This window comes from Hamadaea tsunoensis DSM 44101 (assembly GCF_000428945.1).
Taxonomy (GTDB): domain Bacteria; phylum Actinomycetota; class Actinomycetes; order Mycobacteriales; family Micromonosporaceae; genus Hamadaea; species Hamadaea tsunoensis.
In genome coordinates this window covers 285,727-516,412 of the sequence record NZ_AUAX01000003.1, presented here as the reverse complement: position 1 = coordinate 516,412, position 230,686 = coordinate 285,727, and the positions used below count along the sequence as shown (strand labels likewise).

At 71.0% G+C, this 230,686-nt stretch carries 200 protein-coding genes, 2 tRNA genes and 6 pseudogenes (1 of these 208 cut by a window edge); 131 read left to right on the top strand and 77 right to left on the bottom strand.

Translation table 11 applies throughout. The features are described 5' to 3' along the window. From G401_RS0107350 to G401_RS44105, 8 genes are all read left to right on the top strand, one after another. A protein-coding gene (locus G401_RS0107350; protein WP_027341991.1) for a DNA polymerase III subunit gamma and tau crosses the window boundary here: on the top strand, window positions 1–1,763 show its 3' portion. It extends 829 nt beyond the left edge of the window; 1,763 of the gene's 2,592 nt are visible here — the last part of the coding sequence; its start codon lies beyond the left edge, outside the window; it ends in the stop codon at window positions 1,761–1,763. Between the two features lie 167 nt (window positions 1,764–1,930). Next, window positions 1,931–2,251, top strand: a complete 321-nt coding sequence (locus G401_RS0107345; RefSeq protein ID WP_027341990.1) for a YbaB/EbfC family nucleoid-associated protein — start codon at window positions 1,931–1,933, stop codon at window positions 2,249–2,251. 118 nt (window positions 2,252–2,369) lie between these two features. Continuing rightward, a complete protein-coding gene (gene recR / locus G401_RS0107340; RefSeq protein ID WP_027341989.1) occupies window positions 2,370–2,963 on the top strand; it encodes a recombination mediator RecR in 594 nt (197 codons plus the stop codon). Window positions 2,964–3,108: 145 nt separating this feature from the next. Further along, window positions 3,109–4,785 (top strand): ABC transporter substrate-binding protein, encoded by a 1,677-nt coding sequence (locus tag G401_RS0107335; protein WP_027341988.1) that lies wholly within the window; start codon window positions 3,109–3,111, stop codon window positions 4,783–4,785. Window positions 4,786–4,857: 72 nt separating this feature from the next. After that, window positions 4,858–5,862, top strand: coding sequence for an ABC transporter permease (locus G401_RS0107330; RefSeq protein WP_027341987.1), 1,005 nt, complete (start codon window positions 4,858–4,860; stop codon window positions 5,860–5,862). Continuing rightward, a complete protein-coding gene (locus G401_RS0107325; protein ID WP_407636831.1) occupies window positions 5,859–6,905 on the top strand; it encodes an ABC transporter permease in 1,047 nt (348 codons plus the stop codon). Before G401_RS0107330 ends, G401_RS0107325 begins: the two co-directional genes overlap by 4 nt. A 2-nt stretch (window positions 6,906–6,907) precedes the next feature. Beyond that, a complete protein-coding gene (locus G401_RS44110) occupies window positions 6,908–7,897 on the top strand; it encodes an ABC transporter ATP-binding protein (protein WP_034590903.1) in 990 nt (329 codons plus the stop codon). After that, window positions 7,894–8,886: an ABC transporter ATP-binding protein gene (locus tag G401_RS44105; protein ID WP_034590902.1), complete on the top strand. Its 993-nt coding sequence runs from the start codon at window positions 7,894–7,896 to the stop codon at window positions 8,884–8,886. Before G401_RS44110 ends, G401_RS44105 begins: the two co-directional genes overlap by 4 nt. 3 nt (window positions 8,887–8,889) lie before the next feature. On the opposite strand, the gene G401_RS44100 is transcribed toward G401_RS44105, so the two are convergent. From G401_RS44100 to G401_RS0107300, 3 genes and pseudogenes are all read right to left on the bottom strand, one after another. Next, a complete protein-coding gene (locus tag G401_RS44100) occupies window positions 8,890–9,858 on the bottom strand; it encodes a hypothetical protein (protein ID WP_157545404.1) in 969 nt (322 codons plus the stop codon). 107 nt (window positions 9,859–9,965) lie between these two features. Further along, window positions 9,966–10,196, bottom strand: a pseudogene (locus tag G401_RS0107305) (hypothetical protein); the annotation flags it as partial. Between the two features lie 34 nt (window positions 10,197–10,230). Continuing rightward, a complete protein-coding gene (locus tag G401_RS0107300) occupies window positions 10,231–10,893 on the bottom strand; it encodes an HNH endonuclease family protein (protein ID WP_027341984.1) in 663 nt (220 codons plus the stop codon). Between the two features lie 118 nt (window positions 10,894–11,011). On the opposite strand from G401_RS0107300, the gene G401_RS0107295 reads away from it, so the two are divergent. Continuing rightward, window positions 11,012–12,451 carry an MFS transporter gene (locus G401_RS0107295; RefSeq protein ID WP_027341983.1) on the top strand — a complete coding sequence of 480 codons (1,440 nt, stop codon included), beginning with the start codon at window positions 11,012–11,014 and terminating at the stop codon, window positions 12,449–12,451. Between the two features lie 125 nt (window positions 12,452–12,576). Here G401_RS0107295 and leuA read toward each other — a convergent pair whose 3' ends face one another. After that, window positions 12,577–14,220, bottom strand: coding sequence for a 2-isopropylmalate synthase (leuA, locus tag G401_RS0107290; protein ID WP_051366329.1), 1,644 nt, complete (start codon window positions 14,218–14,220; stop codon window positions 12,577–12,579). 455 nt (window positions 14,221–14,675) lie between these two features. Here leuA and G401_RS0107285 point away from each other — a divergent pair, with 455 nt between their 5' ends. Continuing rightward, the gene (locus tag G401_RS0107285) at window positions 14,676–15,941 is read left to right on the top strand and encodes an MFS transporter (RefSeq protein WP_027341981.1); all 1,266 of its coding nucleotides are present in this window, start codon (window positions 14,676–14,678) and stop codon (window positions 15,939–15,941) included. Between the two features lie 51 nt (window positions 15,942–15,992). Here G401_RS0107285 and G401_RS0107280 read toward each other — a convergent pair whose 3' ends face one another. Then, the gene (locus tag G401_RS0107280) at window positions 15,993–17,054 is read right to left on the bottom strand and encodes an aspartate-semialdehyde dehydrogenase (RefSeq protein ID WP_027341980.1); all 1,062 of its coding nucleotides are present in this window, start codon (window positions 17,052–17,054) and stop codon (window positions 15,993–15,995) included. A gap of 3 nt (window positions 17,055–17,057) precedes the next feature. After that, window positions 17,058–18,323, bottom strand: coding sequence for an aspartate kinase (locus G401_RS0107275; RefSeq protein ID WP_027341979.1), 1,266 nt, complete (start codon window positions 18,321–18,323; stop codon window positions 17,058–17,060). A gap of 256 nt (window positions 18,324–18,579) precedes the next feature. On the opposite strand from G401_RS0107275, the gene G401_RS44095 reads away from it, so the two are divergent. After that, complete coding sequence (locus tag G401_RS44095; RefSeq protein ID WP_051366306.1) at window positions 18,580–19,347, top strand: hypothetical protein; 768 nt, start codon at window positions 18,580–18,582, stop codon at window positions 19,345–19,347. A 125-nt stretch (window positions 19,348–19,472) separates the two neighbouring features. Next, complete coding sequence (locus G401_RS0107265; protein ID WP_245601640.1) at window positions 19,473–20,891, top strand: sensor domain-containing diguanylate cyclase; 1,419 nt, start codon at window positions 19,473–19,475, stop codon at window positions 20,889–20,891. On the opposite strand, the gene G401_RS0107260 is transcribed toward G401_RS0107265, so the two are convergent. Next, entirely contained in the window at window positions 20,892–22,064 is a 1,173-nt protein-coding gene (locus G401_RS0107260) for a DUF6923 family protein (protein ID WP_027341977.1), read from the bottom strand. A gap of 76 nt (window positions 22,065–22,140) precedes the next feature. Here G401_RS0107260 and G401_RS0107255 point away from each other — a divergent pair, with 76 nt between their 5' ends. Further along, entirely contained in the window at window positions 22,141–22,926 is a 786-nt protein-coding gene (locus G401_RS0107255; RefSeq protein ID WP_027341976.1) for a bestrophin-like domain, read from the top strand. A 375-nt stretch (window positions 22,927–23,301) separates the two neighbouring features. On the opposite strand, the gene G401_RS0107250 is transcribed toward G401_RS0107255, so the two are convergent. The 8 genes from G401_RS0107250 to G401_RS0107215 form a co-directional block, all read right to left on the bottom strand. After that, window positions 23,302–23,970, bottom strand: coding sequence for a DUF3159 domain-containing protein (locus G401_RS0107250; RefSeq protein WP_245601639.1), 669 nt, complete (start codon window positions 23,968–23,970; stop codon window positions 23,302–23,304). Window positions 23,971–24,061: 91 nt separating this feature from the next. Next, on the bottom strand, window positions 24,062–24,535 hold the full coding sequence (locus G401_RS0107245; RefSeq protein ID WP_027341974.1) for a PH domain-containing protein: 474 nt from the start codon (window positions 24,533–24,535) through the stop codon (window positions 24,062–24,064). A gap of 12 nt (window positions 24,536–24,547) precedes the next feature. Continuing rightward, window positions 24,548–25,360: a WXG100-like domain-containing protein gene (locus tag G401_RS0107240; protein ID WP_157545402.1), complete on the bottom strand. Its 813-nt coding sequence runs from the start codon at window positions 25,358–25,360 to the stop codon at window positions 24,548–24,550. Continuing rightward, window positions 25,357–25,689, bottom strand: a complete 333-nt coding sequence (locus G401_RS44090; protein WP_034590901.1) for a type VII secretion target — start codon at window positions 25,687–25,689, stop codon at window positions 25,357–25,359. Before G401_RS44090 ends, G401_RS0107240 begins: the two co-directional genes overlap by 4 nt. After that, window positions 25,686–26,081, bottom strand: coding sequence for a YbaB/EbfC family nucleoid-associated protein (locus G401_RS0107230; protein ID WP_027341972.1), 396 nt, complete (start codon window positions 26,079–26,081; stop codon window positions 25,686–25,688). The genes G401_RS44090 and G401_RS0107230 overlap by 4 nt, the downstream gene beginning before the upstream one ends. Window positions 26,082–26,232: 151 nt before the next feature. Further along, the gene (locus tag G401_RS0107225) at window positions 26,233–26,604 is read right to left on the bottom strand and encodes a hypothetical protein (RefSeq protein ID WP_027341971.1); all 372 of its coding nucleotides are present in this window, start codon (window positions 26,602–26,604) and stop codon (window positions 26,233–26,235) included. A 155-nt stretch (window positions 26,605–26,759) separates the two neighbouring features. Beyond that, window positions 26,760–26,836: transfer RNA gene (locus G401_RS0107220), tRNA-Pro, on the bottom strand. Between the two features lie 81 nt (window positions 26,837–26,917). Continuing rightward, window positions 26,918–27,805: a metallophosphoesterase gene (locus G401_RS0107215; RefSeq protein WP_027341970.1), complete on the bottom strand. Its 888-nt coding sequence runs from the start codon at window positions 27,803–27,805 to the stop codon at window positions 26,918–26,920. Between the two features lie 25 nt (window positions 27,806–27,830). Between G401_RS0107215 and G401_RS0107210 the strand changes: the two genes are divergently transcribed. After that, window positions 27,831–28,295 carry a GatB/YqeY domain-containing protein gene (locus G401_RS0107210; RefSeq protein WP_027341969.1) on the top strand — a complete coding sequence of 155 codons (465 nt, stop codon included), beginning with the start codon at window positions 27,831–27,833 and terminating at the stop codon, window positions 28,293–28,295. 149 nt (window positions 28,296–28,444) lie between these two features. Here the strand turns inward: G401_RS0107210 and G401_RS0107205 are convergent, their stop codons facing one another. Further along, complete coding sequence (locus tag G401_RS0107205; protein WP_027341968.1) at window positions 28,445–28,741, bottom strand: WhiB family transcriptional regulator; 297 nt, start codon at window positions 28,739–28,741, stop codon at window positions 28,445–28,447. Window positions 28,742–29,163: 422 nt separating this feature from the next. Between G401_RS0107205 and G401_RS44085 the strand changes: the two genes are divergently transcribed. Continuing rightward, window positions 29,164–31,671 (top strand): transglycosylase domain-containing protein, encoded by a 2,508-nt coding sequence (locus G401_RS44085; protein WP_245601648.1) that lies wholly within the window; start codon window positions 29,164–29,166, stop codon window positions 31,669–31,671. A gap of 41 nt (window positions 31,672–31,712) precedes the next feature. Here G401_RS44085 and G401_RS0107195 read toward each other — a convergent pair whose 3' ends face one another. From G401_RS0107195 to G401_RS55630, 3 genes are all read right to left on the bottom strand, one after another. Next, entirely contained in the window at window positions 31,713–32,816 is a 1,104-nt protein-coding gene (locus G401_RS0107195; protein WP_027341967.1) for an ArsA family ATPase, read from the bottom strand. After that, a complete protein-coding gene (locus tag G401_RS0107190) occupies window positions 32,813–33,790 on the bottom strand; it encodes an ArsA family ATPase (protein WP_027341966.1) in 978 nt (325 codons plus the stop codon). The genes G401_RS0107195 and G401_RS0107190 overlap by 4 nt, the downstream gene beginning before the upstream one ends. 198 nt (window positions 33,791–33,988) lie before the next feature. Next, window positions 33,989–35,176 carry an Rv0361 family membrane protein gene (locus G401_RS55630; protein WP_051366305.1) on the bottom strand — a complete coding sequence of 396 codons (1,188 nt, stop codon included), beginning with the start codon at window positions 35,174–35,176 and terminating at the stop codon, window positions 33,989–33,991. Between the two features lie 144 nt (window positions 35,177–35,320). Between G401_RS55630 and G401_RS55625 the strand changes: the two genes are divergently transcribed. The 7 genes and pseudogenes from G401_RS55625 (at window position 35,321) to G401_RS0107150 (ending at window position 44,825) form a co-directional block, all read left to right on the top strand. Further along, complete coding sequence (locus tag G401_RS55625) at window positions 35,321–35,479, top strand: DUF4177 domain-containing protein (protein WP_157545400.1); 159 nt, start codon at window positions 35,321–35,323, stop codon at window positions 35,477–35,479. Further along, on the top strand, window positions 35,479–35,940 hold the full coding sequence (locus G401_RS0107175) for a RidA family protein (protein WP_027341965.1): 462 nt from the start codon (window positions 35,479–35,481) through the stop codon (window positions 35,938–35,940). Before G401_RS55625 ends, G401_RS0107175 begins: the two co-directional genes overlap by 1 nt. Before the next feature lie 52 nt (window positions 35,941–35,992). Then, entirely contained in the window at window positions 35,993–36,673 is a 681-nt protein-coding gene (locus G401_RS0107170; protein WP_027341964.1) for an MBL fold metallo-hydrolase, read from the top strand. Next, a pseudogene (locus G401_RS44075) lies at window positions 36,670–40,248 on the top strand (adenylate/guanylate cyclase domain-containing protein); the annotation flags it as partial. The gene G401_RS0107170 and the pseudogene G401_RS44075, both read left to right, overlap by 4 nt. Window positions 40,249–40,269: 21 nt before the next feature. Further along, window positions 40,270–41,172 (top strand): serine/threonine-protein kinase, encoded by a 903-nt coding sequence (locus G401_RS44070; protein WP_051366304.1) that lies wholly within the window; start codon window positions 40,270–40,272, stop codon window positions 41,170–41,172. Window positions 41,173–41,301: 129 nt separating this feature from the next. Then, window positions 41,302–42,810: an acyl-CoA carboxylase subunit beta gene (locus G401_RS44065; RefSeq protein WP_034590996.1), complete on the top strand. Its 1,509-nt coding sequence runs from the start codon at window positions 41,302–41,304 to the stop codon at window positions 42,808–42,810. Continuing rightward, window positions 42,807–44,825: an ATP-binding protein gene (locus G401_RS0107150; protein ID WP_027341963.1), complete on the top strand. Its 2,019-nt coding sequence runs from the start codon at window positions 42,807–42,809 to the stop codon at window positions 44,823–44,825. Before G401_RS44065 ends, G401_RS0107150 begins: the two co-directional genes overlap by 4 nt. A 322-nt stretch (window positions 44,826–45,147) precedes the next feature. On the opposite strand, the gene G401_RS0107145 is transcribed toward G401_RS0107150, so the two are convergent. Then, entirely contained in the window at window positions 45,148–46,125 is a 978-nt protein-coding gene (locus G401_RS0107145; RefSeq protein ID WP_027341962.1) for a chaplin family protein, read from the bottom strand. A 193-nt stretch (window positions 46,126–46,318) separates the two neighbouring features. Beyond that, the gene (locus G401_RS0107140) at window positions 46,319–46,996 is read right to left on the bottom strand and encodes a Crp/Fnr family transcriptional regulator (RefSeq protein ID WP_027341961.1); all 678 of its coding nucleotides are present in this window, start codon (window positions 46,994–46,996) and stop codon (window positions 46,319–46,321) included. A 184-nt stretch (window positions 46,997–47,180) separates the two neighbouring features. Here G401_RS0107140 and G401_RS0107135 point away from each other — a divergent pair, with 184 nt between their 5' ends. From G401_RS0107135 to G401_RS0107110, 6 genes are all read left to right on the top strand, one after another. Beyond that, a complete protein-coding gene (locus tag G401_RS0107135; protein WP_051366302.1) occupies window positions 47,181–47,786 on the top strand; it encodes an adenosylcobinamide amidohydrolase in 606 nt (201 codons plus the stop codon). A 67-nt stretch (window positions 47,787–47,853) separates the two neighbouring features. Continuing rightward, window positions 47,854–49,029: a CapA family protein gene (locus G401_RS0107130; protein WP_027341959.1), complete on the top strand. Its 1,176-nt coding sequence runs from the start codon at window positions 47,854–47,856 to the stop codon at window positions 49,027–49,029. Between the two features lie 49 nt (window positions 49,030–49,078). Then, the gene (gene nth / locus G401_RS0107125; protein WP_281174144.1) at window positions 49,079–49,867 is read left to right on the top strand and encodes an endonuclease III; all 789 of its coding nucleotides are present in this window, start codon (window positions 49,079–49,081) and stop codon (window positions 49,865–49,867) included. After that, on the top strand, window positions 49,864–50,427 hold the full coding sequence (locus G401_RS0107120; RefSeq protein ID WP_027341957.1) for a TlpA family protein disulfide reductase: 564 nt from the start codon (window positions 49,864–49,866) through the stop codon (window positions 50,425–50,427). The genes nth and G401_RS0107120 overlap by 4 nt, the downstream gene beginning before the upstream one ends. Next, on the top strand, window positions 50,424–51,062 hold the full coding sequence (locus G401_RS44060; protein WP_034590995.1) for an NUDIX hydrolase: 639 nt from the start codon (window positions 50,424–50,426) through the stop codon (window positions 51,060–51,062). The genes G401_RS0107120 and G401_RS44060 overlap by 4 nt, the downstream gene beginning before the upstream one ends. Before the next feature lie 4 nt (window positions 51,063–51,066). Continuing rightward, entirely contained in the window at window positions 51,067–52,248 is a 1,182-nt protein-coding gene (locus tag G401_RS0107110) for a MarP family serine protease (RefSeq protein ID WP_027341956.1), read from the top strand. A 40-nt stretch (window positions 52,249–52,288) separates the two neighbouring features. On the opposite strand, the gene mycP is transcribed toward G401_RS0107110, so the two are convergent. Then, on the bottom strand, window positions 52,289–53,497 hold the full coding sequence (gene mycP, locus G401_RS44055) for a type VII secretion-associated serine protease mycosin (protein ID WP_051366300.1): 1,209 nt from the start codon (window positions 53,495–53,497) through the stop codon (window positions 52,289–52,291). 136 nt (window positions 53,498–53,633) lie between these two features. Next, the gene (gene eccD, locus G401_RS0107100) at window positions 53,634–55,076 is read right to left on the bottom strand and encodes a type VII secretion integral membrane protein EccD (RefSeq protein ID WP_027341955.1); all 1,443 of its coding nucleotides are present in this window, start codon (window positions 55,074–55,076) and stop codon (window positions 53,634–53,636) included. A gap of 172 nt (window positions 55,077–55,248) precedes the next feature. Between eccD and G401_RS0107095 the strand changes: the two genes are divergently transcribed. Continuing rightward, on the top strand, window positions 55,249–59,259 hold the full coding sequence (locus G401_RS0107095; RefSeq protein ID WP_027341954.1) for a type VII secretion protein EccC: 4,011 nt from the start codon (window positions 55,249–55,251) through the stop codon (window positions 59,257–59,259). On the opposite strand, the gene tilS is transcribed toward G401_RS0107095, so the two are convergent. From tilS to G401_RS0107080, 3 genes are all read right to left on the bottom strand, one after another. Further along, window positions 59,228–60,226, bottom strand: coding sequence for a tRNA lysidine(34) synthetase TilS (tilS, locus tag G401_RS0107090; protein WP_027341953.1), 999 nt, complete (start codon window positions 60,224–60,226; stop codon window positions 59,228–59,230). The two genes, G401_RS0107095 and tilS, sit on opposite strands and share 32 nt — an antisense overlap. After that, a complete protein-coding gene (locus G401_RS0107085; RefSeq protein ID WP_027341952.1) occupies window positions 60,226–61,281 on the bottom strand; it encodes a zinc-dependent metalloprotease in 1,056 nt (351 codons plus the stop codon). The genes tilS and G401_RS0107085 overlap by 1 nt, the downstream gene beginning before the upstream one ends. A gap of 101 nt (window positions 61,282–61,382) precedes the next feature. Continuing rightward, window positions 61,383–61,877, bottom strand: coding sequence for an inorganic diphosphatase (locus G401_RS0107080; RefSeq protein WP_027341951.1), 495 nt, complete (start codon window positions 61,875–61,877; stop codon window positions 61,383–61,385). A 417-nt stretch (window positions 61,878–62,294) separates the two neighbouring features. Here G401_RS0107080 and dacB point away from each other — a divergent pair, with 417 nt between their 5' ends. The 5 genes from dacB to folE all read left to right on the top strand — a co-directional run bounded on the left by dacB (window position 62,295) and on the right by folE (window position 70,717). Further along, a complete protein-coding gene (gene dacB, locus G401_RS44050) occupies window positions 62,295–63,878 on the top strand; it encodes a D-alanyl-D-alanine carboxypeptidase/D-alanyl-D-alanine endopeptidase (RefSeq protein ID WP_051366299.1) in 1,584 nt (527 codons plus the stop codon). A gap of 146 nt (window positions 63,879–64,024) precedes the next feature. Then, window positions 64,025–67,246 carry a S8 family serine peptidase gene (locus G401_RS44045; RefSeq protein ID WP_051366298.1) on the top strand — a complete coding sequence of 1,074 codons (3,222 nt, stop codon included), beginning with the start codon at window positions 64,025–64,027 and terminating at the stop codon, window positions 67,244–67,246. Window positions 67,247–67,306: 60 nt separating this feature from the next. Further along, window positions 67,307–67,879 (top strand): hypoxanthine phosphoribosyltransferase, encoded by a 573-nt coding sequence (gene hpt, locus G401_RS0107065; protein ID WP_027341950.1) that lies wholly within the window; start codon window positions 67,307–67,309, stop codon window positions 67,877–67,879. A gap of 151 nt (window positions 67,880–68,030) precedes the next feature. After that, window positions 68,031–70,046, top strand: coding sequence for an ATP-dependent zinc metalloprotease FtsH (gene ftsH, locus G401_RS0107060; RefSeq protein WP_027341949.1), 2,016 nt, complete (start codon window positions 68,031–68,033; stop codon window positions 70,044–70,046). An 11-nt stretch (window positions 70,047–70,057) separates the two neighbouring features. Next, entirely contained in the window at window positions 70,058–70,717 is a 660-nt protein-coding gene (gene folE, locus G401_RS0107055) for a GTP cyclohydrolase I FolE (RefSeq protein ID WP_027341948.1), read from the top strand. On the opposite strand, the gene G401_RS44040 is transcribed toward folE, so the two are convergent. From G401_RS44040 to G401_RS0107015, 7 genes are all read right to left on the bottom strand, one after another. Continuing rightward, entirely contained in the window at window positions 70,704–71,603 is a 900-nt protein-coding gene (locus G401_RS44040; RefSeq protein ID WP_051366297.1) for a hypothetical protein, read from the bottom strand. The genes folE and G401_RS44040 overlap by 14 nt on opposite strands. A 108-nt stretch (window positions 71,604–71,711) precedes the next feature. Next, window positions 71,712–71,972: a hypothetical protein gene (locus G401_RS0107045; protein WP_027341947.1), complete on the bottom strand. Its 261-nt coding sequence runs from the start codon at window positions 71,970–71,972 to the stop codon at window positions 71,712–71,714. A 16-nt stretch (window positions 71,973–71,988) separates the two neighbouring features. After that, window positions 71,989–72,603, bottom strand: a complete 615-nt coding sequence (locus tag G401_RS44035) for a hypothetical protein (RefSeq protein WP_034590899.1) — start codon at window positions 72,601–72,603, stop codon at window positions 71,989–71,991. Further along, entirely contained in the window at window positions 72,600–75,164 is a 2,565-nt protein-coding gene (locus G401_RS0107035) for an FtsK/SpoIIIE domain-containing protein (protein ID WP_027341946.1), read from the bottom strand. Before G401_RS0107035 ends, G401_RS44035 begins: the two co-directional genes overlap by 4 nt. A 279-nt stretch (window positions 75,165–75,443) precedes the next feature. After that, complete coding sequence (locus tag G401_RS0107025; RefSeq protein ID WP_027341945.1) at window positions 75,444–76,985, bottom strand: cation:proton antiporter; 1,542 nt, start codon at window positions 76,983–76,985, stop codon at window positions 75,444–75,446. Window positions 76,986–77,020: 35 nt separating this feature from the next. Next, on the bottom strand, window positions 77,021–77,857 hold the full coding sequence (locus G401_RS56650) for a hypothetical protein (RefSeq protein WP_027341944.1): 837 nt from the start codon (window positions 77,855–77,857) through the stop codon (window positions 77,021–77,023). Beyond that, window positions 77,854–78,213 carry a hypothetical protein gene (locus G401_RS0107015; RefSeq protein ID WP_027341943.1) on the bottom strand — a complete coding sequence of 120 codons (360 nt, stop codon included), beginning with the start codon at window positions 78,211–78,213 and terminating at the stop codon, window positions 77,854–77,856. Before G401_RS0107015 ends, G401_RS56650 begins: the two co-directional genes overlap by 4 nt. Window positions 78,214–78,292: 79 nt before the next feature. Between G401_RS0107015 and G401_RS0107010 the strand changes: the two genes are divergently transcribed. Continuing rightward, window positions 78,293–78,838 carry an alpha/beta hydrolase gene (locus tag G401_RS0107010; protein ID WP_034590898.1) on the top strand — a complete coding sequence of 182 codons (546 nt, stop codon included), beginning with the start codon at window positions 78,293–78,295 and terminating at the stop codon, window positions 78,836–78,838. On the opposite strand, the gene G401_RS0107005 is transcribed toward G401_RS0107010, so the two are convergent. Further along, the gene (locus G401_RS0107005; protein ID WP_157545396.1) at window positions 78,835–79,413 is read right to left on the bottom strand and encodes a hypothetical protein; all 579 of its coding nucleotides are present in this window, start codon (window positions 79,411–79,413) and stop codon (window positions 78,835–78,837) included. The two genes, G401_RS0107010 and G401_RS0107005, sit on opposite strands and share 4 nt — an antisense overlap. A 10-nt stretch (window positions 79,414–79,423) precedes the next feature. Further along, on the bottom strand, window positions 79,424–80,305 hold the full coding sequence (locus G401_RS0107000) for a hypothetical protein (protein ID WP_027341940.1): 882 nt from the start codon (window positions 80,303–80,305) through the stop codon (window positions 79,424–79,426). Between the two features lie 353 nt (window positions 80,306–80,658). Here G401_RS0107000 and G401_RS55620 point away from each other — a divergent pair, with 353 nt between their 5' ends. Next, on the top strand, window positions 80,659–81,210 hold the full coding sequence (locus G401_RS55620) for a hypothetical protein (protein ID WP_157545394.1): 552 nt from the start codon (window positions 80,659–80,661) through the stop codon (window positions 81,208–81,210). Here G401_RS55620 and G401_RS0106995 read toward each other — a convergent pair. The 7 genes from G401_RS0106995 to G401_RS0106965 are packed head-to-tail and all read right to left on the bottom strand — an operon-like array spanning window position 81,188 to window position 89,190. After that, entirely contained in the window at window positions 81,188–81,790 is a 603-nt protein-coding gene (locus G401_RS0106995; RefSeq protein ID WP_027341939.1) for a hypothetical protein, read from the bottom strand. The genes G401_RS55620 and G401_RS0106995 overlap by 23 nt on opposite strands. Beyond that, window positions 81,787–82,926, bottom strand: a complete 1,140-nt coding sequence (locus G401_RS0106990) for a M23 family metallopeptidase (protein ID WP_034590897.1) — start codon at window positions 82,924–82,926, stop codon at window positions 81,787–81,789. The genes G401_RS0106995 and G401_RS0106990 overlap by 4 nt, the downstream gene beginning before the upstream one ends. Continuing rightward, window positions 82,923–83,462, bottom strand: a complete 540-nt coding sequence (locus G401_RS0106985) for a hypothetical protein (RefSeq protein ID WP_027341937.1) — start codon at window positions 83,460–83,462, stop codon at window positions 82,923–82,925. Before G401_RS0106985 ends, G401_RS0106990 begins: the two co-directional genes overlap by 4 nt. Continuing rightward, window positions 83,463–85,304, bottom strand: a complete 1,842-nt coding sequence (locus tag G401_RS0106980; RefSeq protein ID WP_027341936.1) for an MFS transporter — start codon at window positions 85,302–85,304, stop codon at window positions 83,463–83,465. Between the two features lie 5 nt (window positions 85,305–85,309). Further along, window positions 85,310–88,516 (bottom strand): ATP-binding protein, encoded by a 3,207-nt coding sequence (locus G401_RS0106975; protein WP_245601638.1) that lies wholly within the window; start codon window positions 88,514–88,516, stop codon window positions 85,310–85,312. Beyond that, window positions 88,513–88,875: a hypothetical protein gene (locus G401_RS0106970; protein ID WP_027341934.1), complete on the bottom strand. Its 363-nt coding sequence runs from the start codon at window positions 88,873–88,875 to the stop codon at window positions 88,513–88,515. The genes G401_RS0106975 and G401_RS0106970 overlap by 4 nt, the downstream gene beginning before the upstream one ends. 9 nt (window positions 88,876–88,884) lie before the next feature. Further along, on the bottom strand, window positions 88,885–89,190 hold the full coding sequence (locus G401_RS0106965) for a hypothetical protein (protein WP_027341933.1): 306 nt from the start codon (window positions 89,188–89,190) through the stop codon (window positions 88,885–88,887). 280 nt (window positions 89,191–89,470) lie between these two features. Between G401_RS0106965 and folP the strand changes: the two genes are divergently transcribed. From folP to G401_RS0106935, 6 genes are all read left to right on the top strand, one after another. Continuing rightward, window positions 89,471–90,286 (top strand): dihydropteroate synthase, encoded by an 816-nt coding sequence (gene folP / locus G401_RS0106960; protein WP_051366326.1) that lies wholly within the window; start codon window positions 89,471–89,473, stop codon window positions 90,284–90,286. Between the two features lie 47 nt (window positions 90,287–90,333). Beyond that, complete coding sequence (gene folB / locus G401_RS0106955; protein WP_027341931.1) at window positions 90,334–90,684, top strand: dihydroneopterin aldolase; 351 nt, start codon at window positions 90,334–90,336, stop codon at window positions 90,682–90,684. A gap of 34 nt (window positions 90,685–90,718) precedes the next feature. Beyond that, a complete protein-coding gene (folK, locus tag G401_RS0106950) occupies window positions 90,719–91,240 on the top strand; it encodes a 2-amino-4-hydroxy-6-hydroxymethyldihydropteridine diphosphokinase (RefSeq protein WP_027341930.1) in 522 nt (173 codons plus the stop codon). Window positions 91,241–91,280: 40 nt separating this feature from the next. Next, complete coding sequence (locus G401_RS44030) at window positions 91,281–91,853, top strand: DUF3180 domain-containing protein (protein ID WP_064741700.1); 573 nt, start codon at window positions 91,281–91,283, stop codon at window positions 91,851–91,853. Window positions 91,854–91,985: 132 nt separating this feature from the next. Continuing rightward, window positions 91,986–93,215 carry a hypothetical protein gene (locus G401_RS44025; RefSeq protein WP_051366296.1) on the top strand — a complete coding sequence of 410 codons (1,230 nt, stop codon included), beginning with the start codon at window positions 91,986–91,988 and terminating at the stop codon, window positions 93,213–93,215. Between the two features lie 9 nt (window positions 93,216–93,224). After that, window positions 93,225–94,370, top strand: a complete 1,146-nt coding sequence (locus G401_RS0106935; RefSeq protein ID WP_034590896.1) for an NADH-quinone oxidoreductase subunit D — start codon at window positions 93,225–93,227, stop codon at window positions 94,368–94,370. A gap of 99 nt (window positions 94,371–94,469) precedes the next feature. On the opposite strand, the gene G401_RS0106930 is transcribed toward G401_RS0106935, so the two are convergent. From G401_RS0106930 to G401_RS0106915, 4 genes are all read right to left on the bottom strand, one after another. Next, window positions 94,470–95,564: a hypothetical protein gene (locus tag G401_RS0106930; RefSeq protein ID WP_027341928.1), complete on the bottom strand. Its 1,095-nt coding sequence runs from the start codon at window positions 95,562–95,564 to the stop codon at window positions 94,470–94,472. 68 nt (window positions 95,565–95,632) lie between these two features. Further along, window positions 95,633–95,917 carry a hypothetical protein gene (locus G401_RS0106925; RefSeq protein WP_027341927.1) on the bottom strand — a complete coding sequence of 95 codons (285 nt, stop codon included), beginning with the start codon at window positions 95,915–95,917 and terminating at the stop codon, window positions 95,633–95,635. Beyond that, window positions 95,835–96,851: an SAM-dependent methyltransferase gene (locus G401_RS44020; RefSeq protein WP_064741699.1), complete on the bottom strand. Its 1,017-nt coding sequence runs from the start codon at window positions 96,849–96,851 to the stop codon at window positions 95,835–95,837. Before G401_RS44020 ends, G401_RS0106925 begins: the two co-directional genes overlap by 83 nt. A 5-nt stretch (window positions 96,852–96,856) precedes the next feature. Continuing rightward, on the bottom strand, window positions 96,857–97,810 hold the full coding sequence (locus tag G401_RS0106915) for an aldo/keto reductase (RefSeq protein WP_245601637.1): 954 nt from the start codon (window positions 97,808–97,810) through the stop codon (window positions 96,857–96,859). A gap of 115 nt (window positions 97,811–97,925) precedes the next feature. On the opposite strand from G401_RS0106915, the gene G401_RS52435 reads away from it, so the two are divergent. The 23 genes and pseudogenes from G401_RS52435 (at window position 97,926) to G401_RS0106800 (ending at window position 126,265) form a co-directional block, all read left to right on the top strand. Continuing rightward, window positions 97,926–100,388 carry a choice-of-anchor D domain-containing protein gene (locus tag G401_RS52435; RefSeq protein ID WP_051366295.1) on the top strand — a complete coding sequence of 821 codons (2,463 nt, stop codon included), beginning with the start codon at window positions 97,926–97,928 and terminating at the stop codon, window positions 100,386–100,388. Window positions 100,389–100,594: 206 nt separating this feature from the next. Then, window positions 100,595–103,021: a hypothetical protein gene (locus tag G401_RS0106905; protein ID WP_027341925.1), complete on the top strand. Its 2,427-nt coding sequence runs from the start codon at window positions 100,595–100,597 to the stop codon at window positions 103,019–103,021. Between the two features lie 94 nt (window positions 103,022–103,115). Continuing rightward, window positions 103,116–104,297 carry a cyclic dehypoxanthinyl futalosine synthase gene (gene mqnC, locus G401_RS0106900; protein WP_034590894.1) on the top strand — a complete coding sequence of 394 codons (1,182 nt, stop codon included), beginning with the start codon at window positions 103,116–103,118 and terminating at the stop codon, window positions 104,295–104,297. A 47-nt stretch (window positions 104,298–104,344) separates the two neighbouring features. Continuing rightward, on the top strand, window positions 104,345–105,154 hold the full coding sequence (locus G401_RS0106895; RefSeq protein ID WP_157545392.1) for a hypothetical protein: 810 nt from the start codon (window positions 104,345–104,347) through the stop codon (window positions 105,152–105,154). 32 nt (window positions 105,155–105,186) lie between these two features. Next, a complete protein-coding gene (locus G401_RS0106890) occupies window positions 105,187–105,972 on the top strand; it encodes a hypothetical protein (protein WP_027341922.1) in 786 nt (261 codons plus the stop codon). A gap of 76 nt (window positions 105,973–106,048) precedes the next feature. Further along, window positions 106,049–106,858, top strand: coding sequence for a hypothetical protein (locus G401_RS0106885; protein WP_027341921.1), 810 nt, complete (start codon window positions 106,049–106,051; stop codon window positions 106,856–106,858). Between the two features lie 52 nt (window positions 106,859–106,910). Next, on the top strand, window positions 106,911–107,603 hold the full coding sequence (locus tag G401_RS0106880) for a demethylmenaquinone methyltransferase (RefSeq protein ID WP_027341920.1): 693 nt from the start codon (window positions 106,911–106,913) through the stop codon (window positions 107,601–107,603). 385 nt (window positions 107,604–107,988) lie between these two features. Next, window positions 107,989–109,260 (top strand): geranylgeranyl reductase family protein, encoded by a 1,272-nt coding sequence (locus G401_RS0106875; protein WP_027341919.1) that lies wholly within the window; start codon window positions 107,989–107,991, stop codon window positions 109,258–109,260. Window positions 109,261–109,280: 20 nt separating this feature from the next. Next, window positions 109,281–109,646 carry an NADH-quinone oxidoreductase subunit A gene (locus G401_RS0106870; protein WP_027341918.1) on the top strand — a complete coding sequence of 122 codons (366 nt, stop codon included), beginning with the start codon at window positions 109,281–109,283 and terminating at the stop codon, window positions 109,644–109,646. Window positions 109,647–109,661: 15 nt separating this feature from the next. Then, on the top strand, window positions 109,662–110,321 hold the full coding sequence (locus G401_RS0106865; RefSeq protein ID WP_027341917.1) for a NuoB/complex I 20 kDa subunit family protein: 660 nt from the start codon (window positions 109,662–109,664) through the stop codon (window positions 110,319–110,321). Next, a complete protein-coding gene (locus G401_RS0106860; RefSeq protein WP_027341916.1) occupies window positions 110,318–111,004 on the top strand; it encodes an NADH-quinone oxidoreductase subunit C in 687 nt (228 codons plus the stop codon). The genes G401_RS0106865 and G401_RS0106860 overlap by 4 nt, the downstream gene beginning before the upstream one ends. Next, on the top strand, window positions 111,001–112,326 hold the full coding sequence (locus G401_RS0106855) for an NADH-quinone oxidoreductase subunit D (RefSeq protein WP_027341915.1): 1,326 nt from the start codon (window positions 111,001–111,003) through the stop codon (window positions 112,324–112,326). Before G401_RS0106860 ends, G401_RS0106855 begins: the two co-directional genes overlap by 4 nt. 68 nt (window positions 112,327–112,394) lie before the next feature. Beyond that, window positions 112,395–113,090, top strand: a pseudogene (nuoE, locus tag G401_RS0106850) (NADH-quinone oxidoreductase subunit NuoE); the annotation flags it as partial. Beyond that, window positions 113,090–114,391: an NADH-quinone oxidoreductase subunit NuoF gene (nuoF, locus tag G401_RS0106845; protein WP_027341913.1), complete on the top strand. Its 1,302-nt coding sequence runs from the start codon at window positions 113,090–113,092 to the stop codon at window positions 114,389–114,391. The pseudogene nuoE and the gene nuoF, both read left to right, overlap by 1 nt. Before the next feature lies 1 nt (window position 114,392). After that, window positions 114,393–116,846 carry an NADH-quinone oxidoreductase subunit G gene (locus G401_RS0106840; protein ID WP_034590893.1) on the top strand — a complete coding sequence of 818 codons (2,454 nt, stop codon included), beginning with the start codon at window positions 114,393–114,395 and terminating at the stop codon, window positions 116,844–116,846. Further along, complete coding sequence (gene nuoH, locus G401_RS44010) at window positions 116,846–118,201, top strand: NADH-quinone oxidoreductase subunit NuoH (protein WP_034590892.1); 1,356 nt, start codon at window positions 116,846–116,848, stop codon at window positions 118,199–118,201. Before G401_RS0106840 ends, nuoH begins: the two co-directional genes overlap by 1 nt. A gap of 1 nt (window position 118,202) precedes the next feature. Next, a pseudogene (gene nuoI, locus G401_RS0106830) lies at window positions 118,203–118,727 on the top strand (NADH-quinone oxidoreductase subunit NuoI); the annotation flags it as partial. Between the two features lie 5 nt (window positions 118,728–118,732). Then, window positions 118,733–119,527 carry an NADH-quinone oxidoreductase subunit J gene (locus G401_RS0106825; protein WP_027341910.1) on the top strand — a complete coding sequence of 265 codons (795 nt, stop codon included), beginning with the start codon at window positions 118,733–118,735 and terminating at the stop codon, window positions 119,525–119,527. Between the two features lie 7 nt (window positions 119,528–119,534). After that, complete coding sequence (gene nuoK / locus G401_RS0106820; RefSeq protein ID WP_027341909.1) at window positions 119,535–119,834, top strand: NADH-quinone oxidoreductase subunit NuoK; 300 nt, start codon at window positions 119,535–119,537, stop codon at window positions 119,832–119,834. A 10-nt stretch (window positions 119,835–119,844) separates the two neighbouring features. Further along, window positions 119,845–121,728, top strand: a complete 1,884-nt coding sequence (gene nuoL / locus G401_RS0106815) for an NADH-quinone oxidoreductase subunit L (RefSeq protein WP_027341908.1) — start codon at window positions 119,845–119,847, stop codon at window positions 121,726–121,728. Continuing rightward, entirely contained in the window at window positions 121,728–123,263 is a 1,536-nt protein-coding gene (locus tag G401_RS0106810) for an NADH-quinone oxidoreductase subunit M (RefSeq protein ID WP_034590891.1), read from the top strand. The genes nuoL and G401_RS0106810 overlap by 1 nt, the downstream gene beginning before the upstream one ends. Further along, complete coding sequence (gene nuoN, locus G401_RS0106805; protein WP_027341906.1) at window positions 123,260–124,804, top strand: NADH-quinone oxidoreductase subunit NuoN; 1,545 nt, start codon at window positions 123,260–123,262, stop codon at window positions 124,802–124,804. The genes G401_RS0106810 and nuoN overlap by 4 nt, the downstream gene beginning before the upstream one ends. A 423-nt stretch (window positions 124,805–125,227) precedes the next feature. Beyond that, window positions 125,228–126,265 (top strand): polyprenyl synthetase family protein, encoded by a 1,038-nt coding sequence (locus tag G401_RS0106800; protein ID WP_051366294.1) that lies wholly within the window; start codon window positions 125,228–125,230, stop codon window positions 126,263–126,265. Between the two features lie 28 nt (window positions 126,266–126,293). Here the strand turns inward: G401_RS0106800 and G401_RS0106795 are convergent, their stop codons facing one another. The 4 genes from G401_RS0106795 to eccE form a co-directional block, all read right to left on the bottom strand. Beyond that, window positions 126,294–127,082, bottom strand: coding sequence for an IclR family transcriptional regulator (locus tag G401_RS0106795; RefSeq protein WP_027341904.1), 789 nt, complete (start codon window positions 127,080–127,082; stop codon window positions 126,294–126,296). Window positions 127,083–127,216: 134 nt separating this feature from the next. After that, window positions 127,217–128,152, bottom strand: coding sequence for an EamA family transporter RarD (gene rarD / locus G401_RS44005; protein WP_051366293.1), 936 nt, complete (start codon window positions 128,150–128,152; stop codon window positions 127,217–127,219). 39 nt (window positions 128,153–128,191) lie between these two features. Continuing rightward, on the bottom strand, window positions 128,192–128,569 hold the full coding sequence (locus G401_RS0106785) for a phage holin family protein (protein ID WP_027341903.1): 378 nt from the start codon (window positions 128,567–128,569) through the stop codon (window positions 128,192–128,194). Window positions 128,570–128,688: 119 nt separating this feature from the next. Then, the gene (eccE, locus tag G401_RS44000) at window positions 128,689–130,530 is read right to left on the bottom strand and encodes a type VII secretion protein EccE (RefSeq protein ID WP_034590889.1); all 1,842 of its coding nucleotides are present in this window, start codon (window positions 130,528–130,530) and stop codon (window positions 128,689–128,691) included. 182 nt (window positions 130,531–130,712) lie between these two features. Between eccE and eccB the strand changes: the two genes are divergently transcribed. From eccB to G401_RS0106765, 3 genes are all read left to right on the top strand, one after another. After that, window positions 130,713–132,116, top strand: a complete 1,404-nt coding sequence (eccB, locus tag G401_RS0106775; protein ID WP_027341902.1) for a type VII secretion protein EccB — start codon at window positions 130,713–130,715, stop codon at window positions 132,114–132,116. A gap of 140 nt (window positions 132,117–132,256) precedes the next feature. Beyond that, entirely contained in the window at window positions 132,257–132,577 is a 321-nt protein-coding gene (locus G401_RS0106770; RefSeq protein ID WP_027341901.1) for a WXG100 family type VII secretion target, read from the top strand. Between the two features lie 17 nt (window positions 132,578–132,594). Then, window positions 132,595–132,891, top strand: a complete 297-nt coding sequence (locus G401_RS0106765; protein WP_027341900.1) for a WXG100 family type VII secretion target — start codon at window positions 132,595–132,597, stop codon at window positions 132,889–132,891. Between the two features lie 178 nt (window positions 132,892–133,069). On the opposite strand, the gene G401_RS0106760 is transcribed toward G401_RS0106765, so the two are convergent. Then, entirely contained in the window at window positions 133,070–134,287 is a 1,218-nt protein-coding gene (locus G401_RS0106760) for a S8 family serine peptidase (protein ID WP_027341899.1), read from the bottom strand. A 273-nt stretch (window positions 134,288–134,560) separates the two neighbouring features. Between G401_RS0106760 and G401_RS43995 the strand changes: the two genes are divergently transcribed. Together G401_RS43995 and G401_RS0106750 are read left to right on the top strand one after the other, a co-directional pair. After that, window positions 134,561–136,318 (top strand): SseB family protein, encoded by a 1,758-nt coding sequence (locus G401_RS43995; RefSeq protein ID WP_051366291.1) that lies wholly within the window; start codon window positions 134,561–134,563, stop codon window positions 136,316–136,318. Window position 136,319: 1 nt separating this feature from the next. After that, complete coding sequence (locus G401_RS0106750; protein WP_027341898.1) at window positions 136,320–136,682, top strand: hypothetical protein; 363 nt, start codon at window positions 136,320–136,322, stop codon at window positions 136,680–136,682. 6 nt (window positions 136,683–136,688) lie between these two features. Here the strand turns inward: G401_RS0106750 and G401_RS0106745 are convergent, their stop codons facing one another. Beyond that, window positions 136,689–137,642 carry an alpha/beta fold hydrolase gene (locus tag G401_RS0106745; RefSeq protein ID WP_051366290.1) on the bottom strand — a complete coding sequence of 318 codons (954 nt, stop codon included), beginning with the start codon at window positions 137,640–137,642 and terminating at the stop codon, window positions 136,689–136,691. Between the two features lie 66 nt (window positions 137,643–137,708). Next, the gene (nhaA, locus tag G401_RS0106740) at window positions 137,709–138,926 is read right to left on the bottom strand and encodes a Na+/H+ antiporter NhaA (protein WP_027341896.1); all 1,218 of its coding nucleotides are present in this window, start codon (window positions 138,924–138,926) and stop codon (window positions 137,709–137,711) included. Between the two features lie 92 nt (window positions 138,927–139,018). Between nhaA and G401_RS43990 the strand changes: the two genes are divergently transcribed. Beyond that, window positions 139,019–140,134, top strand: a complete 1,116-nt coding sequence (locus G401_RS43990) for a C45 family autoproteolytic acyltransferase/hydolase (protein ID WP_051366288.1) — start codon at window positions 139,019–139,021, stop codon at window positions 140,132–140,134. 166 nt (window positions 140,135–140,300) lie between these two features. Then, window positions 140,301–142,583, top strand: coding sequence for an immune inhibitor A domain-containing protein (locus tag G401_RS0106730; protein WP_027341895.1), 2,283 nt, complete (start codon window positions 140,301–140,303; stop codon window positions 142,581–142,583). 70 nt (window positions 142,584–142,653) lie between these two features. On the opposite strand, the gene acs is transcribed toward G401_RS0106730, so the two are convergent. Continuing rightward, the gene (gene acs, locus G401_RS0106725) at window positions 142,654–144,603 is read right to left on the bottom strand and encodes an acetate--CoA ligase (protein ID WP_027341894.1); all 1,950 of its coding nucleotides are present in this window, start codon (window positions 144,601–144,603) and stop codon (window positions 142,654–142,656) included. Between the two features lie 142 nt (window positions 144,604–144,745). Here acs and G401_RS0106720 point away from each other — a divergent pair, with 142 nt between their 5' ends. Next, window positions 144,746–145,477, top strand: coding sequence for a Fic family protein (locus G401_RS0106720; protein WP_027341893.1), 732 nt, complete (start codon window positions 144,746–144,748; stop codon window positions 145,475–145,477). Between the two features lie 332 nt (window positions 145,478–145,809). Here G401_RS0106720 and G401_RS0106715 read toward each other — a convergent pair whose 3' ends face one another. Then, window positions 145,810–146,631: an HAD family hydrolase gene (locus tag G401_RS0106715; RefSeq protein WP_027341892.1), complete on the bottom strand. Its 822-nt coding sequence runs from the start codon at window positions 146,629–146,631 to the stop codon at window positions 145,810–145,812. A 522-nt stretch (window positions 146,632–147,153) separates the two neighbouring features. Here G401_RS0106715 and ssd point away from each other — a divergent pair. The 7 genes and pseudogenes from ssd (at window position 147,154) to G401_RS0106680 (ending at window position 151,858) form a co-directional block, all read left to right on the top strand. Continuing rightward, entirely contained in the window at window positions 147,154–148,188 is a 1,035-nt protein-coding gene (gene ssd, locus G401_RS0106710) for a septum site-determining protein Ssd (RefSeq protein WP_211240697.1), read from the top strand. Continuing rightward, window positions 148,185–149,334: pseudogene (locus tag G401_RS43985) on the top strand (TadA family conjugal transfer-associated ATPase). Before ssd ends, G401_RS43985 begins: the two are co-directional and overlap by 4 nt. After that, window positions 149,331–150,413: a type II secretion system F family protein gene (locus G401_RS58560; RefSeq protein WP_027341890.1), complete on the top strand. Its 1,083-nt coding sequence runs from the start codon at window positions 149,331–149,333 to the stop codon at window positions 150,411–150,413. The pseudogene G401_RS43985 and the gene G401_RS58560 overlap by 4 nt, the downstream one beginning before the upstream one ends. Before the next feature lie 10 nt (window positions 150,414–150,423). Beyond that, on the top strand, window positions 150,424–150,609 hold the full coding sequence (locus G401_RS43980) for a DUF4244 domain-containing protein (RefSeq protein ID WP_034590888.1): 186 nt from the start codon (window positions 150,424–150,426) through the stop codon (window positions 150,607–150,609). Further along, on the top strand, window positions 150,606–150,950 hold the full coding sequence (locus G401_RS43975) for a TadE family type IV pilus minor pilin (RefSeq protein WP_051366286.1): 345 nt from the start codon (window positions 150,606–150,608) through the stop codon (window positions 150,948–150,950). The genes G401_RS43980 and G401_RS43975 overlap by 4 nt, the downstream gene beginning before the upstream one ends. Continuing rightward, window positions 150,947–151,297 (top strand): Rv3654c family TadE-like protein, encoded by a 351-nt coding sequence (locus tag G401_RS0106685; protein WP_027341889.1) that lies wholly within the window; start codon window positions 150,947–150,949, stop codon window positions 151,295–151,297. The genes G401_RS43975 and G401_RS0106685 overlap by 4 nt, the downstream gene beginning before the upstream one ends. 51 nt (window positions 151,298–151,348) lie before the next feature. Further along, a complete protein-coding gene (locus G401_RS0106680; protein WP_027341888.1) occupies window positions 151,349–151,858 on the top strand; it encodes a YcxB family protein in 510 nt (169 codons plus the stop codon). A gap of 4 nt (window positions 151,859–151,862) precedes the next feature. Here the strand turns inward: G401_RS0106680 and G401_RS43970 are convergent, their stop codons facing one another. After that, window positions 151,863–154,121 carry a DEAD/DEAH box helicase gene (locus tag G401_RS43970; RefSeq protein ID WP_051366284.1) on the bottom strand — a complete coding sequence of 753 codons (2,259 nt, stop codon included), beginning with the start codon at window positions 154,119–154,121 and terminating at the stop codon, window positions 151,863–151,865. A 138-nt stretch (window positions 154,122–154,259) separates the two neighbouring features. Here G401_RS43970 and G401_RS0106670 point away from each other — a divergent pair, with 138 nt between their 5' ends. The 12 genes from G401_RS0106670 to G401_RS43940 all read left to right on the top strand — a co-directional run bounded on the left by G401_RS0106670 (window position 154,260) and on the right by G401_RS43940 (window position 168,113). Continuing rightward, the gene (locus G401_RS0106670; protein ID WP_027341887.1) at window positions 154,260–154,613 is read left to right on the top strand and encodes an STAS domain-containing protein; all 354 of its coding nucleotides are present in this window, start codon (window positions 154,260–154,262) and stop codon (window positions 154,611–154,613) included. After that, on the top strand, window positions 154,614–155,036 hold the full coding sequence (locus tag G401_RS43965) for an ATP-binding protein (RefSeq protein ID WP_051366282.1): 423 nt from the start codon (window positions 154,614–154,616) through the stop codon (window positions 155,034–155,036). It abuts the gene before it with no gap. A gap of 275 nt (window positions 155,037–155,311) precedes the next feature. Continuing rightward, a complete protein-coding gene (locus tag G401_RS0106660) occupies window positions 155,312–157,669 on the top strand; it encodes a sodium-translocating pyrophosphatase (RefSeq protein ID WP_027341886.1) in 2,358 nt (785 codons plus the stop codon). Window positions 157,670–157,850: 181 nt separating this feature from the next. Next, window positions 157,851–158,381: a hypothetical protein gene (locus G401_RS0106655; RefSeq protein ID WP_027341885.1), complete on the top strand. Its 531-nt coding sequence runs from the start codon at window positions 157,851–157,853 to the stop codon at window positions 158,379–158,381. Next, window positions 158,372–159,253 (top strand): hypothetical protein, encoded by an 882-nt coding sequence (locus G401_RS52430; RefSeq protein ID WP_157545390.1) that lies wholly within the window; start codon window positions 158,372–158,374, stop codon window positions 159,251–159,253. The genes G401_RS0106655 and G401_RS52430 overlap by 10 nt, the downstream gene beginning before the upstream one ends. A 294-nt stretch (window positions 159,254–159,547) precedes the next feature. Beyond that, window positions 159,548–162,340, top strand: coding sequence for a type I DNA topoisomerase (gene topA, locus G401_RS0106645; RefSeq protein WP_027341883.1), 2,793 nt, complete (start codon window positions 159,548–159,550; stop codon window positions 162,338–162,340). Window positions 162,341–162,437: 97 nt separating this feature from the next. Further along, window positions 162,438–163,070, top strand: coding sequence for a TetR/AcrR family transcriptional regulator (locus G401_RS43955; protein WP_211240691.1), 633 nt, complete (start codon window positions 162,438–162,440; stop codon window positions 163,068–163,070). Between the two features lie 265 nt (window positions 163,071–163,335). Continuing rightward, a complete protein-coding gene (tmk, locus tag G401_RS43950; protein WP_281174143.1) occupies window positions 163,336–165,471 on the top strand; it encodes a dTMP kinase in 2,136 nt (711 codons plus the stop codon). Continuing rightward, window positions 165,468–166,664: a DNA polymerase III subunit delta' gene (locus tag G401_RS0106630; RefSeq protein WP_027341882.1), complete on the top strand. Its 1,197-nt coding sequence runs from the start codon at window positions 165,468–165,470 to the stop codon at window positions 166,662–166,664. The genes tmk and G401_RS0106630 overlap by 4 nt, the downstream gene beginning before the upstream one ends. Before the next feature lie 161 nt (window positions 166,665–166,825). After that, a complete protein-coding gene (locus G401_RS0106625) occupies window positions 166,826–167,152 on the top strand; it encodes a YbaB/EbfC family nucleoid-associated protein (RefSeq protein WP_034590886.1) in 327 nt (108 codons plus the stop codon). Next, complete coding sequence (locus G401_RS43945) at window positions 167,149–167,457, top strand: type VII secretion target (protein ID WP_034590885.1); 309 nt, start codon at window positions 167,149–167,151, stop codon at window positions 167,455–167,457. Before G401_RS0106625 ends, G401_RS43945 begins: the two co-directional genes overlap by 4 nt. A 2-nt stretch (window positions 167,458–167,459) precedes the next feature. Further along, a complete protein-coding gene (locus G401_RS43940; protein ID WP_051366278.1) occupies window positions 167,460–168,113 on the top strand; it encodes a hypothetical protein in 654 nt (217 codons plus the stop codon). A gap of 113 nt (window positions 168,114–168,226) precedes the next feature. Here G401_RS43940 and G401_RS0106610 read toward each other — a convergent pair whose 3' ends face one another. Then, window positions 168,227–169,438, bottom strand: coding sequence for a hypothetical protein (locus tag G401_RS0106610; RefSeq protein WP_027341880.1), 1,212 nt, complete (start codon window positions 169,436–169,438; stop codon window positions 168,227–168,229). A gap of 149 nt (window positions 169,439–169,587) precedes the next feature. On the opposite strand from G401_RS0106610, the gene G401_RS0106605 reads away from it, so the two are divergent. From G401_RS0106605 to G401_RS0106580, 6 genes and pseudogenes are all read left to right on the top strand, one after another. Beyond that, on the top strand, window positions 169,588–170,427 hold the full coding sequence (locus tag G401_RS0106605; RefSeq protein WP_027341879.1) for a PSP1 domain-containing protein: 840 nt from the start codon (window positions 169,588–169,590) through the stop codon (window positions 170,425–170,427). Window positions 170,428–170,602: 175 nt separating this feature from the next. After that, a complete protein-coding gene (locus G401_RS43935) occupies window positions 170,603–172,459 on the top strand; it encodes a dehydroquinate synthase/iron-containing alcohol dehydrogenase family protein (RefSeq protein WP_245601636.1) in 1,857 nt (618 codons plus the stop codon). A gap of 11 nt (window positions 172,460–172,470) precedes the next feature. Then, complete coding sequence (locus G401_RS0106595) at window positions 172,471–173,400, top strand: hypothetical protein (RefSeq protein ID WP_034590884.1); 930 nt, start codon at window positions 172,471–172,473, stop codon at window positions 173,398–173,400. 34 nt (window positions 173,401–173,434) lie between these two features. Continuing rightward, a pseudogene (locus G401_RS43930) lies at window positions 173,435–174,034 on the top strand (futalosine hydrolase); the annotation flags it as partial. Window positions 174,035–174,201: 167 nt separating this feature from the next. Beyond that, window positions 174,202–175,035, top strand: a complete 834-nt coding sequence (locus tag G401_RS43925) for a 1,4-dihydroxy-6-naphthoate synthase (protein ID WP_051366276.1) — start codon at window positions 174,202–174,204, stop codon at window positions 175,033–175,035. 77 nt (window positions 175,036–175,112) lie between these two features. Then, window positions 175,113–175,511, top strand: coding sequence for a cold-shock protein (locus G401_RS0106580; protein WP_027341877.1), 399 nt, complete (start codon window positions 175,113–175,115; stop codon window positions 175,509–175,511). A gap of 40 nt (window positions 175,512–175,551) precedes the next feature. Here the strand turns inward: G401_RS0106580 and G401_RS0106575 are convergent, their stop codons facing one another. Further along, window positions 175,552–177,891, bottom strand: coding sequence for a helicase-associated domain-containing protein (locus G401_RS0106575; protein WP_027341876.1), 2,340 nt, complete (start codon window positions 177,889–177,891; stop codon window positions 175,552–175,554). A gap of 40 nt (window positions 177,892–177,931) precedes the next feature. Further along, the gene (locus tag G401_RS0106570) at window positions 177,932–178,753 is read right to left on the bottom strand and encodes a L,D-transpeptidase family protein (RefSeq protein ID WP_084556869.1); all 822 of its coding nucleotides are present in this window, start codon (window positions 178,751–178,753) and stop codon (window positions 177,932–177,934) included. A gap of 185 nt (window positions 178,754–178,938) precedes the next feature. On the opposite strand from G401_RS0106570, the gene G401_RS43920 reads away from it, so the two are divergent. The 3 genes from G401_RS43920 (at window position 178,939) to G401_RS0106555 (ending at window position 181,376) form a co-directional block, all read left to right on the top strand. Continuing rightward, on the top strand, window positions 178,939–179,172 hold the full coding sequence (locus G401_RS43920) for a hypothetical protein (RefSeq protein ID WP_034590883.1): 234 nt from the start codon (window positions 178,939–178,941) through the stop codon (window positions 179,170–179,172). 28 nt (window positions 179,173–179,200) lie between these two features. Next, window positions 179,201–179,446, top strand: a complete 246-nt coding sequence (locus G401_RS43915; RefSeq protein WP_034590882.1) for a hypothetical protein — start codon at window positions 179,201–179,203, stop codon at window positions 179,444–179,446. 289 nt (window positions 179,447–179,735) lie between these two features. Continuing rightward, on the top strand, window positions 179,736–181,376 hold the full coding sequence (locus G401_RS0106555; protein WP_027341874.1) for a DNA repair helicase XPB: 1,641 nt from the start codon (window positions 179,736–179,738) through the stop codon (window positions 181,374–181,376). On the opposite strand, the gene ligD is transcribed toward G401_RS0106555, so the two are convergent. Further along, on the bottom strand, window positions 181,373–182,221 hold the full coding sequence (gene ligD / locus G401_RS0106550) for a non-homologous end-joining DNA ligase (RefSeq protein WP_027341873.1): 849 nt from the start codon (window positions 182,219–182,221) through the stop codon (window positions 181,373–181,375). The genes G401_RS0106555 and ligD overlap by 4 nt on opposite strands. Window positions 182,222–182,269: 48 nt before the next feature. Here ligD and ku point away from each other — a divergent pair, with 48 nt between their 5' ends. Further along, entirely contained in the window at window positions 182,270–183,067 is a 798-nt protein-coding gene (gene ku / locus G401_RS43910; protein ID WP_051366274.1) for a non-homologous end joining protein Ku, read from the top strand. On the opposite strand, the gene G401_RS0106540 is transcribed toward ku, so the two are convergent. Next, on the bottom strand, window positions 183,068–183,562 hold the full coding sequence (locus tag G401_RS0106540; protein ID WP_027341872.1) for an NUDIX domain-containing protein: 495 nt from the start codon (window positions 183,560–183,562) through the stop codon (window positions 183,068–183,070). 64 nt (window positions 183,563–183,626) lie between these two features. Continuing rightward, a complete protein-coding gene (locus tag G401_RS0106535; protein WP_027341871.1) occupies window positions 183,627–185,342 on the bottom strand; it encodes an MDR family MFS transporter in 1,716 nt (571 codons plus the stop codon). An 89-nt stretch (window positions 185,343–185,431) separates the two neighbouring features. Between G401_RS0106535 and G401_RS0106530 the strand changes: the two genes are divergently transcribed. Continuing rightward, window positions 185,432–186,736: an MFS transporter gene (locus G401_RS0106530; protein WP_245601635.1), complete on the top strand. Its 1,305-nt coding sequence runs from the start codon at window positions 185,432–185,434 to the stop codon at window positions 186,734–186,736. Between the two features lie 29 nt (window positions 186,737–186,765). Here G401_RS0106530 and G401_RS0106525 read toward each other — a convergent pair whose 3' ends face one another. Both G401_RS0106525 and G401_RS0106520 read right to left on the bottom strand, forming a co-directional pair. Beyond that, window positions 186,766–187,245: an LppU/SCO3897 family protein gene (locus tag G401_RS0106525; RefSeq protein WP_027341869.1), complete on the bottom strand. Its 480-nt coding sequence runs from the start codon at window positions 187,243–187,245 to the stop codon at window positions 186,766–186,768. A 186-nt stretch (window positions 187,246–187,431) separates the two neighbouring features. After that, window positions 187,432–187,504, bottom strand: a tRNA-Thr gene (locus G401_RS0106520). 59 nt (window positions 187,505–187,563) lie between these two features. On the opposite strand from G401_RS0106520, the gene G401_RS0106515 reads away from it, so the two are divergent. Continuing rightward, window positions 187,564–187,818, top strand: a complete 255-nt coding sequence (locus G401_RS0106515; protein WP_407636828.1) for a DUF2530 domain-containing protein — start codon at window positions 187,564–187,566, stop codon at window positions 187,816–187,818. A 5-nt stretch (window positions 187,819–187,823) separates the two neighbouring features. Here the strand turns inward: G401_RS0106515 and G401_RS43905 are convergent, their stop codons facing one another. Continuing rightward, on the bottom strand, window positions 187,824–188,594 hold the full coding sequence (locus G401_RS43905) for a DUF3027 domain-containing protein (protein ID WP_034590966.1): 771 nt from the start codon (window positions 188,592–188,594) through the stop codon (window positions 187,824–187,826). Between the two features lie 119 nt (window positions 188,595–188,713). Between G401_RS43905 and G401_RS0106505 the strand changes: the two genes are divergently transcribed. The 5 genes from G401_RS0106505 (at window position 188,714) to thpR (ending at window position 193,429) form a co-directional block, all read left to right on the top strand. Further along, a complete protein-coding gene (locus tag G401_RS0106505; protein ID WP_051366273.1) occupies window positions 188,714–190,162 on the top strand; it encodes an NCS2 family permease in 1,449 nt (482 codons plus the stop codon). A gap of 93 nt (window positions 190,163–190,255) precedes the next feature. After that, window positions 190,256–190,684, top strand: coding sequence for a MarR family winged helix-turn-helix transcriptional regulator (locus G401_RS0106500; RefSeq protein WP_034590880.1), 429 nt, complete (start codon window positions 190,256–190,258; stop codon window positions 190,682–190,684). A gap of 91 nt (window positions 190,685–190,775) precedes the next feature. Continuing rightward, on the top strand, window positions 190,776–192,038 hold the full coding sequence (locus tag G401_RS0106495) for an MFS transporter (RefSeq protein ID WP_034590879.1): 1,263 nt from the start codon (window positions 190,776–190,778) through the stop codon (window positions 192,036–192,038). 174 nt (window positions 192,039–192,212) lie between these two features. After that, window positions 192,213–192,851: a hypothetical protein gene (locus tag G401_RS52425; protein WP_027341864.1), complete on the top strand. Its 639-nt coding sequence runs from the start codon at window positions 192,213–192,215 to the stop codon at window positions 192,849–192,851. After that, window positions 192,848–193,429, top strand: coding sequence for an RNA 2',3'-cyclic phosphodiesterase (gene thpR / locus G401_RS0106485; RefSeq protein WP_027341863.1), 582 nt, complete (start codon window positions 192,848–192,850; stop codon window positions 193,427–193,429). Before G401_RS52425 ends, thpR begins: the two co-directional genes overlap by 4 nt. Window positions 193,430–193,478: 49 nt before the next feature. Here thpR and G401_RS0106480 read toward each other — a convergent pair whose 3' ends face one another. The 4 genes from G401_RS0106480 to G401_RS43890 all read right to left on the bottom strand — a co-directional run bounded on the left by G401_RS0106480 (window position 193,479) and on the right by G401_RS43890 (window position 197,252). Next, complete coding sequence (locus G401_RS0106480) at window positions 193,479–194,465, bottom strand: aldo/keto reductase (RefSeq protein ID WP_027341862.1); 987 nt, start codon at window positions 194,463–194,465, stop codon at window positions 193,479–193,481. Window positions 194,466–194,507: 42 nt separating this feature from the next. Continuing rightward, complete coding sequence (gene sepH, locus G401_RS0106475) at window positions 194,508–195,521, bottom strand: septation protein SepH (protein WP_027341861.1); 1,014 nt, start codon at window positions 195,519–195,521, stop codon at window positions 194,508–194,510. A gap of 171 nt (window positions 195,522–195,692) precedes the next feature. Continuing rightward, window positions 195,693–196,880 (bottom strand): LCP family protein, encoded by a 1,188-nt coding sequence (locus G401_RS43895; protein ID WP_157545388.1) that lies wholly within the window; start codon window positions 196,878–196,880, stop codon window positions 195,693–195,695. A 27-nt stretch (window positions 196,881–196,907) separates the two neighbouring features. Then, window positions 196,908–197,252, bottom strand: coding sequence for a hypothetical protein (locus G401_RS43890; protein ID WP_051366270.1), 345 nt, complete (start codon window positions 197,250–197,252; stop codon window positions 196,908–196,910). Window positions 197,253–197,297: 45 nt separating this feature from the next. Here G401_RS43890 and G401_RS0106460 point away from each other — a divergent pair, with 45 nt between their 5' ends. The 7 genes from G401_RS0106460 to G401_RS0106430 all read left to right on the top strand — a co-directional run bounded on the left by G401_RS0106460 (window position 197,298) and on the right by G401_RS0106430 (window position 203,951). Next, on the top strand, window positions 197,298–198,092 hold the full coding sequence (locus G401_RS0106460; RefSeq protein ID WP_027341860.1) for an inositol monophosphatase family protein: 795 nt from the start codon (window positions 197,298–197,300) through the stop codon (window positions 198,090–198,092). Between the two features lie 136 nt (window positions 198,093–198,228). Beyond that, a complete protein-coding gene (locus G401_RS0106455) occupies window positions 198,229–199,263 on the top strand; it encodes a coiled-coil domain-containing protein (RefSeq protein WP_027341859.1) in 1,035 nt (344 codons plus the stop codon). Window positions 199,264–199,420: 157 nt separating this feature from the next. Then, a complete protein-coding gene (locus tag G401_RS0106450) occupies window positions 199,421–200,605 on the top strand; it encodes a substrate-binding domain-containing protein (RefSeq protein WP_027341858.1) in 1,185 nt (394 codons plus the stop codon). A gap of 1 nt (window position 200,606) precedes the next feature. Continuing rightward, a complete protein-coding gene (locus G401_RS0106445; RefSeq protein ID WP_027341857.1) occupies window positions 200,607–201,377 on the top strand; it encodes an ABC transporter ATP-binding protein in 771 nt (256 codons plus the stop codon). Next, window positions 201,374–202,069 (top strand): ABC transporter ATP-binding protein, encoded by a 696-nt coding sequence (locus tag G401_RS0106440; protein WP_027341856.1) that lies wholly within the window; start codon window positions 201,374–201,376, stop codon window positions 202,067–202,069. Before G401_RS0106445 ends, G401_RS0106440 begins: the two co-directional genes overlap by 4 nt. Then, the gene (locus tag G401_RS0106435) at window positions 202,066–202,929 is read left to right on the top strand and encodes a branched-chain amino acid ABC transporter permease (protein ID WP_027341855.1); all 864 of its coding nucleotides are present in this window, start codon (window positions 202,066–202,068) and stop codon (window positions 202,927–202,929) included. The genes G401_RS0106440 and G401_RS0106435 overlap by 4 nt, the downstream gene beginning before the upstream one ends. After that, window positions 202,926–203,951: a branched-chain amino acid ABC transporter permease gene (locus G401_RS0106430; RefSeq protein WP_027341854.1), complete on the top strand. Its 1,026-nt coding sequence runs from the start codon at window positions 202,926–202,928 to the stop codon at window positions 203,949–203,951. The genes G401_RS0106435 and G401_RS0106430 overlap by 4 nt, the downstream gene beginning before the upstream one ends. Here the strand turns inward: G401_RS0106430 and G401_RS0106425 are convergent. Next, a complete protein-coding gene (locus tag G401_RS0106425; protein ID WP_051366262.1) occupies window positions 203,916–204,917 on the bottom strand; it encodes a C40 family peptidase in 1,002 nt (333 codons plus the stop codon). The two genes, G401_RS0106430 and G401_RS0106425, sit on opposite strands and share 36 nt — an antisense overlap. 136 nt (window positions 204,918–205,053) lie before the next feature. On the opposite strand from G401_RS0106425, the gene G401_RS0106420 reads away from it, so the two are divergent. Genes G401_RS0106420 through G401_RS0106395 form a run of 6 tightly spaced genes read left to right on the top strand, consistent with a single transcriptional unit; the run spans window position 205,054 to window position 210,912 of the window. Then, on the top strand, window positions 205,054–206,031 hold the full coding sequence (locus tag G401_RS0106420) for a pirin family protein (RefSeq protein WP_027341852.1): 978 nt from the start codon (window positions 205,054–205,056) through the stop codon (window positions 206,029–206,031). 26 nt (window positions 206,032–206,057) lie between these two features. Next, window positions 206,058–207,167: a class I SAM-dependent methyltransferase gene (locus G401_RS0106415; protein ID WP_027341851.1), complete on the top strand. Its 1,110-nt coding sequence runs from the start codon at window positions 206,058–206,060 to the stop codon at window positions 207,165–207,167. A gap of 26 nt (window positions 207,168–207,193) precedes the next feature. Then, the gene (locus G401_RS0106410) at window positions 207,194–207,508 is read left to right on the top strand and encodes a metal-sensitive transcriptional regulator (protein WP_051366261.1); all 315 of its coding nucleotides are present in this window, start codon (window positions 207,194–207,196) and stop codon (window positions 207,506–207,508) included. A gap of 28 nt (window positions 207,509–207,536) precedes the next feature. Next, complete coding sequence (locus tag G401_RS0106405; protein WP_027341849.1) at window positions 207,537–207,755, top strand: heavy-metal-associated domain-containing protein; 219 nt, start codon at window positions 207,537–207,539, stop codon at window positions 207,753–207,755. After that, a complete protein-coding gene (locus G401_RS43885) occupies window positions 207,748–208,713 on the top strand; it encodes a hypothetical protein (RefSeq protein ID WP_245601634.1) in 966 nt (321 codons plus the stop codon). The genes G401_RS0106405 and G401_RS43885 overlap by 8 nt, the downstream gene beginning before the upstream one ends. A 60-nt stretch (window positions 208,714–208,773) precedes the next feature. Beyond that, window positions 208,774–210,912, top strand: coding sequence for a heavy metal translocating P-type ATPase (locus G401_RS0106395; RefSeq protein ID WP_027341848.1), 2,139 nt, complete (start codon window positions 208,774–208,776; stop codon window positions 210,910–210,912). A 237-nt stretch (window positions 210,913–211,149) separates the two neighbouring features. Here the strand turns inward: G401_RS0106395 and G401_RS0106390 are convergent, their stop codons facing one another. After that, window positions 211,150–212,178: a hypothetical protein gene (locus G401_RS0106390; RefSeq protein ID WP_027341847.1), complete on the bottom strand. Its 1,029-nt coding sequence runs from the start codon at window positions 212,176–212,178 to the stop codon at window positions 211,150–211,152. 106 nt (window positions 212,179–212,284) lie between these two features. After that, complete coding sequence (locus G401_RS43880; protein ID WP_051366259.1) at window positions 212,285–213,877, bottom strand: DEAD/DEAH box helicase; 1,593 nt, start codon at window positions 213,875–213,877, stop codon at window positions 212,285–212,287. A gap of 354 nt (window positions 213,878–214,231) precedes the next feature. Between G401_RS43880 and G401_RS0106380 the strand changes: the two genes are divergently transcribed. Next, window positions 214,232–214,867 (top strand): ferritin-like fold-containing protein, encoded by a 636-nt coding sequence (locus tag G401_RS0106380; RefSeq protein ID WP_051366319.1) that lies wholly within the window; start codon window positions 214,232–214,234, stop codon window positions 214,865–214,867. Between the two features lie 22 nt (window positions 214,868–214,889). Here G401_RS0106380 and G401_RS0106375 read toward each other — a convergent pair whose 3' ends face one another. Further along, a complete protein-coding gene (locus tag G401_RS0106375; protein WP_027341845.1) occupies window positions 214,890–215,117 on the bottom strand; it encodes a DUF3107 domain-containing protein in 228 nt (75 codons plus the stop codon). Between the two features lie 116 nt (window positions 215,118–215,233). Next, complete coding sequence (locus G401_RS0106370; RefSeq protein WP_027341844.1) at window positions 215,234–215,899, bottom strand: TetR/AcrR family transcriptional regulator; 666 nt, start codon at window positions 215,897–215,899, stop codon at window positions 215,234–215,236. A gap of 133 nt (window positions 215,900–216,032) precedes the next feature. Between G401_RS0106370 and G401_RS54520 the strand changes: the two genes are divergently transcribed. The 4 genes from G401_RS54520 to moeZ all read left to right on the top strand — a co-directional run bounded on the left by G401_RS54520 (window position 216,033) and on the right by moeZ (window position 223,507). Beyond that, window positions 216,033–219,479, top strand: coding sequence for a hypothetical protein (locus G401_RS54520; RefSeq protein ID WP_157545386.1), 3,447 nt, complete (start codon window positions 216,033–216,035; stop codon window positions 219,477–219,479). Window positions 219,480–219,564: 85 nt separating this feature from the next. Further along, entirely contained in the window at window positions 219,565–220,518 is a 954-nt protein-coding gene (locus tag G401_RS0106355) for an alpha/beta fold hydrolase (protein WP_027341843.1), read from the top strand. A gap of 88 nt (window positions 220,519–220,606) precedes the next feature. Then, a complete protein-coding gene (locus tag G401_RS0106350; RefSeq protein WP_245601633.1) occupies window positions 220,607–222,208 on the top strand; it encodes a DUF3152 domain-containing protein in 1,602 nt (533 codons plus the stop codon). A gap of 81 nt (window positions 222,209–222,289) precedes the next feature. Then, window positions 222,290–223,507 (top strand): adenylyltransferase/sulfurtransferase MoeZ, encoded by a 1,218-nt coding sequence (gene moeZ, locus G401_RS0106345; RefSeq protein ID WP_027341841.1) that lies wholly within the window; start codon window positions 222,290–222,292, stop codon window positions 223,505–223,507. Between the two features lie 52 nt (window positions 223,508–223,559). Here the strand turns inward: moeZ and G401_RS0106340 are convergent, their stop codons facing one another. Next, window positions 223,560–224,381: a prenyltransferase/squalene oxidase repeat-containing protein gene (locus G401_RS0106340; protein WP_027341840.1), complete on the bottom strand. Its 822-nt coding sequence runs from the start codon at window positions 224,379–224,381 to the stop codon at window positions 223,560–223,562. Window positions 224,382–224,414: 33 nt separating this feature from the next. After that, complete coding sequence (locus tag G401_RS0106335) at window positions 224,415–224,738, bottom strand: MGMT family protein (protein WP_027341839.1); 324 nt, start codon at window positions 224,736–224,738, stop codon at window positions 224,415–224,417. A 12-nt stretch (window positions 224,739–224,750) separates the two neighbouring features. Here G401_RS0106335 and proB point away from each other — a divergent pair, with 12 nt between their 5' ends. Both proB and G401_RS0106325 read left to right on the top strand, forming a co-directional pair. Continuing rightward, window positions 224,751–225,905 carry a glutamate 5-kinase gene (proB, locus tag G401_RS0106330; RefSeq protein WP_051366251.1) on the top strand — a complete coding sequence of 385 codons (1,155 nt, stop codon included), beginning with the start codon at window positions 224,751–224,753 and terminating at the stop codon, window positions 225,903–225,905. 7 nt (window positions 225,906–225,912) lie between these two features. Next, window positions 225,913–227,157: a glutamate-5-semialdehyde dehydrogenase gene (locus tag G401_RS0106325; protein ID WP_027341837.1), complete on the top strand. Its 1,245-nt coding sequence runs from the start codon at window positions 225,913–225,915 to the stop codon at window positions 227,155–227,157. 124 nt (window positions 227,158–227,281) lie between these two features. On the opposite strand, the gene G401_RS0106320 is transcribed toward G401_RS0106325, so the two are convergent. Next, window positions 227,282–228,760: a gamma-glutamyltransferase gene (locus G401_RS0106320; protein ID WP_027341836.1), complete on the bottom strand. Its 1,479-nt coding sequence runs from the start codon at window positions 228,758–228,760 to the stop codon at window positions 227,282–227,284. Window positions 228,761–228,779: 19 nt separating this feature from the next. On the opposite strand from G401_RS0106320, the gene G401_RS43865 reads away from it, so the two are divergent. Both G401_RS43865 and G401_RS0106310 read left to right on the top strand, forming a co-directional pair. Then, window positions 228,780–230,150 (top strand): MFS transporter, encoded by a 1,371-nt coding sequence (locus G401_RS43865; RefSeq protein ID WP_084556918.1) that lies wholly within the window; start codon window positions 228,780–228,782, stop codon window positions 230,148–230,150. 12 nt (window positions 230,151–230,162) lie between these two features. Then, window positions 230,163–230,684 (top strand): NADH-quinone oxidoreductase subunit B, encoded by a 522-nt coding sequence (locus tag G401_RS0106310; protein ID WP_027341835.1) that lies wholly within the window; start codon window positions 230,163–230,165, stop codon window positions 230,682–230,684. The last annotated feature ends 2 nt before the right edge of the window (window positions 230,685–230,686 follow it).

Below are 230,686 nucleotides of genomic sequence, written 5' to 3'. Positions count from 1 at the left end.
GCCACGATCCCCGCCGATTCACCGCCGACCTGCTGGAACGGCTGCGCGATCTGATCCTGCTGCGCCAGGTTCCGGACGCGATCGCGAAGGGTCTCATCGACACGCCGGCCGACGAGGCCGACCGGATGCAGGCACAGGCGCAGCGTACGGGGCCGGCGACGCTCACCCGCTGGGCCGAGATCGTCCACGGCGGACTCGTCGAGATGCGGGGAACCACGTCGACGCGGCTGCTGCTGGAGCTGGTCACCGCCCGGATGCTGCTGCCCGCCGCGGACGAGTCCGAGCTGGGTGTCCTGTCCCGGCTGGAACGTCTGGAGCAGGGAGTCGTCGTCCGCCCGGCCGGTTCCGTAGGCGGAGCGGCCCCGGTGGCCACCGCCGGTGCGCCGGAGCACGACGACGATCCCGGCTCCGCCGCTACCGGTGGTTCCGGCGGCGGCCGGGCGGCAGCCCGTGCGGCCGCGGCGGCAGCCGCCGCCCCGCGCGGAAGCGCCCCGAAATCCACTCCGGCCGGCAACTCGGCGGCCACGCCGGGCACTCCGGCGACCGCCGCCGACTCGGCCGACGACGGCGCCGCGGCCGGGGACGACCCCGGTCCGCCCTGGCATGACGACGCCCCGGAAGGCGGTGCCGCGGCGACCCGGTTCGACGGCGGATCGGCCGCCCCGGTGAGTGCGACCTCCGCCCCGGCGGAGACCCGGGCGAACGCACCCGTGAGCGCTGCTCCGGCCCGCCCGGCGGAGACCCGGGCGAACGCGCCGGTGAGCGCTGCTCCGGCTCGCCCGAACACGCCCGTGAGCGCGGCCCCCGCGACTTCTCCGGCAGCGACGGCGAACGTGGGCGGTGCGGCGAACGCGGCCGGTGGTCCCGTCGACGGGCCGACCGTCCGGCGGGCCTGGGACGACATCGTGGTCCTGACCGGCCGCGCCAACAAGCGGATCGCGGCGATGGCCCGCGACGGCGTCGTCCGCGACGTCGAGGGCAACACGATCATCCTGGTCTTCAAGGCCTCCTTCCACGCCAACTCCGTGAGCGCCGACCCGGACGCCCTGCTGGAGGCGATCCACGAGGTCCTCGGCGGGAGCTGGCAACTGCGCTGCGAGGTCGGCGGCGATCAGCGCGGCGGCGGGGGCGGTGCCGCGCCGCGCGGTGGGCGTACCGCAGCCCCGGCCGGTGGGCGTACGCCGTCCGCGGCCCCGCGTTCGGCTCCGCCCGCGACCCCGGCTCCGGCAGCGGTCGAGGAGTGGCCCGCCACGGCACCCATCGGCGGCCAGGCACCGCAGCGTCCGGCGGGCGGTGACGCGGCCCCCGAGGCCCCCCGCTCCCAGGCGGCGGTACGCCCCTCGGCCGTGGCGACGGTCGACGACGACTTCGGCCCGCTCGACGAGCCGCCCTACGATCCCGAGTTCGACGGCCCGACCGGACGTCCCGCCCCGGTACGCGTACCGGCGGCCGCGCCGGCGTACGCGGGTGCGGCGACGAGTGCGGCCGTCCGGGGTGCCGCGGTCGCGCCGCAACGCGCGATGGCGGCCAAGGAGAGCCCGGGGCGCAGTGCCGCCGCCAACGCGGCCCGCAACGCCGCCGCGGCCCGGCAGCGCGCCGCGCAGGCCCCGGTCGCCGGACCGGCCGAGCCCGGCTTCGATCCGGGGGACGAGCCGACCGACGAGATCATCGACGTCGCGGTGGCCGGCCAGTCGATCGAGGAGCAGGCCATGGACTCCCTGCGGCAGTCCTTCGGCCACGTCGAGAAGATCGCCGACATCTGACGCCGGGCCGCGACGGTGGTCCGGCGGTGACCGCGTAGTGGCGACGGGTGTCCCGTCCGCCGCCGACTACGCTGTGCAAGGGACGGCCCGCCGGTGCTGTGCGCAAGGCGGTCCGCCGCGAGTGGACCAGACGCGAGTGGATCAGAACTGTCGAGAAGGAGAACGAGATGCGCCCGGGTGGCATGCCGAACATGCAGCAGCTCATGAAGCAGGCGCAGCAGATGCAGCGCAAGCTCGAGGCGGCTCAGGCGGAGCTGGCCGAGCTGGAGCTGACCGCTTCGTCGGGCAACGGCCTGGTCACCGTCACGGTCACCGGTGACGGCGCGCCGCGCTCGGTGAAGATCGATCCGAAGGTGGTCGACGCCGACGACGTCGAGACGCTGGAAGACCTCGTGCTCGACGCCTTCACCAGCGCCCTCGACGAGGCCGCCAAGGTCCGCGACGCGAAGATGGGCCCGCTGACCGGCGGCATGGGCCTGCCGTTCTGACCGGGCCGCGGCGAACCGGCCCCGACCGGGCCGCGGCGAACACGTTCTGATCCAGGCCCCGGCGGACACGGTCCGAGCCGGGCCGCGACAAGCAGGGGAAGGCGGAGGGGAGGCGTCCATGTACGAGGGTGCGATCCAGGACCTGATCGACGAGCTGGGCCGGCTGCCCGGCATCGGCCCGAAGAGCGCTCAGCGCCTGGCCTTCCATGTGCTGTCGGCCGACCCGATCGACGTGCGGCGGCTGGCCGCCTCCCTGGTGAAGGTGAAGGAGGTCGTGAAGTTCTGCACGATCTGCTTCAACGTCGCCGAGGACGACAAGTGCCGGATCTGCCGCGACCCGCGCCGCTCGGACGAGATCCTCTGCGTCGTCGAGGAGCCGAAGGACGTCGTGGCGATCGAGCGTACGAACGAGTTCCGGGGGCGCTATCACGTGCTCGGCGGGGCGATCAATCCGCTGGAGGGCGTCGGCCCCGACAACCTGCGCGTACGCGAGTTGATGCAGCGGCTGGCCGACGGTGAGGTGAAGGAGCTGATCCTCGCGACCGACCCGAACACCGAGGGCGAGGCGACCGCCACCTACATCGCGCTGCTCGTGAAGCCGATGGGGATCACGGTCTCGCGTCTGGCCAGCGGTCTTCCGGTCGGCGGCGATCTCGAGTACGCCGACGAGATCACGCTCGGCCGGGCTTTCGAGGGCCGCCGCACGATCTAGTGAAAGACGCGCCACGGTCGAGGTAGGACTCGCCACGATCCAGCTAAAGACGCGCAACGATCTGATATCGGTCTCTCTCTGTCATGAACCGAACCCGATAGGTTCGATGCATCGGTGCACGTCACTTAGGACAGAGGTGAACCCTATGAGCGCGTCCAGGCCCCGATCGGCATCCGCGGTCATCGCCGCGTCGATCGTCGTCGCCCTTGCCGTTGCCGGTTGCGCGAGCAAGCGGGACGACACGTCCACATCGAGTTCCAGCAAGAAGGACAAGCTGGTGTTCGGGGTCGCGGGGGATGCGAAGGTCCTCGATCCGGCGCTGGCCAGCGACGGCGAGTCGTTCCGCATCGCCCGCCAGGTCTTCGAAGGGCTGGTACGCGCCGAGGAGGGGGGTACGAAGATCATCCCCTCGCTGGCCGAGAGCTGGACGCCGGACGCCTCCGGTCTGGTGTGGACGTTCAAGCTGCGCCAGGGCGTCAAGTTCCAGGACGGTACGGACTTCAACGCCGACGCCGTCTGCACGAACTTCAACCGCTGGTACAACTTCTCGGGCCTGATGCAGAGCGAGGACGTCTCCTCGTACTGGCAGGACGTCTTCGGCGGCTTCGCCAAGAGCGAGAACTCCGCCCTGCCGGCGAGCCTGTTCAAGAGCTGCGTCGCCAAGGACCCGGGCACGGTCGACATCACGATCACCCGCGTCACGAGCAAGTTCCCCTCCGCCCTGGCGCTGCCGGCGTTCTCCATGTCGAGCCCCAAGGCGCTGCAGGACTACAAGGCCGACGGGATCGCCGGCACCGCCGACAACGTGACCTACCCGGAGTACGCGCTGGGGCATCCGGTCGGCACGGGCGCGTACAAGTTCGTGAAGTGGGACCACACGGCGAAGACCGTCGAGCTGACCCGCTTCGACGACTACTGGGGCGACAAGGCGAAGATCAAGACGCTGATCTTCCAGACGATCACCGATCTGACCGCCCGCAAGCAGGCGCTGCGCAACGGGCAGATCCAGGGCTACGACCTGGTGGCCCCGGCGGACGTCAAGGCGCTCAAGACCGACGGATTCCACGTCCTGACCCGGCCGGCCTTCAACATCCTGTATCTGGCGATCAACCAGAGCGGCAACCCGGCGCTCAAGGACGTGCGGGTCCGGCAGGCCATCGCGTACGCGATCAACCGGCAGGCCATCGTCGACTCGAAGTATCCGGAGGGTTCCACGGTCGCGCTGGAGTTCCAGCCGCCCGGTCTGGCCGGCTACAACGAGAACGTCACCAAGTACGCGTACGACGTGAACAAGGCCAAGGAACTGCTCCAGCAGGCCGGCGTGACCAACCTGAACCTGAAGTTCTACTACCCGACCGAGGTCACGCGGCCGTACATGCCGGCGCCGAAGGACATCTACGAGCTGATCGCCGCGGACCTGAAGGCGGCCGGCATCCAGGTGACCCCGGTGGCCCTCAAGTGGAGCCCGGACTACATCAACGCCGTGCAGACGACCAACAAGCACGACCTGCACCTGCTCGGCTGGACCGGTGACTACTCCGAGGCGTACAACTTCATCGGCACCATGTTCGACCGGCCGAAGATGGAGTGGGGTTTCACCAACCCCGGGCTCTTCGCCGACTTCAAGGCGGCGGACGCGGAGCCGGACGCGACCAAGCGGGCCAACGACTACGCCGCGCTCAACGCGAAGATCATGGACTTCGTGCCGGGCGTGCCGATCGCGCACGGACCGCCCTCGCTCGTCCTGGGCAAGGACGTGGACGGCGTGAAGGCCAGCCCGCTGACCGACGAGCACTACGCGAGGGCGTACTACACCGAGTAGCCGTACCAATCGGGAAGCGCCAGCCGTCCGTGATCTCGCGGGCGGCTGGCCACCGTCGTATGGGGGATCGATTTGCTCCGATACATCGTACGCAGGCTGCTGCAGTTGATCCCGACGCTGCTCGGCCTGTCCGTCATCCTCTTCATCTGGCTGCACCGGCTGCCGGGCGGTCCGGAGACGGCCATCCTCGGCGAGCGGGGGACCGATGAGACCCGCGCCAAGCTGCGCCACGACCTCGGTCTCGACGAGCCGCTCTGGATCCAGTACTTCCGGTTCATGCGCCGGATGATCACCGGGAACCTGGGCACCTCGATCAGTACGCACCGCCCGGTCGTCACCGAGTTCGCCGAACGGTTTCCCGGGACGGTGGAGCTGACCGTCTCCGCCCTGATCATCGCGATCGGTCTGGGCATACCGCTCGGCTATCTCGCCGCCCGCAGACGGGGGTCCATCGTGGACCACGGTTCGGTCGCCGGCTCGCTGCTCGGCATCTGCGTACCGATCTTCGTGCTGGCGTACCTGGTGAAGGAGGTCTTCGCCGTGAAGCTGGGCTGGTTCCCGGCGGCCGGCCGGCAGGACGTGACGATCGACGCCACCCGGGTCACCAACTTCTACGTGCTCGACGGGATGCTCACCGGCGAGTGGGACGCGGCCGCCGACGCGCTGAAGCACCTGGTGCTGCCGGCGTTCACGCTGGCCACGATCCCGCTGGCGATCATCATCCGGATGACCAGGGCCAGCGTCCTGGAGGTGCTCGGCGAGGACTACGTCCGCACGGCCGAGGCCAAGGGCCTGACCGAACGCGTGGTACGCCGCCGGCACGTGCTGCGCAACGCGCTCCTGCCGATCGTGACCACGATCGGCCTGCTCACCGGCGGTCTGCTGTCGGGTGCGGTGCTCACCGAGACGGTCTACTCGTTCACCGGGATCGGCCAGTTCATCGCCGAGTCGATCGACCGGCGGGACTATCCGGTGCTGATGGGCTTCATCATGTTCGTCGCGGTGATCTACGTGACGGTCAACCTGCTCGTCGACATCTCGTACGGGTTGATCGATCCACGGGTGCGTGTGCGATGACCGATCTCACCCCGATGCTCCCGGCGCCCGAACCTCGACCGGCCGAGCCCGACAGCCAGACGCCGACGGCGAGCCTGGCCGGGCTGACCCCGAAGGCGCGCAGGCAGCGCCTCGACCGGCTGGCCGAACTCGCCGCCGTGCACGCCGAGGAGAAGGGCCGCAGCCTCTGGGCCGAGGCGTTCCGCCGGCTGCGGCGCAACCCGGCCGCCGTCGCCGGCACGGTCGTCCTGCTGCTCTTCGTGCTGGTGGCGCTGATCGGCCCGCTCTTCGTGCCGTACGACCCGACCTCGACGGCCTGGGCCGACCAGGTCAAGGAGGGGCAGAACATCATTCCCGGACCGAGTGCCCAGCACTGGTTCGGCCTCGATCACAACGGCCGCGACGAGTTCAGCCGGGTCATCGTCGGCGCCCGGCAGACGCTGCTGGTCGGCGTGGTCGCGACGGCTCTGGGTCTGATCGTCGGCTGCCTGCTCGGCGGGCTGGCCGGTTCGGCGTACGGGCTGGGGGGCCGGGCGGGGCGGCGGATCGACAACGTCGTCATGCGCGTGATCGACATGCTCCTGGCCATGCCCAGCCTGCTGCTCGCGGTCAGCATCGCCGCGCTGCTCGGGCCCAGCCTGACGACGGTCATGATCGCGATCGGCGTCATCTCGGTCCCGGTCTTCGCCCGGCTGCTGCGCGGTTCGATGCTGGCCCAGGCCAACTCCGAGTACGTGACCGCCGCGACGGCGCTCGGCGTACGGCGGTGGCGCATCGCTCTGGTCCACGTCCTGCCGAACTCGCTCGGCCCGGTCCTGGTGCAGGCCACGCTGACGCTCGCCACGGCCATCATCGAGGCCGCCGCGCTGTCGTTCCTCGGGCTCGGCAACCCCGATCCCGCGGTGCCGGAGTGGGGCGTCATGCTCACCGACGCGCTCACCCGCCTGGAGGTAGCGCCGCGCCTGACGATCTACCCGGCCGTCGGCATCATCATCACCGCCTTCGGCTTCACCCTCCTCGGCGAGGCGTTGCGCGAGGCACTCGACCCCAAGCTGAGAAGGTGACCATGGCGCTGCTCGAAGTCGAGGACCTGGGGGTCACGTTCCGCGGCGACCGCGAGGTCCGCGCGGTGGACGGCGTCTCGTTCACCGTCGACGCCGGCGAGGTCACCGGTCTCGTCGGCGAATCCGGCTGCGGCAAGTCCGTGACCTCGCTCGCCCTCATCGGACTGCTCCCCAAGCAGAACACCCGGCGGGTACGCGTGGACGGCCGCGCCCTGTTCGACGGACTCGACCTGCTGCGGGCGGACACGCGTACGCTGCGCGACATCCGTGGCCGCGAGATCGCGATGATCTTCCAGGATCCGCTGTCGTCGCTGAATCCGGTCGTGCCGATCGGCGTACAGGTGGCCGAGGTTCTGGTGCGTCATCGGGGCGTGAGCAAGGCGGAGGCCCAGCGACGCGCGGCGCAACTGCTCGACCGCGTGGGCATCCCGGACCCGAACCGGCGGCTCAAGGAGTACCCGCACCAGCTCTCGGGCGGGATGCGCCAGCGCGCGCTGATCGCGATGGCGGTGGCCTGCCGGCCGCGGCTGCTGATCGCGGACGAGCCGACGACGGCGCTGGACGTGACCATCCAGGCGCAGATCCTCGAACTGCTCAAGGAACTGGTACGCGAGGACGGCACCGCGATGATCATGATCACCCACGACCTGGGCGTGGTCGCGGGCCTCTGCGACCGCGTGAACGTGCTCTACGCCGGGCGCGTCGTGGAGAGCGCGGCGCGGCGGCCGCTGTTCGCGGAGCCGGTGCATCCCTACACGATCGGCCTGCTGAATTCGATCCCGCGCCTCGATGCCGGGCAGGGAGCCCGGCTGACCCCGATCCGCGGCTCGGTACGCGACGTCCTGCCCTGGTCGCAGGGTTGCGCATTCGCGCCGCGGTGCGACCGGGCGGTGGAGGAGTGCCTGGCCGGGCCGCCCGAGATCACCGGCGACCCGCACAGCTTCCGCTGCGTGAACCCGGGCGTCGGCGTCGACCTGGAGGAGGTCCGGTGACCGCGGAGACGCTGGTCGAGCTCAAGGATCTCCAGGTGCACTTCCCGATCCTGCGCGGCGTGTTGGTCGACCGGGTGGTCGGCCACGTGAAGGCGGTCGACGGCGTCAGCCTGAGCATCCCGCGCGGCAGCACGTACGGGCTGGTGGGCGAGTCGGGCTGCGGGAAGACGACGCTCGGGCGGGCACTGCTGCGCCTGGTCGAGCCGACCGGCGGCACGGCGGTCTTCGACGGTGTGGACCTGACCGCGCTGGGCTCGAACGCGATGCGGACGATGCGCCGCCGGCTTCAGATGATCTTCCAGGACCCGCTGTCCTCCCTGGACCCGCGGCAGAACATCGAGTCGATCCTGACGGAGGGCCTGGCCACGCACGGTATCGGTGCGGACCGGGCGGCCCGGCGGGCCCTGGTCGGCGAGACGCTCGACGCGGTCGGCCTGCCCCGGTGGGCGCTGTCCCGCTATCCGCACGAGTTCTCCGGCGGGCAGCGGCAGCGCATCGGCATCGCCCGCGCGCTGGTGCTGAGCCCGGACCTGATCGTCGCCGACGAGCCGGTCTCGGCCCTGGACGTCTCGATCCAGGCCCAGGTGCTCAACCTGCTCGCGACGCTGCAGGCCGACCGGGGCCTGACCTATCTCGTGATCGCGCACGACCTCGCCGTCGTCCGCCACATCTGCGACACCGTCGGGGTCATGTACCTCGGGGCGCTCGTCGAGCAGGCGCCGTCGGCCGAGCTGTACACGCGGCCGCTGCACCCGTACACGCGGGCGCTGCTGTCGGCGGTGCCGGTGCCGGATCCCGATGTCGAGGACCGCCGCGAACGCATCCTGCTCACCGGTGACCTGCCCTCGCCGGCGAATCCTCCGTCGGGTTGCCGCTTCCGGACCCGCTGCCCGTGGGCCCGGGAACGCTGCGCGCAGGAGCGGCCGGAACTGCGTACGCTCGCCGCCGGGCACACCGTCGCGTGCCATTTCGCGGAGGAACTCGAATGACCCTCAAGCCGTCCGGACGCCGTGGCGTACGCCCGCCCGGGCCCGTTCCAGGTAGGCGCGCACGATCGTGCCGAGCACCGCGCCGGGGTCGATCCGGATCTCGTTGGCCGTGAACGTCAGCACGAGTACGCCGTACTCCTGGAACCGGTGATGGCGGCGCAGCCGGCCGGCCCAGTCGTCCGGGGTGTCACCGGCCTCGACGAGGTCCAGGGCGATCGCGGTGTCGGCGATCCAGCCGTCCGGGGTCGGCAGCGGTTCGCCGTCCGGGCCGGTGAGGGCCGGCTGCCAGGCCACCTCGGGCAGCGCCGGGGCCGTCCGGCACAGGTCGCGCAGCAGCGTCCGCGGGGCCGCCCGGACGCCCTGGTGCAGATCGGCCAGGGCGGTACGCAGCAGGTGGCTGCCCCGCTTCGGCCCCTCCGACAGCTCCCGTTCCAGCTGGTCGAGGGTGGCCAGGCCGCGCTGGACCGACTCGGTGAGCACCGGGCGCGCGTCCGGCCCGACCAGGCGCAGCGTGTCGGCGACCGCCCGGGCCGGCGACACGACCGCCATGCCCTTGACCCGGCTGGCCCGCTCGTCGAGCCGGTGCGTACGCGACACCGCCGCGAACTGGGCCGTCGACAGCCGCCGGTGGTCGGGGATGAGCACGTGCACCCGGTCGTCGGCGGGCGCGTGCCGCAGTCCGTGCAGCCGTAGCGCGGCCGGACCGGTCAGCTGGGCCGCCGCCCCCGCATAGAGGTACGCCGCGAAGGCGCGCTGATCGCCGCTGAGCGGACCGCTCTGGGCGGCGTAGACCGACGGCAGGACGGTCTGCCAGAGGCCCTTCTCCAGCCGCCAGCGCAGGGCTCCTTCGGTGAGGCCGGGGGCGGCCGGGGGAGTGTCGGCGGGCACACCGAGGGCCTGATCGCGTCGGATCAACCCGAACTGGGTCGCCAGCAACGCGCTCAGGTCAGGTTCGGCCCGACGCCTCGGCATGGCGGCCAGCCTGCCGAACCGCACCCGTCAGCAGGTAGTACTTGTGGATAACGATTGGTTATCAAAGGCGTACTGGCGTTGTTGTAACAGCACCAATACGCCTTTGATCACCCTTCTGGGCGGTTCAGCAGGCCGACGGCGAGCTGATGGACGGCGGCCAGATCGGCCGGATCCTTCAGCTCGACGGCCGCACCGGTGACCGCGTACCACTCGTCGGCCTGGCGGTACTGGACGCTCGTGCGCGCCGTCGTCCCCTCCATCGCCGACCGCAGCGTCAGCTCGCCCGTCACGACGCCGACCTCGTCGGTCATCACGCCGCCCGGTCCGGGCACGATGTCGGTCACCAGTTCGTCGCTCATGCCGCCGTTCTCCTTATGCACACGTGCCGAGCATGTCGGTCAGGGCGTCCTTCTCGGCCGCCGTGACAGACAGCTTCCAGTACGTCTTCACGGTGATCCAGTCCTGCGCGTACTGGCACCAGGCGCTCTTCGCCGGCGGCTTCCAGGTCGACGGGTCCTGGTCGCCCTTCGACCGGTTGGCCGAGGCCGAAACCGCGAACAGCTGCGGGCGGGTCTGGTCGTTGGCGAAGTCGCCGCGCTTCTGGTCGTCCCACTTGTCGGCGCCGGCCCGCCAGGCGTTGGCCAGCGGGACCATGTGATCGATGTCCACCTGGGACAGTGCCGTGTACGTCTTCTCGTCGTACCAGCTCTTCCAGCTGCCGCCGGTGACGTTGCAGCCGGACAGCTTCACGTCGGTGCCGTCGCGCTTGAGGATGACGTCGCGGACGTCGCAGCCCTTGCCGGCCGACCGCCAGTGCGGGAACCGGTCCCGGCTGTAGCCGGTCATCGGGTGCTGGTCGGCGATGGTCAGCGCGGCGAGCGCGGCGGTCGCGTCGCCGGCCGCCGCCGGTGGCTTGAGCTTGCCCGGTGAGGACGAAGCGTCTGCGGTCGAGGGGGTGAGGGTGCCGTCGTTGCAGCCGGCCGCGAACACGAGGAGCGCGGCGAGGGTGCCGATCAGGCGAACGGGGGTACGCACGGTGAGAGTCTCTCCTGTCCGGGCCGCTGAGCCCAACGTCCACAAAGACACGGCGCGTCGGATGTTTTGCCAGCGGGGGACAACCATAAACGTGCGGGCGCCCGCGAAGATGTGAGGCGTGACCGAGCTACGCCTGAGCACCACGGCCGGCCGTGCGACCCTCGGCGTCACGGTGCTCGCCTCCGGCATGGCCTTCCTCGACTCCACGATCGTCAACGTCGCCCTGCCCCGGCTCGGCGAGGACCTGCACGCGGAGCTGTCCGGTCTCCAGTGGACCGTGAACGCGTACACCCTCGTGCTGGCGGCGTTCGTGCTGCTCGGCGGGGCTGTCGGGGACAAACGCGGCCGGCGGCGTACCTTCCTGTCGGGCGTCGCCGTCTTCACCGTCGCCTCGATCTGCTGCGCGCTCGCCCCCACGATCGGCCTGCTGATCGCCGCCCGCGTCGCCCAGGGCGCCGGCGCGGCCCTGCTGCTGCCCGGATCTCTCGCGCTGCTGCAGGTCTCCTTCGTGCCGAACGAGCGCTCCCGCGTGATCGCCATCTGGTCGGGCCTGTCCGGCGTGGCCACCGCCGCGGGTCCGTTCCTCGGCGGCTGGCTCATCGACGCCTGGTCCTGGCGCGCGATCTTCCTGCTGAACGTCCCGCTGGCGGCCGTCGTGGTGCTGATCGGCAGCCGGTTCCTGCCCGAGAGCCTCAATCCGGAGGCCCGGCACACCCGCTTCGACATCGCCGGGGCGGTGCTCTGCGCGATCGGGCTGGGCGGGCTCGCGTACGGGCTGACGGCCGCGCCCGAGCTGGGGTTCGCGTCCTTCGCCGTCTGGGCCGGGCTGGTCGCCGGGGTCGTCGGCCTCATCGCGTTCGTGTCGGTCGAGCGCCGCCGCGGCCTGCCGGGCGTCGGGATCGCCGACCGTGAGGGCCGGCCCCGCATCGTCGCGATGCTGCCGCCCGTGCTCTTCCGCGACCAGACGTTCGCGCTGCTCACCGCCTACACCATCGCCGTGTACGCGGCCCTGGGCGGGCTGCTGTTCTTCGTCGCGATCCAGCTCCAGACGGTCGCCGGGTTCTCCGCGCTGGCGGCGGGCGTGGCCACGCTTCCGATGACCCTGATCATGCTGGTCGGTTCGCCCCGCAGCGCCGCGATGGCCGCCCGCCGGGGTCCCCGACTGCAACTCGTCGCCGGCCCCGTCCTGTGTGCCGCCGGTACGCTGGCCCTGCTCGCGGTCGGCCCCGAGACGAACTACTGGCTGGACGTCCTGCCCGGGGCGATCCTGTTCGGGCTGGGCATGGTCGCCTTCGTCGCGCCGCTGACCGCGACCGTGCTGGCCGTCGTGCCGGACGCGTACGCCGGAGTGGCCAGCGGCACCAACAACGCGGCGGCCCGGGCGGCGTCACTGCTCGCGATCGCCGCCCTGCCGCTGCTGGTGGGCCTGGCCGGGGCCGCGTACGCGAACCCGACCGCGTTCAACCGCGGGTATCACGCGGCGCTGCTGTGGTGTGCGGGGGCGCTGCTCGCCGGCGCGGTGATCGGCGCCTTCGTCCGCCCCCGCCGCCCTTCCTGACCGGCCGCCGGGGTCCCACCCCCAAGATCCCGCTTGGATCACGGTTACCACCCGAATCTTGGGCCATGATTCGGGTGATTTCCCTGATCCAAGCGGGATCTTGGGCGGGTGAATGGGAGGCCGGGTCAGCGGTTGACGGCGCTCGCGACCGCCTTCAGCGACGCGGTGAGGATGTTGCCGTCGATGCCGACGCCCCAGCGGACCTCGCCGTCGACCTCGCACTCCACGTAGGCGGCCGCCTGCGCGTCGTCGCCCGCCGTCAGGGCGTGCTCGGCGTAGTCGAGGACCCGCACGTCGAACCCGCTGTCGCGCAGGGCGTACGTGAACGCGTCGATCGGGCCGTTGCCGACGCCCTCCAGGCGTACCTCGGTGCCGTCGACGGTCGCCTCGGCGATGATCTCGACCTTGCCGTCCACGGTGGAGACGGCGTACGAGCGGACGGCCACCCGGCGCTCGGCCAGGTACTCCTGCTCGAACAGCTCCCACATCCGGCCCGGGCCGACCTCGCCGCCCGCGTCGTCGGTCTTGCGCTGCACCACGCCGGAGAACTCGATCTGCATCCGGCGCGGCAGGTCGAGCTGGTGCTCGGCCTTCATGATGTACGCGACGCCGCCCTTGCCGCTCTGCGAGTTCACCCGGATCACGGCCTCGTAGCTGCGGCCCAGGTCCTTCGGGTCGATCGGCAGGTACGGGACCTCCCAGAAGCCGCCCGCCTTCTCCTGCGCCTCCAGGCCCTTCTTGATCGCGTCCTGGTGCGAACCGGAGAACGCCGTGTAGACCAGGTCCCCGGCGTACGGGTGGCGCTCGTGGACGGGCAGCTGGTTGCAGTACTCCACGGTCCGCTTGATCTCGTCGATGCCGCGGAAGTCGATCTGCGGGTCGATGCCCTGGCTGAACAGGTTCAGGCCCAGCGTCACCAGATCCACGTTGCCCGTACGCTCGCCGTTGCCGAACAGGCAGCCCTCGACGCGATCGGCCCCGGCCAGCACGGCCAGCTCGGCGGCGGCCACCCCGGTACCCCGGTCGTTGTGCGGGTGCACGCTCAGCACGACACTGTCGCGGCGGGGCAGCCTCCGGTTCATCCACTCGATCGAGTCGGCGTACACGTTGGGGGTGATCATCTCAACGGTGGCCGGCAGGTTGATGATCAGCGGCCGGTCCGGCGACGGGTCGACGGCCTCGATCACGGCGGAGCAGATCTCCAGCGCGTAGTCCATCTCGGTACCCGTGTACGACTCCGGTGAGTACTCGTAGAAGATCTCGGTGTCGGGCGTGTGGATCTCCGCGTACTTCTGGCACATCCGGGCGCCGTCCACCGCGATCGCCGTGATGCCGGCCCGGTCCAGGCCGAACACGACGCGCCGCTGCACGACCGAGGTCGAGTTGTAGAAGTGCACGATCGCCCGCTTCGCGCCGCGCAGGGACTCGAAGGTGCGGTCGATCAGGTGCTCCCGGCACTGGGTCAGCACCTGGATCGTGACGTCCTCGGGGATCAGGTCCTGCTCGATCAGCTGGCGGACGAAGTCGAAGTCCGTCTGGCTGGCGGCCGGGAAGCCGACCTCGATCTCCTTGTAGCCCATGCGTACCAGCAGCTCGAACATGCGGCGCTTGCGCTCGGGGGACATCGGGTCGATCAGGGCCTGGTTGCCGTCGCGCAGGTCGACCGCGCACCAGCGGGGAGCCTGCTCGATGCGGCGGGTCGGCCACTGCCGGTCCGGCAGGTCGATCGCGATCTGCTGATGGAACGGCTGATAGCGCTGGAACGGCATCGCGCTGGCGCGCTGTCGTGCGATCGCGTCGCCCTGCTCGGCGGCGGCGTCGTTGCCGGCCTGGACAGAAGCGCTGGACTGAGTGCGGATTGCGTCCGACATGTTCCGATTCTCCCGGAAGATCAGGTGCGGCGGCGACAGCGCCGAGGCCGCGTGTGGGCTTCTTCACAGATCGCGATCCAGCGCGCAGTAGATCGACTGCGGAAATCAGGGCTGGGTCACCGTGGAAAGTCCTGAGCCTGACCGGCCGGACGCAATGGGCACGCCGCGATCACCGCGACGAGTTGCCGGTCTCAGGCCTCGTCGCGGCAGCGAAGGAGAAGGAATGCGTGCCACATGACCCTGGCCACGTTACCGGGCGATCACGGGACCGGCGGCGGCCTCCCACATCCCGGGATCGTCAGGCGTGTTACCTGGTTGTGAACGGCCCGTGAAGTCCGGTTGGATCTTCCCTCATGGGGAGCACCACGGGGTTGTTCGACAAGATCCTTCCGCCGCCGGGCATCTCGCGCCGGCTGGCCTTCCAGTCGGCCGTGATCGCGACGGGCGGCGGCACCTTCCAGACCGGCAGCGTCGTCTTCTTCACCCACGTGGTCGGGCTCTCCCCGGTGCAGATCGGCGTCGGCTTCTCCGTCGTCGGCTTCGCGGGCCTCGTCGCATCGTTGCCGCTCGGGCACGTCGCGGACAGGATCGGCGGCAAACGCGCCTGGGTCCTCGGCGCGCTGGCCGAGGCTGCCTGCTTCGCTCTCTACCCCTTCGCCCGCGGGTTCTGGACCTTCCTCGCCCTGGTGGTCGTCGGCTCCCTCGCCGACGTGCTGGCCAACGGCGGCCGGACCGTCTACACGGCGGCCGCGCTGCCGACCGAGATCCGCGTACGCTCGATGGCCTTCATGCGGGCGTACCTCAACGTCGGCTTCACGATCGGCGCCGGGCTCGGAGCCGCCGCGCTGGCCCTGAACTCCACGGCCGGACTGATCGCGCTGGTCGCCGTCAACGCCGTCGGGCTGGTCGTCAACGCCCTCGTCGTGTCACGGATGCCGGAGGTGCACGCCGGACCGCGTACGCAGCGGCGGACCAGCCCGTGGGGAGTGCTGCGGGACCACCCGTTCTCCGCGCTCGCGCTGGTGTTCATGCTGATCTGGCTGCACAGCACGATCTTCATGGAGATCCTGCCGCTCTGGGCGATCACCAAGACCGACGTGCCCAAACCCGTGCTCGGCGCGCTCTTCGCGCTCAACACCGTCCTGGCGGTACTGCTCCAGGTCCCCGCGACCCGGGGCGCCGACTCCCTGCCCGGCTCGGTACGCCTCCTGCGCTGGGGCGGGATCGCGGCGGCCGTCGCCTGTCCGGTCCTCGCGCTCAGCGGGCGTACGCACGGCTGGGCGACCGTGGCCGTCCTCGCGCTCGGCGTGGTGCTGACGACCGCCACCGAGCTGTGGTCCTCGGCGGCGCAGTGGTACATGCAGACGGAACTGCCGCCCGCTGACCAGCGGGGTGCCTACGTCGGAGCGTCCCGGTCGATCGGTGGCATCGGGCGGATGGTCGGCCCGGCCGCGCTCACGTTCCTGGCCATCCAGACCGGCGGCTGGGGCTGGTGGGTGATCGCGGTGATCTTCGTCGTCGCGACCCTCGCCGTACGCCCGGTCGTCGACTGGGTCGGCCGGACGCCCCGGAACGGGGCGCCCGTGCCGGTGCTGGCCGAGGCCGCCGCGAGCGCCTGATCTTCCAGGCTCGTCGGCGGCCCGGCCGTCAGCGTCCGGGCCGTCCGGCCGTCAGCGGCGGGTCAGCTCGCTTGCGAGCAGCTCGGCGATCTGCGCCGTGTTGAGGGCGGCACCCTTGCGCAGGTTGTCGCCGGTGACGAAGAAGTCGAGCGACCGCGGGTCGTCCATCGAGCGCCGGATGCGGCCGACCCAGGACGGGTCGGTGCCGACGGCGTCGATCGGCATCGGGAACTCGCCGTTGGCCGGGTCGTCGACGACGATCACGCCGGGGGCGCCGTTGAGCACCTCACGGGCCCCGTCGGCGTCCACCTCGGATCCGAAGACCGCGTGCACGGCGACCGAGTGACCGGTGGCGACCGGTACGCGTACGCAGGTGGCGCTGACCTTCAGGTCCGGCAGGCCGAGGATCTTGCGGGACTCGTTGCGCATCTTGAGTTCCTCGGAGGACCAGCCGGCCTCCTTGAGTGAACCCGCCCACGGGACGACGTTGAGCGCCAGCGGCGCCGGGAACGGGCCCAGGTCGTCGCCGACCGCGTGCCGGACGTTTCCCGTACGCGAGCCGAGCGTCCGGTCGCCGGCCACCTTGGCGAGCTGGTCGTGCAGGGTGTCCACGCCGATCTGGCCGGCGCCGGAGACCGCCTGGTAGGAGGCGAGCACCAGCTCCCGCAGCCCGTACTCGCGGTGCAGCGGCGCGATCGCCACGATCATCGCGAGGGTGGTGCAGTTGGCGTTGGCGATGATCCCCTTCGGCCGGTTGCGAGTCTGCTCCGGATTGATCTCCGGTACGACGAGCGGGACGTCGGGATCCATCCGGAACGCGCCGGAGTTGTCGACCGCGACCACGCCGCAGGACGCCGCGATCGGCGCCCACTTGGCCGAGACCTCGTCCGGCACGTCGAACATGGCCACGTCGACGCCGTCGAAGGCGTCCTCGCTCAGCGCGACGACCTCGACCTGCTCACCGCGTACGGTCAACTTGCGGCCGGCCGAGCGGGGCGAGGCGATGAGGCGGATCTCGCCCCAGACGTTCTTGCGGCTGGACAGGATGTCCAGCATGACCGTGCCGACGGCGCCGGTGGCACCGACGACGGCCAGGGTGGGCAGCTCGGCCATGCGCTATCGCCCCGTTCCCGCGTAGACGACGGCCTCGGTGTCGCCGCCGAGGTCGAAGGCGTCGTGCACGGCCTTGACGGCCTTGTTGAGATCGCTGTCGCGGCAGACGACCGAGACGCGGATCTCCGAGGTGGAGATCATCTCGATGTTGACGCCGGCCTCGCCCAGGGCGGCGAAGAACCGCGCCGCGACGCCGGGGTGCGAGCGCATGCCCGCGCCGACCAGCGAGACCTTGCCGACGTGGTCGTCGAAGAGCAGGCCCTTGAAGCCGACCGACTCCTGGATCTTGGAGAGCGCGGCCATCGCCGCCGCGCCGTCGTCCTTCGGCAGCGTGAAGGAGATGTCCGTGCGCCCGGTGCCCTCGGTGGAGACGTTCTGCACGATCATGTCGATGTTCGTCTCGGCCCCCGCGACCGTCTCGAAGATCCGCGCGGCCTCGCCGGGCGTGTCGGGTACGCCGACGATCGTGATCTTCGCTTCGGAGCGGTCGTGCGCGACACCGGTGATCAGTGCCTGTTCCATGGAAAGAGCCTCCATCGATCCGGTGACGAGGGTTCCGGTCTTGTCCGAGTACGAGGAGCGCACGTGGATCGGCAGCGCCGACCGGCGCGCGTACTCCACCGAACGCAGGTGCAGCACCTTGGCGCCGCACGCGCACAGTTCCAGCATCTCCTCGTAGGTGATCTGCTCGATGTGCCGGGCGTTGGGCACGATCCGGGGATCGGCCGTGAACACGCCGTCGACATCGGTGTAGATCTCGCAGACGTCGGCGTCGAGCGCCGCGGCCAACGCTACGGCCGTCGTGTCGGAACCGCCCCGGCCCAGCGTGGTGATGTCCTTGGTGTCCTGCGAGATGCCCTGGAAACCGGCCACGATCGCGATCGCGCCCTCGTCGAGCGCGCCGCGCAGCCGGCCCGGCGTGACGTCGATGATCCGCGCCTTGCCGTGCGCCGACGTCGTGATGACACCGGCCTGCGAGCCGGTGAAGGACCGGGCCTCGTAGCCGAGGTTGTGGATCGCCATCGCCAGCAGCGCCATCGAGATGCGCTCACCGGCCGTGAGCAGCATGTCGAACTCGCGCCCCGGCGGCAGCGGGCTCACCTGGTGGGCCAGGTCGATGAGTTCGTCCGTCGTGTCGCCCATCGCCGACACGACCACGACGACCTCGTCGCCGCCCTTGCGCGCCGCCACGATCCGCTCGGCGACCCGCTTGATCCGCTCGGCGTTGGCCACCGACGAACCGCCGTACTTCTGCACCACCAAGGCCACGGGTGCGGGTCTCCTCTCGATCGCGCGCGTGCCGCGCACTGCCCGCGCCACGCCCGTCGCCGGGCGGCGGAGCGCCCGGAGCACCTGTGAGGATACCGGCAGCAGGGGTGGGCCAACACAGTCCGTTCCCATCATCTGACCATCGGTAGAAGATCTCCTGAACGCTCGCTGAGGCACCGGGCACGCCTTCGGTCACGCCCGCGACGCGCCGCAAGGCTTCCATCCGTTTGGGTGTACGCCGGGCGAGAATGCCGCCATGCGCCGGGCACCCTGGACCCTCCTGGCCGCCGCGGCGGTCTGTTTCGCCCTCACCGCCTGCAGTGACCAGCTGCCGGCCCCGATTCCCGAGGACACGGCCTCGCCGGCACCGGGAGATCCGCGTACGCAGCTGGCCGCCATGGCCGCCGGGGCGAAGGATCTGCACGTCGTGGCCGCGTACACGCTGAAGGTCGCGGGGAAGCCCGACCGGAACGTGACCGCGATGTCCACGGCCAACGGGGACTGGCGGCTCGACCTGACCCGGCAGGCGCTCGGCGGGACCGTCGACGTCGCCCTGTTACGCGTCGGCGGCGTGCTCTACCAGTGCGCCCTGCCCGCCGCCGGCTGCGTACGCCTGACCCGGATCGCCTCGGCGTACGACCCGCACCTGCAGCACCTGTTCACCGACTGGCTGGACGTGTTCATGGACCGGCAGGCGGCGCTGTCCGTCTCGATCGCGCAGGCGCTGCCCGGCGTGGCCGGAACGTGCTTCGCGGTCGACAGCTCGGCGGTCTCGGTGTCGTCCCCGGTCGACGCGGGGATCTACTGCTACGGGCCGGGCGGGATGCTGACCGGCGCGCGTACGAAGGCGGGCAGCCTGATCCTCGTGGGCAACCCGACTCCGGCACCGCCGTCGATCACGTTGCCGGGCGCGGTGAGCCCGGGCCAGCCGCTGCCGAACGCCTCCCCGTCGCCGTCGCCGTCCCCGTCCGCCTCGGGTACGCCGAGCGGGAAGCCGAGCGTGACGCCCGCCACACATGCGTGAACGATCACTGTTGATCATGGTCGTACGCTCAGACTTGCTGGGTATCGTGGGCGGCCTTGGATCCGACCTGCGATCCCGACCGAAGACCAAGGACTGTGCTGACCCCTCCGCACATCGTTGATGATGTGACCGACCGTCTGCGTTCCGCGCGGAGCGCCGTGGACGCCTGCCGGTCGGTGGTCGACGCGCTCGCCCAGCACAGCGACGCCCTGATCGCCGTGCTCCTGCACGTCCACGACCACCTGCGCTGCGTCGCCGCGACGGGATCGTGGCAGGTCTTCGCGTCCGTGCCGCTCGGCCGGGGCGTCGTCGGGCGGGTCTACGAGACGGGGCGCACGGCGGTGCTGACCGACGTCGCGGCGGAACCGGCGTTCATCCGGCTCGGGCCCGACGTCGTCGCGGAGATCTGCGTACCGGTGCTCGACCGGACCGGCCACCCGCTCGGCGCGCTCAACCTCGAATGGACCTCCGTGCTCGGCCTCGACGGCTGGCAGGAGCAGCTCGAGGAGATCGGCGTACGCCTCGGCGCGCGCATCGAGGAGCTGGGCGGTCCCCCGGAGGAGACCGAGGCGGAGAAGTTGCTGCGGCACACCGTCGCGCTGTCGGCCGCCGCGAGCGACGCCGAGGTCTACGCCCGCTGCGCCGACGCCGGCCGCGACATCTCCAGCCTGTCCTCCTGCGTCGTGCTGACCTCGGTCGCCGACGCCTTCGACCCGGCCTCGCCGGCCGTGCCGCACGGCGTGATGCTGCAGAGCAGCTCGCCCAGCCCGCGCGACCGCCAGCTCGTCCAGCGGCTGGCCGACATCGGCCCGACCGCGCTGGGCGTACTGCTCGACCGGGCCCGCCGCCACGGCGCGTCGTTCACCCTCGGCGACCCCGACGAACTCGATTCGCGCGGCTTCGAGACGCTCACCAAGGCCGGCGTACGCACGATGATCGCGGCCCCGATCGGCCCGGGCGCCCGCGGCGGGGTGCTGGTGGCGTTCGACGACGTGACCGCGCACCCCGACTCCCATCGGGCATCCCTGCTGGCCCTCCTCGGTACGCAGGCCTGGACCTGCCTCGACCGGCTGCGCTCGCTGGACCGGATGCGCAAGCGGGCGAGCTCGGATCCGCTGACGGGCCTGCGCCACCACGGGCCGTTCGGCGAGCGCCTGCTGTCGGCGACCCCGGGTCGCACGACGCTGCTCGCGATCGACGTCGACCGGTTCAAGTCCATCAACGACACCTACGGGCACGCGGCCGGTGACCGGGCGCTGGTCGACCTGGCGCGGGCGCTGGAACGAACCCTGCGCCAGGGCGACGAGCTGTACCGCGTGGGCGGCGACGAGTTCGTGGCGGTCGTCGAGGTGCCGAGCGCGGGCGAGGCGGTCGCGGTCGCCGAGCGGCTCGCCGAGGCGGCCCGGCAGACCGGCCGCACGATCTCGGTCGGCGTCGCCGTCCAGGCCGAGGGCGAGACTCCCGAGGAGGCACTCCTGCGGGCCGACCAGGCGCTCTACGACGTCAAGCGGCGCGGCCGCGACGGCGTCCAGCTCGCACCCTGATCAGCGGACCCGCGTACGCCCGACCCGGGCCAGGACTCCGGCCATCGTCAACGCGGCCGCCGCGATGGCGACCCGCTTCCGGGACCGCTCCCGTTGCTCGGCGCGCTGCTCGTGATGGACGGCGACCGGATTCCAGGGCGCGACCTGGTTGCGCGGCGGGGCCGGCGCGATCGCGGGCGGCAGGGTGATCACGGGCGGCGCGACGATCGGTGCCGGTACCGGCGGATTCGCGTGCGGCGCCGGCCGGACGATCCGCGCGGGAACCGGGCTCCGCGACGCCGCCGGGCGGCCGGCGGCGGGGCTCACCGGCGGACTCGGAGACACCGGATGCCCGGTCGACGGCGAAGGTCCGGACGATTTCGAAGGGCCCGGCGATCTCGAAGGGCTGGGCGTCACCACACGGCTGGGCGACGCCGACGGGCTGGGGCTGGACGAAAGGCTCGGCGACGGGCTGACCGACGGGCTCGCAGACGAGCTGGGGGACGGGCTGGTCTGCGGTGCGGCCGGGCAGCCCGCGACGTCCACCGAGGCCATGGCCGGGCCGGTCGCCACCCGTCGCGCCGTCGTGGGCGCCGCCAGGTCCACCGCGTACGTGGAGCCTCCACTGTGGATGGCGTACAGGACGTCGCCGTCGATCCAGACCCCGCCGTAGATCCCGCCCGGCGGAAGGCCCCGGACCCGGGCGAGCGTACGCACCCGGCCGTCGGACGGGGTGACGGCGACCAGGCTCGCGGACGGTCCACCGGTCGAGAGGGCGACGAGAGCGGCGTACCGGTCGGACCATTCCCAGTCGCCGATCGTGATCGACGAGCGCAGCCGGACGATCGGCCGGGCCGTCACGGCGGGCAGCCCGTAGGCCAGGATCCGCCGGCCGGACAGCAGGTACCAGACCCCGTCGTGCACGGTCCCCGTGTACGCGTCGCCCGGCGCCGTCCCGACCGTGGTCATCGAGCCGTCGGCGGTGATGCGTACGGCCGCTCCGGTGGGGGTCACGCCATAGAAGGCGTCGCCGAACCGGCCCACCCCGTTGACCTCGGTCGACAGCCTCCGAGCGGCTGATTCGGCGTACATCATGGGGGGTTGGGAACGGAAGGTGACCACGACGCAGGGCGAACCGGCCGGCGCGGCCCAGGCGGCGAGCGCGACCGCGGGGGACAGGACGAGCGTGACCACGAGCGCAGCCCGAAACACCCGCATACCGGGACAACGTCCGCCGTAACAGACTGTTACGGCGGGCGTTGCGTTCTACGTGGGACTGATCCTCGGCGGCATCCTCCTGGCCCTCGTGACCTCGGCGATCGCCGTGGTGATCGTGCTGGTCGTGCAGAAGTACACGGATCCGTTACGGGAACGGCACGACGGTTACGTCGACGCGATCGGCATGGTCTTCGCGGTCGTCGGCGTCCTGTACGCGATCGTGCTCGCCTTCGTCGTCATCTCGGTCTGGGACCAGATGTCCTCCGCCCGGGACGACTCCTTCACCGAAGCGACCGCGCTGGTGAGCACGTACGCGTACGCGCAGACGCAACCGGAGCCGGAGCGTTCCCAGATCCAGGCGCTCGCCCACGACTACACGGTCGAGGTGATCAACGACGAGTGGCCGCGGATGGCCCGGCACGAAACCGTGCCGCTGACCGGCTGGAGCACGCTGGACAGGCTGCGCCAGGCGGTCACGCGGACGGCGCCCGGAGCGGACGCGAGCGATGCGGCCGTGGACGCGTACCAGGCGGCACTGGCGAATGTGGACGCCGTCGCGGCCGCCCGCGAATCCCGGGCCGGGGTCGCCGTGCGCGGGCTGCCCGTCGTCATGTGGTTCCTGCTGGTCGGCGGCGGAATGCTGACGATCGCGTTCGCGTACCTGTTCGACATCGCGGGGCTGGTCCCGCAGATCATCTTCACGGTCGGCCTGACGGTGATGGTCGTCCTGCTCCTGTACGCGGTCTACCAGCTCGAATATCCGTTCGCGCGAGGGGAGCGGCTGGAGCCGGACGCGTTCCGCTTCGCCCTGGCCCGCTTCGCCCAACTCACCGGATAATTCGCGATCTCCATAAGATCCCGTTTGGATCAGGGAATTCACCCGAATCTTGGGCTCTCCGGTCACCTGGCCTTGATCGTGTAGCGCGTATATGTTGCGACGACCGCATTTCGACATATACGCGCGACATGATCAAGGGTGGCGAACGGCTGGAGGCTGGGAAGGATCTTCCGCCATCTGAACCACGGCCGCTGTTTCTTGATCGAAACGGTGAGGAGGCGACGGTGAACGATGCTTCGCCCCACTGTGCTGGCAGTGGAGTCCCCGGAGCGCAGCGATAGGGGCGGAACGGTCTCCCGCGCGAGGAGCGGAAGTGAGATCGACGAACCCGGGACAAAAGGATCTTGACCTAAGGATCCATCTTGAATTTGATCTTCAAGCACGGGGGTGTCGGAGACCTGGGTGGTTCTCGGGGAGGGTTTTGCGGATGATCCACCAGCTCACTGCGAGCGCTGCCGCGACCAGCGGCCAGCTCATCCCCGCCTGCGCGATCCCGAGCAGCGCCGTCCAGTTCGCGGCCCACAACGGCGTCCACACGGCGACCCGCGCCACGTAGATCCCCGCCCACACCCAACTCGCCCGCTGGTACGCGCGCATCAGGTCCGGATCGCGCCGCCATTTCGTCTTCTGGCCGAGCGCGGCCCCGACGACGACGCCGAGCAGGGGCCACCGGGCGACGATGCTGACCGCCCAGGCCAGGGCGCTGGCCACGTTGACGGCGATGCGGGCGAGGAAGAAGTCGGACCCGCGGCCGGTGTAGAGGGCGATCGCGGCCGCCACTCCGACGCCGAGGGCGCCGAGCAGGACGGCGGTGAGCCGGCCGCCCTTGCGCCAGCGGTAGACGCCCATCGCGACGGTGGCCACGAGCGCGGTCGCCGAGCCGAGCAGGATGGACTGCCCGCCGGCCAGGTAGCCCGCCACGTACGCCAGCGGCCCGACCGTCGCGTCGACCGCCGTACGCCGGCCGCCGAGCAGGTCGTGCAGGTTCTCCGGCCGTTCTGCGGGCTCGGTCACGGCGTTCTCGCTCAGCGGAGTCTCGCTCACAGAAGTGAGGTTAGCCTAGGCTTCGGCACGGGACAGCGTAGTGCCCGCCCACCCCGGGTCGGGGCGGACGGGCACGGGAAGCAGTCGCTCGTCAGTGCGCCGGCACTTGTGCGTGCACGCGGATCTGATCGAGTTCGGCGGCGATCCGGGCGGCCGCCGTCGTGTCGCGCGTCGCCTCCCGCAACGTGTACGAGGTGACCGCGGAGAGCTTCAGCTTCTGCCCGCCGACCAGGTACGCGAACGGGACCCACTGATTCGTGAAGATCATCAGCGGGTTCATCGAGTTGACCGATTCCCGGCCCAGTTCGATGCGCTGGATCTCGTTCCACGGGATGGTGCGGTTGCCCAGCGCCCCGTGCACCCGCAGTCCCGCCGGCGTGGCGACGATCCGCAGGAACAGCGTACGCAGGGCGAGCAGAACGACGAGCACGGCCAGGACGGCGAGCGCGATCCGCCCGCCACCCGTCGCGAAGGCCGCACCGCCGCCGAGAATGACGGCCAGGAGGAGGAAACCGAGGCAGAGGAAGACGCGCCGGCCGGGGTTGTGATACGAACGCTCGTCCATGGCCATCAGACTCTAGTCGGCGTAGGGCTTGTAGTTGTAGAGGCCGCTGCCCACACCCAGGGCGGGCTTGGCGATCTTGATGGTCTTGACCAGCCACTTGTAGGCCTCGATGGCCTCCTTGAGCTTCTTCATGCTGGCCATCAGGTCCTTGATCAGCTTGGTCGCCTTGGAGACGACCTTGGCCACCCCGGAGATCGCCTGAGCGACCACGAGCGGCGTGGCGAGGCCCAGGCTGGCGGCCTCCTCGGCGAGCCAGCTGACGATCTTGCCGAGGATGAACGAGATCAGCCACTTGATGCCGGCGCGCACGATGCCCACCACGGTCGCGAGTGCGTCGGTGATCTTCGCGAGCACCTCGGCACTCGCGGCCATCTCATGCATGGCCTCGTAGCGGGACGCCGCCAGGCTGCGGTACATGTCGCCGGTCGGGTCCGCCCAGGACTTGAGGTCCCCGTCGACGTAACCCTTGTAGACCTCGTTGTTCCCGTCGGTGTTCGTGGCCACGTTCCGCCACGTCTGCGCGTACGCGGCGACCTGGTCGGGATCGCCGGAAACCCAGTCGAGCATGTCGGACAGCGGCTTGATGTGCTCGATCAGCCAGCCCGCGCCCCAGCTGACCAGCGTACCGATGGGGTCGATGACCGCACCGGCGACGTCGGCGGCCATGCCGAAGGCGCCGACCCCGGCCTCGACCCAGTTGCGGTTGGCGACACCCTCGCCGATGTCGTGCATCTCCTGCAGGAGCGTCGAGCTGGTGTACCAGCGGGTGCTGTCGACGCGCGGCGCGACGATGGGCGCCGGTCCCATGACGGGTGGTTGGCTCATAGCGGCAGCTCGATTCCTGGGTGCTGGTTGGCGACGCTCTGCGTCTTCGTCTTCGCGTGGTCGTCGCTCGAGGTGTAGCCGCTCGACGCCGTGCGCAGGTTGGTGCCGTCGCCGTGCAGGCTGGTGACCATCTCGCTGTACTTGTCGGTGAGCTCCTGCTCCATGTCCTTGAACCAGCCGAGCGCGAACGTGAGCAGATGCCCGTACGCGTTCGCGCCCATCGTCACCGTCTGGGCGCCGTCGCGGATGCGGGCGACCTGATCGGCGGTCTGGTCCACATGCGACGAATGCGTGGTGAGCTCGGAAGCCTTGACTTGGATGTGGCTCATCGGGCGTTACCCCCGTTCTCCGGGTCCTCGGCCGAGAATCGGTCGTAGCTGGCCAGCACGTGGCGGCCGGCCTCGCTGTCGGCGCCGATCGTCTCCGCGGCGACCTCCCTGACCTGCTTGCGCAGCTGGGCCTGGGCGGCACGCATGGTGGCCAGAACGGCTTCGGCGATCCGCTGCGCCGGCCACCGCTCGACCTCGGGGTCCAGCCGGATGTCGGTCGGAACGCCGGCGTTGTCGACCGAGACGGTCACGTTGCCGTCGCGGCTCGTCGCCTTGACCGACAGATCCTGCAGGCGGGTCGCCATGTCTTGGGCCTGCTGCGCCCGCTCCGCGGCCCGGGCGGCCCAGTCGTCGACGAACGATTCGGCGTCGTCAAGATCTTGAAAAAACACGCTGCCCCCATATGCGCGAGTAGCTCAGGACACGGGCGTACCGTACGCAGCCGCGGGCGGCCCTGCAATGCTTGCGTCGTCGCTTGTGGATAACTTCATCAGGGTCCGTCCACAAGGCCCGGACCCCTGAAAACCGGCGTTGAGCAGGGATTCAGCCCGGCTGGACCGGGCTGACCGGCTGCTTCGCCCGCTCCGCGGCGGCCGCCTTCTTCTTGCGCAGGTGGTCGCGCAGCGCGCTGATCCCGGCGATGAGCACCACCACGGGGATGATCATGACCTTCCAGTACAGCGTGTACTCGAAGTACTCCTTGGTCAGGTACTCCCAGACCAGGTAGCCCGCGTACCCGGCGGCGCCGAAGCCGAGGAAGCCGATGGCCAGCACCGCCATCAGGACGGCCTTGCCGCCCTTGCGCTCCCTGACCGCGGCGACCAGCGCCACGACGCCGAGCGCGATGAACGCCAGGCCGGTCAGGCCGAGGATCGCGACATAGATGAAGAAGAGGACAGGGCTGTCCGATTCCATGACGACTCCGAGGGAGAAGAGAAATTGGCGTGACCCTAGATCACCGGAGGGGCGGCTGTCAGGCCGGAATCAGGCCGGAATGTCGCCAGGCGGGCGGCCGGGCGGGAAAAGTCCTGCTGAAACGACTCAGGGCCACCCGATGGGTGGCCCTGACGTGGTCGGGGTAACCGGATTTGAACCGATGGCCTCTTCGTCCCGAACGAAGCGCGCTACCAAGCTGCGCCATACCCCGATGGCAACTCGGAAATACTAGCCGACGCGACCCGAGCCGCAAAACCGGGTATCCCCGCCGCGCCGCGGGCGGCCCCCGGGCTCAGCGTGGGATCAAGGTGAGGATCGATGCCTCGGGGCGGCAGGCGAAGCGTACCGGTGCGGTCGGGTGGGTACCGAGACCCGCGCTGACGTGCAGGAACGACTGCGTCTCGGGCCACCGGTGCAGGCCCCGCGCCATCGACCGGTCCAGGCCGCAGTTCGTCACCAGTGCACCTACCAGGGGTACGCGTACCTGGCCGCCATGGGTGTGCCCGGCGAGGACCAGGTCGCAGCCGTCCGCCACGAACCGGTCGATCACACGCGGTTCGGGGGAGTGGCTGACGCCGAGGCGTACCGCCGCACCGGCCAGGGGCTCGAAACCGGGGTACGCGTCGCGGCCGATGTGCGGGTCGTCGACGCCGACGAGGGAGATCTCCCGTCCGCCCGCCTTGAGCGTGGCGCTCGCGTTGTTCAGGTCGGCCCAGCCGGCGTCGGTGAGGATCTCCCGCAGGTCCTCGTAGGGCAGCTCGGCCCCGTGGCGGTACTCGTCGTCCTCGTCGCGGGCGAAGTAGCTGAACGGGCTCTTCCAGACCGGGCCGGAGTAGTCGTTGGAGCCGAACACGAACGCCCCCGGGTACGCCAGCAGCGGCTCGAACGCGCGCGTCAGCGCCGGCAGGACGTGCGGGTCGGCCATGTTGTCGCCGGTGACGATCACGAGATCGGGATCCAGCCCGGCCAGCTGTTCGACCCAGCGCTGCTTGCGCCGCTGGCCGGCGGTCATGTGCAGGTCCGACAGGTGCAGGATCCGCAGCGGTTCGGCCTCGGGTTCGAGCACCGGCACGTCGAACCGGCGCAGAGTGAACATGTTGCGCTCGATCACGGAGGCGTACGCGAAGGTGGCTGCCCCGATGACGACGGTGCCTGCGGCGATTTTTGCGAGCGGACCCATGACGGACAGCGTAGTTTGATTCGGCGTGAGCACGCTCAAGGACCGCCTGACCGCGGACATGCGCAACGCGATGAAGAATCGCGACGAGACCGTGACCCGGACGCTGCGGATGGCGCTGGCCGCCATCGGCAACGCCGAGGTGGCCGGCAAGGTCAAGAAGGAGCTCTCGGACAGCGAGGTGATCGTCGTCCTGACCAGGGAGGCGAAGAAGCGCGTCGAGGCGTCCGAAGCCTTCGCCAACGCGGGCCGGCCGGAGCAGGCCGCCGCGGAGAAGGCGGAGGAGGGTGTCCTGAACGCCTACCTGCCGCAGCAGATGGGTGACGCGGAGCTGGCCGAGGCTGTGAGCGCCGCTCTCGTGGCCGCGGGCATCGCCGAGGGCGCCGGCCAGCCGTCGATGGGCCCGGCGATGAAGGCCGCCCGGGCGGCGGTCGGCGACCGGGCCGACGGCGGCCGCGTCTCCGCCGAGGTACGCCGGCACCTGGGCCTCTGACCTCGTCGAACAGGACAAGGGCCCCGTCGAACAAGAACGAGGACCCCGTCGAACAAAACAAGGTCCGTCGAACAGGACAAGCGACCCGCAGAGCGCGGAAATGACGAGAGGGCGGCCTGCCAGGGCCGCCCTCCATCGTCGAAGTCGTCTTACGCCGGCACGAGCTGCCGGGTCTTCTGTTCCTTGAGCGCCGTCTCGAAGGTGCGGCGCCAGCTCATCACCTGAGGATGCCGGCGGAGCAGTGCGCGGCGCTCACGTTCGGTCATTCCGCCCCAGACGCCGAATTCGATGCGGTTGTCCAGCGCGTCGGCCAGGCATTCGTACCGCACCGGGCAGCCCCGGCAGACGCGCTTCGCCACGTTCTGTTCGGCGCCCTGTACGAAGAGCGCATCCGGATCACCGTTCCGGCACGCAGCCAGGCTGGGCCAGTCGATAACCATCCCCATGTTGTCACGTCCCCCCTCGCGTTCCCCCTGGCCGCCCGAAGTGCATAGCCTTCGCCGACCCCGCGCAAAGGGCAGGCGAACGCGGACCTCCTCCCCGTCAGTCCCGCAACGGGCGGCATTGCTCGCCGGACCATCATGCTCTGTAGTCAGGCGATTACGCAATGTTGTCGGCGAAATCGCCTTAAACGTATTTTTCTGCGCGCTTCGTTTCCGGCGTGCTCCAAGTGGATCTTCAGGTTGAGGAACGTGCTCTGGGACTGGCAACTACACGCCGGGGGTCGTGCGTCTTGACCAACGAACCAGCACCCGAAAGGTGGCGGTAGCTGTGGCTGCCCGTCCTGAGGCTGCTGCGTAGACTGTCCGAACCCGAGGGGGTGCCCCCCTCTTTCCCCCGAGCCTGGAATCCTGAGGCGGTGACCCGGATGCGCAAGGGCGACCACAACGTGTTCGCGAACGTCCTGTCCCTTCTGATCTGCGGGCTCCTCGCGGGTGTCGTCGTCGCCGCCGCGGCCTTCCCGGCGATCGCCATGTCGGGGCTGGCCGCGAAGACGGGCGCGCAGGCGTTCGCCGACCTGCCGAGCGAGCTGACCGTGAAGCGCTCGCCGCAGATGAGCAAGATCTACGCCAGCGACGGCAGGACGCTGCTGGCCTCGATCTACGACGAGAACCGCCAGGACATCCCGATCGACGAGATCCCCAAGGTCATGCAGCAGGCGATGGTCGCCGCGGAGGACCACAAGTTCTACGAGCACAACGGCGTGGACGTGAAGGGCATCGCCCGCGCGTTCGTGGCCAACAAGAACGCCGGCGAGACCGAGCAGGGTGCCTCGACCCTGACCATGCAGTACGTGCGGCTGTCCATCACCTACGCGGCCACGGACCCCAACCAGGTCCTGACCGCCGCCGAGGACACCAGCGCGCGCAAGTTGCGTGAGGTCAAGTATGCGCTGGCGATCGAGAAGAGGCTGTCGAAAGCGCAGATCCTCGAGGGCTACCTGAACATCGCGTACTTCGGCAACCACGCGTACGGGATCTATGCGGCCAGCCAGGTGTACTTCGGCAAGGAGCCCAAGGACCTGACGATCCCGGAGGCGGCGTTCCTGGCCGGCCTGGTCAAGTCGCCGAGCGACTTCAACCCGGTGAACGACGACGGCACGATCGACCCGAAGAACTTCACCGAGGGCAAGACCCGCCGGGACTGGGTCATCGACCAGATGCACGAGACCGGCGCGATCTCGGAGGCGGACCAGGCGACCGCGAAGGCGACCGAGCTCAAGATCACGGGAAAGCCCGCGCCGAACGGCTGCATCGCGACGCTGATCGCCAACGCCGGCTTCTTCTGCGACTACCTGCAGCGCTGGTGGATGCAGGAGCCGGCCTTCGGGGCCAACTCGTACGAGCGTGAGCGGGCGCTGAAGAGCGGCGGCTACAAGATCATCTCTTCGCTCGACGTGCCGACCCAGAACGCGGCGAAGAAGAACGTCGAGGCGGCCCTGAAGACCGGCAACAAGCACGCGCTGATGGTCGTGGCGGTCGAGCCCGGCACCGGCAAGGTGCGGGCGATGGCCGTCAACCGGAACTTCAAGATCGACGATCCGAACAACCCGCAGAACAAGCTGTCGACCGACCCGGCGAAGGCGGCCAAGGGCATCCGCGGCTCGTACCCGAACACGGTCAACCCGCTGATGAGCACCGAGGACGGCGGTTACCAGTTCGGTTCGACGTTCAAGATGTTCACGGCGGTGGCGGCGCTGGAGCACGGGTACCCGCTCGACTACACGATCAACGCGCCGTACCAGTGGACCTCGCCGTACGTGGTGGCCCCCGGGCCGGCGACGTGCGGGGACAAGTGGTGCCCGCACAACGCCTCGCAAGGCATGACCGGTACGCACACGATGTGGGGCGGCTTCGGCCGCTCGGTCAACACGTACTTCGCCCAGCTGATCGCCCGGGTCGGGCCGCCGTTCGCGGTCGCCTCGGCGAAGGAACTGGGGCTGAAGTTCCGGGGCGACGCGAGCCACTGCTGCAGCGACGCGTACTACGCCGCGCACGCCGACGAGTGGGGTGCCTTCACGCTGGGCGTCACCGAGAACACGCCGCTGGAGATGGCCAACGCGTACGCGACGCTGGCGGCCGACGGCACCTACTGCCAGCCGATCCCGGTCGAGAAGATCACCGACCACAACGGCAAGGACCTCGACGTGGCCAACCCGCGCTGCGAGAAGCGGGTGGACACCGACGTGGCCCGGGCCGCGGTCGACATGGCCCGGTGCCCGATGGGTGACGACTCGGCGTTCGGCAAGTGCACCGGCGGCACCGCGACGTACGTCCACGACAACATCGTGAAGCGGCCGGTCGCCGGCAAGACGGGTACCACCGACGACAACCGCACCGCGTCGATGATCGCCATGACCAAGCAGCTCGCGGTCGCCGGCATCGTCGCCGACCCGGACTGGATCCTCGACGACGTCGGGCACATCAACGGCAAGGACCCGCACCGCGACATCGTCAACCCGGCGGTCGCGATGACCCTGCGGGACGGGGTGAAGGGCAAGCCCGTCGTCAACTTCAGCAAGCCCGTCAGCCAGAAGATCATCTACGGCACCAAGGTCAGCATCCCGGTGGTGACCTGCAAGTCGGTCGCGGACGCGACGTCGATCCTGAAGAACAAGGGCTTCACGGTCAACGTCGAGGCCACCCCGGTCTCCTCGCCGTGCCCGGCCGGCACGGTCGCCGGGACGACGCCGTCCGGCTCGACGAGCAAGAACAGCAGCGTCGGTCTCCAGATCAGTGACGGCAAGGGCACTGCGACGCCTCCGCCGGGCGGGGGCAAGCCGAACCAGCCGCCGCCGCCCCGCAACAACGGGACCGGCATCTGGCAGTGCCCGCCGATCTGCCTGCCCGCGGATCCGTTGCAGTTGCTGCCGTAACGTCACAGCGAGAGGGGAGCTTCGGCTCCCCTCTTCGCGTATCAGGCGAAGATCGACCGCAGGCCGTCGAGGTCGTGCACGTCGGTCGCCTGCGCCTCGATCTCCAGCACCGGCACGTGCGCGAACTCGCTGCTGAACCCCGCGATCACCGCCCGCTCCCGGTCCTCCAGCAGCGCCACCGCGGCGTGGGCCCGCAGGGCGTCCGCGGTCAGGTCCGAGACGCCGTCGAGCTCCTGCGCCGCGGCCAGGGCGCTCTCCGCGTCCAGCGGCAGCACTCTCCGGTGTACGCGATTGAGCATCAGCCCGGCCAGCGGCATGTCGTCGACGCCGAGACGGGATGCGAAGAAGGCGGCCTCGCGTACGGCGTCGGGTTCGGGGGCCGCCACGACGAGGAAGGCCGTCTGCGGATCCTGCAGTACGCGATACGTCTGCTCGGCCCGTTCGCGGAAACCGCCGAACATCGAGTCGAGGGCGGACACGAAGCCCGACAGGTCCGACAGGAGCTGGGCGCCGAGAATCTTCTGGACCGTCTTGGAGACCATCCCGAAACCGGCGGTGACCAGGTTGAACACGCTGCGTCCGCCGGCCTTCGCCGGGGCGAGGAACAGGCGCAGCATCCGGCCGTCGAGGAACCTGCCCAGCCGGGCGGGGGCGTCGAGGAAGTCCAGGGCGGACCGGGACGGCGGCGTATCCACCACGATCAGGTCCCAGGTGTCCGCCGCCCGCAACTGGCTCAGCTTCTCCATCGCCATGTACTCCTGCGTACCGGCGAAGGTCGAGCTCATGGCCTGGTAGAAGGGGTTGGCGAAGATCTCGGCGGCCCGGCGCGGCTCGGTGTGCGCGGCCACGACCTCGTCGAAGGTCCGCTTCATGTCGAGCATCATCGCGTTGAGCTCGCCACCGTCGCCGGACTTCGTGCCCGGGACCAGCCGGGGCGTGTTGTCCAGCTCGGTGAGGCCGAGCGACTGGGCCAGCCGCCGGGCCGGGTCGATCGTCAGCACGACCGTACGCCGCCCGTGCACCTCGGCGGCCCGCAACGCCAGCGCGGCGGCGGTGGTGGTCTTGCCGACCCCGCCGGACCCGCAGCACACGACGATCCGGATGCCGGGGTTGCTCAACAGCTCGTCGATGTCCAACGGGCTCATGAGGCCGCCAACGTCGTCGCGAAGTCCTTCAGCGCGGTCAGATCCACCCCACCGGGGCGCAGCGGCAGTTCGACCATGGGCCGGCCGAGTTCGGTCAGCTCGTCGCGCAGCGTCGCCTCGACATCCCGCCGGGCCAGGTACGCCTGCGCCTCCCGCTGCAGCCCGACGACCGTCGCCTTGTCGGCCGCCAGGCCGGCCGCGGCCAGGCCGCGCTTGAGCTCCGTCTGCGGCACTTTGCGTACGCCCGGGAAAAGCGCGGGACGGGCGCAGTTGACGATCACCTTGCCCACCGGGATGCCCAGGCCGCGCAGTTCGGCGACGGCGTCGAGCGACTCCTGCACGGGCATCTCCTCCAGGAGGGTGACCACGTGGACGGAGGTCATCGGGGAGCGCAGCAGGGCGGTGACGCCGTCGCTCTGCGACTTGATCGGGCCCATCTTGGCGAGCTTGGCGGCCTCGGCGGTGACGTTGAGGAAGCGCCCGATGCGGCCGGTGGGCGGGGCGTCCAGGACCACGGCGTGATAGCGGCGGCGGCCCTGCTCGTCGGTACGCGTCGTCGCCTCCTTGACCTTGCCGGTGAGCAGCACGTCGCGCAGGCCGGGGGCGATGGTCGTGGCGAAGTCGACCGCGCCGACCTTGCGCAGCGCGCGACCGGCGGCGCCGAGCCGGTAGAACAGCGCCAGATACTCCAGCAGCGCCTCCTCGGCGTCCACCGCGAGGGCGCGGACCTCGCCGCCGCCGGGGGTGGTCGCGATGAGGCGCTCGGCGTACGGCAGCGGATCGCGGCCGAAGAGCTGGGCGATGCCCTGCCGCCCCTCGACCTCGACGAGCAGCGTGCGATGGCCGCCGGCGGCCAGGGCGAGGGCGAGCGAGGCGGCGACCGTGGTCTTGCCGACGCCGCCCTTGCCCGTGACCACGTGCAGGCGGGCCGGCCACGATCCGGCCGGCCCGCTCGACGTGCTCGCGGAAGTCACCACTCCGATGAGGCTACCTGCTCGAACTCCCCGCGGCCCCGGCAAGGCAGTGATGCCTTGCGGGACGCGGGCGCCCGCAATCACGTTCGGCGCACAGACCTGTGGCCGAGCTGTGGTGCCTTGCGGGACGCGGGCGCCCGCAATCACGTTCGGCGCACAGACCTGTGGCCGAGCCGATTACCAGGTGGTCCGAGCTGGTCACTTGGTGGTGACGTCGCAGACCCACCAGCCGTTGTCCTTGATGGTCGTCAGGACGAGCTCCTGGTGGCTGACCTTCTCGTCGGCCGTGTTCATGGTCAGCTTCACGTCGACCTTGGCCGAGTCCTCGGTCTGGTCGGAGACCGTGGGGGTCTCCCAGGCGAAGGTCGGGTTGCTGTAGGTGCTCGACAGGTCGCGGATCGACTTGATCTGCGCCGCGATCGCCTTGTCGTCGCGCGCCTGCTTGCAGACCGTGGTGGCCGCCTTCGTGGAGCTCTGGTCCTTGTAGAAGGCGGTCATGAAGTCGCCGGCGGCCGTCTTGGGATCGGCGGCACCCTGGCCACCCTGCCCGTTGCGGCCCACGGCGAAGTACGCGGCGGTGCCGCCGCCGACGCAGAGGACCAGCACCACGCCGAGCACGATCAGCGTGATGAGCAGGCCCTTGCTCTTCTTCTTGGGCGGCTCCGGCGCGACCGCGTACGGGTAGCCGGCGGGCACGCCCGAACCGGGGTAACCGCTCGTCGGGTAGGGGACACCGGTCGTCGGCACGCCCGGCTGGCCCGGCTGCCCGGCGTAGGTCGGCTGGCCGGCGTACTGGGGCTGGCCGGGGTATTGGGGCTGGCCCGGGTAGGCCGGCTGACCGGGAGCGCCCGCGTACGGCGGCTGGCCCGGCAGCGGCGCGGTGGCCTGGCCCGGTTGCGGCGGGTAGGGGCCGGCCGGCTGGCCGCCGTAGGGAGTCGGGTACGCCGCGGTCGGCGCCGTACCGGGCGTCCCTGCCGGCGGGATCGGGGCGGTCTGGCCGGCCGGCGGCCACGCGGCGGGCGCGGGCTGGGTCGGCTCGGCGGCCGGCGGCACCGCGGCGGGCGGGTACTGAGCGGCGGGCGGGTACTGGCCGGCGGGCGGCGGGTACTGGCCGGCCGGGGGCGCCGACGCTACGGGCGGGACCGGCGGCACGGACGCGGGCGGCGCGGAGGCCACCGGGGGAACCGGGCCGGTCGCTGCCGGGGGAACCTGAGCAGGCCAGGTCGCGGGCGGGACCGGAGCGGCGGGCGGCGTCGCCGGGCTCTCGGCGGCCGGCCACACGGGCGGCGTCGGCGGAGCGTCGGCCGGCGGCGAATAAGGGTCGGCCGGAGGCTGGTACGCGCCCGCGGCCGGAGTCGGCTCCGTCGGGCCGTGCGGCTCGGTCATGTGCTTTGACTCCCCAGTGTCGTAAGGCCGCCCAGCATAGCGGGAGCAGGCTACGCGTACAGCCCCGGGCGCCGGGCGCGATCACCGGCGAGCCGACGGGGTTCCGCGCTGTTTCCGTCGAACCGGTCCCGATACTTTGTCCTCATGACAAGGTGGGAGTACGCGACCGTGCCGTTGCTCGTGCACGCGACCAAGCAGATCCTCGACAACTGGGGCGCCGACGGCTGGGAACTGGTCACCGTCGTGCCGGGACCGAACCCGGAGCAGCTCGTGGCGTACCTGAAGCGCCCTAAGGAGCAGTGATGACCGACGTGCACGCCCGGCTCGCCGAGCTCGGCCTGAAGCTGCCCGACGTGGTCCCGCCGGTGGCGGCGTACGTGCCGGCCGTCCGGTCAGGCAACTATGTCTACGTGTCCGGCCAGCTGCCGATGGCCGACGGCAAGCTGCTGGCCACCGGCAAGGTCGGGGCCGAGGTCTCGGCCGAGGACGCCAAGCCGCTCGCCCAGCGCTGCGCGCTCAACGCGCTGGCCGCGATCGCGTCGGTCGCCGATCTGGACAAGATCGTCCGGATCGTCAAGGTGACCGGCTTCGTCGCCAGCGCACCCGGCTTCACCGGTCAGCCCGGCGTGGTCAACGGCGCGTCCGAGCTGTTCGGCGAGGTGCTGGGGGCGGCCGGCGTACACGCGCGCAGTGCGGTCGGTGTCGCGGAGCTGCCGCTCGGCGCGCCGGTCGAGGTCGAGGTCATCGCCGAGGTGTCCGCCTGAGGCGTCCGTCCGAGCGAGGGTGGGTGTCACAGCCGCGACGTAACATCGTGACGTGACTACCGGGGTTGGGCTGCCGAGCCATGTTCGTCATCTGCTCGCGCCCAATCCCGGACCGATGACCCTGGACGGCACCAACACGTGGGTGCTGGACGGCACCACCGTCATCGACCCGGGGCCGGCCGACGAGGCGCACCTGGGCGAGATCGGCCCGGTCCGGTCGATCCTCGTGACGCATCGCCACATCGACCACGTCGAGGGCGTACCACGGCTGGTGGAGATCACCGGGGCGACCGAGGTCGCCGAGGTCGAAGGGATCGAGGTGCTGCCGACACCGGGACACACCCGCGATTCCGTCAGCTTCCTCGTCTCCCGGGGCGGCGATCGAGTGATCTTCACGGGGGACACGATCCTCGGCCGGGGCAGCAGCGTCGTGATGTGGCCGGACGGCGACGTCGCGGCGTACCTGGAGACGTTGCGGACGCTCAGCGGGCTCGACGGGGTCATGGTGCTGCCGGGGCACGGGCCGGTCCTGCCGGACTGCGCGGCCGCCGCCCGCTGGCTGCTCGATCACCGTCTGGAGCGGCTGGAGCAGGTCCGCGACGCGCTCCGCCGGGGCGCCGAGTCGCCCGAGGACGTCGTGAAGATCGTCTACGCCGACGTCGACCCGGCCATCCTGATCGCCGCCGAGTGGACGGTCCGGGCCCAGCTCGAGTACCTGCGGGACCATCCATGACCTGCCCCATCTGCGGGACGGTGACGGTTCCGGGCGCGAACTTCTGCCACAACTGCGGCGCCGCCCTGCCCGGCGCGGCCGACCTGCCCCAGGCCGAACGGCGTACGGTCACCGTGCTGTTCGGGGACCTCTCCGACTTCACCTCATGGTCGGAGGCGCTCGACCCGGAGCGGGTCGGCGCCGTGACCGACCGCGTCATGTCGGCGCTGGCCGGGGCCGTGAAGACGTTCGGCGGCCACGTCGACAAGCTCACCGGCGACGGGATCATGGCGGTCTTCGGCGCGCCCGTGGCCCACGAGGACGACGTCGAGCGGGCCGTCCGCGCCGCGCTGTCGATGCAGCGGGCCGTCCGCCGGGTGCTCGACGACGAGCGGGGCGGCGGCGCGCCGCTCGGCCTGCGCGTCGGGCTCAACACCGGCGAGGTGATCGCGGGCGTCCAGGCCGGCCTGGAGTACACCGTCATCGGCGACACCGTGAACACGGCCGCCCGGCTCGCCGACGCCGCCGCCATCGGCGCCGTCTACGCGGGTGCGCGTACCGCCGCGTCGACCCGGCACCTGGCCGGCTGGCGGGAGCTGAGGCCGCTGCGGCTCAAGGGCAAGCGCGACCCGGTCGAGACCTACGAGCTGCTCGGCCTGCACGACGCGCCCGGCACCCGCAGCGGGATCGGCGACGAGGCCCCGTTCGTGGGCCGCGAGACCGAGATCGGCCGGGTCGTGGGCCGCCTCGCCGAGGTGATCGACCGCAACGAACCCCGGGTCCTCGTGATGACCGCCGAGGCGGGGATCGGCAAGACGCGGTTCGCCGGCGAGGTCGAGCGCTACGCGACCGGTTATGACATCGGACCGGGGCGCTTCCCCGCGCGTACAGGTGCCCGGGTGTTGTCCGTGCGGTGCGCGGCCTTCGGCGAGCGGCGGCGGCTGGCGCCCCTCGCGGATCTGGTGCGCTCGGCGATGGGTCTGCCGGTGGACGAGGCGTCGACCGGGCTGACCCGCGCGGCGGTCGAGGAGCGGCTGCGGCGCCTGCGCGGACGGCTGGCGCTGCGCGTCGGCGCGGGCCGTGAGGTTCCGCCGATCCCGACCGAGCCGCTGCTCGCGCTGCTGGGCCTGGCGACCGACCTGGCCGCGACCGTGGACGGGGTGGCACAGCCGGACGAGGAGAAGGTGGCGCTGGAGATCAGCGTTCTCGCGACCGCGGTGGCGCAGCTGCTGTCGGCGCTGACCTTGGAGTCTCCGCTGGTCGTGGTCGTGGACGACCTGCACGACGCGACGCCGGAGACGGTCGACGCGCTCGGCGTGGCGCTGGAGGAACTGAGCGGGCCGGTGCTGGTTCTGCTCCTCGGCCGTCCCGAACTCGTCCGTACGGCCGGCCTGCTGACCCGCGTCGCCGACGCCGAGGTGCAGACGCTCGCGCCGATGCGCGGCGCCGACGCGGCCCGCCTGCTCTCCAGCTACCTGCGCGGCGGGCGGCTGCCGCAGTCCGATGAGGACAGACTGCTCGCCACCGCGCAAGGCAACCCGTTCTACCTGGCCGAACTGGTCATGCTGCTCATGGAGCGGGGTGCGCTGACCCGGGGCGTGGCCGGCCGGGGTACGCCGATCACCGGCCGCGACGCCGAACTGGGCGCGGTCTGGCGGCTGACGCCCGGCTCGCTCGACAACCGGCTGCTGTCCCGGGATCTGGCGGCGGTGCTGGCGGCGCGTATCGACGCGTTGCCGCCGGACGCCCGCTCGGTGCTGCGGGACGCGGCCGTCGTCGGCGACAGCACGCCGGCCGGGGCACTGGAGGCGTTGCGGGAGCGGCGCTCCGGGCGTGACGGCCGGCCGGCCGCGGTGGTCGCCGTCGAGCTGGACCGGGCCATCGACGAGCTGCTCGCCCGCCGGATGCTGCGCCGCCAGCGGGGCGGGTTCGCCTTCGCCACCCCGCTGCTGCGCGAGGCCGCGTACGCAGGAATTTCCAAGGCCGACCTCGCGGAGCGGCACGCCTTCCTGGCCCAATGGGCCGCCCGCGGCTCGACCGAGGCCGACCTGGCCGGTTCGGGACCGTGGCTCGCGCCGTCGGGACGCACGCTCGCGCCTTCGCTGGCCGGGGTCTCCGACGCCGCGCGGGACGAGTTCATCGCCGACCACGCGGAGCGGGCGGCCCTGCTCGCCGACGCCGTACGCCTGCGCCCCGACGCCGCCGCCCGATCGGTGGCCGATCTCGGGCTGGCCGCGCTCGGCCGGGCCGCGACCCGCGCCACGCACGAGGGCCAGCCGGCCGCCGCGCTGGACTTCACGGCGCGGGCCCGCCGGCTGGCCGCCACCACCGGCCGGCCGATGCCGCTGCGGATCTGGCTGATCCACACGCGGGCACTGCTCCAGGCCGGCCGGTCGGCGGAGGCTCTCGCCGAGGCGGAGAAGATCATCGCCGACGCGGGCGACGACGGCTGGGCCCGCGCGTCGGCGCTGCTGCTGGCCGGGCGCGCCCTGCGGGAACTGGGCGACCCGAACCGCAGCGCCGAACTGTGGCAGGAGGCGCTGACCGTCGCGACCGCGGTGGACGCGCCGGCCGAGCGGGCCGAGGCGATGCGCCGGCTCGGCATGGCCGACTTCCTCGGCGGCCGGCTCGCCGACGCCGGCAGCCGGTTCACGGCCGCGTACCAGGTGGCGGTGGCGGCTGGCGATCGGCGCTCGCAGGCCTGGTCGCTGCAGAACCTCGCCTGGGTCACCACGACCCGGGGCGACTTCGCCGGCGCGGACGCCGCGCTCGCCCGCTCCGCGCGGCTCTTCGCCGAACTGCACGACCCCGTCGGCCGGGCCTGGATGCGCGGCGCCCTGGCCTTCAACCGGCTGCTGTCCGGCCGCCTGCACGACGCGCAGCGGCTGGCCCGGGTGTTCCTGCCGTTCGGCGAGCGGGTCGGCGAGGCCTGGGCGGTCGGCACGCTGCGCGCGGTCGACGCGTACGCGGCCGCCGAGCTGGGCCAGCTCGAATCGGCCGACCGGGAGGCACGGCGGGCGTACCGGGACTTCGCGGCGGCCAACGATCTCTGGGGCCGGGGCTTCGCGCTCGTCGTCCGCGGGGTCATCGCCCGGGGGCTCGGCGAGCTGGGCCACGCCGCCGACCTGCTCAGCGACGCCCTGGAGTACGGCGAGCGGGTCAATCACCCGCTGCTGCTCGGCATGGCCGGGACCATCCGCGGCTTCGTCGGCCTCGAACAGGGCGACGCCGCCGGCGCCGAGGCCGACGCCCATCGAGTGATCACTATCACGCGGGCGGCCGGTGTCCTCGAATCCGCGCAGGTCGGGCCGACAGCCCTGCTGGGAGCGGCGTACCTGGCGGAGGACCGGGTGCAGGAGGCGGTCGAGGTGCTGCAGCCGGTCGCCGAGGCGGCCGAGGGCCCGTCGATGCTGTTCGCGCGTCGTCAGGCGGTCGCCCTGTACGCGTCGGCCCTGCTCGCGGCCGGTCGGCCGAAGGAAGCGCTGGAGCAGGCCCGGCTGGCCATCCAATTGCCCGCCGACGATGTGCGCAGCCGCGTATCGGCCGAACGGGTCCTCGCCGAGTGTGAGTCGGCGATGGGATATTCCGCGCCAGCGTGACCGGCTAAGTTCAGATCCGTGAGCACCCCCAGGATTCCCGGTCTCGGCGAGCTGCAGCTGCTCGCCCGGGGCGGGTACGCGACCATCTACCGGGCCTCGCAGGGTTCGGTGGGACGCGAGGTCGCAGTCAAGATCGAAAACCGGACGCTCGACGACGAGCTGGACCGGCGGCGGTTCGTACGCGAAGCGCGGGCGGCCGGACGGATGTCCTCGCACCCGTTCGTGGTGGACCTCTTCGACGCCGGCGTGTGTGACGACGGGCGCCCCTTCCTGGTGATGGAGCTGTGCTCCGAGTCCTACGCCGACCGCCTCAAGCGCGGCGTGATGATCGCCAGCGAGGTACGCGAGCTCGGCGTGAAGCTGGCCGGTGTGCTGGCCGACGCGCACGACCTCGGCGTCCTGCACCGGGACGTGAAGCCGGCCAACATCCTGGTCAGCGCCTTCGGCGAGCCGGTGCTGGCCGACTTCGGCCTGGCGATCCTGGTGGAACTGCGTGACCCGAGCGTGAACCTGGAGATCCTGACCCCCGCCTACGCGCCGCCGGAGATGTTCGACCGGGCCCGGCCGGCCCCCTCGGCGGACGTGTACGCCCTCTGTGCCACCCTGTACGCCCTGCTCACGGGCGCTCCGCCGCGTTGGCGGGACGAGGCGATGGGCGGCATCGCGGCCCTGCTGGAACTGTTCGGGCAGCCCATCCCGGACGTGCCGGGCGCGCCGCCGGAACTGGTCGAGGTGCTGCGTACGGGTATGGCGAACGATCCCGAGGACCGGCCGACCGCCCGCGAACTGGTCGTCCGGCTCAAGGAGGTCGGCCAGGTCGAGGTGCAGGTGCCGGTGCAGCGCCGCCCGATGGAGGTCGACGAGCCCACCGAGCAGGCCCCGCGCCGTTGGAGCATCGCCCGCCTCTTCGGCTTGGACTGACCTTCACCCCCACCCGGCGAGGCGTGGCGCGCCCCGCCGGGACTCGCGGGATTGGCGTAGGCGAGCCGGAACCACCTTCAAGAACCACTCGTTGTCGGTTTGTTGACTGACCGGTGGGGAGTGACGGCGATGGCGATCCTGGAGACGAGCCTCGATCCGCGTGCATCGTCCTATCTCGACAATCGAGGCCTGATGTCGGCCGCGTTGGGCGAGGTCGAGACCGCGATCGGCGAGGCCTGTGAGGGCGGCGGCGAGAAGCAGGTCACCCGCCACCACGCCCGCGGCAAGCTGCTCCCGCGCGAGCGGATCGAGCTGCTCGTCGACCGCGACAGCGCGTTCCTCGAACTGTCCACGCTCGCCGGCTACGGCACCGGCCAACCGGTCGGCGCCGCCGTCGTCACGGGCATCGGCATCATCGCCGACCGGCCCTGCGTGATCACCGCGAGCGACCCGACGGTCCGCGGCGGCGCACTCAACGCGTACACGGTGAAGAAGCTGGCGCGGGCCGCGGAGATCGCGCTGGTCAACAAGATTCCGCTGGTCACGCTGGCGGAGTCGGACGGACCGGACCCCGCCGCCGACGGTGAGCTGCTGCTCGCGGGCGGCGCGAGCCTGCGCGACCAGGCCCTCTTGCGCGCCGCGGGGGTTCCCGCGATCTGCGCGGTGTTCGGCGTGGTGAGCGGCGGTTCGCTGCCCGCGCTGGCGGATCAGACGATTCTGGTACGCGGACAGGCGCGGGTCCATCTCGCCGGACCGCACCTGGTCCGGGCGGCCACCGGGCAGATCGTCGACGACGAGTCCCTGGGCGGGGCGACGTTGCACGCGACCCGGACGGGCCTGGCCGACCAGCTCGCGGAGGACGAGCGCGACGCGGTACGCCTGGTACGCCAAGCCGTCAGCCGCCTGTGCACGATGCCGGCGGCGGCCCCGCGCGACGTGGCGCCGCCCCGGTTCGACGCCGAGGACCTGCTGGCCGTGGCCCGGGGCGACGAGGCGTTCGACCCGCGCGAGATCCTCGGCCGCGTCCTCGACGGCAGCGAGTTCGACGAGGTCGCACCGCTTTTCGGCGAGGGCCTGTGCACCGGTTTCGGGACGGTGCACGGCTACCGGGTCGGGATCGTCGCCAGCGCCCGGCCGGTGCTCGGGGTGGACGAGGTCACGAAGGCGGCCCGGTTCGTCCAGCTCGTCACGGCCTCGCGGCGCCCGCTGGTGTTCCTGCCGAACACGAGCGGCTTCGGCATCGGCGTGGAGCACGAGGGGCAGGGGATCTCCGTACAGGCGGCCCGGCTCGTGGACGCCATCGCCACCAGCGGTACGCCGATGATCACCATCGCGGTCGGGGCCGTCCACGGTCCGGCGGGCCAGGCCCTCGGCGGCCGGTCGATGCGGCCGCGATTCCTGTTCAGCTGGCCGAACGCGCGTACCGCGCCGCTGCCGCCCGCCCAGTTGCCCGCCATCGCCGCCCACCGGGCCGCCGTCGACGAGACCGGCCCCGCCGAGGGCTCGACCGGCCGGCTGTCGGCGGAGTCGAGCGCCCTGTACCGGTCGGGGCAGCTCTACGACGACGGGGTCATCGACCCGCGCGACACGCGTACGGTCCTCGGGATCTGTCTGTCCGTCCTCCAGGGAGCGTCATGATCAGGCGATTGCTCGTCGCGAATCGGGGCGAGATCGCCCGGCGGATCTTCGCCACCTGCCGGACGATCGGGATCGAGACCGTCGCGGTCTACTCCGACGCGGACGCCGGGGCGCCCTTCGTGTCCGAAGCCGACTACGCCGTCCACCTGCCGGGCTCGGCGCCCAGCGCGACCTACCTGCGCGGTGACCTGATCATCGCGGCCGCCCGCAAGACGCTGGCCGACGCGATCCACCCGGGCTACGGCTTCCTGGCCGAGAACCCGGACTTCGCCGAGTCGGTCGCCGAGGCCGGCCTGCTGTGGGTCGGGCCGCCGGCCAAGGTCATCGAGGTCATGGGGGACAAGGTCGAGGCGAAGGCGCTGCTGGCCGAGGCCGAGGTGCCGACCCTGCCGAGCTGGACCGACCCCGAGCTGGTCGACGAGTTCCCGGTGCTGGTCAAGGCGTCCACCGGCGGTGGCGGCCGCGGCGTACGGGTCGTGCGCGAGCCCGCCGCGCTCGGCGAGGCCGTCTCCTCGGCCCGCCGGGAGGCGTTCGGCGCGTTCGGCGACGGCGACGTGTTCTGCGAGAAGTACGTCGAGGGCGCCCGCCACATCGAGGTGCAGATCCTCGCCGACCAGCACGGCGGCATCGTGACGCTGGGCGAGCGGGAGTGCTCGATCCAGCGCCGGCACCAGAAGGTGATCGAGGAGACGCCGTCCCCGGTGGTCACCCCGGAGCTGCGTGAGCACCTGTGCAGCGCGGCGATCGCGGCGGCCCAGGCGGTCGGCTACGTCGGCGTCGGCACGGTCGAGTTCCTGCTGACTCCAGCCGGCGACTTCTTCTTCCTGGAGATGAGTACGCGCCTGCAGGTCGAGCACGTCGTCACGGAGATCGTCACCGGTGTCGACCTGGTACGCATGCAGCTCGTCGTGGCGGAGGGCGGCAAGCTGCCGATGCTGGCGCCCCCACCGCTGCGCGGGCACGCGATCGAGGCGCGGCTGTGCGCCGAGGACCCGTCGACCGCGTTCCTCCCCGCGACCGGCGTGGTGCACCGGCTCGACGTTCCCGGTGTCACCGGCCGGTTCGGGATACTGTCCGCGCCTGGTATCCGCCTCGACGCGGGCGTGGAACCGGGCTCGGTCATCGGCGTCCACTACGACTCGTTGCTGGCCAAGGTCGTCGCGTGGGCGCCCACCCGGCCCGAGGCCGCCCGGCTGCTCGCCTCGACGCTGGCCCGCGCCCGCATCCACGGCATCGTGACGAACCGGGATCTCCTGGTGCGTACGCTGCGCCACCCGGCTTTCCTGGCCGGGCAGACCGACACCGGCATGCTCGACCGGCATCCCGAAGTCCTCGCCCCGCTGCTGTCCAGTGTGGACGCCGTACGCCTCTCCTGCCTCGCGGCCGCCCTCGGCAGCGCCGCGGAGCGGCGGGAACTCGCGCCGCAGCAGCCGTCGGTGCCGTCCGGTTGGCGTAACGTGCCCACGGTCGCGCAGACCGTCGTCTACGAAGGGCCGGCCGGGCCGGTCGAGGTCGGCTACCGCCTGCACCGCACCGGCGCCCTGGCCCAGTGGTGGGTACGCGCGGTCGACCCCGAGGAGCTGGACCTGGCCGGACTGGGGCAGCCCGGGCCGACCAACGACCATCCGCCGGTGGCGGTGATCTCGGCGTCGCCGACGCTCGTCGTGCTGGACGTCATCGGCATCCTGCTGTCGGTCCACCTCAACCGGGTCGGATCCGTCACCTATGTGGACAGTGTCGAGGGCTCGTTGGCGCTGACCGAGCTGCCCCGCTTCCCCCTGCCCGGCCCCGAACTCGCCGACGGCGCACTGACCGCTCCGCTCCCGGGTGCGGTGGGCCGCGTACTCGTGGTGCCCGGGCAGCGGGTGGACGCCGGCGAGCTGCTCATGACGCTGGAAGCGATGAAGCTGGAGCACCCGGTGCACGCGCCGGCGGCCGGGGTGGTCACGGAGCTGCCGGTCAGCGCCGGTGCCCAGGTCGACACCGGCACGGTCCTCGCCGTCCTCACCGCCTGACATCCCCACCCCGCGCTGCGCCGCGCTGCCCGCGTTTGCTCGCTCGCTCGCTGTCCCCAAGATCCGGTTTGGATCAGGTTTGCGCACGTAATCATGGGCCATGATTCGGGTGATTTCCCTGATCCAAACCAGATCTTGAGGACCTCACCAGATCTTGGGGCCCCGGCAGGGGGCTCGACGGCGGACCGCCGGGCTCCTCAGGGGAGACCGGCGGTCCGTCAGCGAAAGGATGTTCGGTTGTTCTTTCGTACCGGCCCGCCGTCGTCTCAAACGAGTGACCGCAGTGTCTGCCGCTGGAACCTTCGGGCAGGCCGGCCGTCTCTCACTGGTGCGCGGAAGCCCCGCCCACGCTCCACGCCGACGCGCTGCCGAGCACGCCGATCGCGTTGCCGCTGATGTTGATCGGGATCTGGACGGGCGCGTACACCTGGGTGCCGTTGAGGACGCCCACGTTGCCGGTGCTGATCAGCTTGGCGCCGTGGTCGTGCCCGCCGTGGCCGTCCTGGCAGCCGCACGGCTTGGGCTTGGGCTTCGGGGTCGGGTGGCCGTAGCCGCCGCCCTGGCCGCCCACGTAGCCGCCCTCGGTCACCGACTCGGTGCCCAGGGGCAGCAGGGAGGAGGTCGGCAGGACGCCGGACAGCGCGCCCGTCGAGCCGGCGCCGCTCATCAGGCCGCCGAGGAGGTCGCCGCCGCCGCCGAGCGAGCCCGTGAGGCCGCCGAGCAGGCCGCCGACCGCGGGCAGCCCGTCGATCAGGCCCCCACCGCCGAGCAGGCCGGCCTCGGTCGATTCGGTCGATTCCGTGCCGGGGCAGCCGCAGCCGGGCGTGTGCCCTGAGCCGCCGCCCTGTCCACCGTGGCCGGTGTGGCTGCCGTGCCCGGACCCGCCGTTGGTCGCGGTGGAGCCGCCCGCGCAGCCCGCCAGGGCCTGCCCGAGTACGCCGACGGCGTTGCCGCACACGTCGATCGGAGCCTGGATCGGGGCGAGGATCTGCGTACCGTTGCCGATGCCGATGTTCGGACCGGTGGTCGCCGAGTAGTGCGCGAAGCCCCACTCCGGGCTCAGGCCGGCCGCGGCGCCACCGTGGCACACGGCGTCGGCAACGCCCGCGACCGCCACGGCGTTGCCGCAGATGTCGATCGGTGCCTGGATCGGCAGCAGCGCCTGGGTGCCGTTGAGGATGCCCAGGTTGTCGCTGCTCACCAACGTTGGATCGGCGGCGTGCGCGGCAGTGCCCGCGGCCATCAGGGCGCCGGCGGTCAGGGCACCGGCGTTCAGTGAGCGTCGAACCCACGTCTTCATCGCGAGGGACCTTCTCTCGATCGTCAGGTGGAACCTTTGGACGTATCGGGAAACGAAGGCATTCCGTGCGTTGACGCTGGCTTGTCGGATGGGCGACAGAGGAAATGGCGGTAGTTCGAAGCCGCTTACCGCCAAATGTCTGTTTTATCGGTTATATGGCTGACAACCTCGGCCGAACGGCCGAGCGGGGCGACTAGACCCGCGCCCGCCTGGCCAGACGCTCCGGGTCGAGGATGATGACGCTCTTGCCGTCCAGGCGCAGCCAGCCGCGCGACGCGAAGTCGGCGAGGGCCTTGTTGACGGTCTCCCGGGAGGCGCCGACGAGCTGGGCGAGCTCCTCCTGGGTCAGGTCGTGGGTGACGCGCAGGACGCCGCCGTCGCGCGTACCGAAGCGGCCGGCCATCTGCAGGAGGTTCTTGGCCACCCGGCCGGGCACGTCGGTGAAGATCAGGTCGGCCAGCGCGTCGTTCGTACGCCGCAGCCGGCGCGCCAGCACCCGCAGGAGCTGCTCGGCGATCTCCGGCCGGTTGGTCAGCCACGGACGCAGGGCCGCCTTGCGCAGCCGGGCGAGCCGGGTGTCGGTGACGGCGGTGGCGGTCGCGGTACGCGGACCGGGGTCGAACAGCGACAGCTCACCCATCATGTCGGACGGGCCCATGACGGCGATCAGGTTCTGCCGGCCGTCGGCGGCCCGCCGGCCGAGCTTGATCTTGCCGGACAGGACGATGTAGAGACTGTCGCCGGGCTCGCCTTCGTTGAAGACGACCTCACCCTTGCGAGCCTCGATGATCTCGATCTCACGGGCGAGAGCCTCGGCGGCCTCCGGATCCACGCCCTGGAAGATCCCGCTGCGCGCCAGCACCTCATCCATTGCGCCACACCTCCACCTGCGTTCGCGCCGCCTCCAGCGGCCGCGCGACATCGCGCAAGGTCAGTCTAGGCACACGAGGGTCGCAACCGGACGGGTACCCAAAAGATCGCTGATCAGGGCGGAGTAGGGTCGGCCGGTGCGTCCTGAGCTGCTCTTTCGCGAAGAAGACGGTCGTAGTGCGCCGATGGCGGTCTGGCGCCTCCCCGGGACATTACCGACAATCTCCTCAGGTCCGCTCGGCGGGGGAATCGGTCGGCGGTCCTGGGTGATCAATGCCACCGTGCCAATGTCATACAACCGTGATGATCCAGATACCCATTTGACCGAGATCGCCGGTGACATCGGCCTCACCGGCGACGGCGTCGGCCTGCTCACCGGAGTGGACACCGGCCTGCTCGTCGAGGCCTGCGACGAGGGCGTCACCGTCTGGGCCACCGTCGGCCTCGGCAACGCCGGCCTCGCGGCCGCGCCCGCGGAGCCGATCGCGTACCGGGCGGGGACGATCAACGTCGTGGCTCGCGTACCGGCGGCGTGGACGGATGCCGCGCTGGTCAACGCGGTCGCCACGGTCGCCGAGGCCAAGGCTCAGGCCCTCCGCGATCTCGGGTACGCGGCCACGGGCACCTCGACCGACGCCACCTGCGTGATCGCGGACGCCGACGGGCCGGCCGAACCCTACGGCGGCCCCCGGTCCCGGTGGGGATCGCGGCTTGCCCGGGCTGTTCACGAGGCCCTTCTCGAAGGCGGCCGTCGATTCTCGGCCGAACAGGTCGCCTGGTCGGACCGTTGATCCGAGACCGGCTCAGGTGAACGAAGGGGTCGGCGCCACGGGCGGCTGACGGGTAGGGTGGCACGCGATGGCCACCCCCCGACGCTCCTCGCGTACGCCACGCCCCCGGTTGATCCTCATCGGCGCCGTGGCGCTCATCGTCATCGGTGCCGGCGCCGCTTACGGCGGCCTGACGGCCCAGCACAAGCCGGAATGGGCCTCGGGCAAGGCGGGGCAGCCGTCGGCCGGTGCCTCGGCCTCGCCGCAGGGCGACCAGTCGCCAGCCGCGCAGGCCGAATCCGAGACGATCACGCTGGGAGCCACCGGCGACAACGTCATGGGCGGGCCGGGCAACATGCCGGCCAACAACGGCAAGGACATCTACGCCAAGGTCAAGTCGTTGTTCGACGCCGACCTGATGATGGGCAACCTCGAAGAGCCCGTCACCAACGACACCGGCTACCGCAAGTGCAGCCCCGGCTCGACCCAGTGCCACCAGTTCTACGTGCCGCCGTCCTGGGCGAAATACCTCAAGGACGCCGGCTACGACCTGATGAACATGGCCAACAACCACGGCAACGACATGGGCTCGGCCGGCTACAAGGGCACGCAGCAGTCGCTCGACGCGGTCGGCCTCAAGCACACCGGCGCGCCCGGCGAGATCACCGTCGTCGACGTCAAGGGCGTCAAGGTCGCGGTCGTCGGCTTCTCCTCGTACGCGTGGAACAACAGCCTCATCGACATCCCGAAGGCACAGGATCTGATCAAGGAAGCGGCCGGCCAGGCCGATCTCGTGGTCGTCCAGGTGCACATGGGTTCGGAGGGGACGGCGTACACGCACGTGAAGCCGGGCACGGAGATCTTCCTCAGGGAGAACCGCGGCGACCCCGTCGCGTTCTCGCACGCCATGATCGACGCGGGCGCCGACCTCATCGTCGGCCACGGCCCGCACGTCCTGCGGGCGATGGAGTTCTACAAGGACCGGCTGATCGCGTACAGCCTGGGCAACTTCCTGGGCGGCGGCCGGACGCTGAAGCCGGACGGCATCCTCGGCTGGGGCGGCGTGCTCAAGGTGACGCTGCACAAGGACGGCACCTGGGCGGGCGGCCAGCTCCAGTGCACGATCATGAACAACGTCGGCATCCCGTCGCCGGACGCGGCCAACCACAGCGCGACGCAGTTGTCGAAGCTGACCAAGGCCGACTTCCCGAAGACCGGCGCGGTGATCGGCGGCACCGGGAAGATCACACCGCCGGCCGCCTGAGCCCGTCCAGCTGAGCCGTCTAAAACTGGACATCGCGGACCCCCAGGGTGTGCCCGCCCCGCCGCCGTCGTACGCGCGACGTAATGTCGACGCCGTGACCGAGACGGAGCTGGGGTTGAAGCGGCGGGCCCGCAGGATGGCCCGGGAACTGGCGGAGATCCATCCCGACGCGCACTGCGAACTCGACTTCACGACGCCGCTGGAGCTGGCGGTGGCGACCATCCTTTCCGCGCAGTGCACGGACGTGAAGGTCAACGAGGTGACGCCGAAGCTGTTCGCGCGCTACCCGACCGCCGCCGCGTACGCGGGCGCCGACCGTGCCGAACTGGAGACGATCATCCGGCCGACCGGCTTCTACCGGAACAAGACGGACTCACTGATCAAACTCGGTACGCGCTTGACCGAGAGCTACGGCGGCGAGGTGCCCCGGAAGCTGGAGCAGCTGGTGGAGCTGCCCGGCATCGGCCGCAAGACGGCGAACGTGATCCTCGGCAACGCGTACGGCAAGCCGGGCATCACCGTCGACACGCACTTCGGCCGGCTGGTCGGCCGGTGGCGCTGGACCGAGGAGACCGATCCGGTCAAGGTCGAGTTCGCGATCGGCGCGCTGATCGAGAAGCGCGACTGGACGATGCTGTCGCACCGGGTGATCTTCCATGGGCGGCGCGTCTGCCATGCCCGCAAACCGGCCTGCGGTGCGTGCACCCTTGCGCCGCAGTGCCCGTCCTACGGCGCCGGGCCGACCGGCCGCGACGAGGCGATCAAGCTGCTCAAGGGCCCGCGCGTCGCCGAACTCGCCGCACTCGTCGAGGCCGAGCCGCCGGCGGGGCAGCAGTGAGGCGCGCGCTCGCGATCCTGGCCGCGGGATTGCTGCTGGCCGGTTGCTCGGCCACGCCGACGACCACGGTCGCGGACGACGGCCCCGATCCCTTCCCGGACTGCGGCGCGGTCGTCGCGGACGCGGTGGGTGCGGGCGTACCGGATGTGACGGTGCCGTGCTTCCACGGTGGTGAGTCGATCCGGCTCGCCCAGATCAAGGGCGCGGCCGTCGTCAACCTGTGGGCGTCGTGGTGCGCGCCGTGCCGCAAGGAGCTGCCCGCCTTCCAGGCGCTGGCGAAGAAGACCACCGGCCAGGTGACCGTGCTCGGTGTCGTCACCAAGGACACCCGCAGCGCGGCGGGCTCGCTGGGCGAGGACCTCGGCCTGAGCTTCCCGGCCGTCTTCGACGCCGACGGCCGGCTGAGCACCGAACTCGTCAAGCAGCGCCTCGCCACGGCCGCACTGCCCGTCACGCTGTTCGTCAAGGACGGCCGCGTCGCGTACGTCTACCAGGGCACCGCGCTGGACGCGGCCACCCTGGACAAGCTGGTCACCGAACACCTCGGCGTGGCCGCATGACCGTCGGGGGACCTCCGCCGTGGATGCGGGAGCTGGTCGAGAAGGCGGAGGCGGCGCGTACATCCGACTTCACCCGGTTCGAGGTGCCCGAGGCGGGCGGCCGGGCGGCGTCGGTGCTGATCCTGCTGGCCGACGACGAACCGCACGGGCCGGACGTGCTGCTGCTCGAGCGCGCCGCGACCATGCGCAACCACGCCGGGCAGCCCGCGTTCCCCGGCGGCGCGGCCGACCCGGGCGACGGCGGACCGGAACAGACCGCCCTGCGCGAGGCGGCCGAGGAGGTCGGCCTCGATCCTGCCACCGTCACGGTGCTCGCCACGCTCCCGGAGCTGTGGATCCCGGTCAGCGACTTCGTGGTCACACCGGTGCTGGCTTGGTGGGATGAGCCGCACCCGGTGACCGCGCTCGAACCGGCCGAGGTGGCGAGGGTCGCCCGCCTGCCCATCGGAGAGCTGGCCGACCCGGCGAACCGGCTGCGCGTACGCCATCCGAGCGGGTGGACCGGGCCGGCCTTCGCGGTCGGTGACATGGTCGTCTGGGGATTCACTGCGGGGATCCTGACCGTCCTGCTGGAGTTGGGCGGCTGGGCGCGCCCATGGGACGAGTCGCGCATCGAGAATCTGCCCGTACGCTAGGCCAATGTCCGTCGTCGACGTCGTTCTGATCCTCCTCATGGTGGTGTTCGCGATCAGCGGGTACCGCCAGGGATTCCTCATCGGCGTGCTCTCGTTCACGGGCTTCTTCGTCGGCGCGCTCGTGGGATTGCAGGTCGGCCCGCTGCTCGCCGACCGCTTCTCCGACGCGACCCTGCGGGTGGTGGTCGCCCTCATCGCCGTGTTCGGCCTGGCCATCCTCGGTCAGGCCCTCACCGGATGGCTCGGTTCGCGGCTGCGCGGCGGCATCACCAACCCCAGCCTGCAGGTCGTCGACGACCTGGGCGGTTCGATCGTGTCGGTCGTGGCCGTCGCCCTCGTCGCCTGGCTGGTCGCCATCCCGCTGAGCAAGTCGGACGTGCCGTGGCTGGCCGGTTCGGTCCGCAACAGCGTCGTCCTCGGCGGCATCAACCAGGTCATGCCGAGCGAGGCCACCACGCTGACCAACGCGCTGCGCGACACCATAGACACCAACGGTTTCCCGGACGTGTTCGGCCAGCTGGTGCCCACGCGCGTACGCCCGGTGCCGGAGCCGGACAGCGCTCTGGCCAAGTCGTCGATCGTGGTCAACTCCCACCAGTCGGTCATCAAAGTCCTGGGCAGCGCGCCGAGCTGCTCCCGCCGCATCGAGGGCTCCGGTTTCGTGTACGCGCCGGAGCACGTCCTCACCAACGCCCACGTGGTCGCCGGCACGACGTCGGTGGCGATCCGGGACGAGGACGGCGACCGGCACGCGGCCCGGGTCGTCGTCTACGACCCCGAACGGGATCTCGCCGTTCTCTACGTGCCCGGGTTCGACGCACCCGCGCTCCGGCTCGCCGACGACGAAGTGGACACCGGGGCCGACGCGATCGTGCTCGGCTACCCGCTCGACGGCCCCTACGACGCCCAGGCGGCCCGCGTACGCGACGTCGGCGACATCACCGGACCCGACATCTACGACGAGCAGCGGGTGACCCGCGAGGTCTACACGATCCGGGCGCTGGTACGCAGCGGCAACTCGGGCGGCCCGCTGATCACGCCGAGCGGCCGGGTCCTCGGTGTGATCTTCGCCGCCGCGGCGGACGATCCGACGACCGGCTTCGCGGTGACGGCGGACGAGGCGACCCCGGTGGCGGCCCAGGGCGCGACCAAGACGGTCGGCGTGGGCACGCAGACCTGCGCCTGAGCCCACCCCCGGGAAACGGGGCCTGCCGACGCGTGAGCTGCTAGAGGCGTAGGCGGCGGAGGGTGGCGGCCGCGCCGCCGACGAGCACGATGACGACCGCGATCCCGGCCGGCAGCCCGGCCAGGGGCATCGTCCGCGGCTGCCGCGTGATCTCCCCGTCCGGAATCGCGGTGGGCGTCGACTCGGGCCGTTCCGTCGCCGGGCTGCTCGACGAGCGGGCCCGGCCGAACCGGGCCTTGCCGGGCGGCGGCGTCGTGTCGAGCGGGTTGGTGGTCACGTCGACCATGGTCGAATTCAGTGCGGCCACCGGGTCGACGAGGCCGAAGCCGTAGGTGTCGTCACGGCCCGGGGCGCCGAGGTCGTCGGCCGTCCGGATCAGCCGGTTGACGACGTTGGCGGCCGACATCAGCGGCCATTTCGACCGGAGGAGCGCGGCCGCGGCGGCGACGAGCGGCGCGGCGAAACTCGTTCCCTCGACCGTCCAGTAGCCGCTGGGGCGGGCACCGACGAGATCCGTGCCGGGGGCGGCGAGAACGGTCTGCGGGCCGCGGAGGGCGCCGGGCCAGATCGAGTTCTGATCGTCGTGCTGCAACCCCGTCACGGCCAGTACACCGGGTTCCCGGGCCGGGTACCACATGGTGTCCTCGGCGGGCGGCGACTCGTTGCCGGTGCACGCGACGACGACCACGTCCTTCTCGAACGCGTAGTCGATGGCGTCGGCCAGTTCCGGGCTCGCCACGGTGCCGCCGAGCGACATGTTGATGACCTCGGCGCCGTGGTCGACCGACCAGCGTACGGCGTTGGCGACCACGCGGGCGTCGTCATAGCGGTTGCGGGAGTCGAGCACCCGGACCGGGAGGATCTTGGCGCCCGGGGCCAGCCCGAGCACGCCGCGCTTGTCGTCACCGCGCCCGGCGATCAGCCCGGCGACCGTGGTGCCGTGACCGACCGCGTCCGACTGGCCGTCCCCGCCGGGCGCCACGAAGTCGTTGCCCTTCAGCACCTGGCCGACGAGGTCGGGATGCTGGCCGTCCACACCGGAGTCGATGACGGCGACCGTCACGCCCGTCCCGTCGGCCTGTTTCCAGGCCTCCTGGGCGCGCAGCGTACGCAGCTGCCACTGCTCGTCACGGACCTGGTCGGACAGGAAGGCCGCGACGGCGTGGCCGCCACCGGCACCCGTCGCGGCCGCCACCGGCACCGGTAGACCAGCCGTCACCAGGGCGGCGAGCAGCACCGCCAGGCACACGCGGAACAGCGCCGTCGCATGAGGCGGTCCGGCGCTGTGCGAATTCCGTGGCGGGCACACAATGCGTGAAACCTACCCCGTCCGATGCCTTCACGCATCAGTCTGTGGACAAGTTCCACCCTGGCCCGCGTACGCGTCAGCCGCCCGTGATGCCCTGGATCTTGTCGAAGACGTCGAGCACCCACAGCGCGGCCGGGATCACCGACACGACGATCAGCATCTCGAAGAGGTCGGCGAGCCGGCCCATGTAGGGCGAGGGCGGCCGCGTCGACCAGGCCTGGCCGGCGATGACCACGATCAGCGCCAGCACGACCGTGCCGATGGCGATCAGCGCCCGGGTCACGTCGGCCGCGCCGAGGACCATCCCGACGATCAGGACGGCCGCACCGGTGAGCCCGGCGACGATCAGCGGTACGCGCTGGCGGGAGCTGACGAACAGCCGGGACCGCAGCAGCAGCGCGACCGAGGCCACCGCGATCAGTACGCGTCCGGCGACCGCACCGGCCGCGACCAGCACGGCGGTCGCGCCGACGGTCAGGACCGCGTACCCGATGAGCATTCCGGAGAGCAGTTCCTCGGAGCGCGAGACGGCGGCGAAGATCTTCTGCCGCTCGGGCAGCCGGCGGGCGGCCTCGAGGCTGGCGCCGGCCGAGTACATGTCCTTGCCGCCCTGGCTGCTGGTGGGCAGGGTGACCGACGGGACCGGGACCTTGCCGAACCGGATGGCCAGCACCGGGACCAGGCCGATGCCGCAGACCAGGAAGGCCAGCAGGATCGCGGCGCCGCCGGCGGTGTCGACGAAGCCGAGCAGGCTCGTGATCGCGGTCAGCAGGCCGGTGGTGATGCCGGCGACGAAGACGCGCAGCCGCCCGCCGATGCCGGCCGCGCCCAGGGCCGAGAACAGCAGTACGCACACCGCGCCGACCAGCAGCTGCGACTGGCCGAGCCAGGGTGTGAGCTTCATGACGCCGGTCAGCGACGTGCCGCCGAGGACGAGGGCGCCGCCGGCGAACGCGTAGGGCAGGCTGAATCCACCTAGGACGGCACCGACCCGGGCGTCGCCGTACGCCCGCGACGCGATCACGCCGCCGAACAGCAGCAGGACCGCGGAGGCCAGGCCGAGCCAGCCGCCCGGTGCCCAGGCCGGCCCGCCGACGAGGATGGCGAGTACGCCGCCCGCCAGCAGCACGCCGGCACCGACCACGGTGGCCGTCCGGGTGCTGGCCGACGACCAGCCGGCGCCGCGTTGCCGGGCGCCTTCGGCGATCGCCTCGACGACGTCGTCGTACTCGAGTTCGGGCCACTGCGCGCGGGCCGGCACGAGGTGCAGCACCTGGCCGTCGCGGACCCCTTGCTGGTGCAGGCTCTTGTCGCCGGACAGCGCGGTGCCGTCGGCCCGCCGCAGCGTCCAGCCGCCGTGCCGCTCGCCGTCGTCGGCGAAGCCCTCGCCGGCGTGCTGCAGCAACTCGGGCAGCAACTCGGCGATCGCGATCTGCTCCGGCAGCGCTACGTCGACGCGCCGGTGCGGTGTGTTGATGGTGACCCGGGCGAGCCCGAGCGCGGCCGAGGGGATGCTCACCGCAAATGCCTACCACAAGCCACCGACGAGCGTCACCCCGCGCCCGCGTACGCGGGCTTCGTCCACAGGGTTGTGAATGCGGGGTGTGCGTTGTCGGGCGCATCGCCTAGCATGGGGCCGCGTCCGGTCGAGAGGCCGTCATAAGGCCGTCATGGGGAGGAGGGCCGCCGGCATGGGGACTGTCGTGGTGAAACGGGGTCCTCGGCGACCCGCGCCGGAGATTCCCGGCGGGGAGCTGATCATCGATGCCCCTCCGGAGATTCCACAGGCGAGCGGGGGCCGCTGGCAGCAGGCCATGATGGCGCTGCCGATGCTCGGCGCGATGCTGCCCAGCGCGTACATGATGGGCACCGCGCAGAACAGCAAGATGGGCTACATCATGGGCGGCATGATGGGCCTGTCGTCCATCGGCATGCTGGCCATGAGCTTCTCCAACGGCGGCGGCGGCCCGAAGAAGGCCGAGATGATGGCCGCCCGCCGCGAATACCTGCGTCATCTGGCCAACATGCGGACCAAGGTGCGCCAGACCGTCGCCCAGCAGCGCTCGGGACTGTTCTACCGGCATCCCGACCCGCAGCAGCTGTGGTCGACCGTGGACAGTTACCGGCTCTGGGAGCGCCGCCCGACCGATCCCGACTTCGGCGTGACCCGCATCGGCATCGGCCCGCAGTCGCTGGCCACCCCGCTCATCCCGCCGGTGACCCGGCCGCTGGAGGAGCTGGAGCCGATGACCGCCGGTGCGCTGCGGCGGTTCCTGGACGCGTACTCGGTGGTGCCCGAACTGCCCGTCGCGGTGTCGATGCCGGCCTTCGCCCGGGTCTTCATCCGGGAGGAGGCGACCCAGCAGGGCCCGGCGCTCTTCGGCGCCTTCGGCTCGCGGGCGGCCCACGAGAATCCCGAGGACCACCGCGACGGCACCTCCGCGCACGGCCTGGTCCGCGCGCTCATCAACCAGCTCGCCACCTTCCACGCTCCCGACGACCTGGTGATCGCCGTGGTCGCGCCGGCACACCGCCGGGACCGCTGGGACTGGGTGAAGTGGCTGCCGCACGGCGCGCATCCGTCCAAGGTGGACGCCCTCGGCCCGGTACGCCTCGTGGCGCCCTCGGCGATGGCGATGGAGGAGCTGCTCGGCGACGTCATCGGCAACCGGCCCCGGTTCGGCGGCGGCGTCTCGGGCCCGTACGTGGTGGTCGTCCTCGACGGCGCCGACCTGACCGGCTCGCAGCACCTCGCGGCCGAGGGCGGCATCGCGGGTGTGACCGTGCTCGACCTCGACGGGCAGCCGCCCCGGCTGCTCGACCGCGCGACGCTCACCTTGGAGATCCGCCAGGGCTCGCACGAACTGGAGATCTTCACCTCCGACGGCGCGGCCGAGGTCGGCGTCGCCGACCAGCTGACCTTCGTCGAGGCCGAGGCCGTCGCGCGCCGGCTGTCCCCGCTGCGGCTGTCCGCGGCGACCAAGTCCGCCGACGCGCCGATGTCCGGCGACCAGGGCCTGGCCGACCTGCTCGGCATCCCCGACCCGGAGACGTTCGAGGTCGCCCAGGGCTGGCGGCCCCGCGCCGACCGCGACAAGCTGCGCGTACCGATCGGGCTCGGGATCGACGGGGCGCCGGTCGAGCTGGACATCAAGGAGTCGGCGCAGGACGGCATGGGCCCGCACGGCCTGCTCATCGGCGCCACCGGCTCCGGCAAGTCCGAGGTGCTGCGGACGCTCGTGCTGGCGCTCGCGCTGACGCACTCGTCCGAGGAGCTCAACTTCGTCCTCGTCGACTACAAGGGCGGCGCGACCTTCGCCTCGATGGACGTGCTGCCGCACACCAGCGCGGTCATCACCAACCTCGAAGGCGAGGCGCTGCTCGTCGACCGCATGGCGGACGCGATCAACGGTGAGGTGATCCGGCGCCAGGAACTGCTGCGCGCGGCCGGCAACTTCGCCAACCTCAAGGACTACAACAAGGCCCGCCAGCAGGGTAAGGCGCTGGCGCCGCTGCCGTCCCTGCTCATCGTGGCCGACGAGTTCTCCGAGCTGCTGACCGCGAAGCCCGACTTCATCGAGATCTTCGTCCAGATCGGCCGGGTCGGCCGGTCGATCGGCATCCACCTGCTGCTGGCCAGCCAGCGACTGGAGGAAGGCCGGCTGCGGGGACTCGATACGCACCTGTCGTACCGGCTCGGTCTGCGGACGTTCTCCGCGATGGAGTCGCGCACGGTCCTCGGCGTCCCGGACGCGTACGACCTGCCGCGCGCGCCCGGCCACGGCTACATGAAGTTCGGTACCGAGCCGCTCGTCCGGTTCAAGGCCGCCTACGTCTCCGGCTCGTACAAGAAGGCCGGGCAGGCGCCGGGGCGGTCGGGCGGACGGCGTACCGACATCGAGATCCACAACTTCGGGACGCACTTCGTGCCGCTGCCGGCCAAGCCCGTCAACGCCGAGCCCGAGGTGAACTGGGACGTCAAGCCCGGCGAGAGCCTCATGGACGTGCTCGTCGGCCGGCTTGCCGGCAAGGGACCGCCCGCCCACCAGGTGTGGCTGCCGCCGCTGGACGTGTCGGACACGCTGGAGGAGGCGTTCCAGAAGATCGCCATCCACCCGCAGCGCGGTCTGACCACGGCCAACACCGAACTGCACGGCGCCCTGCAGATCCCGATCACGCTGATCGACCGTCCGGCGCAGCAGCGCCGCGACGTCCAGTGGATCAGCCTCGCGGGTGCGGCCGGGCACGTGGCGGTCGCCGGTGCGACGCAGAGCGGCAAGTCGAGCCTGCTGCGTACGATCATCAGCGCCGTGGCGCTCACCCACACACCGGCCGAGGCGCAGTTCTACTGCCTCGACTTCGGTGGCGGAACGCTGGCCGCCCTCCGCGAGCTGCCGCACGTCGGCGGGGTGGCCGGCCGTCTCGACACCGCGCAGGTCCGCCGGACGGTCAGCGAGGTCGCGATGCTGCTCGCCCAGCGGGAGGCGCGCTTCGCCGAGCTGGGCGTGGACTCGATGGCCAACTACCGCCGACGCCGCGCGGCCGGGCAGGTCAACGATCCCTTCGGTGACGTCTTCCTGGTCATCGACGGCTGGTCGACGCTGCGGGAGAGCTACGACGACCTCGAACCGGTCATCACCGACATCGCGACGCGGGGTTTGTCGTACGGGGTCCACGTCATCGCGTCGTCGCTGCGCTGGCGTGACTTCCGGGCGGCCATCCAGGACCAGTTCGGCACCAAGATCGAACTGCGTCTCGGCGACCCGTCCGACTCGATCGGCAAGGTCCGCAAGGCCGCGCAGAACGTCCGCAACGCGCCCGGCCACGGTGCCACCAACGACGGCCTCTACTTCCTCACCTTCCGCCCGGAGCTGACCTCGCTCGGCACCGACCAGACGTCGGTCAGCAAGCACATCGCCGAGCACTGGAAGGGCGAACCGGCGCCGCGGGTGCGCATGCTCCCGCCGGTCTACGCGTACGAGAACCTGCCGATCACCGGCGGCGACCCGTTGCACCTGCCGATCGGCCTGTCCGAGGACCTCACCCCGATCTCGATCAACTTCCGGGACGACCAGCACTTCATGGTCTTCGGCGAGAGCGAGTGCGGTAAGTCGACGTTCCTGCGGGCGATGGCGACCACGATCACCCGCCGGTTCACCCCCGACGAGGCGAAGATTCTCATCGTCGACCACCGGCGCAGCCTCCTCGGTGCGATCACCGGCGACCACCTCATCGGGTACACGACGAACTACGAGCAGAGCGCGCAGTACCTGCAGGCCGTCGCCGGCTACATGGACCAGCGCAAGCCCCCGGCCGACGTCACCCCCCAGCAGCTGCGTGAGCGGCCCTGGCTGGAGGGCCGGCCGGAGTGTTTCGTGCTGATCGACGACTACGAGATGGTGGCGTCCGGCTCCGGCAACCCGCTCGACCCGCTGGTGCCGTACCTGGAGATCGCCCGCGACGTCGGCCTCCACGTGATCATCTCGCGGAACTCGACCGGGGCGAGCGGCCTGTCCTACCAGCCGCTGTTCCAGATCATGCGCCGCGTCGGCACGCCCGGCCTGCTCATGTCCGGCGACAAGAACGAGACCTCGCCGCTTGGCGACCTGCGGTTCGAGCGCATGGTTCCGGGCCGGGGCCGGCTGATGTCCCGCAAGCAGGGCATCCGTCTCATCCAGGTGGCGGAGCTGCCCGCCCAGTGAGGCGTCCCCCGGCGCGGGTCACCACGATCGCGCCGGGGAGCATCGTCGGCCCCTGGCCGTGCCAGTCCACGACGAGCGCCGCCATCGCGGCGACGTGCCGGTGGCCGAGCGCCGCCGGTTCGGCGCCCAGTCCGAGAGCCCAGGCGTGCAGGACTCGCGTACGCAGGGCGGCCGGCAGGTCGGCGAGGCGATGCACGTCCAAGCCGTCTCCGGAACGGCAGTCGTCGGCCGCGGCCGAAGCGAGTTCGTCGAGGTAGGCCGAGTCCGCGGCGATCTGCCCCGCCGTCCGGGCCAGATTGCCGACCACGCCGTCGCCGAGCGTGTCCACGAGCGCGGGGAGCAGGTCGGCGCGAACGCGGGCCCGGGCGTACCGGGGATCGGCATTGTGTGGATCGTCCCAAGGCGACAGTCCAGCCTCGACACAGTACGCGCGCGTCGTGGCCCTCCGTTCACCGAGGAAGGGCCGCAGCAAGGTCAGTCCGTCGACGGTCCGGCGTTCCGGCATGCCGCTCAGCCCGCGGGGTCCGGCGCCCCGGGCCAGGGCCAGCAGGACGGTCTCGGCCTGGTCGTCGACCGTGTGACCGAGCAGGACGGCTGTCGACGCGTACTCCTGGGAATGGTGGCGGAGTGCCTGGTAGCGGGCGTTGCGCGCGGCGGCCTCGGGACCGAGCGGATCAGCCGGGTCGATCGCGACCGCGGCCACGACGGCGGGGGTGAGGCCCGCGGTGCCCGCCCACGCGACGACCTGGGCAGCGCGATCGGCGGAGCCCGGCTGGAGGCCGTGATCGACGGTCACCAGCCCGATCGCCCGGCCGGTACGCGCACCCACCCACGCGGCCGCCGAGGCGAGCGCGAGCGAATCGGCGCCGCCGGAGCAGGCGACGAGCACGAGGCCGGCCGGCAGCGGGGCGAGGCAGCGGCGGACCGCGAGGCGGAGGGCGGCGACCGCCGGGGGCGGACCGGCCATCAGGCGAGGACGCGGGCGATCCACGCGTCGGGGTCGGAGATCTCGTCGAGGGTCGGCAGGGTCGCCGGGGAGGTCCAGATCTCGTTGAAGCCGGCCATGCCGACGCGGTCGATCACGTCGGCGACGAAGCGGCGGCCCTCGGCGTACTGCCGCATCTTGGCCTCGATGCCGAGCACCCGGCGCACCATGCCCTCGACCGGGTTCGACGCGGTACGCCGCGCGTTGAAACGCTGCCGGATCGCCTCGACCGACGGGATGACCTGCGGGCCGACCCCGTCCATGACGACCTCGGCGTGCCCCTCGACCAGGGTCATGAGCGCGGTCAACCGGTTCATCACCTCTTTCTGGGCGGGGCTCTGCACCACGTCCAGCACGCTGCTGCGGGCCTGCGGGTCGCGGGCCAGGTCGGCGACGGCGGACAGGGCGCGGCGCACGCGTGCCAGCAGCTGGCCGGTGTCCACATCGGCGGCGTCGACGAACGCCTGCACCTCGGCCAGGAAGTGATCGCGCAGCCAGGGCACGGCGGTGAACTGCGTCTGGTGGGTGACCTCGTGCAGACAGACCCACAGCCGGAAGTCGCGCGGTTCGGCGCCGAGCTTGCGTTCCACCGCGGCGATGTTCGGCGCGACGAGGAGCAGCCGGCCCGGGTCGGCGGAGAACACCTCGTACTGCCCGAGCACCCGCCCGGACAGGTACGCCAGCACGGTCCCCGCCTGCACCCCGGTCACCTTCGAGCCGACGAGGTCGAGCGGCGTACGCGCGTCGGGGTCGGCCTTCGTGCGGGCGACCAGCTGCCGGGCCAGCGGTCCGATGACGGTACGCATGCCGTCGACGTTGACCTTGGCCCAGTCGACCCGGTCCACGATCCGCGGCGGCAGGACCTCGACCCGCGGCTGCAGGCCGGTGAAGTCGGCCACGTGGCGGCCCGCCTCGGCGGCCAGGACGCGCAGCTGCCCGACGACCTCGGCCGCCTCGGCCGCGGTGACCTTCGGGCCGGTCGGTCCGAGCTTGCCGGCGGTGGCGGCCGCGAGGTCCCAGTCGACGAAATCCGTCATGGCTCGACGCTACCCGGTCGAGCGATCTCCGACCTGTTGATCAACGTATGGAAACGGCCCCGGACCGCGGTCGCGGTCCGGGGCCGGAAAGCCTCAGGGGCTCAGTGCTCCAGCGGCGTGTCCTTGGCCCGCTGGTACGACGCCTTGATCTCGGCCTCGGCCTCGACCCGGCCGACCCAGGTCGCGCCCTCGACGCTCTTGCCGGGCTCCAGGTCCTTGTAGACCTCGAAGAAGTGCTGGATCTCCAGCCGGTCGAACTCGGCGACGTGATGGATGTCGCGCAGGTGCTCCAGCCGGGGATCCTCGGCCGGAACGCACAGCACCTTGTCGTCGCCGCCCTTCTCGTCGCGCATCCGGAACATGCCGATCGCGCGGCAGCGGATCAGGCAGCCGGGGAAGGTCGGTTCCTGGACGAGCACGAGCGCGTCGAGCGGGTCGCCGTCCTCACCGAGGGTGTTCTCGATGAATCCGTAGTCGGCCGGGTACTGCGTAGAGGTAAACAGGGTACGGTCGAGCCGGATGCGTCCCGTCGCGTGATCGACCTCGTACTTGTTGCGCTGCCCCTTGGGGATCTCAACCGTGACGTCGAAATCCATCTCACGCTCCTGACCGTTTCCTCGCCGACACTGGCTTCTGGTCGCTAGTGTCGCGTAAGTCGATCGCACCGCATACCTGGAGGGCCCGTGGGGAGGCAAGGTTCACACTACGGCGAGGATTCGCCGTGGGCGGCCGGTTGGCAAGGAAATGAGCCGGACCAGCGGAACCAAGGTTATCCACCGGACTATCCACAGGCGCCCGTGGACTATCCACAGCCTTATCCACAGGCTGATCCACAGGGATGGGGACAATATCCACAAGCCCCTCAAGCTTCACAGTCCGGACATTATCCACAGGCCCCGGGCCCGCAAGACCGTCCACAGCCGCGGCCGGGCACGACCTATCGCTCCGGATCCACGGGTACGCCGAGCGGCCCGCCCGGATATCCACCGCCCCCGGAGTACCAGCGGCCGCCGGTGAACCAGCCGCCCGCCACCGGGTACGCGAACCCCTACGGCCCGCGTCCGACCGGCGACCGGGGTCCCGACTTCGGCCAGCCGCCCCAGCCTCCGGCGTGGGATCAGCCCCCGAGATCGGGCCAGCCGCCGCGGCCGGGTCCGGTGGCCCAGCCGGATCCCGCGCAACGTGGGCCGAAGCCGAAGCGAAAGAAGCGCGGCCTGCTCATCACGGCCGGGGTCGTCGCGATCGCCATCGGCCTGGCCGCCGGCGGCGTCGCGTACGTGGGGCCGGATCGCGTACGCACGATGTTCGGCAGTCCGGCGGCCAGCCCGTCGGCCTCGGCCCCGACCGTCCCGACCGCCGCTTCCGTGCTCAGTACGCTGGGCGACTCTGCCGCGATGCCCGCCGCGGGCACGGTCGAGGCGGCGCTGCGCAGCCCGATCGCGGACGCCGAACTCGGCTCCTCGGTGAACGTCTCGGTCGTGGACGTGCCGTCCGGCACCGTCCTGTTCGACCACGGCGCCGACCACAACGCGAATCCCGCCTCGACGACCAAGATCGCGACCGCCGCCGCGGTGCTCTCCGCGCGGGGTGCCGATTACCGCATCACGACCAAGGTGGTCGCGGGCCCGAACCCGGGCGAGGTCGTGATCATCGGAGCCGGCGATCCGACGCTGACCTACGGCCCGACCGGCTACTACGTCGGCGCGGGCCGGCTCGACCAGCTCGCGGCCCAGGTCAAGGCGGCCCTTGGCGGTCAGGCTCCCACCAAGGTCATCTATGACGGCTCCCTCTACCCCGGTTCGAGCATCGGCCCGGGCTGGGATGACGGCGATGCGGCCGGCCCGTACGGAGCGAAGATCACCGCGCTCATGATCGACGGGGCGCGGACGAGCCCGAAGCGGCCGAAGTCGATCGAGGAGATCCACGCCGGCCAGGACCGGACGAGCCAGCCCGACCGCTCGGCCGCCGCCGCCTTCGCCAAGGCGCTCGGCATCTCCAAGGTCGAGTCCGGCAAGGCCCCGGACGGTGCCCAGGAGCTCGGCTCGGTCCAGTCGCCGCGGATCGACAGCATGGTCGAGATCATGCTGTCGGAGAGCGACAACGTCGTGGCCGAGATGCTCGCCCGGCAGGTCGCCATCGCCAAGAACCTGCCCGCGACCTTCGACAATGCCGGCAAGGCCGTGTCCGACCAGCTCGCTTCGATGGGCGTACAGGTGGACGGGGCCAGCATGCGCGACGGCTCCGGCCTGTCGCGGCTGGACAAGCAGTCGCCGGCGATGCAGACGAGCCTGCTGGCGCTGGCGGCCGGGGAGAAGCACCCCGAGTTGCACTCGATCTTCGGCGGCCTGCCCGTCGGTGCCTGGTCCGGCACGCTCGCCGACCGGAACATGACCGCGGGCGGCAAGCCCGAGGCCGGTGCCGGCGTCGTCCGCGCGAAGACCGGCACGCTCACGGGCGTCGCCGCCATCGCCGGGATCGTGGTCACCAAGAGCGGCCGGCTGCTGGCGTTCTCCGTGCTGTGCGACGCCGTGCCGTCGTCGACCGACGTCGCCCGGGCCCACCTGGACGAGGTGACCAACGCGCTCGCCGCGCTCTGAGAAGGGCGGCCGCGAACTCGGGAAACCGGCGCAACCCCCGGACGTGTCGCGCCGGAAGGCCCGAGGCGGCGGAGGAAGATACGCGTATGCTTTCGCGGCTTTTCCTCCCTTTAGCGCTGGTTGTCGCTTCCGTTCCGACGGCCGCGGTGGCCCACGCCGCCACACCGGCCGCCCGGCCCGACGTGAAGGTCGTGTCCCGCTACACGGCCGCGAAGACGAGCAGCATCGCGCGTACCGACCGGTCGCTGCTGGGGCGCCGGGACTCCGGTCGGGTCGACGTGCTGGTCAAGCTGGCCAACGCCCCGGTCGCCACCTACACGGGCGGCGTACGCGGTTTCGCGCCGACCAGCCCCAGCGTCACCGGCCGGCCCCTCGCGGACTCGCCGGCTGAGCGGGCGTACGACCGGTTCCTCCAGCAGCAGCAGACCGCCTTCGAGCAGGCCGCCGCGAAGCTGCCCGGATTCCGGGCCGGCCGCGCTCTGCGGACGGTCTACGGCGGGGTGGCGGCGAGCGTACCGGCGAACCGGATCGCGGATCTGCTGAAGCTGCCGGGTGTCGTGGCCGTGCAGAAAGACGAGGTACGCCAGCCGCTCACCGACGCGAGCAACCAGTTCATCGGGGCCGACCAGGTGCAGCAGCGGCTCGGCGGGGCGAAGAACGCCGGTCGCGGGATCATCTTCGGCGTGCTCGACACGGGTGCCTGGCCGGAGCACCCGTCCTTCGCCGACCAGGGCAACCTGTCCGCGCCGCCGAAGAAGGCCGACGGCGGAGCCCGCAAGTGCGACTTCGGCGTGAACCCGCTGACGAAGAAGAAGTTCGCCTGCAACAACAAGATCATCGGCGGCCAGGCGTTCCTGGACGCGTACCTGAAGGCGCATCCGGACGAGACCTACAAGAGCGCGCGCGACAGCGACGGCCACGGTACGCACACCGCCTCGACCGCCGCCGGCGACGTGCTGGCCAGCGCCAAGGTGTTCGGCATCGAGCGCGGGCCGCTGCACGGGATCGCGCCGGGCGCGTGGGTCAGCGTCTACAAGGTGTGCGGTGCCGAGGGCTGCTACTCGTCCGATTCCGCGGCGGCCGTCGCGCAGGCGATCAAGGACGGCGTCAAGGTCATCAACTTCTCCATCTCGGGCGGCACCGACCCGGCGACCGACCCCGTCGAGCTCGCCTTCCTCGACGCGTACGCGGCCGGGGTGTTCGTCGCCGCGAGCGCGGGCAACGAGGGGCCGCAGGAGGCCACGGTCAACCATCTGTCGCCGTGGGTGACGACGGTCGCCGCCTCCACGCAGCGGCGGGAGTTCACCTCGACCATCAGCCTCGCCTCGACCGACGGGGCGAAGCTGACGCTGACCGGCTCCTCGCTGACGCAGGGCGTCACCACGGCCGCACCGGTGGTTCTGGCCGCGGGCGTCCCGGGCTACGGCGCCAAGCTCTGCGACAAGGCGCCCGCCAAGAACGCCTTCGCCGGGAAGATCATCGTTTGCGAGCGCGGGGTCAACGCCCGGGTCGAGAAGGGCTACAACGTCAAGCAGGGCGGCGGGGTCGGCATGATCCTCTACAACCCCGCCCTGCAGGACACCGAGACCGACAACCACTGGCTGCCCGCAGTACACCTCGCCGAGGGCGCGCAGCTGCTCGCGTACCTCGGAAAACACCAGAATGTGAGCGCGACCTTCACCGCGGGCGTGAGGCACGACGGGCGCGGTGACGTGATGGCGGCCTTCTCCTCGCGCGGGCCCGGTGGCCTGGCGCTCAAGCCCGACGTGACCGCGCCGGGCGTGCAGATCCTGGCCGGGGACACGCCGACGCCGGACGATCCGGCGGGCGGCCCGAGCGGGCAGTACTTCCAGGCGATCGCCGGGACCTCGATGTCGGGCCCGCACGTGGCGGGCTCGGCGATCCTGCTGCGGGCCGCCCACCCGGGCTGGACGCCCGGCCAGACCAAGTCGGCCCTCATGACGACGGCCGTGACCAAGGTCGTCAAGGAGGACCTGAAGACGCCGGCCGACCCGTTCGACGACGGCGCCGGGCGGATCGCCGTGGCGACCGCCGTCGAGCCCGGGCTGACCTTCGACGAGACCGCGCAGCGGATGGCCAGGCTGGCCCTGGACCCCATCGGCGCACTGCAGATCAACATGCCGTCGATCAACGCTCCGGTCATGCCGGGCCGGGTGGTCGCCGTCCGCACGGTCAAGAACGTCACCGGCCGCACGCTCACCTACCGCTTCGCGACCACCGCGCCCGCGCACTCCGCGATCTCCGTCGACCCGCCGTCGATCACGGTCGGCCCCGGCCGGACCGCCCGGTTCTCGGTCACCATCTCCTCGTGGGCCAAGACCCAGCAGCTCTTCGGCGGCGTACGCCTGGAGCCGGCCGGAGCGGGCACACCGGCACTGCACCTGCCGGTCGCCTTCGTCCCGCAGCAGGGTTCGGTGGCGCTGACCGGCGCCTGCGTCGACGGCGGCTGCTCGGTGACGGCCGCGAACCGGTCCTACACGGACGCGCGCGTCGACACCACTTCGGTGTTCCCGGCCGGCGTCGGGATCGCCTCGGTCACGGGCGCGACGCGTACCGGCGCGGCGTCGGTGAGCCGGAACGGGGTGACGCTGCCCGGCATCGTGCCCGGTACGCCGTCGCTCAAGGACACCACCGGATCGGTCTACGAACCGCTGTCCGCGACGGTCGGCGCCGACGGCAAGAAGATCGCGGCCGAGGCGATCGGCGACGAGGAGATCATCAACTTCGACACCCCCGCCTTCCGGTACGCCGGCCAGGCGTACTCGCGGGTGGGGGTCAGCTCCGACGGCTATCTGGTGGTCGGCGGCGGGGACGGACAGGACGTGAACCCCGAACCGAACGGCCTGCCCGACCCGAAGCGGCCGAACAACGTGCTCGCGCCCTTCTGGACCGACCTCGACGGGACGGGCGCGGACGGCGTACGCGTCGGGGTGCTCGACCGGGCGGGCCGGCGCTGGATCGTGGCGGAATGGCGCGTGAACGTCTTCGGGACGACCTCCGGCCGGCACTTCCAGGTCTGGATTCCTACCGGGAGTAGTACGCCTACAGCGAACATCCGCTTCGCGTACGACCCGACGGCGATGCCCGCGGCACCCGGCGGCGGGGTCAAGTTCCTCGTCGGTGCCGAGAACATCAGCGGCGCCGCCGGCGCGGCCCGGACCGGCGTGCCGAAGGGGGATCTGCTCGTGCCCGCGACCTCGGGGAAGCCCGGCGGCACCCTCACCTACTCCGTACGCCTGACCAGCCCGGACGCCTCGCCGGGTGAGATGGTCACCACGATGGGGGCCACCACGGTGCCCGGAAAGACCGTGATCCACACTCGGATCGCCGGCGTCAAACATCCCTGAGTCGGTCGTCACGTAGATCACCGGTCTCCGGGCCGCCGGCCGCCAACTACGCTGTATGTCATGGCTGAGCTGCCCGGGTGGTATGACAACGACATCGACCGAGTGATCGTCTCGGCGGACGATATCCGCGCCAAGACGGAAGAGCTGGCCAAGCAGGTCGCGGCCGACTACGCGCAGGCGGACAGCGTGCTGCTGGTCTGCGTACTGAAGGGCGCGGTCATGTTCATGGCGGACTTCGCCCGGGCCCTGGGCCGCTTCGGCCCGCCCGCCGAGCTGGAGTTCATGGCCGTCTCCTCGTACGGCCAGGGCACGACCTCCAGCGGGGTGGTACGCATCCTGAAGGACCTCGACCGGGACATCGCCGGCAAGCACGTGATCGTGGTCGAGGACATCGTCGACTCCGGTCTCACGCTCAGCTGGCTGCTGAAGTACCTGCAGTCGCGCTCGGCCGCGTCGGTCGACGTCGTGGCGCTGCTGCGCAAGCCCGAGGCGGTCAAGGTGACCGTCCCGGTGAAGTACGTCGGTTTCGACATCCCCAGCGAGTTCGTGGTGGGCTACGGACTCGACTACGCCGAGCGCTACCGCGACATGCCGTATGTCGGTGTTCTCAAGCCCGAGGTATACCAGAGATAGCGAGTACGGAACGTCGGCTCCGCGTCTCTCAGCGTATTCACAGGGGCGCGCTGCTGCGGCATTCGTGACATCAACGGTGTACCGTCAAGTGACCTGACGGCCTACGTATCGATCGGGAGGTTTCGGGCGCTCCGCGCCCGACAACAAAGGTATGGAGCGACTCCCCTTTTATAAGCGCCCGTGGTTCTGGGTCGTACTCGTCCTGGCCGCGATCGCGGTCGTCTACGTGACCTCCACGAACTCGGGGACGTACCGCGACGTCGATACCTCGGTCGCGCTTGCCCAGCTGAACTCCGGGAACGTCAAGAAGGTCCTGATCCAGGACAAGGAGCAGACGCTCCAACTCGATCTGACGTCCAAGCAGAAGTTCGGCTCGGTCGAGACTGACAAGATCCAGGCCAACTACCCGGGTGCCGCGGGCGACGACGTCTTCAAGGCCGTCCAGAACGCCAAGTACGCCGACGGCGGCAGCTACAACACCGAGGTCACCCAGGACAGCTGGGTCACGTCGCTGATCTTCTCGTTCCTGCCGCTGCTCCTGATCGTCCTGTTCTTCTTCATCATGATGTCGCAGATGCAGGGCGGCGGATCGCGCGTACTGAACTTCGGCAAGTCGAAGGCGAAGCTCGTCAGCAAGGACACCCCGAAGACCACCTTCGCGGACGTGGCCGGTGCCGAGGAGGCCGTCGAGGAGCTGCACGAGATCAAGGACTTCCTGCAGAACCCGGCCAAGTACCAGGCTCTCGGCGCGAAGATCCCGAAGGGCGTGCTGCTGTTCGGCCCGCCCGGAACCGGCAAGACGCTGCTGGCGCGGGCCGTGGCCGGCGAGGCGGGCGTCCCCTTCTACTCGATCTCCGGTTCGGACTTCGTCGAGATGTTCGTCGGTGTCGGCGCCTCCCGCGTCCGGGACCTGTTCGAGCAGGCCAAGGCGAACGCCCCGGCGATCGTCTTCGTCGACGAGATCGACGCCGTCGGCCGCCACCGCGGCGCCGGCATGGGCGGCGGTCACGACGAGCGTGAGCAGACCCTCAACCAGCTGCTGGTCGAGATGGACGGCTTCGACGCGAAGGGCGGCGTCATCATGATCGCCGCGACCAACCGGCCCGACATCCTGGACCCGGCGCTGCTGCGTCCCGGCCGCTTCGACCGGCAGATCGCGGTCGACACGCCGGACATGGAGGGCCGCAAGGCCATCCTGCGGGTGCACGCCAAGGGCAAGCCGTTCACGCCCGACGTCGACCTCGACGCGGTCGCCCGGCGTACGCCGGGCTTCACCGGCGCCGACCTGGCGAACGTGATCAACGAGTCGGCCCTGCTGACCGCCCGCAACGACAAGCGCGCGATCACCAACGACTTCCTCGAGGAGTCGATCGACCGCGTCGTGGCCGGTCCGCAGCGTCGGACGCGGGTCATGTCGGACCACGAGAAGAAGATCACGGCGTACCACGAGGGCGGGCACGCTCTGGTGGCGCACGCGATGCCGAACTCGGCACCGGTCCACAAGGTCACCATCCTGTCGCGCGGCCGGTCGCTCGGGCACACGCTCGTCCTGCCGGTCGAGGACAAGTACACGCAGACGCGCGCCGAGATGATCGACACCCTCGCGTACGCGCTGGGTGGCCGGGCCGCCGAGGAACTCGTGTTCCACGAGCCCACCACGGGTGCCGGCAACGACATCGAGAAGGCGAGCTCGATCGCCCGCGCGATGGTCACGCAGTACGGCATGAGCGCCAAGCTCGGCGCGGTCAAGTACGGCTCCAACTCCGACGAACCCTTCCTCGGGCGCACCTATGGCCATGAGAAGGACTACTCGGACCGGGTCGCCGCCGAGATCGACGCCGAGGTGCGCAACCTCATCGAACTCGCGCACGACGAGGCGTACGCCGTTCTCGTCGAGTACCGGGACGTGCTGGACAACATCGTTCTCGAGCTGATCGAGAAGGAGACCCTCTCCACGGCCGACATGAACCGGATCTGCGCGCGGGTCGTCAAGCGCCCGCCGATGGCTCCGTTCAACGGCTTCGGCAAGCGGACGCCGTCGGATCTCCCGCCGGTGCAGACCGCTGCCGAGCGCGCCGCCGCCGGTTCGCCCGGCTCGGCCGCCTCCACCACCACCGGTGCGGCGGTCGAGGGCGCCGGTACGACGCTGATCGAGGGATCGAACTGAACGTCGAAGATTTGAACGACGGCGGGTCGCGGGAGTCCAGGGAACTGGATTTTCTCGCGGCCCGTCTCGTCGACGGCTCGCTCGGCGGCGCGCCCGTCGAGAACGTGGTCGACCTCGGCCGCATCGAGAAGGCGGTCCGCGAGATCCTGCTGGCGCTGGGCGAGGACCCCGACCGGGACGGGCTGGTCAAGACGCCGGCCCGGGTCGCCCGCGCGTACGCCGAGCTTTTCGCGGGCCTGCGGGTCGATCCGCGGCACGTGCTGCGGACGACCTTCGAGGCCGACCACGAGGAGTTGGTCCTCGTCCGGGACATCGAGGTGTTCTCGCTCTGCGAGCATCACCTGCTCCCGTTCAAGGGCGTAGCGCACATCGGCTACATCCCGGCGGACGACGGCCGCATCACCGGCCTGTCCAAGCTGGCCCGCCTCGTCGAGGTGTACGCCCGCCGTCCCCAGGTGCAGGAGCGCCTCACCTCGCAGATCGCCGACCAGCTGGAGAACCAGCTCGGTGCCCGCGGCGTGATCGTGGTGCTCGAATGCGAGCACATGTGCATGGAGATGCGGGGCATCCGCAAGGCGGGCGCGCGCACGATCACCAGCGCGGTGCGCGGCATCCTCAAGACGGAGACGAAGACGCGCAGCGAGGCGCTGTCTCTCATCAACGCGCGCTGACGCCGTCATCGGAAGTTCCACCTCGCCAGCCCCGGCCGTGCAGGGCCGCCCTCGTCTCCCGTAGGGCGGCCGGCAGGTCTTCGGGGAGCTGCCGTACCGCGATGACCTGCCAGCCGGCCCGGCCGACGAGCCGGCTGGTCTCGTTGTCCCACCGGTACGGGTCGCGCGGCGGACCGGGGTGGCCCTGGTAATCCAGCGCCACCCGATACCTCGGCCACCCGAGATCGGCGTGGTACGCCGCCCCGCCCGGCACGTCGATCGCGTACTGGGTGGTGGGGCGGGGGAGTCCGGCCTCGATGACCGCGATGCGCAGCAGCGACTCCTCCGGCGTACGCGCGCCCGCGTCGGCCAGTCCGAAGGCGTGCTGGGCCCGGCGGCAGCCCCGTCGGCGCAGGTTCGCCCGCGCGTACGCGTCGAGTTCGGCGGGGACCACGAAATGCCGGGCGAGGAGCGCGTCGATGAGCGGAACCGCCTGCCGGGCCGGGAACCGGGCACCCACATCCCACGCGGTACGCGCCGGCGACGTGACCGGGAGCCCGCGTATCTCCCAGATGTCGTCTGTGGACAGATCCGCGACGCTGACCTCGACGCCGGGCCGGGCGGCGAGGCGGTGTCCCGGCGGCCGGACGACGGTGACGGCGTCGGCGAAGCCGGCCGCGAACCCGATCCCGATGAGGTACGCCGCCGACCGCCCGCTGAAGCAGATGTCCTCGGGCAGCGACAGGGCGACGGCGTGGCAGGCGAGCCCGTGGTCGAGCTCGACCCGGGCATCGACGTAGACGTCGCGGCGCAGCCGCCGCCAGGCCGGTGTCGTCAGTTCGGCCGCGGTGATCAGGCCGTCCTCGATCGCCGTCGTGCCCCGGAACAGGCTCCACTCCAACGCCATGCGAGAACACTGCCGGAACGGCCATCCATACATCAATGCTTGTGGATGACGTCACATCGTGGCGGGAGTATCCCCTGTGGACGAAGTTGTCCCGGAGGAGTGGATCTGTTAGGCGGTGGCCCGCCAGGCGTCCGCGTCCGCGATGGCGCCGACGGCCAGGGTGTGCGCCTCGTTGACCTTCTCCCGGGCCTGCTCCAGGCGTACCACGGCATCCAGCAGCACCGGATGTACGCTGCCCGCCGCGGTCAGCCGCAGCACGGCCAGCGCCTCGTCGAACGACTGGCCGACGGCGCGCAGCCGCACCAGGGCCTCGTTGGTCTGCCCGACGGTGGCCGCGATCCGGAGCTTGACCTCTTCGACGCTGCTCATCAGCTCACCTCGGGGCTCAGGAAAGGTTCAGGAACGTGTACACGACCAGGGACAGCACGAACGGGGCGGCACAGACCACGAAGCCCAGCAAGGCCGTACGCGTGCGGCTCACGACGCCGGTGACGATCCACCCCACGCTGAAACTCAGCAGGGTCATGAGGAAACCGGTGCAGCCGGCGTACAGCGCCCGATGATGCGGGTCCACGAGGAACAGGAAGATGACCTGCAGGACGAGCGTCAGCCCGGCCAGCGCGCCGTAGATCGCGATATTGCGGCCGACCGCCGACGGCGGGGCGGTCGGGGCCTGGGCCAGCGCGGCGTCCGCGACGTCGACGGTGGACTTCGCCTGCCGCAGCGCCGCGAGCACGACCGGCGGGCCGCCCGCGACCGCGCGCTCGGCTGCCGCGGTGTCGGCGGGCCCCGGCGTCAGGTCCGGTACAGGGCTGCCGATCCGCACCGCGGCCTCGGCCAGCCGCTGCTGCTGCAGCGCGAGCCGGGCCCGCACGGCCGGCACCTCCTCGCGCGCCGCCCGTAGCGCCGCCTGTTCGGCCGCCGCGGTCGTCGCCGCGTCCCGCCGCACGGTGTCGAGGCGGTGCGCCGCCTCCAGGTATTCCTGCCAGGGGCCGGTCATGCGGTCCTCCCGCTGAACGGGACGATGATCCGGGCGCCGTCGGCGTGCCGGTCGTAGTAGAGGGCGCGGCCCTTGCGCGCCTGCCATTCCACCGACTCGCCCAGCAGCAGCGAGATGTCCGGCGCGGGCACGTTGAGGAACACCAGGCCCGCGACGTCCTCCCGGCCCGCGGAGAAGCCCACGTCCTCGCTGAACCGGCGCAACTGCCGCCACCAGGCCAGCAGGTGCACGCCCCGGGCGGGCCCGTCGCGGAGCAGGCCGCGTACGTCGGTCCCGCTCGCCGCGTCCATGCCCCACACCACGAGGTACGCGTTGACGTGCGCGATCTCATCCGGCAGGGCCGGCTTGTCGGTGATCACGACGTCGTGGCCCTGTTTCGTCAACTCCTCGGCGAGCGGGGTGACGTCGCCGACCAGCGGGGCGAGGGCGAAGCGTACGGAGCCGGGACGGTGTTGCGCCGCCAGCGACCGTACGGCCGCTTCCAGGACGTCTGCACCCTCGCCGGACGGGCCGAGCACGGCCAGATGCCGGCCCGGACCTGGTTCGAGGCCGAACACGGCCGTCGACATGGCCACGTCGACCTGCCGTCCGAGCAGGGCGGCCGGCCGGTGCTGACCGGGCCCGTCGGCCAGCAGCTGCTGGTAGAGCGGATCGTCGTCGAGATGCTGGGCGGCGTACCCGGAGAAGACGATGGGCGGCTCGTCGTGCTCGTCGCGCGCCTGCCACAGCCGCTGCCGCAGGGCGGTCAGGATCTGCTGGTCGGCGTGCGGATCGGGGAACCGCACCAGCTTCTCGTGGGCGCGCCGGGAACCCCGGGGTCCGCCGAGGCCGCCGGCCGTGTTCACGATCGCCGTACCGAGTTGGAGGGTCGCGGCCGATTCGTTGGTGGGCTCCAGCACATCGGCCCCGCCGGGCAGCGCCACGCGTACGGGGAACTGGCCGAAGATGGAGTCGCGCTTCGCGTACAGGGCTTCGATGCCGCGTACGGTCTGGCTGGCGAGGATCAGGTGGATGCCGAACGAACGGCCCTTGCGCGCCACGGACTCCAGCAGCGCCACCGCCTCGGTCGCGATCCGGTCGCTGCCGGACAGCAGCACCTGGAACTCGTCGATCACGCATACCATGCGCGGCAGCGACTCGCCGAGGTTGCGCAGGTCGACATAGCGCGAGACGCCGTTCGCCTTGAACAGCTCGGCCCGCCGGGTCATCTCAGCGTCCAGGTCCCGCAGCACCGCCAGGCCGTACGTGCGGTCGCTCTCGACGCCGACCGCACGGGCGTGCGGCAGCCAGCTGCCGTCGCGCGGGGTCGGGATGAACTCCGAGAACGACACGCCCTCCTTGAAGTCCAGCAGGTAGAAGGCCAGTTCCTCGGGGTCGTACCGGGTCGCGAGTCCATAGAGGACGTCGATGAGGAAGGCGGTCTTGCCCGCGCCCGACCGGCCGCCGACGAGCCAGTGCGGCGTCAGGTCGGCGAAGTGCAGGCTGATCGGCGTGTCACCGGAGATGCCGACGGTCACGCTCAACCCGCCCGCCGACGACTCGGCCCACCAGCCGTGATCGGGATCCGGCAGCAGGTCGAGCAGGTGGACGGCGCCCTGCTGGGCGTACTGGGCGCCCAGTTCCTGGCAGACCCGCTCGACGAGTTCCCGCGGCGGCTCGGGGTCGAGGTAGACCGGCACGTTGAACGATTCACGCCCGCTGCTCAGCGCGGCACCGGGCGGATTGCCGACGAGGACGTGCGGATTGCGGACGGAGATCTCGGTGGCGAGCGGCAGCCGGTCCTGCGTCGTCTCCGGGGACAGCGGCGCCGGCGGCCAGCCAGCGATCACCATGTGCAGCCCGTGCGTCGGCCCGGTACGCGCGAGGTCGGCGATCCGGGCCAGGTCGGCACCGTCGACGAGACTCGGCAGACCGGCGATCACGAGCAGCATGCACCGATCGCGCCGGCGCGGCTTCGCCTTGCGTTCCTTGGCGCCCTGCGGATCGGATTCGGGGCGGCTGGGGCGTACCCAGTGCTCGGCCTCGGCCAGCACGGCCCGCAAGCCGTCCCGGTCGGTCACCGGCTCCGGCATCAGACCGGCCTCGGCCAACCCGGTGAACGGCCCGAAGACGTGCCCGTGCGGATCGACGGTACGCACGATCAGCGTCCCCGACGGCGCGGTCGCCAACAGCCGCAGCACCATGCTGCGCAGCAGCCCGACCACGCGGGCGTCCCGGGCGTCGGCCGAGATCGTCACGTGTCCGACGCCGAGCAGCGGCACCAGCATCGGGAACCGGGCGTCGTCGAGCGGCTGGGCGGTGCCGATCCGGACGTACTCCGGTCGCCGCTGGCCGCCGAGCGGCGTACTGGCGGGCAGGGCGTCGAGCTGCTGACCCAGCCAGCCCGGTGCCAGTGCCGCGGCCGCCGCCCGTAACCGTTCCGAAAGCTCGTGCTGCTCGGCGATGTCGGTACGCGGTAACGGCAGGTACCCGTCCAGAGCGGTGGCCGCGGCGCTCACCACGGCAGCGGCGTGCCGATGCAGGCCGGCCGCCTGATCGAGGGGTGAGCTCGCCTCCGGCACGCTGGACCGCCTCCCATCTGTTCCGGCCAAGACGGTAGCGCACGCGGAAGTCATCGGCGTGTCACGCCGCGCGCCCCCTCCCGATCTGTTGCCGACTCCTGCGTCCGATGCCCGATTCGTTAGCCTGTGTGACACCGACGAGGAGGTACGCCGTGGCCCTGAAACCCTGGCACGTGATCGCCCTGCTGTGCTGCATGGTCGTCGCCACGGCCGTCGTCGCCGGCGTCGTGCTGATCGTCCGGCTGGCCAACCGACCGAAACAGTGATCTGGTCGGCGGGTCACGTGTTCGCGATCTGCCGGTCGATCAGATGCAAGATCCGTTCCACTGCGGACGGATCTATGTCGCCGTCCGCCCGCATGCGCAGCGCCTCCGCCTGGGCGGCCGAGTGCAGTTCGAGGTTGACCCGGCGCATGTGCCGGAACCGCGCCCGTTCCTGGATGAGGCTTTCGGTCTCCGGGCTGTGACTGACCGCCGTCACGATCCGCCGGCACCGTTCCCGCCAGCGTTGCGCGCTGTCCTCGTCCAGATCGCCGTCCGCCTGAAGCTCCGTGATCCGCTCGTTCATGGCGCCGACGACGCGTACGGCCACTTCGCGCAGGGCCGCGTCCGGGTCCGCCGTACCCACACCGAGCTTGCGTACCAGCCAGGGAAGCGTGGCGCCGGGCAGGATCAGGGTGCCGAGCACCACGACGAACGCGATGAGGATCAAGGTGCCGCGGGCGGGAACCGTGGCCGGCAGCGACAGCGCCGCGGCCACCGTCACCACGCCGCGCATCCCGGCCCAGCCCAGCACGGTCGCCTCCCGCCAGTTCGCGGGCACGGCATTGTTGAGGAACCGTTGCGCCACCAGGCCCACCAGCAGAAGCCACGCCATGCGTACGCCCATCAGCACGGCGGTCACCACGACCCCGATACCGATCTTGGGCCACAGGTCGCCGCCGAGATCGGCGATCACCGGACGCAGTTCGAGCCCGATGAGGATGAACGCGACCGAGGTGAGCAGCAGGTCGATCGTGGCCCAGAAGGCCGAACCGATCAGCCGCGACTCCGCGTCGAGCACCCGGTAGGAGGCGCTGCCGAGGAACAGCCCGATCGCCAGCACCGCCAGGACGCCCGAACCGCCGATCTCCTCACCGGCCGCGTACGCGCCGAACGGCAGGACCACGGTGAACGCGCCGGCCAGGATCGGGTCGCTGAGCCAGTCGAGGATCTTGCCGGCGGCCAGGCCGAGCACGAGGCCGGCGCCGATGCCGAGGATGGAGGCCGCGAGGAACTGCCGCCCGACGGTGGCGAACGAGATCGTGCTGCCGACCGCCGCAGCCGCCAGGGCGGTGTTGAACAGAGTCAGGGCGGTGGCGTCGTTGCCGAGCCCCTCGCCCTCGATCACCGCGACCATCCGGTGCGGCAGGCCGAGCCGCCCGGCGACGCTGGTGGCGGCGACCGGGTCGGGCGGCGCGCACGCGGCCCCCAGCGCGAACGCGGCCGCCCACGGAACCTGCGGGAGCATCCGGGTCAGCACGGCGGCGACCGCGAAGGCGCTGACCACGACCAGGGCGACCGCCAGCATGAGGATCGGCCGCAGATTCGTCCGCACATGCGCCCACCCCGTACGCGTAGCGGAGGTCCACAGCAGCGGTGGCAGGAGGAACGGCAGGATCAGCTCGGGGTTGATCGCCACTTCCGGCATTCTCGGGATGAGCGCGGCAGCGACACCGACGACCGTCAGCACCACCGGATAGGGCAGGTCGAGCCGGGTGGCCAGCGGCAGCGCCACGAGCAGCGCCGCGACGGCGAGAATCAGCAGCTCGATGCGGTCCACGGCCCCATCCTCCCGGCGGGACCGTCCGCTTTGCCCTATAGGTCGGCGTGTCGCAGCGAGAAGTCGACCAGCGCCGCGTCCCGCACCATGATCAGCATCGCGGAGAGGGCCGGATCCCCCACCCAGTCCCACGCCGACTCGTCCGTACGTTCCGGCTGCTCTGCCGCACCGCTGCTCCGGCGCTCCAACATCTCCGGGCCGCGGGCGACCTCCCAGGCGTAATCCCGCCGCCGACCGGTTCGCCGCCGTCGAGCCGGTCCGCCGGCCGCCGCGACCGGCTCCGACTCCTCGTCCGCCGCGACATGATCGGGCAGTCGGTAAGCGCCTTCGTCGGTCGCGAGCGGCAGGTAGGACGGCCCCGGCTCGGGGAGCACGTCGTCGAGCGGAGGCGGCGGGCCACCGGGCACCACGATGGCCCGCGCCAGCTCCGCGACCGCGGCGTCCGCGCGCTCCATGCGCTCCCGCGCCTCCGTGTTGAGCTGCGCGGCCATCGAGGCCCACCACTCCGGCGGCCAGTCGCCCGTCACACGCTCCCACGCGTCCTGCGCACCGCCCAGATCCGTCCGCGCGCCGGCCAGCTCGCCGACGATGTCGCGGGCCGCCGCCGCGTTCGCGTGGGCCACGGCCACCAGCCGCTCCGTCGTGGCGATGAGATCGTCCAGCCGTGCGGTCACGCGCTGAGCGAGCCCGTCACCGGCCGCCGGCCAGGCCTCGGTCAAGACCTCCCGCACCGTACGCAGGGAGCAGAGGGCGGCCAGCTGATGATCGGCCAGGGACTGCCATCCGGCCGCCTGCGCCCAGGCCAGCGAGGTGCCCTCGCCCCGGGTGGCGAGCCACATCCGGGGAACGTCCTGATCCCGCCAGACGGTCACGGCCGGCCGTCCCGGACGATCGCGAGCGCCTCGCGGAGCGTCTCGCCGATCCGCCCGGCCTCGACGTCGTCCCGCCCGGCGAGCGAGGCCGCGACGAGTTCCAGCGTGGTCGCCAGGGCCGCCGCGCCGACCACCTGCCGGTGTCCCAGCGCGACGACGTCGACGATGGCCGCGTCCATGGTCCGCCGCGCCGTCCGCACCGGACCGGACGGGTTGCCCCGGCCGAATCGGGCGCCCCCGCCGCAGTGCCCCTCGAAGAGCTCCAGGCCACGGGCGAACCGCTGCTCGCCGATGACCCGCAGCGTCTGCGCCGCGTCGCGTACACCCTGAAGGTCGATCCGGGAAGACGACTTCATGCGAACGACGCTAGAGCGACCGGCGGAGGCCTTCAAGGGCCTGTGGATATCCTGATCGAGGAGGCGTACGTTGACGCTCATGGATCACGGGATCGTGCTTGTGCCCGGCGCCTTCCAAGGGCCGTACGCGCCCCTGCTGAACTACGTCTGGATGGCTGCTGAGCTGCGCAGACAGGCGCGAACGCTGGCCATTGAATGGCCCCGGGTGATCCCCGACTTCATCGACGCGGACGACGTCGCCGCCTGGGTACGCTCCCATGTGGAGCCGGAGCTGGACCGATTCGCGGTGGCCCGACCGGTCATCGCCGGAAAGTCGCTCGGCGCGTACGCGGCGGGCCTGGCCGCGGACCGCGGACTGCCCGCGATCTGGCTGACGCCGCACCTCGAACAGGAGTGGACGATCCTCGCGTTGCGCCGTGCCAAGGCGCCGTTCCTCCTGGTCGGCGGCACCGCGGACCCGGTCTGGGACGGCGAGGTCGCGCGTACGCTGACCCCCCACGTCCTCGAGGTCGCGGGCGCCAACCACGGCATGATCCTGCCGAAGGAGCCGCTTCCGCGCTCGGCCGAAGTGCTGGGCCGGGTCGCGGCGGCAGTCGAGTCCTTTCTCGACGAAGTGTGGTCCTAGCCGCCGGTCCGATCGCGGAACACCGGCATCGGCAGCACGTTGAGCAGTGCCCCGACCAGTGCGATCAGCGCCCCCACCACCATGAGTACGCCGCCCCACGCGAACGCGCCGGTGACGGTCAGCCCGCCCTGCAACTGGACAAGGCGCAGGTCCACGTTCACGGAGGCGGACTGGTCCTTCTCGACCAGCGCATAGCCCATCAGAATGCTCGCCGTGTACGCCGCCACGACAACCTGTAGCTGACTGGTGCGGAACCCGAACACCTTCCGATCGCCGGCCAGCGCGTGATTCAATCCCAACGCCAGCAGCACCAGCCCGCCGACGATGACGAACCAGGTCAGCGGGGCCAGAAAGGGCGCCCACTCCCACGCGTTCGCCGAACGTGCGCTGCGCGTACCGGGGTAATACTCGACGAACGGTGCGAACGAGAATCCGAGCACCAGCAGCGCCCCGAACATCACCACCCCATCCGGAATCGGCGTGGATCCGACCGTCCACGGAGACGTCGGGGGCGGCGGCCCGGCTGCGGCCGGCGGTTCCAGCCAGGCCTCGGACTGAGGGGTCGGGGCAGTCATGGCACAGACCCTAAGCCACCACGCCCGCCACGTCTCCACCGTCCACAATCGGGTTCCGCCGGCGGGACTTCTTCCGCCGCGCAGGCCGGTCGGGAGACGTCTCCCCGGGAACCGGCTCATCCTGGGCGGCTTCCTGGGGAGGAACGGTTTTCGGCTGGTACTCCGTCGACGCCTGCTCGTCGGGGGCGGCCGGCTCCTGTTGGTGTGGGCCGGTCGGCTCCTGGCCGCGTGAGGTTTGCTGCCTGTGCGTACCAGGTGGACCGTACTGTTGCCGGGAAGCCAGTTCGCGCGCCGCCTCCTGCCGGGCCACCTCTTCCTGGATCGCGTCCTCCAAGGCGAGGGCATGAGCCAGCTCATCCAACTGTTCCAACGGCATGGGATCGCGTACCGGCAGCTTCGGCGTGGCGGCCGGCTCCCGATGCCGCCGCGCGGGGAACCGCCCATTCGTGATGTTGTTGATCTGCGCCGTGCTCACCCCGGCCACCTCCGCGATCACCGGCCGCTTCAACCCCTGCCGGTACGCGTCGCGTACAGCGTCGTCGCGTCGATCGATGGCCCCCTGCAACAGACCCCGCAGAATCGCCACCTCCTCGCTGACCAGCTCCACCCGCCGCAACAACCCCGAACGCCGCTCCGACATCTGCCGGGCGGTCTCGCGCTCGAAACGGCGTACGATCAGCGACCGCCGATGCACCCGGCGCGCCTCGTCGCTGCCGAAGGTCTCGATGCGAACGACCTTCTCCGTCTTCGGAAGACGAGGATCACGGGGATACCTCGGGGAGGGTGGTTCATCGTCCTGATGCTCGATGGCCCGGAGGAGAGCATCCTGCTCGGCAGCCCAGCGGGCGCGAATGATTTCCGGGTATTCGGAGTCTTCGCCGTACGAGCGCATCTAGGGCCTCTCCCGTGGACGGATGGTGAATCCGGGACACAGTGTAGCAGATGGCCGACCCACATATCTACGGCATTGGGCGACGATACTTCAGGTTATTGCGTCGTCGAAGGAAGCTTACGACGTGCCGCGGCAACCAGGCCTGAACAGGTAGGACATAGTCTCCGAGGCGACGTTGCGGACGGTGAGTGCGGTTACTCTGCCGATTTGATCATCGATTTACTGGGTGCAGGCGCACAATGTGTTGGCATCGGATAATCATGTGCTGGATATTCGCGTTCAATCTGACCGGGGATGCACCGCATTGCCGATGGCTGAATGGGCTCTCGGAGCCCCAAGCGGCAAGCGCGGGGGTGTCGATCGGGATCTTCGGCAGTGTGGACCGCTGGTTTACGATGTTCCATGTGTTCAGATCGAGGGTTAAGCGAGTCGTCCTGACGGTGCTAGGCATCGTCGTGCTGGGGGGCGTGGTGGGCACCGGGCTGGCCCTCCGGTCATATGACCAGAAGACTAAAATCGATAGAACGATCGCCAAGGTTGTTGTTCGACAATACATAGATGCCGCTTTGGTGTCGCGAGACAACGATCGCGCCGCGCTCTTCTCGTGTAAGAACCCCCAGCTAGGGGAAGTTCAGTCGTTGGAGAGCGATCTTATAGCAAGCGAACAGGCCAATGGCTACGCAACGCAGCTGGTGATTAGCCGATCTACCGAGGTCGACGGTGGTAAATATGTTGATGTTGAGTTGCAGGTGAACCAAGGGCAGGGCACCACCGTACGTACGCGCATCATGCAGTGGCGCTTTACTTTGGTAGATCAGGACGGCTGGCGGGTGTGTGGGGCTTCCCGGTTGCCGGATCCTTCTCCGTCGCCCTCGGTGTCGATTACTCCAACCACACCAAGCTGAGCGGCACGATTCTCGTCGGCGGCACCAGGCCGGTGGACGCCCAGCGGTACCAGTCGCCTTCGGTGGCGATGCGTACCTGGGGGGCGGAGAGACCACGATGTGCTTCGGTGACGGCCCGGACATCGCGCTCCGCGACGTAGTCGTCGGCGCGCTCGGTCATCACGGCGAGGCGGCGGCCGGTGAGGAACGGTACGCCCTCGGCGTGGACGGCGGGGCGTACGGGCGGCCTGTCCATGCTGACAGCGTCGGCCGGATCGGGTTCGGCGATGTCCTCACCCAGGGTCTCCACCCAGACTCGCTCGGCGGGGATCAGGGGAGCGAAGACCTCGACGCGGTCCTGCTCCGCGCGGTACCAGTCCGCCTCCGGCAGGACCGGGACCAGGCTGCGAGCGTCCTGGCGGATCAGGGAGTCAGCGCGAAGGTCTGTACGCCAGCCGTGACCGGGCAGGCCCACGACGACCCGTTTGCCGCGGAGGGCGGTGGGGTCGGCGGCGGCGACATGAAGCGCCGGTAGAGGAATGATCGGAGCGGGGGCGCGGCGGAACTCGTTGGCCCAGCGGTGGAAGTCGAACTCGGTCACGGTGCCGCCCCGAGCGGGACTCCACGGGCGGCCATGAACGGGACGGGATTGACCGCGCCGTCGAACGACCGGTCACCGTTGAGGTGCGTCTCGAAATGCAGGTGCGGGCCGGACGAGTGCCCCGAGGTGCCGACGAGGCCGATGACCTGCCCGACCGTGACGCGATCGCCCACGGAGACGAACGGGCGCTGCACCATGTGGCAGTAGCGGGTGATCACGTTGTCAGCGTGCAGGATGTCCACGAACCAGCCGCAACCGGGGGTACTCGGCGAGCCGTCATGGTCGCAGTTGCCGATGTCGCACTTGCTGACGATCACCACACCGGCGGCGGCGGCGTGAATGCGGGTGTATCGGGAGGCTCCGAGGTCGACTCCGTTGTGGGTGGGGCGGTCGGACGTACGCCAGCCGGAGACGATGTCCGCCTTGACCGGAACCGTCCAGCCCGAGGCCGCGATCTCGCCGGCGGTGGCGCACTGCAACTCCGAAGCAGCGGCGACGGCCAGACCTGCCCCGTCCGCCAGCGTGTTCACGATCGTCGTGGCGAGCGGCTCGTGTTTCGCGTACGCGTCGGGATAGGCGGAGCGCTGCACGGTCTGGGCCGCGACGGTGAGCGGGAGGGTCGCCCAGCCCGGGATCTTGATGAGCTTCTCGTAGAACTTCTTCGAGGCGTAGACCGGGTCCATGACCTGCTCAGGGGTGCCCCAACCCTGACTGGGTCGCTGCTGGAAGAGGCCCAGTGAGTCGTGGTCGTTCCGGGCGCCGAGGAAGCCGTGGTTGATGAGGTTGCTCTCCTGCATCGCGGTCGCGACGGCGATGATCCAGCCTCGTGGCGGGATCTTCAGGTCGTGGCCGGTCTTGATGATGATCGCGGCGTTGCGTACCTGGTCCTCGCCGTAGGGGCCGATCCGGGGCATCTGTTTGCCAGGGTCGAGGACACCCTTCTTGCCGCAGGTGAAGGCCTGATTGGTGACGTCCGATCCACCCGACAGCTGGTCCAGGGTGAACGCGCTCAGCCCGCCGCCGCAACAGAGCAGGACCAGGGTGGCGGTCAGCGCGATCCAGAGGGCGGGGCGTGGGCGCCGCCGGCGAGGGTCGCGTAGCTGCTCCTCGGCGAAGAGACCGGCGTCGTCGCTCATGCCCGCTCCCAGTCGACACCGTCCACGAACCAGTGCCCGTTGGGACCGACCATGCGCAGGACCAGGCGGCCGCTGTCCAGCGGGATCACCGCCTGCACGGCCGATTCCGAGTAGGTCACCAGCGCGACCGTGCCCGTGATCCGGGTGTCCGGCACGTCTTCGGGATCCACGCCCTGCAACTGGTCCACCAACTGCTGGGTAGCATGCGGTCGGAGCGCGTCGAGCCAGGCCTTGGCGGTACGCGTACGCTGCAGCCAGCTGGCGGCGAACGCGCTCGCGACCTGAGCCGGCGTGGCTGCTCCCGACGCGACGCTCGGCGACACCGTGGGTATGGCGGAGACGACTCCGTCATCGGGCGCGGTGGAGGCCGGGAACAGCGGATCTGCGGAAGGCGCGGTGTAGCTGCCCGTGGACGGACCGGTCGCCCGGTTGTCACCGAAGACCCGGGCGATACCGACCGCGCCGAGCACGATCGCCGCGAGGATGAGCGCGACCCCGACCCGGGATCGCAGGAGCCCGACGAGCGTGGCGCGCATCTACCTCGCCTCGGCCCTCACGACCGGTTGACTGCTGGACGGCTCGGGCGCGGACTCGCGTACGGGCTCCGGGCGGTAGATCGCCTGCGAGGGCGCGGCCTCTGGCAACCCCGGCGTGACCCAGCGGCGCTGCTCCGGAAGAGCCTCGCTGCGCACGAGTTCCCGCTGGAGCGTCTCCGTCGGTGCCGGCTTGGCCTCGTTCGGCGCGTCCGGTCGAGTCTCCGGCCGCCCTGCGATCGCAGCGGCCGCACCAGCCGCCGCTCCACCCGCGACCGTAGCCGCCGCGGTGGCCGCGGCTGGGCGTACGAGCGCCCGGGCCCAGCCGTTCGCCGGGGTGTTGCCGCCCAACTGCGTGATCCGGCGGTACGGGCGCAGCAGAATCCACGCGACCACACCGCAGAGCAGCATCAACGTCACCTGAAGCCAGCCGGGCAGGCTGGGCGTACTCATGATGAGGTCCACCGCGGACAGGTAGACGGCGGCGCCGGTGCCGAAGATAGCGATGTTGAAGACGGCGGCCAGGACGGCGCCGGCGAGGCGACGCAGGCCAGCACTGGCCGGCCGGAGCAGCCCGACGGTACCGAGGGCTGGGGCGGCGATCACGGCCCAGCGGAAGATCAGAAATCCGAGCAGGACCAGGACGGAGGCGACGATGTCGAAGAGGGCGAAGGAAATCGCGGAGAGGATGGCGACGAAGCCTGCGCCGATGCGCTCCATGCCCTTGGTGCCCTGCAGGTACTGGTAGGCGTCGGGGTCCTCGGTGCGGATCTGCTCGGCGACCTTCATCCAGTTCTGCTGCTTCTTGCGCAGGAGCGTATCGCGATCCTGCGCTCGTTTGATGGGGTCGGGCTCTTGCTGGATTGCCTGAACGTCCCCCCACGTCAGTGACTTGGAGTCGTACAGCGCAGGGCCGTATTTTTCGGCGGTCTCGGAGTCGGCGGAGCCAAGGAGGCCGCGAAGCCAGTTCCGGTAGAGAAGCGTCCTCACCGCGGTATCACTGGAGCGGACCGCAGGCGGCCGGTTGTCACGGCAGTCCACCGTATCCAACGATGCACAATCCGGCGGAATCTTGGCAGAGCTGGGGCCAACGGCGTCATGGACTACGCCAAGCGTGCTCGTCAGGGCGGTGTCCGCGACGTGCGCCGAGCGGATCGGCCAGGCGGCGATCGCTGTTACCGCCACCATGACGAACAGCGCCCAGCCTGCGGTGGTCATAGCGCCCGAGAGCTGCGCGTTTCGCGAGCGCCAGATCAGGTAGAGCCCAACGACGGCCAGGGTGAGGACGCCGAAGACCGAGAAGACCTTGCTGTAGATCGCCTGAGTGGCGTTCTCGACCAGCGGATCCGCCCAACCCCACATCTGGCCGGGGTCCCATGCACGCTCGCGCAGCGCGTTGGAACCACCGATGATGCCTCCGGCCAGCATGAATTCGCCATTTGCGACGGTGTTCTCGAACTTGTAGTCGGGATGCATGACGGTCTGCGCACAGCCGATGTCATAGGTCGTGTAGTCGTAGCCCGCATAGCCGTAGCGGCTGTAAAGATCTCGACCGATACCGCGCTGATCCCAGGTGGGCTTGGAGATGAACCAGCCTGCCATCCCGTTGTCCGGCGCTTCCGGTGTCGGCGCCTCCAGGCACTGCACTCGGGCCGACGCCACGTCCTGCAGCCGGTCGATGCACGTCTGGAGCGGGTACTTCTGCCACTCCTCCAGCGAGCACGCCGGATCTCCCGGCGCCGCCACTGCCGGCGGCTGGGCCGTGGCTGGCGTGACCGGGCCGGCGAAAAGCGTACCGAGGGCGAGGACGAGGGTGGCCAGCGCGCCGCTGACGAGCCGGTTCACGGCCGTCACCCGGCCGGGACGGGGGCGGTGAGCGGCGTCGTGTCGAGGGCCGCGAGCAGCCCTTCGACATACGAGACGTCGACTCGGATCTTCTGTACTCGGCCGTCCACGTCTCGGACAACGAATTCGCGGTAGCCGAGGCGCGCCGATGATCCACCGTCCGCCGCCGAGAGACCGGCGAGGACCGCTTCGTAACCGACGTCGGTCGGTACGCGGAGCAGCCGCAGCGCTTCGGAGGCGATTTCGGTGTCCTCGGCGATGCGGCCGACGAAGACGGTCGAGACGAGGTTCTGTACGTCGAGTCCCAGGATGTCCTTGGGGTTCTGGGAGGCGACCAGGGCCGCGAGGTTCCATTTGCGGGAGTCGCGGGCGAGGCGGACGAGGAACGACCGGCCGGACCGCCAGCCTTCCATGAAGTGCGCCTCGTCGAGGCCGACGAGTTTGCGCTGGTGCATGTCGCCGGAGTAGCAGCGGCGTACGGCGAGCCGGTGCGCGGTGTGCAGCATGGGCAGCGCCAGCGCCTCCTCGGCCGACCAGTACTCGCGTTCGATCTTGAGGTCGGGCAGCCGGAGGCCGGCCATCGTGATCACCGTCAGGGCCGCGTCCGAGCCGAGCAGGCCGGGCGGCGGAGCGCCGAAGAACAGCAGCGCCAGCGGCATCTCGGCCGTGTCGAGCAGGAGGTTGGCGAGCTCACGGCCCTCGGACTCGCTGAGCCCGCGCAGGCATTCGACGACGTCGTCCAGGGTGGACGTCTCCTCGGCGGGGATCGTCCGCACCGCGTGCCGCAGCAGGGTCGCCGTCGAGGCTTCCTTGGCGACCTGGGGCGGGACGAGCATCGACGCGATGTCCTGGACGAGCATGCGGCGCTCGGCCCGGGCGTTGGACACGGCGATGTCGTATTCGCGTACGCCCTCGGCGGTGTCGGGGAACTCGTCGCGTGACGGGGTCGGGATGAGCGCGTACGGGGCCAGGGTGCCCTGTTCCGATCCGGTCAGGTTGATGACCCGGGAGAACGGCCGCAGTTCCGGCATCGACGTGAGGCGGGCGAGCGGGCCGCTCGGGTCGAGCAGGGTCACGCGTACGCCGCGCCGGGCGGCCAGGTAGCCGAGCGCGCCGAGGAGGGTGGACTTGCCGCCACCGGGTTCCGCGACGAACACGCCGAGACCGGAGCGCTCGCGTACCTCCATGGGGAAGTGCAGGTCGAGGAAGACCGGCCGGCGGGACGTGCCCGCGGTACGCCCGATCAGGTCGCCGCGGTTGTCGCCGACGGTGGACGCCGCCTGCGGTAGCGCGGCGGCGAGCAGCTTGACCGGCATGCGGCGCAGGTAGCCGGAGTTCGCGATCGGCTCGCCCGGGATGAACTCGCGGACGAGTTGGTCCTGCTGCTTGGGGTGCTGCAGGGAGATGCGCATCTCGCGGCTGTAGAGCTGAACGACCTTGCGTACGCGTTCCAGGCACTCGTCCCGCGAGCTGCCGGCGACCGCGATCCGGTGCCAGCCGTGGGCGCGGGCGGAGTCGACCGGAAGGCCCGTGGTCATCTCATCGCCGATCACGAGCGCCCGCTTGGCGAGGCGTTCGAGTTCGGGGGGCGCGTCCATGCCGTGCTCGAGGTAGTCCAGCTGCTGCGAGCGGATCATGCGCAGGCGCTGCTCGAGGTTGCGGAAGCTGTCCGACTGCCCGAGGATGTCGATCCGGCTGGACAGCTCCATGGGGAACGGCAGCCGCTCGTGGAAGTGCAGCCACGGCTCGTGCCGCTCGGGGATGTCCAGCGGCTCCATGCGGCCGACGGTCAGCACGGCGACGTGCTTCTCCTCGCCGGTGAGCCGGTTGACGAGCTTGACGCTCGAGCCGTAGGGGGCACGGTAGCGCTCGATCTGCTCGGTCAGCGCCAGCAGGTCGCCGGCCTCCCAGTGGCCGTGTCCGACCGAGCTGGCGTGCGCCGGCGGGTCCATGCCTAGCGCCACCGACCGGTAGAGCAGCCATTCGAGCTCCTCGGCGCTGGCCCGGCGGCCGCGCATGCCGAACGCGCCCAGCACCTCGTCGAACTGCTCGACGCTGCGCTCCAGCTTGGAGCGTTCGGACAGGGTGCTGCCCTTGCCGAAGGCGCGCAACAGGCGGCTGGAGAAGGCGTCGCCCAGGCTGCGGCGGGCGAAGGTGACGCCCAGATATGTCCGGCCTTCTGCGTGATTGGAGCCGACCAGGTGCTGCTGCGCCGCGACCAGGTGATCCGACCAGGACGTCGAGCCCTGGACGTTGGGCAGCGGCCGGGTGGTCAGATGGTCGATCGTGCGCGCCCACTCGGCCGCCGGGAACGGCCGGCTCGTACGCCGGACGTGCAGCCGGAATCCGGCGAGGCCGGCGTACTGCTCGGCGATGGCGTCGATCAGCGCTTCGCGCTCGGGGTCGGGGCGGAACGCCCAGCGGACCTCGGGCACCCAGTACCAGGCGGTGACGGCGTGCGGGGTGAACGTCAGGTGGCCCGCGATCTCGGTCAGGGCCAGCTCGATCGCCGGGCCGCGGTCCTTGGCGGCCTTCGGCGGCTTCGGCAGCGGCGCGGACTTGGCCGCCGGCAGGGCGCGTGCGGGCCGCTGCTGGCGGGGCTCGGCCTTGGCCGGCGGGGTCGCATGCGCCGGACGCGTACGCTGCCCGCGGTCCGGTTCCCGCTGAGCGAGTTCGCGACCGGCGCTCTCCCGCCCGGCCGGCTGGCGGTTGTCGGGCTGGCGGCTGTCCGGCTGGCGGCCCTGCAGGGCGCGCGGTGCCTCCCGGCCCGGATCGCGTCGGGGCGTGGCCTCGGGGGCCGCACCGCGACCGGTCGAACCCTCCCGCGTGGACGGCGCTGCCGGCGGAGCTCCGGCCGGGCCACGGCCTGCCCCTTCGGGGCCGCCGGCGAACCGTGCCGCGGCGTCCCGCCGGGCCGGCCGTTCCGGGGCGTTCCCCACAGGAGGGGCTTCCTCGGGCGCCCGGTGCGAGGTGGTACGCCGCTGGCCGTTCTCGACCGGAGTCTGCGCCGGTACGCCGGTACGCGCGGGCGGCCGGCCGGGCGGCACCTCGCCGCGGCGCAGCACCGAGACCGAGCCGGGGCTCGGCGCGTCCGGGTCGAAGAGGTTGAGGAACGGCGACTCGACCTCGGCGGGATCGGTCTCCCCGCCGGGTCCGCCGGGCTCGACCACCTCGCCGGACAGGACGGTGTCGTTGAGTTCGTCGGTGGTCACGTGATCGACCTCCGCATGACGATCCGGCGTGCGACGATCCGCGGCTCGACCAGCTCCCGGTCGGCCTCACGGGACCGCCGCCAGTCGGTCAGCGCGGTCCGGATGACCAGTCGGGCCGGGCGGTCGGGGTCGACGTGCCGGAAGATGTAGGACGTCGTGACCATGGCCAGCGCGATCTCCCACGCCGGGAACGGGTCGATCGACTGCGCGAACAGGAAGTGCAGTCCCATGTAGAGCGGGACCAGGACGATGAACAGGCCGTACTGCGCATAGGGCAGCTGCACCGGGAGGGTGTAGCCGGGCGGCCCGAGGTAGACCAGGCGGGCCCGGTAGATGTCATCGTCGGTACGCAGCCTCATCGCGGCCGGTCACCCGAAGATGAGGTTGACGAGGTACTCACCGAAGAAGAAGAAGGCGCCTGCGCCGGCGATGAAGGCGAGGCCGACGATCGCGATCGCCGAACTCGTCATGACCTTGGACATCTCGCCCTTGCCGGCGCGGCCGATGAAGATGACGCCCAGCGCGGCCAGCAGGATCGGGACGATGTTCTTGACGAAGAACCCCAGGACCTTGTCGGTGTTGACACCGTTGGTGCCGGGGGACGGTGTTGGCGCGAGTTCCACCAGAGCGCTGGCGTGTTGCCACGCCACGTGGGCGAGCCCTGTGGCGATCATGTTGCGTCCCTCCCCGATGCGAGTGCCCGGCACCTGCACCAGCTTTTCAGTCCGCGGTCACTTCATCGCGGACGCTGTGTGCGGCGTCGATGTCGTGTCTCGCGTTCTTATGAGCTCGTCACTGTCTGTTTCGTACATTTTTGCACCTCAGCGCGAGGTTCAATAGCAGAGCGTACGGGGCGGGTCGCCCCGCGACAAGCTCACCGATGTGAGCCGGGCGTCCTCGCGTGGCGACCATGAGTAATGTGAGAACGTGCTGCTCTTGTCGCCGCCGGTGGTCATGGGTGTCCTGAATGTGACGCCCGATTCGTTTTCGGATGGGGGCCGATACGACTCTTTCGCTGCCGCTGTCCAGCACGGAACGTCGCTGATCCGTGACGGAGCGCAGTTGGTTGATGTAGGGGGCGAGTCGACCCGTCCCGGCGCGGCGCGCGTACCGGCTGTGACGGAGATCGGGCGTGTCGTACCGGTCATCGAGGCACTCTCGGCACAGAATGTGCCAACGAGCATCGACACGACCCGGGCCGAGGTGGCGGCCGCGGCACTGGCCGCCGGCGCCCAGGTCGTCAACGATGTCTCGGGCGGCCTCGCCGACCCCGCCATGGTCAAGGTGGTCGCCGACGCGGGCTGCCCGTTCGTGATCATGCACTGGCGGGCGCACTCCGCGGACATGCAGTCGCGCGCCGTCTACTCCGACGTCGTCACCGAGGTACGCGACGAGTTGTCCCGCCGCGTCGACGACGCGCTGGCGGCCGGCGTACGCGCGGAGCGGATCATCCTCGACCCGGGCCTCGGTTTCGCCAAGTTGCCCGAGCACAACTGGGAGCTCACGCGGCACCTCGACCGGCTGATCGAGCTCGGTTTCCCGGTCCTGTACGCGTCGAGCCGCAAGAGCTACCTCGGGCGGCTGCTGGCCGGTCCCGACGGCGAGCCCCGGCCGGTCGACGGTCGCGAGGCGGCCACGGTCGCGACCAGTGTGCTCGCCGTGGCGGCCGGCGCCTGGGGCGTACGCGTCCACGACGTCCGCGCGACCGTCGACGCGATCGCGGTCTGGCGCGCGACCGGCGCACCCGAGCTCACCTGGCGACCCGCATGACCTGGCGGCCTGCACGACCTGCCGAACCGCATGACCTGGGGGAATGAATGATCACGCTGACCGGCCTGCGGGCTCGGGGGCACCACGGCGTCTACGACTTCGAGCGGGCCGAGGGGCAGGACTTCGTCGTCGACGTCCGGCTCGATCTCGATCTCGCCCCGGCCGCCGCGAGCGACGACGTTCGGGACACCGTCCACTACGGAGAGTTAGCGGACGCGCTCGTCGCGATCGTCCAGGGCGAGCCGGTGAACCTCATCGAGACGCTCGCCGACCGACTCCTCGACGCCTGCCTGAGTGATACGCGAGTGAATGGCGCGACGGTCACCGTGCACAAGCCGAGTGCCCCGATTCCGCACAGTTTTTCCGATGTCAGTGTCACCCTCAGCCGCCGGCGGTGAGCGCGCGATGAGCAGCGTGACAGGCGAGGAGCGCATGGACGTCGTCGTCCTCAGTCTCGGCAGCAATCTCGGCGACCGTGAGGCCCACCTGCGCGGCGTGGTCCGCGCGCTCGGCGACGACCTGCTCGTGGTGAGCGGCGTCTACGAGACACCCCCGTGGGGCGATGCCGACCAGCCCAACTATCTCAATGCCGTCGCCATCGTCGGGCATGCCGGCCGGACCGTCGAGCAGTGGCTCGATTTCGCCCAGCGCTGCGAGCAGTCCGCCGGCCGGGAACGCGACCCGGGGCGGCGGTTCGCCCCGCGTACGCTCGATGTGGATCTCATCGCCGCGACCACCGCGGACGGCGAGCCGGTCCTGCGCGACACCGCGGCGCTGACGCTGCCCCACCCGCGTGCCCACTTGCGGGCCTTCGTGCTGCGGCCGTGGCTGGAGGCGCAGCCGTACGCGCGCCTGCCGGGTCACGGCTGGGTCTACGACCTGATCCGCGCCGAGCCGGTGGCGACCGACGTGCTCGCCATGTGGGCGCGGCCGGAGATCTCGCTAGAGTCGTAGGGACGACGACCACCAACGCCGGCAGGGGGCCGTGATTCTCATGACCGAACCGAAGCCGTCGCTACGGCCGACGAACCCGGCGACCCTGGTCGTGGCCGGGTTGATCGCGGCGGCCGTGGCCTGGCTCCTGGTCAGCATCTGGTACAACCGCATCCCGTCGCTGCAGTGGATCCCGGCGGTGACGCTGGGCGCGCTGGCCCTGTTCGAGGTGGTGGTCGCGAACAACACCCGTGCCCGCATCGCCCGCAAGCCCGGCCGCCTGCCCATCCACGGGCTGCTGGTGGCGCGCTGGGTCGTGCTGGCCAAGGCGTCGTCCCTGGCCGGGGCGATCTTCGGTGGGTTCATGGGCGGCATGGTCGTCGGCCTGGTGCTCAAGGGCGACAACGGGCACGCCCGGGCCGACCTGCCGCCGGCCATCGCGGGTTTCGTCGCCGCGCTTGCCTTGATCGCGGCCGCGCTCTGGCTGGAGCACTCCTGCCGGATTCCCGACCAACCGGATGACAAGGACGAGAACGGAAACGGAAACGGCCGGTCGGGCGGCGGAAACGGCCGGATGACCTACGCGACCGTGCCGGTCGGCGGGCGCCGCGAGCGTGAAGAAGACTTGCACTAGGCCTTTTGCTCTCGGCGTACAGCCGGTAGGTTCCCAGCCTGTGGCGGCCGTACCCGACGGCGGAGCGCCGGGGGCCGAACAGACGCGCTGCCAGCGGGGCGTCCGGCGGGCCGAACCGATGGAGGCGTCCAGATGGCCTACGACGACGACACCCGTTTCCGGGGCGAACCGGGCTTTCGCGAAGAGCCCGATTTCCGCACGGCGACGTCGACCGGGTCCATCGCGCCGGTACGCGGCGGCAGCGCACCGCTCGAGGACATTTTCGACGACCCCCACCACGGCGACCCGGGCCGGGATCGGCTGGCCGTCCATTTCGCCTGGGAGGCCATCCTCCTGATCGGCGCCGGTGTGCTCGCGTACCTGCTGTACTCGCAGCACAAGGCGTTCGTCACCGGGACGCACCTGCGGGAGCTGGTCGTCTTCATCGCCGCGCTCGGCCTGCTGGCCCTCGGTGCGAGCGCCACGCTGCGCGCGGCCGTGCCGAACCTGGCGCTCGGACCGGTCGCGGTGGCCTCGGCGATCTACTTCGCCCAGCACGGCGCGGACGGTGTGACGCCGGTCGGCATCAAGATCGTGGGCTTCGCCGCGCTCGCCGGCGTCGCCGTCGCGGTCTTGGTGGCCGGGTTCCACGTACCGGCCTGGGCCGGCTCGCTCGCCGCCGCGCTCGGAGTCGTCGTCTGGATCCAGAAGCAGACCGGCCCCGTCATCGTCGCCGGCGAGTTCGACCCGACCGACCGCGCCTGGTACTACCTCGGCGGCTTCGTCGCCGTGTCGTTCCTCGGCGCGGTGCTGTGCGTGATCCGCCCGCTGCGGCGCGGCGTCGGCCGTTTCCGCCCGGTGAGCGACCCGGCCCTGCGGCGCGGCACCTTCGGCGCGATGGTCGCCTCGGCCGCCCTCGTCGGTTCCATGGTCCTCGCCGCCGCCGCGGGCGTCCTGCTCGCCGGGCTCAGCAGCAGCGTGCGGCCCGACCTCGGGTTCGACTGGACCGGCCTCGCGATCGGCGCCGCGCTCGTCGGCGGCGTGTCGGCGTACGGGCGGCGGGGCGGGGTGCTCGGCACGATCCTGGGCACCACGGTGGTCGCGCTCGTCCTGCGCCTCGGCGACGCGGCCAACTGGAAGATCTCCCCGTACGCGGTGGCCGCCGCGACCCTGGCCGCCGGCCTGATCGTGACGCGGCTGGTCGAGACGTTCGGCCGGCCGCTGGCCGCCTCGGACGAGGACACCTGGGCCGCCGAGGCCGCCACCACGTGGACCGGCGGCGGTTGGACCACCCCGGAGGCGGGGTCCTGGGCGACCTCGCTGCCGACCCAGCAGCCCCGGCCCGACCCGTGGCAGGACGACCGCTGGAGTTCCGGCCGGTAGGCTCGGTCCATGGCTGAGGCGCTGCGGGAACTGACGGTCGGCACGGGCGCCGGCATCGAGACCGAGGACATGATCCTCAACATCGGACCGCAGCATCCCTCGACGCACGGCGTACTGCGGCTGAAGCTGGCCCTCGACGGCGAACGCGTGGTCACCGCCGAACCGATCATCGGCTACATGCACCGCGGCGCCGAGAAGCTCTTCGAGGTACGCGACTATCGCCAGATCATCGTGCTCGCCAACCGCCACGACTGGCTGAGCGCGTTCGCCAACGAACTCGGTGTCGCGCTGGCCGTCGAGCGGATGATGGGCATCGAGGTGCCCGAGCGGGCGGTGTGGCTGCGTACGGCCCTGGCGGAGCTGAACCGCGTACTGAGCCATCTGATGTTCCTGGGGTCGTACCCGTTGGAGCTCGGCGCGATCACCCCGGTCTTCTACGCGTTCCGCGAGCGCGAGGCGTTGCAGGCGATCATGGAGGAGGTCTCCGGCGGTCGCATGCACTACATGTTCAACCGGGTCGGCGGCGTCAAGGAAGAGGTGCCGGCCGGCTGGACGCGGCGCGCCCGGGAGGTCATCGGCCAGGTCCGCGGCCGCCTGCCCGACCTCGACCGGATCATCCGCGGCAACGAGATCTTCCTCGCGCGTACGGTCGGGGTGGGGGTGCTGTCGGCGGAGCAGGCCGCCGCGTTCGGCGCGTCCGGTCCGGTCGCCCGGGCCAGCGGGCTCGACTTCGACCTGCGCCGCGACGAGCCCTACCTCGCGTACGGGCAGCTCGACGTGCCGGTCGTGACGCGTACGGCGGGCGACTGCCATGCCCGGTTCGAGGTGCTCCTCGACCAGGTCCACGTGTCGCTGGACCTCGCCGAGCAGTGCCTGACCAGGCTGGACCAGATCGGCGGCCCGGTGAACGTGCGGCTGCCCAAGGTCGTCAAGGCCCCCGAGGGCCACACGTACGCCTGGACGGAGAACCCGCTCGGCGTCAACGGCTACTACCTGGTGTCCCGCGGGGAGAAGACGCCCTGGCGGATGAAGCTGCGCACCGCCTCGTACGCGAACGTCCAGGCGCTGTCGACGCTGCTGCCCGGCACGCTCGTGCCCGACCTGGTCGCCATCCTCGGCTCGATGTTCTTCGTCGTCGGCGACATCGACAAGTAAGCGGCCAAGATCCCGTTTGGATCAGGTTTTCGCACGTAATCATGGCCCAAGATTCGGGTGATATCCCTGATCCAAGCGGGATCTTGGGACCGGCAGAGATCAATAACCGCCGTCGTCGTAGCGGCGGCGGCGACGCGGTTCCGGCTCCGGCTCGGCCGGTGGCGCCCAGCGGCCGACCCACTCCGACCCCGACTGCTCGTCCGATGTGGCCGGCAGCGCCCGGGGACCGCGGCGGCCCTCCCAGTCCGGCTGCTCCTCGCGGCGGCGGGGCGCGTCGCCCGCGTACCGGGGGTCTTCGCGGCGCATGGCCGTCCAGCGGTCCTCGTAGCGGACCTCGGAACCGTTCTCGTCGGCGTGCATCGAGCTGCGCCGCTCGCCCATCCGCAGCTCCCGGCCGCGCTCGTCGGCCCGGACGCTGGCCCAGCGGTCGCCGGAGCGTACGCCGGACCAGCGCTCGTCCGACGGCGGCTCCTCGGGGGCGGGCCCGCGGTTCGACGCCTCGGCGAGCCGCTGGCGCAGCTGCTGCTCGGTCCAGGACTCCTCGTACTTCGGGTACTGCTGCGCCTCCGGGTACGCGGGTTCCGCCCGGCGCGGCGGCGCGGGCTCGGGCGCGGGTTCGGGGCGCCGGCCCCAGACCGTGCCGCGGGCGGGCGCGGGTTCCTCGGTGTGCGGGTCGACGATGGTGGACCGGGTCGTGACCTGGACGGTCTCGGTGTGCCGGACGACGCCGGGACCGTTCGGCCGGGGCGGCGCGGCGTGCGGGGACGGCTGCTGCGGCTGGCTGCCGCGCATCGCCTCCTGCCGGGCGATCTCGGCGCGCATGCCCTCGACCTGCCCGCGCATCTGCTCGACGCCGTCCTGCAGCTGCTGGAACCGCTCCGCGAAGGCTCTGTGCGTGGCGCGGGCGGCCGTCGTGATGTCGCCGCGCATGTCCTCCCGGACGACGTCCAGCTCGTCGTAGAGGGAGTCCTCCAGCTCCTCCTTGATCTGCTCGGCGGCCGGCCGCAGCACGATCGCCAGTCCGATCAGGACGACGGCGACGAGGGCCAGGCCGACGGCGACGCGCAGGGAGCGGTCACCGCTGCCGAGGATGAGGGCGAGCGCGGCGAGCGGGGCGATGCCCACCCCGGCCCACAGCAGCATCGCGGGCAGCTTGCCGCGGTGCCGTTCGGGGGATTCGGAGGAGCCCGGCATGGCTGGTCAGCCTACCGATCGTCGCGGGGAAAGTCACGGGAGCCGCGCCCCGCCCCCACCTGTACGGGTTACTTCTCCGCGTCCATCAGGTAGTCGATGAAACGGGCTCGGATCAGGGGCTCGCGGTCGCCGTACTCGTGGCCCTTCAGCTCGTGCCACATGTTGAAGTAGTCGTCGATCTGCGGGCCGATGTCGCCGAGCGAGTCGTCGCCCTGCTCCGCGTCGCCCGCCGACGGAAGGTGCTGCGACAGGTCGATGAAGAATCCCAGGTCACGGCGCTGCTTGGCCAGGTCGAAGGCCCGGTCGCGCAGGTCGGTGGTGCTCAGCGCGTCCAGCTCGGCGAAGGTCGTCATCCCCCCACTCTATGGCCACCGGCGCGAGCACCCACCAATGATCACCCAAGCCCGGACCGGTCAGCTCCGCCGCCTGGCTCGCGCGGCTCAACGCGCGTACATAGGCCTTGGGATCTTCATGAGCGAGGCTGAGGGGTGGCCGCGCGCCGTCGACCCCGAGATCTCGCAGCGCTTCCCGCTGCTTGCCTGGGAGTACGCGTAGCCGGGCGGGACCGATGGAGTCCACCGCCACGTGAGCGGTGATGTCGGTGGTGCCGTCGAAACGCGGCTCGACCTCGCGACCGGCGCGGAATCCGGTGAGGGTCGGCCGCCGGTCGGCCCGCGTGTGCCCGTAGTCGACGGCGAGCGCGATCCCCCGCCGGACCGTCGCGACCGCCGCCGACCACGCCTCGTCGCGGGTCCGGCCGATCTCCGCCCGCTCGCCCGGTTCGCTGACCGGCCACCACTCCGCCAGCCAGGCCCGGTCGGCCGCGTCGATCTCGTCGCCGAGACTCCCGTCGGTGAGCGCGTACCGGATCCGGCCGTCCTCGGCCACCTCGGCGATGTCGAGCGGGACGTTGTCCAGCCACTCGGTCGCGAGCAGGACGCCCACCGTCCCGGCCGGCGGCTCGGTGACCCACGCGATGCGCTCGTCGAGCCCGTCCGGTCGGTCCGCCTTCTCGACGGCCGTGGCACGTACGCGGTCCGGCCAGCCGAGCACGGTCATCACCCGGTCCAGCAGCAGTCCCTGCCCGGCTCCCACGTCGACGAGGTCGAACCGGTCCGGGTGCCCGAGGACGCCGTCCGCGTACGCGACCAGCCGGGCGAGCGCGACGGCGAACAGCGGGGACGCTGTGACCGAGGTGCGGAACTGCCCGGCCGGACGATGGGTACGGAAGAATCCGCCGGGCCCGTAGAGCGCCCGGTCCATCGCCGTCCGGAGCCGTTCCGCCATCGCGGTCAGCGGACGGCCGTCGCTTCGGCGAGCGCGGTCAGCTCGGCCGGGGTCGGCTGCCACGATCCCGCCTGGGCGTTGGCGCGTACCTGCTCGGGCTTGGTCGCGCCGGCGATCACCGAGACGACGCCCGGCATGGCCGCCAGCCCGCCGATGGCCGCGTCCAGCATCGTGATCCCGGCCTCGGCCGCGAACCCGTCGATCGCTTCGACCCGGTCCCAGTCCGCCCGGGCGTAGCCGGCCGCGTACCGGGCGCCGGCCAGGCGGGTGCCCTCGGGCGGGGTGACGCCACGCTTGTAGACCCCGGTCAGCAGGCCCAGTTCCAGCGGGAAGTAGGGGATCAGACCGACGCCCGCCTTCAGGCAGGCCGGGATCAGCTCGGTCTCCGGCGAGCGGTGCACCCAGTTGTAGTGCGCCTGCGTGCTGACGAACGGCGTCAGACCGCGTACGCGCGCCGTCCACGACGCGTCCGTCACCTGCCAGCCGGCGAACTGGGAGGAGCCGAGGTAGCGCACCTTCCCTTGGCGTACCAGATCGTCGAGGGCCGAGAGGGTCTCCTCGATCGGCGTACTCGGATCGGGCTTGTGGAACTGGTAAAGATCGATGTAATCGGTCTGGAGCCGGCGCAGCGAGTCCTCGACCGCGCGCATGATGTAGCGCCGCGAGCCGCGCGCCTCGTCCGGCCGGCCGGTGCCCATGTCCATGCCGAACTTCGTGGCCAGTACGACCTCGTCGCGCCGGCCCTTCAGGGCCGCGCCGAGGAAGGTCTCGCAGGAACCGGACGGCTCGCCGTAGATGTCGGCGGCGTCGAGGAAGGTGATGCCGGCGTCGAGCGCGGCCGCGACGACCGCGGCGGTCCCGGCGGCGTCGAGCTTGCGGCCGAAGTTGTTGCACCCCAGACCGACGACGGAGACGAGCAGGCCGGAGTCGCCGAGCGGGCGGTACCGCATGTCAGACATGATCCGGAATCTACCCGTCCCTTCGGCCGGACTTGACGCAACGGTATTGAACCTGAAAACACCGGCCAGGTACGGTGCGCGAGCAAATTCTCCGCGCGCTCTCCATGGGGGTTACGTGCGCACTCTTCGACGCGCCCTTCTCGGCGCGGTCGCGATCACCCTGGCCGTCTCGGGCGGCGTCTTCGCGACCTCCCTCTCCGCGAACGCCGCGGAGCCCATCACCGGCGTCACCTACGAGGGCAGCCAGCTGACCTCGGGGTCGAGCGCCCTGCGCTCGGCGGCCGAGTACGGCGCGGCCGACACCTCGGTCGTGCTCTCGGGGGAGGACCTCACCTTCACCGGTACATCGGGGGCAGATCCGGGCCGCGCACTCACAGTGCATGTTGCCCCGAGCCTCATTGATCCGAAGTGGACGGTCAAGCAGTACAATTCCGGCACCCTCGACGCCGTCTACTACATCACCTTCACCCTGGTGAAGGACGGCTCGGCCTGTGCCATCCAGAACGGCTGGCTGGACGTCAAGGAGGTCGTCCGCGACGCCTCGGGAGCGCTGACCGCCTTCGCGGCCTCGTACGCGGCGAGCGGGTGCGGCGGCTACGCCGAGCAGGTGGACGGCGAGCTCCGGTACAACTCGTCGCTCGGCTATGTCGCCACCGACTACAGTGCCAGCTCGATCGACTTCGGTTCGATCGGGGTGGGCGCCGGCATCGGCGACGGCTACACCGCTCCCCAGACGGTGACGTACACCGCTCGGGGCACCGCACCAACCCAGTTCGGGGCGGCCACGGTCTTCTCGGGCTCGGGATTCGAGATCACCGCGGACACGTGCAGCAACACGACGGTTCAGGCGGGGCAGTCGTGCACGCTGTCGGTCAGGGCCCGGGCGGCGCAGTTCGGTGTCAACTCGGACCGTGTGCAGTTGGCCAACAACAACGGCCGCGGGGCCACGTATCTCAACCTGACGGTCTTCGGCGTGAACAACCACACCACCGCGGCGTCGCCGACGTCGATGGACTTCGGGACCGTCCCGGTGGGTACGCGTACCGCTACGAAGACCTTCACCATCACGGTCACCGGCCTCAACCCGCTCACCTTCGTGGCGGCGAACATCAGCGGGTCGGTGATCGAGAGCCCTGCGTTCGTCATCGTGAGCGACACGTGCGCGGGCAAGACGCTCGGCAAGGACCAGACGTGCACGGTCGGCGTCGCCGCCCAGCCGAACGCGGTCGGCGTCGCCACCGTCGCGCTGCAGGTGCACACCACCGAGCAGGCGATGGCCTGGGCGCCCCTGACTGTGACCGGGCAGGACGTCGGAGCGGGCATGTACGCGCCCGTGCCGCCGGCGCGGCTGCTCGACACCCGCTCCGGCCTCGGCGCGCCCAAGGCCGCGGTCGGTCCGCAAGGGGTCGTACCGCTCCTGGTCCGGGGGCGTGGCGGCGTACCGGCGGCGGCTTCGGCGGTCGTCCTGAACGTCACCGTCACCGCCCCGACGGCCGCCGGCTTCGTGTCGGTGTACCCGTCCGGTGGGACCCGGCCGACGGTGTCCTCGCTCAACTTCCCCCAGGGATGGACGGGCGCGAACTCCGTCACGGTCAGCCTCGGCTCCGACGGCAAGGTGAACCTCTACAACAACTCGGGCTCGGTCCAGCTCATCGCCGACGTGGTGGGCTACTACCTCGGCAGTGCCGAGAGCGGCAAGCCGGCGGGCGAGTACCAGCCGGTCGAGCCTGTACGCCTGCTCGACAGCCGGGAGCCCGGTGCGGGCGGCCGGGTCGCGGCCGGCGGTGCCTACCAGGTGCCGGCGGACTTCGGCACCGACAACACCCACGTACGCGCATGGGCGGTCAACGTCACGGCGGTCTCGCCGACCAAGGCGGGCTTCTTCACGACGTGGAGCGGTACGGGTACGCCGCCGACCGCCTCGACGCTGAACTACACGCAGGGGCAGACGGTCTCGAACTTCGCGATCGTGCCGTCGGCACCGTGCACGGTGTGCACGGGTTCGGCGCACGGGCTGCCGTCGATCGGTGTGTACAGCAGCGCCTCGGCGTACGTCATCGTCGACATCCTCGGGTACTACGACGACGGCGTCGCCGGTGACGGCCTGCGGTTCCGGCCCATGACCCCGGTACGCATCGCCGACACCCGGGCTGGTTCGGGCTTCACCACGCCGAGGCCGGGCACCGGGATCACGGTGGGCGTCTCCCCGCCGTACGAGGTCATCGCGCAGGCGCCCGACGCGCTCGCGTACGCGATGAACATCACCGCGATCGCTCCGACCAGGAACACGTATCTCACGGTGTATCCCAGTGACCTGCCCCGCCCGGCGGTCAGCAACGTCAACGCCAACGCCGGTGCGATCGTGCCGAACGCGGCGATCACCGTGATCGGCCCGTACGACTTCTACGTCTACAACCTGGCCGGCGACACGAACTTCTGTGTCGACGTGTCCGGGGCGTTCTACTCGCAGTCCCGGCTCGATGTGACGGCTGTGCGGGCGGGAATCACCGCTACCCAGCCGGACCCGGTGCGACCGAAGACGCTGAGCGCACATCAGCCGAACCCCGTCCTCCATTAGAGACAGTCCACTGCGGACTGGATCAAGGCGGCCGCGCTCCCGGCGACGGGGCGCGGCCGCTTCGCGTACCGGCGGACCGCGTAACGGATCGATACCCGGCCGTTCGGCCAGTTCTCGTCCCGGGATCTTGTCTGCCCGCCGCGCCCATGGATACCGTGCGCTGTTCCATTTCTTTCTCTTCCAGCGCCCTATCCCATGGGGGTTGTGTGCGTACGCTCCGACGCGCCCTGAGCGGCGCCGTCGTGGGGTCACTCGCCGTCGCCACCGCCGTACTGGCGGTTCCCGTCGCGGCCTCGGCCGCCGTTCCGGCGGCTCCCTACGACATGTTGTCCTATAGCGACGGTCCGCACGTGGGTGGCACCGCGTCCGGCACCTTCGACGACAACGACACGTTCACCCAGAGTCGCACCGGCGAGAGCCTCGACCTCTGGTTCACCCGCGGCGCCAGCACGATGAGCGCCTATCTGTACGCGGGCTCCGACCCGTGGACGGCGGGGACCTCGTACTCGCTGGGGGGTCTGGGACACCCCCAGTTGGAGGTCGCCCGCGATTCCATCGTCCACTGTGCACAGGACGCCGGAACCGTGACGGTCGGCGACGTCCAGCGCGACTCCGAGGGCGTACTGACCGGCCTGGCCGCGTCGTACACCCTGACGAGCTGTGCGGGGGCGACCGCGAGCGGCGAGCTGCGCTGGCACTCGCCGACCGGGTTCGTCGCCGGTGACGTGGCCTCCCGCCTGTACGACGCCGGCGATCTGGCGGCCGGCAGCACCGGCACCGACCAGACCGTCACCTTCACCGGGCACGGTACGCAGTCCCTCGTCCTCGGCCAGGCCGCGGTGACCGGCGCGGACGCCCCGGCGTTCGCGATCGTCTCCGACGGGTGCTCGGGTACGTCGCTCGCGTACGGGCAGGCGTGCTCGGTCACCATCCGGCCGACGGCGGTCAAGGCGACTGAGCAGCTCGGCCTGCTGACGATTCCGGACAACAGCTCCACCGGCGCCCGGTACGCCGCCCTGCGCGTGAACGGCATCTCGGTGCACGACGTCACGGGCTCGCCGGGCTACGAATCGTTCGGCAACGTCCCGGCCGGCAGCACCGGTTCCGCCCACCCGGTGTATCTGCAGGTCACCGATCGGACCGGTAGGAACCGGCCGTTGAAGCTGACGAGTGCCACGATCACCGGTGCCTCGGCGTCGGCCTTCGACATCGTGGACGATCAGTGTTCCGGAAAGACCATCGCGTCCGGCAACGGCTGCTACATCACGATCACCGCTTCGCCCAAGGTCGTCGGGAACGTGCAGGCGAACCTGACGGTCGTCGACCAGTACAGCTTCACTCGCACGTTCTCGCTGGTGGTGACCGGGACCCCGTCGCTCGTCGGTACGTTCCGGCCGGTGGCGCCGGTCCGGCTGCTGGACACGCGTACCGGGCTGGGGGCCGCGAAGGGTGCGGTCGGGCCGGGCAAGTCCGTTCACCTGCAGGTGTCCGGCCGTGGCTCGGTTCCCGTCAGCGGCGCGACGGCCGTCGTCCTCAACGTCACGGTCACCGGTCCGACCGCTGCGGGCTACGTCTCGGTCTTCCCGACCGGGCGCCCGCGGCCGACGGTGTCCTCGCTGAACTTCCCGGCGGGGTGGACCGGGGCCAACTCGGTCACGGTCGCCCTGGGCGACGGCGGCAAGGTGGACCTCTACAACAACTCGGGGTCGGCGAACATCATCGCGGATGTCGTCGGCTACTACATCGACGGCACCGGTACGCCGCTGCCGAGCGGTGAGTACATCCCGGCGGACTCGCCCGTCCGTCTGCTGGACAGCCGTGACTTCGGTGCGGACGGCAAGCTGCCGGCCAACTCCGCCGTCACGCTGCCGGTCGACTTCGGCGCGGATCTGAACCCGCACGTCAAGGCGTGGGCGGTCAACGTGACGGCGGTGTCGCCGTCGAAGCCCGGGTACTTCACCACGTGGGACGGCAACGGCGAGCCGCCGACGGCGTCCACGCTGAACTTCACCGCGGGCCAGACAGCGTCGAACTTCGCGATCGTGCCGTCGGTGCCGTGCTCCGACTGCCCGGCCGACGCGCAGAACCTGCCGTCGATCGCGGTGTACACCAGCGCGGACGCGTACGTGATCGTCGACATCTTCGGCTTCTACGACGACGGCAAGGTCGGCGACGGCGTGCGCTTCCAGCCCATCACCCCGGTACGCGTCGCGGACAGCCGCAGCGGGCTGGGCATCGCCAAGGCGCTCGGCGCCGACACGACCGTCTCCGTGACGCCGCCGGCCTCGGTGGTGGACGCGGACACGCTCGGCCTGGCGCTGAACGTGACGGCGATCGCCCCGACCAAGGGCACCTACCTGACGGTGTGGCCGTCGGGCGTCCGTCCCGGTGTCAGCAACGTCAACGCGGTCGCCGGCGCGATCGTGCCGAACGCGGTCGTCACCGGCCTCGGCGGCACGGGCGCGTTCCAGCTCTACAACTTCAACGGCACGGCGAACGTCTGCGTCGACGTGGTGGGCACGTTCTACTCGCTGTCGGGCGGTTCGGCCGGCGCGGGTCTGCGTTCCGCCGGCCCGCGTACGTTCACTCTTCCGGCGAACCAGCCCGCACCGCTGATGCGTACGGGCGAATAGTTTCCGTGGTGTCGAGTCGGCCGCGCTCCCGGACGGGGGCGCGGCCGACTCTCTTCCCGGCTTGTACGCTGGGTCTGTGACGGACAGCGGGATCATGAACGAGATCGACGGCATTCTGCGGCGGGCGGCCGACGGCGGGCGGATCAGCCCCGAAGAGGCGCTGCTGCTCTACACCGATGCACCCCTGCACCCGCTGGGCGAGGCCGCCGACGCGGTACGCCGCCGCCGCTACCCGGACGGCATCGTCACGTACCTGATCGACCGCAACATCAACTACACGAACGTCTGCGTGACGGCGTGCAAGTTCTGCGCGTTCTACCGGGCCCCGAAGCACGAGGAGGGCTGGTCGCACCCGATGGAGGAGATCCTCCGCCGGTGCGGCGAGGCCGTCGACCTCGGCGCGACCCAGGTGATGCTGCAGGGCGGCCACCACCCCGAGTACGGCGTCGAGTACTACGAGCAGCTGTTCTCGTCGGTGAAGGCGGCGTACCCGCAGCTGGTCATCCACAGCATCGGGCCGAGCGAGATCCTGCACATGGCCAAGGTCAGCGGGGTCTCCATCGAGCAGGCGGTCGTCCGGATCAAGGCCGCCGGCCTCGACTCCATCGCCGGTGCCGGTGCGGAGATGCTGCCCGACCGGCCGCGCAAGGCCATCGCGCCGCTCAAGGAGTCCGGCGCCCGGTGGCTGGAGGTCATGGAGGTCGCGCACCGGCACGGCGTCGAGTCCACCGCGACCATGATGATGGGCACCGGCGAGACGAACGCCGAGCGTATCGAGCACATCACCATGATCCGCGACGTCCAGGACCGCACCGGCGGGTTCCGCGCCTTCATCCCGTGGACCTACCAGCCCGAGAACAACCACCTCAAGGGGCGTACGCAGGCCACGTCGCTGGAATATCTGCGCTTCATCGCGGTGTCCCGGCTGTTCTTCGACAACGTGAACCACCTGCAGGCGTCCTGGCTGACCACGGGCAAGGACGTCGGCCAGGTGGCCCTGCACATGGGCGTGGACGACCTCGGCTCGATCATGCTGGAGGAGAACGTGATCTCCTCGGCCGGGGCGAAGCACCGGTCCAACCTGCACGATCTGATCTGGCTGATCCGCAGCGCCGGTCGCATCCCGGCCCAGCGCGACACCCTCTACAACCACCTCGCGGTGCACGCCACGCCGGCGGACGACCCCACCGACGAGCGCGTGACCTCGCACTTCTCGTCGATCGCGCTGCCCGGCGGCGGTGCCGGCAAGGCCCTGCCGCTCGTCGAGGCACGCTGACCGGAGTCGATTCGTGTTAGCCTCCCTCGTCCCCGAGGGAGGCGGTCATGAATATCCGGTTCGTCGCCGCGGCGGGTGCAGTCGGCGTACTGCTGGCCGTATCAGGACAGGTTCCGGCTGCTCAGGCCGCCACGATCCCGGTGGACCTCCGGGCGGTCGAGGCCCAGGTGACCGGGTCGGTCGGCGAAACCGTGCCGCTGTTGCTGCACTTCTCGTCGTCGGCGCCGTCGGCGGGCGTACACGTGAAGATCGCGTTCCCGCCGGGGACCACCGTGACGCCGGCCGCGATCTTCCAGCCCCGGTGCAAGGGGCCGGCGACCGGGCCGCTGGACTGCGCGTACACGACGTTGCAGCAGGGCGACCACACGCTGACGCTGCGGCTGCGGATCACCTCGGCGCAGGTGGGCCCGGGTGGGTTCGCCCTGAGGTTCGAGCCGGGCACGGCGCCGGGCGCGGCCACCTACGTGGACCCGGACACGTCGAACAACGCGGCGGCCATCCGGGTCACGGTGCCCGGCGCCTCGGCGTCACCCTCGGCCGCCGTTTCGGCCTCGCCGTCACGGCGGCCGTCTCCGAGCCCATCGCCGTCGACGGAGTCGCCGAGTCCCGAGGCGTCGCCGACGGCGGATCTTCCGACCGAGGCGGCCGGCGCGGACGCGACGAGCGCCGACGCGCTGCCGACCGCCGGCACGAACGCCCCTGACAAGAGCGTCAGCCTGCTCTCCGTGGTGATCATCGGCGGGTCGATCGTCCTGGTGATCGTGGGCGTTCTGCTGATGTGGCTGCTCCTGCGCCGCCCCGATGATGACGACGACGAGGGGGAGGACTTCCTCGACACGCGTTTCGGCGGCCGCTGACGGGAGACAGTTCGTTGCGTACACGGGGGATCTTGGTCGGTGCCTGCACCGGCCTGCTGGCAGTGGTGCTCACGGGGACGCAGGCGCATGCCGCGGAGCCGCGCACGGACGTGGGTCTGAAGGGCTCGGTCGTCTCCTTCGAGAAGAACTCGTACAGCGGCGATCACATCGTCATGACGTTCTACCGGCACAACTACGGTCCGGTGGCGGCGTCGGGCTGGCTGCAACTCGACTTCTGGGCGCCGGGCGGTACCCGGTTCGACGACAGCTTCCCGAGGACCTGGCCGGACTGCACGAAGATCGACTCCAGGCATGTCCGCTGCCGTCCCTACGGCTCGCTCTGGGTGGACGGGCACGACAACGCGCCGCTGGAAGGCTACGAGATCACGATTCGGCTCGTGGTCACCGACAAGACCCACTTCACCTGCGGAAAAGCCGTCTCGACGTATGGCGGCGACACCAAGTCGTCGAACAACACGGCCTATTCGCGGCTGACCTACAAGGGCCAGCCCACGACGTGCTTCCCCAAGCCCAGCCCGAAGCCGAGCCCCAAGCCCAGCCCCAAGCCCTCTCCAAGCGTCGTCCCAGGCGCCGAGCCGAGCCTCAGCCCCGACGCCCCGTCGGACTCGCCGTCCGCGGACACCGCGACGCTGGACAACCCGCAGACGCTGAACACGGATCTGGCCCTCGCCGGCGACGACAGCTCCGGTGCCTCTTCTTCGGTGTACGCCTTCGCCGGCGGAGGCGCGCTCGTGCTGGCCGGCGGCGTCCTCGTGTGGTGGCTGCGCCGTCGGCGACCGGACATCGCGGACGAGTGAGCCCGAGCCCGGCTCGTGTTACGCTCCGGCGATTCTCGGTGCCGGGCGCGTACGCCGGCCGGTAGGGGAGGCTGACATGCTGTTGCGCAGGCTGGCGGCCGGCTGGGCCGCGGTTTTCGTGGCGTTGCTGGCTGCGTGGATCATGGCCGCGCCGGCCCGGGCGGACGTGCCCAAGGCCGACCTGAGCCTGTCCGCCTCCGGCAAGAACGGCGACGTCGGCGAGTCGGTCGAAATCAAATTCGTGGTACGCAACGCCGGGCCCGGCATGGCCGCCCCGGGCGCGTGGTCGCTCGACATCGCCGCACCCGACGGCACCCAGTTCGCCGGCGGCGGCAGCGTGGCGCAGGGCGGGCAGTGCGTGAACGCGTCGCGGGGCCACCTCCGGTGCACGTACGCGTACCCGCTGCTGCGTGGTGACCGCCGGGAGATGACGCTGAACCTGCGGATCAACGCGCAGCCGCAGACGTGCGGTGCGATGATCGTCAACTATTCGAACGACCCCCGGCCGAGCAACAACGGCGTGAACCTGCGCGTGACCGTCGGCGGCCAGCCGCGCAACTGTGCCGCGGCCGCCCGCAGCGCTTCGCCGTCGCCGAAGTCCTCGCCGAGCCGGAAGGCTTCGCCGACGCCGGAGGCGACCGAGGCCGTCGTGGACCAGGTGGAGACGACCTCGACTACCGAGAGCGCGCCAGCCCTGGCCGGAGCGTCGACCGACACCGGCGGCGGCGGTCTGGGCATCGGCTCGGTCCTCGTCCTCGGCGGCGGAGCGGTGCTGGTCGGCGTGGGCGGCATCCTCATGTGGCGGCTGCTGCGCCGCGACCCCGAGGACGACATCGACGACGAGACGCAGACGTTCACGCCGCAGCGCCCTCGGCACTCCCGCTGAGGGCGGGCAGCCCGGCCACGCGTACGCGGCCGCCGTTTGGCAGAGTGAACGCGTGAGCCGCGCAGACCTGGACAAAGAGCCGCACGAGATCGCCGCCATGTTCGACGGCGTCGCCGAGCACTACGACCGGACGAACACCATCCTCTCCTTCGGACAGGACCGGTCGTGGCGCAAGGCCACGGCGGCCGCGCTGCACCTCAAGCCGGGCGAGAAGGTCCTCGACCTCGGCGCCGGGACCGGCGTCTCCACTGTCGACCTGGCCCGCTCCGGCGCGTACGCCGTCGGCAGCGACATCTCGCTCGGCATGCTCGGGGTCGGCCGGCGCGTACGCCCGCACGTGCCGCTCGTCGCCGGGGACGCGCTCGCGCTTCCCTTCGCGGACAACAGTTTCGACGCTGTGACGATCTCGTTCGCGCTGCGCAACGTGCAGGACACGGCGGCCGGCCTGCGGGAGATGGCGCGGGTCACCAAGCCGGGCGGACGGCTCGTCGTATGCGAATTCAGCCATCCGACGCTGGCCGCGTTCCGGAAGGTGTACCTCACCTATCTCATGGGGAGCCTGCCGGCGATCGCACGGAAGGTGGCGTCCAATCCGGACGCGTACGTCTATCTGGCGGAGTCGATCAAGGCGTGGCACGATCAGCGGAGCCTGGCCGGGTTGATCGCGGAGTCGGGCTGGGGCCAGGTGAAGTGGCGCAATCTCACCGGCGGGATCGCCGCGCTGCACCGGGCGGTACGCCCCTGACGTCCTGAAAGTGACGTCAGAATCCGACATAATGCATATATGGGTGTACTGGGAAACCTCGGCGGGGGCTTCGACGAGGAGCCCGTACGCGTTCGCGACCTGACCGAGGCGGCCGGTGCGGCCGCCGGTCAGCCATCCCCATCAGGGGAATCTTGCGAGCTGGGAAACGGTCAATCAACTAGGTCGGGAGTCCATCGGATGAGATGGGCAAACCGGAAAAATCGCGTTGACCTGCGTTGTGACCAAGATCGTGACCTGCGGAAACGAGATCTTGGTCACCGGTAAGGGTAACCTAACTCACACGGTCGCTGAGAAGCGGTATTAGAGTGCGCCCTGAGCCGAGCTTGTGAAGAGTTTCACGAGCGGTGGAGCAGCGGAGGTGACCGTGACCACGACAGATGTGGACGCTGACGTCATCGTCGTGGGCGCAGGCCCGGGCGGGTCGGCCACGGCGTACCACCTGGCGAAGCACGGCGCTCAGGTGCTGCTGCTGGAGAAGACCGAGTTCCCCCGCGAGAAGGTGTGCGGCGACGGACTGACCCCGCGCGCCGTCAAGCAGCTCGTCGACATGGGCGTCGACCTCTCCGAGGACGCCGGCTGGCTGCGCAACAAGGGTCTGCGCGTCATCGGCGGCGGGATGCGCCTCGAGCTGCCGTGGCCGGAGCTGGCCGCCTACCCGGGGTACGGCGTCACGCGTACCCGGATGGACTTCGACGACCTGCTGGCCCGGCGGGCGGTGGAGGCCGGCGCCAAGCTGGTGGTGAACACCAACGTGACCGGGCCGGTGCTGGACACCGCGGGCCGGGTCGTGGGCGTGACGGCCAAGACCGCCGAGGGCGAGGTCACCTACCGGGCGCCGCTGGTGGTCTCCGCCGACGGTGTGAGCGCGCGGTTCCCGCTCGCGATGGGTATCGCGAAGCGCGAGGACCGCCCGATGGGCGTGGCGGTACGCCGCTACTACCGCAGCGCCGCGAAGACCAACGACGACTACCTGGAGTCCTGGCTGGAGCTGCGCAGCCGCGAGGGTGGGGACAAGCTCCTGCCCGGTTACGGCTGGATCTTCGGCATGGGCGACGGCCGGGTGAACGTCGGCCTCGGCGTGCTCAACAGCTCGACGGCCTACGGCAAGACGAACTACCGGCAGCTGCTCCTCGACTGGCTGGCGACGACGCCGCCGGAGTGGGGCATGAACGAGGAGGCCAACGCCGACGGCCCGATCGGGGGCGCCGCGCTGCCGATGGGGTTCAACCGGACCCCGCACTACACCCGCGGCCTGCTGCTGGTCGGCGACTCCGGCGGCATGGTCAACCCGTTCAACGGCGAGGGCATCGCGTACGCGATGGAGTCCGGCGCGATGGCCGCGGAGGTCATGGTGCAGGCGCTCGCCCGGCCGGAGGGACCGGAGCGGGAGCGGGCGCTGGCGGCCTACCCGCAGGTGCTGAAGGACCGGTTCGGCGGGTACTACCGGCTCGGCGGCGTGTTCGTGAAGCTGATCGGCAATCCGCAGGTCATGAAGCTGGCGACCAGGCACGGAATGCCGCATCCCACGCTCATGCGCTTCGTTTTGAAGCTGTTGGCCAACCTCACCGACCCACGCGGCGGCGACGCGATGGATCGCATCATCAACGGTCTGAGTCGGGTTGCCCCGGCAGTGTAGGGAAGGGACGTGATGGAGCAATGTCGCTCTCGCCGTACGTACCGATAGTCGGGCTGTTCGCGCTCGCTGCCTTGTTCGCCCTCTTCTCGGTGGCGATCGCGCCGTTCGTGGGACCCCGCCGGTACAACAGGGCCAAGCTCGACGCGTACGAGTGCGGCATCGAGCCCACTCCGCAGCCGATCGGCGGCGGCCGCTTCCCGGTCAAGTTCTACCTGACCGCGATGCTCTTCATCGTCTTCGACATCGAGATCATCTTCCTGTATCCGTGGGCGGTCAGCTTCAACCAGCTGGGCGTCTTCGGCTTCATCGAGATGATCCTGTTCATCGGCACGGTCTTCGTCGCGTACGCCTACGTCTGGCGGCGCGGCGGCCTGGACTGGGACTAAAGGGCGGTCACAGCAGTGGGTATCGAAGAAAAACTCCTCCCCAACGGCGTCCTGCTGACCACGGTCGAGAAGCTGGTCAACTGGTCGCGCAAGGCGAGCTTCTGGCCGGCGACGTTCGGCCTGGCCTGCTGCGCGATCGAGATGATGGCGACCGGCGCGGCCCGGTACGACCTGGCCCGGTTCGGCATGGAGGTCTTCCGGGCCTCGCCGCGGCAGGCCGATCTGATGATCGTCGCGGGCCGGGTGAGCCAGAAGATGGCCCCGGTCCTGCGCCAGATCTACGACCAGATGCCGGACCCGAAGTGGGTGCTGTCCATGGGCGTCTGCGCGTCCAGCGGCGGCATGTTCAACAACTACGCGATCGTGCAGGGCGTCGACCACGTCGTACCGGTCGACATGTACCTGCCCGGCTGCCCGCCGCGGCCGGAGATGCTCATCGACGCGATCCTCAAGCTGCACGAGAAGGTCATGGCCGAGCCGCTGGGCGACCGCCGGGCCAAGACCGTCGCGCAGCGTGAGGCCGACGGCAAGGGCCCGATCGTGCAGCCGGGCGCGATGCCGTCCAGCTACCGCTACGACAAGGCGCGCCGCGCCGAGTGGGAGAAGGCGGTCGCCGAGGGCACCGAGGAGCAGCTGCGAATCGCGAACTGGATGCAGCGGGAGGTCGCTCGATGAGCGAGATCGTCAACGGCCAGCACGGCATGTTCGGCGTCGGTGGCACGGGCGACACGTCCGGGTTCTCCGGCCTCGTACGCCGTCCGGCCCTCGCGCCGGCCACGGTCGGCCGGCCGGTCGGCGTCGACGAGTTCGACGAGGTGCTCGACGGCCTCGAGGACGCGCTCGCGACCGCCGCCAACGAGCCGGAGCGGGCGTTCCTGAGCTTCGCCGACGCGATCGAGCGGGTCGTCGTCGACCGGGGCGAGCTGACGCTGCACATCAAGCCCGAGCGGATCGCCGACGTCTGCCGGATCCTGCGGGACGACGAGGGCCTGCGCTACGAGCTGTGCTCCTCGGTGTCCGGTGTGGACTATCCGGCCGAGGACCGCCGACTGCACTCGGTCTACCACCTGACCTCGATGACGTACCGCCGCCGGCTGCGCCTGGAGTGCGCCGTGACGGTCGAGAACCCGCATCTGCCGAGCGTGACGGCGGTCTACCCGACCGCCGACTGGCAGGAGCGCGAGGCGTACGACATGTTCGGGATCATCTACGACGGCCACCCCAACCTCACCCGCATCCTGATGCCGGACGACTGGGACGGCCACCCCCAGCGCAAGGACTACCCGCTCGGCGGCGTGCCGGTCGAGTACAAGGGCGCCGAGATTCCACCGCCGGACCAGCGGAGGTCCTACCGATGAGCAATGACACTTACGCGCCGGAACGGGAGACCACCCAGGGGAAGGTCTTCACCGTCACCGGTGGCGACTGGACCGACGTGGTCAGCGGGTACGACCCGCTGCACGACGAGCGCATCGTCGTCAACATGGGCCCGCAGCACCCGTCGACGCACGGCGTACTGCGGCTCGTGCTGGAGCTGGAGGGCGAGACGGTCACCGAGGCCCGGACCGTCATCGGCTACCTGCACACCGGCATCGAGAAGAACCTCGAATACCGCAACTGGACGCAGGGCACCACGTTCGTCACGCGGATGGACTACCTCGCGCCGCTGTTCAACGAGACGGCGTACTGCCTCGCGGTCGAGAAGCTGCTCGGGATCACCGACGACATCCCGGAGCGCGCGACCACGATCCGCGTACTGATGATGGAGCTGAACCGGATCTCCTCGCACCTGGTCTGGCTCGCCACGACCGGCATGGAGCTCGGCGCGCTCTCGATGATGATCTACGGCTTCCGCGAGCGGGAGTACGTCCTGGACATCTTCGAGATGATCAGCGGCCTCCGGATGAACATGGCGTACGTGCGGCCGGGCGGTGTGGCCCAGGACGTTCCGGCGGCGGCGATCAAGAAGATCGAGGAGCTCCTCGACTTCATGCCCAAGCGCATCAAGGAGTACGAGGCCCTGCTGTCCGGGCAGCCGATCTGGCTGCAGCGGACCAAGGGCGTCGCGGTCCTCGACGTCACCGGCTGCCTCTCGCTCGGCATCACCGGCCCGGTGCTGCGCAGCGCCGGGCTGCCGTGGGACCTGCGCAAGACGCAGCCCTACTGCGGCTACGAGACCTACGACTTCGACGTGGCCGTGCACCAGGACGCCGACGTGTGGGGCCGGTACGAGGTGCGGCTGGAGGAGATGCGGCAGTCGCTGCGGATCATCCGGCAGGCGCTCGACCGGCTCAAGCCCGGCCCGGTGATGGTCGGCGACAAGAAGATCGCCTGGCCGGCGCAGCTCGCCGTGGGCCAGGACGGCATGGGCAACTCCCTCGCGCACGTCGCGAAGATCATGGGCCAGTCCATGGAGTCGCTGATCCACCACTTCAAGCTCGTGACCGAGGGCTTCCGCGTACCGGCGGGGCAGGTGTACATCAGCGTCGAGGCACCGCGCGGGGAGCTCGGCGTACATGCCGTCAGCGACGGTGGCACCCGGCCGTTCCGGGTGCACTACCGCGAGCCCAGCTTCGTGAACCTGCAGGCCATTCCCGCGATGGCCGAAGGTGGACTGCTCGCCGACGTGATCGCCGGCGGCGCGTCGCTCGACCCCGTCATGGGAGGTTGTGACCGATGAGCGCTAGCGCGAAGAGGCAGGAGTTCATTCAGGTGAGCGCTCGCGCGAAGAGCCAGGAGTTCAGTCAGGTGACCGTGTTTTCCGAGGAGACCTACCGGCGGGCTGCCGAGATCAAGGCCCGCTACCCCGAGGGCCGGCAGCGCTCCGCCCTGCTCCCGCTGCTGCACCTGGTGCAGAACGAGGACGGGCAGGTGACGCCGGACGGTGTCGAGTTCTGCGCCGAGCAGCTCGGCATCACCAAGGCCCAGGTCGGTGCGGTCGCGACCTTCTACACGATGTACAAGCGGCAGCCCACCGGTGACTACCTGGTCAGCGTCTGCACCAACACGATGTGCGACGTGCTCGGCGGGCAGGCGATCTACGACGCGCTCAGCGACCACCTGGGTGTCGGGCACCAGGAGACCAGCGCGGACGGCAAGATCACGCTGGAGCACGCCGAGTGCCTGGCGGCCTGCGACTACGGCCCGGCCGTCACCGTCAACTACGACTTCGTCGACGGCCTGGACCCCGAGTCCGCGGTCGGCCTGGTGGACGACCTCAGCCACGGCAAGGAGGTCGTCATCAACCGCGGCGCGCGGCTGTGCACGCTGAAGGAGATGGCGCTGCAGCTGGCCGGGTTCGCCGACGAGCGCGAGGGCGCGGTCGGCGAGGGCCCCGCGGGCGAGCCCACGCTCCGCGGCGTCAAGCTGGCCCAGCAGCACGGCATCAGCCCGGCGGGCTTCGACATCACCACCCCGATCCCGTCCGCCTCCGGAGGCAACAAGTGAGCGTCTTCGAAAAGCTCACGCCCGTCCTCACCAAGCGCTGGCTCTCGCCGGACGCCTGGCGGATCGACGTGTACGAGCGTCTCGACGGCTACGCCGCACTGCGCAAGGCCCTCGCGGCCCACCCCGACGACCTGATCGCCCTGATCAAGGACTCGGGCCTGCGCGGCCGCGGCGGCGCCGGCTTCCCGACCGGTCTGAAGTGGGGCTTCATCCCGCAGAACGACGGCAAGCCGCACTACCTGGTCGTCAATGCCGACGAGGGGGAGCCCGGCACCTGCAAGGACCTCCCGCTGATGACCTACGACCCGCACTCGCTGATCGAGGGCATCATCATCGCCTCGTACGCGATCCGGGCGAACCACGCGTTCGTCTACATCCGCGGTGAGGCGGTGCACGCCGCCCGGCGACTGCGCAACGCGGTCAAGGAGGCGTACGCGGCCGGGTACCTCGGCAAGAACATCCAGGGGACCGGGTTCGACCTCGAGCTCGTGATCCACTCGGGTGCCGGGGCGTACATCTGCGGCGAGGAGACGGCGCTGCTGGACTCGCTGGAGGGCCTGCGCGGGCAGCCCCGGCTGCGGCCGCCCTTCCCGGCGACCCACGGCCTGTACGCGAGCCCGACCGTCGTCAACAACGTCGGCACCATCGCGAGCGTGCCCTACATCGTGCTGGGCGGAGCCGCCTGGTGGAAGACGATGGGCACCGAGAAGGCCTCCGGCCCGATGATCTACTCGCTGTCCGGCCGGATCGCGAACCCGGGCCAGTACGAGTGCACCATGGGCATCACGCTGCGGGAACTGATCGAGCTGGCCGGCGGGATGAAGCCGGGCCACAAGCTGAAGTTCTGGACGCCGGGCGGATCCAGTACGCCGCTGCTCACCGCCGAGCACATCGACGTGCACATGGACTTCGAGAGCGTGGCGGCCGCGGGGTCGATCCTCGGCACCACGGCGACGCAGATCTTCTCCGACCAGGACTGCCCGGTCTACGCGACCTACCGCTGGCTGGAGTTCTACCACCACGAGTCGTGCGGCAAGTGCACCCCGTGCCGGGAGGGCAACTACTGGATGGTCCGGGTCTACCGGCGCATCCTGAGCGGCCAGGGCACGTATGAGGACCTCGACACGCTGCTCGACACCTCCGACAACATCCTCGGCCGCGCGTTCTGCGGCCTGGGCGACGGCGCCACCAGCTCGGTGACCAGCTCCCTGCAGTACTTCAAGCAGGACTACCTGGACTACATCGAGGGCCGGACGGCACCGAAGCTCTCCGAGAAGGCGATGGCGGGTGCCCACTGATATGACTAGTGCCGAGGTAGCGAAGAACACCGACGAGGTCACCCTCACCATCGACGGGATCGAGGTGACCGCGAAGAAGGGCACGCTGCTCATCCGCGTCGCCGAGCAGATGGGCATCGAGATCCCGCGCTTCTGCGACCACCCGCTGCTGGCCCCGGCCGGCGCGTGCCGCCAGTGCCTCGTCGAGGTCGAGGGCCAGCGCAAGCCGGTCGCCTCGTGTACGCAGACGGTCGCCGACGGCATGGTCGTGCGTACGCAGCGCAGCTCCGCGGTGGCCCAGAAGGCCCAGGCCGGCATCATGGAGCTGCTGCTGGTCAACCACCCGCTCGACTGCCCGATGTGTGACAAGGGCGGCGAGTGCCCGCTGCAGAACCAGGCGATGTCGACCGGGCGTACCGACACCCGGTTCCACGAGCAGAAGCGCGAGTACCCGAAGCCGCTGCCGATCTCCAGCCAGGTGCTGCTGGACCGGGAGCGCTGCGTACTCTGCCAGCGCTGCACGCGGTTCTCCGAGGAGATCGCCGGCGACAAGTTCATCGACCTGATGGACCGCTCGTCCGCCGAGCAGATCAACACGTACCGGGACTCGTTCTACGCGGGCGAGGAGGACGGGGCCGGCGACGAGCCGTTCAACTCCTACTTCTCCGGCAACACCGTGCAGATCTGCCCGGTCGGCGCGCTGACCGGTGCCCAGTACCGGTTCCGGGCCCGCCCGTTCGACCTGGTCTCCTCGCCGAGCGTGTGCGAGCACTGCTCGGCCGGGTGCGCTCAGCGTACGGACCACCGGCGCGGGAAGGTGCTGCGGCGGCTGGCCGGCGAGGACGCCCAGGTCAACGAGGAGTGGAACTGCGACAAGGGCCGGTGGGGCTTCCAGTACGCCACCGCCTTCGACCGGCTCACCACCCCGCAGGTACGCGACAAGGACACCGGTGAGCTGCGCGAGGCCAGCTGGAGCGAGGCCCTGACGGTCGCCGCGGAGGGCCTGCGGGCCGCCCGGGACGGCGCGTACGGGGTCGGCGTCCTGACCGGCGGCCGGCTGACCGTCGAGGACGCGTACGCGTACGCGAAGTTCGCCCGCGTCGCCCTCAACACCAACGACATCGACTTCCGTGCCCGGCCGCTGTCGGGGGAGGAGGCGGACTTCCTCGCCTCGTCCGTCGCCGGCGAGACCGGGGTCACCTACGCGGACCTCGAGAACGCCAAGCACGTCGTCCTCATCGGCCTGGAGCCGGAGGAGGAGTGCCCGATCATCTTCCTGCGCCTGCGCAAGGCGGTGGCGAAGAAGCGGCTGCGGGTCACCGGGGTCGCCCCGTTCGCGACCCGCGGGCTGCAGAAGCTGTCCGGCTCGCTGGTCAGCGTGGCGCCCGGCGAGGAGCCGGCCGCGCTGGACCGGATCATCGGCGTCGACGCCGACACCGTGATCCTGGTCGGCGAGCGGCTCGCCTCGGTCGTGGGCGGCTTCTCGAGCGTGGCCGGGCTGGCCGCGCGTACGGGAGCGAAGATCGCCTGGGTGCCTCGGCGCGCGGGTGACCGGGGTGCGGTGGACGCGGGCTGCCTGCCGAACCTGCTGCCCGGCGGCCGGCCGGTGAACGACCCGGCCGCGCGCGCGGACCTGGCGCAGACCTGGGGTCTGGAGCCGGGCGTGCTGCCGAGCCAGGTGGGCAGGGACACGGACGCGATCCTGGCCGCGGCGGCCGCCGGCCGCGTGGGTGCGCTGCTCGTCGCGGGCGTGGACCCGGGCGACCTGGCCGACCCGGCGCAGGCCGACGCTGCGCTGGAGAAGGTCGGGTTCCTGGTGAGCCTGGAGGCGCGGCAGACGGCCGTGACCCGGCGTGCCGACGTGGTGCTGCCGGTCGCGACGGTCTCCGAGAAGGCCGGCTCCTTCGTGGACTGGGAGGGCCGGCTGCGCCCGTTCGAGCAGGTCTTCGAGTTCACCACGACGATGGGCGGCCGGCAGGCGGCGGCGATGATGTCCGACGCGCGCGTGCTCGACGCGATCGCCGCGGAGCTGGGTGTCGCGCTCGGTACCGGCGACGTCGCCGAGGTACGCCGTCAGCTCGGCAGCCTTCCGGCGTCGACCGGCGAGCGCCCGCTGGCCCCGACCGTGGCGCCCGCGGAGCGCCCGCAGCCGGCCGGCAGCTCGGCGGTTCTGGCGACCTGGCACCACCTGCTGGACAACGGCAGCCTGCTGGACGGCGACGAGGTGCTCATGGGCACCGCCCGTACGCCGGTCGTCCGGCTCGCGAAGAGCATGGCGATCGGGCTCGGCGTGGTCGACGGCGACCAGGTGACGGTCAGCACCGACCGGGGTTCGATCACCCTGCCGGCGCTCATCACCGAGCTGCCGTCGGACGTCGTGTGGCTGCCGACGAACTCCCCGTCCTCGCCGGTACGCCGCGCGCTCGGCGCGGTGGCGGGTTCGGTCGTCACGCTCTCGAAGGGGAGTGCGGAATGATGAAGCCCCTGGCGCAGGACCCGACGCTGAACGATTTCGGGCACGATCCCTGGTGGATCGTCCTGATCAAGGTCGTCGTGGTCTTCGCGTTCCTCGTGGTGATGACGCTGTTCGCGATCTGGTACGAGCGGCGCGTCGTGGCCCGGATGCAGGTCCGGCCCGGCCCCAACCGCAACGGACCCTTCGGCCTGCTGCAGTCCCTCGCCGACGGCCTCAAGCTGGCCTTCAAAGAGGACATCATGCCGAAGCTCGCCGACAAGGCGGTCTTCTTCATCGCCCCGGTGATCTCGACGGTGTGCGCCTTCACCGCTTTCTCGATCATGCCCTTCGGGCCGGTCGTGAGCCTGTTCGGGCACAAGACGCCGCTGCAGCTGACCGACATCCCGGTCGCCGTGCTGCTCGTGCTGGCCTGCTCGGGCCTGGGCATCTACGGCGTCGTGCTCGGCGGCTGGGCGAGTGGCTCGACCTACCCGCTGCTCGGCGGTCTGCGGTCCAGCGCCCAGATGATCTCGTACGAGGTCGCGATGGGCCTGTCGATCGTGGCGGTCTTCATGACCTCCGGGACGATGAGCACCTCCGGGATCGTGGCGGCGCAGGCCGGCAGCGACACCCACTGGGGACCGATCACCGCCCCCAGCTGGTACGCGATCCTGCTGCTGCCGAGCTTCGTGATCTACTTCGTCTCGGCGATCGGTGAGACCAACCGGGCCCCGTTCGACCTCCCCGAGGCCGAGTCGGAGCTGGTCGGCGGCTTCCACACGGAGTACTCGTCGCTGAAGTTCGCGCTGTTCTTCCTGGCCGAGTACATCAACATGGTGACGGTGTCGGCCCTGTGCACGACGCTGTTCCTCGGCGGCTGGCGCGCCCCGTGGCCGATCTCGCTCTGGGCCGGCGCGAACAGCGGCTGGTGGCCGATGCTCTGGTTCACGATCAAGATCCTGCTGCTGCTGTTCGTCTTCGTCTGGCTGCGCGGTACGCTGCCCCGGCTGCGTTACGACCAGTTCATGCGGTTCGGCTGGAAGGTTCTGATCCCGGCGAACCTGATCTGGATCGTGGCCCTCTCGGGCATCAAGACGCTGCAGAAGTCGGACTGGGACGGCACGAAGCGGACGATGGTCGTCGTCGGCGTCGTCATCCTGCTGCTGATCGTGGCCCTGGTCTGGCCGTCCAAGAAGGAGCCGGAGAAGCTCACGGTGGCCGATCAGATCGCCGCCCGGCCCGACGGCAGCTTCCCGCTTCCGCCGCTCGACCTGGTCGTGCCGGTGAACCCGCGCGCCAAACGGATCACGGCGTCCCGCGAGGAGCCCGTGACGGTCGGCGCCCCCGACGATTCCACTGGCCCGAAGGAGGCGTGAGATGGGCGTCGTAGGTATGGCCAAGGGCTTCGGTGTCACCTTCTCGCACATGTTCAAGAAGGTCGTCACGACGGAGTACCCCGAGAAGCCGGACGCGACCGCGCCGCGCTATCACGGCCGGCACATCCTCAACCGTCACCCGGACGGCCTGGAGAAGTGCATCGGCTGCGAACTGTGCGCGTGGGCCTGCCCGGCGGACGCGATCTACGTCGAGGGCGGGGACAACGCCGAGGGCGCCCGTTTCTCGCCCGGCGAGCGGTACGCCAGCGTGTACCAGATCAACTATGCCCGCTGCATCTTCTGCGGCCTGTGCATCGAGGCGTGCCCGACCCGTTCGCTGACCATGAGCAACGAGTACGAGCTCGCCCGGGACGACCGCAAGGACCTGATCTTCACCAAGGAGCAGCTGCTCGCGCCGCTGCTGCCCGGGATGGAGCAGCCGCCCCACCCGATGCGCCTCGGTGAGTCGGAGAAGGACTACTACCTGAGCGGGCCGACGAACCCCGGTGTCTCGGTGGGAGCTGAGGGACGATGACAAGCGCACTGCACCTGGTCGCGGCGGCCGCCGCCGCGGGCGAGGTCACCACGGGGGAGAAGGCCGTCTTCTTCATCCTCGCGCCCATCGCGCTGATCGGCGCGATCGGCATGGTCGCCGCCCGCAACGCGGTGCACTCCGCGCTGTGGCTGGTCCTGACCATGCTCAGCCTGGGCGTCTTCTACATCGTGCAGGCCGGACCGTTCATCGGCATGGTGCAGATCATCGTCTACACCGGCGCGATCATGATGCTCTTCCTCTTCGTGCTGATGCTCGTGGGCCGCGACGCCTCCGACGCCGTCATCGAGACCTTGCGCGGCCAGCAGGCCTGGGCGATCGTCCTCGGTGTCGGCTTCGCCGGCCTGCTCGGCACCGGGCTCGCCCGGGTGGTGGGCTCGCTCAAGGTGGTCGGCCTCGAACAGGCCAACGCGGACGGCAACGTGCAGGGCATCGCCGCCCTGCTGTTCACCAAGTACGTGTGGGTCTTCGAAATCTCGAGCGCGCTGCTGATCACCGCGGCGGTCGGCGCGATGATCCTGGCCCACGTGGACCGCAGCCTCCGCGACGGCACGGCGGTCATGAGCCAGCCGGAGCGCATGCGGGCCCGCTTCGAGCCGGGCAGCTACCCCGGCCCCAAGCCCGGCCCCGGCGTCTTCGCCACCTCGACCTCGATCGCCACCCCGGCGAAACTGCCCGACGGTACGCCCGCCCAGCGCAGCATCTCGCCGATCCTGCCCACGCGGGAGCTGACCGCCGCCGAGGTGGCCAACAAGCAAACGGAAGGCCGGTGACTTTCTCATGACCCCGACGTGGTACATCGTCCTCGCGGCCGCGCTCTTCACGATCGGCGCGGTGGGCGTACTCATCCGCCGCAACGCGATCGTGCTGTTCATGTGCATCGAGCTGATGCTGAACGCGTCCAACCTCGCGCTGGTCACGTTCAGCCGGATCAACGGCACGCTGGACGGTCAGATCATCGCGTTCTTCTCGATGGTCATCGCCGCGGCCGAGGTCGTGGTCGGCCTCGCGATCATCATGTCCATCTTCCGTACGCGACGCTCCGCCAGCGTCGACGACGCGAACCTGCTGAAGTACTGAGGTCGCCGCGATGCAGACACTCATTCCGCTGTTGGTGGCGATACCGCTCGCCAGTGCGGCGATCCTGCTGCTCGGCGGCCGGCTCACCGACCGGTGGGGACACTGGCTCGGCGTACTGGCGCCGATGGCGTCGTTCGTCCTGGGCCTGATCGCCTTCTTCAAGCTCGCCGACCTGCCGGTCGACGCGCGCGCGTACTCGACGCAGCTGTGGAACTTCATCGACTCGGGTTCCCTGCACGTCGGGTTCGGCCTGCTGTTCGACCCGCTGTCGGCGGTCTTCGTGCTGCTGATCACGGGCGTCGGCTCGCTGATCCACCTGTACGCCGTCGGCTACATGTCGCACGACGAGGGGCGTCGCCGGTTCTTCGGCTACTTCAACCTCTTCGTCGCGGCGATGCTGCTGCTGGTGCTGGGCAACAACTACGTGATGCTCTACCTCGGCTGGGAGGGCGTGGGTCTCGCGTCGTACCTGCTGATCTCGTTCTGGTACAACCGGAACTCGGCGGCCACCGCCGGCAAGAAGGCGTTCCTGATGAACCGCGTCGGTGACGCCGGCTTCGCGATCGGCATCTTCCTGATGTTCGCGACGCTGGGTACCACGCAGTACACCGAGGTCTTCGCCGGCGTCGCGAAGCTGTCGACCGGCACCGTGCTGATGATGGGGCTGCTGCTCCTGCTCGGCGCGTGCGGCAAGTCGGGTCAGTTCCCGCTGCAGTCCTGGCTCCCGGACGCGATGGAGGGCCCGACCCCGGTCTCGGCCCTCATCCACGCCGCGACGATGGTCACCGCCGGCGTCTACCTGATCGCCCGGTCGAACCCGATCTTCTCGGCCAACGCGACGCTGCAGACGGTGGTGGTGAGCGTCGGCGCGCTGACGCTGCTGATCGGCTGCGTCATCGGCTGCGCCAAGGACGACATCAAGCGCGTCCTCGCCTGGTCGACGGTCAGCCAGATCGGCTACATGTTCCTCGGCGTCGGACTGGGCGGCGGGGCGTACGCGCTGGCGATCATCCACCTGCTCGCGCACGGCTTCTTCAAGGCGAACATGTTCCTCGGGGCCGGTTCGGTCATGCACGGCATGAACGACCAGACCGACATCCGCCGGTTCGGCGGGCTGCGCAAGTACATGCCGGTCACGTGGCTCACCTTCATGATGGGCTGGCTGGCGATCATCGGCATCCCGCCGCTGTCGGGCTTCTTCACCAAGGACCCGATCATCGAGGCCGCCTTCAACCGTCCCGGGTGGACGGGCTGGCTCTTCGGCGGCGTCGCGCTGCTGGGCGCGGGCCTGACGGCCTTCTACATGACGCGGCTGTTCGTGCTCACCTTCCACGGTCCGAAGCGCTGGACCGAGGACATCGAGCACCCGCACGAGTCGCCGTGGATCATGACGATCCCGCTGATCTTCCTGGCGATCGGCTCGGTCGTGGCCGGCTTCATGATGAAGACCAGCGTCGTGACCTGGCTGACCCCGGTCCTCGACCCGACCGGTGCCGAGGACGAGGTCCACCGCATCACCAACGTCACCGGCGCGATCCTCTCGGTCGCCATCACGGTGGTCGGCGCCGGGATCGCGTACATGCTGTTCCGGCGGGGCACTGCGCTGGTGGAGCAGCCGGCCGGCCCGGTCGTCACGGCCGCGCGCAACAACCTCTACGCCGACGCCTTCAACGTGGCCGTCTTCGAGAAGCCGGGCAACTGGCTCACCCGGGGCCTGGTCTTCCTCGACTACCGCGGCGTGGACGGGCTCGTGAACTCCCTCGCCGCGATCGTCGGCGGCGGTTCGGGCCGGCTGCGCCGGCTGCAGAACGGCTTCGTCCGCTCGTACGCCCTCTCCATGCTCACCGGCGCCCTGCTGGTAGTGGGCGCTTTCCTGATGGTGAGGTTGGGCTGATGTACCTGTCGATCATGACAGCCGCGCCGCTGCTCGGTGCGATCGTGGTGGGCTGCCTGCCGCGTTCGGCCGGCAGGCTCGCCAAGCTGATCGCGCTCGTGGTGTCGGTCGGCGTCCTGGGCGTGGCGATCGCCGCCTGGCTGAAGTTCCAGCCCGGCGGTGCCCGGATGCAGCTCACCGAGAGCTACACCTGGGTCCCCGCCTGGGGGGCACGGATCGGGTTCGGCGCCGACGGCATCGCACTGGTGCTGCTCGGCCTCATCGCGCTGCTCGTCCCGCTCGTGATCATCGCGAGCTGGAACCACGCGGAGACCGACTCCCGGCGCTCGGTGCCGGCCTTCTTCGCCCTGCTGCTGTTCCTCGAAGGCGCGATGATCGGTGTCTTCGCGGCCACCGACGTCCTGCTGTTCTACGTCTTCTTCGAGATCATGCTGGTGCCGATGTACTTCCTCATCGGCTCCTACGGCGCGGACGTGCCCCAGAAGCAGCGCCAGTACGCCGCGGTGAAGTTCTTCCTCTACTCGCTCGTCGGCGGCCTGTTCATGCTGGCCGCGATCGTCGGGCTGTGGGTGTACGGCGGGCACACGTTCGACTGGCAGACGCTGGCGAACGAGGAGTTCTCGCGTACCGCGGGACGGTGGATGTTCCTCGGGTTCTTCATCGCCTTCGCGATCAAGGCGCCGTTCTTCCCCTTCCACACCTGGCTGCCGGACGCCGGCGGCGCCGCCCCCGCAGGCGTGGCCGCGCTGCTCGTCGGCGTGATGGACAAGGTCGGCACGTTCGGCATCCTGCGCTACTGCCTCCCGCTGTTCCCGGAGGCGTCGCGCTACTTCGCGCCGCTCGCGATCACCCTGTCGGTCGTCGGCATCCTGTACGCCTCCCTGCTGGCGGTCGGTCAGAACGACCTGAAGCGGCTGGTGGCGTACACGTCGATCGCGCACTTCGGGTTCATCGGCATCGGGGTGTTCGCGTTCACGACGCAGGCCGCCACCGGCGCGGTTCTCTACATGCTGAACCACGGCCTGGCGACCGGCCTGCTCTTCCTGGTGGTGGGCATGCTGGTCAGCCGGCGCGGCAGCGCGGCGATCAGCGACTTCGGCGGCGCGGGCAAGCTCGTGCCGGTGCTCGGCGGGGTCTTCTTCCTCGCCGGCATGGCCTCGCTGGCGCTGCCGGGCCTCGCGCCGTTCGTCTCGGAGTTCCTGGTCCTCATCGGCACCTTCACCGTGAACAAGACGGTGGCGGTGATCGCGACGCTGGGAATCATCCTCGCGGCGGCCTACGTGCTCTGGATGATCCAGCGCACCATGCAGGGCAAGCTGAACCCCAGCCTCACTGAGGTCAGCGGCCTGCGCAAGGACCTGACCGGCCGCGAGTACCTGGTGGTCGCTCCGCTCATCGCGCTGCTGCTGGTGCTCGGCTTCTACCCGAAGCCGGTGCTCGACGTGATCAACCCGGCCGTGTCCGTGACGCTGCAGACCGACCTCGGTGTGCACGACCCGGCGCCGGCGAACAACCAGACGGAGGCGGGGAAGTGAAAGACATCAGTCTGCCCCATCTGAACTACGCGGCGCTCGCGCCGATGCTGATCCTCTTCGGAGTGGCCTGCGTCGGCGTGCTCGTCGACGCGTTCGCCCCGCGCAAGGCCCGCTACCCGATCCAGCTGGTGGTGGCCCTCGTCGGCCTGATCGCCGCGTTCGTCGCGGTCGTCCTGCGGGCCGGCAAGGTCACCGCCGAGAACGCGATCACGGCGGCCGGTGCGGTCAGCGTCGACAAGCCCGCGCTGTTCCTGCAGGGCACGCTCATCGTGCTCGGCGCGGTGGCGTTGCTGCTCATCGGCGAGCGCGCGCTCGAGCGCGGCGGCCCGTTCGTGGCCCAGGCCGCGATCACCGTCGGCTCCGACGCCGACCAGCGGCAGGCCGCCCGTGAGAGCGGCGCCACCGAGGTCTTCCCGCTGACGATCTTCTCGCTCTCCGGGATGCTGCTCTTCGTCGCCGCGAACGACCTGCTGACGATGTTCGTCGCGCTCGAGGTCTTCTCGCTGCCGCTCTACCTGCTGTGCGCCCTGGCCCGTCGCCGGCGGCTCATCTCGCAGGAGGCCGCGCTCAAGTACTTCCTGCTCGGCGCGTACGCCTCGGCGTTCTTCCTGTTCGGACTGGCGCTGCTCTACGGCTTCGCCGGCGGGATCACGTTCGCCAAGATCAACGAGTCGGCCCAGAACGGGACAGGCAACATCACCCTCCTGTACGCCGGCCTCGCGCTCGTCTCGATCGGCCTGCTCTTCAAGGCGGCGGCCGTGCCGTTCCACGTGTGGACGCCGGACGTCTACCAGGGCGCCCCGACCCCGGTCACCTCGCTGATGGCGGCGTGCACCAAGGTCGCCGCGTTCGGTGGCCTGCTGCGCGTCCTGTACGCCGGCTTCGACCGCGTCCACTGGGACTACTCGCCGATCATCGCGGCGATCGCGGTGCTGACGATGCTCGTCGGCTCGATCCTGGCCGTCACACAGACCGACATCAAGCGGCTGCTCGCGTACTCGTCGATCGCGAACGCGGGCTACCTGTTGGTCGGCGTACTCGGCAACAGCGCGCTCGGCCTGTCGAGCGTCATGTTCTACCTGGTGGCGTACGGCTTCACGGTGATCGCCGCGTTCGCCGTCATCACTCTGGTACGCGACGCGGACGGCGAGGCGACGCACCTGTCGCGCTGGGCCGGACTGGGTCGGCGGTCGCCGTTCTACGCGACGGTGTTCACGGTCATCCTGCTGTCGTTCGCCGGTATCCCGCTGACCAGCGGCTTCACCTCGAAGTTCGCGGTCTTCTCGGCGGCCGGCGGCGGCGACCAGAGCTGGCTGGTGATCGTCGGCGTGGTCAGCAGCATGATCCTGGCGTTCCCGTACCTGCGGGTCGTCGTGATGATGTGGCTGTCCGAGCCCGGCGAGCAGACGCCGTCGGTGTCCCTGCCCGGGATGCTCACGTCGGCCGCGCTGGTCATCGGCGTCGTGATCACGATCTTCGTGGGTGTGGCGCCGCAGCCGCTCCTGCATCTCACAAGCGAAGCAGCGAACTTCATCCGATGAAGCTCGACAGCAGGGGCCGCCACGGTATGTGGCGGCCCCTGCTGTATCTAGGCCGCCCCCTGCTTCACCAGCACCACCCCGCACTCGGCCGCGACGTCCGGCGGTGCAAGATCTGCAAACGAAGTTTGAGGATCTTGTGCCGCCGGACGTCGCATAAGGGCCGATGTGCCCTCGTCTCGCCCGAAGGGCGAACGGGCAGTAACCTTCCCAGCGCCCACCGAGGGACTGGACCACCAATGACCGCAACCATCACACGACCGTGACCACCAATGGCCGTGACCACCAATGGCCGTGACCACCAATGGCCGTGACCACTCAGGGTTGCTTGACCCCGGGAGGGGGAGATTCCCTGATCCGCGGGGTGGGTTCTGGCGGCAGGATCGGAGGCGGGCCTGGATGGGGTACGGGTCGGATCAAGTAACGATGGACTCATGTGGCATCGTGGGGGGCGTGGTGAACACCGTGAGCGTGAAACAGGGGCTCAGCTTCGCGGATCCGGAGCTGGAGTCGCACGCGTCCGGCGTACTGGTGGCCGTGGAGCAGCGGCTGCACCGGGCGGTGAACAGTGCCGACCCGCTGGTCGCCGAGGCTGCCCGGCAGCTGCTGGACGCCGGTGGCAAGCGTTACCGCCCGCTGCTGGTCATTCTGTCCAGCCAGTTCGGTGAGCCGGCTCAGGAGCGGGTCGTCGACGCCGCCGCCGTGGTGGAGCTGACGCATCTGGCCACTCTCTACCACGACGACGTGATGGACGAGGCCGATCTGCGCCGGGGCGCCCCGAGCGCGAACTCCCGCTGGGGCAACTCGCTGGCCATCCTCGTCGGCGACTACCTGTTCGCCCGGGCCGCCGAGATCGCGGCCGACCTCGGCACCGCAGCGGTACGCCTGCAGGCGCAGACCTTCGCGCGGCTGGTGCACGGCCAGATCGCAGAGACCATCGGCCCGCGTGACGCCGACCCGATCGAGCACCACCTGCGCGTACTCGCGGAGAAGACCGGGTCGCTCATCTCCACGTCCAGCCGCTTGGGCGGGATGGTGTCCGGTGTGACCGATCGTCAGGTCGACGCGCTGAGCGAGTACGGCGAGATGTTCGGCATCGCGTTCCAGCTCTCCGACGACCTGCTCGACATCGCGAGTGACGCCGCCCAGTCCGGTAAGACGCCCGGCACCGATCTGCGCGAGGGCGTACCCACCCTGCCGGTGCTGTACGCGCTGGCCGACGAGGACGCTTCGCCCGACGCCGTACGCCTGCGCGAGATCCTGTCCAAGGGCCCGGTGACCGATGACGCCCTGCACGCCGAGGCGCTGTCCCTGCTGCGCGATTCGGCGGCGCTCAAGCGGGCGCGGCAGACCGTGCACGGGTACGCCGACCGCGCGCGCGAGGCGTTGACCGTGCTCCCGGACATGCCGGCCCGCAAGGCGCTCAACGCCCTGTGTGACGCGGTGGCGGACCGTACCGCGTAGCTCTCCTGGTTGGACGGCGCCGGCGGCGCTAGACGGCGACGCTGGGCGTCATCGCCTCCAGCAGTTGCCGGGCGGTCTGTTGCAGGCGCGTACGGATCAGGACTGTCTTGCGCTGCACGTCGGCCGCGGGCGCGGAGATCGCCACGGCCAGCCGCCGGTGCTCGTCTCGATGGTTGCGGACGAGCACCGCGCCGCACCCCACGTCCGGGCGGAACTGTGCGACCTCGACCTGCATGCCGATGCGCTCGCCGCGGGCCAGGTCGGCCTCCAGCGTCTGCACCGAGACCAGGGTGTTGCGGGTGAACCGGCGCAGGCCGTTCTCCTCCAGATATCGGCGGCGCTGTAGCGGGTTGAGCGTACTGAGCAGGGATTTGCCGAGCGCCGTGGCATGCGCGCCCTCGTCGAAGCCTGGCACGAGTTCCTCGATGTAGGGCGAGTTGCGCCCTTCGGCCACCGCCGTCACCACGATCCGCCGGTCCACGAAGGACCCCAGGATGTGGCTGTAGCCGCTCTCCCAGGCCGCCCGCCGCAGCACCTCGCCGACCGCGCTCGGCCCCCGGTACGCGCTGACCAGTTCCCGGTACCGGTCGGAGACCTCCGTCCCGGTGGTGTACGCCCCGTCGTTGAGCCGGGTCAGGTAGCCCTCGTAGTGCAGTGTGCGTACCAGGTGGTACGCGCTGGTGGTGCTCATCTCGCAGCGACTGGCGATCTGTTTGACCGACAGGCCGCTGGGCTCACGCCCGACCGCTTCGAGGATGCGGAGGGCTCGCGAGACACTCTGCACGAGATGAGGGGGTTCCGTCGCTGTTTCACGCATCGCCGCACCTCCGCTACGCCGTGTGATATCCGCCGCTTGTATGCAAGAAGAATAGGAGGTTTCACGTACGTGAGTCATCCCCCTGGGTCGCATCTGGATCTCTATTGCGGTCCGGGGCCGGCGGCGGGGCTGGGTCAGTCCCGGAGTACGGGAACCTCGGGTACCTGCTCGGCGACCGCGGTCGCGGCGGCGCGGGCCCGGTTGCCGCGTACGTGGACCAGTCCCTCGACGCTGAAGACCGCCAGGGCCAGCCACACCAGGCCGAAGCCCAGCCAGCGCGCGGCCGGCATCGGCTCGTGGAAGAGGAACACGCCGAGTCCGAACTGGATGATCGGCCCGATGTACTGCAGCATCCCGATGCCGTAGAGCGGGATGCGGTTCGCGGCGCCGGCGAACATCAGCAGCGGCCCGACGGTCGCGATTCCGGAGAAGGCGAGCAGCAGCGTGTGCCCGGCGCCGTCCCGTGTGAACGTGTTGTCCCCGCCCAGATAAGCCAGGTACGCCGCCGCGGGCAGGAAGAGGATCGCGGACTCCAGCAGCAGGCCGTCGGCGGGCGGCAGCCCGACCCGCTTCTTGACCAGCCCGTAGAGGCCGAACGAGCAGGCGAGGGTGAGCGCGATCCAGGGCAGGCGGCCGTAGTCGACGGCGAGGACGACCACGGACAGGGTGCCGACGCCGACCGCGATCCACTGTCCCCGGCGCAGCCGCTCCCGGAGCACGACGACGCCCAGCAGGATGACGACCAGCGGCGTGATGAAGTAGCCGAGCGCGGTCTCGACGACCCGGGCCGAGTTCACGCCGAAGATGTAGGTGCCCCAGTTGATCGCGATCAGCACGGCGGCGGCGGCCATGGCGGCGATCTTGCCGGGGGTGTGCCGGAGGGCGGCGATCGCCCGCCAGCGGCGCAGCACGGTGATCAGAACGGCGACGCAGGCCAGAGACCAGACGACCCGGTGGGCGAGGATCTCCACCGGGCCGGCCGACTTGAGCATTTTGAAGTACAGGGGGAAGAAACCCCAGAGAACGTAGGCCCCGAAGCCGAGCAGGTAGCCGCGCCGAAGATCACTCACGGCCCCCACCGTAGTCGCCCTGGTTATCAGGGCGACAGGTCAGTCCCGGTCGCTGACCACCAGGTTGATCGCCCAGCTCGCGAGCCCGACGATGAGCGCGCCCAGGATCGCCGACGGCCAGAAGTTGTCGACCGTGAACGGCAGGCCCAGCTGCCCGGCGATCCAGCTCGCCAGCATGAACAGGGCACCGTTGACGAGCAGCGCGATCAGGCCCAGCGTGAAGACGTAGAAGGCGCAGCCGATCGTCTTGATGATCGGCCGCAGCACGGCGTTGACCACGCCGAAGATGGCCGCGACGGCGATCAGCGTACCGATCTGGCCCGCGATCGAGTCGGTGGTGAGCCGGATGCCGGAGATCAGCGCGGTGGCGAGCCACAGCGCGACCGCGCTCACCGCCCATCGGAGGAGTATGCCCATGCGGGGCATAGTGCCACAGGCCGCGCAACCCGGCGATACCCAAATTCCGCAGGACAGGGGCGCGGAAATGACAGCGGTCGCGTGACACCCGGTGCCACGCGACCGCGAAAGCCTGGTGATCAGGCGAGGAGTTGCTGTTCCAGCGGGGCGGTGCCGAGCGACGCCCACCGGACCGACCGGCGGTGCACGACGCCGACCAGGCCGGCGACCGGCCTGCTCAGCGCCTCCCGCTGGCTGTCGGACAGGCCCAGCACCGAGACCGCGAGCGCGGCCGCGTCGGGCGTGGTCGGCTGCAGCAGAGCCAGATCCGCGTGCCCGAGCGCATCGATGTCCACAGGGGACAGCTCCTCGCGCAGGACGAGCGTGGTCTGCCACGGGTGGCCCGGCGTCCGGTCCGCACCGACCGCGCCCACGTCCACGATCATCAGCAGCGGGCGCAGCTGCGTCGCCGGCGGCACCGCGAGCGGTGCTCCCGGCGGCACGATGGCCAGCGAGTCGTTGGGACCGCCGAGATTGCGGAAGAACCGCTCCCACGCCGGCGGCCGGGCGGTCTGCACCATGACCCGCGCGCCCAGGGCGAGCGAGCGCAACGCGATCAGCTGCGCCGACGGTACGCCGCCGACGAGCATCGCCCGCGTGGCCCGGGGACGGAAGAACCGCACCGTGACCGGCTCGCGCCGCCGGTTCGGGCCGACCATCAGGCCGGCTGCCCCCAGGGGTACGCGCAGCGCCGCCAGCGGAGCGGCATCCCGCGGCTGGCCGTGCTCGGTCTCGGTCGGCATCAGGGCCGGCGCGGACCCGCCCAGCGGCAGGGTCGCTTCGAGGCCGTCGAGGTGTTCGCCGTCGAGCCGGATGGCGGCCGCCTTCTCCGCGCTCAGCACCCGCTGCATCGCCCCCGTCGCGGTGTTGAGCGCGGCCGCGTCGGCGGCGATGAGGCGTACCACCAGGTCGCTGCGCATCTCGCTGCCGTCCGGCGCGGTCCACGGCCCGACGGTCAGGCTGACGGTCACCGCCCGCGCCGGGATGGCCAGCAGGCGGGTGAGCAGTTCGCGGCCGGCCTCCGAGCGCGGGTCGGGCCAGCGCCGCAGCCGGAACGTCGCCTGCGCCAGGCCGCCGACGCTCACGCCCGACCACGCCTCACGGATCGGGTGCGCGCCGTCGTGCGCGGCCAGTTCCTGCAGCGTACGCAGGGCGGACTCGCCGTCGAGGATGCGGCTGGGAATGGTGTCGAGCTTCCGCCGGACCTTCCGGATCGCCCCGCCGAGCGCCCGGCGCAGGTCGTTCTCCTCCCAGCCTTCGGCGGCCGGTACGCGTACCGCGAGGACGACGCGTTCGGAGGCGGCCAGCCGCCCCTCGGTCAGCTGCCGGTACGCCTGCACCGGCGCACCCGGCCCGTCGGCGGGGACGGCGGAGTAGACCAACTGGAGGCGGAACCGCGGCGTGTTCGGCGCGGGCGGCGGAAGCAGGGCGGCCGGCGACGGGATCGTGATCAGGCCGCCCGGCAGCAGCGTGTCGTCGCCGAGTTCGAGAATGGCGGTCAGCCCCTCCCCGTCGGCGATGACCGCGCAGGGCAGCCCCTCGACCTCCATCTCGTCGATCGCCGCGTTCGGCCGGACGAGCTGCAGCAGCGCCTGCGAGTCCGAGCCGGCGGCCAGCGTACGCCGGTGGGTGCCGTAGCTCAGCCAGACGCGGATCCACTGGAACAGCCAGCGGCCGCGGATGCGGGCCCAGGCGGTGATGATGAGCGCGGCCGCGGCGACGGCGAGGCCGAGCACCGCCATGATGCCCCAGATCGTGCCGAGCAGGAGCAGGGCGACGGCGAGCTCGGTCGCCACGATCTGACCACTGTGGATGCGGTTCGGATTGCGGCGGCGGACCGACGGTGCGACCGTCGGCTGGGTGGACGTCGGTGACTGGATGGCCGCCGAGGACCTCGATCTGTACGTGGCGCCGGTCGTCATGCGGCGTTGCCTCCCCCTGGACGGGCTCCGCCGCCAGGCCGGCCGGGTACCGGGGGCCTGGGGTGGGGCCGGGCGGCCGCCGGCGCCGCGAAGGGGGTCGGCGGTACGTTCCTCCGGCCGCCTATCCTAGGCGGCGGGTGTCTCACTTGGGGAGCCACGGGCCGTCACTTGGGGAGGCGACGATGCCGTCGAGGCAGGATCAGCTGCAGTCGTACCAGTTCTCGGTCCAACGCGTGGTCTCGGCGCTCGTCTTGCGCGAGACGGATCCGACCCAGTCGCCGTTCCGGCGGGTGACGGTCGCGGGCTTCGCGAGCCTGATGGTGGGTGTCGTGCTGATCGCCGGCTTCGGCGTGTACGCGTTGTTCACCGGCGGCGCCACCGACTCCTGGAAGACGCAGACCGGAGCGGTCCTGCAGGACGAGTCCGGCGCGCACTTCGTCTATCAGGACAACGTGCTGCACCCGACGCGGAATCTCGCCTCGGCCCTGCTGTTCGCCGGCGGCTCCACCCGCAACATCGTGAAGGTGAGTTCGAACTCGCTGGCGAAGGTGCCGCGGGGCGCCCTGGTCGGCATCGCCGACGCGCCCGACTCGATCCCGGCCGCGGACAAGCTCGTCACCGGCGCGTGGACGGTCTGCGACATCCCCGCCGGACAGGACGCGGCCCCCGAGGAGGGCGGCCGCCGTACGCTGCTGGTCGTCGGCGACATGCTCGGCGTCTCCAAGGGCGGCACCGCCCTCAAGGACGACACCGGGCTCGTGGTGACCGTGCCGGGGAGCGCGGACGCGTGGCTGCTGTGGCGCCAGCGGAAGTTCCTCATCAAGAACGTCAACAAGGACACGCTCGTCGCCATCGGCTTCGCGCTGGAGCCGACCAAGCTGCCGGTGGTCGACCGCGCGTTCCTCAACGCCTTCGAGTCCGGCGAGCCGATCCAGGCGCCGCCGGTCGGCGAGGTCGGCACCCAGTCCCCGGTCAGCGGCTACAAGGTGGGCCAGGTGCTGCGCAACCGCAGCTCCTCGGGCGACCGGTTCTTCGTCGCGACGTCCACCGGGCTGAAGGAGATCACCCAGGTCCAGGCGAGCCTGCTCGCGCCGCGCGTGGAGCCGGCCAACGCCAACCAGATCACCGGCAACCCGAGCACCGAACTGATCCCGCAGGGGGACGACGCGCCCCCGGCGGTGAAGCTCACACCGACCGACGAGGGCGACGGCGGCCTGTGCGCCACGGCGTCCAACGAGAACGGCTTCTCGACCGTCCGATATGGAGTTCCGGTGCCGGATGTGACCGGCGTGCTGCGTACCGCCGGCAAGAGCTCCCGCGGTACGCCGATCGCCGACTACGTCGTCGTGCAGTCCGGCGGCGGTGTGCTGGTCGAGGGCTACACGTTCGCGAAGACGTCCAGCGGTGTCGTCAGCATCGTGACCGATGTGGGCCAGCAGTTCCCGATCGCCGACGATGCCGCGATGGGCGCCCTCGGCTACGCCGGCGTGGACCGTACGCGGATGCCGGTGAGCCTCGTGGCCCTTCTGCCGCAAGGACCGCAGCTGAACCGCACGGACGCCGGCGCCGCGATGACGCTCGGCTGACCGGATCTCGCGGATTGATGGAGTTATCCACAGGGGGTGGCGACGGTTGTCCAACGCGGCTACCGTCTCTCACAGTGCGTCGATCGGACAGAATGGTCGACGGTGGGGACCCGAAACAGATTGAGGAAGCGGGGTGACACATGGCTGAGACGCAGGCCCAAGCCGCGTTCATGGAGACGACGGCGGGCAAGTTCGAGAGCGTCAACGGCGAGCTGCAGTCGATGCTGAAGACGCTGCTCGGACAGCTCGAGGTGCTGCAGTCGGCCTGGAAGGGTGCCGGCGGCCGGTCTTTCCAGCAGGTCAAGGAGCGCTGGTCGGAGGACCAGGACAAGCTTGGACGGGCGCTGCTGACGACCGCCCAGGCCATCCGGGAGTCGGGCAAGAACTACACGGCCACGGACTCCGACGCCTCCAGCAAGATGGGGTCCATCCACGGCGGCGGCGTTACGCTTCCGCTCTGACCTGGGGAGGTTAAGACATGTCCGACGACAGCCTTGTCGTTAATTTCGCCTCGATGCAGCAGGCGGGCGCCGACATCGGCACCGCCATCGGCAAGCTCAACGGCTCGCTGGACACGCTCGAGGGTGACGCGGCCAAGCTGGTTGCGACCTGGGCCGGCGACGCGCAGGAGGCCTACCAGGCGCGGCAGCGCCAGTGGCGCTCCGCTGCGAACGACCTCTCCCAGATGCTGAGCCAGATCAAGGGCGCGCTGGAAGAGTCGCTGGACCACTACCACGCCACGGAGAACAAGAACACCGGCATGTTCCACCACTGAGCTCGGCTCGGTGATGGGACGGCGTGGCCGTCCGCGAACGAAGAAGAGGGCGGGACCATCACGGTCCTGCCCTCTTTCGCTGTCACTCTGTGGCCGGCCCGTAACCGTCCATAGTGGTGCAGACAACTCGTCCACAGAGGCCGGCGGCGAGTGTCCGTGCCGGACTCCGCGTACGCGGTCACTCGGCGACGTGCCACCGCCGGCGGGATCCGTTGGCGATGATGGCCGAGCTGAACAGGATGATCACCGTCACGGCCGCGACACCGAGGGCGAGCCAGAGAGCGTGCTCATGGCGTACCGAGGCGTCCCGGGCGGCGGCGATCGAAGCGGGATCGTCGTGGCTCAGCGGAATCGCCGGCGCCACGTACGCCTGCCCGGCCGCCTGCAGCACCGAGCAGGCGCGTACCGGGTCGACGACGCCCGCACCGTAGATCTTCGAACCCTTGCCGCCCGGAGACGGGTCGGCACTCGCCGCGAGCTGCGCGATGAACTGGTCGTTGTGCCAGTTCGGGTGCAACTGCTTGAGCAGCGCCACGGTGCCGGACACGATCGGCGCGGCGAAACTCGTGCCGTTGAGCTCCGCGTACACGCCGTTGGCCCAGGCACCCGGAACCGCCTCACCCGGCGCGGAGATGTCCACGAAACTGCCCACGGTGGAGTTGGGCCAGGTCACGCCCTTCGCGGTGACCGCGCTGACGCCGATCACGCCCGGCTGGTTGGCCGGGAAGCTGTCCGAGGCGCCCTTCGTGTTGCCGGTGGCGGCCACGACCACGACGTCCTTGGCGATCGCGTCCCGCAGGGCCGCGGCGAACACCTGGTGCTGATCCGGGTCCGCGTCCTTCCCCGTGTAAGCGAACGAGATGTTGATGACGTCCGCGCCGTGGCTGACCGCGTACTCGATGGCGTCGGCGATCTTCTGATCGCTGGTGGGCCGCACGCCCTGGTTGTCGCTCTCGTTCTCCTCGGCCTCGTTGACCCGGATCGGCAGGATCGACGCGCCGGGCGCGATACCGCGGAAGCCCGCGTGCGGGTTGCCGGCGATCAGGCTGGCCACGGCCGTGCCGTGCCCGCGGCAGTCCTCGGTGCCGTGGGTGCTGTCGTGCGCTTCCAGGAAGTCGCGGCCAGTCCCGAGGACGCGGTCGGCCAGCGCGGGGTGCGACTTGTCGACACCGGAGTCGAGGACGGCGACGGTGACCCCGCTCCCGTCGACCCGCGGCGGCAGCTGGTCGAGACCGAACCGCGCGAGCACGAAATTGCCCGCGTCGTCTTTCGGCAGCTGGTACTTGCCCGGGTCGCCCGGCCGCAGCGTGCCGCAGTTGGCGGACGCGGGCGTGGCGGGCAGCGCCACCAGGGCCGCGGCCAGGGCTGACAGGGTGATCGCCGCGCGCAACCTCATCGATCGCCTCCCGCTGACTTCCGACCGTCCGGCGGGCCGATGCTATCCGAGTGGCCGACGAGCGTGCTATGCGCATCTCGAACTGGCGGCGTCTATGCCGCTGCGGGGCCCCGGCTTGTTAGGTTGTATAGGCACGGGTAGCTACGCGGTAGCGGTCCGGAACCGTGGGAGGAAGCGTTGGCTGAGTGGCAGCCGAGCACGCAGGCAGAGGTCGCTCTGCGTGATGCGCTGCGCAGCGGTGACCAGGACCGATATTTCCATATCTTGTCGCAAATGGAGTTGGTTCTCCCGGTTTCACCGGATGCTGCGGGCGGCGGCGCATCGCCGAGCGGCTGGGGGACCTGGACGACCGACCACCGCACGCACGTCCTGGCCTTCACGTCGCCGCAGGCCATGCAGGCCTGCCTGGCCCAGAACGCCGGCAGCGCCCGCCGGATCCCGTACCTGCGGCTCGCCGAGCAGTGGCCGAACCACGAATGGTGGCTCGCGGTCAATCCCGGCCTGCCGATCGAGGGCTACCTGCCGTCCTGGTTCGTCGCCCAGCTCGCCGCCCAGGCCCGCAACAACGCGCTGCGCGCGCAGGCGCCGCCGGTCCCGCCCGTCGCGCCGCCGGCACCGGCGGTGCCCGCCCCGCCGATGGCCCCCACCACCCCGATCCCCCCGGCCAACGGCCGGAACCCCCGCTCGCGCGCCGAGCGGCTCGAAGCCCTGACCCGGGCGCAGGCGGGCGTGGAAGCGCCGCAGCGGCCGGCTCAGCCCGCCGAGCGCCCCGACCCGGCCCGCTACACCGGAGCCCAGCGCGGCGAGCACTACCAGGCGTACGCGCAGTCGCAGGCAGCGCCGTCCCGACCGGCGTACGGCGGGACGGCTCCGGCGGATACGCGCCGTGACCAGCGCCCGCCGGCCGCCGAACCGGCGAACGGACGCACGGCCGCCCGGGACGGCCAGCCACTGCTGGAGCTGGAGTCGGCCGCGCGCCCCGCCGGCGGCCGCCACGCCGACTCGTTCACCCCGGCCAACGAGGTCGAGCGGCAGCTGTTCGAGGCGGCCGAGTTCGGCGACACCGACAACTTCCTCTCCACGCTGCTGCTGGCCCAGGTCCTCGTGCCGGTGCCGCCGAGCGCGCGCTCCGTGCTGCGGCCGGCCGACTCGAACTTCGGCTGGCAGACGCAGATCATCGACGGCCAGCCGTACGTGGTCGTCTACACCTCCGCCGACCGGGCCGGCGGCCAGGCCGGGCAGTGCGTACGCGTGCGGTTCATCCAGCTCATCAGCGCCTGGCCGGACGAGACGTGGTCGTTCGCTGTCAACCCCGGTACGCCGGTCGGCGCGACCCTGCCCGGCGACCAGGTCGTGATGCTCGCGAACTGGGCCGGCCGGATGGGACTGTCGAGCGAGGAGACCTCGGAGATCCGCTCCTCGGTGCCGGCGGTCTCGCCGAAGGCGGCCCCGCCGACCGTGATGCAGAAGCCGATCTCGCCCAGCCAGATCGGCTTCTACCTGGAGCGCGGCTACGACCGGGTGTCCGGCTTCGTGCACCGGGCCCATGAGGTCGGCCAGCTCAAGACCCCCGACCAGCTGCGTACGGCGCTCGGCCTCACCTGGGACGGCACGCCGTTCGAGGAGGACGCCGACGAGATCTACATCCTGCGCTGGTCGGCGTACCGGCCGAGCCTCTACCGCATCCCCTACGGCGGGCAGAACGAGCAGGCGATGAAGGCCATGGAGGGCTGGGTCATCGAGCGCCCGCCGTTCCGCGGCAACGGCTTCGCCCCGGGCGAGTCGAGCACGGTCATCGCCGAGTTCAAGGTGGACAGCGCCCGGCTGCCGCACGGTGCCCGGCTGCTGCGCCTGGGCGCCGACGGCGTCGAGGAGATCGTCGCCGTGCTCGACGCGGACGGCCCGCGCTGGCTCAAGGTCGGCAAGTACCCGCAGAGCTCCGCCGAGACCCCGCCGGCCGGCGAGGAGCAGCAGCCCGTCGCCGAGGACGTGGACGGCACCGTCGAGGGCGAAGTCATCGAGGAGGGCTGAGATGCGCGACGGCTATGTGGCCCGCTGGCGGGGGATGGAGTACGAGGCCAGCCCCGACGGCGACGACGTGCGCATCTACCTGCCCGACGCGGCCGACGGCTTCGAGGAGATCCGCCCCGGCCGGTTCGTCCGGCTCCTGCCCATCGCGCAGGTCGACGACCTCTGCTACGTGCGTACGGCGTGCACCTGGCGCGGTGAGCCCTTCATCGTGCTCGGCCAGCACGAGAAGTGGCTGCGGGTGGAGTACACCGGCGGCAAGGCCCCGATCGCCCGCGACCTCGGCCTGGAGGAGTTCGACTACGGGGTCTACCAGGGGTGGGCGCCGGCCGCGGATGTCACCGATCTCCGCGAGGTCCGGGTCTGACCCCGGTCAGGACTTCGCCCAGCGCAGGATCTCGCCGGTGATGAGCTCGGGCGCTTCGAGGTGGGCGAAATGCCCCAAACCCTCCAGCATTCGCCACTCGTACTCGGCGACCACGTAGCGGCCCGAGCCCTGGGCGGTCGACGGCAGGGACGCCTTGTCGAGGCTGCCGTGCAGCTGGAGGGTCGGCGTGACGATGGGCTCGCGCAGCTTGCGGATGAACCGGTAGCCGTGCCAGCGCAGGACCGACCGGAACGCCCACCGGTACGCCTCCAGCGCGCAGAACATCGCCTGCGGGATGCGCATCGCCTCCTGGTACCGGCCGCGGACCGCCGCGTACGCCGGTGTGGAGGCGAAGGTGGGCCCGGCCCAGCGGTCGAGGAGCGCGCCGATGCCGGCGGCCCCGTCCCGGGTGAGCTGGTGCTCGTAGCGGGGGATCTGGAAGCGCAGGAGCTGCAGCGACGCCGCGGTCTGGCCGCGCGGGTCGGTGAGGATGGCGGAGCGTAAGCGCAGCGGATGCGCGGCGCCGAGTACGACCAGCCGGCGAACCATCTTCGGGTGGAAGGCCGCGGCGGTCCAGGCGATCAGACCGCCCGCACCTGCCCCGACCAGGACCGCGTCCCGTTCGCCGAGGGCGCGGATGAGGCCCGTGACGTCGGCGGCGAGCGTGAAGCCGTCGTAGCCGCGGGGCGGCTTGTCGGTGGCGCCGTAGCCGCGCAGGTCGACCGCGACCGCCCGGTAGCCCGCGTCGGCGAGCGCGGGCAGCTGCTCGTGCCAGGCCCACCAGAACTCCGGGAAGCCGTGGAGCAGCAGGATGAGTGGGCCGGCCCCGGCCTCGACGACATGGAAGCGCGAGCCGTTCGCATGCACGAACCGGTGCGTCCATGGCCCCTCGACGAGGACGCACGCCTCGTCGGCCCGCGCGTCATCCTGCGTCGACGGCCGCCGCTGATCGGTCCTCACGATGCGAAGCTTAACCTTCCCTCGGTACGCCCGCCCTGGATGCGGCGACGGCGTGGGGTGCACAGTCTAGGTGCGGGCCTGCCGGCGCCGGCGCAGGCCCGCCGCACCGAGCAGCGCGGCCACGAGCGACCCCGCCAGCACGGCCATCTTGATCCGGTCGCGCTGCTCGCCCTCGCCGAAGGCCAGCTCCGCGATGAGCAGGCTGACCGTGAATCCGCAGCCGGTCAGCAGGGCCACCGCGGTCAGGTCGCGCCAGCCCAGGTCGCCCGGCAGGCGGGCCAGGCGCAGGCGTACGGCCAGCGCGGATCCGCCCAGCACGCCGAGGGTCTTTCCCACCACCAGCCCGACGAGTACGCCGAGCGCCGCCCGATCGGTGAACAGCTGCCCGAGCGCGCCCGCGCTGATCGGGATGCCGGCCGCGAAGAACGCGAACAGCGGTACGCACACCCCGGCCGAGATCGGCTGGAGGGTGTGTTCCAGCCAGGCGGCCGGGGACTGGGCCTCGCCGTGATCCCGGCGTACGCGGGTGGCGAGCCCGAGAGCCACGCCGGCGATGGTCGCGTGGACCCCCGAGGCGTGCATGAGGGCCCAGGCGGCCACGCCCAGCGGCAGGTACAGCCACCAGCCCCGGAAGCGCAGCTGCTGCAGGACGGCGTACGCGGCCACGCAGGCGACCGAACCCAGCAGGGCCGCCCAGACGACCGACGCCGTGAAGAGGACCGCGATCAGGAGGATGGCGCCGAGATCGTCCACAATGGCCAGGGTCAGCAGGAACACCCGCAGGCTGGGCGGGAATCCCGAGCCGGCGATGGCGAGCACGGCCAGCGCGAAGGCGATGTCGGTGGCGACCGGCACCGCCCAGACGTCGGCCCCGCCCGGCGCGCCGAGGGCCACGATCGCGCAGAGGGCCGCGGGCACGATCATGCCGCCGATCGCCGCGAAGATCGGCAGTAGCGCCTGCCGTACGTGGCGCAGTTCGCCGACGACCAGTTCGCGCTTGAGCTCCAGGCCGGCGACCAGGAAGAACACCGTCAGCAGGCCGTCGGCCGCCCAGTCTTCCAGGCTGAGGTGCAGGTGCAGCGCCTTCGGCCCGATCTCGAACTCCGACAGCCGCTCGTACGCCCCGGCCAGCGGGGTGTTCGCGATGACGAGCGCGCTGGCGGCCGCCACGAGCAGCAGGATCCCCCCGATCTGCTCGGTACGCAGAAAGCGCACCACCTCGCTCGCGGCGGCCACATGCCGGAGCCGGTACGCGCGCTTGCGCAGCCGCCGCTGACTTGTCATGGGCCTAGTCTGGCCGACAGAACCGCCCAACGACCTCGAAAACGGGCAATCACAGTGGTGGCCCGCCGGTCCTTACAGTTAGGGTCGGGCGCATGACCACCCCCACGGCACCCTTCGTCGTCGACGTGTCGGGCACCCCGACCGAGATGGGCCACGCGTACGGCGTACAGGCCGCGGACCTGATCCGGGCCAACATCGAGGCATACCTCCTCCGCTTCCGGCTCGCCGTCGGGCTCGACCGGGAGGCCGTGATCAGGGAGGGGCGCGCATACATCGAGACGACCGTGGCCCACTTCCCCCGGCTCGCCGAGATGCTGGCCGGCGTCGCAGCCGGGGCCGGGGTCGAGCCCGCCCTGATCTACGCGGTCAACGCCCGCTCCGAACTCCTCTACGGCACCCCCGCCTGCGGTACGCCCGGCGGCGCGGAGCCGACCGGTGAGTGCACGGTCGTCGGGGTGCTGGACGGGCGTACCGACACCGGGCACACGATGCTGGCCCAGAACTGGGACTGGCACCCGGAGCAGCGCCCGTACACCCTGGTCCTGATCACGCGGGACGAGCGCGGTCACGAGGTCGCGGTGCTGACCGAGGCCGGCATGCTGGCCAAGTCCGGGCTCAACAACAAGGGCCTCGGCGTCTGCGTGAACCTGCTCGGCAGCGACCGCGACGGCCGCCCCGGCGGCGTGCCCTACCACGTGCTGCTGCGCTCGGTGCTGGAGGCGGACTCGCTGTCCTGGGCGCTGCGCAACGCGGTCCGGGCACCCCGGTCGGCCTCGATCAACCTGCTCATCGGCCAGTCGCATCCGGACGGTGGCGAGGTCATCGACCTGGAACTGGTCCCCGGCGACGCCGGCTGGCTGCATCCGGCCGACGGCCTGCTGGTGCACGCCAACCACTTCGAGACCGGGCTGCCCGTCTACGACACCATCAAGGACTGGGGCGGCTCGTCGCTGTTCCGTTCCGCCCGCGTACGCCGGCTGCTGGACGCGTACCCCCGGATCGGGGAGAAGGAGCTGCTCGGCGCGTTGACGGACCACCACAGCGAGCCGGTCGCGGTCTGCCGGCACCTGGACCTGCGGGACGCGGAGCTGGACCGGTCCGAGACGATCTGGACGACGGTGATGGATCTGGATGAACGGTCGCTCCGGCTGATCCCCGGGCCACCCTGCGAGGGTGGGACCGGAACCCTATACACACCCTTCTCCTGAGCGGCTGGAAACCGCATCTGACCAGGTCGGGTCGTTAACAGGAAATTTCTTCTCACTCACCTATTCACCTACGGCGAGTCGTATGGCAGCCTCGGCACCACGTGTGCCGAGGCTGCACTCCCGATCGGACGGCGCCTCGGCTGGTCCACAAGGGAGGGAGGACCCTTTGCGTAGGCGTGTATTGGCCGGTTCAGCCGGTTTCGCGTCGGTAGTACTGGCCGCCGGTTTCCTCGGCGCGCCGGGTGCGCAGGCATCGTCGGGCACGGCGAGCCTGGTGGCGCAGCCGGAGTCGGCGAACGTGAGCCGGCCGGACAATCTGCCGAACCCCGACGCCGAGAAGCAGTCGGCGCTGCGGAAGGAAGCCATCCAGCAGGTTCTGGCCGGCAAGCTCACCCCGATCCAGCGCAACGGTTCGGAGGTCGTCCGCTACAAGAGCCGCTGGATCGAGCTGAAGTCGAAGCCGGCGAAGGTCGACCCGATCTTCACGATCCTCGCCGAGTTCGGCGACCAGGTCGACGCCACCGCGGGCGGTACCAGCGGTCCGGTGCACAACCAGATCGCGGCCCCGAACCGCGACCCCAACAGCGGCGCGGCGTACGACAACTCGACCATCTGGCAGTCGGACTTCAACCAGTCCTACTACCAGAACCTGGTCACCGGTAAGTCGGACTCGATGGCGGACTTCTTCGCCTCCGAGTCGGGCAACAAGTACTCGGTGACCGGCGACGTGACCCAGTGGGTCAAGGTGCCGTACAACGAGGCCCACTACGGCAGCAACGAGGACTGGGGTACCCAGCCCGGCGATGTGCGCACCTGGTTCCTCGTGCAGGACGCGGCCAACGCCTGGTACAACAGCCAGCTCGCGGCCGGCAAGTCGGCGGCGGACATCCAGGCCTACCTGGCGAAGTTCGACGTCTGGGATCGCTACGACATCGACGGCGACGGCAACTTCAACGAGCCGGACGGCTACGTCGACCACTTCCAGGTCATCCACGCCGGTGAAGGCGAGGAGGCCGGCGGCGGCGCCCAGGGCAGCGACGCGATCTGGTCGCACCGCTGGAAGGCGTTCCAGGGCGGCACGAACGGCCCCGGTGGCCAGGGCGGCACCCAGATCGGCAGCAGCGGCATCTGGATCGCCGACTACACCACCGAGCCGGAGAACGGCGGTCTCGGCGTGTTCACGCACGAGTACCACCACGACCTCGGTCTGCCGGACATGTACGACACCAACAACGGCGACAACGGCACCGGTTTCTGGACGCTCATGTCCGCGGGCTCGTGGATGAGCAAGGCCGGGCAGCCGAGCATCGGCTCGGAGCCGGTCTACTCCGGACCGTGGGAGAAGCTCTACCTCGGCTGGCTCGACTACACCGTGGTCGACCCGGGTAAGAAGAAGATCGTCACCCTGGGTGCGGCCGGTGACGCCGCCGGCCCGCTGTCGCAGGCGGTGATCGTCAACCTGCCGGACTACACGAAGGTCACGAACTTCAACACCCCTGCCTCCGGTAGCTACGAGTGGTGGGGCGGCTCGGCCGACAACCTCAGCACCACGTTGACCCGCGACCTCGACCTCACCGGCGCCACCACGGCGTCGCTGACGGCCAAGGCGTGGTACAACATCGAGGACTGCGACTGTGACCACCTGTACGGCGAGGTCTCGACCGACGGCGGAGCCACCTGGACCCGGCTCGGCGACACGGCCGGCGAGTCCGACTGGACGACGCTGAGCTACGACCTGTCGGCGTACGCCGGTTCGACGGTCAAGTTCCGGTACCACTACACGACCGACGGCGGCGTCCACTACGCCGGTGCCTTCCTCGACGACATCTCGCTCGTCAAGGACGGTGCCGCTGCCTGGAGCGACGACGTCGAGTCGGGTACCGGAGCCTGGACGGCGTCGGGCTTCACCCGGATGGGCGGCAGCCTGTCCGAGCAGGAGCACCACTACTACATCGCCGAGAACCGTACCTTCACCGGCTACGACAAGGCGCTGCAGTCGGGTCCGTACAACTACGGCTTCAACAACACGCAGCCGAAGCGGGTCGAGAAGTTCTCCTACCAGCCGGGCCTGCTCGTCTGGTACGTCGACCTCGGCTACGACAACAACAACACGAAGTCGACGCCCGGCCACGGCCTCGCGCTCCCGGTCGACGCCCGGCCGACGCCGGTCGTCTTCCCGGACGGTGTGAAGCTCGGCAATCGTCGTCAGCCGTTCGACGCCACCTTCGGCCTGACGCCGACCCAGTCGGTGACGTTCCACCGCAACGGGGTGGGCGTGACCGTTCCGTCGTCGGCGGGCATCCCGGTGTTCGACGACACCAACCCGGCCGCGTACTACTCGGCGGCGAACCCCTGGGGTTCGACGTACGTCGCGGGCCACGGCACGAAGATCCGCGTACTCGCGCAGGTCTCCGCGCTGAACCTCATGATCCTGCAGGTCAACAACTGATCTCGCGGACATAGGAAGGCCCCCGCCCGGTACGCCGGACGGGGGCCTTTCGCTTGTCGCGGGTGGAGGATCAGTCTTCGCTGGACGCCGTCGCCATGCCGTCGGCGATCAGCTGCATGACGGAGGAGTCCTGCAGCGTGGTGACGTCGCCCAGGGACCGCTTCTCGGCGATGTCCTTGAGCAGGCGGCGCATGATCTTGCCCGACCGGGTCTTGGGCAGCTCGGCGACGAACTGGATCTGGCGCGGCTTGCAGATCGGGCCGAGCGTCTTGGCGACGTGGTCCTTCAGCTCCGCCTCGCTGGCGTCGAGGCCGCCCTTGAGGATGACGAACGCGACGACGGCCTGGCCGGTGGTCGGGTCGGACGCGCCGACGACCGCGGACTCGGCGACCGACGGGTGCGACACGAGCGCCGACTCCACCTCGGTGGTCGAGATGTTGTGGCCGCTGACGAGCATGACGTCGTCGACCCGGCCGAGCAGCCAGAGCGCGCCGTCGTTGTCCTTCTTGGCACCGTCGCCGGCGAAGTAGTAGCCCTGCTCGCTGAAGCGGGACCAGTACGTGTCGATGAAGCGCTGGTCGTCGCCCCACACCGTACGCAGCATCGACGGCCACGGCTCACGCAGCACCAGGAAGCCGCCGCCCCCGTTGCCGACGACCTCGCCGTCGTTGTTGACCACGTCGGCCGAGATGCCGGGCAGCGGGCCCATGGCCGAGCCGGGCTTGCAGTCGGTGACGCCGGGCAGGGGGGAGATCATGATCGCGCCGGTCTCGGTCTGCCACCACGTGTCGATGACCGGGCAGCGGTCACCGCCGATGTGCTTGCGGTACCACATCCACGCCTCGGGGTTGATCGGCTCGCCGACGCTGCCCAGGATGCGCAGCGAGGACAGGTCGAACTGGGCCGGGATGTCGTCGCCCCACTTGGCGAAGGTACGGATCGCGGTCGGCGCGGTGTAGAGGATCGTGACGCCGTACTTCTGCACGATCTCCCAGAACCGGCCGCGGTGCGGGGTGTCCGGCGTGCCCTCGTACATCACCTGGGTCGCGCCGTTGGAGAGCGGCCCGTAGACGATGTAGGAGTGCCCGGTGACCCAGCCGATGTCGGCCGTGCACCAGTAGACGTCGGTCTCGGGCTTGAGGTCGAAGACGGCGTGGTGCGTGTACGACGCCTGGGTCAGGTAGCCGCCGGTGGTGTGCAGGATGCCCTTCGGCTTGGCGGTCGTGCCCGAGGTGTAGAGGATGAACAGCGGGTGCTCGCTGTCGAACGGCTGGGCCTCGTGCTCGGCGGAGGCGGTCGCGACGCTCTCGTGCCACCAGACGTCCCGCTCGGGGTCCCACGCCACGTCCTGGCCGGTACGCCGGACGACGAGCACCTTCTCGATCGTCGGGCACTCGGCGACCGCCTCGTCGACGGTCGGCTTGAGGGCGCTCGGCGCACCCCGCCGGTAGCCGCCGTCGGCCGTGATGACGAGCTTGGCGCTGGCGTCCTGGATCCGGCCGCCCAGCGCGTCCTTGCTGAAGCCGCCGAAGACGACCGAGTGCGTGGCGCCGATCCGGGCGCAGGCGAGCATCGCCACCGCGGCCTCGGGGATCATGGGCAGGTAGATCGCGACCCGGTCACCGGCGACGACGCCGAGGTCGGTCAGCGTGTTGGCGGCGCGGCAGACCTCGGCGTGCAGGTCGGCGTACGTGATGGTGCGGGTGTCGCCGGGCTCGCCCTCCCAGTGGATGGCGACCTTGTCACCCCGGCCCGCGGCGATGTGCCGGTCGAGGCAGTTGTAGGCGATGTTCAGCTGGCCGCCGACGAACCACTTCGCGAACGGGGGGTTCGACCAGTCGAGGATCTGGTCCCATTCCTTGAACCAGTCGAGGCGGCGGGCCTGCTTCGCCCAGAACTCCAGCCGGTCCCCGGCGGCCTCGGCGTACGCGTCGGCGGTCACGTTCGCGTTCGCGGCGATGTCGGCGGGCGGTGGGAACCGCCGGTCCTCGGAGAGCAGGTTCTCCAGTGTTTCGCTCATGCCTGGCGCCTCCCTGAGAGATTGGGTCTTGGTGATGCAGGCCGCACGTCGCATGTTACGTGCCGATGACCGGCCTGAGTAGTTAGGGTTGTTACCTATTTCGGACTCCGAACCTCAGCCGCCGCCTGGGTATTCTCGCTGCGTGACCGACGTGCTTGCCCCATTGCTGGATCTACCCGATGTTTCGCCCGCGCTCACGCAGGCGCGCGAGGCCGTCGACGCCGCGCTGCGCCACCGTGCGCTGCGACGCTCGGGCGGTCCGGCGGCCGCCGAGGTCAGCCTGCGGTCCGCGGTCGCCAGCGCCGCGCTTTCCAGCCACGTGTACGCCGAGAGCGACGTCCGTGCCGGGACGGTCCTCGATCCCGTCGTACAGGGCAGCCTGCGGGTCGCCCAGGAACTGCCGACGCTGGCGGAGAAGTGGACGAAAGCGCCCCGCCAGGTGCTCGCCCGGCTGCACACGATCGCGGCGTCGGGCGTACTGCCGGCGGAACGGCTGGGGCGGCCGGTCGCCGATCCGGTGGTCGGCGCCCGCCTCGACGCGCTCGCCGAGCTGATCGTGTCCGGCGCCGGCGACCCGATCGTCCGGGCGGCCGTCGTGCACGGCGAACTGCTGGCCCTGCGCGCCTTCGAGGCAGCCGACGGGATCGTGGCCCGCGCGGCGGCCCGGGCGACCCTGATCAGCAGCGGTTTCGACATCCGGGGGCTCATCCCGGTCGACCTCGGCCACCTGGAGCGCGAGCCCGAATACGTCGGCAGCGCGTACGCCTTCGCGACCGGTACGCCCGACGGTGTCCGGTCCTGGCTGAAGCACTACGGTGCGGCCGTGGTGATCGGCGCCGACCGGTTCACGGAGATCGCCGACACCCTCATCTGACCCACCGGGCCCCACCCGTAACACATTCGGGCAGGTCCCTGGCCTACCCATGGGTATCGGCGTAGAAAAGAGATACGGAAAGCGTTTGATTCCGGGCACAGCCAACGGGCACCCACGCGCGATGACTGCCGTCGTGAAGGCATGACTTGCCGGCTCCGCAAGGACCGGCCTGTTCAAGCAAAGGGAGCACGCCTGGTAACCCGATTGGGAGTGCGAGATGGCGCCGCGAGCAGTGCGGCGCCATCCTCCTGTCCAGGGGCGGCAGATCGTCGTGCCGCCACCGGGCGCCGAAGGATTTCTGTCCAAGATCCGACAGGTGGCCGTGGATCCCGTCAGGTCGTGGGATTGGCCGCGTTCGCCGCCCGGGTCCGGCGCCGGTGCCCGTACCAGGCGATGCCGATGGCCACCCCGACACCGACCGCCGCCGCCGCGACCGGGACCGCCGGGCGTTCCATCAGCTGCTTGCGTACGCGGGCGCCGAGCGGGACGGGCCGGCGGAACTCCAGGATCGGCCAGCCCTTCTCGGTGGCGAACCGGCGCAGCCCGCGGTCGGGGTTGACGGCCGAGGGATTGCCGACCGTCTCCAGCAACGGGGCATCCGAGATCGAATCCGAGTACGCGTAGCACTCCGCCAGGTCGTATCCACGCTCGGCGGCCAGGTCCTTGACGGCGCTGACCTTGCCCGCGCCGGCCGCGTAGAAGTCGATCTCGCCCGTGTAGACGCCGTCGATGATCCGCATCCGGGTGGCGATCACGTCGGAGACCCCGAGCTGCTCGCCGATCGGCCGTACGAACTCCTCGCCGGAGGCGGAGACCAGCACGACGTCCCGGCCGACCGCCTGGTGCTCGGAGATCAGGGTGGCCGCCTCGGCGTACACGTAGGGCTTGATCAGCTCATGCAGCGTCTCGTCGACGATCTGGCGGACCTGCTCGGCGCTCCAGCCCTTGCACAGCTCGGCGACGTAGTCACGGATCTTCGCCATGCCCGCGTCGTCGGCACCGCCGATCTTGAAAGCCAGGTGGGCGTACGCCGCCTTCACCGCGTCGCGGCGCGTGATCAGCCCGTCCCGGTAGAAGGGCCGGCCGAACGCGAGCGCGCTGGACTTGGCGATCACGGTCTTGTCGAGGTCGAAAAAAGCGGCGCTTCTGCCCACGGCGAGCCAGTCTAGTCGGCCGTGCCGCCGCGCCGGTGCCGCCGCCGCCAAACCTCGGGCGGCTACATCGTGACTACTGAGCGCTCAGTCGGGCGGCACGGAAGGTGAATTTTCTACTGACCTGATGATGATCTCGGCGTGTCGGCACGTGTTGTCGTCCGACCCTCTCGACTTATCGCCCATGCCTCAGGCATGCTTGTGCGCAAGCACCCGGCGGTCGCACCCCCCGCGACCGTAGGGTGGGTTACGACTCAACCCCCCCGGAGTCGGACCCCCGACGACCCCCGTCTGCGACGGGGGTCGTCTTCGTTACGGCGAACCCCCCACTCCCGCGACACTTCCCCCCACGGCCCCGCGTCCCCCACGTGGCCCGGTCGCTGAAGTTGTCCACACTCTCTCGCCGTACACAGAATTGCACCGCATCTATGAGCCCGGCGGCTGTCCGCTAGGGGACCGTGTGCGGGTCACAATCCCGACCCGCACGAAAGGCCCGCGATGACGCAGCCGCACCTGCCCTTGTTGCTGAGCGCCGACGCCGCCGTCACCGAGGAGGTGCTGCGGATCGCCGCCGTGAGCGGCCAGGCCGTCGAGATCGCGATCGACCCCGGTGCCGTCGGCCCGCGCTACGGGGTCGCGCCCCTGGTCCTGGTCGGTGCCGACCTCCTCGACGAGGTACGCCGGCAGCTTCCGCCGCGCCGCGCCGGCGTACTCGTGGTGGGGGCGGGAGCCGACGGGGCCGTGCTGCTGCCGGCCGCGCAGGACCTGGGCGCCGAGCACGTGGCGATGCTGCCGGCGGCCCGCGAGTGGCTGCTGAACCGGCTGGCCGAGGCCCGCACCGGCCCGCGCCGCGAGGGCCGGATCGTCGGCGTGGTCGGCGGCCGCGGCGGCTCCGGCGCGTCGACCCTGGCCGCCGCGCTGGCCGTCACCGGCGTACGCGCAGGTCTGTCCACCTTGCTCGTCGACGCCGATCCGCTCGGCGGTGGCCTGGATCTGGCGCTGGGCTGGGAGCGGGAACGCGGGCTGCGCTGGTCCGGGCTGGCCGGTGCGAGCGGGCGGGTGGATCCCGGCACGCTCACGGCGGCGCTGCCCGGCCGGGGTCCCCTGGCGGTGCTGGCCTGGGACCGGCCTTCGGTGGTCCCGGCCGCGGCGGGGGCGGAGGCGATGACGGCCGCGCTGGACGCCGGCCGGCGCGCGGCCGACCTGGTGATCGTGGACCTGCCGCGCTCGTTCGATGCCGCCGCGTCGGCCGCCGCCCGCTCGGCTCTCATGATCCTTCTCGTGCTCCCCTCCGAGGTACGCGCGACCGCCGCCGCGACCCAGGTGGTACGCGAGGTCGAACGGCACTGCCGCCGGATCGGCGTCGTCGTCCGGGGCCCATCGCCCGGCGGGCTGCGCCCTGGCGAGGTGGCCAGGGCGGTCGGCCTGCCGCTGGTCGGGGAGATGCGCCCGGAACCCGGTCTCGCGGCCGCTCTGGAGAAGGGCGTCGTGCCGGCGGCGACCGGTCGCGGTCCGCTCGCCCACCTGTGCCGGGACCTGCTGCGTTCGGTGCTCGCATGAACGTGAACACCGCTCTCCTGAGCCGGCTGACCGACCGGCTGCGTGATCAGTTCGCCGAGGCGGACGCGCCGGCCTCGCCGGTCGCCGTGGCCACCGCCCTGCGTGCGGAGCCGGCCGCGGCCGTGCTGGGCGACGCGGCGCTGCTGCGGCTGGCGGAACGCGTACATGAGGATCTGGCGGGGGCGGGTCCGCTGGCCGGGCTGCTCGCCGATCCGGCCGTCACCGACGTGCTCGTCAACGGCGTCGAGGTCTGGGTCGACCGCGGCCGCGGCCTGGAACGCCGGCCGTCCCCGTTCACCGACCCCGAGCAGGTACGCCGCCTCGCGCAGCGCCTCGCGGCCGCGGCCGGCCGGCGGCTCGACGACGCCGCCCCGTTCACGGACGCCCGGCTGCCCGACGGCACCCGTCTGCACGCGGTCCTGCCGCCGGTCGCGCCGCAGGGACCGTGCCTGTCGCTGCGTACGTTCCGGCCCCGGCCGTTCGCGCTGGCCGAGCTCGTCCCGCCGCCGGTCGCCGCGCTGCTCGACGCGATCGTGGCCGCCCGGCTCAGCTTCCTCGTCTGCGGCGGTACCGGTTCGGGCAAGACGACCCTGCTCGCCGCGATGCTGGGACGCGTACCGGCGGGGGAGCGGATCGTGCTGGTCGAGGACTCGGCCGAGCTGCGGCCACGGCACCCGCATGTGGTCGGGCTCGAATGCCGTACGGCCAATGTGGAAGGCGCCGGCACGGTCACCGTCGCCGACCTCGTCCGGCAGGCCCTGCGGATGCGACCCGACCGGCTGGTCGTCGGCGAGTGCCGGGGCGCCGAGGTCGTCGACCTGCTCGGCGCGCTGAACACCGGGCACGAGGGCGGCGCGGGCACGCTGCACGCCAACGCGGCCAAGGACGTCCCCGCCCGGCTGGAAGCGCTCGGCCTGGCCGGCGGCCTGCCCCGGGCGGCCCTGCACGCCCAGGTCGCGGCCCGCCCTCAACGTGGCCGTCCAGCTGCGCCGAGGGCCGGCCGGCCGCACGCTCGACGAGGTCTGCCTGCTGCTGCCGGGCCCGGACGGGTTCGTCGCGGCCGTACCTGCCTGGCGTCGCGGCACCGGTCCCGGCCCGGCCGCCGACCGCCTCGCCTCGCTTCTCGGCGTGGAGCTGCCGCGATGAGGGCCCGCCGCCGGCTCGCCCGGATCTTCCCCGCGCCCCGCGTACGCCGGACGCTGTTCCGGGCCCCGCTCAGCTGGACCGTTCCGCCGGCCGCCGCGCTGGTCGCCGGGTTTCTCGGCGGGCCCGTGGCTGCCCTGATCGCGCTGGCGTACGCGCTGCTGGGCGTGGTCGCTTACCGGCGGATGCGGACGGCCGGCCGGCGGCGAGAGCAGCGCTCCGCGACGCTCGACGCGCTCGCCGACACGGCCGCCGCCCTCCGGGCCGGGGCTCGGCGGCCGGAGGTGCCCGCCGGCGACGCCGACATCCAGTCCCATGTGGACGCGGCGGTGGCGCTCGCGGAGCGTACCGGTGCGCCGCTGGCCGATCTGCTCGACCGGATCGAGGAGGAGCACCGGGCCGCCGCCCGCCGGGCCGCCCGGGGCGAAGCCGAAGCGGCCGGCTCCCACGCGACCGTGCTGCTCCTGCTCCTCCTGCCGATCGGCGGCCTGCTCCTCGGCGAGCTGATCGGCGTCCGGGGCGTGCCGATCCTCCTGCGTACGCCGATCGGCGCCGGCTGCGCCGCCGGAGCACTGCTCTTGCAGGTCGCCGGCGTGGCCTGGATGGCCCGGATCGCCCGCCCGGCCCGGCCCGGTACGCCGGACCGGCGCGCCCGCCGGGATCTCCCGCTCGCGGCGGAGTTGCTGGCCGCGGTGCTGCGGTCCGGCGTACCGGTCGATCACGGCGTGCTGGCGGTGGCGGACGTGCTGCCGCTGGGCGATCGCCTGGCGCGGGTCGGCCGGGCGCTGCGGCTCGGTGCACCGGCCGAGGCGGCGTGGCGGCACCTGGCCGGACTCGACGGCGCCCGGCGCCTGGTGACCGCGGCCATACGCAGTGCGGGCAGCGGCGCCGCCCTCGCCTCGACCCTGCACCGGGTGGCCGCCGACCTGCGCGCCGAGGCGGCCGACCAGGCCGAGGCGCGGGCCCGGCGGGCGGCCGTCCTGCTGGTGCTGCCGCTCGGATTGTGCTTCCTGCCGGCGTTCGTGCTGGCAGGGCTGGCTCCCGTGGTCATCGCGGTGGCCGGGCAGATCACGACCAGATGAGGAGAAGACGATGCCGCGCACACCGATCCGCAATCCGATACCGGCGAGACTCCGCGACGACAGGGGCATGAACACCGCCGAGTACGCCGTCGGCACGATCGCCGCCGTCGCGTTCGCCGGGGTCCTCTACAAGGTGGTGACGAGCGGGGCGGTCCAGCTGGCCCTCGCCGCGATCGTGCAGCGGGCGCTCAAGTGAACGCCGCTCTCGGGCGCGGCCGGGCACGGTCCGGTCGCGCCTGGGGGTCGGCCACCGCGGAGCTGGCCGTGTCCCTACCGGTACTCGTGCTGCTCCTGCTGGCCGGCCTGACCGCCGTCGACGCCACCAGTACGCGTCAACGCTGCGAGGATGCCGCCCGTGACGTGGCCCTGGCCGTCGCCCGAGGAGAACCGGCTTCGTCGGCGCACCTGCCGCCCGGCGCGACCTTCGCGGTCGGTCACGACGGGGACCGCGTACGCGTCGAGGTGACCGCACCCGTGTTCGCCGGATGGCGCCGCTTCACCGTCCACGCCGACGCGACCGCGGCGGTCGAACAATGAGGACGACCCGGGGCGATCGCGGTTCGGCCTCGGTCGGCGTACTCGGCGTGGGGCTGGCGCTGCTGGGGTTGTGCGTACCGTTCGCGCTGGCGGGGGCCGCCTCGGCGGGCCGTCACCGGGCGCAGGTCGCCGCGGATCTCAGTGCGCTGGCCGGGGCGCAGCGGGCGATCGGCGGCGCCGCTGTCGCATGTGGACGGGCAGCCGAGTTCGCCGCCGCGAACGGTGCCCGCCTCACCGCGTGCCGTCTCGACGGCCTGGATCTCGTCGTCACTACCGAGATCAGCACACCGGCGGGCTGGGCAAGGGGAGCGGCCCGGGCCGGCCCGGTCTCCGACGACGGGCCGTGATGCGCTTCCGCAGGGGCAGCGAACGGCCGATCCACTCACTACCATCGCTGGGTGCTGATCGAGTTCATGGTGCCACCCGACGAAGTGCGCCAGCTGCGCATGATCAAGCAGCTGAACGCGAAGATGATGCAGCGGCTGACGCTCAACGGCGTGCTCTACATGTCGCTCGGGCTGATCCTCTTCTTCTTTGCAGTCGCCCTGGAGGCCGGCCCGTTGATCGGGGTGCCCGCCGTCTTCATGATCGTCGGCATCTGGCTGCTGAGCCTGCGGCTGCGGCTCGCGCGCAAGCTCATGAAACGGGCCATGCCCCTGCTCAACCAGATCCTCACCTACCGCGTCGACGACGAGGGCGTCACCCAGCGCGGCGCGATCAGCAGCACGACCTACTACTGGGCCGGTATCAGCGCGGTGGTGGAGACCGGCGAGTTCTGGTTCATCCGCGTGGGAAAGCTGCACGCGATGACACTGCCGCGCCAGTTCGTCCCGCCGATGGAGGCGGCCGTCATCCGGGGTGCGTTCGTGCAGCGCGGACTTCTGCCCGCCGCACCGGCGTTGGTGTGACCGCTCAGGCGAGCGCCGTCAGCAGGATGTCGAGGACGGCGATCGCTCCTTCCTTGTCCAGCGGGTCGTTGCCGTTCCCGCATTTCGGCGACTGTACGCAGGACGGGCACCCCCGCAGGCATCCGCAGGCGAAGATCGCGTCCCGGGTCGCCCGCAGCCAGTACGCGGCCACGCCGTAAGCCCGTTCGGCGAAACCGGCCCCGCCCGGGTGCCCGTCGTAGACGAAGATCGTCGGCGTACCGGTGTCGGGGTGCAGAGCGGTCGACAGGCCGCCGATGTCCCACCGGTCGCAGGTCGCGACCAGGGGCAGCAGGCCGATCGCGGCGTGCTCGGCGGCGTGCAGCGATCCGGGCAGGTCGTCGATCCCGGCGACCGACTGCGGCGACAACGTCATCCAGACCGCGACCGTACGCAGTTCCCGGGGCGGCAGGTCGAGCGGAAAAGTGCCCAGAACCTCGCCCGATCCCACCTTCCGCCGCTGGTACGCGACCACCTGGTGGGTCACGTCGACATCGCCGAGGAACAGTCCGACGGGTCCGGCGTCGCGGTAGTCGCGTACCTCGACGACGTCGAGATCCGTGACGTCGTGGGCGTGGGTCGTGTGGTCCGGCTCCTCCGCGTGCACGAGAGCGGTCGCATCGGCCAGGTCGAGGTTGTCCACCACATAGGACTGTCCCTGGTGGAGGTAGACCGCGCCGTGGTGCAGGGCGTGATGGGCCGAGCCGGCGTCGAGCGTCCCGACGAGGCGGCCGGAGCCCGTCTCGACGATGGCGACCGGTGCGCCGCCCGTGCCGCGCAGGTCCAGCTCCGGACGGTGCGGATGGGTCCAGTACAGGCCGGTCGGGCGGCGGCGGAGCGCACCCGAGCCGACCAGGTCGTCGACGAGCTGATCGGAGGCGCCGAAGAGCTCCAGGTCCGCGGGGGTCAGCGGCGACTCGGCCGCGGCGGCGCACAGGTGGGGCGCGAGCACGTACGGGTTACCCGGATCGAGCACCGTGGCCTCGACCGGGCGGCCGAAAAGAGCCGCCGGATTGTGCACGAGGTAGGTGTCGAGCGGGTCGTCCCGGGCGACCATCACGCAGACCGAGTCGCGCCCGGCCCGGCCCGCGCGCCCGGCCTGCTGCCAGAGCGAGGCCAGCCGGCCCGGATAGCCCGCGAGCAGCACCGTGTCCAGGCCCGTCAGGTCGACGCCCAGCTCCAGCGCGTTCGTCGTGGCGAGCGCGGTCAGCCGCCCGGACAGCAGCGCCTGCTCCAGCGCCCGCCGGTCCTCGCGCAGATAACCACCGCGGTACGCGGCGACCTGGTCGGGCAGGCTCGGGTCCACCTCGGCCAGGGATCGGCGGGTCATCGAGGCGACCACCTCGGCACCCCGCCGGGACGGGACGAAGGCGAGCGTACGCAGTCCCTGGCTGACCGCGTCGGCGAGCAGGTCGGCGGTCTCGACCAGGGCCGACCGGCGGTGCTCGCCCTCGGCGTCGCGCTGCATCGGCGGTTCCCACAACGCGAAGGTCACCGATCCGCGCGGGGCGGAGTCCTCGGTGACCGCCACTGCCGGCGCGCCGATCAGCCGCCCGAAGGAGACGGCGGGATCGCCGGAGGTCGCGGACGCGGCGAGGAACGTGAGGTCCGGGGCGGAAAGCCGGCGCAACCTGCGCAGCACGTGGGCGACGTGCGAGCCGAACACGCCCCGGTAGGTGTGGCACTCGTCCACGATCACGTAGCTCAGGCCCCGCAGGAACTTGCGCCACCGGTCGTGCCCCGGCAGGACGCCGTAATGCAGCATGTCCGGGTTGGTCAGCACGAAGTTGGCGTGCCGGCGCACCCACTCGCGCTCGTCCCGCGGTGTGTCCCCGTCGTACGCGGCCGCGCGTACTCCCGGAATGTCGAGGGCGGTGAGGGTGCGCACCTGGTCGGCGGCGAGTGCCTTGGTCGGCGCGAGGTAGAGGACGCGGGCCGTGGGCCGGGCGATCAGGCTGCTCAACGCGGGCAGCAGGTACGCGAGCGACTTCCCGGTGCCGGTGCCGGTCGCGATGACGGTGTGGCGGCCGGCGCGCGCGTGCTCGCCCGCCTCGACCTGGTGCTGCCAGGGAGCGTCGATGCCGGCCTTGATCAGCGGGGTGAGCAGTTCGTCGGGCACCCACTCCGGCCACGCGACCGTGCGGCCGGCCCGCGGCGGGCGCCACTCGACGTGCGTGATCGCCTCGGCGGCGCGGTCGGGACGCAGCCGGGCGAGGGGGGTGCCGGTGGGGTCGACGGGGTTCACTGCCCAGAAGGGTAGCCACCCGTTCCGACAAGTGTTCGGCGGACTCACCCGGGCGGCGGACACGGCGTGGATCCGAACGGTGAAACACGGCCATGCCGGGGAAGCGCATCGAACGTCGACGGTGGCAAGATGCCATGCATGGAGCTGTCGCTCGCGACGCGTACGGTCGCCGCCCACACGGTCCTCGACGTGGTGGGGGAGGTCGACGTCTACACCGCGCCCAAGTTGCGCGACCGGCTGACCGAGCTGCTGGAGGCCGGCACCCGCGCCCTCGTCGTGGATCTGAGCCGGGTCGAGTTCCTCGACTCGACGGGCCTCGGCGTCCTCGTCGGCGGGCTGCGCCGGTCGCGGAACCTCGGCGGCAGCTTCGGTCTGGTCTGCGGCCAGGAGTCGCTGTTGAAGGTCTTCCGGATCACCGCGCTGGACCAGGTGCTGCCCCTCTATCCCACGATCGAGGCGGCGACCGGTCAGGCGAGCGACGGTGGTCGATAGGTGGCGACTGTGCGCCTGGAGTTCAGCCCCGAACCCGCCCATGTGCGTACCGCCCGCCTGGTCGGCGTGGCCGTCGCCCGCAAGGCCGGCCTGGGCGAGGACCGGCTCGACGACGTCCGGCTCGCGATCGGTGAGGCGTGCGGCCGGGCCGTGACCCGGCACCTGCGCCACGGCATCCGCGGCGTCGTACGCGTCGAGATGCGGGTCGAGAACCCCTACACGATCCTGGTCACCGACTCCGCGCCCGACGACGGCTACGGCGATTTCGAGGACGAGATCACTATCGAGGCGAGCCTCGCGCTGCTCTCCGGGCTCGCCGAGGATCTCCAGGTCACCCCGGTTGCCGAAGGCATGGGTTCGGTCGTGCGCATGGCCTGGAACGTCAAGCCGCCGTCGACCAGCCGCCTGCGGTTCCGTAGCTGACGTCTCGCCGATCCCGTTTGTCCGTACCGGTTGTCGGCCGGATTTGTGCCGTTTTCTACGCCAGGTTCATCGCTCGGTGTCCGGTTGGCGACGGTGCGTGCACCCGCGCAACCGCTGACCCTAACGCATGACACGGGCGTAACACAGCGGCAAAGATCACCGCGACACGGCCGGACCTGGATGTGACCAGGAACACGGTTCACCGCTAGAGTGCTCGGGTTACGTGAAACCGCCGCCGATCACCGTGAACGGCGGCGACATACAGGAGGACATCGATGTCCGGGACCACCGTTATCGCCGCCGAAGGCGGCAAGGTGGACCTTTCCGGCTCGAACATCTCGTACGTGATTGTGGCCGCCGTGCTCGCCCTCGTGGCGCTCGGGTTCGCGGCCTCGCTCGTGCGAGCCGTGCTCGGGACCGGCAAGGGCACCGCCAAGATGCAGGAGATCGCAGGCGCCGTACAAGAAGGTGCATCGGCGTACCTGTTCCGCCAGTTCAAGACCCTGGCAATCTTCGTCGTGATCGCTGTCATCGTTCTCTTCGTGCTGCCAGTGCACGGAGTGAGCGGCGACGAGACCCTGGTGAAGATCGGCCGCTCGGCCTTCTTCGTGGTGGGCGCGGTCTTCTCCGCCTTCATCGGCGGTGCGGGCATGGCGCTGGCCACCCGAGCGAACCTGCGGGTCGCCGCGGCGGCCCGCGAGGACGGCGGGCGCGAGAAGGCCATGTCGATCGCGTTCCGCTCCGGCGGCGTGGTCGGCTTCCTCACCGTGGGCCTCGGCCTGCTGGGCGCCTGCCTCGTCGTGCTGCTCTACAAGGGTGACGCCCCGACCGTGCTCGAGGGCTTCGGCTTCGGTGCCGCGCTGCTCGCCATGTTCATGCGGGTCGGTGGCGGTATCTTCACCAAGGCCGCCGACGTCGGCGCCGACCTCGTCGGCAAGGTCGAGCAGGGCATTCCCGAGGACGACCCCCGCAACGCCGCGACGATCGCCGACAACGTGGGCGACAACGTCGGCGACTGCGCCGGCATGGCCGCCGACCTGTTCGAGTCGTACGCGGTCACCCTGGTCGCCTCGCTCATCCTGGGCAAGGCCGCCTTCGGTACGCAGGGCCTGGTCTACCCGCTGATCGTCTCCACGATCGGCGTGCTGATCGCGATCGCGGGTGTCTTCATCACGCGGCTGCGCAAGAGCGACCGCAGCGGCCTGACCGCGATCAACCGGGCGTTCTACATCTCGGCCGTCGTCTCGGCGATCCTCGTCGGCGTCGTGACCTGGCTCTACCTGCCGGCGAAGTTCTCCGGCTTCGACGGTGGGACGCTGGGCGACCTGTCGGCCAACCCGCGGGTGGTCGCGCTGTCCGCGGTCGTCATCGGCATCGTGCTCGCCGCCGCCATCCAGGCGCTGACCGGCTACTTCACCGAGACCAGCCGGCGCCCGGTACGCGACATCGGCAAGTCCTCGGAGACCGGCGCGGCGACCGTCATCCTGGCGGGCATCAGCGTCGGCCTGGAGTCGGCCGTCTACTCGGCGCTGCTCATCGGGGCCGCGGTGTTCGGCGCGTTCCTGCTCGGGACGGGTTCGATCACGCTCTCGCTGTTCGCCGTCGCGCTCGCCGGCTGCGGTCTGCTCACGACCGTCGGCGTCATCGTCGCGATGGACACGTTCGGCCCGATCAGCGACAACGCCCAGGGCATCGCCGAGATGTCGGGCGACATCGACGAGCGGGGCGCGCGTACGCTCACCGACCTCGACGCGGTGGGCAACACGACCAAGGCGATCACCAAGGGCATCGCGATCGCGACGGCCGTGCTCGCCGCGACCGCGCTGTTCGGCTCGTACACCGACACGCTGGCCGCCACGACGGGCGACTCGGCCGAGGCCAAGCTCAAGCTGGCCGAGTGGCTGAACATCTCGAACCCGGCCAACCTCGTCGGCCTCATCGCCGGCGCGGCGGTCGTGTTCCTGTTCTCCGGCCTCGCCATCAACGCCGTCTCGCGCTCCGCGGGCGCGGTCGTGATGGAGGTGCGCCGCCAGTTCCGGCTGTTCCCCGGAATCATGGACGGTACGCAGCGGCCCGAGTACGGCCGCGTGGTCGACATCTGTACCCGGGACGCCCAGCGTGAGCTGATCACCCCGGGCCTGCTCGCCGTCCTGGCCCCGATCGCCGTCGGCTTCGGCCTCGGCCCGGGCGCGCTCGTGTCCTACCTGGCCGGCGCGATCGGCACGGGCACCCTGATGGCCGTCTTCCTGGCCAACTCGGGTGGCGCGTGGGACAACGCGAAGAAGATGGTCGAGGACGGCCAGTACGGCGGCAAGGGTTCGCCTCAGCACGCCGCCACGGTCATCGGCGACACGGTGGGCGACCCGTTCAAGGACACCGCGGGCCCGGCCATCAACCCGCTGCTCAAGGTGATGAACCTGGTCGCGCTGCTCATCGCCCCGGCGGTGGTCACGCTGACCTTCGGCAGCAGCGCCAACACGGGTGCCCGGGTCGCGATCGCGGTCGCGGCGGCGCTGGTCATCGCCGGCGCGGTCGTCTTCAGCAAGCGCAAGCCCACCGAGTTCGCCGAGGGCGACTCCGCGGGAAAAGCTGACGCGGCGGACGAGGCGACGCGCGAGAGCGTCTCGGCCTGACAGCCGCTGAACCCACGACACCCGTCGGGCTCTCCGGAGTCCGGCGGGTGTCGTTTTTCTCGCCATCGATCTCACTCTGCGTGCATCTGCCGGCCAGGCGGACTGTCGTGAATGCACCCAGAGTCGCCCAGTACGCGTGACGGCGTAGCACGCGTGTGCGATTCGTCGTACGCTGCTACCCATGCGAAGGTGCGCGCCCGGGCTCGCGGCGGTGGCCCTCCTCGCCTCGACCCTGTTGACCGCCTGCGGTGGCGGCCCTCCCGCACGGGTCTGGGCGGCGAGTGTGTGCACCGCCCTGCAACCGTGGCGGACGGAACTCGGCAACCTGACGACCAAGGCGCAGGAGCAGGCGAACGCCGCCCCCAATCCGGCGCAGGCGAAGGAGAACCTGGTCCGCCTGTTCGACGGGGCCGAGAAGACGACCGACGCCGCCCGGTCCAAGGTGGAGGCGGCCGGCATTCCCGACGTCGCCAACGGCCGCACGATCGCCCAGGGCTTCGTCGCCACGCTGACCGCCGTACGCGACGCGTACGGGCATGCGAAGACGGGCATCGGCGGGCTGACCTCGAGCGACCCCAAGACGTTCTCCGACGGTGTGGCGGGCGTGCTCAACACGCTCAACACCGAATGGCAGCAGAGCTCGCCGGACGTCACGCGACTGGACTCCGTGGAACTCCGCAAGGCGTTCGACGAGGTCCCCGAATGTCAGTAGCGCAGGCCGAGGTGACCGTCCGGCGCCGGAGCGGCCAGCTGCCGATCTTCGCCGCGGGGGCCGCCGACCCGTCCCCGGCCGACCTGTCCGGCCTGCTCATCGGCCCCGGCCAGGTGGTACGCATGGGCGGCACCGCCCGCGTGTCGGTCGTCGTCGACGCGCCGTGGCGGGTGCACGCACTCGCGGCCGAGCTGGGCCTGCGCGGGCTGGGGATGCAGTGGGAGCCGTCGAGTGTGGAAGGACACTTCGGGGTCCGCACCGCGTACGCCGGCGTCCTCGCTCCGCTGTCGGCCATCTGGCTGAAGGGCGCCGTCAAGGCTCCGCCGGGCGGTTTCCTGCTCGACGGCGTACGCCTGCGGTTGTGGTTCACCGCTGCCGGTCAGGCCTCGCCCGACTCCTCCGAGCTGCTGCTCCGGCTGGGCGCGAACGACGAGGCGTGCTGGAAGCCGGCCGTCCGGGCGCTCGCGATCCTCGGCTTCCCCGCCGAGGTCACGATGATCACCCGACGGGAGCGGGCGGTGCCGCGACAGCGTACGGAGGCGCTGGTCGAAGCCCTCGAAGCCGGCGAGACGGTCATCGACGGGACTGACCCGGACGACCGGGAGGGTCGGATTTCGGACGGATCCATGGACGAAATCGTGGACGAACACATCGATGAGCCCATGGATGAGCTCATCGATCAGCCCAGGGACGAGCCTGTGGCCGAGACGGTGCTGGAGGGCGAGCCGGAGGCGGTCGCGTCCGTGCTGCCCCCGGCCGAGCCGGTCCGGGGTCCGGCGCTGCGGATCTCCGGCCGCCGCCGGATACGCCGGTTCGCGGAATTGATCGGCGAGCCGCTGCCGGCCGTCCCCCCGGACGCGTGGCCCGCGTAGCGCCGGACCGGTCCCGTTCGACAACGTGAGGCGTGTCTCGTCATAATGAGTAACTCATGCTTTCTTGTCCGGATTCGTCAGCGCAGTATCGTGGCCTGAGTCACGAAGATGTGACCGCGCGTCGATGGGGCGCGCGACCGGACGGCGGAGCTGAGCCGTAGCATTTGGCGCGCCCGGCAGGGGTCGCTTCGCGACCGCTTCGTGCCAGCGCGTTACCTTGGACATCCTGCGGGCCACAACGCCCACCCGGCCGGGTCACTCCGGTCGGCACACCAGCCACTGCGGAGAGGTGCCGTGCCGACAGCCGCCAAGAACCGACTGGTCATCGTCGAGTCCCCGGCGAAGGCGAAGACGATCTCGGGCTACCTGGGCCCGGGTTACGTCGTGGAAGCCAGCCTGGGCCACATCCGTGACCTCCCCGCCGGTGCGAAGCAGCTGCCGGACAAGTACAAGAAGGAGCCCTGGGCGTACCTGGGTGTCGACGTCGACCACGGCTTCGCTCCCATATATATCGTCAATCCGGACCGGGCCAAGCACGTCACCAAGCTCAAGGCCCTGCTGAAGGACGCCGACGAGCTCTATCTGGCGACAGACGAGGACCGCGAGGGCGAGGCCATCGCGTGGCACCTGGCCGAGACGCTGAAGCCGAAGATCCCGGTCAAGCGGATGGTCTTCCACGAGATCACGCGCAACGCCATCCAGGCCGCCGTCGCCAACCCGCGCGAGATCGACCAGGACCTCGTCGACGCGCAGGAGACCCGGCGCATCGTCGACCGGCTCTACGGCTACGACGTGTCACAGGTGCTGTGGAAGAAGGTCGCCCGGGGCACGAGCGCGGGCCGCGTACAGTCCGTCGCCACCCGGATCGTCGTGGAACGCGAGCGGCAGCGCATGGCCTTCCGCTCGGCCACCTACTGGGACATCGTCGCGCGCCTGGTCGCCACCGGCGGCACCTTCGATGCCACCCTCATCGCGCTGGACGGCGACCGGATCGCGTCCGGCAAGGACTTCGAGCCGACCACCGGCCGCGTACGCGGTGACGTCGTCCACCTCGACGAGCAGGCCGCCCGCGGGCTGGCCGCCCGGCTGGACGACCGCCCGTTCACGGTCACCCGGGTCGAGGAGAAGCCGTACCGGCGCAAGCCGGCCGCGCCCTTCATCACCTCGACGCTCCAGCAGGAGGCCGCTCGGAAGATGCGGTTCTCGTCCGCCCAGACGATGCGGACGGCCCAGCGGCTCTACGAGAACGGCTACATCACGTATATGCGTACCGACTCGGTGAACCTCTCCGAGTCGGCCCTCACCGCCGCCCGCCAGCAGATCGCCGAGCTGTACGGGCCGGCGAGCGTACCGCCGCAGGCCCGCCGCTACACCGGCAAGGTGAAGAACGCCCAGGAGGCGCACGAGGCCATCCGCCCCGCCGGCGACACGTTCCGTACGCCCGCCGAGATCGCCCGCGAGGTCTCCGTCGAGGAGTTCAAGCTCTACGAGCTGATCTGGAAGCGTACGCTCGCCTCGCAGATGGGTGACGCGGTCGGCGTCACGGTCAGCGCCCGGATCCGCGCGGTGACCGCGGCGAACGAGGAGTGCGACTTCGGCGCGACCGGCCGGACGATCACCGACCCGGGCTTCCTGCGGGTCTACGTCGAGTCCACCGACGAGGAGACCGACGACGACGGCGAGGCGAAGCTCCCGCCGCTGGTCAAGGACCAGAAGCTGACCGAGGACGGGCTCACCCCGCTCGGCCACACGACCCAGCCGCCGTCCCGCTATACGGAGGCGTCGCTGGTCAAGGCGCTGGAGGAGCTGGGCATCGGCCGCCCCTCCACGTACGCCTCGATCATGCAGACGATCCAGGACCGCGGCTACGTGTTGAAGAAGGGCCAGGCGCTGGTCCCGAGCTTCCTCGCGTTCGCCGTGGTGGGCCTGCTGGAGCGGCACTACCCGCGGCTGGTCGACTACGACTTCACCGCCGCGATGGAGGACGAGCTGGACCACATCGCCGGTGGCGACGCGTCCAGCCTGGAGTTCCTGACCTCGTTCTATTTCGGCTCGCCGAGCGCGGGCGAGGGTTCGGTGGCCGCCGCAGGCGGTCTGAAGAAGCTGGTGACCGAGCAGCTGGGCGAGATCGACGCCCGGGAGGTCAACTCGATCCCGCTGTTCACCGACGACGCCGGCCGCGACGTGGTCGTCCGCGTCGGCCGCTACGGCCCGTACATCCAGCGGGGCGGCAACGGCGCGGACGCCGACCCGGACGCGGAATCGGCCGCCGACGGCGACCGGGTGTCCATCCCGGACGGGATCGCGCCGGACGAGCTGACCCCGGAGAAGGTCGACGAGCTGTTCCTCGGTGGCGGCGGCGAGCGCAAGCTCGGCGAGCACCCGCAGACCGGCGAGCCCGTCGTGCTCAAGTCCGGCCGCTTCGGTCCGTACGTGTCGTCGGGGGAGACCAACTCCTCGCTGCTGAAGACGCAGACGCCCGAGCTGCTGACCCTGGAGCAGGCGCTGCAGCTGCTCAGCCTGCCCCGGCTGGTCGGCAAGGACGAGAACGGCGTGGAGATCTTCGCGCGCAACGGCCGGTACGGGCCCTACATCGAGCGGGACAAGGACTCCCGGTCGCTGGAGAGCGAGGACCAGCTGTTCACCGTGACGCTGGAACAGGCGCTCACGCTGCTGGCCGCGCCGAAGCAGCGGGGCCGCCGCGCCGCCGCGCCGCCCCTGCGGGAGATGGGCGTCGACCCGCTCACCGACAAGCCGATGGTGATCAAGGAAGGCCGGTTCGGCCCATACGTCACCGACGGCGAGGTGAACGCGTCGCTGCGGCGCGGGCAGACGCCCGAGTCGCTGACGATCGAGCAGGCGTCGGAGATGCTTTCCGAGAAGCGGGCGAAGGGACCGGCCCCGAAGAAGGCCGTCGCCAAGAAGGCCGCGCCGGCGAAGAAGGCGGCCGCCGCCAAGGCCACGGGGACGACGGCCGCCAAGAAGACGACGGCCAAGAAAGCCACCGCGAAGAAGGCGGCCGCGAAGACCACCGCGGCGAAGAAGGCCGCCCCCAAGAAGGCGGTGGCAAAGAAGAACGCCGAGTAGCAGAGCCGTTGCGCCCGCGGACTCGTTGCTCCGAGTAGAGTTTCGGTTTCAGCGTCGCCGCCGGGAGGCGGACGGCGCAGTTGCGAAGGAGCGGCGAGTGACAACACCAGCCGTTACGACCCGGCCGCTACGCAGGGTGCCGGTGCAAGGGCGCAGCGTGGCGCGTGTGCAGCGGATGCTCGACGCGTGCGCCGAGCTGATCGATGAGGTCGGTTACGAGGGCCTCACGACGACGCTGCTCGCCGAGCGGGCGGGCGTGGCCATCGGTTCGGTCTACCAGTTCTTCCCGGACAAGCGGGCCATCGTTCAGGCGTTGACCCTGCGTAACGTGGAGGCGTACCTGGCCCGGCTGGCCGAGCGCATCCCGGCCGGCGAGCTGACGGACTGGTGGGACGGCGTCGACGCGGGCATCGAGGAGTACATCGAGCTGCACCGCAGGGTGCCCGGCTTCCGTACCCTGCACTTCGGCGACGTGGTGGACGTGCACCTCATCGACGCCGAACGCGACAACAACGAGGTCATCGCCGATCACCTGGCCGACCTGCTGGTGCGCTACCACTCGGTGACCGACGAGCCGCGTCTGCGCTTCGCCCTGGTCATCGCCGTGGAGTCGGCGGACGCCCTGATCAAGCTGGCGTTCCGGCGCCAGCCCGAGGGCGACGAAGCCGTCCTGCGGGAGGCGAAGGCGCTCGTGCGCGAGTACCTCCACCGGCACGTGGGCCAGAGCTGACCCGTCCGGGGAGCGCCCATGGGCGTCACACCCGGCGGGGATCACGGCCACCGAGATCCGGGTTACGTCCGGGTCGCCTTTCCCGTGGACGCCGGGTAACGGACGGTTAAAGTGATCCCCAGGCGCCCGCGAAAGCGGGCAGGCGGGGTGGAGGACGACCATCGGGAAGCAAGCACGCGGGCGGTCGGAAGCGGGCGGTCGGGCGCACGACCCGGTGGCGCCCGAAGTCGTGCCCGCCTCAGCGGAAGAGGCCATCGAGTTCGCCTTGACCGGTGAGACCGGCTCCATTCTGCGTATCCGGCCGTTCCGGCGGCTCTGGATCGTGCTCGGAGCGGCCGCCCTCGGTGACTGGCTCGGCCTGCTCGCCACCGCAACGTTCGCGTCGGCCCAGGTCAGCGGCTCGGCGGCCAAGGGCCTCGCCTTCGGCTCGGTCATCGCGGTACGCCTGCTCCCCGCGCTCGTCCTCGGTCCGGTGGCCGGTGTGCTCGCCGACCGGTTCGACCGTCGCTTCACGATGGTCATCTGCGACCTGCTGCGGTTCGTGCTGTTCGCGTCGATTCCGCTGGCCGCCCTGCAGGCCGACAACCCGGCCGTCAAGATCGGCTGGGCGGCGGTCGCGACCTTCCTCATCGAGACGATCACGCTGATCTGGATCCCGGCCAAGGAGGCCGCGGTGCCGAACCTGGTGCCCAAGCGGCGCCTGGAGGAGGTCAACCAGCTCACGCTGATCACCACGTACGGCATCACGCCGGTGCTCGCGGCCCTCGGCCTGGCCGGGCTGAACCAGATCTTCGAGACCGCCACCGGCGGCGGGGCGGGCGGCACCGAGGCGGCCACGATCGCCCTGTACTTCAACGCGCTGTCCCGGCTCGCCACCGCGATCGTGGTCTTCTTCGGCATCCGCGAGATCAGCGGTCGCGACGGCCAGCACGTACGCCCGGAGGAGAGCATCCTGCGCCAGTTCGCGGACGGGTGGCGCTACGTCGCGCGTACGCCGTTGGTGCGGGGGCTGGTCCTCGGCATCCTGGGCGCCTTCGCGGCCGGCGGTCTGGTGATCGGCACCGCGCAGTTCTACGCGAAGTCCCTCAGCGGCGGCGATTCGACGTTCTACCTGCTCTTCGGCTTGATCTTCATCGGCCTCGGGCTCGGCATCGCGCTCGGTCCACGGCTGGTCGGCGCGCTGTCCCGACGGCGCTGGTTCGGCCTGTCCATCGGGCTGGCCGGGGTGTCGGTCGGGCTGCTCTCCGTGGCCCCGCACCTGAGCATCGCCGCCTTCGGCACGCTGCTGGTCGGCTCGGGCGCCGGGATGGCCTTCCTGTCCGGTACGACGCTGCTCGGCGGCGAGGTCGAGGACGAGGTACGCGGTCGCGTCTTCGCCTTCGTCCAGACCTCCGTACGCGTCGTCCTCATGCTCGCCATCGCGATGTCGGGCGTGCTCGTCGGCGCGGGCGGATCGCGCGAGGTGCACGTCTTCGGGGCGACCGTCGCCATCTCGGCGACGCGTGTCCTCCTGTTCGTCGCCGGCGTCTTCGGTACGCTCGCCGCCGTGTGGGCGCTGCGCCAGATGGACGACAAGCCGGGCGTACCGGTGTTCAGGGACGTGTGGGCCTCGATGCGGGGCCGGCCGCTGCCCCCGCTCGACGAGGCGGGACCGGCCGGACTCTTCGTCGTCTTCGAGGGCGGTGAGGGCGCCGGGAAGTCCACCCAGATCGCGCTGCTGGCCGACCGGCTGCGCGAGCAGGGCCGCCCGGTCCTCGTGACCCGCGAGCCGGGAGCGACCCCGATGGGCGTACGCATCCGGAAACTGCTGCTCGACGCGCACTCCGAGGGCGGCGAAGCACCGACGCCCCGGGCCGAGGCGCTGCTGTACGCGGCCGACCGCGCCCATCACGTCGCCGACGTCGTGCGGCCCGCCCTCGATCGGGGCGAGGTCGTCATCTGCGACCGGTACGTGGACAGCTCGCTCGCTTACCAGGGGGCGGGGCGGACGCTCAGCCGCGAGGAGCTGGCCGAGCTGTCGGACTGGGCCACCGAGGGTCTCACCCCGGCGCTGACCGTGCTGCTCGACCTCGATCCCCGGATCGGGCTCGACCGGGTGGCCGCCCGAGGACGGGGCCACGACCGGCTCGAATCCGAGGCGATCTCGTTCCACGACCGGGTCCGGGGCGCGTACCTGGAGCTGGCGAAGGCGGCGCCGGAGCGCTACCTGGTGCTCGACGCGACCCTGCCGCCCTCGGCGATCGCCGACGACGTCGCCGTACGCGTCGCCGATCTGCTGCCCGCACTCGCGCCCGCCGGGGAGCCGCCCAACTTTCGCGGCGCCGAACCGGTCGGGCGGGTCGACGACCTGACCGAGCTGACGGCTGAGCTGGCCGACCCCGCGGGGGCGGTCCAGCGATGACCGCGACCGTCTTCGACGAGCTGGTCGGCCAGGCCGACGCGATAGAGACGCTGCGGGCCGCCGCGCTGTCGGCCAACGCCCTGCTCGCCGGGACGAACTCGCACGCCGGTGCGATGACGCACGCCTGGCTGTTCACCGGCCCCGCCGGATCCGGGCGGTCCACTGCCGCCCGGGCGTTCGCCGCCGCCCTGCAATGCGTACGCGGTGGGATCGGCTGCGGGGAGTGCTCCGGCTGCCACACGACCCTCGGCGGTACGCATGCCGACGTGCGGTTCGTGGTGCCCGAGGGCCTCAGCATCCCGGTGGCGCTGATGCGGGAGCTGGTGATGCGGGCGGCCAGCGCGCCGACCGCCGGCCGCTGGCAGGTGCTGGTCGTGGAGGACGCCGACCGGCTGACCGAGGCGGCCGCGAACGCGCTGCTCAAAGCGGTCGAGGAGCCTCCGGCACGGACGGTCTTCCTGCTCTGTGCGCCGAGTACGCATCCCGACGACATCTCGATCACGATCCGCTCGCGGTGCCGTTCGGTGCCGCTCCGGCAGCCGCCGGCGGCCGCGGTCGCGGAGCTGCTGACGCGCCGGGACGGGCTCGCGCCGGAGACGGCCGTGTGGGCGGCCGCGGCGGCCCAGGGACACGTCGGGCGGGCCCGGCGGCTGGCCGGTGACGCCCAGGCGCGTGCGCGTCGCGAAGCCGTCCTGGCCGTCCCGCGCCAGCTGACCACGATCGGCGCCTGTTTCGACGCGGCCGCCGCGCTCATCGAGGCCGCCGAGGCCGAAGCCGCGGACGCGGTCGCGGCGCTGGACGCGACGGAGCGGTCGGCCCTCGAGATGGCGCTCGGCGCGGGCGGCACGGGCAAGGGCGCTGCCGGTGCGGCGCGCGGCTCGGCGGGCCAGCTCAAGGATCTGGAGAAGCGGCAGAAGTCGCGGGCCACCCGGGCTCAGCGCGACGCCCTCGACCGGGCGCTGATGGATCTCGCCGGGTTCTACCGGGACGTGCTGAACACACAGTTCGGCCGGACGGTCTCGCCGATCCACCTCGACGCGTCGCCGGTCGCCGAGGCCGCGGCGGCCAGGTGGAAGCCCGAGGCGACCCTGCGCCGGCTGGAGGCGATCCTCGCCTGCCGGGAGGCGATCGACGCCAACGTGAAGCCCAAGATCGCCGTCGAGGCGATGATGCTCGCCCTCTGGAAGGGCTGAGCGGGCCCCGCGGGACACCGGCGACACCCGAGAAACACGACTCGCGGAGTTGCTTCGTTAATCACGTTGTCCACAGGCTGTGGATAGCGAGTGCGAGCGTACGGGCTTGGTTATCCACAGGGTCTACCGGCTTGGTGAACGCTTGGGTAACCTCGGCAAACGTGCGGGAGATCGATGAAGCCTGGATCGAGGAGGCCGTCACGGCCTACCGGCGCATCGAGGAGCGCCAGGCGGAGTTCACCCGGTCCCTCGCCGACATCGAGGTGAGCGTGCGCTCGCCCGACGGTCTCGTCGAGGTGGTCGTGGCAGGTGAGGGCGGCGTGCGCAACGTCGCCATCGTCGGTGCGCTGCGCAATCACAGCGCGTCCGAGATCAACCGGTCCATCCAGGCCGCCCTGCACGCCGCGAAGGACGGCGCCGAATGGGCGCGCCGCCGGCTGCATCAGGACATCTTCGGGGATTATCCGCGCCTGGGAGGGATGTCATGAGCGGGTTGCGCCGGCTGGCCGAGCGCCTCGACCGGGCCGCCGAGCAGATCGCCGAGGTTCCGGCGGCGCTCGCGCGCAGCGAGGTCACGCCCTTCAACGATCTGTCCGGCGCGCCCGGCCGGCTCGGCGACATCGGCCGTGACCTGCGCCGTCAGTGCGCCGAAGCCTGGCAGAACCGGTTCGACGAGGCCACCGACGCGGGCCGCCGGATCGACCGGCTCGCCGACGCCGTCCGTGACGCCGCCACCCGCTATGCCGCCACCGAGCAGGCCGTCCGCGCCGAGCACCCGGATTGGGGACTGTAGCGATGGACGCCCTCGACCGTATCGCCGGTCCGGCCGCCGACCTGCTCCACCGGGTCGACACGGCGATCGGCAAGCACGGCGCACCGCCGGGCCATCAGGTCTGGCCGCTGCTGCGCTGGGTCGGCACGCTGCCGGGACCGGCGGTGCAGGCGATCGTGAACCTGCGCCCGACCGCCCTGCCCGCCGACGAGGTACGCGGTCTGACCGACCGGCTCGTCGACGCGGTGGCGACCGTCGACCAGGCCGGCGTGCGCTGGGAGGGCGAAGCCGGTGCGGCGTACGCGGCGCAGTGGGAAGCGCATCGGCGGCACCTGACCGACCCCGACGCCTCGCTGGGTTCCCGGCTCGACGACATGGGCGCCTATCTCGACGACGTCGAGGGGTGGATCGCCGAGAGCCGGGTGGCCCTGGCCCTCAAGCTGGCCCTCGTCATGCGCTCGGCCGAGGCGATCTCGCTGGTCACCGGGGCCGATCCCATCGAGGTCGGGCAGGCGGCCGCCACGATCGGGGCGCTCGTGCTCGGCGAGATCGAGGAGATCTGCAAGGCCGGCGAGATGCTCCACGAGGAGTGGACGAGCCGGCTCGCGCCGCTGCCGTTCCGGTCGCCCACCGACTTCGGGCCGGCCACCGGCACCCACACCCACGTCGACCTCTGACAGTGCGGATGTGGGAGCGGGTCACCCGAGCAGCCTGACCGGGCAAGACCGCCGGCTGGGTGCGACAACGGCGCCGCACCCAGCCGGGTACGGCGCCGCGTATGGGCGGAGGGTCAGCGTCGCGACGGTCGGACCGGTTCCGGGCGCCGCCTCCGTCCGAAGAGGAGGAAGAGCGTACCGAGGCCGGCGAGGATGAACCCGGAGCCCGTGATGTAGGCGACCGGCGCCATCCCCGTCACCGGCAGGCCGCATCCCGGGCCGCCGCAATGATCCCTGGTCACCGGCGGGGCGCTGGGCGACGGCGGGCTGCTCGCCAAGGGGCAGGGCGCACACGCGTCCGCGCTCAGGACACCGATGCCGAGATCGAGGACGGCCGCGTCGGCTCCCGCCGGCAGCAGCTGTACGCGCAACGAAGCCGCCGAGGCCTGCGTACCGGTGTCGGTGATCTTCTTGCTGACCGAGCCGATCGACAGCCGGAGCACGGCCGTCGGCGCCGACCGGCCCAGCAGCGGCAGGCCGAGCCTGCTGAGCAGGCCGGCGGAAGTGATCGGCACGTCGACGTGGGTGCCGGGGGAGTCGAGCCGCTGCTTCGGTACGCCCGGCGCGGTGATCTCCAGGATCGGCGACTGGTACGCGACCGTGGACGTCTTCGCCGAGCCGGTGGCGGTCACGGCCAGCGTCGGCGGCTTGACCACCTTGACCCCGACCGCCCCGGAGAGCAGCTGCAGGTCGGCCAGCTCGATCTCGGCCGCGGCGACCGAGGCGGTCCGGCCGTCGACCACCCGGGTTCCGGTGACCGCCGTGCTCGACAGGTTGTGCGGCGCGCGTACCAGGGACAGGACGTTGAGATCCGCGACGGCGGCCGAGGCGACGCCCGCGGGCCCGGTCTGGCTGCCGCAGGCCATACCCGCGGACCAGGTGGCCTGCGCGGACAGGTCGCCGGTGCCGACGTCGGCGACGCCGAGGTGCTGGGCGAGCGCGTTGTAGCGGGCCGGCCCGGTGTGGGTCGGCGGCGCCTGCTGGGTGACCGCGCTGTCGAGCGCGGCCGCGGTGAGCTTGACGCCGGCGACGTGCGCGTCCGTGTAGCGGGCCGCGGCGCGGGTGGCGATCGGCTGACGCGCGTCCATGGCGGACGTGGTCGTGGCGAGCCGGAGGTCGGCGACCGGGCCGATCTGCAGGCCGAGCGGGCGCAGGTCCAGGGCGCTCAGCTCGGCCAGGTCCGCCGATGCGTGGGCCGAGTACGCCGCAGGTGCGCACGTCGCGGCGTTCGCGGGCGCCGGGGCGAGTCCGGCCAGACCTAGAGGAAGCGCAGCAATAGGGATCAACCGCAGCAAAGTCCGCAGGGGAGGCAGCATGACTGGCCCAACGACGCGGGCCGGGCGCGGTGACGCAAGGGTGGCGTTAGTATAACGACGAATCGGACGAAAGGGTACGCATACTTCGCCAAACGGCTGACGGCGGCTAGTGTGGCGGCATGGGCATGCTCTGCGCGGTGACCTTCAACCGGTACGGCCGGCTCTTCTACCTCGACCCGGGCGAGTTCACGCCGAAGGTCGGGCAGAAGGTGCTGGTGCCGACCGACGACGGTCCGGAGGTGGCCGAGTGCGTCTGGTCGGCGCAGTGGGTCTCGGAGGAGACCTCCGGCTTCCCGAAGATGCTGGGCCTGGCCGACGACGGTGACATTGCCCGCGACCAGCAGCTGCGCGACCGCAAGGCGGAGGCGCAGGTCGCCGCCAAGAAGCTGATCCGCGAGCACGAGCTGCCGATGAAGGTGGTCGCCGTCGACCACATCGACGGGGCCTCGCCGCAGACGACGATCTACTTCACCGCGCCGCACCGCGTCGACTTCCGGTCGCTCGTCCGCGACCTGGGCGCCACCCTCAAGTGCCGGGTCGAGCTGCGGCAGCTGTCCGCGCGGGATTCGGCACGCGTACAGGGCGGGATCGGGTCGTGCGGGCGGGACCTGTGCTGTGCCACGTTCCTCACCGACTTCGAGCCGGTGACGATCCGGATGGCCAAGGACCAGGACCTGCCGCTGAACCCGCTGCGGATCTCCGGGGCGTGCGGGCGTCTCATGTGCTGCCTCAAGTACGAGCACCCGCTCTATCAGGACTTCCAGGCCAGCGCCCCGGCGGTCGGCGAGCGCGTCGAGACCGACGAGGGGGCCGGTCGCGTCGTGGCGCACTCGGTCCCGCGGGACGCGGTCGTGGTCCGGCTCGACGCGGACGGATCGCGCAAGGTCTGCCCGAAGGCGTCGGTCTGCGGATCGCGGAAACTCTTCGCCGAGCGGTACGCCAACTCCAACCCGGAGTGATCCCGGCACCGAGAACGAGATCAAGATCCCGTTTGGATCAGGGAAGCGCACGTAATCTTGGCCCAAGATTCGGGTGATGTCCCTGATCCAAACGGGATCTTGGCTACGGGGCAGAACGGCGAATGAACGATCGGGGTCTTCTGGAGATTGCCCGGTCCCACTAGGCTGCCGCACTGTGACCGAACCCGAGGTGCACCAGGGCGTACCGGGCCAGCCCGTCCCGCCGAAGCCGACCGTGGGATCGCCGGAGTCCGGCGCGTACACGGAGAAGCCGGCCGCCGCCGCCGATGTGATCAATGCGGACGATCCGACGATCGTGCTGCCGGCGAGCCCGCTGCACCGGCCGTCCTCTCTGGACCCCAAAGAGCTCGGCTTCACGCCGCAGGATCCCGTGCCGTGGCTCGGCCCGGGTCTGCTCGCCGCGACCGGCGCCCGCGTGGCCCTCGCCGAGCAGTTCGGCGCCTATCTGGACAAGCGCGAGCTGCAGGGCGCCTTCGCGACCCGGATCCACGACGAGCACGCCGAGGACGACGAGCTCTGGCTGGACTACATCGCCGACCTCGGCGACGGTTTCAACGCCACCTACTCGATGGCCTGGCTGCTGGCCCAGCCCTCGCTGCGGGTCGGCGCGGCGCCCGACGGGCACGGCGACGACGGCCTCGTGCTCACCGAACTGCCCCGGGGCGAACTCCTCGTCATGGGCGGCGACCAGGTCTACCCGACCGCGAGCGGGCCGGCGTACGAGGACCGGATGGTGGGTCCCTATCTCGCCGCGTACTCCACGCCGGAGAAGGGCGCGAAGCCGCCGTCGATCTTCGCGCTGCCCGGCAACCACGACTGGTACGACGGCCTCACCGCGTTCCTACGGCTGTTCGCCCGGCGCGAGGACGGCCACATCGGCGCCTGGCAGACCCAGCAGACCCGCAGCTACTTCGCGCTCAAGCTGCCGCACAACTGGTGGCTCCTGGCCGTCGACGTGCAGGGCGAGGCGTACCTGGACGATCCTCAGCTCGACTACTTCCGCAACGTGTCCAACCTGCTCGGCCCGGACGACAAGATCATCATTGCGTACCCGCAACCGTCCTGGGTGGAGACCCGCGAGCACCCGCGCGGCTACGACACGCTCGCCTACTTCCGGCGCAAGCTGATCGAGCCGACCGGGGCCAAGGTCCGCCTGATGATCTCCGGCGACCTGCACCACTACGCGCGCTACGCCGAGGCCGCGGGCGCGGCCGGCGAGCAGCTGATCACGGCCGGCAACGGCGGCGCGTACCTCTACGCGACGCACGGGTTGCCGACCACGCTCACCGTCCCGCCGCGCAAGCCGTTCGCGGTCGCCATGCAGCAGAAGGAGTTCCAGCTGCGGCAGACCTACCCGAGCCGCAACCGGTCGCGCGCGCTGAGCACGGGCATCTTCCTGCGCCTGCCCTGGCGCAACCCCGGCTTCGCCACTCTGCTCGGTGTCGTTCAGACGCTGTTCCTGTTGTCCCTCAAGGGATCCGCGCACCAGCTGCTGAGCCTTCCGGCCTTCATGATGATCGGCCTGATGCTCGCGGGCAGCCTCTTCTTCGCGGTCGGCCTCTCCCACGGCATGGTCCGGCGCATCCCCGTCCTGCTCGGGCTCGCGCACGGCATAGCGCACGTCGTCGTCGGCTACGCGGGGTACTTCGTCTGGCGGTCGCTGCCGTTCGACGACCAACCGTGGCCGTGGCCCGGCCTCCTCGCGTTCGTGATCTACGGCCCGATCTTCGGCATCATCGGCGCCGAGGTGGTCGCGCTCTACCTGTTCCTCGCCGGCAACTTCCGGGTCAACCTCAACGAGCTGTTCGCCGGCCAGGGCATCGAGGACTACAAGGGCTTCCTGCGGATGAAGTTCGCGAAGGACGGCTCGCTCACGATCTATCCGATCGGCGTCGACCGGGTCGGCCGCACGTGGGTGCCCAAGCCCGAGCGCGACGCGAGCACGCCGTGGCTCGACCCGGCCAAACCGCTCCAACCGCGGCTCATCGAAGATCCGATCGTTCTGCCTTAGATTTACTGGCGATGATTCAAGAGATCGGTCGCGCGCTCGCCGTGCTGGTCATGCTGATCGCGCGGCTGCTCGGCCGTGCCTGGCGGGCGCTCAATTTCCTGGTACGCCACGCGGTGCGTACCCGTGCCGCGACGGCGTCGACGGTGACCACCGGTGGGCGGCTGCTGGACCTGGCCGTCCTGTCGTTCCTCGCCGATCTGCTGGTCGTCGTGGAGTGGTGGCGGCGCTCGACCCTGCCGGCGGCCCGCCCGGCGGTGATCGGGCTGGCGGTCGGCGTCCTGCTGGCCGTGGCGGCCGGGGTGTTCCTGCGCGACCGGGCGGCCACCCGGTTCCTGCTGGCCGGGTCGGAGATGGTCCGGCTCGGCTGCGTCAGCGCGATCGCGTTCGCCCCGACCGTGGTGGTCGTCGGCGGCACCTCGAACACCGCGCTCGGCTCGGCCGCGGCCGGGGCGCTCATCGGTCTCATGATCGTCGAGCGCACCCTGTGGACCTTGTGCGTACGCGCGCTCGCTCCGCAGGCCGGCATCGCGGTCGCGGCCGCCGCCCGGTACGCCGTGCTCCTGCTCGTCCCGATGCTGCTGATCGTGATCGTCACCTTGGTCGCCGGTGGCCTGACGGCGCTTCTGCTGGCCCAGGTGGCTCTGCTGGCGGCGTTCTGCGTGGCGCTGGCCGTCGCGTCGACGCACCGGGACCGGGCGGTGTCGACGGCGCTGCTGCCGGTGCAGTCAGGTCCCGTCGAACCCGCGCCGGTCCCGCAGCCCGCCGCCGCCCGGCCGGCCGAGACCGCGGTGAAGCCGAAGCCCCGGCCGTGGAAGCGGGACAAGGACTCCGGTCCGGCCGTCGTGGAGCCGCCGGTCGCCAAGCCCGGCCCGCAGGAGGAACCGCCGTTCCACGTCTACCGGCCCAGTTCCCTCGACGAACCTCACGACGACCGGCCCTGACGCGTACCGCGTCGTGCGCCTGGAGTAGACAGGGCTGGTGCGTACGCTCATCGTGACCGCGGTCGAGGCCGAAGCCGGAGCCGTCCGGAAGGGCCTGACCGGATGCGACGTCCAGGCCGTCGGGGTCGGACCGGCCGTGGCGGCGGCCGCCACCGCCCGCCTGCTGACGCTCGCCGAAGCGGGCGGAAACGCGTACTCCCGGGTGGTGAGCATGGGGATCGCGGGCGGTTTCCCGGGCGCGGTGCCGGTGGGCGGGCTGGTCGTGGCCACCCGCAGCGTGTTCGCGGACCTTGGGGCGCAGTCGGCCGATGGTTTCCTCACGATCGACGAACTGGGCTTCGGCAGCGGTGTGTCGCTTGTGGACGGCGATCTGGACCTGCCCGGCGCCGTACGCGGGGCGATCCTGACCGTCGCGACCGTGACCGGGACGGCGGAACGCGCGGCGGAGCTGCGGAGACTGTGGCCGGACGCGGTGGCCGAGGGCATGGAGGGTGCCGGGGTCGCGGCCGCGGCCGCCGCCTGTGGCCTGCCCTTCGCGGAGATCCGCACGATCTCGAACCCGGTCGGTCCGCGCGACCGGGCGGCGTGGCGGATCGGCGAGGCGCTCGCCGCCCTCACGGACGCCGCGGCGGCGTTCGGGGATAACGTAGCCGGGGAGCGCTTGCGCGAGCCGCCGGGAGTTCAGTCTGCCGGGGAGCGCTTGCGCGAGCCGCCGGGAGTTCAGTCAGCCGGGGAGCGCTTGCGCGAGCCGCCGGGAGTTCAGTCAGCCGGGGAGCGCTCGCGCGAGCAGTCAGGAGCATCATGAAGATCGCATACTCGCCGTGCCCGAACGACACGTTCGTCTTCCACGCGCTGACCCACGGTCTCGTGCCCGGCGCCCCCGATTTCGAGGTGACGTACGCCGACGTCGACGTCACCAACACGGCCGCCCTGGACGGCCGGTTCGACCTGGTGAAGGTGTCCTACGCGGCGCTGCCCTGGCTGGCCGACCAGTACGAGCTGCTGCCCTGCGGCGGCGCGCTCGGCCGGGGCTGCGGCCCGCTGGTGCTGACCGCCGGCCGGGAGTCGCTCGACGGCGCGCTCGTGGCCGTGCCGGGCGAGCGGACGACGGCCTACCTGCTGATGCGGCTGTGGGCCGAGCAGACCGGCCAGACGCCGCGCGAGATCGCGGTCGTGCCGTTCCACCAGATCATGCCGGGCGTCGCCGACGGCACCTACGACGCCGGCCTGGTCATCCACGAGGCGCGCTTCACCTATCAGCGGTTCGGCCTGACGAGCGTTCAGGACCTCGGCGAGTGGTGGGAGGGCGACACGGGTTCCCCGATCCCGCTCGGCGCCATCCTGGCGAGGAAGGGCGTGGTCGACCCGGCCGCCGCGACCGCCTGGATCCAGGCCTCCGTACGCCACGCCTGGGCGCGTCCGGACGACAGCCGCGCGTACGTCCTGGAACACGCCCAGGAGATGGAGCAGGCCGTGGTGGACCAGCACATCGGGCTCTACGTCAACGAGTTCACCGAGAACCTCGGCGACGCCGGATACGCGGCGGTCGCCGAACTCCTCGGCCGCGCCGCGGACGCCGGGTTGACCCCTCGGATGGCGGGTATTGCTGTTGGGTCGGTTGGGCGCGCTCGATAGCCTGGAACACGGCCGCGAGAAGGCGGCCGCGCCGGCGTCGCCGCCGGTCCACCGCACGCATGGAAGCAGGGATCTAGGTGCCTACCGGTCGGGTCAAGTGGTATGACGCCCAGAAGGGCTACGGCTTCGTCACCAGCGATGAAGGCGGGGACGTCTTCCTGCCCAAGACCGCGTTGCCGGGCGGTGTCGACGATCTCAAGGGCGGCCAGAAGATCGAGTTCGGTGTGATCGAGGGCCGCAAGGGCGCCCAGGCGATGGGCGTCAAGCTGCTGGAGGCGCCGCCGTCGGTCGCCCAGGCCCAGGCCGAGGCGAAGCGGCGTACGCCGGACGAGCTCAACACCCTCATCGAAGACATGATCAAGGTGCTCGAGGCGAAGATCCTGCCGGACCTCAAGCGCGGCCGGCACCCCGACCGCAAGACCGGCCAGAAGATCGGCGAGGCCCTGCACGCGGTGGCCCGCGAACTCGAGATCTGACCTGCGACGCGGGCCGGCGGTCGACGACCGCCGGCCCGGTTCAGCTCGGGTTCTCGTAGACCGCCGCGATGACGCGGGAGAGCGCGAAGGTGTGCATCATCTGCGTACGCTCGTCTTCGGCGCGAAGGTAGCCGGCCCCGATCGACACCGGGCGTACCAGCCGCGAATTCGTGGAACCGTGGGCGTCCACATAGCCCACCCAGACCCGGGCCTTCTCGCGTACCGCCTGCTGCAGCACGGCCAGCGCCTCGCTGTGGGCCTGCAACGGCGTGATCCCGTCGACCGTCCCACCGGTCGCCGCGCGTACCGCGAGCGGGGCCTTGCGCGCCGCCCGCACCGCGGCGTCGCCCAGCCGGACCTGTTCCACCAGGCCGATCAGCCGCGGCCGGGTCAGCCCCGCCGTGGGATCCACCGGCGGCAGCACGGCCGAGCGCGCGGGCGCCCGGCGGGCCTTGGGCCGGCTCAGCACCACCGCGCCCGTCGCGTCCTCGGGCGCCGGCGCGAAACCGTGGTCCCGGAGTATGCCGAGCAGCCGCCCCGGCGGCGAGAGCGTGATGAGCACGGTCGGGGCCAGCCGCCGCAGCCCGAGTCCGGCCAGCCGGCGGTCGGCGAGCACGCTGGCGACCAGGGCCTCGTCGTCGGAGCGCAGGTACGCCCCGGCCGCCCCGGTACGCAGCCCGCCGTGCGTACGCGCGACGTCGTCGATCATGTAGGACAGTGCCTGGGGGACCGGCGTCCGCGACCGCTTGCCGAAGAGCGCCTGGAGATCGCTGCCGGCGTACCCGGCGTCGAGGGCCCGGCGCAGCGACTCCCGGGTCACCCGGTAGACGACGGCACCGCCGCCCGACTCGTGCTCGGCGAGCAGGTCCAGCTCGGCGGCGAGCTGTGCCTCCGGCTGCCCCGGCACGACCACGGTCAGGTCGGCCTGCACCACGAAATGGTCGACCGGCGGCGGCAGGAGCGTCTCCAGCGCGGCCGCGGCCAGGGTCCGGTCGCGGGGCCGGTCGGCGCCGGGTCGCGTACCGAGCGGGTCGCCGTCGGACTCGTCCTCTGTGGACAGCAGAGCGCGGCCGTATCCGGTCAGGCCGCCGAAACCGGTGATGCCCAGGGTCGCCGCCTCGGCCAGCACGGCCGTGTAGACCGGCTCCCGTCCGCGTACGCGCAGCGGCATGTGCCAGCCCAGCAGCTCGATCAGCTCATCCGTGGCGGGGGTCGTGCCGGGCGGGATCGCACCGAGGGTGTCCCGGCGCAGCGCGGGCAGGCCGGCGCGCTCGCCCTCGGGGGACAGTGCGCCGATCGGCCGGTCGCGCTCGTCGCGGGCACCGATCAGGGAGGGCTGCCGGGGCATGTTCAGCCACGCCCGGGCCAGCCGGTCCCAGCGCTGGGCGAGCTCCTCGCCGCGCCACACGTCGTAACCGGCGGCGGGCAGGTAGTCGGTCTCGGTCTCGCCGAGCAGGCCGGCCGCCGCGGTGACCTCGACGAGCAGCCCCGCGGTCGGTTCGGGCAGCCCGGCCGCCTTGGCGAGCCGCCGCAACGGCAGGACGCCCAGACCGCCGCCCCGCAGGATCGGAGCCGGATCCGCCGCCAGCGCGTCCAGGAGCGCCTCGGCTTCCCGCACGACGGTCATGGCCTGCCCGGCCCCCGCCCGGTCGACGACGTCCGCGCTGCGGCTCGCGCCCGGCAGGGCCGGCGGCTGCGGATGCGTCACGCCCAGCGGACCGTGGTCCCGCCGCAGCAGCAGGCCGAGTTCGCGGGGAAGCTCGACGGTCTGGTCGTCCAGGCGTACCAGGAGATGTTGATCGAGAAGGTCCACGACGGCCTCGGGCGGCTCGCTGAAGGTGCCCACGGGCGGACCCGCGGCCAGCCGGTCGAGCACGGCGCGGGCGGCCGGGGTGGCGGCGAGGAGGGCCCGGCGGAGCCTGGCCGGATCGGCGGCGAGGGCGGCAGCGGCGGCGTCCAGCTCGGCGGCCGGCCGTCCCAGCCCCGCCGGGTACGCCGAACACGCCTCGTCCACGCCGCCCGCGACCTGGAGTTCCTCGTCGGTGCCGAAGAGCAGGAAGAGCTTGTGCAGCAGCTGGACGGCCTCGCGTACGCGGGCCGGCTCGGCGCCGCCCGGCGGTGCGGCCGAGATGGCGAGAATGCCGTCGACCGAGGTGAGCCCGTCGGCGTCCCGGGTGAGCCGGGCCGCATCCAGGATCTCCAGCGTGAACCGGTCCAGCCGGTCGACGGCGCGGGCCACCGACAGCCGGGTCTGCGCCCGGGCGGCGAGCGACGCGACATCCGAGGGGACCGGGGTGACCAGATCCGGACGGGCGCGCAACAGCTCACCGAGCGCCTCGTCGGGCAGTGCTCGGAGCCGGTCGGTGAAGGTGATGGTCATCGTCGCTCAACCGTACCCAACCCGACCGGCTCCGGTGCTGTCATGTACCGGGGCGACGGCCGTACAGGTGAACCTTGGTGCCGGCCTTCAGCAGCGAGTAGTACTTCACCGCGTCCGTGTGCAGCAGGTTCGCGCAGCCGTGCGACCCGATCGACATGTCGTGGATGTAGGTGGTGGTCTCGTGGAAACCGTCACCGTTGTAGAACTGCTGCCAGTACGGCAGCCAGACCTTGTACGGGTTCGACCAGTGCTTCGGCGACCGGTCGAAGACCTTGAACCAGCCGGCCGGCGTCGCGTACCCGGGCTTGCCGGTACGCGTGACCGTCGGTCCCCAGACGAGCTGGCCGCCGTTCATGATGTACGTGGTCTGGTGGGTGAGGTCGACGCAGGCGACCAGCCCGGTGCCGGCCTGGCACTGGCTGACGTCGGTCGCCGCCAGGCGGGTCGCGACGCTGAACGTGGTGTCGCCGGCGCGGCCGTTGACCGGCGAGATGCCGTACCGCTTCTGGAACTTCTTGATCGCCGCGCAGTCGGCGGCGGTGTTCTTGCCGTCGACCGTCAGCGTGCCCCAGATGCGCAGCTTGTTCAGGGCTGCCTCGACCTCGCGCTGGTGCGGGCCGGCCTGGCAGGCCGCGACCGCGGTCGAGCCGGACCCGGTCGTCGCGCTGTCGACCACGGTCGTCGGCGCGGCGGAGGGTGACGTACTCGGTGCCGCGACGGCCGCCGACGGGCTGACCGGCACGGTGTCGGAGACCGGGGCCAGGCTCGGTCCGCTCGCCTCCGACCGGGGCTGGGCCGGTGCGCAGGCGGTCAGAGCCGCCAGCAGCACTGCGCCGGTGGCGCAGGCGTACCGGAATTTCATGTTCGTCCTCCCCAAAACTCGCATCCGCCGGTGCGTACACCGGCAATACCAGTGACGCAAAGGATGCGGGAGACGGTTGCAGGGGGAGACTAAACGACGTGATCAGCTTCGCGATAGTGGCCGTAGGGCCAGCACGTCCCTAGGCTGTCCACAGTGCTCGTACCGGGACCGTGCGAGGAGGACGGATGCGCTCGCTGGGCGTCACGCTGCTGATCGTCGTGGCCGGGGCCGCCGGCTGGTTCTTCCTGGCCCGGCTCGTGATGGACGAGGGCGTGGGGGACGCCGTGAACGAGTCGGTGGGCGTGGCTTTCGGGCTGCTGATCGTCGTGTCGGTGGTCGGCGCGATCCGCAAGGCGCGGTCGGCCGGCGGTGGGGACGACTCCGCCGATTCGGGCGACGATCCAGAAAAGCCCTCATAATCCCCAGTACGCGTGGCAACCTTGAGGCGTGACGGCCGAGCAGGAACCCGAGGGCGAGGCGCGATCGCGGCCCGCTGCGCGGTTCACCCGGGCGACGCTGGTGGGGTGCGGCATCGCGGTCGGTGCCCTGACCGCCTGGTTCCTCTTCGCCTGGCTGGTACTCGACCGCATGATGCTCGACGCCGCCGGCGAGGCGATCGGCAGCGGCCTGCTCCTGCTGGTTGTGATCTCCATCATCGGAGCGCTGCTCCGGGGTACCCGCGACCCCGACTGAGGGCCGGGGACGCGTTGGGCCGCCACGGCCGGCAGTGCTTCGCTCGCCCCCGTCGGACTCCCCCGAACGCGTGCACCACCGGCCGTAACGGCCCATCGGTATTCCGCCCATAGGGACGCCTGGTACGCGTGGGGTGGTTGCGTCTCTCGATGCGATCTGGCCGCTCGGTTGGCCGCGTTCATCCGACCGGATGAGTCGTGCCGGGCCACAGCTGACCGCCGCCGGGGAAGCGTCCGCGCCGGGCGTGTCACACTGGAGGGTCGCTCCCGCCGGCGGAAGGTAGTTCTCGATGTCCAGTGGCCCGTTGATCGTGCAGTCGGACAAGACGCTGCTGCTGGAGGTCGACCACCCCGACGCGAAGGCGTGCCGGGCGTCGATCGCGCCGTTCGCCGAGCTGGAACGCTCGCCCGAGCACGTGCACACCTACCGGCTGACGCCGCTGGGACTGTGGAACGCGCGGGCCGCCGGGCACGACGCCGAGCAGGTGGTCGACGCCCTGCTCAAGTACTCCCGCTACCCCGTGCCGCACGCCCTGCTCGTCGACGTCGCCGAGACCATGGACCGGTACGGCCGGCTCCAGCTGGCCAACGACCCGGCGTCCGGGCTGGTGCTGAGGGGGCTCGACCGGGCTGTGCTGGTCGAGGTGGCGAAGTCCAAGAAGCTCGCGGGCATGCTGGGCAACCAGATCGACGCCGACACGATCGCCGTGCACCCGTCCGAGCGCGGCCGGCTGAAGCAGGCCCTGCTCAAGCTGGGCTGGCCGGCCGAGGACCTGGCCGGCTACGTGGACGGTGAGGCGCACGAGATCGACCTCGCCCTGGACGGGTGGACGCTGCGCGCGTACCAGCAGGAGGCGGTCGAGCACTTCGAGGCCGGCGGCTCCGGTGTGGTCGTGCTGCCCTGCGGCGCGGGCAAGACGCTGGTCGGCGCGGCGGCGATGGCCTCGGCGAAGGCGACGACGCTGATCCTGGTGACCAACACGGTCGCCGCCCGGCAGTGGCGCCGCGAGCTGCTCGCGCGGACCACGCTGACCGAGGACGAGATCGGCGAGTACTCGGGCGAGCGCAAGGAGATCCGCCCGGTCACGATCGCCACCTACCAGGTGCTCACCATGCGGCGTGGCGGCACGTTCCCGCACCTCAACGTCTTCGACGCGCGCGACTGGGGCCTCATCGTCTACGACGAGGTCCACCTGCTGCCCGCGCCGATCTTCCGCTTCACCGCGGACCTGCAGGCCCGCCGCCGGCTCGGCCTCACCGCCACCCTCGTGCGCGAGGACGGCAAGGAGGGCGACGTCTTCAGCCTCATCGGCCCCAAACGCTACGACGCGCCCTGGAAGGACATCGAGGCCCAGGGGTGGATCGCCCCCGCCGAATGCGTCGAGGTCCGCGTCACGCTGACCGACGAGGAGCGCATGGCGTACGCGATGGGCGAGGCGGAGGAGCGCTACCGCATGGCCTCGACCGCCCGCACCAAACTGCCGGTGGTACGCGCGCTCGTCGAACGCCACGCCGCCGAGCAGGTGCTGGTGATCGGGGCGTACCTCGACCAGCTGCACCAGCTCGGGGAGTACCTGGACGCGCCGATCCTGGAGGGCAGCACGTCCAACAAGGAGCGCGAGCGCCTGCTCGACGAGTTCCGCTCCGGGCAGCTGAGGACGCTGGTCCTGTCCAAGGTGGGCAACTTCTCCATCGACCTGCCCGAGGCCGCCGTGGCGATCCAGGTCAGCGGCACCTTCGGCTCCCGGCAGGAGGAGGCTCAGCGGCTCGGTCGCGTCCTGCGCCCGAAGGCCGACGGCCGGCAGGCGCACTTCTACACGGTCGTCTCACGGGACACCATCGACACCGAGTACGCCGCCCACCGCCAGCGCTTCCTCGCCGAGCAGGGGTACGCGTACACGATCGTCGACGCGGACGACGTCCTCGCCTAGAGAGCGGGGCCGGCTTCCAGGAGACCTTCGTGGAGGTCGCCGTGTTCGGCCATCCGGTCGAGCACGGCGTCGGGGGTGAAGTCGGCCGCCTCGAAGTCGCCGTCGGCCACTTCTTCCCAGGTCAGCGGGGCGGAGACGGTCGGCGTGAGCCCGGCCCGCAGCGAGTAGACGCAGACGGTCGTCTTGAACGTGGCGTTCTGGCTCCAGTCGATGAACACCTTGCCGCGGCGGGCCGGCTTGGCCATGTTGTCGGTGACGAGCTTCGGGGCGGCCGCGGCGAACTCGGCGGCGACCGACTTCGCGTACTCGTTGATCCGGTCGGCGTCCGCCGTCACCGAGCAGCTGACCTGCATGCCTTTGCGGCCGGACGTCTTCGCGTACGCGACCAGGCCGTCGGCCGCCAGCCGCTCCCGCAGCGCCTGGGCGACCGCCCGGCATTCGTCGAGGCCGGCCGGAACCCCGGGATCGAGGTCGAACACGATCCGGTCGGGCTCGGCGCCCACCTTCGACTGCGGCGTGTGCAGTTCGAGCGCGGCCAGATTGGCCAGCCAGACGATCGTGGCCAGATCCTCGGCGACGATCATGCCCTTCTTCGTGGTCCGGACCCAGGGCGGCGTGCCGCCGGGGGCGTTCTTCTCGAAGAAACCGCCGCCGGGACCCGCCTCGACCGCGCCGTGCGGGAAGCGTACGCGGGTGACCTCGCGGTCGGCCAGATGCGGCAGCAGGACCGGCGAGATCCGGGTGTAATAGTCGATGACCTCGGCTTTCGTGAAGCCGTCCGGATAGAGCGGCTTGTCGAGGTTGCTCAGATCGAGCCGCCGGCCGCCGACATCTACCTTGGTCACCGCCCAAAAGTAACCCGCATCGCCGCGAAACTATGTCACTCTGGGGGTATGCGGCCGATCTGGAAAGGTGCGGTCTCCTTCGGTCTGGTCTCGATCGCCGTCAAGCTGTACTCGGCGACCGAGGAGAAGGACATCCGCTTCCATCAGGTGCACGTCACCGACGGGGGACGGATCAAATATCAGCGCGTCTGCTCGATCGACGGCGAACAGGTCGGCTTCGACCAGATCGCCAAGGGCTACGACGCGGGCGGCGGCGAGATGGTCGTGCTGACGGACGAGGACTTCGCGGACCTCCCGCTGGCCAGTTCGCGCGCCATCGAGGTGCTGGAGTTCGTGCCGATCGAACAGATCGACCCGATCCTCTACAACAAGGCGTACTACCTGGAACCCGACGGAGCCGTCGGGTTGAAGCCGTATCTGCTGCTGCGCGACGCGCTCATCGAGGCCGGCCGGGTCGGCCTGGTCAAGGTGGCGTTGCGCCAGCGCGAACAGCTCGCCGTGGTACGCGTACGCGACGACGTCCTGGTGCTCAACACGATGCTCTGGCCCGACGAGGTGCGTACCCCGGAGTTCGAGTTCCTCGGGGTCGAGGAGGTCCGGCTGCGCAAGCAGGAACTGCAGATGGCCGCGTCGCTGATCGACTCGATGGCCGCCGAGTTCGACCCGACCGAGTTCTCCGACGCGTACCGGGAGGCGTTGCAGCAGGTCATCGACGCCAAGGTGGCCGGCCGTGAGATCGTGGCGGCGCCGGCCGCGGAGGAGGAGAAGGGCGAGGTCATCGACCTCATGGCCGCCCTGCGGGCCTCCGTCGAGAAGGCCCGCGAGGCGCGGAAGAAGGCCGCCTGATCAGCTGACCTGCAGCCGGCCCGTCGACTCGAAGGCGGCGAGGTCGGCCAGCATGCGCTGCATCGTCGGACCCTGGTTGGGGAAGTCCTCGGGCCGGAAGAACGCCGCGTCGGCGGCCTCCTCGGGGTCCGGGTTCAGGTCGCCGGACACGTCGGTGAGCAGGCACGACAGGATGATGTGCTGGTACGTGTGCTGGAACGTGTTCGTGTAGATGTTCTGCGGTCCACTGTAGAGCGCGAACGGCGTGGCGACGGCCGCCTTCAGGCCGGTCTCCTCCCACGTCTCGCGGATGGCGCAGTCCGTCAGCGACTCGCCGATCTCCATGCCACCCGCCGGGAAGGACCAGACGCCCGAGTCGGTCCGCTTGATGAGCAGGTAGCGCCCCTGCTCGTCGCGGATCACGCCGCGCGCGCCGATGAGGAACAGGGTCTCCTCCGGCAGCGCGGCGCGGATCTTGCCGTGGTAGGAGGCCCACCATTCTTCCGCTGCACCCATGCCCGCCACACTAGCCGCCGGGCGCCGCGCCGGGCAGGGCCGTCCCGCCCGGCCGGGCCGAACGCTAGAGCAGCGTCTCGGTGTTCGCCTCGGCCTGCGCGTTCGACCGGTCGCACTCCTCGTCGGTCTCCTCGTCGTCCGCCTTCTTCGCCGCGGTCGCGCCCGCCGGCGTGCGCGGCACCGGCTCGCCCTCTTCCTCCAGCTCCATCGCCTCGCCCGCACCCTCCATCGCCGGCGGCAGCGCTGCGCCGCGCAGCTTCAGGTTCGGAATGCCCAGAGCCAGCAGTACGCCGATGGCGCACACCGCCGCGGCGATGATGAACACCGGGTTCAACGCGTCGACGAGGGCGTTCTCCACGGCGATCCGGATCGGTCCCGGCAACGCGTGGATCACCGCGGGAGCCTGGATGGAGATCTGGCCGGCGGCGAACTTCGCGGCGTACTCCTGCGCCTGGGCGGGCGGCAGCTGCTGGATGGCGCCGGGCAGCCGGTCGGTGATCGCGCTCGCCAGCGAGTTGCTGAGGACGGTGCCGAGCACCGCGACGCCGAACGAACCGCCCATCGACCGGAAGAACGTGGCGCTCGACGTGCCCGCGCCCATGTCGGTGATGTCCAGGCCGTTCTGCAGGCCCAGGATCAGGGTCTGCATCGACATGCCCAGGCCGACGCCCACGATCACCATGTAGATGAACGCCACCCACAGCGGCGACGTGGCCCCGAGGAAGGCGAACAGCAGCAGGCCGACGGACAGGATCGCGATGCCGAAGACGGGGAACCACTTGTAGCGGCCGATCCGCGCGGTCGCCTGGCCGACGACGATCGAGGTGACGATGATGCCGGCCATCATCGGCAGCATGAGCAGGCCGGACTCGGTCGGCGAGGCGCCCTTGACGATCTGCAGGTAGAGCGGGATGTAGATGATGCCGCCGAACATGCCGAAGCCGACGACGAAACCGGCCGCGTTGGCCAGCGTGAAGGTGCGGTTCTTGAACAGCCGCAGCGGCAGGATCGGCTCCTGCGCCCGCGACTCGATCCACAGGAACAGCGCCGTGAACAGCCCGCCGGCGACGAACAGGCCGATGATCACGGCGGAGCCCCAGGCGTACTCGCCGCCGCCCCAGGACAGGGCCAGCAGCAGGCAGCTCACGCCGACGACCATCATCAGCGCGCCCAGCCAGTCGATCTTGTGGTCCCGGCGCGGGTTGTGCACGAGCCGCAGCACCTGGTTGCACAGGACCAGCGCGGCGATGCCGATCGGCAGGTTCACGTAGAAGATCCAGCGCCAGTCGTGCTCGGCGAAGTAACCGCCCACCAGGGGGCCGGCGACCGACGCCACGCCGAAGACCGCGCCGAAGAAGCCCTGGTAGCGGCCGCGCTCGCGGGGCGGGACCACGTCCGAGATGATCGTGAACGCCAGTGTCATCAGACCGCCGGCGCCGAGGCCCTGGACGCCGCGGAACAGGATGAGCTGTGTCATGTTCTGCGAGACGCCGGCCGCGAGCGAGCCGATCAGGAACGTGACGATCGCGAAGAGCAGCACCGGCCGGCGCCCGTACAGGTCGCTGAGCTTCCCGTAGAGCGGTGTCGAGGCCGTCGACGCCAGCAGGTACGCCGTGACGACCCACGAGTAGTGGCTCATGCCGCCCAGGTCGCCGATGATCGTGGGCAGCGCCGTACCGACGATCGTCTGGTCGAGCGCGGCCAGCAGCATCGCCAGCATGAGACCGGCGAGCAGCCACCAGAGCTGACGTTTCGTGAGAGTGGCGGCGAGGCGGTTCATGTGATCATATTGCTGGCCGTGGCGCCGCCGAGTGTGGCAAACCCGAAACTGGCTCGACCGCGCGCTGTCCGGGTACGAGACTGCGCGGTGTGACATTGCGGTTCGCCATGGATCTGCGGCCTTTGCGGCGGCGCGACTTCCGTCTGCTGTACACCGCGATGACGGTGACCTCTTTCGGGTCTTTCATCACCTATGTCACCATTCCGTATCAGATCTCGAAGATGACCAACGACCCGTTGCAGGTCGGCCTGATCGGCATCTGCGAACTGGTGCCGCTCGTCTTCATGGGGTTCATCGGCGGCGCGTACGCGGATTATCTGGATCGGCGCGTGCTCGTACGGGGGGCCGAGGTCGCCCAGATGGCGCTGACCGGCTTCCTGCTCGCCAACGTCGCCTTCGGTACGCCGAAACTCTGGCTCCTCTACCTCGTCGCGGCCGTGTCGGCGGCGGTCGACGGCATGCAGCGACCGGCGCTCGAAGGGCTGACGCCGCGCCTGGTGCCGCCGGAGGAGATCCCGGCGTCCAGCGCGCTGGCCTCGCTGCGGCACCAGTTCTCCGGGCTGCTCGGCCCGACCGTGGCCGGTCTGCTCATCGCGGCCTTCGGCGCGGGGCAGGGGCTGGCCTGGGTCTACGGCATCGACCTGGCGACCTTCGCGGTGTCGCTGGTCTGCCTGTCGCTGATGAAGGCCGTGCCGCCGCCGGAGATGGCCGACCGCCCCTCGCTGTCGAGCGTCGCCACCGGCCTCAAATACGCCTGGAGCCGGCCCGAGCTGATGGGCACCTACCTGGTCGACATCAACGCGATGGCGTTCGGCATGCCGCAGGCGCTGTTCCCGTTCCTGGCCGACAAGCTCGGCGGCCCGGCCGTTCTCGGCCTGCTCTACGCAGCCCTGTCCGGCGGTTCGTTCCTCGCCACGGTGACCTCGCGGTGGACGACACGCGTACACCGGCACGGGCTGGCGGTCGTCGTCGCGGCCGGGTTGTGGGGCGTCGGGATCATCGTCTTCGGCTTCGCGCACTCGCTCTGGCTGGCCCTGTTCGGCCTGCTCCTGGCCGGTGCGGCGGACATGGTCTCGGGCATCTTCCGGTCGACCATCTGGAACCAGACCATCCCCGACCACCTGCGCGGGCGCCTGGCTGGCATCGAGATGCTGTCCTACTCGGCCGGCCCGCTGCTCGGCGGCGTACGCAGCGGTGGCATGGCGCGCTGGGTGGGCTCGGCCGGCTCGGTGGTCTGGGGCGGCGTGCTCTGCGTCGTCGGGACGATCGCGCTGGCGGCGGCCCTGCCGAAGTTCGTCGCGTACGACGGACGGGACGGCCTGGCGCGCAAAGAGGCCGAGGAAGCGGAGCGCGCTGCGCTCGTCGCCGCCTCGGCCCAGGAGGTTGCGGCCTAGCGAGGCCGCAACCTAGAACGTCGCCGTCCTCAGGACTTCGCCGGCACCAGGCACAGGACGAAGCCGTTGGTGTCCTTGCCGTAGAAGATCGCGCTCTCGGCCGTCGGGTACGCGGTGCAGGGGTTGTCCGACGCCTTGAACGAGCTGTACGACTGGTCGTTCAGCACGCCGACGACCTTGTCCGCCGCGTCGGGCGAGTTGCAGTCGACCGTCTTGACGTTGTCCACGTCGGCGTCGGTCTTGGCTGCGGTGACGCACTCGCCCACGGTCGGGGTCTTGGCGGTGATGTTGCCGCTGAAGTACTTGTACGCGAACCAGCCACCGGCGATGACCAGGACGACGGCGCCGATGATCAGACGCCACAGCAGCGCGGCGCCGATACCCTTGGCGATCGCCTTGCCACGCGACGGCTCCTGCGGCGGGACGCCGGGCTGGACCGGACCACCGAACGCCGGCTGCTGCTGCGGGGCGCCCTGCGGCGCGGGGTTGTAGGTGATGGGGTCTGACATGCTTGCATGCCTCCGAGGGGATTGGGGCGCGGAGACGTCCACGCAACCGGGTCACCCTAGCGGCTGCGCGCCGCGCACGTTGCCCCGGTCCTGTGAGTCTTCTGTATGCCTGGTCACACGCCTGCCATCGACCCGTGCGGGCGCGAAAAGGCCCCGCACCGGCGAGGTGCGGGGCCTTCGTTGCCGAGCCGCCTAACGGAATCGAACCGTTGACCTATTCATTACGAGTGAATCGCTCTGCCGACTGAGCTAAGGCGGCAACGGTTACGCAGTCTACGCGATGCTCGGCCGATCTTCCTAACCGGTATCCTCGTCGGCGTGACCGACGCTCCGATCCCCGCGCAGCAGCAGCTCGTACAGCCGCTGGACCCGCCGATGACCCCGTTCGCGGTCGGCGGTACGGCGCTGTGGGCGCTGGCCGCCCTGGTCACGTGGCTGGCCGGGGCCGATTCGTCGACGGTGTGGATCTGCGTGGCCGGGTTCCTCATGGGATTCCCGGGGATCGCCGCCATGATCCGGCACGACAAGCGCCGGGCCGCCCGGAAGGCCGCCGGCGAAGTCCTGCGCGACTAGGCTCGTCAGACCTCTTCGACGGCCCCGTCGTCGTACGCCGTCGGCAGCGCCTCGACCGCCGCGGCGGTGTCCACGACGATCTCCGAGTGCGCCCCGCAGCCGTGGTCGAGCGAGACCACCTTGCCGTCGTCGGGCGCGAAGACGTTGGCGCACACGCCGAACATCTGCCGCATCCGGCCGGCCATCGGAAGCATGAAACCGCAGGACACGCAGCGCGCGGACCGGGGCGCGGCCTCGGCGATCGGGGCACCGGGCCCGCTGTCGCCGTCGTACCAGCGCTGAGCGGCCTCCTCGCGGCCCTCCTTGCTCATGAGGCGGGGGCGGCCGAGGCCGAGTTCCCACTTGTCCTCGTCGAGCGCCGGGTCGTCGGCGAGCAGGTAGCCCTGCACCAGGCGGTCGTCGTCCGGCGCGGTCGGCAGCAGGTCGCCCACGCCGAGGTCGCCGGGGCGCAGCCGCTCCTCCCACGGCAGCCAGTTCGGCGCCAGCAGGGCGTCCTGACCGGGCAGCAGCACCGTCTCGCAGACGGTCACGTGCTTCGACCGGGAGATCCGGGTCACCGTGACGGCCCACTGCCAGCCGCGGTAGCCGGCGCGCAGGCATTCGAAGTAATGCGTGACGACCCGCTCGCCCTCGGCCACCACGCCCTGGTGGTCGCCGACCTCGTCCACGGCCACCTCGGTGATCGCGGTCCGGGCCAGGTCCAGGGCATCGGCGCAGGCTTGGTCGAGTCGGGCGGGGCGGGCGGCGGTCCTGGTCACAGGGACATTCTTGCTCATCTGTCGGAGCGCGTGTGCGCGACCCCGGTAGCGGTGTTCGTCAGCGGCTGTTCAACGCGCGTACAGATTTAACGGGACGCCGCTTCATCATCCGGGATCTTTGTGTCACGATGCCGCCCATGGCGACCATGACAGGCGACAGCCTGCCCTTCCTCGACCGGTATTTCGAGATCAGCGCCCGCGGGTCCACCGTCGGCCGCGAGATCCGCGGTGGCTTGGCCACGTTCTTCACGATGGCGTACATCGTCGTCCTGAACCCGCTCATCCTGGGGTTCGCCAAGGACAGCACGGGCGCCACCCTTCCACTGCCCCAGATCGCCGCCGCGACAGCGCTCGTCGCCGGCCTCATGACGATCTTCATGGGCGTGTACGGCCGATTCCCGCTCGCCCTCGCGGCCGGGCTCGGCGTCAACGCCATCGTGGCGTACGACATCGCGGCCAAGATGACCTGGGCGGACGCGATGGGCCTGGTCGTCATCGAGGGTCTGCTGATCCTCGTGCTGGTCCTGACCGGGCTGCGGACGGCCGTCTTCCACGCGGTCCCGGCCCAGCTCAAGATCGCCATCGGCGTCGGCATCGGTCTGTTCCTGGCCCTGATCGGGTTCGTGGACTCCGGCTTCGTGCACCGCGTACCCGACGCGGCGGGCACGACCGTCCCGGTGGGCATGGGCTTCAACGGCGTGATCATCACGTGGCCGGGCCTGGTCTTCGCGGTCGGCCTGCTGGGCACGATCATCCTGGTCGCCCGCAAGGTCAAGGGCGCCATCCTGATCGGCATCATCGGCACCACCGTGCTCGCCATCGTCGTCGAGGCGATCGCCAAGGCCGGCAGCAGCGCGGTCAACCCGCACGGCTGGAGCCTGAATGTGCCGACCTGGCCGAAGAAGGCCGTCGACGTGCCCGATCTCGGGCTGCTCGGCCACTTCAGCCTGACCGGCGGCTTCGAGGCGGCCGGCGCCCTGGTCTGCCTGCTGTTCGTGTTCAGCCTGATGCTCAGCGACTTCTTCGACACGATGGGCACCATGGTCGCCGTCGGCGAGGAGGCCGGCGAGGAGGGCAAGCTGATCGGCCCGGACGGGATGCCGCCGCGTACCAAGGAGATCCTGATCGTCGACTCGGTCGCCGCGGCGGCGGGTGGCGCGGCCAGCGTCTCGTCCAACACGTCGTACATCGAGAGCGCGTCGGGCGTGGCCGAGGGTGCGCGTACCGGGCTCGCGAGCGTCGTCACCGGTGTCCTGTTCCTGCTCGCGATGTTCCTGTCGCCGCTGGTCACGATCGTCCCGTTCGAGGCGGCCGCGACGGCTCTGGTGATCGTCGGCTTCCTCATGATGGGCGGCGTACGCCAGATCGACTGGACCGATTACGAGATCGCGATCCCCGCGTTCCTCACGATCGTGATCATGCCGTTCACCTACTCGATCAGCAACGGCATCGGGGCCGGCGTGATCGCGTACGTGGTGATCAAGGCGGCGAAGGGCAAGTTCCGCGAGATCCACCCTCTGCTGTGGGGCGTCGCGGCGCTCTTCGTGGTGTACTTCCTGCGGGGGGTCATCACCAACTTGATCTAGGACGCTCCCTGATCAGTGGGGTGTGATCTTCCCCAAATCCCATATCGTTAGCCAGGCTCATTAGCTAGCCTAAGTATCGTGACGGAGTGGCCGATGGTGACGGAGCCCGCGACGCAGCTCGCTGTGGCGCTACGCGATGCCATCACGCGGCTCAACCGCCGGGTCCGACAGGCCCGGCCGGTAGGCGATCTGACCGTGACCCAGCTCAGTGCCCTGACCAGTCTGGAACTCGCCGGCGCCCTCACGCCGCGCGAACTGGCCGACGCCGAGCGTGTCCAGCCGCCCACGATGACCAAGATCGTGGCGAAGCTGGAGGACCGCGGCCTGGTGCAACGCACCCCGCACCCCACCGACGGCCGGCAGGTGATCCTGTCGGCGACCGAGCGGGGACGCGAGATCTTCCGCCAGTACCAGCGAGTCCGCGATGAGTGGCTCGCCGGTCGGCTGGCGGAGCTGACCCCGGACGAACGCGACGTGCTCACGCGCGCCGCCGAGGTGCTGTCGAGACTGGCGCGGAACTGAGTGGGCCGCTCGCCTCCGGGCGAGCGGCCGCCCGCCCTCCGTCCAACGTGGATGTTGGCTACGCGAAGGGCGGCGTTTTTTTGTGAAAACCATGTTCCAGTCCTTATCCGTGCGCAACTATCGTCTGTTCGCCTCCGGGCAGCTGATCAAGCTGATCGGCTCGTGGATGATGTTCGTCGCGCAGGACTGGCTGGTGCTTCACCTGTCCGACAACAACGCGACGGCGCTCGGCATCGTGACCGCCCTCCAGTTCATCCCCGCGGCGCTGCTGACGCTGCCGGGCGGGCGCCTCGCGGACCGCTATGACAAGCGCGTACTGCTGCTGGTCGCCAACACCTTCTGGTCGGTCAGCGCGCTGACCTTCTCGGTGCTGGTCCTCAGCGGCGGGGTCCAGCTGTGGCACATCTACGTGTTCGCCCTGTTCCTCGGCACCGCCCAGGCCATCGAGACCCCCGTACGCCAGGCGTTCGTCTCCGAGCTCGTCGGTACGCCGCTGCTGCCCAACGCGCTCTCGCTGTCGGCCGCGACCTTCAACTCCGCGCGGATCATCGGGCCGGCCCTGGCCGGTCTGGCCATCGCGGCGATGGGCACCGGTCCGGTCTTCCTCATCGCGGCGGTGAGCTCACTGTCGCCGCTGGCCAGTGTGGCCCGGATGCGCCCGGCGGAGCTGTTCCGCAAGGACCTGCTGCCGCGCGACGAGCGGGACGACGCGGCCATCCTCGACGGCCTGAAGTACGTGTGGCGCCGCGCCGACCTCCGGCTGCCGGTGCTGCTCATCGGCGTCATCGGGATGCTCAGCTTCAACTTCCAGCTGACCCTGGCGGCCCTGGCCAAGAACGTCTTCAACACCGGCGCGGCCACGTTCGGGCTCTTCACCACGGCCCTGGCGGTGGGCGCGCTCGGCGGTGCCCTGGCCGGCTCGTTCCGCAAGGGGCGGCCGTCGGTCTACCTGATGCTGCTCGCGTCCGTCGCGTTCAGCGCCTTCTCGGTGCTGGTCGGGGTGCTTCCGGCGTACTGGATGGTGATCGTGGCGCTCGTCCCGACCGGGTTCTTCATGGTCTTCTTCGCCCAGTCGGCCAACCAGCGGGTGCAGCTCGGCACCGAGGCGGCGTACCGGGGCCGGGTCATGGCCATCTACGTGCTCGTCTTCCTCGGCACGACGCCGCTCTCGTCACCGGTCGTCGGCTGGGTCGCCCAGCGCTTCGGCGCCGGCGTGTCGATCTGGCTCGGCGGGGCCCTCTCGCTGGTCACCGCGCTGCTGGCCCTCACGTGGCAGCTGCGCAGTGCGGGTGAGCGGCTGGAATTCCAGGTCCGGCCGGTGCCCCGGCTGACCGTCTCGGCCGTGCGTGGCTGAAATGTCGGACGGATGTGCGACAGTCTCTACATCAGACGATGCGGAGACCGTCTCCACGAGTAATCTCCGACAGATCAGCGGTCGCCGGCAGTAGGACCGCCCGCGCGTGACCGACCCGTCCACCGGCCGGAAATTCGTGGCGATCACTCAGTGCGACGACTAACCTTCGGGGGTATGGCGGTGGTGAAGGCGCTGGAGCTGGCCGCGGCGCTGATCGCGCTGGTCACCCTGCCGTGCGCCATCGCCGCCGTGATCTGCGCGGACGAGCTGATCACCTCGGTCCGCCGCGCCGTGCGGCGCCGCCGCGAACGCTGGGTCGAGCAGCGCATCCTGCACCAGATGGAGCGCTCGCTGACTCCGCCCCGCCCGTTCCTCGCGCCCGTCACGAACCTGTTCGCGCCGGTCAGCAGCCTGCTCGCGGTGGGCGGCCCGGCCTCGGCCGCGCCGCCGGCCGAGGAGGCGACTCACGGCTGGCTGGCCATTCCGGCGGCGGTCTGGGCCAACATCACGGCGCGCCTGAGCGACACCGCCACCACGGTCGCGCCGGCCGAGCCGATCACCGAGCCCGGGCATCCGCCGTTCGAACGCATCGCGGCCGACCTGCGCCGGCTGAGCGCCGACCGGCTCGGCATCGGGCAGCGCAACGAGCTGTGGCACTCCGCCGTCGAGCGCGCGTACGACCACAAGCTGCATGAGGCGTGCCGGGCTCTCGGCATCGCCGAGCATCTGGAGGTGTTGGAAGGCATGGATCGGGCGATCGAGCGTGTCCGGGTGGAGGGTGAGCTGATCGCGGCCGGGGTGCGGCTCCGGTGAGGCTCTTCGTCGCGCTCTTCCCGCCGGCGTCGGCCGTCGCCGATCTCCAGGCCCGGGTCGAGACGCTGAACGTGGGCCAGGCGACCGCCGCCGGCCGGGACGTCGGCCTCGACGACCCGGTCCGCTGGCATGTGACACTGGCCTTCCTCGGCGAGCTCGACGAGGCCCGGCTCGACGAGGTCGAGGCAGCGCTCGGCAAGGTCGCGGCGGCCTGGCCCGCCGACCACACCGGTCTGCTGCCGCTGCAGGTCGCCGACGGTGGCCGGTTCAACAGCGGCGAGACCACGATTCTCTGGGCCGGCCTGCACGGTGACATGGGTTCGCTGACCGACCTCGTGAGCAAGGTCGACCGCTCACTGCGCGGAGCGGGGCTGCCCGCGACCGGCCGCCCGTTCCGGCCGCACCTGACCCTCGCCCGCTGCGGCGACCGTCTCAGCGAGGACGAGGTCGCCGCCGACCTCGCCGACCTGCATCAATACGCGGGCCCGCGCTGGACCGTCGACGAGCTGGTCCTCGTCCGCAGCCACCTGGGCGAGGACAAGATCTACGAACGCCTGCGGAGCTGGCCGCTGCGATAGCCGGAACGCCGGCCCCGAGCCGTGGCAGGGGGCCGGCGTTCGCGGTGATTCACCAGGCCCACGCCTCCGGACCGGGGCCGCCGTTGCCCACCGGCGGGAAGAGCTCGTCGAGCTTGGCGAGGGTCTCGTCGTCCAGCTGGACGTCCAGGGCTCCGAGCGCCGCGTCGAGCTGGGCCTGCGTACGCGGGCCGATGATCGGAGCGGTCACGCCGGGCCGGGACAGCAGCCAGCCCAGTGCCAGGTTGGCCGGGTCGACGTCGAGCTGGTCGGCCAGCTTCTCGTACGCCTCCAGGGTCGGCCGCTGCTGCTCGATGATCTCCTGCGACCGGCCTTCGAGCGCGCGTACGGCGTCGCCGGCGGCCTGCTTGCGCAGGATGCCCGAGAGCGCCCCGCCGTGCAGCGGCGACCACGGGATGATGCCGATCCCGTAGTGCTGGGCGGCTGGGAGTACGTCCAGCTCGACGTGCCGGGTGAGCAGGTTGTAGATCGACTGCTCGGACACCAGGCCGAGGAAGTTGCGCTTCTCGGCGGCCGCCTGCGCCTGGGCGAGGTGCCAGCCGGCGAAGTTGGACGAGCCGACGTAGAGCACCTTGCCCTGGTCAACCAAGGTGGACATGGCCTGCCAGATCTCCTCCCACGGCGTCGAGCGGTCGACGTGGTGCATCTGGTAGAGGTCGATGTAGTCCGTCTTGAGGCGGCGCAGCGAATCGTCGGCCGCCCTGATGATGTTGCGGGCCGAGAGCCCCTGGCCGTTGGGCCACTCGGACATCTTGCCGTAGACCTTGGTGGCCAGGACGACCTTGTCGCGACGGCCGCCGCCCTGCTCGAACCAGCGGCCGATGATCTGCTCGGTGATGCCCTCGCCGATCTTCCAGCCGTAGACGTTCGCGGTGTCGAAGAAGTTGATGCCGTGCTCCAGCGCGCGGTCCATGATCGCGAAGCTGTCGGGCTCCGTGGTCTTGGGACCGAAGTTCATCGTGCCGAGGCAGAGGCGGCTGACCTTCAGGCCGGTACGGCCGAGGTTCGTGTACTCCATGCGTCGGACACTATCTCGGCGCCGAGCACGTTCGGCAGGGTGTCAGGAGCTCTCGCGGGCCGCCGGCGCTCCACCGAAGAGCACGTCGTCCCAGCTCGGCAGGCGCTTGCGCGGCTTCTCGGTGGTGCCCTCCGCGGCCGCCGACGCCCGGCGGGGGCGCAGCACGGCCAGCGACGGAACCGCCGGAACCTCCTTCGGCGCATCCGACTCGTCGTCGAACGCCGTGCCCTGGCCGCCGATCAGCGACGCGGCGCCACCGGCCACGGCGACCGCGCGGCGCGGCGTCTCGCCCGGGGTGTCCAGGCCGCGACCGCCGAGCGGGCGGTCCAGCGCGGACACCAGGGCGTCCCGGCCGGCCCGGATCGGGTCGCGGCTCGGCCGCCGCTGGTCACCGGTCACCGCCGGCAGGCCGTGACCGCCGCGCGAGGTCTCGCCCCGGCTCGGCACGGTCTCGGCGGCCCCGCTGGTCCGGTCGGCGCACAGGTACTGCGCCATGTCGTCGTGCGGCGTCACCGACTGCCGCGTCTTGTCCAGCTCCCAGATCGCCTGCGCGGTGGCCTTGCCGCTCGGCCACGTCGCGATCACCCGCCACGTGCCGTCCTCGCGGCGGTACGCGTCCCACGAGATCTTCTCCGAGTCGATCCCGTGCTGGGCGAGGCGGGCGTCCACGATCTCGGCCAGCGAACCGTTGGTGCCGCGGTCGGCGGTCTTCAGCCGCGTACGCCGGGCGTGCTGGGCGAGCATGGCCCGCTCCTGCAGCACCGGTCCGGCGTACCGCAGGACGCGGTCGACCGGCACGCCCGCGACCCGGGCCACGTCGTCGGCGCTCTCGCCGCCCCGGATGCGCGCCTGGATGTCGCGTGGGGACAGTGCCGCGTAGCCGTCCATCTGTCCGGCCGGGACGGTCAGGGTCGCGGTCTGGCCGTCCGGCGAGGACGGCTGCAGGGCCGACGAGACCCGGTCGTCGATGGGCAGCGCCAACAGGCGGCCGACCTCATCGGCGAGGACGAGAGCCTGACCGTCCTCGGAGAGGGCGACGAAACGCACTGGCCGCATCGCTTGCCTCCCGTCGCTGAGCGGGCCGTGGAAAGTTCATCGGCGGATGTCCGGCGGGGGAATGCGCCGAAGCTACCTTGGACACGGTACGCGGTGGGCGCACCGGTCGCACACCCGCCACGCCGCCCGAATTCATGTTCGCCACCGATAACTTTGCGTGACCAGCCCGGCTCAGGCGTTGGCGCCGAGCTGGTCGGTCTTGTTGTTCGCCAGGTAGTCCGGCAGGTGGTCGGTGCCGACCGCGGTGAAGAACGCGGGCTCCTTCGCGGGGTCGAGGACCACGACACTCTCCCCGGCGATGGTCGCGAACCCCTGAATGGGTGCCGTGACGAAACGCACGTTCCCCCGCAGCTTCGGCGCGTCGAGGGCCAGCGCGAGCAGGTCGTCGTTGCTGAAGTTCTGGTCCACGGTGACGTGGTCGGTGGCGAGGCGTACCAGGGCGGTGATCTTCGACGGGTCCGAGAACGTGCCGCTCTGCTGGATCTTCGTCATCAGGGCCCGCAGGAAGTTCTGCTGGTGCTGCATGCGGTCGAGGTCGCCGCGCGGCAGCCCGTACCGCTGGCGCACGTACCAGAGCGCCTTGCTGCCGTCAAGCACGTGCTTGCCGGCCGGGAACCGGATCTTGTGGACGGTGTCGTAGAGCTCGGTCGGGAAGTCGATCTCGACACCGCCGAGGGCGTCGGTCAGCGCCTTGAAGCCGTCCCAGTCCACCAGGGCCAGATGGTCGACGCGCAGGTTCGTGAGGTTCTCGACGGTCCGGATCAGCAGCGTCGGGCCGCCCAGCGCGAAGGCGGCGTTGAGCTTGTTGCGGCCGTGGTCGGGAATGTCCACCCAGGAATCCCGGGGCAGCGACACCACGTACGCGGCGGACCGGTCGGCCGGGAGGCGTACCAGCATGATGCTGTCGGTGCGGCCGCCGGGCGAGTTCTCCGCGCCGCTGCCGGTCAGCGGCACCGCCGACCGGTCGTCGAGCCCGGCGAGCAGGATCGTCAGGCCCTGGGTCGGCTTCGGCCGGTTCTTGATCGCGGCGAACGGATCGGCCACCCGGTCGACCTTGTCGAGGACCTGATTGGCGGCGAAGTGGAACGCGGCCACGCCGAGCAGCGCGAAGACGCCGAGCAACGCCATCGCCAGTACGCCGCTGCGGGCCAGCCGCTGCCGCCGGGTCAGCCGCCGACGGCGTACCGGTGGACGGGAACGCGGCGCGGCCCGCTTCTTCGGCGGTTCCGCGGCCGGGCGTTGCGGCGCGGTCTGCCGGCTGCGCGTACCCGTGGGAAGGGAAGAGCGACCCGGTGTGACCCCGCGCCGGACCGCGGGCCGCTGGCGGTTCGAACCTGGCGGTCGGGAGTCTGGCCTCACAACGAGGCCTAACGAGCCCTGTCGGCGTTAGCTGCGGGCGACCTTGACCACGATCTGATCGGCCGTGACCTGGTCGAGCGAGACGCTGAAGTCGCCGATGGTCTTGGTGGAACCCTTGTCGATCGTGACGTTGCGGTCGCCCACGCTGAGCGATACGGATTCGTTGTCCACGCTGACCAGCTTGACCGTGACGCCTAGGATCTTGATCTGGGACGTGTCGGCCTTGCGATCGAAGGTGACCGTGCAGGACTTATCCGCCTTGTCGCAGTTCGCCGACGCGCCCTCGCCGGAACAGGCGGCCAGCGTGCCACCTGCGAGGCTGAGACCGAGTACGACCGCCGCGACCCCCCGCGCCAGACGCTGAGCTGCCATATTGCGATCATATGGGGCGCAGCTGCCGGAAGGAGTGCGAACAGCGTGCTGGACAAGGTGGAAGAGATCGTCCGGGAGGTCGCCACGGAGATCGTGGTGCCCAAGTTCCGGTCCCTCTCGGCAGGGGACATCGAGGAGAAGGCGCCCGGCGAGCTGGTGACGGTCGCCGACCGCGCGAGCGAGGTCGAGCTGTCCCGCCGGCTGCTGGAGCTGCTGCCGTCGGCGCAGGTCGTGGGCGAGGAGGCGGTCGCCGCCGATCCCGGCGTGCTCGACCGGCTCGCCGGCGACGACCCGGTGTGGGTCATCGACCCGATCGACGGCACCGGCAACTTCGCCGCCGGCCGGGAACCGTTCGGCATCATGGTCGCCCTGGTACGCCGGGGCAGCCCGGTGCTCGCCGTGATCCACGAGCCCGTCGCGGGCACGATGGCCCTCGCCGAGCTGGGCGCCGGGACGTATCTGGACGGCGTACGCACGGTGCTGGAGCACGAGCCCCTCGCGACCGATCAGCTGCGCGGCAGCGTCATGAGCCGGTACATGCCCGCCGAACTGCGCGAGCGCGTCACCGGCGGCTTCCCGCTGATCGACGCCGCGCTGCCGGGCCACCACTGCGCGGCCCGGGAATACCCCGACGTCGTACGCGGCCGTCAGCACTTCACGCTCTTCTGGCGGGCCCACCCGTGGGACCACGCCGCCGGGGCATTGATCGTCACCGAGGCCGGCGGGGTGATGCATCGCTTCGACGGATCGGCATACGTTGTCGGCGACGGCCGGATGGGACTCCTCGCGGCACGTGATCAACAGGTGTTCGACCAGGTTCGCACCGCCCTTCTGGACTGATCTCTACTACCGTGCGTAGTTGCGCGGTCCACCATTTCGGGCTGCCCCCGGCCCCGTCCCGCGCGGTACCCTGACCCGCGGCCGGACAGCTGTGCCGGCTTTCGCGTACCCGGTTCCGGTGACGGAAGGACCGACCGTGATCCCGACCGCCCGCCCCCGGCGGTGGACCCTTCGCCGGTGGCACGTCGCCCTGCTCGCCGTGATCACCGGGTTGACGCTCGTCGTCTACCCCGGCGGCGCGTACGCCGAGCCGGACGAGGACGGCAACTCCAAGACGCAGACGCTGATCAAGAACCTGGAGGCGGCCGCCCGGGGCTACGTCGAGGCGCAGGACGCCCTCGAGGAGTCCCAGGCCAAGCAGACCCTGCTCAAGCAGGAGCTGGCGGCCGTGGAGAAGGAGCTCGGCCCGCTGCGCAGGCAGGTCGACGTGCTGGCCGCCGAGTCGTACATGAACGGCCGGCTCAACGTCCTCGGCGCCATGCTCGCCGCGACCTCCTCCGAGGACTTCCTGTCGCGCGCCGCCTTCCTCGAAGAGCTGACGCAGCGCGACGACGAGGCCCTGCACCGGCTCGTCGCCCTGGAGAGCAAGGCGAAGGCCGACAAGGACGCGATCGACGCCGAGGCGGGCATCCAGTCGGCGATGTCGGCCGAGCTGAAGAAGCGCGTGACCACATTGGAGCTCACGCTCTCGAAATCGGGCGGCCGCAAGGCCACGCTCAACTGGCCCTTCTCGCTGACCCCGACGGCCGCGCCCGCCCCGCACACCAAGACCGGCGGCCTGCCGTCGGACCCGGCCCGGCTCAAGGACCCCACGGACACGGGCGGCAAGGTCACCGCACGGCTGGTGCACGCGTACGACGAGGCCAGGCGGTTCGGATTCACCCGGTTCACCAAGTGCTGGCGTACGCAGAGCTGGGGTGAGCATCCCAAAGGCCGGGCCTGCGACTTCTCGGTGAGCTCCGGTGGTTTCGCCGGGGTGCCGTCGGGGCCGGACCGGGTCTACGGGGACAAGCTGGCTGCCTTCTTCGTGAAGAACGCGAAGGCGCTGGGGGTGTACTACGTGATCTGGTACCGGATGATCTGGCTGCCGGGTGTGGGATGGCACAACTACAGCGGCTGCTGCGGAGCGGCCGCCGAGCACCAGAACCACGTCCACCTCTCCATGCTGTAGATCCTCGGGTCGGCGGTGTGGGAAAGCGGTCGGTGAACGCGAGAAGACCGGCGTTATGTAGGCCGCCCACATAGTGGCCCGCCTCACACCCCCTTAACGTCTCCCGGCAACACCGCCGTAACAGCGCGGTGCCCACACGCACAAGCTGGAGAGGCGTATGAGCGCAACGATGACGCGGCGGTCGCTGGGCGCCGTCGCGCTGCTGGTGATAGGGGCCGCGGCGGCGTGTTCGAGTCCGCAGGACGCGGCTTCGGGCGGTGGCGGCGACGCGACCCCCTTCAAGGTCGGGCTGGTGTACTCCCAGTCGGGGGCGCTGGCCGGCTACGGCAAGCAGTTCAAGGACGGTTTCACGGCCGGGCTCGCGTACGCGACCAACGGCACCGGGAAGATCGGCAATCGCACGGTCGAGGTGTCGGAGGCCGATGACGCGGGTGATCCGGCGAAGGCGGTCTCGGCCGCGAAGGACATGATCGGCAAGGGCGTGAAGGTGCTCGCCGGTTCGACCGCGTCGGGTGTCGCTTTGCAGGTGGCGCCGATCGCCGCGCAGAACAAGGTGCTGTTCGTGTCGGGTCCGGCCGCCACGGATGGGATCACCGGGATCAACCGGTACACGTTCCGGGCGGGCCGGCAGTCCTACCAGGATGTCCTGACGGCGAAGTCGTTCATCGAGCCGCAGGGCAAGAAGGTGCTGGTCTTCGCGCAGGACAGCGCCTTCGGCCAGGCGAACGAGGCGGCGGTGAAGGCGGTCCTCGGCGGTGCCGGCGCGACCGTGACGAGCGTGCTGGTTCCGGCCACGGCCAAGGATTTCACGCCGTCGGCCAAGCAGGCGCTCGACGCCAAGGCCGACCTGATCTTCGTGGCGTGGGCGGGCACCACCGCCGGCGCGATGTGGCAGGCACTGGACCAGCAGGGCGTACTCGCCGCGACGCAGGTGGTCACCGGGCTCGACCAGCGCTCCACCTGGCCCATCTTCGGGGCGGCCGGCGGCAAGATCTCGTTCCTGTCGCACTACTTCGACGGCGCCGCGGACAACGCGGTCGCCAAGGCGGCCCGTGACAAGATCGGCGGCCAGCTCGACCTGTTCAACCCGGACGGTTTCACCACCGCGCAGATGGTGGTCCGGGCGCTGACCGAGGGCGGCGACGACGTCGAGAAGCAGATCAAGGCGCTGGAGGGCTACAGCTTCGACGGGATCAAGGGCAAGCTGACGATCCGTGCCGAGGACCACGCCCTGCTGCAGCCGATGTTCCAGGTCAAGTTCGGGACGGACGGCGTACCGCAGCTGATCAAGGCCCTCGACCCGACCGACACGGCCCCGCCGGTCGCGGCGATGAAGAGCTGACGTGGCCACGGCTACCGGCCCGGCGGTCCTCGCGACCGCCGGGCTCACCTGGCGGGTGGACGGCGGCGTCACGATCGTGGACGCCGTCTCGATCGAGCTGCGCGCGGGGGAGTTCCTCGGCGTGATCGGACCCAACGGCGCCGGGAAGACCTCGCTGTTCAACCTGATCACCGGCCTGCGCGCCGCCACCGCCGGCTCCGTGCACCTGCTCGGCACCGAGGTCACGCGGCTCGCCCCCCACCGGCGCGCGCGGCTCGGCCTGGGCCGCACGTTCCAGGCCTCGTCCGTCTTCCCCTCCCTTTCCGTACGCGAGAACGTCCGCTTGGCGGTGCAGGCGTACCAGGGCGGATCGTTGCGGCTGTGGCGCTCCGCCCAGGCCTTCCGCGCGGTCGCGGAGCGGGCCGACGAGTGCCTGGCAACGGTCGGCCTGCACGATCGCGGCGAGCAGCGCGCCGGAACCCTGGCCCACGGCGAGAAGCGGAAGCTGGAGATCGCCCTGCTGCTGGCCGGTTCGCCGAAGGTCATGCTGCTTGACGAGCCGATGGCCGGCGTCGCCGCCGAGGACGTGCCCGAGCTGGTCGAGGTGATCCGCGGACTCGTCGGCCACACCGGCGGGGCCGTCCTCATGGTGGAGCACCACATGGACGTGATCCTCGGCCTCGCCGACCGGCTGGCCGTCATGCACCACGGCGCCCTGCTCGCCTGCGACACCCCCGACGTGGTGATGGCCAACGCCGTCGTCCAAGAGGCGTATCTCGGAGAACAGCTATGAGTCTCCTGTCCGTACGCGATCTCGTCGTCACCCTCTCCGGCCTGCGCATCCTGCACGGGGTGTCGTTCGAGGCGGCCGAGTCCGGGGTGACCGTCCTGCTGGGACGCAACGGTGCCGGCAAGACCACCACGCTGCGCGCGATCCTGGGCCTCGCCCCCGCGACCGGCTCCGTCGAGCTGGCCGGGGAGCCCGTTCTCGGTACGCGTACGCACGCCCTCGTCCGGCGCGGTCTCGGTTATGTGCCCGAGGACCGGTGCGTGTTCGCGGGGTTGACCGTCGCCGAGAACCTCCGCCTCGCCGAGCGCGGTACGCCCGACTACGACCTCGTCTTCGGCCTGTTCCCCGAGTTGAGGAAGCGCTCGGCGCAGCGGGCCGGTTCGCTGTCGGGCGGCCAGCAGCAGATGCTGTCGCTCGGCCGCGTCCTGCTCAACGACAACCGCCTGCTGCTCGTGGACGAGCCGACGAAGGGTCTCGCCCCGAAGGTCGTCACCGAGGTGGCCGAGGCGCTGGAGCGGGTGGCGGAACGCGTACCGGTGCTGCTGGTGGAGCAGAACCTCGCCGTCGTACGCCGTCTCGGCCGGGCCGCCGTCGTTCTCGCGGCCGGTCGCGTCGCGTGGCGCGGGGACGCGAAGGAGCTGCTCGGCGACCACGACCGGACCAAGTCCCTGCTGGGTGTCGGGAGCCACTCGTGAGCACCATCGTTCTGCTGACGCTGACCGGGCTGGGGCTCGCCGGGCTCTACTTCCTGATCGCGGCCGGCCTCTCCCTCGTCTTCGGCCTCGCCGACGTGCTGAACTTCGCACACGGCTGGTTCCTGACCGTCGGCGCGTACGCCGCGTACTGGGCGATCCCGCGCGTGGGGTTCGCCGGCGGCGTACTCGTCGCGGTGCTGGCCGGGGCCGCCACGGCCGCCCTGGTCGAACTGGTCATGATCCGCCCCCTCTATCAGCGGACCATTTCGCAGGTGCTGGTCACGGTCGGGCTCAGCCTCGCCGGGGTGGCACTGTTCCAGGCCCTGTTCTCGCCAGATGCCCGGACCTTCCCGAGTCCCTCCTGGACGGAGGGCGTGGTGACCGTGCTCGGGGCGCGCGTACCCGTGAAGTCGCTGGTACTGGTCGTCGGCGCGGTCGTGGTGCTCGCGGCGCTGCTGGCCTTCCTGCGCTGGACCCGGTACGGGCTGATCATCCGGGCCGGTGTGGAGAACCGGGAGATGGTGACCGCCCTCGGCATCGACGTCCGCAAGGCGTTCACGCTGGTCTTCGCCATCGGCGGGGCGGCGGCCGGGCTGGCCGGCGCGCTGTCCGGCATCGCCTTCCAGTCCATCGCCCCCAGCGGCGGTTCGTCGCTGCTGATCTTCGCGTTCATCGTCGTGGTCATCGGCGGCATGGGCTCGATCACCGGCTCGGCGGTCGCGGCCGTCGCCGTCGGCCTGCTCCAGCAGTTCGTGAACTACTACGGCTCCGCCGGTATGGGCGACCTCTGCGCGGTCGCGCTGCTCGCCGCCGTGCTCCTGCTCCGCCCCCAGGGGATCGCCGGGAAGGTCGCGTCATGAGTGTCAAGCGTCTGTGGCCGCTGGGGCTCGTCGTGCTCCTGGCCGTGCTGCCCTACTGCGGCTTCTCGCTGCCCGGGATCTTCGACGGCCCGGTCAACAGCCCCGGAACCCTCCAGCTACTCGCCCTCTGCCTGCTCTTCGGCGGGCTCGCGGCCGGCTACGACCTGCTGTACGGGCGTACCGGGCTGCTGAGTTTCGGGCACGCGCTCTTCGTGGGGGTGGGCGCGTACGGGGCGAACGTCCTGATCACCAAGGCCGGGCTGCCGCTCTGGCTCGCCGCTCCCGCAGCGATCCTGCTGGGGACCACGGTCGCCGCCGCGATCGGCGCGGTCTCGCTGCGCGTCACCGGCATCGCATTCTCCATGGTCACCCTGGCCTTCGCCCAGGTCGGGGCGATCCTCGCGGCCCGCGACATCGGCGGTCTCACCGGCGGCGACGAAGGCCTGGCCCTCGACGTCTCCGGCCTGCCCGGCGGCCTGGTGGGCGTGGTCAACACCTACAAGATCTATTGGATCGCCCTCGCGTACGCCGTGATCGTGATGTTGATCGTCCAGCGGGTCGTGAGCTCGCCGACCGGCCGGGTGCTCGCGGGCCTGCGCGACGACGAGCGGCGGGTGGGCGTGCTGGGCCTGCCGCCGTACGCCTTCAAGCTGGTGTCGTTCGTGCTGGCCGGGGCCTTGGCGGCGGCGGGCGGCGTGGTGCACATGATCCTGGTGCAGGGGACCGATCCGACGGTGACCAGTACGGAGCTGACGCTGTCGTTCCTGGTCATGGTCGTGCTCGGCGGTCCGGCGACGAAGTACGGCCCGCTGCTCGGCGGGATCGTCTACACCTATCTGGACTACCGGCTCACGCACGTGGCGGGCAGCCTGCCCGGACCGCTGAAGCAGCCGCTGTTCGTGCTCGGCGTGATCTTCATCCTCGCCGTGTACTTCTTCCCGAAGGGGGTCGGCGGCCTCTTCCCCGTGAAGTGGCCCGCCCGGCGCTCACAGCACGCGGCCGAACCCGTGCACGGGGAGTGAGTCGACCATGTCTACGCGTACCTTCTCGCCGAACGTGGGCGCGTGGATCATGCGGCCGTCGCCGATGTAGATCCCCACGTGGTGCAGGTCCTTGTAGAAGAAGACGAGGTCTCCGGGTTGCGCCTGCGCCTCGGAGATCTTGCGCACCTGCTTGTACTGGGTGATCGAGTTGTGCGGCAGCTCCTTGCCGAGCAACTTGTACGCGGCCAGCACCAGCCCCGAGCAGTCGTACGCGTTCGGCCCCTCGGCCGCCCACTTGTACGTCTTGCCGAGCTGGTCCAGCGCGAAGTCGAGGATCTTGGCGGCACCGCCGGTGACCTCGGGGCGTACCCAGCCCTGCCGGGCGTCCGTGTGCGGAGCGTGTCCGGCCGGCCCGTACGCCGTGTCCTTCCACTGCTGCAGCCGGTTCAGATCGGACTGGATCCGCGAGCGGCTCGTGATCAGCTGCTTCTGCTGCTCCCGGCCCTGGCTCACCAGCGTGCTCAAGGTCGCCTGGGCGTCCTGGAACTCCTGGCGTACGCGCTGCAGCGAGCTGATCTGGCTGCGCTGGTCGTCGGCGAGCAGCTGGATCACCATGAGCTGGTCGAGCACATCCTCGGTGGACGACGAGTGCAGCAGCATGTTGTACGCGTTGGCCCCGCCGCTGGTGTACGCCGCCGTGGCGATCACCCCGACCGTGGCCCGGTGCGCCGCGACCTGCTTCTCCAAGGGGCCCAGCTGCCGCCGCAGTACGCCGATCTGAGCGACCGTCGTCTGCAGGTCGTCGTGCAGCTGGTTGTACCTCTCCACGACGACTTCGAGCTGGTCGGAGGCCTTGTCGATGCGGTCGACCAGCTGCTGGCGGGTCAGCGGCTGGGGAGTCGGGTTGGGCGCGGCGGTCGCCGGGGCGGCCCCGAGAACGAGGGCGACGGCGGCGCTGAGAAGGGCCGCGGCCTTCAGTAGGCGCGTCGGGGCGCTGGCGAGCATCGACACGCTGTGGCTAACGAAAGGCCGATACCTCACGCAACTGTCGGATAGGTCTCGTATCGGACATTCTATGGAACGTGAGCGAGTGATCGGTTCAACTAGTTGAAGCATCAACTACATGTGCTATGCTCTCACCATGCCAGCGATCACGGTTGAGAACATGCTCGTCCTGCCCCGCGTACCGGAGCCGGACGTCACTGCCGCCGAGCGCCCGGTCGTCTCCGTGACGACCGCCCCGAGCGGCTTCGAAGGCGAGGGGTTCCCCGTCCGCCGGGCCTTCGCGGGCGTCGACCTCCGTCACCTCGACCCCTTCATCCACATGGACCAGATGGGCGAGGTCGAGTACGCCCCGGGCGAGCCCAAGGGCACCCCGTGGCACCCGCACCGCGGCTTCGAGACCGTCACCTATCTGCTCGACGGGACCTTCCGCCACCAGGACTCGCACGGCGGCGGCGGGCTGATCACCAACGGCGACACGCAGTGGATGACAGCGGGCAGCGGCCTGCTGCACATCGAGGCGCCGCCCGAGGACCTGGTCGTGTCGGGCGGGCTGTTCCACGGCTTCCAGCTGTGGGTGAACCTCCCCGGCAAGCTGAAGATGGCCGCGCCGCGCTACCAGGACATCCGGGCGCAGCAGGTCTCCCTGCTCAGCTCGCCGGACGGCGGCGTCCTGCTGCGGGTCATCGCGGGCGAGGTCGCGGGGCACCCGGGTCCGGGCGTCACGCACACCCCGATCGCGCTGGTCCACGCCACGCTGGAGCCGGGCGCGCAGCTGCGCCTGCCCTGGCGGCCGGACTTCAACGCGCTCGTCTACACGCTGGCCGGGTCCGGTCACGTCGGCCCCAAGCGCCAGCCCGTCGGCCTCGGCCAGCTCGCGGTGTTCGGCGCCGGCGACGTGCTCACGATCGAGGCGGCGAAGAGCCAGGAGAGCCGCAGCCCGAAGATGGACGTGCTGATCCTCGGCGGGCAGCCGATCCGCGAGCCGGTGGCCGCGTACGGGCCGTTCGTCATGAACACCAAGGCGGAACTCGTCCAGGCGTTCGAGGACTTCCAGGCGGGCAAGCTCGGGGTCATCCCGGCCGGTCACGGCCCGGACCACCTCAAGACCGCCTGATCCGCCGCGGCGATAGGCTGGCCCGTGTGGGTGCTGTGACATGGGAAGAGGCCGCCGCCGAGCTGCGTGGCGCGTTGCTCGACGACGGTCTCCTCCGGGCCGTGGCCTCCGGCCGGCCCGACCCGGGAATCCATCGCGCCGTCGTGCGCCCGGTCGTGGTCAAGCGCGGGCCCGCCCTCCAGATCGTCTTCGAGGACGGTGTACGCCCGACGACGCGTACGCTCGCGCTCGGCGAGGAGGCCGTGACCGGGGTCGACGAGCTGCTCGGGGACGGCTTCCGGAACTGGCACGTCGAGACGGCCGGCCGCACCGTGAAGGTGCAGACCAGCAAGAAGGGCAAGGTCCTGCTGTCGGTCGGCGGACCCGTGGCGGCCCCGGCGACCGTGGCCGGGCACGACCGGGCCAAGGAACACCTGATCGACCCCGGCGACCCGCTGTTCGACGTGATCGGCGGGGACGCCCGCAAACGCCGGCAGGTGGACGCCTTCCTGCGGGCCCTCGACGCGACCCTGCCGGCCGAGCTGCCCTCGCCGTTGCGCGTGGTCGACCTCGGCTGCGGGAACGCGTACCTGACGTTCGCGGCGTACCGGTACCTGAGCGACCGGGTCCCCGAGATCCACCTGACCGGCGTCGACGTACGCGAGGACCAGCGCGACCGCAACTCCGCCCTGGCCCGCCAGCTCGGCTTCACCGGGTTGGAGTTCGTCGCCGGGACGATCCTGGACGCGACGGTCCCCGGCGGGGCGGATCTCGTGCTGGCCCTGCACGCCTGCGACACCGCGACCGATGAGGCGCTCGCCCGGGCGGTCGGCTGGGACGCGCACTGGATCCTGGCGGCGCCCTGCTGCCACAAGGACCTCTCGCGGCAGCTGCGGGCGAGCGGGCGTACGAGCGCGCTGACCCGGTCGGGCATCCTGCGCGAGCGGTTCGCCGACGTGCTGACCGACGCGTACCGCTCGGCGATCCTGCGCGGGCGCGGGTACGCCGTCGACGTCGTGGAGTTCGTCGACTCGGCCCATACTCCCCGCAACCTGCTGCTCAAGGCGGTGCGTACCGGAAAATCGGACGACGCGGACCTGGCGGCGCTGAGCGCGGAGTGGCCCGTGACACCGCACCTGGCGGAGCTCTTGCGCTGATACCCCCAGGGGGTATAGTTGGTGGCATGACAGAAGCAATTGCCCCTGCCACCCACGCCGGCCCGCACAGCTACAGCGCCGCCGAGGACAAGGCCGCGCTGCTCAGCCGGTTGCGGCGGGTCGAGGGGCAGGTGCGTGGCATCCAGCGCATGGTGGAGCAGGACACGTACTGCATCGACGTGCTGACTCAGATCTCTGCGGCCACGAAGGCGCTGCAGGCGGTCGCGGTCGGCCTTCTGGAAGGGCACCTCGGGCACTGCGTCGTGCAGGCGGCCCGGGAGGGTGACCCGCAGCCGAAGGTCAAGGAGGCGGCCGACGCCATCGCCCGCCTCGTCCGCTAGGTTTTCCCGTAGAGCGAGGGAGCTTTCGATGTCTGTCGAGACGACGTACCAGATCAAGGGCATGACCTGCGGCCACTGCGCGCAGGCGGTCACCGGTGAGCTGACGCTGCTGGCCGGCGTACGCACGGTGGACGTGGACGTTCCGGCCGGGACCGCGAAGGTCGTCAGCGACGCCCCGCTGCCGGTCGACGAGGTCCGCACGGCGGTCGACGAGGCCGGCTACGAGCTGGCCGGTATCGATGGCTGAGCCGGTCACCGGCTCCCCGGCGGCAACCGATGCCGCCGGGGTGACTCCGCCCGGCACGACCCGGCCCGCACCGGCCAGCAACGCCCGGGTGGGCCTGATCGTCGGCGGGGTCGCCGTGGCGCTCATCGCCGGATTCGCGCTCGGCAAGGCGACGACCGGTGCCAGCGCGTCGCCGAGCGGCACGACCCCGAACGTGAGCACCACGTTCAACGAGTCGATGCCGCACACCCACGCCAACATGGGCACGATGGGCAGCGAGGTCGGCGGCCTCTCGATCAGCATGGCCGGCTACACGCTGGTCCCGAAGCAGACCGCGTACGCGCAGGGCGAGCAGACGTTCAGCTTCGTGATCACGGGACCGGACGCCAAGCCGACGACGACCTTCGCGGTCGTCAACGACCGGCCGCTGCACTTCGTGGTCGCCCGCCGGGACCTGTCCGGCTACCAGCACCTGCACCCGGTCATGGCGCCCGACGGCACGTGGACGGTCAAGATGAACCTGGCGGCGCCGGGGATGTACCGGGCGGTCGCCGACTTCACCGCGATCGGCGCGGCCGGCGCGATGACCGCCGTCACGCTCGGCACCGACCTCACCGTCGCCGGGGCGTACCAGCCGGTGGCTCTGCCGGCCGCGACGCGCACGGTCGACGTGGACGGATACACCGTCTCCTACGAGGGGACGCCGCAGATCGGCGCGACGGCACCGCTGCTGTTCCGCGTCTACCAGAACGGCTCGCCGGTGACCGTGCAGCCCTACCTCGGCAGCTTCGGCCACCTCGTCTTCCTGCGCCAGCTCGACCTGGCGTACCTGCACACCCACCCCGAGACCGCACTCGCGGGTGGCGCGGTGAAATTCTGGGCGACCGCGCCCAGCACCGGGACGTACCGGATGTTCTTCGACTTCCAGGTGGACGGGCAGGTGCACTCCGCACCGTTCACCTTGACCATCGGGAACTGACCGTCGTCGCATCCGACCGCGCGCCCGCCTGATGGTGGGCCTGCCGGATGGGAGGACTCCATGGAATCGATCATCGAACTCTCGATCGGCGGGATGACCTGCGCCACCTGCGCAGCCCGCGTCGAGAAGAAGCTCAACCGGATGGACGGCGTCACCGCGTCGGTCAACTACGCGACCGAGACGGCCCACGTCGCGTACGCGCCGGGCATCAGCGTCGACGACCTCGTCGCGACCGTCGAGGCGACCGGGTACACGGCCGCGCCGCCGGCCCTCGAACCGGTCGAGGAGCCCGATCCGCTGCGTACGCGGCTGGTCGTGAGTACTCTGCTGACCGTGCCCGTCGTGGCGCTCAGCATGATTCCGGCGCTGCAGTTCGCGTACTGGCAATGGGTTGTCCTGATCTTGGCGACCCCGGTGGTGACGTGGGGCGCGTGGCCCTTCCACCGCGCGGCGCTGCTCAACGCGCGGCACGCGACCGCGACGATGGACACGCTGATCAGCCTCGGTGTGGCGGCCTCCTACCTGTGGAGCCTGTACGCGCTGGTGTTCGGCGGCGCGGGCGAGCCGGGCATGAAGATGCCGCTGGACCTGTTCGCGGGCTCGGCCACCGAGACGCACCTCTACCTGGAGGTGGGCTCGGCGCTGACGACGTTCCTGCTGGCCGGGCGGTGGTTCGAGCACCGCGCGAAGCGGCGGGCGGGCTCGGCGCTGCGGGCGCTGCTGCACCTCGGCGCGAAGTCGGCGACCCTGTGGGAGGACGGGCACGAGCGCCCGGTGCCGATCGGCTCCCTGAAGACCGGCGACGTCTTCCTGGTCCGCCCCGGTGAGAAGATCGCGACCGACGGCACCGTCGAGGAAGGGCAGAGCGCGGTCGACGCGAGCCTGCTCACCGGCGAGAGCGTGCCGGTCGAGGTCGGCCCCGGCGACACCGTGATCGGCGCGACCGTCAACGCGGGCGGCCGGCTGCTGGTCCGCGCGACCCGGGTCGGCGCGGACACCCAGCTCGCGCAGATGGCGCGGCTGGTCACCGAGGCGCAGTCGGGCAAGGCCCCGGTCCAGCGGCTCGCCGACCGGATCAGCGCCGTCTTCGTCCCGGCCGTCATCGTCGCCGCCGTGCTGACCTTCGTCCTGTGGGTCGCCGTCACCGGCAACGTCACGGCCGCGTTCACCGCCGCCGTCGCCGTGCTCATCGTGGCCTGCCCGTGCGCCCTCGGCCTCGCGACCCCCACCGCGCTGCTCGTGGGCACGGGACGAGGAGCCCAGCTCGGCGTACTGATCCGCGGGCCCGAGGTGCTGGAATCCACCCGCCGCGCCGACACGATCCTGCTGGACAAGACCGGCACCGTCACCACCGGCACCATGCGGCTGCTCGGTTCTCCCTCGCCCACCATCCTGATGTACGCGGCGAGCGTCGAACGAGCCAGCGAACACCCCATCGCCCGGGCCATCGTCGAGGCGGCCCCCGAAACCGCGCCGGTCACCGAGTTCCAGGCGCTGCCGGGGTTGGGCGCGTCGGGCGTGGTCGACGGTCACCAGGTCTTGGTCGGCCGGCCGTCAATGCTGGCGTCCTATCCATCCTTTGTGGAGCCACCGGTTGTCGACGCGACCGTGGTGGGAGTGGCGGTCGACGGAGAGTTCGCGGAGTGGCTGACCGTCGGCGACACCGTCAAGCCGACCTCCGCCGCCGCCGTACAACGGCTGCGCGGTCTGGGACTACGCCCGATCCTGCTCACCGGCGACGCGACCGGCCCCGCGGAACGGGCCGCCGCCGAGGTCGGCATCCCGGCCTCGGACGTGATCGCCGGCGTCCTGCCCGAAGGCAAGGTCGCGGCGGTGCGATCGTTGCGAGACAAGGGCCGCGTGGTCGCGATGGTCGGCGACGGCGTCAACGACGCGGCCGCGCTGGCGGCGGCGGACCTCGGCCTCGCCATGGGCACCGGCACCGATGCCGCGATCGAGGCGGCCGACATCACCCTGGTACGCGGCGACCTCACCGCGGCCGCGGACGCCATCCGGCTGTCACGGGCGACGCTGCGCAACATCCGGCAGAACCTGTTCTGGGCGTTCGCGTACAACGTGGTGCTGATCCCGCTGGCGGCGTTCGGACTGGTGACGCCGGTACTGGCCGGGTTGGCGATGGCCTTCAGCAGCATCTTCGTCGTCCTGAACAGCCTGCGCCTCTTCCGCTTCCGCCCCTGATCCGCGGGGCCGCGCTCGATCCGGGTGAGGCCGCGCTTGATCTGGGTGGGGCTGTGCTTGATCCAGGTGGGGCTGCGCTTGATCCGGGTGGGGCTGCGCTTGAGCTGGGTGGGGGCTGCGCTTGATCTGGTTTGGATCAGGGAAATCACCCGAATCATGGCCCAAGATTCGGGTGATTTCCCTGATCCAAGCGGGATCTTGGGGCTGGGCTCGGGGGTGGGGGCGGAGCGTGGGGGGCTATTTGAGGAGTTCGCGGGTGATGGCTTCGGCGGTGTCCGCGAGCAGGGTCGCGGGCTTCACAGGCCGGCCGGCGAAGGCGCTGACCAGGGCGGCGAAGCCCGGCAGCGGAAAGCCGTCCTCCTCGGCGACCGCGGGGGCGTGGCGGGCCAGGCTCGCCCTTCCCCGCTCCCACGCCTGAATGATCTCCGAGCGCGAAGGCACCCCGAAGCCGTGGCCGACCGGGGCCGCATGCCGGAGCTTCACCAGGGACGAGTCGTTCAACGTGGCCGCGAGCCGGCTGCCGACCCCGAGCAGCTCACGGTCGTCCGCGGTCCACCGGGTCAGCACCGAGCACGGGCGCGGACACGCACCCGCGCAGACGCCCAACGCGTGCGAAGTGTTGGAATGCTGCCGGTCCAGGTACGCCCGCCAGCCACTCGGCGGCTCGTGCGCCACCCGCAGCACCCGCTGGGCCGCGGACTTCTCGGCCTTCGTATGTGGACACTCGCGGCCCTCGAAGTCGCCCCACAGGCTGTGCTCGCCGTTCACCTGCTCCGGCAGCCGCAGGGGATCACCGGCGTGGCCCAGCACCCGCTCCCAGACGAGCAGGGGCGCGTACTCGCTGATGATGTGGACGGCGGCGACGAGCGCACTGGTCTCCCGGCGCAGCCACCGCACCTGGATGACCTCCAGCAACAACGAGTACGCCGGAACCAGCGAGGCCAGCGCCCCGCGATCCTGTTCCCGGGCGGACTGGGGCATCCGGCACTCCAACGCGCGCTGCCTCAATTCCTCCGGTACGCGATCACCGCTCACACTGTCGGCTATCCGGTGCTCGACGTTCGCCCCGGCGGCGGCATCGGCGACCCCGAAGTCCTCGGCGTCCAGATCCAGCAGCCGCTGACCGAAGGCGCACAGCTGCTGGATGCGCGCCACATCATGAACGGACAGGCCGGTGCCGCCCGCCCCGTCGCCGACCAGCGCGGCGAGGTCGGCGAAGGCGTACCGCTCGGCGAGGGCGACGAGGACGGTGTGCACGGTCTCCATCCGCCCAGCTTCCCACGACGGGACGCCGATCCCGGGCGGTTGACGCGGCCGGGAATGGTCGAACGGCGCGTCCCCGGGTGGGGTCGCGCCGTTCGGGCGATGCTCGTCAGGCCTCCGGGGCGTCCGGCTTGCGGCCGGCTCCGCTGCGGCGACGGCGGCGGCGTGGCTTGGCGGCGCCGGCGTCGGACGCGACGGAGGCGACGGGCTCGGTCGGGCCGTCGGGGCCACCGGTGTCGGAGAACGTGATGACCGTCGGGTCGCCCGAGACCACTTCGCCGTTGCGGCGGCGCCGCCGCTGGCGGGTCGCCGTCTCGTCGGACTCGGCGGGCTCGGCGGACTCCGTGGCGACGACCGGGGCTGCTTCGCGCGTACCGGCGGGTCGGCGGGAGCGGGTCTTGGCGGCGGGACGGGCCGCCGGCGCGCCACGACCGCGGCGGCCACCGCCGCCGAGGTCTTCCTCCTTCTCGGCGGAGAGGCCCTCGCGGGACCGCTGCGCGGAAGGCAGGGTGGACATGGCGTCGGTCGGAATGTCGAGGTCGGTGTAGAGCCACTCGGAGGTGTGGTAGGTCTCGCGGGGCTCCGGCTCACCGATCTCGAGAGTCTTGTCGATGATGCGCCAACGCGGCATGTCCTCCCAGTCCACGAACGTCACCGCGACGCCGGTGGCCCCCGCCCGACCCGTACGCCCGATGCGGTGCACGTAGGTCTCGGGGTCCTCGGGGCAGTCGAAGTTGACGACGTGCGTGACGCCGGAGATGTCGATGCCGCGGGCGGCGACGTCGGTGGCGACCAGGACGTCGATCTTGCCGGCCCGGAACGCGCGCAGGGCCCGCTCGCGGGCGCCCTGGTTGAGGTCGCCGTGGACGGCGGCCGCCGCGAAGCCGCGGAAGTCGAGGTCCTCGGTGACCCGGTCGCAGTTGCGCTTGGTCCGGCTGAAGATCATCGTGAGGCCGCGGTCCTTGGCCTGCAGGATGCGGGCCAGCATCTCCAGCTTGTTGAGGGAGTGCGTGCGGTAGACGAACTGCTTCGTCTGCGGGCTGACGCCCGGCTCCTCCGAGTGTCCCGCGTGGACGGTGATCGGGGAGTGCAGGAAGCGGCGCGCCAGCGTGACGATCGCGTCCGGCATGGTGGCCGAGAAGAGCATGGTCTGCCGCTGCTCGGGCAGCAGCGAGAGGATCTTCTCGACATCGTCGAGGAAGCCGAGGTCCAGCATGCGGTCGGCCTCGTCGAGGACGATCGCCTTGATCCGGTCGAGCTTCAGGTGCTTCTGCTTGATGAGGTCGAGGAGTCGGCCGGGCGTGGCCACCAGGATCTCGACGCCCTTGCGGAGCGCCTCGATCTGCGGCTCGTACGCCACGCCGCCGTAGATCGGCAGCACGCGGATGTTGCGCAGCCGGCCGGCCGCCTGGAGGTCCTTCGAGACCTGCAGGCCCAGCTCGCGGGTGGGTACGACGACGAGCGCCTGAGGCGTGCCGTCGCCGCCCTCTTCCGGGTTCAGCACACGGTCCACGAGGGGCAGGCCGAACCCGAACGTCTTGCCGGTACCCGTCGGCGCCTGGCCGATCAGGTCGGCGCCACGCATGGCGATGGGCAGCGCGTACTCCTGAATGGCGAACGCGTGCGTGATTCCGATTTCGGTCAGCGCGACGACTGTCTCCGGGCGGACGCCCAGATCAGCAAAGGTTGACGTGGTGCTCATGGAGTTGTGGGGTGCCCTCTCTCGGTGCGCCCCGCCTCAAATGAAAAGCGTCTGTCTGGGGCGCGCTGTGTATGTAGCGCGGTGGTTTCGCGCTCCTGAATCACGTCGGCCGCACACCAGGGCGGGTCGCCGGCTCACGCCGTCGCCCGTGCGGTGATCCCCGGGGGCCGCACGTGTCCGCGAGCCCGATCAGCCCGCGACAACCAACCCATCGTAGCCCGAAACCATGTCCGCGCGCACTGGGTAGTCACCCGATCACAACTACGGGTACGCGCCGACTGTTCCCCATATTGATCATTATCGAGCGTTCTCCGCGCGTTCCGTGCCGTGTCGCGGCGCGCTACCCTTCCGGACGTGTCGCAGAACACACTCGAACCCGGCGTCCGGGACCTGCTCGGCCTGCTCGCGTACGCGCAGCTGCTGGCCTTCGACCGGATGGCCGCGGATGCCCGGCTGGCCCCCGACCTGCACCGGCGCGCCGTGCTCTGCGAGATGGCGGCGGTCGAGATCGGCAACTACCGGCAGATCGCCGACCGGCTCGGCGAACTCGGCCTCGACCCGGCCGGCACGATGGCCCCCTTCGTCGAGGCGCTCGTCGAATACCACGAGGCGACCGAGCCGACCGACTGGCTGGAGGCGCTGACGAAGGCGTACATCGGGGACGGGATCGCCGACGACTTCTACCGCGAGGTGGCCGCGTCCGTCGGTCCTGTCGACCGGGACCTGGTGCTGCGCGTGCTGCACGCGAACGCGTACGACGACTTCGCGCGGGACGAGATCCGGGCCGCGGTCGCCGCCGACCCGAAGGCGGCCAGCCGGCTGTCGATGTGGGCGCGCCGGCTCGTCGGCGAGGCCCTCTCCCAGGCGGTACGCGTCGCGGAGGAGCACGCCGACCTGGTGGTGCTGCTCGGGGACGGCGGAGCCGAACTGTTCGACCGGTTGAAGCAAGCCCACGGCGACCGGATGGCCGCCGTGGGCTTGAACAACTGAGGACCTCGGCCGCGGGGCCGGGTCAGCGGGGCGTGAAGCCGACCGGGCGCTGCTGGGCCTCGGCGATCTCCACGTACGCGATCTTCGAGACCGGGACGAGCACGCGCCGGCCCTTCTCATCGGTCAGGCTCAGCACGCCGCCGTCCGAGTTGAACGCCTCGGTGACCGTCGCCTCGACCTCGGCCTGGGACTGCCCGCTCTCCAGCACCAGCTCGCGGGGGGCGAACTGAACTCCGATCTTGACCTCCACGGACAGGATCCTCCTCGCATCAGGGCGGCGCTCCCACGACCGCCTGAGCGAACAGTAGCGCGCGGGCGGTCGCGTACCGGGCTCACCCGAGGCGTGTTCGCGCTCGGGTGAATGGGCTAGTAGTCCGCCGGCTCGCCCGGTCCGGCGTGGTCGAAGCCGCCGAGGGGGAAGCTGGCGATGCCCCGCCAGGACAGGGAGGAGATCAGCCGCTCGGCCTCCTCCTGCATGATCTCGCGGCCGCCGGTCAGCCAGTACCGCGCGGCGACCTGGGAGATCCCGGTCAGCCCGGCCGCGAGCAGCTCCGCCCGGGCACGGTCGACGCCGGTGTCGGACATGATCGTCTCGGTGATCGCCTCGACGCTGGCCTTCTCGACACGGTCGACACGCTCGCGTACGGCCGGGTCGTTGCGCAGGTCCGACTCGAAGACCAGGCGGAACGCCTCGGACTCGTGCGACACGAAGTCGAAGTACGCGTGCGTGGCCCCGCGTACGCGTTCCTTGTTGTCGTTGGTCGCCGCCATGGCGCCCTGGATCTGGTCGATGAACGCGTCGCAGTGGGTGTCCAGCAGCGCGAGGTAGAGCTCGAGCTTGCCGGGGAAGTGCTGGTAGAGCACGGGCTTGGAGACGCCGGCCCGCTCCGCGATGTCGTCCATCGCGGCCGCGTGGTACCCCTGCGCCACGAAGACGTCCTGCGCCGCTGCGAGCAGTTGCGATCGCCGGGCGGAGCGGGGCATCCGGGTCGGTCGGCCCGCGGCCCGCGCGCCGTTCGTCGCCGGTGTCATGGCTCTCGTCCTCTCCTCAGGGCGCGGGTTGGGTACGCCCCTCGTGCGGGTGGATGAAATTCTCCCGCCGTTGCAACTTATCGCGCTTCCCCTAACAAGGTAGCCTCACCCATGGGCTACCGAGGAGCGCACGGTGGACGTAACTGGACAAACGGGCGGGAGTACCCCCGCTCATCACAACGGTCACCAACCTGAGGGCAAGGGGGAACCGCCACAGGCGAACGGCTGGGAAGGCTGGTCCGGTGCGGGCTCCGCGCTGGAACCCGAGTCCGACTCGGTCGTGCCGGCCTGGCGCCGGGGGATGGACGCCCTGCGTAACTCCCGTACCGCTCAGACTCCGCCGCGCTACGCGGAGATGCTCGCCGATGCCGGCGTCCGCGCGCCCGTCGAGGAAGAGGCCATTCCTCCGGGCGAATCCGCGTCCCTCCCGGATTATGGGATCCTGCCGGCGCCGGACTACAGCGTCCTGCCCGACGACGAGATCCTCCCGTACGACCACCCGCTGCTGGACGCCCCGCCGGTCACGCACGGCACGCCGTTCGCGTACGGCGCCGAGCGCCCGCTGACCGAGCCGACGCCGCCGCAGGGCACGCCGAACCCGTTCGCCCGACTGCTGGACGTCCCGTCGGTGCCGTCCGCGCCGCCCGCTCCGCGGCCGTCGACCTATCCGGTGTACCCGCAGCCCAGTCCCGAACCTGCTGCTCCCGTGTCGGGCGGACCCGGGCGTACGCGTACGCCGGCCGGATTCGAGCCGATCGAGCAGGGCCCTGTGCCGGAGTTCCGACCCCTGGAGGCGTACGCGGGCCCGACCGCTCCGGACGGTCCGCCGCACCGGTCCGAGCGCCCGTCCGGTGCGCTCCGGTCCGGCACCGGCTCCTACGGCACCCTCGGTACGCCGCCGCAGCCGAACGGTTTCGTCCCCGCGGGTCCTCCCGCGGAGCCTTCCTCGGGTGGCCCGGTTTACGCCGGACAAAACGGTAGAGGTCCCGGATATCCGGGATCGGGGGCTCTGCCCGCAGCAGAGGCGCTCCCGCCCGCTCCGACCGCCCCGCCGACCTCTCCCGCACCCGTACGCCCCGCGCGCGACGGCGACGCCGATGGGCGGCCCCGGGTGGCGACACACGGTGGTCCGGTTCTGCCCGCGGTGGTGCCGAACGGGAACGCGGCCGCGCCGGGCAGCCCGGTGCACGCGGACCCGGGTGGCCCGGTCTTCGGCGCGGCCGTCGCCGGTCGCCCCTTAGCCGGTGGACCCGCAGCCGGCGGGCAGTACGGTGGCGCGCATGGTCCGGCCGACGCGGGCCCGCACAGTGACCGTCAGGCGGAGCCGGCCGGCCCTGCCCACCCGGACGCCACTCATGACGATGCCGGTCTTCGAGGCGCCGCCCGCCAGGGCGACGGGCTGCCGAACGCCGGTCCGCCGTCCGGACCGCAGAACACGAGAGTCCAGAACACCGGGTACCAGAACACCGGAGCCCCCAGCGCCGGGTACCAGAACACCGGGCACCGGAACGTGGGCCACCAGTACCCCGGTCCGCAGGCCGCCGGTCAGGAGGGCCTCAGTCCGCAGAACACGGCCCGCCCGGGCGCCGGACAGCACGGGCCGGGTCATCAGGACACCGGCCATCAGGGAGCCGGCCACCAGGGAGCAGGGCAGCAGGACGCGGCGGACCCGCTGCGCGGCGTTGTCCGCCCGGGGCCGGCGAGCCCGCCGGAGGTCGCGCCCGTCCACAGCCCAGCGGGCCTGGGCGAGCCCGAGTTCCGTCAGCCGGCGGCGAACCATCTCGGCGACCCGAATCACCCACGCCTCACTCAAGGCCCCGGCACCCGCCACGAGGCGGATTCCCGTGGCGGTGCGGACAACCGTGGCGGTGCGGATCCGCTCGGCGACGCGAGCGACCACGGCGCGGGCGGTCGTGGCGGTGCGAACGGCCAGCCGGTCGCCCGCCTGCACGGCGCGACCGATCCACGGCCCGGCGACGACACTCATGGCGTCGCCGACAACCGAGGCGCGGCGATGGCCGGCCCCGGCGCGCCCGTTCCCGAGCCGCACCGGCCCGAATCGCACCGGCCTGAATCGCACCGGCCCGGGACTCCCGCGCCCGGCATGGCGGCCGCCCAGGGCGAGCCGAGCCCGCTCGGTGACGTCCCCGGCCGCCGTCCCGCCGACGGTCCGGAACGAGAGTCTCTCCACAATGGGATCGACGGCTTCGCCGCCGGTGCGTCCGCACAGGCCGGACCGCCCGCAGCGGGCAGGCAGGGTCCGGCCCAGCCGAACCCGGCGGGCCGGCCCGCCGAGGAGGACGACCCCGGTCACATCGATCCTTCTCGTGCCGGGCATTCTTCCGGGGTCATGACGCACGGCGGAACCCATCCGGACGGCCACCCCGTCGGCGAATCCCCCTGGGCCGAGCAGGCCGGCTGGGCGGAACAGCAGCCGCACGGGCACGGGTTGCCGCAGCGCGTACCGGCGGAGCCCGACGTGCCCCGGCTCTCCGAGCCCACGGTCGAGCCGCCGGCACCGGCGCCCGCGCTCTCCCGGATCGCCTCCGGGCTGCGGCGCGACGACGTGCCGGCCACCGACCGCCCCGACTTCTTCGACATCGCCGCCGTGCTGTCGGCCGTCCGCGACGTTCCCGGCGTACGCGACGCGCAGCTGAAGGCGTCCCCGACCGGCGGGCACAACCTGCGGCTGGACCTGGCCGACGGGGCCGATCCGGCGTACGTGAGCCGGGTGGTCGCCCGGATGCTCAACGAGCGCATGGGCCTCGTCGCCGAACCTCCGGCCGCCCTGGACCCGAACCGGGTCGCCGAGCAGATCCGGGCGGAGGAGCAGCGGCAGGCCGAGAGCCGGCCGGCTGAGCCGGGTCCGGACGCCCGGCCCGCGTCGCCGGCCGGTCAGACCGTGCCCACGCAGCCGGGCGGATACCGGCCGGAGGGCCCGTTCCCGCCGAGCCGGCAGGCTCCGGTGACGCCCGCCCAGCGCGGCGCGCCGCCGTTGCCGCCCGGTCTGGTCCCAGCCAGTTCCGCGCCGCGCGAGCCGCGCCGCCGCCATCCGGTCTCGGTACGCGGCCGCTACCCCTCGGAGCTGCGCGGCGGCACGTCGACGGAGCGGATGCGGCCCGACGAGCCGCCGGAGCCGAACCGGCCGCCGGCGCTGACCCCGGCCGAGCCGGGCCGCCGGGTCGTCCTCGATCACGTACAGGTGAGCACGTTCGGCATGGACGCCACCGTCGAGGTACGCCTCGTCGCCGGCGAGAAGGTCGCGCTGGGCGTCTCGAACGGGCCGGCGGTCGACGGGTACGTGCTGCGGCTGTGCGCGGCGGCCGCCGCCAACGCGGTCGACGAGCTGCTGTCCGAGCTGCCCGAGGAGTCGCAGGGCCGCGGGCACTGCTACGTCGAGCAGGCCGCGATCGTGCCGATGGGCAGTTGCGAGGTGGCCGTGGTCGTGGTGCTCATGGTCTGCAACGGCTGGGTCGAGCAGCTGGCCGGGTCGGCGCTGGTCTCCGGCGACCCCCGCCAGGCCGTGGTACGCGCGACGCTCGCGGCGGTGAACCGCCGCCTCACCGCCCTGCTGCCGTGACAATCATGAGCATGACGACCGAGGACAGCACGATCGCGGGGGTCGTCGCCGGGAGCACCGCGATCGGCGGGGAACAGGCGATCGCATGAGGCGGGCGGCGCTCGCCACCGAGGACGTCCTGCCCCCCGAAGGTCCCCTGGTGCCGCCGTGGCCCGGGCGTCGCATCGAGGTCGGCCCCATCGGCCTGTTCGTCCGCGAGACGCCGGCGCGTACGCCGGCCGCCGAAGCCGCCCTCTACGTGCACGGTCTCGGCGGTTCCTCCCAGAACTGGACCGATCTGGCCGGGCTGCTCGCCGACCGGCTCGACGGCATGGCCGTCGACCTGCCCGGCTTCGGCTACAGCGATCCCGCCCGCAGCTACTCCCAGACCGCGCTCTGCCGCGCGGTGATCGGCCTGATCCAGACCACCGGCCGCGGCCCGGTGCACCTGGTCGGCAACTCGCTCGGCGGTTCCGTCGTCGTACGCGTCGCCGCCCTGCGGCCGGACCTCGTGCGTACGCTGACGTTGATCTCGCCGGCCATGCCGTTCCTGGATCCCCGGCGGTCGCTGCAGGGGCGGGTCGTGCCGTTCCTGGCGCTGCCCAGGGCTGATCTGCTGGCGGCCCGGCGTATCCGGGCGATGGAGCCGGAGGCGCTGGCCGTCGAGGTGCTGGCCGCCTGCTACGCCGATCCGGGCGCCATTCCGCCGCAGCGTCTCGCCGAGGCGGTCGACGAGGTGCGTCGGCGTTACGAGGTCGGGCATTTCGCGTCCGCGTACACGGGTGCCTTGCGGGGTCTGGTGTTGAGCTTCCTGCGCGCGCAGCTGCCGGGTGCCGGATCGTTGTGGGCCATGGCGCGTACGCTGACGATGCCCGCGCTGGTCATCGCCGGGATGCGCGACCGCCTGGTGGATGTACGCGTCGCACCGCGCGTGGCCCGGGCGATTCCCGACGCGCGGCTGCTGCTCCTGCCGGACGTGGGACACGTCGCCCAGATGGAGGTCCCGCGGACCGTGGCGCGCGCGGTGCTGGGACTGCTGGACGCCGCGCACGCTGTGTAGCGAACGGCACCGGTTTGATGAACTTGGCGCCGATTCGGGCCGCCGGTACGCATCTTCGCGGCAGGCGTATGGCAGTCTGGAGCGCGTCATGAGCTACGACCGCCGGCAACCGCCCTCCGAGCCGTCGCGTCACGGCGGCGATACGCGCCGCGGTGCCGGCCGCCAGCCCGACCGGCACGATTCCGAGCCGGGCCGCCCCTACGGTTCCTTCGACGGCGGGTACGCGCCCGAGGAACGTTATGCCGCCACGGACCATCCCGACGACCAGCGCCGCCACGGGCAGGAAACCTACGGGCGGACCGATCCCGGGCAGGACGGCTACGCATCGAGCGGCTACGGCCACACCGGCCAAGGGCAGAGCGGTTACGGGCAGACCGGCTACGGGCAGAGCAGCTACGGGCAGAGCAGCTACGGGCAGAGCGGTTACGGGCAGGACGGCTACCTCCAGGAAGACGGTTACGGCCGTGACTGGGCGGCCGAGACGAGGCCGCGCCGCGTCGCGCCCGAGGAAGCCCGCCCGCGCGACTACGAAGACACCTACGGCGCCGGCTTCGACCGTGGCTCCGGTCGCGGCCTGGACCGAAGCGACGACGACGGCTACGGCGGGCGCGGCGACCTGACCACGATGCCCGGTGCGGGCGCGCGCCGGGCCGGCGATCCGGCGTCGGTGCGACCGCGGAGCGGCACCGGCCAGACCTACGACACCGGCTACCAGCCCGCCCAGACGTACGACGCGGCCCAGACCTCCTCGACCGGCCGGAGCTACGACTCGCCCCGGGAACGCGAGGACGGCGCCGGAACCGGGTACGCCGACGCGCCGACCGGGGAGTGGCTGCCGCCGCGCCAGCCCCGCGACGGCGGCCGCGGCGACGGTCCCCGCCGGCAGCGTCGAGCGGCCCGGCTGAAGGCGCAGCGGCGACGGCGTACGGTGCTGATCGTCGTGCTGCTGTTCGTCGCCACGACCATCGGCTACCTCCTGGTACGCGGAGGCCACGCCGAGCCGCAGACCACCGCCGACGGCAGCACGGCGCAGCCGAGTTCGGGAGCGTCGGTCGCGGGGCAGCCCGATTCCGGCGGCGCCCCGTCCACGTCCCCGATCCAGGCCGTCGCGCCGGAGAGCGTTCCGCAGACCGGCCCGGGCACCTTCGCGTACGCGGCGGGCACCGGCAAGGTCCTCGGCACCTCGGGCACGCTGCGCAAATTCCAGGTGGCGGTGGAGAACGGCGTCGGGCAGGACGTGGCCCCGTTCGCCGCGACGGTCGACCGGATCCTCGGCGACCCCCGCAGCTGGATCGCCGGCTCCAAGGTGAAGTGGCAGCGCGTACCGCAGGGGGCGACGCACGAGTTCGTCATCTACCTCGCGACGCCGGCCACCTCCGAGAAGATGTGCGCGGTCGGCGGACTCCACACGGACAAGTACACGTCGTGCCGGCTGCCCGGACAGGTGATCATCAATCTCGCGCGCTGGCTGACCGGCGTACCGGAGTACGGCGCGGGCCTGGAGACCTACCAGGACTACGCGATCAACCACGAGGTCGGCCACCAGCTCGGCCTCTACCACGAGGCGTGCACCGGCCCGGGGGGTCCGGCCCCGGTGATGGAGCAGCAGACGCTCGGGCTCAAGGGCTGCGTCGCCAACGGCTGGCCTTATGTCGACGGCAAGCGGGTCACCGGACCGCCGATACCGTGACGAGCCGATATCACGGCCGCTGAATATTCCCGCGTCCCACGTGGTAGACGTCATGGCGCGAATTCCCATGCGCGAGCAAGAATGGGCTGCAACCATTCCCACGGAAAGGCAGGAACCGTGTCTTTGCCGCCGCTGGTCGAGCCGGCCGAGTCGCTTTCGGTCGACGAGATCCGCCGCTATTCACGCCACCTGATCATCCCCGATGTCGGGGTCGAGGGGCAGAAGCGGCTCAAGAACGCCAAGGTGCTCTGCGTCGGCGCCGGTGGCCTGGGCTCGCCCGCGCTGATGTACCTGGCCGCGGCGGGTGTCGGGACGCTCGGCATCGTCGAGTTCGACACGGTCGACGAGTCGAACCTCCAGCGCCAGATCATCCACGGCCAGTCCGACGTCGGGCGCAAGAAGTCCGAGTCGGCCGCCGCCTCGATCCGCGAGATCAACCCGTACGTCACCGTGCAGATCCACGACACCGCGCTCGACCGGGAGAACGTCTTCGACATCTTCCGCGAGTACGACCTGATCGTGGACGGCACCGACAACTTCGCCACGCGCTACCTCGTCAACGACGCGGCCGTGCTGCTGGACAAGCCGTACGTGTGGGGCTCGATCTACCGCTTCGACGGCCAGGCCAGCGTCTTCTGGTCCGAGCACGGTCCCTGCTACCGCTGCCTCTACCCGGAGCCGCCGCCGCCCGGCATGGTGCCGAGCTGCGCCGAGGGCGGCGTCCTCGGCGTCCTGTGCGCGAGCATCGGGGCGATCCAGGTCACCGAGGCCATCAAGCTGCTGGCCGGCATCGGCGAGCCGCTCGTCGGTTCGCTGATGGTCTACGACGCCCTGGACATGACGTACCGCAAGATCAAGGTACGCAAGGACCCGAACTGCGTGCTGTGCGGCGAGAACGCGACGCAGACCGAGCTCCTCGAGGACTACGAGGACTTCTGCGGCGCGGTGTCTCCGGAGGCGCAGGCGGCCGCGGCCGAGGCGACGATCACCGCGGGTGAGCTGAAGGAGTGGCAGGACGCCGGCAAGGACATCTTCCTCGTCGACGTCCGGGAGCCGGCCGAGTTCGAGATCGTCCGGATCCCCGGCTCGACGCTGATCCCCAAGGGCGACATCCTGTCCGGCGCGGCGCTGTCCACGCTGCCGCAGGACCGGCAGATCGTGCTGCACTGCAAGTCGGGCGTCCGCTCGGCCGAGGCGCTGGCCGCGCTCAAGCAGGCCGGCTTCTCGAACGCGGTGCACGTCCAGGGCGGCGTCCTGGCCTGGATCAAGCAGGTCGACCCGAGCTTGCCGACTTATTGAGATGAACGTCAAAGGCCCCGCCTCCTTCGAGGCGGGGCCTTTCGTATGACTCCTATCGGCAGGCGCGGATCGCCATCAGGGTCGTGTGCACGTCGAAGGCGTCCCCGTCGTCGCTGGTGAAGCCGCCGTCCGTCCGCTGGAGCTCGCGCAGGCGCAGCATGGACGTGATGATCAGGCGGTCGTCGTCGCGTACGCCGACCCGCCGGTTCGAGGCGGCCAGCCACGCGGCGTCGGCCGCGCTCAGTTCGGGCATGCGGTCGATGAGCCGCTGGTGCAGGCGTACCGACTCGTAGAACATGTCCTGCCGGTAGAGGACGGCCGCGGTCAGCCAGGTCGCGACGAGGAAGGTCGGCATCGTCCCGTCCGGCTGCACCTGCTCCCGCAGCGCCTCGGCGGCCTGGACCACCATTCCCGCGTACGCGCCGCCGGGTCGCTCGTCGAGCGGTCCCGCCGACCGGGCGTCGAGTCCGGCGACCGTCAGCCAGTACGCGGCGTTGGCGGTGATGTACAGCGCGGCTTCGGGGTCGCCGGGCCGGGCCCAGTCCGGGGCGACGGCCGCCAGCGACTTGTCCTCTTCCCACAGGCCGTTGGCCTGCTGGCGGGTGGCGAGCCAGTCGAGCGCCCGGCGGGCACTGGGGCGGCCGAGCGCGCCGAGGTCGTCGAGTTCCGCGAGATGGAAGCAGGTCGCATCGACGGATGCCACCTGCTCGGCCCAGAACGCGGGCCAGCCGCCGTTGTACGCCTGGCCGTTCTCAGCCCGTTCGAGGACCGCCTCGGCCGGCAGCGCGCCCGTACGCAGATACGAGAGGCGTGCGCGGTCGACATGGTCCCCCTTGGCCACCACGAACCCGATGGCGGCATCAATGTCGATCACGCTGTGAAGGCTAGACGGCTACCGTGCGTGTCCTCAACCGCCGACCGTGTGATCTTCGGGGTACCAGGCGGCCGTCTTGATGATCACCCGGCCGGCCCGCAGCGGCACGCCCTCGGCCGCCAGCCGCTCGGTCGCCCGCTGCTCATGGCCGGGAACCACCCGGCCGGACGAGTTGACGACCCGGTGCCAGGGCACGCCGGCGCCGTAGCGGGCCATGATCGTGCCGACCTGGCGGGCAGAGCACCGGCCCGACACGTCGGCCAGGTACTCGGCGATGGCGCCGTAGGTCATGACCCGGCCCGGTGGTATCCGCTCGACCAGCTGAAGGACGAGCTCGCGGTATTCGTCGGAGTCCACGGCCCCCACACTATGGGAAGCCTCCGACGGCCACCGATCGGCGCAGGTCAGAATGGTCGGGTGCGGCAGACTGTCACGTCGGCCCGGCGCATCGTGGTCAAGGTCGGCTCCTCGTCCCTGACCACCGCCGCGGGCGGCCTCGACCCGGATCGGCTCAACGCCCTGGTCACCGCGCTCGTCGCGGGCGGGGCGAAGCAGGTCATCCTCGTCTCCTCGGGCGCCATCGCGGCCGGCCTGGCCCCGCTCGGACTGCCGCGCCGACCGCGGGACCTCGCCACCCAGCAGGCCTCGGCGAGCGTCGGGCAGGGCCTGCTGATGCACGCGTACACGGCCGCGTTCGGGGCGCACGGGCGAACCGTCGGGCAGGTGCTGCTCACCGTCGACGACCTCACGCGGCGCTCGCACTACCGCAACGCCCGGCGTACGCTCCAGCGGCTGCTCGATCTCGGCGTGGTCCCGATCGTCAACGAGAACGACACCGTCGCCACCGACGAGATCCGGTTCGGCGACAACGACCGGCTGGCCGCCCTGGTGGCCGCGCTGGTCGAGGCGGAGCTGCTGGTCCTGCTGTCCGATGTGGACGCTCTGTACACCGGCGACCCCCGCGACCCGGCCTCGCGCCGCGTCGAGCTGGTCCGGGGCGAGGACGATCTCGCCGGGATCACCATCGGCGCCGCGGGGAAGGCGGGCGTCGGCACCGGCGGCATGGTCACCAAGGTGGAGGCCGCGCGCATCGCGAACGGCGCCGGCATCCCGGTCGTCCTGACCGCCGCGCCGCGGGCGGCCGAGGCCCTGCGCGGCGAGGAGGTGGGCACACTTTTCACCCCCCATCCCGTACGCGCGTCGGCCCGCCTGTTCTGGCTGGCCCACGCGACGGCCGCCCGGGGCCGCCTGCATCTCGACGCCGGGGCGGTGGCCGCCGTGGTCGAACGGCGCAAGTCGCTGCTGCCGGCCGGGATCACCGCGGTCGACGGCGCCTTCGCGGCCGGTGATCCGGTCGATCTCGTGGACGGCACCGGCCACCCGGTGGCCCGCGGACTGGTCAACTACGACGCCCTCGAACTGCCGGGCCTGCTCGGCCGGTCCACGGTGGAACTCGCCGCGACCCTCGGTCCCGGCTACGAACGTGAGGTCGTCCACCGCGACGATCTCGTCATCCTGAAATGAGGCAGCCATGACGCAGACAGTCGCGCAGCAGGCCCAACTCGCCCGGGCGGCCGCCCGGATCCTCGCGACCGCGCCGCGGGCCGTCAAGGACGAGGCCCTGCTGACGATGGCCGAATCGCTGGCTGCGCGTACGCCGGAAATTCTGGAGGCGAACGAGCGGGACGTCGCGGCGGCGCGGGAGGCGGGGACCAGCGAGTCGATCGTGGACCGGTTGACGCTGACGCCGGCGCGGCTGGCCGGGATCGCCGACGGGCTGCGGCAGATGGTCGCGCTCGCGGACCCGGTGGGCGAGGTCGTGCGCGGCTCGACGCTGCCCAACGGCCTGCAGCTGCGCCAGGTACGCGTGCCGTTCGGCGTGGTCGGCATCATCTATGAGGCACGGCCGAACGTGACGGCGGACGCGGCCGGGCTGACCCTGAAGTCGGGCAACGCGGTGCTGCTGCGGGGTTCGTCGAGCGCGGCGCACTCGAACGCGGCGATCGTGGCCGTGCTGCGCGAGGCGGTCGCGAAGACCGGGCTGCCGGCCGACGCGATCCAGCTGGTCGACGCGTCCTCGCGGGAGAGCGTGGGCGAGCTCATGCGGGCCCGCGGCCTGGTCGACGTGCTGATCCCGCGCGGCGGCGCGGGCCTGATCCGCAGCGTGGTCGAGGGGTCGACGGTGCCGGTGATCGAGACCGGCGTGGGCAACTGCCACATCTACGTCGACGCGTCCGCCGACCTGGACATGGCGCTGAGCATCCTGCTGAACGCCAAGACGTCGCGGCCCTCGGTCTGCAACGCGGCCGAGTCGCTGCTGGTGCACGCCGACGCGGCCGCCGCGTTCCTGCCGTCGGCGCTGGTCGCGCTGGCCGAGGCCGGCGTGACCGTGCACGGTACGCCCGAGGTGGCGGCGTTCGGCGAGGTCGTCGCGGCGACAGCCGAGGACTTCGCGACGGAGTACCTGTCGCTGGATCTCTCGGCGGCCGTCGTGTCGTCCGTGGACGCGGCGATCGAGCACATCGCGGCGTACGGGACGGGGCACAGCGAGGCGATCATCACCGGATCGCTGGCGGCCGCGCAGGAGTTCACGGCTCGGGTGGACGCGGCGGCGGTCCTGGTCAACGCGTCGACCCGGTTCGTCGACGGCGGGGAGTTCGGCTTCGGCGCGGAGATCGGCATCTCGACCCAGAAGCTGCACGCGCGCGGCCCGATGGGCCTGCCCGAGCTGACCTCCACGAAGTACGTCGTCACGGGCGCCGGCCACATCCGCTGACGCTCCGCGTGGGTTCCTCAAGATCCAGTTTAGATCACGGTTCTCACCCGAATCTTGGCCCAAGATTCGGGTGATTTCCCTGATCCGACCGGGATCAAGGAGCGGCCGTAGCGTGCAAGGGGTGTCAGGCCGGGTAGGCGCGGGCGGCGCCGCCGCGGCGGGGGTCACCCGCCACCCCGCCGCGCCCCACCGCGCTGACCGCGCCGAAGAAGTGGTGCGTCTTCTCCCACCGCTCGATCTCGAATCCCGCGCCGACCAGCGCCTCCTCGTCCGCCGCCGGATAGTTCGGCTCCAGGTGCGCGGTGTTCTCGGCGACGTGCAGGCGCGGCGTACCGACGGCGGCCGGGACCGAGCGACCGTCGACCAGGTAGGGCACGAGGGTGCTGAGCAGCGCCGACCGGATCCGCGACGCGCCGGCCGCGCCGATCGCCAGCTCCAGCTGCCCGCCGGGCGCCAGCACCACCAGCGGCGACATCATCGAGTGCACCCGGTCGCCCGCGGCCAGATCGCCGGCCACCAGCTCACCTTCACCCAACATCGAATTCAGGTGTACGCCGAGCCCCGGCAGCCAGACCCCGGAGCCGAGCCCGAGGGTGTGCGTGACGACGCAGGCGTTGCCGTGCCGGTCGACGACCGAGATGTTGGTCGTCTCGCCGCGTCGCAGCGGCTCCCGGGGCGGCGGGTCGAAATCGTGCCCCTCGGGCTCGACGTCGAAGACGGCCTCGGTGGCGGACGCCGGCCGGTGGCCGTTGTCCCGGAGCGTCTTCGCGAGCGCGACCGCGCGTTCCGGCCGGGACAGGGCCGAGATCTCGGGGAGCGCCGCGAAGGTGGGCAGGGTCCGGTTCAGGTCCAGCCGGCCGCAGACGTGCCGCCCGGCGAGCGTGGCCGAGCGTACGGGGCGGGAGATGACGCGGTAGTCCGCCAGATCGCGCCGGCCGAGCGCCCCGCCGGCCGCGCGTACGCCGTCGGCGATGAGCGGTCGGGTGTGCCCGTCCCACTCGTCGATGCCGGTCCCGAGCAGGGCGAACGCGTCCGCCAGCCCAGGGTGCAGGAGCAGGTCGCCGCCTTCGAGGAGCCGGCCCGTCGGCGCGTACGCCCGGGCGCCGTCGCCGATGGTCATGGCGGCCCGGATCGAGTGCAGCGCCTCGGCCTGCGGTACCGGGATCGGTGCCCCCGACCGGGCGAGTTCGTACGCCGGCCGCACGATCTCGGCCCACGGCAGCGAGCCGAAGCGGCGGTGCAGTTCCGCGCAGCCCGCCGGTACGCCCGGCACGGCGACCGACGCGCCACCGATCTCGTAGTCGATCGGCACCTCGCCGAAGTAGACCTCGACGGGGACCATCGGTCCGGCGACGCCGCCGTCGAGGCCCGGTACGGCGCAGAAGAAGTCGAGGACGGCGACGCTGCCGGAGTCGGCGGAGAAGACGGTGGCGAATCCGCCGCCGCCCAGGCCGCACAGGATGGTCTCGGTGGCGCACGAAGCGAAGGTGGCGGCGACGGCGGCGTCGACGGCGTTGCCGCCCTCCACCAGGACGCGCAGACCGGCCTCGACGGTCGCCGGATGTCCGGCGGCCACCCCGGCCGATACGCGACTCTTTCTCACTCCCGTACGCTCTGTGCCCATGGAAGCGCCCATGCAGACCAGTGTGGCCAATCAGGCGCCGGCCCGCGCGCCCCTGCCGCCTCGTGTCCGCATCGGGTATTCCCTGGGATCCTTGGTGACGGGCGCTTTCGGCACGGTTCCCGGGTTGCTGCTGCTGCCGTACCTGACCGACACGCTGGGCGTACCCGCGGCGGCGGCCGGGTTGCTCGTGCTGCTGCCGAAGGCCTGGGACGTCGTCGCGAACCCGACCGTCGGGCGGATCTCGGACCGGACGCAGACCCGCTGGGGCGCCCGCCGGCCCTACCTGCTCTTCGCCGGGCTGACCCTGGCGGTGCTGTTCGCGCTGATGTTCGCCGCGCCGTTCGGCCGGTCCGGCGCCGTGGTCTACGTCGCGGCGACGTTCCTGCTCACCGCGACGGCCTTCGCCTTCTTCCAGGTCCCTTACGGCTCCATGCCGGCCGAGATGACCTCGACCAGCTCGGAGCGTACGCGGCTGATGACCTGGCGGGTGGTGATGCTGGCGACCGCCATCCTGGTCTCCGGCGCGATCGCGCCGCTGGTCGTCGACCTGGGCGGCGGCGGCATCCCCGGCCACCGGGCGATGGGCGTCTTCGTCGCCGCGATCATGGTCGTCGGCACGCTCTGCGCGTTCTACGGCACCGCGAACGCGCCGCTCGGCGAGGTCACGGCGGCCGAACCGTCGCTGCGCGCCCAGCTGCGGGTGGCCGCGGCGAACCGGCCGTTCCGCGTACTGGTGGCGTGTTTCGTGGTGCAGGCGGCCGGGGTCGCGTGCATGCTCGCCGGGGTGCAGTACTTCGCAGACCACGTGCTGCACCAGCACGACGCCACGACCATGCTGTTCATCACCGTCGTCTCGCCCGCCCTGGTCGTCACCCCCTTCTGGCGCCGGGTCGGCGACAAGCTGGGCAAGCTGCGCGGCTACGTGCTCGCCTCCGCCACGCTCACGGCCGCGACGCTCGCCCTGGTCAGCGCCCCGTTCGTGCCCCGCTTCGTGGTCTACGTGCTCGTCGCGATCATGGGATTCGGGTACGCCGGCCAGCAGCTCTTCGGTCTCGCGATGCTGCCCGACTGCATCGCGGCCGACGAAGCGCGTACCGGGAAAAGGCAGGGCGGGGTGTTCACGGGCGTGTGGACGGCCGGGGAGACGCTCGGCCTGGCGCTCGGGCCGGGGATCTTCGGCACGGTGCTGCAGCTGTTCCACTACGTGCCGTCGAGCACGGGCGTGGCGGCGGCGCAGAGCGCGCTCGCCGAGCGCGGCGTGCTGCTGGGCTTCACCCTGGTCCCGGCGATCATCGTGGGCCTGGCGCTCGTCTTCCTGCGCGGCTACACCGCGGTCCCGGAGCCGGTCCCGGCTTCCGCCCCGGCGTAGTCTGAGCTCATGGTGCAGCTGCCCGCGGTCCTCGGCCACCCGATCAAGTTCGTGCTGAACTGGGGCCGCCGATACTCGCTGTGGGTGTTCAACTTCGGCCTCGCCTGCTGCGCGATCGAGTTCATCGCGACGAGCATGGGCCGGCACGACTTCATGCGCCTCGGCGTCATCCCGTTCGCGCACGGGCCCCGGCAGGCCGACCTGATGATCGTCAGCGGCACGGTCACCGACAAGATGGCCCCGGCCGTCAAGCGCCTCTACGACCAGATGCCCGAGCCGAAGTACGTCATCTCGTTCGGCGCGTGCAGCAACTGCGGCGGCCCCTACTGGGACAGCTACTCGGTCACCAAGGGCGTCGACCAGATCATCCCGGTCGACGTCTACGTGCCCGGCTGCCCGCCCCGGCCGGAGGCACTGCTGCACGGCATCCTGCGCTTGCAAGAGAAGATCGCGGCCGAGGAGTCCGGTCTCGGCGGCGTCGACCGCCCCGACCCGCTGGCCCTGACCGCCCCGTCGGTACGCCGTCCGGAGTGACC

What these genes read in the sequence shown, in the direction of transcription:
- G401_RS0107245 (WP_027341974.1), bottom strand. Translation starts at nt 24,535, where the DNA reads ATGGACGAGCGTTCGTATCACAACCCCGGCCGGCGCGTCTTCCTCTGC.
- G401_RS43880 (WP_051366259.1), bottom strand. Translation starts at nt 213,877, where the DNA reads ATGAGCACCACGTCAACCTTTGCTGATCTGGGCGTCCGCCCGGAGACA.
- G401_RS0106840 (WP_034590893.1), top strand. Translation starts at nt 114,393, where the DNA reads ATGACTAGTGCCGAGGTAGCGAAGAACACCGACGAGGTCACCCTCACC.
- G401_RS0107095 (WP_027341954.1), top strand. Translation starts at nt 55,249, where the DNA reads ATGGGGACTGTCGTGGTGAAACGGGGTCCTCGGCGACCCGCGCCGGAG.
- G401_RS0106420 (WP_027341852.1), top strand. Translation starts at nt 205,054, where the DNA reads ATGCCAGCGATCACGGTTGAGAACATGCTCGTCCTGCCCCGCGTACCG.
- nuoL (WP_027341908.1), top strand. Translation starts at nt 119,845, where the DNA reads ATGCAGACACTCATTCCGCTGTTGGTGGCGATACCGCTCGCCAGTGCG.
- G401_RS43885 (WP_245601634.1), top strand. Translation starts at nt 207,748, where the DNA reads ATGGCTGAGCCGGTCACCGGCTCCCCGGCGGCAACCGATGCCGCCGGG.
- mqnC (WP_034590894.1), top strand. Translation starts at nt 103,116, where the DNA reads ATGAACGAGATCGACGGCATTCTGCGGCGGGCGGCCGACGGCGGGCGG.
- G401_RS0106660 (WP_027341886.1), top strand. Translation starts at nt 155,312, where the DNA reads ATGTCCGGGACCACCGTTATCGCCGCCGAAGGCGGCAAGGTGGACCTT.
- sepH (WP_027341861.1), bottom strand. Translation starts at nt 195,521, where the DNA reads ATGCGGCCAGTGCGTTTCGTCGCCCTCTCCGAGGACGGTCAGGCTCTC.
- G401_RS52425 (WP_027341864.1), top strand. Translation starts at nt 192,213, where the DNA reads ATGGCGGTGGTGAAGGCGCTGGAGCTGGCCGCGGCGCTGATCGCGCTG.
- acs (WP_027341894.1), bottom strand. Translation starts at nt 144,603, where the DNA reads ATGAGCGAAACACTGGAGAACCTGCTCTCCGAGGACCGGCGGTTCCCA.
- G401_RS0106895 (WP_157545392.1), top strand. Translation starts at nt 104,345, where the DNA reads ATGAATATCCGGTTCGTCGCCGCGGCGGGTGCAGTCGGCGTACTGCTG.
- G401_RS0107005 (WP_157545396.1), bottom strand. Translation starts at nt 79,413, where the DNA reads ATGACTGCCCCGACCCCTCAGTCCGAGGCCTGGCTGGAACCGCCGGCC.
- G401_RS0107130 (WP_027341959.1), top strand. Translation starts at nt 47,854, where the DNA reads ATGGCCACCCCCCGACGCTCCTCGCGTACGCCACGCCCCCGGTTGATC.
- G401_RS0106325 (WP_027341837.1), top strand. Translation starts at nt 225,913, where the DNA reads ATGACGCAGACAGTCGCGCAGCAGGCCCAACTCGCCCGGGCGGCCGCC.
- G401_RS0106885 (WP_027341921.1), top strand. Translation starts at nt 106,049, where the DNA reads ATGCTGTTGCGCAGGCTGGCGGCCGGCTGGGCCGCGGTTTTCGTGGCG.
- G401_RS0106970 (WP_027341934.1), bottom strand. Translation starts at nt 88,875, where the DNA reads ATGAGGCTGCGTACCGACGATGACATCTACCGGGCCCGCCTGGTCTAC.
- nuoK (WP_027341909.1), top strand. Translation starts at nt 119,535, where the DNA reads ATGACCCCGACGTGGTACATCGTCCTCGCGGCCGCGCTCTTCACGATC.
- G401_RS0106570 (WP_084556869.1), bottom strand. Translation starts at nt 178,753, where the DNA reads ATGAAATTCCGGTACGCCTGCGCCACCGGCGCAGTGCTGCTGGCGGCT.
- G401_RS0106855 (WP_027341915.1), top strand. Translation starts at nt 111,001, where the DNA reads ATGAGCAATGACACTTACGCGCCGGAACGGGAGACCACCCAGGGGAAG.
- G401_RS0106540 (WP_027341872.1), bottom strand. Translation starts at nt 183,562, where the DNA reads ATGGGTGCAGCGGAAGAATGGTGGGCCTCCTACCACGGCAAGATCCGC.
- G401_RS0106915 (WP_245601637.1), bottom strand. Translation starts at nt 97,810, where the DNA reads ATGTCTGACATGCGGTACCGCCCGCTCGGCGACTCCGGCCTGCTCGTC.
- G401_RS0106785 (WP_027341903.1), bottom strand. Translation starts at nt 128,569, where the DNA reads ATGGGCATACTCCTCCGATGGGCGGTGAGCGCGGTCGCGCTGTGGCTC.
- G401_RS44020 (WP_064741699.1), bottom strand. Translation starts at nt 96,851, where the DNA reads ATGGCGGAACGGCTCCGGACGGCGATGGACCGGGCGCTCTACGGGCCC.
- G401_RS0106630 (WP_027341882.1), top strand. Translation starts at nt 165,468, where the DNA reads ATGACCGCGACCGTCTTCGACGAGCTGGTCGGCCAGGCCGACGCGATA.
- G401_RS0106535 (WP_027341871.1), bottom strand. Translation starts at nt 185,342, where the DNA reads ATGAACCGCCTCGCCGCCACTCTCACGAAACGTCAGCTCTGGTGGCTG.
- G401_RS43990 (WP_051366288.1), top strand. Translation starts at nt 139,019, where the DNA reads ATGACCACCCCCACGGCACCCTTCGTCGTCGACGTGTCGGGCACCCCG.
- G401_RS0106555 (WP_027341874.1), top strand. Translation starts at nt 179,736, where the DNA reads ATGTCCAGTGGCCCGTTGATCGTGCAGTCGGACAAGACGCTGCTGCTG.
- G401_RS0106825 (WP_027341910.1), top strand. Translation starts at nt 118,733, where the DNA reads ATGACAAGCGCACTGCACCTGGTCGCGGCGGCCGCCGCCGCGGGCGAG.
- G401_RS0107145 (WP_027341962.1), bottom strand. Translation starts at nt 46,125, where the DNA reads ATGAAGACGTGGGTTCGACGCTCACTGAACGCCGGTGCCCTGACCGCC.
- G401_RS0106390 (WP_027341847.1), bottom strand. Translation starts at nt 212,178, where the DNA reads ATGGAGACCGTGCACACCGTCCTCGTCGCCCTCGCCGAGCGGTACGCC.
- G401_RS0106595 (WP_034590884.1), top strand. Translation starts at nt 172,471, where the DNA reads ATGATTCAAGAGATCGGTCGCGCGCTCGCCGTGCTGGTCATGCTGATC.
- recR (WP_027341989.1), top strand. Translation starts at nt 2,370, where the DNA reads ATGTACGAGGGTGCGATCCAGGACCTGATCGACGAGCTGGGCCGGCTG.
- G401_RS44030 (WP_064741700.1), top strand. Translation starts at nt 91,281, where the DNA reads ATGACCGAACCGAAGCCGTCGCTACGGCCGACGAACCCGGCGACCCTG.
- G401_RS44090 (WP_034590901.1), bottom strand. Translation starts at nt 25,689, where the DNA reads ATGAGCCACATCCAAGTCAAGGCTTCCGAGCTCACCACGCATTCGTCG.
- G401_RS0106410 (WP_051366261.1), top strand. Translation starts at nt 207,194, where the DNA reads ATGACAGAAGCAATTGCCCCTGCCACCCACGCCGGCCCGCACAGCTAC.
- G401_RS43995 (WP_051366291.1), top strand. Translation starts at nt 134,561, where the DNA reads ATGGAGTTGGTTCTCCCGGTTTCACCGGATGCTGCGGGCGGCGGCGCA.
- folP (WP_051366326.1), top strand. Translation starts at nt 89,471, where the DNA reads ATGGGTGTCCTGAATGTGACGCCCGATTCGTTTTCGGATGGGGGCCGA.
- G401_RS0106760 (WP_027341899.1), bottom strand. Translation starts at nt 134,287, where the DNA reads ATGAGGTTGCGCGCGGCGATCACCCTGTCAGCCCTGGCCGCGGCCCTG.
- nhaA (WP_027341896.1), bottom strand. Translation starts at nt 138,926, where the DNA reads ATGACAAGTCAGCGGCGGCTGCGCAAGCGCGCGTACCGGCTCCGGCAT.
- G401_RS0106670 (WP_027341887.1), top strand. Translation starts at nt 154,260, where the DNA reads ATGGAGCTGTCGCTCGCGACGCGTACGGTCGCCGCCCACACGGTCCTC.
- G401_RS0106990 (WP_034590897.1), bottom strand. Translation starts at nt 82,926, where the DNA reads ATGAGCGACGACGCCGGTCTCTTCGCCGAGGAGCAGCTACGCGACCCT.
- G401_RS0106655 (WP_027341885.1), top strand. Translation starts at nt 157,851, where the DNA reads ATGCGAAGGTGCGCGCCCGGGCTCGCGGCGGTGGCCCTCCTCGCCTCG.
- G401_RS0107205 (WP_027341968.1), bottom strand. Translation starts at nt 28,741, where the DNA reads ATGGGGATGGTTATCGACTGGCCCAGCCTGGCTGCGTGCCGGAACGGT.
- G401_RS44100 (WP_157545404.1), bottom strand. Translation starts at nt 9,858, where the DNA reads ATGCCGAGGCGTCGGGCCGAACCTGACCTGAGCGCGTTGCTGGCGACC.
- G401_RS43920 (WP_034590883.1), top strand. Translation starts at nt 178,939, where the DNA reads ATGCGCTCGCTGGGCGTCACGCTGCTGATCGTCGTGGCCGGGGCCGCC.
- folK (WP_027341930.1), top strand. Translation starts at nt 90,719, where the DNA reads ATGGACGTCGTCGTCCTCAGTCTCGGCAGCAATCTCGGCGACCGTGAG.
- G401_RS0106810 (WP_034590891.1), top strand. Translation starts at nt 121,728, where the DNA reads ATGTACCTGTCGATCATGACAGCCGCGCCGCTGCTCGGTGCGATCGTG.
- G401_RS44110 (WP_034590903.1), top strand. Translation starts at nt 6,908, where the DNA reads ATGGCGCTGCTCGAAGTCGAGGACCTGGGGGTCACGTTCCGCGGCGAC.
- hpt (WP_027341950.1), top strand. Translation starts at nt 67,307, where the DNA reads ATGGCTGAGCTGCCCGGGTGGTATGACAACGACATCGACCGAGTGATC.
- G401_RS0106575 (WP_027341876.1), bottom strand. Translation starts at nt 177,891, where the DNA reads ATGACCATCACCTTCACCGACCGGCTCCGAGCACTGCCCGACGAGGCG.
- G401_RS0107240 (WP_157545402.1), bottom strand. Translation starts at nt 25,360, where the DNA reads ATGAGCCAACCACCCGTCATGGGACCGGCGCCCATCGTCGCGCCGCGC.
- G401_RS0107045 (WP_027341947.1), bottom strand. Translation starts at nt 71,972, where the DNA reads ATGAGCAGCGTCGAAGAGGTCAAGCTCCGGATCGCGGCCACCGTCGGG.
- G401_RS0106505 (WP_051366273.1), top strand. Translation starts at nt 188,714, where the DNA reads ATGGCGACCATGACAGGCGACAGCCTGCCCTTCCTCGACCGGTATTTC.
- G401_RS55630 (WP_051366305.1), bottom strand. Translation starts at nt 35,176, where the DNA reads ATGACCGAGCCGCACGGCCCGACGGAGCCGACTCCGGCCGCGGGCGCG.
- folB (WP_027341931.1), top strand. Translation starts at nt 90,334, where the DNA reads ATGATCACGCTGACCGGCCTGCGGGCTCGGGGGCACCACGGCGTCTAC.
- G401_RS44035 (WP_034590899.1), bottom strand. Translation starts at nt 72,603, where the DNA reads ATGACCGGCCCCTGGCAGGAATACCTGGAGGCGGCGCACCGCCTCGAC.
- eccB (WP_027341902.1), top strand. Translation starts at nt 130,713, where the DNA reads ATGCCGTCGAGGCAGGATCAGCTGCAGTCGTACCAGTTCTCGGTCCAA.
- G401_RS0106350 (WP_245601633.1), top strand. Translation starts at nt 220,607, where the DNA reads ATGAGCTACGACCGCCGGCAACCGCCCTCCGAGCCGTCGCGTCACGGC.
- G401_RS0106870 (WP_027341918.1), top strand. Translation starts at nt 109,281, where the DNA reads ATGTCGCTCTCGCCGTACGTACCGATAGTCGGGCTGTTCGCGCTCGCT.
- G401_RS0106450 (WP_027341858.1), top strand. Translation starts at nt 199,421, where the DNA reads ATGAGCGCAACGATGACGCGGCGGTCGCTGGGCGCCGTCGCGCTGCTG.
- G401_RS0106525 (WP_027341869.1), bottom strand. Translation starts at nt 187,245, where the DNA reads ATGTCAGACCCCATCACCTACAACCCCGCGCCGCAGGGCGCCCCGCAG.
- G401_RS0107325 (WP_407636831.1), top strand. Translation starts at nt 5,859, where the DNA reads ATGACCGATCTCACCCCGATGCTCCCGGCGCCCGAACCTCGACCGGCC.
- G401_RS0107140 (WP_027341961.1), bottom strand. Translation starts at nt 46,996, where the DNA reads ATGGATGAGGTGCTGGCGCGCAGCGGGATCTTCCAGGGCGTGGATCCG.
- G401_RS0107195 (WP_027341967.1), bottom strand. Translation starts at nt 32,816, where the DNA reads ATGAGCCCGTTGGACATCGACGAGCTGTTGAGCAACCCCGGCATCCGG.
- G401_RS0106765 (WP_027341900.1), top strand. Translation starts at nt 132,595, where the DNA reads ATGTCCGACGACAGCCTTGTCGTTAATTTCGCCTCGATGCAGCAGGCG.
- G401_RS0106860 (WP_027341916.1), top strand. Translation starts at nt 110,318, where the DNA reads ATGAGCGAGATCGTCAACGGCCAGCACGGCATGTTCGGCGTCGGTGGC.
- G401_RS0106800 (WP_051366294.1), top strand. Translation starts at nt 125,228, where the DNA reads ATGGACTCATGTGGCATCGTGGGGGGCGTGGTGAACACCGTGAGCGTG.
- G401_RS0106795 (WP_027341904.1), bottom strand. Translation starts at nt 127,082, where the DNA reads ATGCGTGAAACAGCGACGGAACCCCCTCATCTCGTGCAGAGTGTCTCG.
- G401_RS0107225 (WP_027341971.1), bottom strand. Translation starts at nt 26,604, where the DNA reads ATGGAATCGGACAGCCCTGTCCTCTTCTTCATCTATGTCGCGATCCTC.
- ku (WP_051366274.1), top strand. Translation starts at nt 182,270, where the DNA reads ATGCGGCCGATCTGGAAAGGTGCGGTCTCCTTCGGTCTGGTCTCGATC.
- nuoH (WP_034590892.1), top strand. Translation starts at nt 116,846, where the DNA reads ATGAAGCCCCTGGCGCAGGACCCGACGCTGAACGATTTCGGGCACGAT.
- G401_RS0106770 (WP_027341901.1), top strand. Translation starts at nt 132,257, where the DNA reads ATGGCTGAGACGCAGGCCCAAGCCGCGTTCATGGAGACGACGGCGGGC.
- G401_RS43945 (WP_034590885.1), top strand. Translation starts at nt 167,149, where the DNA reads ATGAGCGGGTTGCGCCGGCTGGCCGAGCGCCTCGACCGGGCCGCCGAG.
- proB (WP_051366251.1), top strand. Translation starts at nt 224,751, where the DNA reads ATGGGAAGCCTCCGACGGCCACCGATCGGCGCAGGTCAGAATGGTCGG.
- G401_RS0106480 (WP_027341862.1), bottom strand. Translation starts at nt 194,465, where the DNA reads ATGGAGTACACGAACCTCGGCCGTACCGGCCTGAAGGTCAGCCGCCTC.
- G401_RS0106405 (WP_027341849.1), top strand. Translation starts at nt 207,537, where the DNA reads ATGTCTGTCGAGACGACGTACCAGATCAAGGGCATGACCTGCGGCCAC.
- G401_RS0106750 (WP_027341898.1), top strand. Translation starts at nt 136,320, where the DNA reads ATGCGCGACGGCTATGTGGCCCGCTGGCGGGGGATGGAGTACGAGGCC.
- G401_RS0106965 (WP_027341933.1), bottom strand. Translation starts at nt 89,190, where the DNA reads ATGATCGCCACAGGGCTCGCCCACGTGGCGTGGCAACACGCCAGCGCT.
- G401_RS43905 (WP_034590966.1), bottom strand. Translation starts at nt 188,594, where the DNA reads ATGAGCAAGAATGTCCCTGTGACCAGGACCGCCGCCCGCCCCGCCCGA.
- G401_RS43890 (WP_051366270.1), bottom strand. Translation starts at nt 197,252, where the DNA reads ATGGCAGCTCAGCGTCTGGCGCGGGGGGTCGCGGCGGTCGTACTCGGT.
- G401_RS0106440 (WP_027341856.1), top strand. Translation starts at nt 201,374, where the DNA reads ATGAGTCTCCTGTCCGTACGCGATCTCGTCGTCACCCTCTCCGGCCTG.
- G401_RS0106985 (WP_027341937.1), bottom strand. Translation starts at nt 83,462, where the DNA reads ATGCGCGCCACGCTCGTCGGGCTCCTGCGATCCCGGGTCGGGGTCGCG.
- G401_RS0106355 (WP_027341843.1), top strand. Translation starts at nt 219,565, where the DNA reads ATGAGGCGGGCGGCGCTCGCCACCGAGGACGTCCTGCCCCCCGAAGGT.
- G401_RS0107015 (WP_027341943.1), bottom strand. Translation starts at nt 78,213, where the DNA reads ATGAAGTCGTCTTCCCGGATCGACCTTCAGGGTGTACGCGACGCGGCG.
- G401_RS0106925 (WP_027341927.1), bottom strand. Translation starts at nt 95,917, where the DNA reads ATGACGACCTTCGCCGAGCTGGACGCGCTGAGCACCACCGACCTGCGC.
- G401_RS44040 (WP_051366297.1), bottom strand. Translation starts at nt 71,603, where the DNA reads ATGGCGTTGGAGTGGAGCCTGTTCCGGGGCACGACGGCGATCGAGGAC.
- G401_RS0107335 (WP_027341988.1), top strand. Translation starts at nt 3,109, where the DNA reads ATGAGCGCGTCCAGGCCCCGATCGGCATCCGCGGTCATCGCCGCGTCG.
- G401_RS44065 (WP_034590996.1), top strand. Translation starts at nt 41,302, where the DNA reads ATGGCGATCCTGGAGACGAGCCTCGATCCGCGTGCATCGTCCTATCTC.
- G401_RS0106425 (WP_051366262.1), bottom strand. Translation starts at nt 204,917, where the DNA reads ATGCTCGCCAGCGCCCCGACGCGCCTACTGAAGGCCGCGGCCCTTCTC.
- G401_RS0106395 (WP_027341848.1), top strand. Translation starts at nt 208,774, where the DNA reads ATGGAATCGATCATCGAACTCTCGATCGGCGGGATGACCTGCGCCACC.
- G401_RS0106605 (WP_027341879.1), top strand. Translation starts at nt 169,588, where the DNA reads ATGGGCATGCTCTGCGCGGTGACCTTCAACCGGTACGGCCGGCTCTTC.
- G401_RS0107000 (WP_027341940.1), bottom strand. Translation starts at nt 80,305, where the DNA reads ATGCGCTCGTACGGCGAAGACTCCGAATACCCGGAAATCATTCGCGCC.
- G401_RS0106430 (WP_027341854.1), top strand. Translation starts at nt 202,926, where the DNA reads ATGAGTGTCAAGCGTCTGTGGCCGCTGGGGCTCGTCGTGCTCCTGGCC.
- G401_RS44060 (WP_034590995.1), top strand. Translation starts at nt 50,424, where the DNA reads ATGACCGTCGGGGGACCTCCGCCGTGGATGCGGGAGCTGGTCGAGAAG.
- G401_RS44095 (WP_051366306.1), top strand. Translation starts at nt 18,580, where the DNA reads ATGCGCCGGGCACCCTGGACCCTCCTGGCCGCCGCGGCGGTCTGTTTC.
- G401_RS0106500 (WP_034590880.1), top strand. Translation starts at nt 190,256, where the DNA reads ATGGTGACGGAGCCCGCGACGCAGCTCGCTGTGGCGCTACGCGATGCC.
- G401_RS43865 (WP_084556918.1), top strand. Translation starts at nt 228,780, where the DNA reads ATGGAAGCGCCCATGCAGACCAGTGTGGCCAATCAGGCGCCGGCCCGC.
- G401_RS0107280 (WP_027341980.1), bottom strand. Translation starts at nt 17,054, where the DNA reads ATGGCCGAGCTGCCCACCCTGGCCGTCGTCGGTGCCACCGGCGCCGTC.
- G401_RS0107085 (WP_027341952.1), bottom strand. Translation starts at nt 61,281, where the DNA reads ATGACGGATTTCGTCGACTGGGACCTCGCGGCCGCCACCGCCGGCAAG.
- G401_RS0107150 (WP_027341963.1), top strand. Translation starts at nt 42,807, where the DNA reads ATGATCAGGCGATTGCTCGTCGCGAATCGGGGCGAGATCGCCCGGCGG.
- G401_RS52430 (WP_157545390.1), top strand. Translation starts at nt 158,372, where the DNA reads ATGTCAGTAGCGCAGGCCGAGGTGACCGTCCGGCGCCGGAGCGGCCAG.
- G401_RS43940 (WP_051366278.1), top strand. Translation starts at nt 167,460, where the DNA reads ATGGACGCCCTCGACCGTATCGCCGGTCCGGCCGCCGACCTGCTCCAC.
- G401_RS0107345 (WP_027341990.1), top strand. Translation starts at nt 1,931, where the DNA reads ATGCGCCCGGGTGGCATGCCGAACATGCAGCAGCTCATGAAGCAGGCG.
- G401_RS0107215 (WP_027341970.1), bottom strand. Translation starts at nt 27,805, where the DNA reads ATGGGTCCGCTCGCAAAAATCGCCGCAGGCACCGTCGTCATCGGGGCA.
- G401_RS0107175 (WP_027341965.1), top strand. Translation starts at nt 35,479, where the DNA reads ATGACCGACGTGCACGCCCGGCTCGCCGAGCTCGGCCTGAAGCTGCCC.
- G401_RS0106930 (WP_027341928.1), bottom strand. Translation starts at nt 95,564, where the DNA reads ATGCCGGGCTCCTCCGAATCCCCCGAACGGCACCGCGGCAAGCTGCCC.
- G401_RS0107135 (WP_051366302.1), top strand. Translation starts at nt 47,181, where the DNA reads ATGGCGGTCTGGCGCCTCCCCGGGACATTACCGACAATCTCCTCAGGT.
- G401_RS44025 (WP_051366296.1), top strand. Translation starts at nt 91,986, where the DNA reads ATGGCCTACGACGACGACACCCGTTTCCGGGGCGAACCGGGCTTTCGC.
- G401_RS58560 (WP_027341890.1), top strand. Translation starts at nt 149,331, where the DNA reads ATGAGGGCCCGCCGCCGGCTCGCCCGGATCTTCCCCGCGCCCCGCGTA.
- G401_RS44085 (WP_245601648.1), top strand. Translation starts at nt 29,164, where the DNA reads ATGCGCAAGGGCGACCACAACGTGTTCGCGAACGTCCTGTCCCTTCTG.
- eccE (WP_034590889.1), bottom strand. Translation starts at nt 130,530, where the DNA reads ATGACGACCGGCGCCACGTACAGATCGAGGTCCTCGGCGGCCATCCAG.
- tilS (WP_027341953.1), bottom strand. Translation starts at nt 60,226, where the DNA reads ATGGCCGGTCCGCCCCCGGCGGTCGCCGCCCTCCGCCTCGCGGTCCGC.
- G401_RS55625 (WP_157545400.1), top strand. Translation starts at nt 35,321, where the DNA reads ATGACAAGGTGGGAGTACGCGACCGTGCCGTTGCTCGTGCACGCGACC.
- G401_RS0107110 (WP_027341956.1), top strand. Translation starts at nt 51,067, where the DNA reads ATGTCCGTCGTCGACGTCGTTCTGATCCTCCTCATGGTGGTGTTCGCG.
- G401_RS0106370 (WP_027341844.1), bottom strand. Translation starts at nt 215,899, where the DNA reads ATGACACCGGCGACGAACGGCGCGCGGGCCGCGGGCCGACCGACCCGG.
- G401_RS0107010 (WP_034590898.1), top strand. Translation starts at nt 78,293, where the DNA reads ATGGATCACGGGATCGTGCTTGTGCCCGGCGCCTTCCAAGGGCCGTAC.
- G401_RS43925 (WP_051366276.1), top strand. Translation starts at nt 174,202, where the DNA reads ATGAAGATCGCATACTCGCCGTGCCCGAACGACACGTTCGTCTTCCAC.
- G401_RS0107080 (WP_027341951.1), bottom strand. Translation starts at nt 61,877, where the DNA reads ATGGATTTCGACGTCACGGTTGAGATCCCCAAGGGGCAGCGCAACAAG.
- moeZ (WP_027341841.1), top strand. Translation starts at nt 222,290, where the DNA reads ATGGGCTGCAACCATTCCCACGGAAAGGCAGGAACCGTGTCTTTGCCG.
- G401_RS0106495 (WP_034590879.1), top strand. Translation starts at nt 190,776, where the DNA reads ATGTTCCAGTCCTTATCCGTGCGCAACTATCGTCTGTTCGCCTCCGGG.
- G401_RS0107285 (WP_027341981.1), top strand. Translation starts at nt 14,676, where the DNA reads ATGGGGAGCACCACGGGGTTGTTCGACAAGATCCTTCCGCCGCCGGGC.
- G401_RS0106935 (WP_034590896.1), top strand. Translation starts at nt 93,225, where the DNA reads ATGGCTGAGGCGCTGCGGGAACTGACGGTCGGCACGGGCGCCGGCATC.
- leuA (WP_051366329.1), bottom strand. Translation starts at nt 14,220, where the DNA reads ATGCCGTTCCAGCGCTATCAGCCGTTCCATCAGCAGATCGCGATCGAC.
- G401_RS43980 (WP_034590888.1), top strand. Translation starts at nt 150,424, where the DNA reads ATGCCGCGCACACCGATCCGCAATCCGATACCGGCGAGACTCCGCGAC.
- ftsH (WP_027341949.1), top strand. Translation starts at nt 68,031, where the DNA reads ATGGAGCGACTCCCCTTTTATAAGCGCCCGTGGTTCTGGGTCGTACTC.
- G401_RS0106685 (WP_027341889.1), top strand. Translation starts at nt 150,947, where the DNA reads ATGAGGACGACCCGGGGCGATCGCGGTTCGGCCTCGGTCGGCGTACTC.